This window comes from Phocaeicola massiliensis B84634 = Timone 84634 = DSM 17679 = JCM 13223, from assembly GCF_000382445.1.
Lineage (GTDB): Bacteria > Bacteroidota > Bacteroidia > Bacteroidales > Bacteroidaceae > Phocaeicola > Phocaeicola massiliensis.
Map to the genome: position 1 here is coordinate 2,565,278 of NZ_KB905472.1, position 204,112 is coordinate 2,769,389.

Sequence of the window (204,112 nt, forward strand, 5' to 3'; positions counted from 1 at the left end):
CGTTTATTCCCGTATAAAAGAAGTTTACAATCCATAGAACCTTCATCCTTCACGCTACTTGGCTGGTTCAGACTCTCGTCCATTGACCAATATTCCTCACTGCTGCCTCCCGTAGGAGTTTGGACCGTGTCTCAGTTCCAATGTGGGGGACCTTCCTCTCAGAACCCCTATCCATCGAAGACTAGGTGGGCCGTTACCCCGCCTACTATCTAATGGAACGCATCCCCATCTTACACCGGTAAACCTTTAATCATGCGAAAATGCTTACTCATGATAACATCTTGTATTAATCTCCCTTTCAGAAGGCTGTCCAAGAGTGTAAGGCAGGTTGGATACGCGTTACTCACCCGTGCGCCGGTCGCCATCGGCCTTAGCAAGCTAAGACCATGCTGCCCCTCGACTTGCATGTGTTAAGCCTGTAGCTAGCGTTCATCCTGAGCCAGGATCAAACTCTTCATTGTAAAAATATTATTTTTCAACACTTAAGTTGATAATCTGCTCAAGAACCAAATCTATCAATAATCTATAATTGACGGTTTCTGTTTTCATACACATTATATATTATATAACATGCAGACTTGTACTACTTGTTTGTTTATCTATAATCGTTTCAAAGAACTCTTCTTTATGTGCTTTCCTCATTTTATTCGGAAAGGTTTTGCAAAGATAAAGCGTTTATTTTAATCTGCCAAATTTTTATCGAACTTTTTCAAAACTTTTTTGTTCCTTCATCAGTAACCGATAATTATAAATCTGTCAATTAAAAACCAGCTCTCTTGCTTAGCGGATGCAAAAGTAGAACATTTTAGAATCCAATCCAAATATATCAAACACTTTTTTATTAATTTCTGAACCGACTTATGCTAACTAACTGATTTATAAACCTGTTGTAGAACATAAATAACAAAACATAAACAATAGGAAAACAAAGCATACACATTATTATATATATTAATGAAAAGTAGTCTATCAGAAATTGTTTACCGCAAGCAAAAGAAGAGTTAAGCTTCCTCCAACTACAGCTAAGCTCTCTTAAACGGCAAATTAAGGAAACTTGTGAGTACTATTTATATGTCCTACTATAATGAAATATACGTCCTGCTGCAATGAAACGTACATCCTACCGCAATAGAACATAATAATCATCCGAATAAAATGTCTTAATCCAAAGAAGAAAAGCACTTAACTATTCATATTCTATTTTTTCTATTTTAGAAGTCAGTTGTTCTATGACTTCAACTAATTGTTTTTCCCATGGAATAACATTAAAATTCTCCCAAAAATCAGAATCGTATTTGAAATGCGTATCAGCAAAAACCGTCCGCGTAGGAATCCGCTCATTCCGCTGAAACCGAGTCACTCCCACCGTATCTATTTTACAAGTCACCATCTCAAACCAAGTATGAAGGGATGAACTGCCCAACCACTGGCGTTTTTGTTTGACCTTGAAATGAAGGTCACCACGAACATGATTAATATAATAAGTACCATTCCACGGCTTATAAGATATGGTATAAGTCAATTCTTGCAAAACAATCTTCATCCTCCGCGCCTGACGCTGTACCACCATATCTGTCGCTTGCTTCATATAACGAGGATGAATCCTTATCTGCGCCTGCAATAAAGCACCATTGTCCGAGTCTATATACAGCTCACCGCAATACAAAGGTTCTTTGACTTCTTTTTTTTGTTCGAATGAGATTACATTCACCAAATGGTCACCGACAATCGTTACATCAGCAGATGTATAAGCATATACATCTTTATGCGCATCAGCCAAAAGAAAATCAGGCAAATGATTAATGATATCCAATTGCAGGCAAGCATCAATCCCCCCACTCATTCTGGCTATCAAAGTATCTTGCTCAAGCCCATCCGTGATACGACTCATTTTCAGTAATTTCACTTGTTCTCTAGCATACAAAGACTGTACAGGGGATTTGTATATTTTAAAAACAGCTTCTGTCAGGCTGCGAAACTTCTGCTTATACTGAACCCCCTCCCGATAAAAAGTAGTGAAATACACCGGTTTCTGAGAATAATTTATCATACGCTTCTCCAACATCTCCCGCATAAGTCGGATAGGATGTACCACACGAATTACCACTTCCTGTAAAGGGAAAATTCTTGGTTCCAACGTCAATGTAAAATGCTGCCCGGCAGTCAGCAATGGAATATCAATTTTCTGAGCCACATAGCCAACATGAGAAAAAACGAGACTTTTCCGCCTCAAAGAGTCGGCCAGATGCAAGCGGAATTCACCGGCCTGATTGGTTATACTGCCTATAGAAGTTCCCTCTACTCCTACCGTAGCATAGACAATAGGCACCCCATTCTTTTTATCAAGCAATGTCCCTTCAAGAACGAAATGAGCCAGAGTATCAACGACCTGTTCCATCGGATATTCTCTCTTCACCGGAGCATTGATTAAGATATGATTGCCAACCACACGAAGTTCCAAATCTTGTATTCCAACTATTTCAGTAATAGCCTGACGAAGGGTACGAGAGCCTTTCTCTATCTTTACAAGACGTTCATTATCCACGACCTTACTGTCATAAATAAACAGAAAGTCTGTACGTTCCGACACCATTCCAAGCAAAACGTATACCGTACCTTTACTCTTTGACAAATACACAATACGGTTCAACACATCTCCCTCCGCCCTCACTGCTGTTGTCATACAAGTCAACCAACAGAAAAGAAAAATACATAACTGATATGGAAAGATATGTTTTGTCATCCTAATTATTCTGATAAAATGAATGTATTTCCTTCACGAGTACACCTTAGATTCATCGCCATACCAATCAATTCAGCCATGACATCCGGGGATTCCCCGGAAAAAGCAACAGTCAGCTTCCTATGCTCAAGAGATGGAGTTACTTTTAATTGCATCTCCGGTGAATGCAAATTGATAACTCGAAGAATATTTGCCAATGGCTCATCTTTAAAACGAATATGTTTCAGATAACAGGAAAACTGAGCGTCATCTCTGTTCATGCTCAAATGAAACCCTTCTTTTCTGAGCGTAACCGTTTCACCCGCCTGAACATACATCTCCTGACAATTCTTTTTAAACGTTACCTTCACCCTCCCTCTTTGCACCGACAATTCAAAAGGCCTCAACTCATCACTTTTCACATTAAAAGCAGTTCCCAACACTTCAATACGCACCAAATCCGTCTCAATCAGGAAAGGACGGCTACGGCTCCCCACCACATCAAACAGTGCATTCCCCTGCAACTTCACTTCACGTTTTTCCGGTAAAAAATGCTCGGGATATTGTAACAAAGTCTCCCCCCCCAAATAGACAATAGAGCCATCCTCCAGCGTAGTCACCAACGTAGAGGTCTCCTTATTTTGTTGCACCACCAAAGAGTATAAAACAGGAGTTTTCACTTCTGAAAAATAGCGCACTCCGGCATAAACCAATGCTGCCAGCAAAGCTGCTGCCACTGCGCCCCATTTCCACAAAGGAGACATACGAAGTTTCTTATCTTCTTTTGCAGGAATCAGTCGGTCTTCTTCCAAACGCTGATAAAGTTTACTCCATGCCCTGTCTGTTTTGATTCTATTTCTTTCTGTACGATTCATATTCATTCGATATATTTTTCAACTTCTTTTCGCAATGTTTTTAGAGCTTTAGTCATTTCAGCTTCTACTGTCTTAACAGAAACAGTAAGCAAAGAGGCTATTTCGGCATACTTTTTCCCTTCCATCCGATGCATTTTGAAGATACAGCGTCTACGTTCCGGTAGTTTTTCCAGCGTTCTATTTATCAACTCCTCCAATTCTTTATATTCCATCTGCTCTTCAGGACCGGAAGAAATGCCCGATTCACCCGATGCCTGCATAGCCTCACGATACCTGTTCCTCACCTCCCGATGTTCACAATATTGAAGAACCTCATTGCGCACTGCTCCATACAAATAGCTTTTAACAGAGCAAAAGATCTGCAGGTTTTCTCTCTCCCGCCAAAAGACATAAAACAACTCCTCTACTATCTCTTCCGCTACTTCCATCTGACCGATAATACCGGCAGCATACCAGCAAAGAGGGGAATAATAACGATGAAAGACTTCTTCGAACGCCTTTATATCGCCCTCCTTTATCTTAGACAGGATGAACAGTTCATTCAGCATACCGCAACTTATGAGTAAAAATTATCGAGATTGTTTCTTCAATTTATGCACCGCATGTTCCAACGATTCAGTCGGTTCAATAATATTATAAGTTCCCCAAAAGTCCTCATTCCAATATTCATAAACCTTATCATAAAACGGATCTTTCTGACCAAATGAAAGTTTATTGGAGATAGGGGTTACATTATTCTCTTCACGATCAGTAACTACCATTTCAGAAAGCACCGTATACCCCGTAGAGAACAGTTTACGTTTCCAGTCACACTTAAACCGGATACTATTACGAATATAATTCAAGTAGGTTTTTCCATTTTGCTCTTTATAAGTGACCAGATAAGAAACTTCCTGAGGCTTAAAGCGCAATCCATAAGGTTTCTTCTCTAATATAGCCTGAACAGCCTTCGCCTTATTATCCATACTGAGACTGAATTCGGCACGGGTAAATGACAATTTTTCATAATCTACATACAGTTTGCCATAATACAAAGCATAAGGTAATATAACTTTGGGACGAAAACTTATCACATATTGCAAGCGGTTATCCAATTGAACAGGTTCTTCCATATTAAACTGATAGAAGTCCAAGCCCTCCATATCCAATAATGCGTCCTGATTCTTCACAATGTCCACATAGACAGACAACGTAGGACCACCCGCCAACTTCACCGCCAGCGTATCGTTCCGCTTCTGACTAAGCAAACGCCTCCCCTTCAAGACCTGCACCCTATCACGAGCCGTCTCCCTACTTTCATAAGAAGTTTTATAAGTATGAATCACAGCTTCGGAAATATTGATATAACGGCGCCCTTTCTGAACAGTCTCCCGATAGAATCCTGTCAGCATATTACTCTTACCGCTATAATTAAGAGATATCTTACGAATAGCCTCCTCTACAATATATCGGGGATCATTGGCATACACAATCACTTCCCCCAATAGATTAGTATAAGGAGTCAATAGAATTTTCAGGTTGTCAAGATTCCCCGGTTTAAGATTCACCTGCACATTCCGATAGCCGACATGCGAAATTTCCAAATACGGAATATACTTTGCACTATCCAATTTCAAAGTAAAGGCACCATCAGAATTAGTTACCGTTCCGATATTACTGCCAGGCACTGATACATTGACATACTCCAAGTCTTTCCTGCTCTGTTTATCTTTTACTACACCGCTCACAGTAATATACCCTGCAGCACTTTCGTCTTGTCCCCACATTGGAATAACAACCGACCAAAGAAGTACCGCCAGTATCAGTTTCACCAAATGTTTATTCTGCTTTTTCATCTTCATAAGGTATTAAAAGGTAAATACTAATCTCACTTTCTATCTTTAAGATGGTTCAGCCCTCAAATACCCTATGAAGATAAGAATATTTTTTTATTATTATTCTGTTATCCCCCTTTCTTTTGCAACAGTTCTCTTCTTTTTCATCCTTCCGCTTTTCCGCAATGCCTCCGCTATAATCCATTGAAGCTGCCCGTTAGTGGAGCGGAACTCATCTGCCGCCCACTTTTCGATTGCCTCCATTGTTTCGGCATCCACACGAAGCACAAAGCTTTTTACAGTCTCCTTTTTTGCCATTCCGCTCCTCAATACACTTAATGATTCAACGTACCCGAATTGATGACAGGTTGTGCAGGCTCATCCGCACACAATACGACTAATAAATTGCTGACCATTGCCGCCTTCTTCTCTTCATCCAACTCAACGATTTCTTCTTCCGAAAGTTTATCCAGTGCCATTTTAACCATTGACACCGCCCCTTCCACAATCTTTTCGCGGGCAGTAATAATAGCACTAGCCTGTTGCCGGCGAAGCATCACCGCTGCAATTTCGGGTGCATAAGCCAAATAATTGATACGCGCCTCAACCACCTCCATGCCCGCCATCGCCAAGCGCTCATTCAATTGATGTTCTAGCTGATTGTTTATCTCTTCCCCTCCACCACGCAAAGTCAATTCATTTTTATCATGTTCATTATCGTCATAAGCATATTCTCCAGCCACTTGACGCAATGCCGCATCACTCTGTACACGTACAAAAGCTTCGAAAGCATTCATCCGTCCGGCCACCGTTACGGACACCTGACCGTTCCCCTTTTCAGCCATTGTCTGTGCATCAATCTCGAACATGGCTTTATAAGTATCCTTCAGTTTCCATACCAACACAAGACCGATAAGAACCGGATTACCTATCTTATCATTTACCTTGATAGGTTCAACATCCAGATTACGCGCCCGCAAGGAAAGCTTTTTCTTATTCATAAAAGGATTCACCCAGTAAAAACCTGTTCTCTTGAAAGTTCCTTCATACTTACCAAAGAAAACCATAACACGAGCTTCATTAGGCTCTTGAGAAAAATACCCCGGCAACATCAATACAAATGCCAGAATAAGCACAAGCAATATCGGAACAGCCAGCCAAACAACTTCCTCCAGCAGATAAAAGTTCAGAAAAGCCAGTGCCGGCAACATCACCAAATTAAATAAGATGGCAGAAAATCCATTGATTACCATTCCGTTGTAAGTTTTTTCTTTTGTTTCCATAGTACATTGATTTGATATTATTTTGATATCACAAATCAAACAATAAAATACTGAAAAGACAAATGCGACAACATGTTAGACAACAGCAAATGTATATTTTAAAACAGAATAAACGGCAGAGCAAGTCCGTCTCTTCATATTGTAATTGACAACCTCCTTTTTTTAACCGCCTTTTTTATGTCTTTTTATGGGATTTCCGCTATCTTTGCCATTCATCATATTAATAGTAGACATACATGCAGGTAGATACCCAAAACAAAGAATTTCAAGATGCCTTGAAACTGATTCAATATACGCGCCAGTCCGTTTTTCTAACCGGAAAGGCGGGTACAGGCAAGTCTACCTTCTTAAAATATGTATGCGAAATAACAAAGAAGAAACATATTGTATTGGCTCCCACCGGCATAGCAGCTATCAATGCAGGTGGAAGTACCCTGCACAGTTTCTTTAAGTTACCCTTTTATCCCCTATTGCCGGATGACCCGAACTTCAGTTTGAAAGGCGGGAAACTGCATAGTTTCTTAAAATATACTTCCGCTCACCGCAAATTAATAAAAGAAGTGGAACTGGTCATTATTGATGAAATATCTATGGTGAGAGCAGATATTATTGATTTCATCGACAAGATATTGCGCGTGTATTCACAAAATATGCGCGAACCCTTCGGTGGAAAGCAAATTCTTTTAGTGGGAGATGTATACCAACTGGAACCAGTTCTCAAAAACGATGAACGAGAAATCATCAACCGTTTCTACCCCACTCCTTACTTCTTTTCGGCACGCGTATTCAATGAAATAGAGTTGGTTTCCATCGAACTGACCAAAGTTTATCGCCAGACAGACAAAGTATTTGTAAATGTACTGGACCATATTCGTACAAATACGGCCGGAGCCGCTGATTTGCAACTGCTCAACACACGATATAATACCCAAATAAAAGAAAACGAAAGTGATATGTATATCACACTAGCCACACGGCGGGACACTGTTGATTTTATCAACGAGAAAAAGCTTGCCGAACTTCCCGGAGACTCAACCATATTCACCGGTGAAATAAAAGGAGAATTCCCAGAAAACAGCTTACCCACCCAAATGGAATTGGAGGTAAAACCCGGTGCACAGATTATTTTTATCAAAAATGATTATGAGCGTCGATGGGTTAACGGAACCATCGGGACCATAGCAGGCATAGACGAAGATGAAACACTCTATGTCATCACAGAAGATGGGAAAGAAGTCGATGTTAAAAAAGACAGCTGGCGCAACATACGCTATCGCTATAACGACAAAGAAAAAAAGATAGAAGAAGAAGAGTTAGGCGTATTCATCCAATATCCCATTCGTCTGGCATGGGCAATAACCATACACAAAAGCCAAGGTCTTACTTTCAGCCGTGTAGTCGTTGACTTTACCGGAGGAGTATTTGCCGGAGGGCAGGCATACGTAGCTTTAAGCCGTTGCACCTCTCTGGATGGCATCCAACTAAAAAAACAAATTACCCGGGGTGATATATTCGTCCGCCCGGAAATTGTCAGTTTTGCTCAAAGGTTCAACAACCGTCCAGCCATAGAAAAAGCATTGAAACAGGCACAAGCGGATGTGCAATATGTAGAAGCGGTCAAACAGTTCGACCAAGGAAACTTTGAAGGATTCCTAGAGCAATTCTTCCTTGCCATTCATTCCAGATATGATATAGAAAAGCCCGTCATCAAACGATTTATCCGCAAGAAGCTCGAGATTATCAATCGGCAGAAAAAGGAAAACCAACGATTACGAGAACAATTATATGTACAACGCAAGAATCTGGAGAAATATGCCCGCGAATATTACCTCATGGGAAATGAATGTATCACGCAGGCACATGACTCGCGGGCTGCCATTGCCAATTATGATAAAGCCATCGAACTCAATCCGTCTTATACAGATGCATGGATTCGAAAAGGAATCACTTTATACAATAATAAAGAATACTACGAGGCAGAAGTATGCTTGAATGAAGCAGTACGTCTCAGCCCCATGCTATTCAAAGCCGTATATAACCGTGGAAAGAACCGAATGGCACTTGACAATATCGAAGGGGCTCTTGCCGATTTCGACCGTGCCGTATCCATTAAACCCGAACATGCCAAAGTTCATGAACTGTTCGGCGATGCACTGATGAGAACAGGAAAAGAAGAAGAAGCAGCCCTGCAATGGGCTATTGCCGAACGATTACGCGAAAAAAATGCTAAAGATTAAAATATCATGCTGTTAAAACTGTACGAAAAGAACAATAATCCAAAGGATTTAGACCGGATTATCGAAACCCTGCAAGCGGGGGGACTTATTATTTATCCCACCGACACCATGTATGCCATCGGCTGTCACGGGTTAAAAGAACGTGCCATTGAAAGTATTTGCAAGTTCAAAAATATAGACCCACGCAAGAACAATCTATCAATTATTTGCTACGATTTGAGTAATATCAGCGAATATGCCAAAGTGAACAATTCTACTTTCAAATTAATGAAAAGAAACCTTCCCGGTCCATTTACCTTTATATTAAATACCGGCAATCGTTTGCCCAAAATATTCAGAAACCGTAAAGAAGTAGGCATCCGTATCCCGGACAATAACATCATCCGTGAGATTTGCCGGTTGCTCGATGCTCCGATACTGACTACCACCTTACCTTTGGAAGAAGGAGAAGAGATAGAATACATCACTACCCCCGAATTGATAGAAGAAAAGTTCGGCAATCAGGTTGACCTTGTCATCGATGGCGGCATCGGAGGTATAGAGCCTTCTACTATTGTGGACTGCACCAATGAAGAAGCAGAAATTGTGCGGCAGGGAAAAGGAATTTTGAACGAATAATCCATTTAATTGTTTAATATAAAAATTATCAAAATAAAATTATCATGTTAATGTTATCATCATCAGAAACCAGCGTTCAAATAACCAACGCACTTGAAAAACTTATTGATTCGGGAATCTCTCTAGGCGAACGAGTACTGGGAGCACTTATCATATTTATAGTAGGTAAATTCCTGGTTAATTGGCTAAACCGTTTGTTTGCCCGGATATTGGAAAAGCGTAAAGTAGACCCCAGCATCCAGTCATTCTTAAAAAGCATGGTCAATATCCTGCTACTCATCATGCTTATATTGGCCGTCATCGGCAAGCTGGGCATTGAATTAACCGGATTTGCTGCCCTGTTAGCATCTGCCGGCGTCGCCATCGGTATGGCACTGTCGGGCAACTTGCAAAACTTTGCAGGCGGCTTGATTATCCTGCTATTCAGACCTTACAAAGTGGGAGATTATATTGATGCTTCAACCGGTGCATCAGGTACGGTAAAAGAAATCCAGATTTTCCATACCATCCTTATTACCCCGGACAACAAAATGGTATATGTACCTAATGGTGCAATGAGTAGCGGTGTCATCACCAATTACAGCAATTTAGATACCCGCCGCATTGAATGGAACTTCGGAGTAGACTACGGAGAAGACTTTGAGAAAGTGGAAAAAATATTGCGCAATATCATTAAAGCAGACCAACGCATACTGACTGCTCCGGCCCCCTTCATCGAACTGGGAGAACTGGCTGCCAGCAGTGTAAACATCAAAGTCCGAGTATGGGTAAAGAGTTCCGATTATTGGGATGTATTCTTTTATATGAACCAAACGGTATATGCTACCTTCAACAAAGAAGGAATCAATTTCCCCTTCCCGCAACTTACCGTACACCAAGCATAATTATTAATATTGAAAGACTATCATTTTTGCTAGTAGGGGCGAGTGAACCTCGCCCCTACACAGTTTACTTTGCATATTACTCCCAAGGTCGTGACCGCTGTAAGGGCAGGTAAACCCTGCCCTTACAGCGGATGATTTAATAGACCATTTTAGTTTTGACAAGTGTTTTATTTCCTATCCGCTTTCAGACGATCCGCCATAGCCTTCGCCAGCTCCTTGCATTGCACATAAGTTTCTGACTTCATGCTATGCTTCATCTCTATCGGATTTCCCACCGGTTCAAACTTCAACTTATCATTGAATTCAGTAATCTTCTTTACGGCAGCACTTGCCCAAGTGAAAGAACCGAACCATCCCATGTAGCGTCCCTTTATCTCACGTGCAGACAATTTGTTCAGCAACGCTTCCATTTCAGGATACATCTGGGTATTATAAGTAGGACAACCCACTATCAAACCTCTATACTTAAACACATCTGCTATAATATAAGAATGGTTTGTATGCGAAACATTATGCATCACAATATTACGGATACCTTGTTTACTCAATTCTTCCGCTATTGCTTCTGCCATCTCTGCTGTATTGCCATACATCGTACCATAGGCAATCACCACTCCTTCTTCCGCTTCATAGCGGCTCAAGCGGTCATAGATACGCACTACGCGGGGAATTTCTTCCGTCCACACCGGTCCGTGAGTAGAGCAAATTGCATTAATCTTCAAAGCTTGCAATTTCTGCAATGCTTTTTGAACCGGAGCACCATACTTACCAACAATGTTAGAGTAATACCTCACCATTTCGTCCCAATAAATATCCGTATTGATATTTGCATCAATCACCCCTCCATTCAAAGCTCCGAAGCAGCCAAAAGCATCTCCAGAGAACAGAATACCTTCCGTCTCATCATACGTAACCATTGTTTCAGGCCAATGCACCATCGGAATCAAAGAGAATCTCAACTTATGATGTCCCAATGCCAGAAAATCCCCTTCACCTACCACATATCGTTCTCCTCCCACACCATAAAAACCTTCCACCATGTCGAAAGTCTTCTTGTTGCCTACAATTACGATATTAGGATAATACTGCTTAATCAAGCTGATAGAACCGGAATGATCAGGTTCCATGTGATTAATAATCAAATAATTAATAGGTCTGTCACCGATTATACTACGAATTTTCTTTAAATACACTTCAAAATAGCAAACATCAACAGTATCAACCAGTGCTACCATCTCGTCATCAATCAGATAAGAGTTGTAGGACACACCATAAGGCAACGGCCACAAATTTTCGAACAGAGTCTTATTACGGTCATTCACTCCTACATAATGTACTTTTCCTTTAATTTCCATACCTGTATTTTCTTCTTTATGGTTTATAGTATTTGCCTTGCCAGGCATTTCTTTCTCTCATTCTTTTCTTCACCTTTTCTGTGAATTCATAATTCTTCACCCCCCAGTCAGGAGCAATCAGCAACTCTTTCGGCGATTGCGAGACGAAACGTTCCAACACCAAATCGGGACGAAGATGCTCTATATAATCAATCACTAAATCAATATATTCATCTACGGAATACAAATGAAAAAGTTCCGGTGTCTTTTCATATTCACTTGCCATCCGCGTACCTTTTATCAACTGCAATTGATGCAATTTCAGCGTAGTAAGTGGCAGACGTGAAAGTCGTTCCGCTTGTCTTATCAAAGCCTCCCTCTCCTCTCCCGGCAACCCCAATATCACATGCCCACCGACCGGTATTCCTCTTTGCGCCGTTCTCACAACAGCCTCCTCCGCCTGCGCAAATGTATGTCCGCGGTTGATTCGTTTCAATGTCTCGTCATCGGTACTTTCGATACCATATTCTATCAATACAAAAATCCGTTTATTCAGTTCCTCCAGATAGTCCAGCAAATCGTCAGGCATACAGTCCGGGCGTGTTCCTATCACCAATCCTACCACATCAGCCACCGTCAATGCCTCTTCATACTTATGTTTCAACTCTTCCAGTTCACCATAAGTATTGGTATAAGCCTGAAAATAAGCCAGATATTTCATATCAGGATATTTCCTGGAAAAGAACCGCTTTCCTTCTTCCAATTGCTGCCCTACCGACTTATCCGTATGACAGTAAGCCGGGTTAAACGTCTGGTTATTGCAATAAGTACAGCCTCCATAACCTATCGAACCATCCCGGTTAGGACAAGTAAAACCCGCATTAATAGAAATCTTCTGCACCTTGAAAGGAAAGTGCAAACTCAGGAAGGTTGATAAATCATTGTATAGCATCTCTTTGTACATGAACTGATTTTAGCGCGACAAAGATACGCATTTTCAAACAAAAGTCTTAACTTTGTCCTCAGTTATCATTTAAAGAATTTATTTATTATGAAAAAATTAAGCATATTTATTATTCTGCTTATGTGCCTGTTGCCGATGAATGCGCAACAAGTAACCATCAAAGACGTAGCCAATGCTACTTATCGTGCTGAAGGAATCAGAGGTATCAGACCAATGCTGGACGGTGAGCACTATACCCAAATCAGCAGTGACGGCAAACGTCTTGTTAAATATTCATTTAAAACGGGAAAAGAAGTCGCAACTATTTTTGATGTGGAAACAGCCCGCGACTGCACCATCAAGCACTTTGATGACTATATCATGTCGCCCAATGAAAGCCTGATTCTGATTCAAACAGACACCAAGCCCATCTACCGCCATTCATTTACAGCCAATTATTATATCTTCAATGTAAAGAATAATAAGATGGAACCGCTATCTACAGGAGGACCGCAACAAGTTCCCTTGTTCTCACCTGACGGCAACCAGATTGCCTTTGTACGCAACAACAACATCTATCTGGTCAAACTCCTGTTCAACAACAGCGAATCACAGATTACCACCGACGGAAAATACAATGAAGTATTAAACGGTATCCCCGACTGGGTATATGAAGAAGAATTCGGCTTCAACCGTGCATTCGATTTCAGCGCAGACAGCAAAATGATTGCCTATATTCGTTTCGACGAGAGCAAAGTCCCCATGTATTCTTTCCCTCTGTATAAAGGCAAATCCCCCTCATTAGACCAATATGCCACCTATCCGGGAGAATACGAATATAAATATCCGATGCCCGGCATCGACAATTCAAAAGTATCGGTACACACCTTCGATATCAAGAGCAAAGTGACCCGCAAAATAGATTTGCCTTTGGACGAAGACGGCTACATTCCACGCATCAAATTCACCAATGACGAAAATGCATTGGCTATCATGACACTCAACCGTCATCAGAACCGCTTTGACCTTTATTATGCCAATCCGCGCAGCACACTCTGCAAGCTGATGGTTCGTGACGAAGCTCCGCAATACATCAAAGAAAATGCTTACTCAAATATTACTTTTTACCCTGAGCACTTCGTTGTAATGAGTGAAAAAGACGGATACAATCATTTATATCTTTACACCGCCGGCGGAAACCTGGTCAAACAAATCACCAAAGGAAATTTTGAGGTAAAAGACTTTTTGGGTTGGGATCAGGCAAACAACACCTTTTATTTTACCAGCAATGAAGGCAGCCCTCTCCGCACAGCCGTTTATAAGATAGATGCCAAAGGAAAAAAGACCAAGCTTTCAACTCAGGAAGGCAGCAACAGTGCCATCTTTAGTAAAAACATGAAGTATTTCGTCAACACATACTCCAGTGCCAATATACCTCCTGTCATCACTCTGAACGACAACAAAGGAAAAGTGCTGACCACTTTGGTTGACAATCAAAAGTTGAAGCAACAGATGTCGGGGCTGAATATGCCGAGCAAAGAGTTCTTCACATTCAAGACCACAGACGGAGTAGAGTTGAACGGTTGGATAATGAAACCCGCCCATTTCGATACCAACAAGAAATATCCTGTCATCCTGCACCAATACAGCGGTCCCGGCTCTCAGCAAGTTCTTGACCGCTGGGGAATAGGAGCCATGGGTAACGGAGGACTTTTTGAAGCTTACATGGCAGATAAAGGCTTCATCATGGTATGTGTAGACGGACGTGGAACCGGCGGACGCGGTGCTGAATTTGAAAAGTGTACCTACCTCAACCTAGGAGTAAAAGAAGCCAAAGACCAGGTAGAAACTGCTAAATACCTCAGCACCCTGCCCTATATAGACGGCAACCGCATCGGCATCTGGGGATGGAGTTTCGGTGGCTACAACACATTGATGTCAATGAGCGAAGGCACTCCGATATTCAAGGCAGGCGTCGCCATTGCCGCCCCTACCGATTGGCGTTTCTACGACTCGGTATACACAGAACGCTTCATGCGCACTCCCAAAGAAAACATGGAAGGCTACGAAGCCTCATCAGCCATCAACCGCGCCAACAAATTACACGGCGAATTATTATTGATTCACGGTTCGGCCGATGACAATGTACATCTGCGGAATGCTGCCGAATACAGTGAAGCATTGGTACAAGCCGACAAGCAATTTGACATGCAGGTTTACACCAACCGTAACCATGGCATTTTTGGCGGCAATACACGCCACCACTTGCTCACCCGTGTAAGCAACTTCTTTATTGAGAATCTGAAATAATAGATATCTATCAGGCACGGGTTACCGTGCCTGAAAAAACAAATAACCATGAATCACGTTAAAAAACCGGACTGGCTGAAAATAAGCATAGGTGCAAATGCACGATATGCCGAAACAAAACATATTGTAGATTCTCACAAACTGCACACCATCTGCAGCAGTGGTCGTTGTCCCAATATGGGTGAATGCTGGGGAAAAGGAACAGCCACATTTATGATAGGCGGAAATATCTGTACCCGTTCGTGCAAATTCTGTAACACACAGACCGGCCGACCCCTTCCCCTCGACACAGAAGAACCCACCCACGTAGCAGAATCCATCCAATTAATGAAGCTCTCACATGCCGTCATCACTTCGGTAGACCGCGATGACTTGGATGATTTAGGTGCTTCCCATTGGGCTAAAACCATTCTTGAAATAAAAAGATTAAACCCCGAAACCACCTCCGAAGTACTGATTCCCGACTTTCAGGGAAAAAGCGAACTGATACAGCAAGTTATTGACGCCAAGCCCGATATCATTTCGCACAACATGGAGACAGTTCGGCGCATAAGCCCGCTGGTGCGCAGTGCCGCCGATTATGACACCAGCCTGAAGGTAATCAAGCAGATAGCCGACAATGGCATCACGGCAAAATCCGGCATTATGGTAGGATTAGGCGAGACACAAGAAGAAGTAGAGCAGGTTATGGACGACCTCTTGGCTCACGGCTGTAAAATAATGACCATCGGCCAATACCTGCAGCCCACCCACAAACACTATCCGGTGGCAGAATACATCACCCCCGAACAGTTCAGGATATACCGTGAAATAGGATTAAAAAAAGGATTTAAAGAAGTAGAAAGTGCGCCTCTGGTACGTTCTTCCTATCATGCAGAAAAACATATTAAATTTAAAGGCTAATCCGCAAACCTATTTTATATCTTATTTGTTATAAAGATATAAAAGAGATAGAGAGAATGAAATCATTACTAGAGTATAAGAATTTAATCATGTCTACAGGATTAATTCCTACTATTGTATGCATGATTTTATGTATTTTTTTTTCCGATGCATACGTTTTATATGCCTGTAGTTTAGCCGGTCTGCTTTATGTATTATACAGACTGGCCAAACCTCCCATCTACCGCCCCAACTTAGTGCTATTGCATGCTACGTTGGCGCTTGTTGTATGCTCAGTCATTAAACTTATCAGTGGAGATTCATTAATTCCTGACCGCACCGTTCCCATTATACTGGAAATTATAATCCTCAGTTTTTCCTTGTTCTATCTTATCGAGCCGATTGTTTACAACAAGATATTTTCATTTTTCAATTATAAAATATCCATTTTGAATTGTTGGTCCACTCGAATCATCGCCATCTTCAGCGGCATTCATTTATTCATACTATGTATCATTTATTTATTATTCAATCCCCTGTCCTATCCTGTTCTCTACATATTAACGCATATTCTCCCTCCATTAATATATATAATTTCCATTGCCATCAACTACATTCTTGTAAAATCCATCGGTACGAGTTACCAAAGAATGCCGTTTCTTCGGATAGCCCCCATCTGCAACGGAAAAATTTACGTACTTCCGCGCAATACCCACAGCGAAGAACCCGGTAAACTGGATATTCCGATGGAAGACTATATCTATGCATGTAAAACAGATACAGATAAATATGCCAAAGAGATTGAAAAGAAATATAGCCGATACATCGATGGGAATACCCTTCCCCGTTTCAGTCTTAAACACATAATAAGCTCATCCAAAGGTGCTTCCTCTAAAACAGTCTTATTATACATTCTTCCATTGGATAATGAAAATCAAATTCATTTTGAGGGAGGTAAGTTCGTCAGCCCCGAAGAGATAGAAGCCGACGAACACAACTACAGTTCATTTTTGAAAGAAGAAATTGAACATCTGGACGTAGTAGCCCAAATGTGGAAAGAATTCAAATAAGTTCAATAGTTACTCCCTCACAAATCCCAAGACAGTCACTTCCGCCAATGCCGCCGGAATCTGTTGAGTATTGTCCATGAAACTAATCCGGACAAACCGCCCTTTTACTTTTCCGGCATCCGTCTGTATCTCATATCGGGAAACAGGCGTCCGGTTCTCCTTCATATCCTCTATCACTCTCCATTCTTTCCGGTCATCAGACACCTCCACCTGGAATCGATAAACAGCTGTTTGCGGAAAAACCAAAGTAATTTGTTGCAAATCCAATCCCTTTTCCGTATCAAGTAACCAATAAGGCGAAGCATCTCCTTTCGCAGCCTGCCACCAAGTAGCCACATTTCCATCGGCAGCCAATGCAGCCACATAACCTTCAGACTGACTGTCGGTAAAAGTCGGATTATTACGTCCGAAAGTCTGCAACGGACGTTCCCTATTGGCTGAAGTGTAACGAACATACGGACGCTCTCTCACCTGTGGAGTCACATTCGGCACATATTGAGGATCCCCTTCAAACACCAGTTCCACACGTGCCGGAACCAATCCCGGAGAAGAAGCCTCGATAAGGGTCTTTCCGGCATAATACGAACGGAAAGCAATAGCCGCTTTCCCATCCTGTATACGGATATCACTATCTTGTTTAAAAGTAATGGACGTCCCCGTAGGAAACTCACCGGGACCTGCTACCAACTTTAATGTCACCTCGGGAGAATTACTGATTTCTTTTCCCTGTGCATCCAGCACCGTCACCGTCAGTTGTACATCATCCGTACCATCAATACGAATCCCCATTGTCTTATCCGCTTCCAACTTCAGTTTAGCCGGAATACCGGGCTTTGCCCATTCGGGAGGTGCTATATGATTATATTCATTCCGATACCAATACCATGAACGCTTGGGAATACGGAAATAGTCCACTATCCCCATCTTGCCCAACTGACTTCCGGCAATACTTCCGTGATCAAACCCACACCAGATAGCCTGTCCGCTTCTCCACTCATAACCTTTCCATCCATCATTCTTTTCCAAATCTCCCCACCCCGGCATATATTCTCCCGGTCGGTCGGCAGTCGTACTGCCATATTCGGAAACCACTCCCGGAATCCCCGGATTCAGAAAATCAGGCTGAGTGGCTCCATCTCCATTATAACCACCGATATCTCCCAGCTTATCAATTCTTCCCACTCCCAACGGACGCTGCGCCCCACCTATTGCAGCAGGCCGTGTCGGGTCAAGCTGATGCGACAAAGCCACCATCTTTTTCAATAACTCCCTCACTCCGTCCATAGCCTCCGGTGCCGAGAAAAAAGCCTCATTACACATACTCCATGCCACAATAGAAGGATGATTGCGATGAATGCGAATCATCTCCCCCAACTGCTGTAACGCACTGGCATCAAATCCGGGTCTGTGTTTGTCATAGACGGGATACGCGCTCGAGTTCCAATACCCGTCAGGACCGAATCCCCCAATCCCCCAAAAAGGAGCTTCCGCCCAGAATAACATACCCATTTCATCACAAGCCTTAGAGAAAGCAGGTGCATGCGGATAATGCGACCCTCTGATAAAATCAAAACCTGCCTCCTTCATTTGCTTCACATCGCGCCTCATGGCAGCCTCCGTCACCGCATCTCCCCACCCGGCCTGATCTTGATGAACATTCGCTCCTTTAAAGAAAAGATGTTCTCCATTCAAAAAGAATCCTCTGTCCGCTGTCCATTCAAACCAACGAAAACCGAATACAGTCTCTTCAGAGTCAAGCAATTCATTTCCCTTATATAGCAAACTCACCAACTTATAAAGACTCGGATGAGCAGGATGCCACAACTCCGGTTCATTTACGGCAGGCGTAACCTGCACAAATTGCTTACTGTCATTTGCCCCGACATACTCGGTCGTAGTGACAGAAGTCACCGCCTCCCCATTCAGTTTCCGAACCTCAGTCACCAATTTATACTCCGAAGACAGACTTGAGCGGTTGCACACCTCCGTAGCCACCTTAACGGTAGACGCTTTTCCCCTGTTCTCCTTCAGTTCGGGAGTGATGACAAACGTACCATACCAATCAATATAAGTCTTCGATTTCTGCACGAGCCTTACATTGCGATAAATCCCCCCACTGAAGACATGCTCTCCCGCACGCGGTGCCACATCAGGTTTCCATATATTATTAACACGCACTGCCATTTCGTTATTACCTGCCTTCACAGCTTTAGTCACATCGACAGAGAAGCCGGTATATCCTCCGACATGGCTTCCCACCTTTTGTCCGTTTATATAGATTTCAGCTTCTTGAAAAACACCGTCGAACTCAATGAAAGTACATTTCTTCAAGTCATCTTCCGACAACCTAAAACTCTTGCGATACCATCCATACCCCACATAAAAATCTTTCGACATAAAATAAGGAATACTGAACGAATGCGGCACTCCCACCGTTTCCCAACCCGAATCATTATACCCGATTCTTTCGGCTCCCCGCACATCTCCGTGTGCATATTTCCATTCACGATTAAAGTTGATCTTCTTCCTTGGAGATTCAGATTGCTGTGCTTTTATCACACTGCAAAAGAGGCAGATACAAAAAGCAAATAATAATTGTGCGTTCTTCATTTCTTGATATTTTATTGTTTCATCCTATTTTTGAATAGACAAAGATAAAACTTTTTCATGATAATTCGTTTTTTTGATAACGCAAATGTACTATCCATTTGCTCACCGCCAATGAAGATTTCAATTCCACCAATCCATATTGCCATTTTTACCAATCGTACTAAATCTGCCATAAATAATGCTCGTATCTGCCTTGCAAAAAACGATTGAAGAGCACAAGGTATCACTGAAATGCTGGAGGCTTTCATTTCTGATTTACAGTAAATTATGGTCTATTGTGTACTAACTGTGTACGAACCTGAATAATTCACAGCATAAAAAAAGAAAGCATTGCATTGTCGTTTTGACAAATTTTCGTACATTTATTGTGCTAAAAATCAAAGTACTACAATGCTTTCTTATGGACAAAAACACATCATGCTTAGTGCGGTATACATCAGAGAGAAGAAGACCTACATCCGAATTAGCTTTTCTCCAAACCATCGGCATCGAACGATAATCAAATACTAAAATGGAAGCCAAAGGTATCAAGATATATATCGGATGCAAATTGTACAGGAGAAAAAACGTGAGTGACTAAAATAGCAAAGGCTATGAAATGAAACTGTAGGAATACGCTCAAGTTAATAACAAAAGCAAAGAAAAACATTATGAGACATGTGATTATCATAGTTTTTTTATTACTTTTGCATTTGGATTGAGACGTCCCTTCTGAGACATATTAATAAAGAAGAAGCGTTATGCTTATCTTGTAATTTTGAGAACGTAGGAAATTTTCAAAAGAATGTACAAGGGTGGCATAGTGGTTCTCACGCATAGCGTGGGCTGCTATTACTACATCTGTACATTCGGGTTTCCTACGACCTTCAAAATTAAGATGTAACATTGCAGTGCCACGCTTCAGCGTTTATAAAAAGATTCTTTAGGAACTGCAGGAATCATTTACAATCTACTATGGAAATCATTTTTATTGGTTTTGCTGTTATCTTGGGGCTATATTTGCTCCTGAATTTAGCAGGTATCCTACTAGGCATATTCACGGAATATGTATTGCCCATTCTTGTATATTGCGGAATCGGTTCCTTTTTCTTTTGGCTGGTATTTTGGATATTCGGCATAAAGGAGTTCTTTGGTATTTCCACCATAATTATCGGTGCGATACTTGGTTTTATCGTTTGGATTTTGGTAACTTTTTTTAATAACAATGGTGGTTTCGGTAATTATGAGCACGAAGACATGGATCACGATATGCCTACTCATGTTATAATAGACAAATAATCATATCAACTTAAAATTCTATATACGAAACTCAAGACTATAAAATTAATAGCCGCTATAGAAACTAGATATTGTAGTATCAATTCACACAACAGATATTGTATTTATAACGTAATAGAAATAAAATGAAAACAAGAAACATTATACTTGGTATGCTGCTGTTTGCCTTTTCAGCATGCACTCCTGAAAACAAATCCGTTACCGAGCCTCTCACACCCGAAGAAACTGAAGAAATAGATAAAAAGTATCCAGGATTTTCTTATAATTATGAGACTTACATCTACCCTAAAGTGAACAAATTGTCGAAAAGCTCGTCTTTTTACCTTAAACTGAAGAAGCTTACCTATGCCGACTTTATGGATTTTATACAAAAACAGTTACAATTGCATGAATCGAAATGGGAAAAACAGGCTGAGGAGAAAGCTATACAAGAATGGAATAAAAAGTTCGACATAGAAAAACTCACTCACCGCTTAGATGCCATGACAGACTCTATTATCACTTCATGGGAGAACTATTACAAAGAAAATAACCTTAACACCTATCTTTCCATAGAATTGTTAGAGATGAATAAAACTATTGTGAACGATTCATATACAGGGATGTCCAGTCTAAATGCTACCGTACATCTCAAAGTCACTCCATTAAAAGGGCGAATAGACAAGCTGTCTGTAGGCTTCACTTTCTTCCGGACCAATGAAGTTCCACCTTATAAACTAATAGACCGCGTGGCTGGAGGCACCATAAATACAGAAGAGGCATTTAGCAAAGCCATTGAAGTAAGTAGTGAGTTGAACGTAACGAGTCGGGATCTGCCGGGTTGGACAAGGTCGTATGTAGATTATATTTCCCAAACCTCATCGGAATCTTTCAAAAAGGAATGTAAGATAGATATGGATATTACCGAACTGACAGTTGAGGGACAAAAGCTGACTTGGGATGCCTTGTATGCCCAAAAACCGAATGAGGTATATGCCTATAAGGAGTTGCGTGACAAAGGCGACAGATCTTCGTCTAGTTATAAGTACAACCGAAACACATTTATCAAAAACTACATTGATAGAAGTTATGATGAAAAATCGAGCTACGTCATTACCCGTAAAAGCCAAATGGAATATGAATTGAATCCGTTAGCTTATACATTATATAATGGGGAAGAGGAAACACAACTTAAATTGGACGAATGGGGATGGCAACCAGCTTACTAATTTTAATGACATCATGATGAAAAATATCTTATTTATATGCACTTTGACAGCCTTGCTTTCGGCATGTTCGGAAAGCAGGCTTTTTAAAAAGGAAGAGCAGTACACACCATTGTGCACCTATTTCAATCCGCTGGATTTGGATATGAACATAGAAACATTAATGCCTTATTTTGTAAATTACTCTACAGACTGGGCAAAAATGGGATTGAGAAGCCACCCGATGATGGTGACTTATAAATACAACAATACAGCTTGGGGCATAACGGCTACTTCGCAATACGTTTTCCTTGCCAATGGTCGTTTGTCAGAACAACGAAGAACCTCATTTAGCGTAGGTGCGAGCAGATTTGATGTGATTGCATTTGAATATGATGGCTATTCAAACCTTATCAACATCAAATCTGTAGAGGATGGTCATTATAAACGTCAGCACAACGATAACGGCTTTACTTATGATTCCACAGGAAAACTCATCCGACGAGAAAAAAGTGACAGGGCAAACCCGGGCACGTGGAACTATCTTTTTGAGTATCACGAGAATGGGATCTTAAAATCCATATCGCCAGAAAAGGATAATGCCTTGACAAGTGAAGCAGGAGTGACACTTTACAAATTCCAGTTCGATTCGCTTGCGCACATGAAGCGTCTTGAGACCCCAACGACAACGAATATGTTCCTGAAAGACATTGGTGAATACAAGAAAGGCAAATCGGTAATAACATTTACCTATACCGACAACTTATGTACGCAAGCCGTAGAAAAAATTCCTGTTAAGTTTGACAGGGGCACAGAAACACTGACATGTACAAGTAACTTTATTTATAACTCGCACGGCGACTTAATTACATGGACTTATTCGGGTGGCGTTTATCAAGATAAAGGTAATGGTTGGCGTGTAGATGATATGATGTTCGCCATTACCTATGATTATGTGTACGATAATAAAGGGAACTGGACACAGGCAAAGATAACATTTCCTGCTAACATTGATGAAATACCTGCTTTGCGCACCTACTACAAAGCTAGTAAGAATGGCATTACATCCAACCAAGACCGTTCCTCTTCTGTGAAAGTTGGCGAAGTTCCCATTCTGACGATAGAACGTACCATAGATTATTGGGCTGATGATGCAATAGCCTCGTGCCATGAAACGGAAACCCACAAAGATACGAAAAAAGATAATGGGCTGCGTTATAAAGGCACAGACATCTACTGGCTCTCGAATAAAGTGAAATCAGTGACGCAAGAATCCTCTATAGGCGACCGTTCCCAATTGAAGTTTGACCAATCGGGTAATCTCGTCTACAAAGACGACAACTATGCCAATGGCGCAACAACTTATAAATACATAACCTCGACAGCTTACAACGTGAATGGTTGGGGCGATGCAGTGGTTGACATCAAGATAGAAGACGGCAAACGTTCAGATATATGTTCGGATGCGTCCACTACAGAACTGAATCAAGAATACACATTCGACAGCAAATCGCGTATTGTAAAGCACAGGTTCACCTCTTATATGGCCTATGTTACATGCACATACCAATACGAAGATGAAAAAAGGATTCCGGCAGTCATGGTAAGAGATCATCCCGAAGAAGGTGTAACCACTTACCATTATACTTATACCAAGTTCGATAAGCATAAGAACTGGATAGAGCGCAAAATAAGCTACTCTACCGAATATGATAAGTATGATGAAAATGGGGACTATATAGGAGACGAATATACTTCTCCAAAAGAATACACAGAGAAAAGAGACATTGAGTATTGGTAAACTATTGCCATGTATAGCCACAAACCTTAAATTGTGAAGATAAGGTATTGACAAAAAGCAATACAGATAGATGGTATAACAGATGCCACGACCGTAAATAACCCACCAACCACACTAATCTTGGCGCAGATTTCTCATGGGAAATCGGGAATCATTATGCGTGGGGAGAGATGGAACCCAAACAGAGTTACAAAGAGAATAATTACCCGTATTATCATCAAGTAATAGGTAATGATATTAGCAATACATGGCACGATGCGGCTCAAAAAGAATTAGGGGGTGATTGGCAAATGCCAACAAAAGAAGAATGGCATGAGTTACTTTTTTCCACCGAGCATGAATGGGTATCTATACATGACCGTCAAGGGTATCTGTTTACAGCAAAAAACGGTTCTCGCCTTTTCTTTCCAGCAAACGGTTATGCATACGACCAAAATGTTGACACACCTGACGAGGGATATTATTGGACATCAACATTTTCCAATATAGACAATGCCTATGTAACTTATCTTCCTTCAAACTCTTGGGGTATAAGCTATTACGATCGATATATTGGAATAGGCATAAGAGCTGTAAAAATGAATTAACAAGCTGAACTGCAACCAATACTCGAACGAGAAAACAATCCGGATAACTTTTCGTAGTAATTATCAAAACGTCTTTAGATGTATTCGTTAAGATTCTATCTTATCTGTTTAAAGCCATTTTCGTTCTATGATTGAATGAAAATGGCTTTTGATATACAGTTGTTATAATCATTGGTGAGCAAATTCATTAGAACTTAGTTTCCAACTTTCAATCATCGAATATTTAAAATCTAGATAAAATTATTACCTTTGTTTCTAGAAAGAGTTATTTGTCAGTATAGCACCGCAAATTGCAGAAAATAGCACCGTTGCCAAATCGTTACCACTACTTCTCAAAAGCTTCGATAAATATCTATTCTACAACCGGTTAAGTCAAATCGATAATAATCTAAAATACATAGCGTCCGGCTTTTGCTATAATCCTTTTGAATTTGAATCATTGATTTTTTTGATGAATTATATTCAGTTTACTGATTCCACTCTTTTAAGTCAGAGACCAACGGGATTTGTTCCTCACATGACCATTGGGAGTGGGAACAAGCGGTTGGGGCATGACGCCCACATCTGATTATACAGATAAAATCATAGATTTATATACGCATAAAGTTTAGCATGCCACCACCCGATACACATTCCCCTTGGCGGTATGTACCCGTTCGCCCAGCTGCGGCAGGATGCGGCTCAGACTGTAGGCGGTCATGCCTCTCATGACCGAAGGATGGGCAGACTTCATCCGCTCGAATAATTGGGTGGCGGAAAGGGTCAGCACTTCCTGCGGATGGTCCGCTTCCGTGGCTAAGCGGAAGCAAAGGCGGAATACCTCCTCTTCGGGTATGTGTTTGTAGAACAGGGCGTTGTGCTGCTGGATGGCTTGCTCTTCTTCCTTGTTGAACCAGCTTCGTTCACCGGACAGGAGTTCCGCTTTGAGTTGGGCGTACAGCTGTTCATGCTCCACAGGTGTGACGCAGTCAATGGCGTGCTCCAAGCTGACACAGAGGAAGCGGCGCGAGCCGGTGCGGTCTACCAGCAGGTCTTCCCGGTTGCTGGTGCCGATGAACGAGGCGATGCGGGGAAGTGCCGACGCACTGCGTTTGTAGGCCTTGCGGATGTTCAGTGCGGAGGCTTGCATCAGGTTCTTCAGCAGGGGCATTTTGGACGCGCTGAGTTTGTCGAATTCATCCAGATTGATCAGACCGCAGGCAGCGAGTTTGGCTTCGGCGGATGCCGGAGAGCTGAGGTCGTAACTTTCTGTGTAATAAGCTTTCAGCGCATCGGGCATCAGCAGGCGGCAGAACGTACTTTTCCCCAGTCCTTGTCGGCTGCTCACCAGCAGGGGAGCCACGCTGTTGGCGCGGTTGATACTGTTAGCGCGGTTGGCACTGTTGGCGTTGTTGGTATCCGGATGAAACTGCATCCATTGGGCGGAGAGTCCCAGCATCCAGCGGTGGAAACCATTCACCCATACCGGGTCGTCGGACACCCGGCGGGCAAGTGCGGATACGCGATCCTTGCCGTCCCATTCGGGAAGTTGTTCAAAGTAGGCGGTAAAGGGATGGTATTCGCTGATGCGGCGCGAGCGCACAAAGCGTTGGATGTCTCTGTCCCAGCAGTCTATGCCTGTTTCGATGGCTTCCATGCTGAGCGTGTTCATCCACCGTTCGTCCACCTTGGTGTAGCGCAGGTGGGTGTCGGGAATGTTGTTTGTTACTTCTGCCACCTCGGTTTCCTCGGTCAGCACGTTGAAGCGGAAGCGGTAGCGGGAGGTGAGGAAAGCGGTCACTTCCTGCATCAGGGAACATGATTTCGCTTTCTTGACTTCCTCTTTCGAGGATTCTAATCCAGCTTTCTTTCGGGCACTTCCCGATTGTGCGGCTTCCTTCTCCGTTTTTTCAATTAAGGTTGTCGGGTGCTTGGAAGTTTCGTTTTTGCTTTCCGGCAAATTGCCCATGCCGTTTTCAGCCGGAAGAACCTGTGACTTGCTCACTTCCTTCACTCCGTCTTCATCGGACACAATGTAATGGTAAACGCCCGCCAGCGCATTCCCGTCGGTACGCGAAGTCCAGTTCAGTACCAATGCCACCCGGCCTTCGCGGATATCCACTGCCAGGTGCACACCGGGGATGGTCCGACAAAGCGGCATCAGTCCGTTGAGGGCGGATACGAAGTCACGGCGCGGCGTTCCGTCGGAAGGAACAGGAGCTGACAGGAATTTGCTTCCGAAGAAGACTGTTTTGAGGGTGGCGAATACATTCATGAGGCACTTTTTTTTAGATTTGACGAACTACAAATATACAACATGAAAAAGCGTTTGTCAAGAGGGGAGACAAATTAATCAAACCCTGGTACAGGATATGACGGAGCCTGACACTATGACATATATACGTGCAGGCTCATGCGTACGTACGTATAGCTCGATGCGTATATACGTGTGACCTGATGCGTATATACGTGTAGACTTATGCCACCGTATGTGTAGCCCGATGCGTAGGCAAAAAGACCTTGATGTTTTCAAAAAAGATGGTGATGTTTCTTAAAAACATCACCATCTTTTTTAAAAAGCTCGGTATGTTTTTATGTAAGGGAAGATGGAACCACCCTCACCAAGTCGGTCATTCCTTCTTTTCCCTTCATCCTTACATATTAGCCAAAATACATTAGCAATCAATAGGTTAAGAATGACAGCACATCCCCTCATTCTCCTTTCAGCCGTGCTTCCCGAGTCCCTTCACAAGCTGTCTTCAGCAATTCCCTTGTGTACTTTCTACACCTCTTTTTAGACTACCGTAAATGAAAGCGTTATCGAAAAAGTTCAAAAGCCGGAAGAAGTATTACAAATGAAAGGAGGCTGAAAGGGTGGTGGCACGATGTCCATTCACTACCGGAACCACCATCAACAGGACGTTTCAGCGATAGATGAAAGGAGGAAGGAAGAAAACGGCATAATCATTGGTGGATGTCAGAATTCAGGACGATGTACTTTAGAATAGTTAAAAAGCTATCCGGGTACTAACCTTTTGTTGTATCTTAAAAATATTTTATTCATCTTTGTCTAAACTTAAATACTATTTTTTATGAGAAACACCATATTGATATTGTGTATACTTGCATTGTCAGGCTGCACAAGCCAGTCGAAAAAGCAAAGTGATGAAAGTGAAGAGACAGCCTTTGTCTTGGATTCCACCATCAGAATCGGCGATGCCATCGAAAAGGCACTGCCATCCATGAAATTATCCAAAGTGGTGGACAGTATCGTATATGTGCCTTTGGAAACAAAAATATATTTGACCAACGGGTTACTACAGTATGTAAAGCCCTATTGGTGTGCATTTCCCGGACGCTTATTCGATGCTAAAGGAAAATATGTCAAGCAAATAGGAAAACTGGGAGGCGGACCGGGAGAAGATACCAGTCCATGGGGCTATATGGTTACTTATGACGAAAAACGCGGCTTATTCTATACACAGGGAAACAAAATCATACAATATGACAAGAACGGGAAGTTTACAGGAGCAGAAAAGACGATACAATATACAAGCGGAGGCATGATCAGTGGCGGTTCTTTGACAGGCCTGGCAGGTATGGCAACAGCTGACAGCCTATATATGCTTGTCAATTATCCCGATTCTGCATATTGGATGAATACGAATCTCGACATTGTGTATAGCGAACGTATTCCGCTAGACAGCAGCCTGCATCAGCCGGCCAATGTTTATGCTCAAGGTATCCAATATGAGTTTTCGGACTACGACGGACATACCTTATTCTATAATTTCTTTACCGATTGCATGTACACAGTAACCGATAATGGACTAAAAGTGAGATGGAAATTTGATATGAAAGATTTAGGGCCGGACAAACGTGCTTTCCTCAATGACTATATGACACATATTACAGGAATAGTGAAGATATCACGCCAGGCAAAGGGGGATGAAAAGACTAAAAAACTTCTTGCTGAAAACAGTGAATATGCCAAACTGGTAGACAATAAAAAAAGGATACTCAATGCATACGAATCCGAACGCTATGTGGTGATGCAATGGATGAACATTATTGCCTATGAAGGTATACGAAAAAAACATTCCCCTTATTTATTAGCCTTCCTTGATAAGACCAACGGAAATACTTTTGCCATATCACAACATCTGACTGATGACATTGACGGTGGAAAACCTTTTGAGTTAAGACTGGGAGTACACAATGGCGCCATGGTCAGCTGGATATGGCCTTATGAACTGAAAGATTATATTGCCCAACAGAAGGAAAAGGGCGAATGGGTAAGCGAGAGACTGGTAGCGTTAGCTGATGGATTGAAAGAAGACGACAACCCTGTATTAATTATGGCTTATTTAAAGAAGAAATAATAATAGATTTTATCATAAAAACTACCTTTAATACAATGAAACTAAAATTTATACCCTATATCCTCTTCTTTTTATTGGCGGCTTCGTGCCAAGAAAAAGGGAGTAAACCTGACACTATACAGCAGGAATACAAACCGCACATCATTGATTTAAGTGAAGCGGAGTATTCGGAAGAGCCACAACTGTTGTCTGATTTTGTAGAAAGCATAGAATATATAAAATTTTCGGAAGAACCATTGATTCCCGATTTAGTCTTTACATATCCGGTTGAGGATAATGAAGGAAATTTGTATTTGGATAGCAGTAATGGTATTCATAAATATACCCCAAGTGGTCAATATGTGAAATCACTCTTCAAGAAAGGACAAGGGCCGGGAGAACTTGCCTCCAAAATCGGACGATCTATCTTTAATATAGAGAAAAACTATGTATTGGTTACAGATTATGGTAAAATGGATTATCAGAAATTCTCATTAAACGGTGATTTTCTAGGAACTGAGCCATACCAACTAGAGACTGTATCAAAAGCCATATTTGCCTTTTGGAAAAATACCGAGCTTTATAGTTATATAAGAAATGCTCCTTATGAACAACATTCTAAAGTTAATCCAGACAGTCTGTATTTTTTCACAGTTCGAAACTTGGATACGGATTCTGTCATTTTCAGGCTAAAGAACCACCATTTTGACATTAAGGGAGAAGTAATTGGTCCCCGCATTGCTATTCAAGCTGCTCCGGCCTATAGGGGCATTATAAGTGATTCATTATTATGGGTAAAACCGGTACATGTGGATACGGTCTTTTGCACAACAAACTGGAAAGATTTGCGTCCATTCTATATCATAAAACAGTCTCCAGACGCAGCAGACTATGAATGGTTTACAATATGTTGGGCAGGAGTAAACAATTACTCCACGAGTGAACTTCTTAATAAGAAGCAGTTATCAGGTGTATGGGCATTAAAGAACGGCTTATTGTATGCCTATTTTCAAGGTGAAGAAAAAAGCGGACACGGTTTTTGTCCTGCTGATGGAAAAGCCAAAACCTATTCCAAATTGTTCAAGAATGATGTAGATAAATATTGTCCTTCCATTGATTTCAGTATACCGATGAACATAAGCTCTCTCTTTTGCAAAAACGGTTATCTCTATATGTTGGTAGATGCTTTCAAATTCTTTGAAGAAGGTGCGAAGCCTCCTTTTCCTGATTTGAAAGAAGACAGTAACCCGGTATTGGTGAAACTTAAATTGAAAAACGGGAAAAGGAGATATGTTTGACAACACGAAAAAAATATCCTCACTACCTCCGGTTGGATACCATGCACTGTGATCTCCACTTACCTGTGGATGATAGCCAAAGTTTTCCTGCTTCTTCCTTGTGGCTCTACCATATTTTTGATAACTTGCCACTGTTTTTCAGTCTGGTTAGTTGGATAGTAGCTCATAACTTATTCGAGCAGAGATATTTAAGTTACAAAATACTATTAACTAACTGATTGATAAATGGATATTGATTATTTAATAAAAACAGTTTCTTATTAAATCTATGAAGAAAAACCTGCTTGCTATTGCAGCATTTGCTTTGTTACTGACCTCGTGTGAAACCAAATTGGTAGAAAAGGTAGACCTTATTCCGCTGGCGGAAAATGTAGAAATCCATAAAGGTGCTTTTCCATTAAGTAATTTACAAAGCATACAAGTACCCGATGAGTGGAAACTCACCGCAGACAATTTTGTGAAAGACTTGCAAAAAACAGCCTCGTTAACCGTATCGTTAACTGATTCGGAGGGTAGTTTGGTAATCGTTAAAGACGAGTCACTTTCTGCCGAAGCTTATCGGCTGAATATAGAGAAAAACCGGATTAAAATAGAAGCCGGCGATATACAAGGTGTCAATCATGGTTTGGCCAGTTTACTCCAACTGATTATGACTGCAAAAGATGCTCAATTACCGGTGCTCACCATACAGGACAAGCCTGCATTCGGTTACAGAGGATTGATGCTGGATTGTGCCCGTCACTTCTGGACGGTAGATGAATTGAAGGAAACACTTGACCACATGGCCTTTTTCAAACTCAACACCCTTCATATGCATCTCACTGATAATCAAGCCTGGCGATTATCTATGGATAAATATCCCGATTTAGTAAAAGAAGGTACCTATTATTATGACTTTCCCGAATTGTCCGGAAAATATTATAGCAAAGAGGACTTGAAGGAAATCGTAACCTATGCCGGAACACGGGGAATTGAGATTATCCCGGAAGTGGATTTGCCCGGGCATAGCATTGCATTGCTTGCCGCATTGCCTGAGCTATCTTGTCGGGGAGGAAAATTCGAAGCTACTCCCGAGGAACGTGACTGGAACAAACGCAAACGTGGCAATGAAAATATGATTTGTATCGGCAATCCTCAGTCATTCGCTTTTGCAGAAGATGTAATAGATGCACTTATCGAAATTTTCCCTTCGCAATATATACATTTCGGAGGGGATGAAGTTCCTACTGATATTTGGGAAAAATGTCCCAAATGTATGGCACTTTACAAACGCGAAGGAATGAAATCTCCGGGGGAAATTCAGGATTACTTCACTCGTAAAATGAGTGACTTGATTCGTTCTAAGGGTAAAATAATGATAGGCTGGGGTGAAATCAATGACAGACATGCAGCCGGTCCGAATGATGTATTGACTATTTGGAGGGATAATGGTGTGGAAAAGCAGAAGATTGCCTTGGAACATGGCATATCTGTTATCATGTGTCCTCAACACGGTTGCTATTTCGACTGGGGGTATGCCGGAAACTCTACCCGTAAAGTCTATGAGTGGAATCCCGTATCAGAAGGAGTCACTGCTGAACAACAAGCGTTGATAAAAGGAGGACAGGCTGCCTTGTGGACTGAACGCATCACTACTATGGACCGTGTGGAATGGATGCTTTATCCGCGTATCTGTGCCTTGTCGGAGGTGCTATGGAGTGAGCCTTCTGCCAGAAATTGGGATGATTTTTATCAACGTATTACTACGTTTTATCCTGTTATGAAGAAACTGGGTATCAATTATTATGAAGATGATGCCATGAATGAAAAGGAGTTTGTTCCGTCAAACGAAAAGCCTGCTTTGGTTCGTAATGCACATATCGACACCAATATTCCGGGAAATCCTCCTTACCATGCAGAATATGCTTTTGATGGTAAATCGAATACTTTCTTCTGGGGTGGAACGTCCGTGGGACCGGAGCATTATTTTACAATCGTTTTAGGTGAACCGATGAAAGTAAATGAAGTGAAAGTCATAACAGGCGATTCCAAAGATTATATCACCATGGCCGATCTTTTGATTAGTGAAGATGGTGAGAACTTTGTGAAAGTAGGTAAATTTGATGATCTGGGACAAGCATCGGCTACACCGGATGCTGCCAAAACAATAAAAGCAGTCAAGATTCAAATAACCGGCCAACATACTTGCTGGCCAATCATCAAAGAAATTATCTTGAAATAGAAGTGCTGTTACTGCTACCACCCATCCTTTCAAAACCGACGATAAACCGAACGTTTTGTGAGGTGGTGGTAGCACAAGCACTACCAAAAGTACTATTTGTATATCAAAAATATGCAAGGAATCTTAGACAAGTCGGGCAGTTTCCCCTGCCACTCTTTTACTGTCTTGGTCTTGATATATTCTCCTTCACAAGTGATATTGGCAGCAATGCACAACTTGGTTTGAGGACGACAGTTTTTCAGAATATCTTCCGCCATCTTATTGTTTCGGTAAGGAGTTTCGATAAAGAGCTGCGTTTGGTCTTCTGAGTAAACGCGCTGTTCCAATACCTTAATCCGCTTGGCTCTTTCGCCCGGTTCAATAGGAAGGTAACCATGGAAAGCAAAGCTCTGACCGTTAAAGCCCGAACCCATGACAGACATAATAATGGAAGAAGGCCCTACCAACGGAACCACTTTCAGATTCTTGCGCTGGGCAATGGCTACCACATCAGCCCCCGGGTCGGCAACGGCAGGACAGCCGGCTTCAGAAATAACTCCCATAGACTCGCCCGACATTAACGGTTTCAAATAGCCGGAAATGTCTTCGGGTGAAGTATGCTTGTTTAATGGATAGAATGTAAGTGAATCAATATCAATGCTACGCTCCACTTTCTTCAGAAAACGACGGGCAGAACGCACATCCTCGACTATAAAATGCTTGATACCAAGGATTATTTCCTTGTTGTATACCGGTAATACGTTCTCAACGGGAGTGTCGCCCAAGGTAACGGGCAACAGGTATAATGCTGTTTCCATAATTCTGTTCTTATCAGGGCTTGAAATCAACTTCACTCAATATGCGGCGATAATCGGTATCGTTCAATAAATCATTTATGGTTACGTCGTCATGAGTCTTCATATATTCGTCTATCAGCAAAATGCCCATCCATACACCGATACTTGCCGGGGTTCGCTCACCTGTCATAATCGGTATAAAGGGATCTTTACGAATATAGCTGCGTACAATCAACGGATCGGTAGCATCCAGATGTCCGTTGTCCAGCATACCTTGCCATAAGGCTGATTTGTTCTTCTTGCACCATTCCGCCTCTTTCTCGTCATATCCCATCTCTTTCTCAAATGATTCATAACCCAATATACGGGCTACTACCCAATTGATTTTTCCCCTGTGCAAGATCATATCGAGCAAGGTACGTCCGGGTCCCCAAGGCATGGGATATTCACTCAATAAATAAAAGGTGAAACAATCCGGAACAATGCGGTCGGGCTCCATGCTGCGGCATTGGTAATCGTAGTAAAAACGTTTATAGAGGGGATAGTCGGCCCCCATATATTTATCTATGCTGAACCCTACGATACTGTCTCCTACCACTACCGACTGGTTGAGAGCAGAAAGTTGGGCATAGAAATGAGGAACGGGCAAAGAGGGAACTTCTTTCTTCAACTGCTTGAAGCCTTTGGTGAGTTTCTTCTCTATCCAGCCCATATCCTTGAATTTTTCTTCGGCATCCTGTATCAATACCAATAAAGTGGTATCGGCATAATACTCCATCAGACGGTCGTTTATCTTATTGTCATCCACTTCGCCAATGGCCAGCACATCTTCTATCAGGAGCTTGGTGGCTTGCGGAAAATCAGTATTCATCTTTTGCAGTGCCGAAAGGTTGTTCATAGTCACATACTCAAACAACAAACGGTCATAACGGGCTACTTTTATATTCAATTCGGCAGAATCGCTACTCTTTCCTCCGTTCCAATGGCAAGAAGAAAGAGCAACGAGACATACTAATATGAATATAACTTTGCGTATCATCGGTGATTATCCGTAAATGATATTTCCGTTTTCGTCTTTATATTCATCCAATCCCTTTTCGTAAGTTGCCATGGCACGAAGGCTCATACCCACACTGGAGAAACCTCCGTCGTGGAAAAGGTTCTGCATGGTCACTTTGCGGGTGAGGTCGGAGAACATTACGATACAATAATCCGCGCATTCATCGGCAGAAGCATTGCCCAGCGGAGACATACGATTGGCAAAATCGAACAGTTTGTCCATGCCTTTCACGCCCGAACCGGCAGTGGTCATGGTCGGTGACTGAGAAATAGTGTTCACACGCACATGATGTTCACGTCCGTAGATATATCCGAAGCTGCGTGCAATAGATTCCAATAATGCTTTTGCATCAGCCATGTCATTGTATCCGTAGAATGTACGCTGTGCAGCTACGTAGCTCAAAGCCAAGATAGAACCGTATTCTGCAATAGCATCCAGTTTCTTGGCTGCCTGAATCATTTTGTGGAATGATATGGCAGAAATATCTAAAGTCTTGCCCAGCATATCATAATCGAGGTCATCGTAAGTACGTTTTTTACGAACATTGGGAGACATACCGATAGAATGCAAAACAAAATCTATCTTGCCACCCAGCACTTCCATTGAACGCTTGAATACATTTTCCAAATCTTCTACACTCGTAGCATCAGCAGGAATCACTTCGCAATGCAGCTTGTCCGCCAAAGCCGAAACTTCACCCATACGAACTGCCACCGGAGTATTGGATAATGTAATGACAGCACCTTCCTCAACAGCTTTTTCTGCTACTTTCCATGCAATGGACTGTTCATTTAATGCACCAAAAATAATACCTCTTTTTCCTTTCAACAAATTGTAACTCATACCTATATTAGTGTTAAATTAGTTTGCAAAGATACAAACAATAAATGAATTATGCCTCATTTTTGCACACAAATGCAAAAAGAATGCAGTTTTAAAACAGTTTTTCGCCTCCAAATGTTTTAAAATAGTGAATATACAAAAAAGATACGGATTATGCAGACTTCATTGTTCTTTTACCCCTAAAGAACCGATATTCTCTACACATCCGTATCTTTATATTTCTATATATACCGCTTATCCCAAGAACGAAATCAATACACCGGCAGCTACTGCCGAACCGATTACTCCAGAGATATTACTAGCCATACAATACTGAAGTACATGATTCTTCGGGTCATACTTCAATGCTATTTCATTGGCCACACGGCTTGCCATCGGCACAGCACTCAGGCCACATGCACCAATCAACGGATTTATCTTTTTCTTGGTAAACAGATTGAATATCTTCACAAAAAGAATACCACCGGAAATAGACAGGGCAAATGCCAGGAAACCGCCAATCACGATGCCGATGGTTGTCCAGTTGAGGAATGCTTCGGTAGTCATAGTAGCGCCCACCGAAAGTCCCAGAAAAATGGTGGCGGCATTCATGATGCTGTTTGATGCCGCATCGAACAAACGCGAGGTATCGCTGCCAATCTCTTTCACCAAATTACCAAACATCAGCATACCAATCAAAGGCACTGCACTCGGTACGAACAAGGCCACGACTGTAGTAACGACAATCGGGAAAAGAATCTTCAGCACACGCAGGTTTTTGATTTCTGTCTTTGAAGGATATTTCTTTTCTTGCTCTTTCATATTGATACTCAATTCCTTCTTGGTACACCACAGTTTGACCACCAAAGGAATGATAACCGGAACCAAAGCCATATAAGAATAAGCTGCAATGGCAATGGGACCTAACAGATGAGGAGCCAGCTTGATGGTGGTAAAGATAGCTGTCGGACCGTCAGCACCACCGATAATACCCAGTGAAGCAGCTTCCTTCGGTGTAAAGCCCATCAAAATGGCTACCAGCAATACGGTGAAAATGCCCAACTGTGCAGCTGCACCGAAAATAGAGAGCCGCAGGTTACGAAGCATCGGACCAAAATCCGTCAGAGCACCCACACCCATAAAAATAATAGGAGGCAGGAAGCCTGTCTTTATCAACATATAGTAGATGAAGTTCATCAAACCGAGATCATGGGCAATTTCATGCAACGGCATCTCCCAAATATTCTTCATCACGCCATTCACCATTACCATGCCGTTTTCATCGGCTTGGACTACGCCCATTTCACCTCCGGGGAAGTTGGCCAGCAATACTCCGAAAGCAATCGGAATCAGCAATAACGGCTCATACTTTTTCTTAATACCCAGATAAAGCAAGATGAACGCAATGGCATACATTATCAGGAACTGCGGTTCGGCAATAATATTGCTGAAAGCAGTCATTTCATATAGTCTTGCAAATATATCTTCCATTATAATATCTTCATTAATACGTCATCTTCCGACACAGAATCACCCGAATTTACACAAATGGCAGTGATGGTTCCGTCATATTCGGCACGAATCGCATTATATGTCTTCATTGCCTCTACATAACAGATAACTTCGCCTTTTGCCACTTTATCACCTACCTTCTTCGGGGTTTCCTGTGCATTCTTTACCAAGAAGAATTTTCCTTCCAACGGAGAAAGGATATCTTTTCCTTCGCCCACCGGAGCAACAGTTTGAGCCGCCGGAGTACCTCCTGCAGCAGCATTGAGGGTAGCAGGGTCTACGGCACCGTAAGCTACTGTGACACGATAAGGTTGACCGTTTACATCTACCGTCAATACCTTTGTTTTGTTCTCTGCTTCGACAGGAGCCGTTGCATTGGCTTTTTCTTCCCGGCGTTTCTTCACATCCGCCAAGAAGTCTTCCTTTGCCTTTCCACTCTTATAAGCCTCATACTGAGCCGGATGCATGGCATATTCAAAGAGTTCTTCATCGTCCTGACCCTTATCCCATTGCTTTTCGAGCATCATCTTACGATATTTATCCAATTGGTCGGGATAATTATCCTGTGGATTACCATCAAAGAACTTACGACCTTCGCGTTCTGCCTTTTCTATAATTTCAGGAGCCAATTTGCCCGGCAGACGGCCGGCTTTGCCCAAAATCATATCCCAAATATCATCGGCAATCATGCCCCAGCGTTCTTTACCCTTTTCCATGGCCATTACGTTCATCATGGCAAGGTTTTTCACATACTGGCTGAACGGAGTCACCAAAGGAGGATAACCGACACGTGGCCATACATATGCCACTTCATTGAAGAGTTTTATCAATAACTCGTCCTGAGTCATAAACGGCAAATTGCGTTTCGCCTTATACTTGTTGATAAATTCAAGATTTGTTTCGAGATCGGCCATCAAGCTTCCCATCATACCTCCCGGAAGTCCCGGAGCAATCAGCAAGGAGTTCATCAGACGGTTCTTCGGGCTGATATATAGTCCGAGGAAGTCATCCATAAATTCCTGAATAAGAGAACGCACTTTCATGTACGCCTCCATATTGATTTCGGGCACTTTGAAACCGGCATCCTTCAGCATGGCCTGCACACTGATAAGATCGGCATGTCCCGTGCCCCATGACAACGGCTCCATGCCGACATCGATATAGTCGCAACCCGCCTGACATACTTCCAATATAGAAGCCATGTTGAAACCGGGTCCTGCGTGAGAGTGATATTGGATGGGGATATTTTTTATTTTCTTTATTCCTGCTACTATTTTACCCAGTGAAACAGGACGTCCGATACCTGCCATATCCTTGATACAGATTTCATCCGCTCCGGCCTCGATAAGCTGTTGGGCCATGTTTACATAATATTCCACGGTATGTACCGGAGAAAAAGTGATGCATAGGGAGCATTGTGAAATCATGCCGGCATCATGGGCATAACCGATAGAGGGGATAATATTGCGAACATCATTCAAACCGCAAAAAGTACGGGTAATATCTGTTCCTTGCGCGTGTTTTACTTTATAGAATAACTTGCGGACATCTGCCGGAACGGGACTCATTCGAAGACCATTCAAAGCACGGTCCAACATGTGTGTCTGAATACCTGCCTCGTGGAAGGGTTTGGTCCACTCGCGCACTGCTTTATTCGGATTCTCGCCAAACAATAAATTTACCTGTTCAAAACCACCGCCATTTGTTTCTACACGTGCAAAACAACCCATTTCAATAATGGCCGGGGCAACTTTTACCAACTGGTCTACGCGGGGCACATACTTGCCTGCGCTCTGCCACATATCGCGGAAGACCAGACTAAATTTCACTTCTCTTTCCATTTTCCTTAAATGTGTTTTTCTTTTGGATTATAGCTTCTCAATTTTTATCACCTGACCTTTACCTGCTGTCAAAATCTCTACTGCCGCCTTAATAGCATCCATAGCTCCTGCATCGGTTGTAGGAGCTACAGTAGGCACTTTCCTGGGAGCTTCTTCGGGAGCTACCTTGTTGACAATAGTAATGAGGTACTTGCTCAGATAGATAACAATGAGTAGTATGACAAAGACAGTAGCCATTCCAACTACCATCAGCATCAATCCGACTCCTATGTTCTCCATAAATCTAGTGTTATTAATAGTACTTACTGCACTTATAGGTTATTCAAAGCCTAAAAAGTGCTCAAATTTAGGCATTTCGGTTTTATTTTTATAATAAAGGGGTTGAAAAATATGCAAAATTAGTAGAAAAGAAGAAGATACACGAAGAAAGAAAGCGTTCCAAAAACCTAAAACAGCCATCAACTCAGGAAAAAACAGCACTTTGGTCTGCTGTAAGGGCAGATTGAATCTGCCCGATGACATTACGAAATCCTTAAAAAAGAATTTCATTCAGCATCTTGCGCTTTTTTTCAACAGGTTCGTCTTCAGCGTATCCTACAGGAATCAACACAGCCGGCTCTATATATTCGGGCAATCCCAAAACAGTGCTGCACTGAGAAGCATCGAAATTACAAACCCAGCAAGTACCCAAACCCTGCTCGGTAGCAGCCAGACAGAGATGTTCCACCGCAATAGCTATATCAATATCTGCATGATCTTTATTGTCGGCACGACGATGCCAAGACTCTTCATGGTTTGTGCAAGCCACAATGATACAGGGAGCTGTGGCAAGCCACTCACGCTTATAGCATTGCTGCAACGCCTTTAATGTAGGTTCATCTGTGACTATTTTAAACCGCCACGGTTGGAAATTAACTGCCGAGGGAGCCAAGCGTACACACTCCATGATATACTCCAATTTTTCTATCTCAACCGAACGACCGGCATATTTGCGGGCAGAATAGCGCGCTTTTACTAATTCTAGAAAGTTCATAAGCATTATTATTAGTTTGCAGACAAAAATACTAACTTTGCACCGATAAAAGAAATACAAATATGAAGAAACTTGTGATATTTGATTTAGACGGCACATTGCTGAATACAATAGCTGATTTGGCTGCCGCTACCAACCAAGCTTTACAGTACTATGGCTATCCCATTCATGACACGGATGCCTACCGTTTCTTTGTAGGAAACGGAATCAACAAACTGTTTGAACGAGCATTGCCCGAGAACGAAAGAAGCGAAGAAAATATTTTAAAAATCCGTTCTCAGTTTGTCCCTTATTACGATAAACACAACGCGGATTTTAGTCGTCCCTATCCGGGTATAGCAGCACTATTGCTGGCTTTACAAAATGACGGAAGAAAGATAGCTGTGGCGTCCAACAAATATCAAGCTGCTACACGGAAACTGATTGCACACTATTTCCCCGAAATAAATTTTGTGGAAGTATTGGGACAAAGGGAAGGAATACCTGCCAAGCCGGACCCTTCTATTGTAAATGATATCATTGCCACAGCCGGAGTCACCAAAGAAGAAGTGCTGTATGTAGGAGATTCCAATGTCGATATGCAAACGGCACACAATGCCGGAGTCACTGCCGTGGGAGTGGCTTGGGGATTCAGACCGCGAACAGAACTTGAAGCTCTTCATCCCGCACACATCATCGAAAAAGCAGAGGAACTGATTCCATTGCTTGATTGATTAGGACGGAAATATATACAAACAGCAGATATAGTGAAAACATTTCATCAAAGAACCATCAGGTATGTGATAAAAGGTTTGCGTTATCTGGCAACGGAGATTGACTCTGAGAGACTGAAAATAAACGGTTTCTACTCCGACTGGACCATACCGACTTTCCATATCATACGGTTCTTGCTCTACGCTTTTATGATAGTCATGATTTATCCATACCTGCCGGGGGCTGATTCCGGTGTGTTCCAAGGGATTTCCGTATTTGTCGGTCTGATTATCTCACTCGGTTCGAGTACTGTCATCGGTAATATCATTGAAGGCTTTATCACTACTTACATAAGGCCTTCAAACTGGGAGACCGTATCAAGTTGAACGAGACAACAGGAAATGTGGTGAAAAAAAACGGCTTTCGTAACCCGAATCCGTACATCGAAATCGGCAAGAACATACGGACTAATCATTCATTCGGAAGTAACCATCGGCTATGATGCACCTTGGAGGAAAGTACATCAGTTACTTATTGATGCTGCTTTGGCCACTCCGGAAATACAGGCCGATCCGGAACCATTTGTACTGAAAACATCATTAAGTGATTGGTATCCGGTTTATCAGGTTAATGCCTATATAAAAGATGCAGACAAAATGGCCGCCATTTATTCTGTTCTACACCAAAACATACAGGATTACTTCAATAAGGCAGGCATTGAGATTATGTCTCCTCACTATATTGCCACAAGAGACGGCAATGAAATAACCATCCCTAAAGAGACAGCCGAAGAATAAAATGAACAATTATTCGTTTTTTACGTTTTTATAGATAAATAGTATAAACTTTAAAAGCCTAATTTATGTCTGTTATTTATAAATTCTTATTTCCCTCAAAACCGGATAGCACAGCCATGTCATTACTATTATTGGCATTACGCATTTTATTCGGTGTATTATTAATGTCTCACGGAGTACAAAAATGGGCAAACTTCGATGCCATGAGTGAAAGTTTCCCGGATCCTTTGGGAGTAGGAAGCCAAATGTCTCTCATTTTGGCCATTTTTGGCGAACTGGCCTGTTCACTGGCTTTTATCTTCGGATTCCTTTACCGTCTTGCTATGATTCCTATGATTTTCACAATGGGCATGGCATTTTTTGTAATTCACGGCAATGACCCGTTCTCTGTCAAAGAACTGGCATTTATCTATCTTGTGGTATTTGTTCTGATGTACATAGCCGGGCCCGGAAAGTATTCTATCGATCACTTTATCGCTAAAGCTATATCGAAAACCAACAGATAAGTATTAATCAATATGCTTTAAAAAGCGTCTGATATCACTTTCCAACCTTTTATAAAGCGGAGATTCTTTATAACTAGTATGCTTGCGGAGTACTATATCAACTCCTAGCTGACGACGCTGATAGCTTGTCAGCTCATTATGGAACTGCATATCGTGCTCTGCAAGTTCTTTAATTTCCGCCTCACGCTCACGACGAAGAACATTACAAACAGGCGTCAACAGTTTCATCACTACACTATCCATAATATGATGCCCCTGAATAAACATATAAGTATTATCCGGATATACTCCCAATTGAGCGAACTCCTCTTTCATTGCCTCTATCTCTCCTATCGCTTTGGGATGACGATGCTCCAACTCCTGCAATTTCCGCCTTACACGACGGCTCATATTTTCCAAACTGCGCTCGGGCCGGTAAACACTTACCTGATCCAACTTGACAAACGAACAAAAATCAAGCAATGAAAACTCGGATAATATGTGTTTCCGATAAAACCACACCGACCAAATAAAAAGCGGATAGGCAATCTGTGAATACATCTTCATAAAGGCAACAAAATCTACCAATGGATGGTCATTCAAAGTAGCCATGACACACACTTCATGCAAAGCTCCCGAATAACATTGATAGTTTTCGATGGCGTATGCATACGTATGAAAAACATACTTATTATTGATAATATAGCGGGAAGTATGGGTAGCACCCTGAAGTAAATAATCATAATCACTGTCTACACAGGCAATCATATTCTGCCCCAACTGTGAACCCAGTTCATTCATTAATACAGATTTCTTGCCTTTCGCCAAAGTGGTCTTGGAAGGGAGCATTACTTCAAAATAACGAGTATCATCTTCAAACTCTCCCAATAGGGTACGCCAAAAAGAGACATCGTCGTAACTTTCAACATAAGCCACAATTTTTCGTCTTGCCTTTTTGGGCTTTAACCTATTCGCCGCACCGATATATAAAGAAGAAAGGTTGTCGGATAATCTCTTTCCCATAGCCGTGTCGTTTAGTTAAATTCATTGTGTTATATCACTCACTTCGGTAACGGCATCAAGCCATCCATCCATGACCAAAGCCGGCGAATGAGTCGTGAGTACAATCTGTACATTCGGATTCAATTCACGAATTAATGAAATTAGACGTTGTTGCCACTCCACATGAAGAGAAATCTCAGGCTCATCCATAAACAGCACTCCATGCCTCTTGTCCTGTACCAAGACAGTAAGCAAAATAACCAATATCTGTTTTTCACCCGAAGAAAGTTGGTAAGGGTATAAAGTATCACCGTCTTGTTCAAACAAAATCTCATTGCTCTGACGAATAATCTTCTTTCCCGTTTCTCCGAAAAGATCATCCATTAAATCCTGGAATTTCTTCTTAGGATAAGACATTTGGGCAGCACGCATCTGGTCTTCGGGATTACCGGAAGTAAGACACTCGATAATACGATTACCGATATTCACCTGATAATCCAAATAACGGCGCTGCAATTGATAAAGCTGCCAGTCCAGCTCTGTCTTCACATTCTTATCCGCCATTTTTTCAAGCAACTCGGAATGAATCAATGGTCGGTCAAAACTTCTGATAACATCAAAATGAATTTGCGTAGCATCTTCAGGAGAAAAAACAAAATGTACCCCCGGTGCAGAGCCATTACTTAAAGCCCCCCCTTCCAAAGCACTCAAACTATTTACAGACCTGTTCAGAATAGTACTTTTACCTATTCCATTCACCCCACTCAGAATATTAACATCAGGGCGAAGTTCCCACGAGATATCTTTACGTCCCCACAGCCGCTTTATCTCGATACGCTTAATATAATCAGCCTGCTTTTTCATTTTATATAAATTTACTATAAAGCAAAGATAGAAAATATAAAAAGAAACACCTACATTTGTACTGTTATTTAAGGTAAAAAAGATATGGCTATTCAGAAGTATAAAGGACATTTGGCATTGCTAGGCGCTGCCATAATGTGGGGATTAATGTCTCCTATCGGCAAAACAGCTTTAGAGAACGGAATTTCAGGACTTTCACTGGCAACTTTTCGAATGACGGGAGGAGCAGTCTGTTTTTGGATTGCATCTATTTTCGCACCCAAAGAACAAGTAAAGCCTCATGACTTGATGATGTTGTTCTTTGCCGGACTATTGGGTATCGTATTTAATCAAGGTTGTTTTACGTTCGGGTTATCACTGACCTCTCCCATCGATGCTTCCATCGTAACAACCACCGCACCGATTGCAACCATGATTGTTGCAGCCATTTATTTGAAGGAACCGGTAACCGGAAAGAAAGTAATCGGCATCTTCTTAGGCTCCATTGGGGCTTTAACTTTGATTATGAGTAGTCAAGGTTCCACAGATGATAAGGCCGGAAGCATTCCGGGAGACTTGTTGTGCTTGGCTGCTCAGATAAGTTTTTCTTTTTATCTGGCTATCTTTAAAGGATTAATCAGCAGATATAATATCTTCACATTAATGAAATGGATGTTCACATATGCCGCCATCTGCTTTATTCCATTCTCCTATCACGAAGTTTCGGCTATTCAATTTAACGAGATATCCACCACCACGTGGGGCTGCGTCCTTTTTGTTATCTTGGGAGGCACATTCTTTGCCTATATTTTAATGATGATAGGACAAAAGACATTGCGTCCGACCGTTATCAGTATGTATAACTATGTACAACCGATTGTCGGTACTTCTGTCTCTATTTTATTGGGCATGGGTACTTTCGGACCGGCAAAAGGACTGGCCGTCGTATTGGTATTCTTAGGAGTGTACATCGTCACTCAAAGCAAGAGCCGCGAACAGATGCTGGCTGAACAAACGGTTCAAAAAGACAGGCACTAACCATAGTTGTTGCAATCCCCCAACTCGGAGATTTATATAATTGACTCTTCCAAACGAAGCTGCTCTATATATTTCTCCGTGTCCTCCCAAAGTTGTTTGGCCTGCGGATGATTCATAAATTTATCTTTTACTTTTTTCGGTTTGCAAGAAGCAAACATTTGTCCGGTCACCTCCGACACTTCTTCATCAAGCAATAAGTGAATAGCTGTTGCCGCACCTTCTTTAGGAGTACGGATGCAAGGACGAAAAAACCAATCTGTCAGTTTATCAAACCACATATCCATACGGATGATATTGGTAGAAACAATTCCCGGATCGGCGGCATTGACTGTAATTCCGCTGTCTTTCACCCTTTCCGACAACTCACGCGTAAACAGCCACAAAGCCAACTTGGTATTGCTATAAATAGGAATACGCCAAAAGCTACCTGACTTTCCGCGGGAAAAAAAATCGGACGTGATATGCCCAAGTGAATAAGTACACGAAACCATATTGACAATACGGCTTCCTTTTCCCATCAAAGGCAATAATCTCATAGTCAAAAGAAAAGGAGCAACATAATTCACCGCCACTGTTCTTTCCAGCCCGTCTTCAGTCTGCATCAAATGAGTACTCATTGTTCCGGCATTATTCATCAAAAGGTCAATATGTTTTCCACGCCCCAACAGTCCGTCTGCAACATTGATAACAGACGCCATAGAAGACAGATCGACCTGACGTACTTCTATCTCCTTGTTTCCTGTTTCCAATATCATCTGATTCTTACGTTCTTCTCCTTTAAAAAGAGTATAACACAACATAATGACATGATACCCTGCCTCGGCTACGGCACGAGTTATTTCCTTTCCCATTCCTCCGTCGGCACCGGTTATAACAGCTAATTTACTCATTTTTCCACTCTTGCTTTTATATATAAACACTTATTTCTTCTCCAATTTTTCAATTTCTTTTTTCAAACTTGCCGGCAGCTCTTCCCGCAAGTGCTGGTGGCAAGCCATTTCAATAGTGTACATTCGTGCTATACAATAGTTACTATGCTTACAGTTACACCGCGCTTTTTCTTCTTCACGCATACGATTGACAAAACCGGGTTCATTAAGCAAAGCACGCGCCATCTGCACAAATTCAAAACCATGATTCAATACCTCATCAATCTTTTCACGCGAAACCAACCCACCGACATATACTAACGGAATATCCTTTATTTCGGTTCTGAATTTCAGAGCATCTTCCAAGAAATAGGCCTCTTTGAAAGGTACGGCCGGAATCATCCATTTGCCTGCCATTCTTACTCCATATTTCAGCCACCAGCAATTCATATAATGAGTCATCGTTTTGATAGGCATTTCACCGCGCATGACATACATTGGAGCTTTACTTACAAAACCTCCACTCAAGACCAACGCCTGTGCACCATCTTGCACCAACCGCTTGGCTACCTGCATGGTCTCGTCTATTTCCATACCTCCCTTAAAGCCATCACGCATATTCATTTTCACCAATACTGCCATATCGCTACCTGCAGCCTGCATCACCTCTTCCATTACCATATCCATAAAACGCATACGATTCTCCAACGAACCGCCATACTCGTCTTTACGGTGATTGGTATAAGGAGAGAGAAACTGACTGATGAGATATCCATGTCCGGCATGAATTTCCACTGCATCAAAGCCGGCCTCACGTGCTAAATTGACAGAACGACCATAAGCTTTTGCCATCGCCGGAAGTTCGTCCTTACGCAAACCGCGTACAAATGTAGGAGAATAAAGATTGAAACCGGAAGAAGCTCCTACGGGAGTTACCCCACAAATACTTTTATGAGACATGTTTCCGCAATGTCCCAACTGAATACCGGCTGCCGCACCCTCCTTATGGATGGCATCGGTTATGTCTTTCAACCCCGGCACTATCTCAGGGCGCATCCACAGCTGTCGGTCAAAAGACAAACCGCTTTGAGCTACAGCAGCATAAGCGATTGTAGTCATTCCTACTCCCCCGGCCGCTACCGAACGATGATAGTCCAATAACTGTTGTGAAGGTACATTGCCCGGACACATGCTTTCAAAAGCCGCCGAACGAATCGTACGATTTCTCAAAGTAAGCGGCCCGATGGATGCCGGAGTAAATAGTTTAGAATCTATCATGACTTTTATAATTTTATAGTCTAATCGGTTAATAAACAAAAGGAATCATTCGTTTTCTGCCACCCACAGCCTGTGCTCCAAACTCTTCTCGATAACGATTGCGAATCGAATTGGCACGCGGAGCCAAATTAGCAAATGTCCACAGAACAAATACCCAAGCAGCCGGTGAGCAAGTCAGTACGGCAAAACCTACCCATTCCAATAATTCTCCGAAATAATTACCTGACGTGACATACCGATACATTCCTTTCTGTGGCAAATAATGACGAGTATCGCCCGGTTTACGTAAATGACGGATCACACTGTCCGAATGAATATTAATTCCCATACCTGCAAAAAACAGAACCAGTCCTGCCCAAAAAGAAGAAGTATTAAGCCATGCATCCGAATAAAGTCCTTCGGGAGCAAGATAGAAAAGCCACTCGCCCTGCATAAAACCATTCAACACATTGAATACCACTCCCATCAACATAATGGCAATAGGCATCCGGCTCTTTCCTTTCATCAAGAAAGGGAATATAAAGGCACGCTGGAAATAATGCAGTTCAAAGAGTAGGAAAAAGACAAGAGGCACAGCGCTACAACGCACACTGCTATTCCACCATAAATAGAGCATGACGAAAAACACCGGCGCTTCCATCAATATCCAACCTAGTTTATTGTTTAACGAAATTCCCCATTTGGAAGTTTGGAACATACCATAGCCGGCACGTACATAATAAAGGGCTGCAAAAACAACAACCGCTAATGCAGACATTGTCAGAAGTAATAAGTCAAAAGTCTGTTGTTCCATACTCGGTCCTCCTTTTATTAGATTTAGTTAGTCACTAACAAATTTAAAGAAAATTCGAGAGAGGAGAAATATTTTAGATAGTTTTTGTGGAAAAAGACTATAAAATGCGAGAAAGTGACAGTAAAACCATCGATGATATTATTCTTCAGACACGGATAACATGAATTTCACAGAAAAATCCGTGTAAACCCATGTTATCCGTGCTTGCCAATTACCTCTGCTTCAAAGGCACATATTCCAGTTCTTCCAACACATTCTTGTATGCCGGACGAATAATGCGTTTTCCTTCAAAATTCAGCTCCTCATTGCGGTGTGCACACCACCCCACGATACGAGCCATCGCAAACAAAGGTGTAAATATTTCCTGTGGCAGACCAATCATTTCATATACGAAACCTGAATAGAAATCGATATTGCTGGAAACAGTCTTGCCGTTATTCTTAATCTTTCCGAACATAGCGATGGCACGTTCTTCCAACAATTCCAGGAAAGCAAACTCTTCTTCCTTACCTTTTTCTTTTGCCAAGTCACGAGCCAATTCTTTCAACAAAATAGCACGAGGATCGGATATCGTATAGACCGCATGGCCGATACCATAAATCAGACCGGACTTATCATACGCTTCCTTATTCAACATACGGGTAAAGTAAGTATCAATTTCATCCACATTGGTCCAATCCTTGATATTTTCCTGCAAATGATGGAACATATCCGCCACTTGGATATTTGCTCCTCCATGAAGCGGACCTTTCAACGAGCCGATACCTGCGGCGATGGCCGAATAAGTATCCGTACGGCTGGACGAAACTACACGGACGGTAAAAGTAGAGTTATTACCACCTCCGTGTTCAGCCTGAAGTACCAACAGCAAATCAAGCGTGCGCGCATCAAGTTCCGTATAATCCTTTTTCAACATATACAGGAAGTTTTCTGCGATAGACAGTTTTTCACGCGGATGACGGATATGCAACGAACGACCATACGTGGCATGGCGCAACATGTTATAAGCGTATGCAATAATGGTCGGGAACTTGGATATCAAGTCAATACTCTGACGCATCAGGTTATCACGCGAAGTATCATCCGCCTGCGGGTCAAAACGGTACATTTCAAGCACGCTACGGGCCAGAATGTTCATAATGTTATTTCCCTCCAACTCAATGATATTCATTTTGGTCTTCTGTTCCAACGGAGTATTGTCATTAATCAACTCACAGAAAGACACCAACTCTTCCTTGTCAGGCAAATGACCGGACAATAACAGATAAGCCACCTCCTCAAAACCAAAACGCTTCTCTTTAATAATGCTATGTGCCAAATCTTCCAAATCATACCCACGATAGAAAAGTTTGCCGGGAATCGGCTTCAATCCTCCGCCGGGAATACGTTCATACCCTACTACATTGCCTATCTTGGTCAACCCTACCAAAACACCGGTGCCATCTTCGTTACGCAATCCGCGCTTTACATCAAACTTCTTGAACAATTCGTTCTCAATCCGGGTTGCATTCTTCATATCCTCGGAGAGTTTGTAAATGATATATTCTTTCTTCATATCCGTGAGTTTTTAGGAGTTTATTCTTTCTATTATTTCTTTTGTAAATGCCGACGTGCCAAGCGAGACACCTCCGGGCATAAAACGGGCAAGGTCATGTGTGGCACGTTCCTCGCCAAAACTGGATTCCAAGGCATTCACTATCAGCTCTGCCGCCTTATTCCAGCCAAAATGTTCCAACATCATGACAGCCGAGAGGATTAATGAACAAGGATTCACCACATCCTTTCCGGCAATATTGGGAGCCGTACCGTGAGTCGCTTCAAAAATGGCATGACCGGTATTGTAATTGATGTTCGCTCCAGGAGCAATTCCGATGCCGCCTACCATGGCAGCCAACTGATCCGAGATATAATCTCCGTTCAAATTCAAGGTAGCCACCACCGAATATTCTTCGGGAATCAATAACGTATTCTGCAAGAATGCATCGGCTATGCAGTCTTTTATCACCAACTTGCCTGACGCAATGGCATCGCCAAATTCACGTTCCGCCAGTTCATATCCCCATTTCTTGAAGCCGCCTTCAGTAAACTTCATGATATTTCCTTTATGCACCAACGTCACTGACGGCAAGCCATGCTCCAAAGCATATTTACATGCCGCACGTACCAGACGTTCCGTTCCTTCTTTGGACACCGGTTTCACGCCAAATGAAGAAGATTCGGGAAAGCGCACTTTAGCCACTCCCATTTCATCATGCAGAAAACGATAGAACTTCTCAGCTTCCGGCGTACCTGCTTCCCATTCTATACCTGCATAAATATCTTCCGTATTTTCGCGGAAAATATGCATATCCACCTTCTGAGGCTCTTTTACCGGGGATACCACCCCACGGAACCAGCGTACGGGGCGCAGACACACATACAGATCCAGCGTCTGGCGCAAAGCCACATTCAAGGAACGGATACCACCTCCTACGGGAGTAGTCAACGGACCTTTTATGCCCACACCATATTTCTTGAAAGCCTCCATCGTCTCATCCGGCAACCAGGAACCTGTTTCGTTGAAAGCACGTTCACCTGCCAGTACTTCCATCCATTCTATTTCATGTTCATTGCCATACGCCTTCTTCACGGCCGCATTCACTATGGCTTGCATAGCGGGAGTAATTTCTGCTCCCACTCCGTCTCCTGTAATATAAGGTACTGTCTTTTTCATCTTTTATCTTGCATTTAAAGCAGAGCCGGCACGGAACCAACCTATCTGCTGTTCATTATAAGTATGCTGTACTTCAAAACCATCCTGAGTGCCATCTTCATGGTGTAAAGTCACAGTCAGATTTCTTCCGGGAGCAAAGTCCGCCAATCCGCTGACGGTAATCAAATCATGTTCTTGAATCTTGTCATAGTCCGCTTTGTCTATAAAAGTCACCGCCAACATTCCCTGCTTCTTCAGATTCGTTTCATGGATGCGGGCAAAACTCTTCGCTAGAATAACCTTTACATTCAGAAAACGAGGCTCCATAGCAGCATGTTCACGACTGGAACCTTCTCCATAATTTTCCTCCGCAACTACCATAGACCCGATGCCTTGCGCTTTATACTGCTTAGCCGCGCCCGATACACTCTCATAGGTATTTGTCAATCGGTTCCACACCTTGTTCGTTTCACCATTGAAAGCGTTCACCGCCCCCATCAGCATATTATCCGAAATATTTTCCAGATGACCACGGAAACGCAGCCACGGGCCTGCCATCGAAATATGGTCTGTGGTACATTTACCTTGAGCCTTAATCAGTAAAGGCATATCCGTAAAATCCTTTCCATCCCATGCCGGAAACGGAGCCAATAACTGCAAACGCTGTGATTCGGGATTCACCTTAATTTCTACCTGTGCACCGGCAGGAGCCAAATAACCGGAATTACCTTGAGTGAAACCTGCCGACGGCAATTCATCCCCTTCCGGAACTCTCAGTTTCACCTTCTCACCGTCCTGATTAATCAAAGCATCCTTCAACGGATTGAAACATAAATCACCGGCAATAGTCAGAGCCAATACCAATTCAGGAGAAGCCACAAATGCATGTGTATTCGGATTACCATCGGCACGTTTGGCAAAATTACGGTTAAAAGAAGTGACAATCGAGTTTTTGCGGACAGGATCATCGGTATGGCGTTTCCACTGTCCGATGCACGGACCGCAAGCATTCGCCATAATAGTAGCCCCAATCTGTTGGAAAGCATCAATCATCCCGTCACGCTCGGCGGTGGCTCGAATCTGTTCAGAACCCGGATTGACAATCAAAGGAGCAGCCACAGCCAAATGTTTTTCAGCTACCTGACGGGCAATGGAAGCAGCCCGACTTAAATCCTGATAAGATGAATTGGTACATGAACCTATCAGCCCGACTTCCATCTTACGCGGATAACCATTAACCAATACCTTTTCAGCAAACTCTGAAATAGGTGTTGCGGCATCCGGTGTAAACGGCCCGTTGATATAAGGTTCCAACTCGGACAAATTAATTTCAATCACACGGTCGTAGAAAGCAGAAGGATTGGCAACAACCTCAGCATCGGCACGTAAATCATTTGCTACTTTTCCGGCCATCTCTGCTACAGACTCTCTTCCGGTAGCTTTCAGATACACAGCCATCCGGTCGTCATAGGGGAACAAGGATGTGGTAGCCCCCACTTCTGCACCCATATTGCAAATAGTAGCCTTACCGGTTGCCGAAAGTGAAGCTGTCCCTTCTCCAAAATATTCTATAATGGCATTCGTTCCACCTTTCACGGTCAGAATACCGGCCAATTTCAAAATCACATCCTTTGGCGAAGCCCATCCGTTCAAGCTTCCGGTCAAATGAACTCCAATCAGTTTCGGCATCTTTAACTCCCATTCCATACCGGTCATTACATCCACAGCATCGGCACCACCGACTCCGATTGCCACCATTCCCAATCCTCCGGCATTGGGAGTATGAGAATCCGTCCCCACCATCATTCCCCCGGGAAAAGCATAGTTTTCGAGTACCACCTGATGAATGATTCCTGCTCCCGGTTTCCAAAACCCGATACCGAAACGCGAAGAAACATCTCGTAAGAAATCGTATACCTCACGGTTGGTTTCTGTTGCCGTCGCAATATCCGGTCCGGCGCCTTTATATGCCTGGATCAAGTGGTCACAATGCACGGTAGAAGGTACGGCAGCGGAATCCTTTCCTGCATTGATAAATTGCAACAATGCCATTTGCGCCGTCGCGTCTTGCATAGCCACGCGGTCGGGACGGAAATTCACATAATCCTCGCCACGTTCATAATTCTTCAGTTGAGCATCATCATAAAGATGTGTATACAGAATTTTCTCAGCCAATGTCAGCGGACGCTGCAACACGGCTCTTACCCGACCTATCTTCTTTTCGAAAGAAGCATAAAAGCCCCTTAACATGTCCAAGTCATATACCATACCTTTTACTATTTATAATTATTACAGTTTTAAATCTATTTTATTTTTGGCAATATAGGAATAATATTTGAATTCTTGTGTTATCTATAATACATTTAACAAAATAAAACATAAAGTCCTACCTAAAGGATTATTATTATCTTTGCAATTCTTATAGAAAAAAGCATCATTATGAACCAACATATACCCCTTTCTAATATAATTAACAAACTACAACGCAAAGAGTTGTTACTAAAATTAGAATATGATTACGAAAAAGAGACTTTCAGGCAACAGACTGAAGCAATGGGCATTGAGCGCAAAGTGAAACGGGGTATGTGCTGGTATCCTATATCGGCAGGCAGAAGCTATTATAACTCATTGAACCAATTGGTTGTAGAAGTTGAAAGGCAAGAAGACAAAGACATAGAACATGTATTTGAATTCGGCCGTCCGGTATGCTTTTTTACGCAAAATGCATCAGGCCAATTACATTATTTCAATTTTACGGCAACTGTCAACTACGTGAACGAAGACCGAATGGTAATCGTTCTCCCCTCGGCAGATGCATTGCTCAGCATACAGGCAACCGAGCGACAATTGGGAGTACAGCTTTATTTTGATGAAACCAGTTACCGGTTGATGTTCGAAGCGTTGGGACAAGTCCTCAAGGCAAAAGGGAATCGTCTGGCAGAGTTACGTGAGATTTTTCATGGCAACCAAAAGGCGGAAACTTTCAGTTTCTGCTTCACCCGTTTCCCTTGGTTAAACAATACGCAGGAGGAAGCAGTAAATAAAGTGATGCATGCCAAAGATGTTGCTATAGTCCACGGTCCGCCCGGAACCGGTAAGACTACCACATTGGTAGAAGCCATTTACGAGACCCTTCACCGGGAAAATCAAGTGATGGTTTGCGCACAAAGCAATATGGCTGTAGACTGGATTAGCGAGAAACTGGTGGACCGGGGCGTTCCCGTTCTCCGTATTGGTAATCCCACCCGCGTCAATGACAAAATGCTTGCTTTTACCTATGAACGCCGTTTTGAAAGCCATCCCGATTATCCGCAATTATGGAGTATCCGAAAAGCAATACGCGAGCTCTACGGACGTTCGCGCAAAGGAGCGGAGCGTGAGAATATCCGACAGAAAATAAACTCACTGAAAGACCGTGCCACCGAACTGGAAATTCGCATCAACGAAGCATTGTTCGGCGAAGCACGTGTGATAGCCTGCACACTGGTAAGTTCCGCCAACAGAATATTGACAGGACGCAAATTCAGTACCTTATTCATAGACGAAGCCGCACAAGCTCTAGAGCCTGCCTGCTGGATTGCCATACGCAAAGCAGACCGTGTCATTCTGGCCGGTGATTATTGCCAGCTTCCTCCTACCATTAAATGCATGGAAGCAGCTCGTGGAGGATTAGACCGGACACTGATGCAGGAGATTGCAGACAACAAACCCGACACTGTATCCTTGTTAAAGGTACAATATAGAATGAATGACGAAATTATGCGTTTCTCTTCAGAATGGTTCTATCAGGGTGAACTGAAATCAGCTCCCGAAGTAAAATATCGGAGTATATTGGACTATGACACACCGATAGAATGGATAAATACAGAAGGAATGGAATGCAACGAAGAGTTTGTGGGTGAAAGCTTCGGCCGTATCAATAAAGAGGAGGCGGCACTCTCCATTTCCCAACTTACCAACTATATCAATAAAATAGGTAAAGACCGTTTTCTGGAAGAACGGATTGATGTGGGACTGATTTCTCCTTATAAAGCACAAGTACAATATCTCCGTCAACTGATAAAACGAGATGCTTTCTTCAAGCCTTACCGACACCTTATCACCATCAATACGGTAGATGGTTTTCAGGGACAGGAACGAGACGTTATCCTCATCAGTTTAGTACGTGCAAATGAAGAGGGACAAATTGGTTTTCTAAATGACTTGCGACGAATGAATGTAGCAATTACACGTGCACGCATGAAACTTATTATATTGGGAGATGCCTCTACGCTGACTAAGCATCCGTTCTATAAGAAGTTATATGAATATATTTATTCGTTACAAACTCATTAAAAAAGGCAAGATTCTTTTGTCAAACAACATGATTCAATGACTTTGTGATAAACAAATTGGAATTATATTTCCGAATTACGAAAGAATCAACCATAGATCTAATAGCTTAAAGCAAAGGCAATACGCAGGCTTTTGACTGTTTGGGATTATATCAAAATGTTAATAATGCTGTTGCTTTGCTAGTAGGGGTGAGGTTTGCCCGCCTGAAAAGACTTGCTCTGTGTATTACTCCCAAGGTCGTGACATCTCCTTTTTGTCTATGCGGCTATTTTTTGAAGATGCCCTTTTCAGACGCCCTCACGCCGGAATTATTTTTATAAATCAATTAAAAGCAAGACTCAATAAAAAGTAGTGCTTGAAAACATAAGCCGCAGTAGTCTGATCGCTTAACAGGGCAATCTCCCCCTCATCCGCTACGACAACTACAACCGTTACACCCCACAGAATGATTTCGGATACAACAGGGCTGATCCGAAATGAGCTTTATGAAGAAAATTATATAATCCTAAAATAACGGATACTTGCAGGAAGCCCCCTAAACGGGTCTTTGCTATTTTTTTTTCGGATAACCATGCACATATTTTCAACAGAATGAAATGTGTATTTCCGTTTTGTACATTTTTTCTTCCGATAACCGCCTTTTTGCACCCACTTCCCCATCTGTTCCCTTTCTTTTTTCCCTATGTATTACCTATTTTTGCATATCATCAAAACAAAGAAAATCATGCTTAAAAAAGTTTTAGTTACACTTGGTCTGCTCTTCCTGTTAATATTATCCGGGAAAGCAACAGAAACAATAGTCCCCCGCCTCTCCCCACTGCCTGCCACCATACAAGGGCAAAAAATTTCACTAAACGGGGAATGGTATTTCCATCCGTCACTCAAAAGCGGATTCAATGGAACGGAAGACGTGAAAAACTGGAATACAATCCAAGTGCCCGGCGAATGGGTGATGCAAGGATTCGAAGTTAAAAAAGGGGAAGCCGCCGGATATGTCCGGAATTTCGCCCTACCTGCCTCATGGAAAGGTCAACGTATCAAGTTACGTTGCAATGCTGTGTACAGTGATTGCAAAGTGTTTGTCAACGGAAAAAAAGCCGGTTCCCATTTAGGCGGATTCACAGCATTCGAGCTGGATGTCACCGATTTGGTAACTTATGGAAAAACAAACCAAATAGCCCTTTCCGTTACCTCGGAAAGCATAGCCGATGCAACTTCCAATGCCTCCAACTACGCAGTCCATCCATTGGGCGGAATCACACGTGACATTTACTTGTTTGCCTTGCCCGAAGTAAATTTTTCCATGTTCCATGCCACTACATCATTCGATTCCACTTATACCGATGCCATACTTAAAGCAGAAATCACCATTGCCAATGAATCAAAGGAAAAAGCAGATGGGCTGACTGTAAACTTTATCCTGAAAGATGCCGCCGGAAAGATTATCCCCTTGCCATCCGCCTCCTCTCCGGTACCGACAATCATCAATGGAAAAACAGAAACCATCAGTATATCCCTTCCCGTTACCAAGCCGGTAAAATGGGATAGCGAACACCCATATCTGTACAGCCTGACGTGCCAATTAAAAAACAAGCAAAAAATCCTATCCGCCACAACCCGCCGCATAGGATTCCGACAAATAGAAGTCCGAGGCAACCAAATCTTTGTCAACAACCATCCCATAAAGCTCCGTGGAGTCTGCCGGCACGAAGTTATGCCCTTACGCGGACGTTCACTTAACAATGATATATGGCGCAAAGATGTCGAACTATTCCGTCGAGGCAATGTGAACTATATCCGCACTTCCCACTATCCACCCGATGAAGCACTGCTGGAAGCCTGTGACGAACTGGGTATGTTTGTCGAAGTAGAAGCTCCCTTCTGTTGGGCGCACCAAGCGGATGTACCCGCCGACAAGCACTATGACGTGCTGGTCAACCAGCATGTCGAAATGGTAAACCTGAACCGTAGCCACCCTTCCATCCTGATGTGGTCTATGGGAAACGAATCACTGAAATTCAAGGAATACTTCAAACAAGCATCGGAAACAGTCAAACAGCTGGATCCTACCCGTCCTCGCATTTTCAGCCAGTGGGGACCGGATGCCGACGAAGGAACGCTTGAAATAACTAACCATCATTACCCCGGCCCGGAAGGTCCCGACAAATACCGCCACTATAAACGCCCGGTAACTTTTGACGAATTCTGTCACCTGAACGCATACAACCGCCTGGAACTTGCCGCAGATCCCGGTTTGCGCAATATGTGGGGAAAATTATTAGACGCCATGTGGAATGATATGTACCACAGTCAAGGTGTTTTAGGAGGTGCCATCTGGGTAGGGATTGACGACACTTTCTTTCTGCCGGGCGAAAAAGCAGTAGGTTACGGCACTTGGGGAACCATAGACGGCTGGCGCCGCGAAAAGCCCGAATATTGGGGGATGAAAAAGGCATATAGTCCCGTTAAAATCTCCCTGAAAGGAAATATGGACCATGAAGGAAAGATACGGTTCCAAGTTGAAAACCGCCACCTTTTCAGTAACTTGGCAGAATGCCGTATAACCTGGGAAGCCGGTGGACAAGAAGGTAATATCACCGGTGACATCGCACCCCGTTCGGCAGGCGAATTGGAAATAACCTTGCCGGAATCATTACGCCATACCGAGATGCTGAACCTGACCGTCACAGGAGTCCGCGGCTTTGAAATTGACCGTTATTGTTTCCGTATCTTACCCGAGAACAATGAATCACAATCCCCGAAACACCCGGCAGGCAAACTCACTTGCCAAGAATCGAAAGACCTTATCCGGATAAATGCAGGAAAATACCAGTTTGAGATTAGCAAACGCAACGGACTCCTGACTGCTGCACACCAAGGTAAAAGTGTGTTGAACCAATCTCCCTCACTGATGGTACTCCCCTTGAACGGTGAAGGTGAAGGCATACAGATGACAGGCAAAAACCAGACTTTTGCGCCATTCAATCCGGTCTGTCAAAACTGGGTGGCGCAATCAGTAGAATGTATTGCAATGAAAGAAGTCATTGAAGTCAATATCCTGGGAAGTTACAAAGAAGCAGAAGGCAAGTTCAGCTATCGTTTTTACCCTGATGGAGAAATCACTGTATCATACAATTTTACTTTATTGCAAGATATTTCTCCCCGGCAAACCGGACTTGTATTTACCGTTCCCCATTTCTATAACCAATTGGAATGGAAACGTAAAGGATATTGGAATGCCTACCCGAAAGATCATATCGGCGCTTTGGAAGGAACAGCAAAAGCTTTTGATGAAACATTGCCTGTATCCGGTCTGGCAGGACCTTCTAAAGAACCGACAACGGCATGGTCTTTCGACCAGACAGCCAACGGCTCCAATATTTTCCGTTCAACCAAAGAGAATATATATACTGCCGTATTAAGTGGAAACGGAAAAGAAAGAATATCGGTACTATCGGACGGCACGCAACATTTCCGTGCCTGGATAGATGGCAACAATATACGCTTTTTGGTAGCTGATTATAATAATGCAGGTCGTGATACTTATTTAGTGTCCCATGCACAGAAAGGATACAGGCCTTTACGCAAAGGTGACTCCATAAAAGGTGTGGTGAGACTAAGACTATAGCCTTTGGAGAATTGTATCAAACCGTTGATAATGCTGTTATTTTGTCAATAAGGGCGAGGTTTACTCGCCCGAAAACAGTTTGTTTTGTGTATTCCCCCTCCAAGGTCGTGACCGTTGCTTCGGGCAGCCCCCCCTACCCCAACAATTGACAATTTGATAGGCCATTTTAGTTTTGATACCCTTTTATTAAGAAAAAAACAAAGAGTTACACAAGATACTTTGATTATTAAGAACAAAGGTAATCATTATTCTGATTTACTTATTTTCAACAAAATAAAAAACAATAAGTCAATCAAAATTATGACATTTTAAACCATAAACCAGCATTAATTTTCAACCACTGATTCGCATAAACAAGGAATTTTTAATCGAAAAATATATGATTGTTCAGAAAAGATATCTTCAAAAATGGTTACTCCTGCTGGCATTCAGCCTAAGCTCTGCCGGCGGATGGGCACAGACAGACAAGGTCTACACCTTCGAAACAGTCAAAACGTTATATGCCGGCTTAAACCGAAAGCATTCGGTGGCACACACACCATCACCCTCCTACGTAAAAGGAGTAAACCAACCCATACACTCATTGAACGGCGATTGGTTATTTGCCTGTAATGTAGAAAACATTCCGGGCAACGTGAGCAAACCGAATTTCAAATGGGAACCAATCAGCGTTCCATCGGAATGGTATATGGAATCATACCTGATTGAACCCGGAAAATGGGCCGGATATTACAAAGAGTTCGAACTCCCCGCCGATTGGAAAAAGCAAAAGACACTGATCCGTTTCGGAGCTGTTGAAAGCGAATGCCGGATATACCTCAATGGGAAATATATAGGGGAACATACAGGTTCGATGACGCAATTTGAAAAAGAGTTAACCCCTTTCTTACTTTCCGGTAAAAACCGGCTGACGGTCTATGTACGTAGCGAATCGTTAGCCAGCGGAATATCAAAAATATCCCATTATGCCAAGCACCAAGTCGGAGGAATATTACGAAATGTTGAATTGATTGCAATCCCACAAACGTATATCAACGATTTATATTGCGAAGCGCAATTATCTGATGATTTAAAGCAAGGCATATTAAATACTCACCTCTCAATATCCGGCAGACAGAAAAATCCCAAAATCGAAATCATCATCAGGGAAAGAGGTATCGAAGGATTATCCAAAGAGGCAAAAGAGATCTATCGGCAAAAAACTACGTTTAAGCAGTTGAAAAACATCGTTATCGATGCCCCTAAACTATGGCATGCAGAAACTCCTTTTTTATATACTGTTGAAGTCTCTCTCTTTGAGAATAATGAAAAAGTAGAGATCATACAAAGAAATTTCGGATTCAGGAAAATAGAAATCAAAGAGAATATTCTTTACGTAAATAATCTCCCTGTTAAATTAAGAGGTGTTTCTCGTCACGATATTTCCGCTTATGAAGGACGTGCCATTAAAGACACGGCTTCCTTACGCCGTGATATCGAACAGTTACGGAATGCCAATTGTAATTATATCCGTACTTCGCATTATCCTCCGGATAGTTATATGTTGGACTTATGTGACCGATACGGTATCTTTGTAGAAGATGAAGCACCAGTCTGCTGGGAGTCCGGAAAAGATTCGTATGACAGGATCAGCCAAATCTTTTACGGTTTCAAGTCAATGGTAGTCAGGGATCGGACACACCCTTGCATTCTACTTTGGTCTTTAGGAAATGAAAGCGAATGGAAGCCTAAATTTTACAACAACCTGCTACTGGCTAAAGAACTGGCATCCGGCATTCCGGTCAAATTCTCCCATTCGGAAACTCACGGAATCATAAAAGCAACAGATATCGGAACTAAGCATTATCCGGGTTGGAAAGGACTAATGGCTTTCGAGAATTACTTCCGCCCGATCATATTCGGGGAAGCCCTCCATCTGAATTGCTACAATACTTCCGAGAACATAACAGATCCGGGACTAAGAGATATGTGGGGAGACTATCTTAAATATTTTGTCGATTTTATCCAAGAGTCACCTTCCATCACCGGACTAGGTATCTGGGGATGTACCGATGAGATATTCTACCCCAAAGAAAATGCTCCTTGCGGATACGGTCCTTGGGGAGTTGTCGATGGATTCAGGAGAGAAAAACCGGAATTCTGGCATATGAAAATGAGCTACTCTCCTATCATTGTCACCAGTAAACATTTTGAAATATCCGGCAACGAGACATTGATTACATTAGATAACAGATATAATACATTAAATACAAATCAGACGGATATTATCTGGAAAGACATGAAACAGCAAGGAGTTGTGACAACGGACATTCTTCCCGGAAGGCAGGGAACACTTCGTATACCTCACATTGTAAAAGGGGATACACTAACCCTCGTCATAAGGGATCGAAGAGGTTTTGACTTATCGACATGGAAAATCCCTAAAGTCTATTCCCCTTATTATGCTATCCCCGGATTGACAAAAGGGAAAGTACAGGTTCTTTCTTCCGATACATCCTATCAAATCATTTCAAAAAATATCCGATATGAGTTCTCTCGTAAAACGGGAACATTGGTTTCAATAATGAAAAATGGAGAACACATCATTACCGGACCGGCAATGGTGTATGCAATACCCCATCTGAAAGAATACGAAGTCATTGATTATATTCCGCAGGAACAGACCGGAAAATTCCTCGGTTTTACCTCAGAACCTTTAAAGGATTGGAGATTTGAATCGGAGTCCATCGAACAGACTGATAAGGGTGTTTCCATCACTGTCCGTGGAAAATATGAAGAAAATCCGATTGAGCTCGTTTATTCTTTCGACAATAACAACAGGCTAAGAATCGATTATATTCTGAATATATTCAAGATTGGTAACAGTATTCGCCAAATCGGTATAGGTTTCCACCTTCCTGACATCTATAATACGTTGTATTGGAAACGAAAATCATTATGGAGTGTCTATCCGGATGACCATATCGGTCGCACCGAAGGAACGGCAAAAGCCTTTTATCCAGAAACTCAATCCGATTATCTCCGCCAAAGAACGATACCTGTACACGGTTTTAATAAAGACGGAAATAAATACGGCTCAAATGATTTCAGGTCGACAAAGCAAAATATCATAATCGGCAAGCTGATCAATGAGAATGGAAATGCAGTAACAATCGAATCAAACGGGAAGCAACATCTCAGAGCCTGGGTTTTGCCCGATGCCACATCTTTTTTAGTAGCCAATTATTCCGATGCAGGCAATGAATTTTACCTCAATTACGATTCCAACAGGACAAGGTATCTAGATTCATATATCGCTGAAGATGGTGACATAGCCGGATGGATACAGCTTAAATTCGATTAGTTTTTACTTTTTCTCCTTGGGAATCATAATTGAAAAATAATAAGAAGTTGATAGATAATGCTGTCGTTTAGTTCGTAGGGGCGATGGGATAGCACGGTTTAGTTTTGACCCACTCCCTTTCCAACTACTGATGTTTATAAATTACATATGTATCATGAAAAAAGCAATTGTATTTACTGCATTGGCTTTCAGTGCAGCTACGCTTTCTGCGCAATATAATATTGACTTGAGCAGAGTCACTCCTCCTTCCATCGAATATCTGAAGATGGGAAATACAGGACCAAAAGGAAAAGAAATCCGTGTTAATAATCTGTATATGGATGAAGGTGGAATTCCACAACTTCCTGTTATGGGTGAATTCCATTACAGCCGAATGCATCCTAACTATTGGAAAGATGCCTTATTGAAGATGAAGGCATCGGGCATAAATATTGTAGCAACTTATTGCCTGTGGTCAGTGCATGAGGAGATGGAAGGAGAACTATCCTGGCAAGAGCATCTCAACCTACGACGTTTTATCCAACTCTGCAAAGAAGTAGGACTGAAAGTGCATCTGCGTATAGGGCCTTACTGTAATGCCGAAATAAAGAATGGCGGACTGCCGGACTGGATTATAGGCAACCCTAATTTCAGAACACGCTCCAACGATCCACTTTATCTGAACTATGTACGTCATTGGTACGAAGCTATTTACAAGCAAGTGAAAGGACTTCTGTATAAAGACGGAGGCCCCATCATGGCCATTCAGTTGGAAAACGAATATGTTAGCCAAGGCATGATTATCTCTCATCTGATGAACTTGAAAAAAATGGCTGTGGAAATCGGTTTTGATGTTCCCCTCTACTCCATGACTCACTGGATGGACAGCGAATATCCCAAAGGAGAAATCGTTCCATATGCAGGATTCTACATTGAGGCACCGTGGGTGACAAGCGGAAAAGAAGAAATGCCGACCTCGAACTTTGAGTTTTTCACATACAACCGTTTGTCCGACAATATCGGAACAGACATCATTAAAATAGAAGGTGATGTGGAATCATTAAACGGAGAAAACAATGATTCTCCATTCTTCACCTGCGAAATAGGAGTGGGAAGTACCACGTTCCGCCACCGTCGCGCTGTCGTACCGGAAGAATTGGCAGGAGAAATGATCAACTTGCGTTTGGGATGCGGTGCCAATCTGATGGGATATTATATGTATGTGGGTGGCTCAAACCCTGTAGGGGAAAAAAGAACTTTCCAATCTTCCGGTCCCAGAATCAATTATGATTATCAAGCCCCTATTCGCGAATTCGGAACCTTGGGAACTGTCATGCAGGAAACAAAAAAATACAATTATTTCATGAACGATTTCGGTACTGCGCTGGCTCCGGCTGCTGCCTATCTGCCCACCAGCAACCAAAACCGTAACAACCTGCAATGGGCAGTCCGTCTGCATAACAACTCCGGTTATCTGTTTTGCTCCAACTATCTGTATCGAAACAGTAAAAAGGACTATAAGAATGTACAGTTCAAAGTTAAGTTAAAAGACGAAACGCTCCGCATTCCCAACCATAAAATAACCGTCAAGGACGGCACCTACTTCTTATGGCCATTCAATCAGAATATGGGCGGTGTACAATTGAAATATGCAACAGTACAGCCCATCTGTTCTCTGAAAGAAGGGAATACCCGCACCTTCTTCTTTTTTGAAGATGACCAAATAGGTGGAGAATATCTGCTGGAAAATAAAAACATACAAGATATAAAGGTGAACAACGGAGTGTGCAAAGCCGACAAAAACGGCTACTTCATCAACCAGCTTGTTCCGGGAACGGATTGCAGCATCGAAATCACACAGAAAGACGGTGCCAAAGTTCGTCTGGTTACACTGACCGAAGAAGAATCCGACCAACTATGGAAAGGAACAATCAGAGGCAAAGAGTTTGTTGCACTCACCGCCTCATCCTTGATTTATGATGAAGAAGGCATTACACTGATAGACAATAATCCCAATGCCGAAATCCAAATGTATCGCAACGGCCGGTTTATGCAAAAGCTCTTCCGTCAACCCGCCCACGACCTTCAGGCATCCATCCGCCCGCTTCGCCCAATGGGATACGGTCAATGGATTCGTCCTGCCGGAGAAGAAAAAGAAGTAAAACGGAATTTTGCAATACATTCATTTGCCGGCGTAGAGCAGGCATGGATACGCTATGCTTCAGAAAGCAATCCGATATGCCTGCTGAACGGCAAAGAAGTTTCCTCTACAACATTGGGAGATTACCGTCGTGCAGATGTCTGCAAACTGATTCAGAACGGAGAGAACACCATTACTTTCCGCTTTCCGGATAGCACTCCCCAGCCGATAGTCGCAGAAATAGAAATACTGATGACCAACGGACAACGTTTTGTATGGCACACTGACGGAACTTGGACCGGAGCCTCCGACAAACAGCCGGTCATTGTAGTGAAGCACAAAGAGACACCGCATTCCTTCGCCCCCGAAGAACATCTTGCGCTCTACGAAGTTAATGCACCGGCACCGACTGCCGGCGAGGAAGAGACCCGAATGTATATCAACTACAAAGGCGACAAAGCCAATGCCTATCTGAACGGAAATTTAGTTGCAGATTCATTCTACGACGGTACTGACTGGATTCTCAGTCTGAGCCGGCTGAAAGGAACGATAGAAACTAATCCGTTGGTATTACGGATAGACGGGCTGAAATCGGCTGATGCCAACATTTACTTTGAAAAGAATGTAAATCCCGAGAAGTGTGTTACACCTACACTTGATGCTATAAAAGTGAAACAAGAATACCGCTTCCGTTTCAACCGATAAAAACAAAATGATGTACATTATCAAAGCACTCTGCACAGCAGAGCCATGTACTTATTCCATACCTTCTTCCCCCAAAAAGGGGAAGAAGGCATGGGTAATCACAAGGAAAGAGTTTCCGAAAAAAGTAACCGTGCCCCAAAGTAAACCTAGAAAAGTATAAATCCAGATAGTCATGAAAAAAACATTTCTCATATTAGTAACATTCTGCGCTGCCACACTCACTCTGCCGGCACAGAATGTCATTCGTCTGGCTCCCGAAAGAGGAGACATGACAAACAAAATACAAACAGCGATAGAAAAGGTAAAAAGCTATAATGGGAGACCGGTAATCATTGAACTTCAAAATGCTGATTATCATATCTATCGTGAAAGTTCATCACATCAACTTTATCACATATCCAACACTACCTCAGAACAAGAGAACCCGAACCAGACCAAACACATCGGACTTTGGCTCAAAAACCTCCAAAACCTGACCATTGATGGAAAAGGTGCCCGTATCATCACCCACGGAGAAATAACCGGCTTTGCCATAGACCAATGTAAGAATATCCAACTGAAAAACATGACCATCACCGCAGCCGACCCTACTGTGCCCGAACTGACCGTAACCGAAGTAGGTGAAAAACACATGAATGTCCGTATTCATCCGCAATCCAAGTATGTGATAGAAAACGGTCAATTTTCATTTATCGGCCATCACTGGAAATTGTCAAAAGGCATCGCCCAAATATATAATGCACAAGATGATATTACCTGGCGAAGCTGGTCTCCCCTCTCCGACCTGCAAAAAGCCATCGAACTGGAGCCCAATCTTCTTCGTTTCATATATAATCAGCCTCCACAAGCCAAAGTCGGAATGGTATTCCAAATGCGTGATGCCATTCGTGATGAAGTCTGCGGGCTTATCCAATACAGCAAAGACGTCACTCTGGAGAATATCCATTTCGCCTTTTTGGGCAACTTCGGACTAGTGGGACAGGTGTCCGAAAATCTAACTTACAGACATCTTACTTTTGAGCCGGAATTCGGGAGCGGACGCACTTGTGCCGGATTTGCCGATTTTATACAGATGTCCGGCTGCAAAGGCAAGATATTGATTGAGAACTCCCGCTTCTCGGGAGCGCATGATGACCCTATCAATATACACGGCACCCACCTGAGGATAACTGAGTTCCCAGCCCCCGACAAGATTGTGCTCAAATATATGCACCCCCAGACTTATGGTTTCCAATCCTTCTTTCAGGGAAATGAAATAGAATTTATCCACCCCAACACCTTATTGCCACTGGCTACTGCCAAAGTAAAGAAAGCTGAAATGAAAAATGAACGCGAAATAATTGTTACTTTGAACCGAACGATTCCACAGAATCTCAAAACCATTCCCAATCTGGTTGTAGAAAATGTCACTTATACTCCGGAAGTCATAGTCCGAAACAATTTCTTCTCCCGCATTCCGTCACGAGGACTCTTAGTAACTACCCGACGTAAAGTTCTGATAGAGAAGAACACTTTCTTCCGAATGCAGATGAGTGGCATCCTGATAGCAAACGATGCACGCAGTTGGTTTGAATCGGGCATGGTACGCGATATAACTATCCGGGACAATCATTTTATCGAATGCGGTACACCCGTTATTTTCATCGCCCCCGAAAACAATCGCAATGAAGGCTATGTACATCGAAACATTCATATTGACAACAACCGCTTTCAATTAAAAGGAACCGATGCCATTCATGCCAAATCGGTGGACGGACTACATATCACCAACAACTTATTCCTTACTCCAAACAACGCCGGCATTGAGAAATTAATCAAAATACAGGAATGTAATGATACAATCATAAAAGGCAACATTGTCCATGAAACCAATTATTAACCGAATCCACAGAGAACAGACAGCACTCACCATATCATAGATATGTAAAGAATCTGTAAACATACATTTGGACGTTTACAGATTCTTCACCGATATTCAGAGCCACAGAAAGTTTCAGGAAAGTTTGCTCATAAACTTCTCCCTATCTACAATATAGCGCACATGCATTCCCTCGCCAATCACCCCTTTACTGTCCTTGGCATGCACTTCAAAGGTCAGTTTTCTGCCTTCCACTTCCTTCAATACGGCAGTTGCCGAAACCGTATCTCCCATGGCCGAAGGCTTGATATGAGTCGTGTTCATCATCGCACCTACAGTAGTGGCACCTTCAGGTAATTCTCCTACTACGGCATTCATTGCCGCATTTTCCATCAATGCTACCATAGCCGGCGTAGCAAAAACCTCCAGATCTCCGCTGCCCATTGTGGCAGCTATGTTTTCTTCCGACACTGTGACGGTCGAAGTATAAGTCAATCCTGTTTCCATAAATTCTATTCTTATTATATTCAAATGCAAAGGTATTCATTTTTCTTCTATCAACAGGCTATGTTCCTCAACCAATTTGTTTATGCTATCGTTAGAAAAAGAGCATTACTCTCACTTTTTTTTCAAAATATGTCACTCTTTGTACGTTCCACCACTTTATAATATACACCATTCTTAGTGCGATGAGTCAAAATGCCCAACTTACTCAGAAAACGTCCGAACAAATTCATTTTACCCGATGGCAATTTGATGCCGCTTTTCTTCTGCAAGAACTGAAAAATCTCCACTGCCAACATCCATTCTCCTTCCGACTCATCATCGGCGCCACGAAAATATTGGTAATACAACTGTTCCTGAAGAGGCTGTTGCTGAAATTCACGATTACTTTCCGTCTGTAGCACACCCTCTTCGCGAGTAAACCAATAACGCTCCCCACTATCCAACGCGGCTACTGCCTGAGCATAAAGTTGCCGATAATCTATCGGCTGCGAATTATCTATTTCCGAAACATGCACACAAATAAAACGACGACTGCCACTAGGATCATTCAACAAATCTTCGTGATTGCTGGTGGCAATGAACGAAGCATAGCGACGCACTTTCTCTATATAAGCACTGTTGGGACGGCGCACATTGACCGAAGGCTTCTGCAACAAATGCTTCAGGAATCCCTGATGACGGACACTGATTTGGTCGAACTCATCCAGATTAATCAACGCAAAACGATTCAGATAGAGCATGGCATGGCGTTTTTCGCTGAAATCCAAATCATCCGTATAATAGAGATGCAGTTCCGGAGGAAGAATCTCTGTGCAAAAAGTAGATTTATCAATACCTTGCGGGCCCACCAGCAATGGTGAGGTGCTGTTGGCATGTTTCGTGTCGCGCTCCTGCCAATACGCCACCATTCCCAAAAACCACCGGTAAAACAAGTCCTGCCAATGCGGATTGTCACATTTCACACGCCCTGCCAACTCACGGATATAGTCATGCCCGTCCCAATGGGGAAGATTTTGCAGAAAATCATCTATCGGTGAAAAGTTCTTCACTCTATCGGAGTTGATATAACGACGCACATCCCTATCCCACAATTGCAATCCTTCAAGCTGAGCATTCAGTGCTATACTGTTGTAAACCAAATCGGTAACAGGTCTGAACTGAAAACAGAATGTTCCCTGTTCACGATGTTCCACTACTCCCGTCATCACATTTCTCCGAAACTCATAACGACGGTTCATAAACTCATTCACTTTCAACGCCTGTAATTGTTCGGGCTTACACAATGCCTTTTCATTGAATCCTGTCTTCAACTGATACGTATGATGCAAAGTCTCCCTTATTTCAACTTCCGACAAGACGGTATCCCAATACAGCATCGTCCACTTCACGGCATCCTCCTCGGAAATGCCGGCATAGAAACAGCCTTCTCCCAGCAAATGAAGCAACGGTTTGAAATCCAGTTTCAAATCAATGTTTCCATACTTCTCTATCGCACGCCCCAAAGCGAGCTCAAACTGAACAGAAACGTAACGTTGCTTCTCATACCAAGATTTTCCGACACTCTCCGCAGGGGTCAATTTATGAAAATTCTCTTGATATCCCGTTTCCACCGGCATTTGGGTAGGTTGTTCAAGATGAATGGCAAGTGCCTGAGAGTTATAATACGTTTCAGGGTCATAACTCAGGCGGCAACTTTGGGTGAGATGAGGTTCCTTCAGTTCGATGGGATAAGACAATCTGGGTTCGTAAGTCTTGATGGCATGACGAAAAGCATGCGCATGAAACAACGCCGCTTCCGTTTCCGTTTGCGGCAGAGTTCCATCGGGACGGGTATAAGGAACTACAAATTTCACACTTCGCCCGCTTGCCCCCACAAAAGCCCACAATGTTTGGGGATAGGCAGCTATTTGGGCACGCAGTTCACGTGCCTCTTCCAATCCTTTCAAATGATTGATTTCCAGCAGGACACAACCGGTATACTCTTTTAAGAGCAACCGTTCTCCATCCATTTTGAATATTCCTGCAAAAATCAGCCGAGGGATTCGCTGTATAAATTTATAAGACTTATCGGGTATTGCCGACTGTAATTTTTCACGAACTTTCTCAATCAGTGTTTGTGTATTACCGGCTGTAAGAAGAGAGAGTATACTTTCGTCATCCAGTTTCCGATGTGTAGTTTTACTTCCCCTACATCCTAATTTTGTTATATTCATCCATTATTTTATTAGTTATTGTAAAAGTAATGCTTTTCTTACACAAAAACAAGTATACGCTCATTTATCATTAAAATAATATTACCTTTCTTCTATTTGTTTTTCCGATAGTTTTTGATTACCTTTATACACTTTAAACTTAGAATAAAAACAATATGCAAACAAAAGAATTCGATTACGATTCAGTTCCCCAAGGCTTCGCCCATTGTCTGAATGAGCAGTGTCCGCAATCCGCTGACTGCCTGCGCCGTAAAGCGGCTCTTCATATCCCGACAGACTGCCAGTTTATCAAAATAGTAAACCCTACCTACACTCCTGAAATGAATGCGAAATGCCCATATTACCGTTCGGGAGAAACAGTTCGATTCGCCTGCGGAGTAGCGCATCTGTACGATAACCTTCCACACAATGCAGCTGTTGCCATCAAACGGAGTTTATTGTATTATTTCGGCAGAAGCGGCTATTATCGTTTTTATCGCAAAGAATCCCTTCTTAACCCGAAAGATCAGGCATTTGTCCGCCAGACATTCCGCAGATACGGCATAACATCCGAACCGGCTTATGATGGCTTCGTGGATAAATACGCTTGGTGGTAATGAAAAAGACATCTCCTTTCGGCAGCAGTGAAATATGCAATTATTCGAATCAATGTGTTTCCCGAATGATACAGATTGTTTCTGCCTATTGAACAACCTGTTTCCGCCTATTGCACACATTGTTCTTTGCTCCGGAACAAAGTGTTTCAACCGCATGAAACACATCGCAGGAAAGTATGTAACTGAAGGAAGTAAAGGAAGAATGTATCAACTTGTATAGAAGGAAATGCACAAAAGATACAGAGTCAGGTAAAAGTGAGAGCATTGTTCTCACTTTTTGGTTTATGTCTCATCCCCATCTCTCACCCCTGAAAGTCTTTATGGCTCAGTTGTAATTCTTGGGGGATTAACATTTGTTAATTTCCCTTTATGCATACACCTTTGCTAATCTATACAGAAAAAACCTCTTATCTACTACTCCACGAAATGAAGCCCTAAATGCTTTAATTTTTGCATTAAAAGCTTCCGCAGCAGCATTTGTGCTTCTGTTCACAAAGTAGTTTAATATCCGTTCGTAATGATTCTCAATGGAATTGGCAACAGTAGTGAATGTATCATAACCAAACTCCTCAATTTCATTATACCAAAGTGCCAGTTTGGCACGAGCCACATCTTTATCTGTATAGTCTGAAAATATCTTCCCTAATCGTAGTGCGTAATAGTACACGGATTTTATATCCGGGAATTGTTCAAAGAGTAGTTTGGCTCTTACCTTCTGGCTTTGCAGCCACTTGTCCGGAGTCTTAAACAGCAGGTACCGGCTTCTGGCCAACAACTGTCTGAGTGTATCTCCATTGCTAAACACTTTAGGTTCATAACTTTCCCCTTTGGCTTTAGCTTCCTTGATTTTCCTGTTCTCATCCTTCATTACTTGCCAGCGATAAGCGATCCGAAGGTCTTGTACAGCTTCATAAACCAACTTTGAGACATGGAAACGATCCACTACCTGCATAGCCCCGGGAAAACAACGTTTTGCTATTTTCTGCATACTACCGGCCATATCAAGTGTAATTTCCTTTACTTGGTTGCGCTTATCGGCATCTATTTTGAGAAGCACATTGATAACATCCTCTGCTTTAGTTCCCTTTACAATAGCTACAATGGTGCCTTTTCGACCATGCTTATCCCGATTGGTAAGGATTGTATATAGTTCGCCTTTGCTTAAAGCCGTTTCATCAATACATAAATGATAACCTATATTTTTAGGATAAAGAATAAAGTCTTCAGCATGTTCCTTCTGATTCCAATTATTGAAATCACTTAAATGTTCTTTGTATTGAGTCTGGAGTTGCTTGCCATCCATACAGTAATGTTCTGCTACACTTTGGCAACTAACCGCATGATTGTCTAAGTAACGCTTTTAAAAAAGCTCCGAACTCAGCTGTTATGCGAGTACCGGAGGCTACTAAGTTCCAATCACGACTATAAGTTTGTCCTGTTTCCGGGTCTTCCCAACGACGCCGCTTGATGCGTAGATATACAGCCTTGCCGCGAACAGGAAAGTCTTGCACTTCTATTTCCGGGAAGAAACCTTTGGAATGTAGATGTAAATGGGAATGCTCTTGAGGAATGGAAGGCTTTTCCTCAAGAAAAAAAATGAAGCAAGTCTCTTGAGAGACATGGTTAACCAGGTCAAAATAGTCAAGCAGGCCTGCAGGAAGGAACAAGCTCAACATCTCCAGTGGAGTGGCAGGGGGGTGAAGGTTCTGTTTCATGCCACAAAGATAGTGTTTTTAACTAATTCCCCCAAGTTTTCAAACTGAGCCGTCTTTATTCATCGATGTTTCAGATATATTGATGAGAGTATGAGAGCAAAAATCAAAATTCATTCTATTTTGGAGAAAGGCGATTTTACAGACGATCCTCTCACTATCAAACGGGTAGGAACCACTACCTTCTTCGGGCTTTGATTTTTTTGCAAATGTTGCAGAAGTAAATTACATGATGCCACACCCATCTCATAAGTTTGGTGGGTAATGGCAGTCAGCGCCGGTTCCACATAATTGGAATGTAACTCATCGGTATATCCAATTAATGCCACATCTTGCGGAATGCGCAGTCCTTGCTCTTTTATTTCTTTCATCGCAGCAAAAGCCAACGTATCATTCATGGCAAGAATGGCTTCGGGAGGACAGGGCAACGCCAGCAACTTCCGAGTAGCTTCACGTCCCTCTTCATAAGTCATTTTTTCACAAACAATCAATTCCCTCTCAATGGGAATCTGATATTGCCTCAACGCATCCAAATATCCATGTTTTCTTTGTTTTACTATATCCAGATGATTGGCTCCTCCAATAAAGCCTATCCGCTTCGCCCCATGATGCAAGAAATGTTCGGTGGCTGCCTTACCCGACTCTGCATTGTCGGCAACTACGCAAGAACAGCGACCGTGCAAACATACCCGGTCAAAGAATACCAAGGGTACACGCTGCATAATCAGTGATTCAAAGTGAGCATAGTCCGTTGTCTCTTGTGAAATACAGGCAATAATCCCTTCCACACGGATATTCATCAGATCTTCCACACATTGCTTTTCCAATTCATATTGTTCATAAGAAGACGTTATTATAACAGAATAATGATTTTTACGTGCCACATCACTAATGCCACTGATAATGGAAGAATAAAAATGAGTCACAATATCCGGTACAATAATCCCAATAATACGCGGATTGTTCTTGAGCAGACTTATTGCAAAAGGATTGGGGCGATAATTCCACTCTCCGGCCAATTTCTTTACTCGCTCACGCATCTCTTCCCCTACCTCGGGACTATCTTTCAAGGCACGTGAAACAGTAGATACAGAAACACCCAACTCTTCTGCCAAATCTTTTAAGGACACATGCTTTTTATTATTCATATCCATCCAAACTTTTCACAAAGGTAGCTATAAGTACTATTAACGCAAAGGTTTGCGTACTTTTTCTCAAAAGATCCCCCTGCACCTTACCTATATATTACTTTACTTTGAAGCCACAAACAGATTAAATAGCATTTTAAACCAATGAAATACAATGAAATCGGAAAAACCGGAATGTACGTTTCAAATCTTAGTTTCGGTGCATCTTCTTTAGGAGGAGTTTTCCACGAAGCCGATGAAGCAAGAAGTATGGAAGCTGTATTTGCCGCAGTGGAGAATGGAATAAATTTTATCGATGTGTCTCCTTATTACGGCCATTATAAAGCAGAAACAGTATTGGGAAAGGCACTGAAAGAAATTCCGCGTAACAAGTATTACTTGTCTACCAAAGTAGGACGCTACGGTGAAAACGGGGTTAATATCTGGAATTATTCGGGGAAATGTGCCACTGAAAGCGTCTATAAAAGTATGGAAAGATTGAATGTCGATTATATCGATCTTATCAATGTACATGATATTGAATTTGCCGACTTGCATCAAGTTATCCATGAAACGTTGCCGGCATTAGTTGAGCTGAGAAACAAAGGAATCGTGAAACATGTAGGCATCACCGATTTACAACTGGAAAACCTGAAATGGGTAGTAGAGCATTCAGCCTCCGGCACGGTGGAAAGTATATTGAATTTCTGCCATTATTCTCTGAATGATGAAAAACTGAACGATTACTTAGACTATTTCGAATCGAAAAATATTGGAATCATCAATGCTTCTCCCCTTTCAATGGGATTACTTTCACAACGTGGCGTTCCCGAATGGCATCCGGCTCCGGAAGCATTGGTCAAGGCATGTCAAAAGGCTGTGCAACATTGTATGTCCAAAAATTACCCGATTGAAAAACTGGCAATCCAGTACTCCACCGGCAACCCGCGTATCGCCACTACCTTGTTCAGTTCTGCCAATCCTGACAATGTATTGAAAAACATCGCTTATGCCGAAGAACCTGCCGACCGGAATTTGGTGAGAGAAGTACAAGAGATTATCGGCAAACAAATGCGTGTCAGCTGGGCTAATTCATAACAAAGCGCATAACGTTGTTTAGAAAGACGGAAAAGCCGCTGTATGACTGAACTATAAATAAAAATTAATTAACCAATGAATGAAAGAATAAGAAGAATAACAAGTATAGCCATAGTCGCATGTGCCACTGCACTCTCGGCATCGGCTCAAATCACCGACAGACCACGCCCCGCCGAATGGGATAAATTAATACCGGGCGGGAAATATGTAGACCGTTTTGAGGCCATGCAAGGAAATAAGCTATCCGATAAGGTGTGGGGAGCCCAAGAAGTACTTCCACGGTTTGTTGATAATGGAATAGAACATCCGGATATTTCTTTTTGGGGTGGAAATATTCTGAAAGGAAAAGAGGGAAAATATCACCTTTTCGTATGCGGATGGCCGGAAAATGCAGAAAAAGGGCACATGGAATGGCCTAACTCTACCGTTTATCATGCTGTGAGCAAACAACTCCACGGACCGTATACCATACAGGATACCGTAGGAAAAGGCCATAATCCCGAAGCATTCACTTTAACAGACGGTCGTATTGTGGTTTATGTCATCAATGGTTACTACATAGCCAACAGTATGAATGGTCCATGGGAATTCAAACAGTTCGATTTCAACCCGCGCGACAGAAAGATTATAGAAGGGTTGTCCAACCTGACCTTTGCCCGCCGGCAAGACGGCTCCCGCCTGATGATATGCCGTGGTGGTGGCGTATGGATAAGCCGTACCGGTACTTCTCCTTATAACCAGATAACCGAAAAGCGTGCCTACCCCGATGTGGAAGGCGAATTTGAAGATCCGGTAGTATGGCGTGACTCACTGCAATACCACCTGATAGTGAATGATTGGTTGGGAAGAATCGCCTTTTACCAACGTTCTCCGGATGGAGTTCATTGGGTTACGGAACAAGGTGAAGCGTATGTACCCGGCATCTCCCGACACAAAGACGGAAAAGTGGAAAACTGGTTTAAATATGAGCGCGCCAAAGTATATCAGGACAAGGAAGGACGTCCCATACAAATGAACTTTGCCGTGATAGACACCATCAAATGGGAAGACCATGGAAATGACCGCCACAGTTCAAAAAACATCTGTATTCCACTGAAAAAAGACTTGCTTCTATCTGTTCTCAATACAGTTCCCATCGATGCTTCCACTCCGACTATCGAAGTAAGGATAGCCGCAGAAAAAGGATTCAATCCGTCCAGACAATTGGATATCCCTTCTTTGCGTTTCGGCTCTTTCAATGAGGTGAACTTCGGTCGGGGATGCAAACCTTTGAGTTGGAAAAAGGAAGGAAAAGATTTAATTGTCACTTTCGAGGGAAAAGGGAGCGGTATCACTGCCGAAGAGTTCGCACCTAAATTAATAGGCAAGGATAAGAAAGGCGAATTTGTCATCGGTTACGCCCATCTGCCTTATATCAATTATAAACCGGCTATCCTCTCTGCTTTACGGCCCCGGTATGACGAGGCAAACAAGCAATGGAAGGTGGAAGTGCAAAACTTCGGGCTTTCTGCTTCGGAAGAAACAACATTAAAGATAACTTCCAACGGACTGACCGTGGCAGAAACCTTGTTGCCGAAATTAAAACCTTACGAAACCAAGACAGTCTCTATAAAAGGCGAGAACCGACTAGAAGACCAACGATTAGTGAGCGTCAAATTCTATCGAAACGGCAACGAAACAGCCGTGAATAAATTTTAGGTTTTCAACAGGTATCCATTATATTGAATATAACAACTTATATATCCCATAGCCTGAGTTGTGTCAAAATGTGAATAATACTGTCGCTTAGTTTGTAGGGGCGAGGTTCGCTCGCCCGAAAACAGTTTGCTTTGTGTATTCGGGCAGGTAAACCCTGCCCCTACAGCTGACGATGGGATAGCCCGATTTGGGGTTGACACACTCCCGATGTGATACCTGTTTATTCTATCGACAGAAAGATGCCGGACTGTCCTTGCGGGTCATACAGTATATATTTCCCCTTACCCACAGCATAGGACAATTTTAAAGTTCCGTTGACACTGACCACCGACTCTTGCGGATGTACTCCATTAGTCACCAGGTCTTCATAAGTAAATACATTACAGAATCCTTTTCCTTTCACTTTCATAAGAACCAGTTTGAGCAGGATAGGTCTATAAGCGGAAGATTCATTCTGTTTTTCCACAATCAGCATACCACCGATGGAATCGGCCGACAAAACAGTGGCCCGGGAAGCTGTATCTACTATCAACAACCCTTCCTGTTTTTCAATAACAGCTTTTGCCGATTCTTTCCGGTTTACCAGTATTTCACCTTTACCGACTATTACATCCGTCAAAGGTTTATAATCCGGATTCGCTTTTTTTCTTGTTTCCGTGACAGCAATGCTGTTCCTGCGCAAAATATCTCCCCGCTCATTCTGAATCAATAAATAGCCGGGCTCCTTTTCTCCCCCATAGTTCTGCTCTACAATGATACCGGTATCTTCATCCTTCTTTATGCAAACCACGTCCAACAATGGACTTTGCTCGAACAACGACTGATTAGGGTTCAATTTCTTTTTCTGCTGAAAAGCAATCTGTCCGGCATTGATAACTTCCACTATTCCATCATTCTTCAGCAAGCGGATTCTCTCTCCCGGTATTTGTTCGATGATTTGTCCTTCATACTTCTCGCCCGTACGCAATGCCACCACATCAATCAACCCGGTCAAATCGGTCGTGGCCCTGGGAGCACGTTTGATAGCCTGTATATCTTTCCAATCCAGATAATAGGAATTAGGAGTAAAATCAAGATATTTGATGACTTCTCCTTTTTCCAGTATACGCACTTTGCGGGGAACAACGTTCCAGTTTGAATAAAGCGGGGTATTCGTTTCCCGGACGACGGCAGAATCGAGGACTACTGTATCATTCTCTGCTGTTTCTGCCAAAATGATGTCAGTCATTTGCAGAAACTTACTACCTCTGACAGTCTTTACCAGCAATGGGTTATCTCCTACCCAAGCTTTCCACGGGTCGGACAGTGTTTCTATCTCGATATCATACTCCAACACAGACTTCACCTGTTTCACCGGAATATAAACCGTTGCCTTTTCTGCAAAAAAGATAATATCTTTTCCCGGATGCTGAACAGAAATATAACCTTCGAGCACAGAGCCGTTTTTCAGCACAACCGTCTCATAAGGTTCGGCACCGGCAGTTAAAACCAGCAGGTTTAATAATAGTATCCAACAAAATCTCTTAGTTTTCATCATTTTATCCTTTAAAAATTGACAAAGAAAGGTTCTACAGTTATACTTTTGCTCACTTTATTCATATCAGGAACAGTAACCGTCACAACGCGTTTCTCTTCTTTTATAATTTTAGTAAAGGTAGCATAAATCTTTTTGCTCTGTCCGGCATCCAGACTCACCTTTTCTTTCTTCGTTATTAGTTGATTGCCCGTTATAACAGCCTCAAATTCTACCGCTTCCCCCGTTTGATTTGTCAGGGTGACTACAACCGAAGCAACATCATCTGCATTCGCCTTCACCTTTGAAGGAGCAATGGCAATACCGATTCCGGTATCATTGCCTGCAACATTTGAAACATTTTTTATCATGCTGCTATTCCAAAGCTGCAAGTTTTCTCCTTCAAGCAAAAGATTACGAGTCTCTTTTTTAGGCAAAACCAGCGAAAAGATGCGAGTGCTTTTCGCATTCCCGGGCTGGCTGAGATTCACTTTCTCACCACGGTCGTTGGAGCAAAATAGTTCCAGTTCCGCTTCCTGCCAGGCCTGGGGCACTGTCACCACATAATCCACAGATTCCATTCCGGCATCCACCGACTTTAACGAGCCTACGGAAGAACGGCATTGGAAATATCCCGGATAAAGTTTCAGCAAACCATATTTATTATCCTTAGAAGCAATGGCATATCCTCTGCTGAAGGGTTGCGCATCGTCAAATTGTGCCGGCAATACGATGGCGCTTCCCTGTTTATAACCATACAAATCATCTTCCGAATAAACAGTCGGACCATCATATACTATCCTGGATTTAGTTCCCTTTGCCGATTTATCCGCATGCTGTCCAATGGCATAATACTCATCAAACGACAAGACAATATTATTGTCTATCTTAAGCAATTGCCCTGAAGTATTGATAACACAATAACGATTGTCTTTTGTTATCACCAACGCTTCTCCATTCTTAAATGTCGTCCCTGTATATATATCACCTATATCGGATTGCAGCACCAGATTTTGTCCGTTTTCGTTTACATAAAAAACTTTATCCTTGTTTTTTGCATTCAGTAACCCGCTGACAGCATTAAGCCCTACAGAAAAAAGATTTTTTCCTTTGCAAACAGAAGCCCAACCTTCAGAAAACGGGTGTGCCACACTGTATGCAAAATCCAGTATCACCCGGCCATTAGGCCCAATATATCCAAATCTTCCCTTTTTATTGCAGACCGGCAATTTGCCTTCAGAAAAGAAAGTATAGTTTCCCACATACCAGTCCTCGGATATTTGCGAGGTAGTCTTATCCTTATGCAAAATACTCACCAACTTGTTCTTACCATCTACAAAACGTAATACCAATGAGCAGTCTTCAACCATATTGGTAATGGAATCGGCATACACACCGACTATTATTTTACCGTCTTTGTCCACAACTCCCACTTGTTTCCCTATTTTCACCTTGTACATGTCTTCGCCATACGGAGTGATAGATGAATACTGAGGAGCTATCGCCCACTTAGCCGTTTGAGCATTCATCCCAAACGGAATGAATGCCCAAATCATTAACAGCCGGCAGGCATACACCATTACTTTATTCATAGGCCCACCTCCTCTTCATACATTTCTTTCAGATATCTGGCCTGACATGCCAAGCCCAAAGTAGAGCCCATCTTCCAGCCTCCCCAAAGAACACCTACCAATTCGCCATGCTTATTGAAAATAGGTGACCCGCTGGCTCCGCCGACTGCTTCTCCCTGGAATTCAAAATCATATCTTCCAGGCACTTTGCTGCACATTGTTTCCCGAATATCCGGTTCGAGTGAATGATTTGTCTTCTCCACTGCACGATACGCACCTGCCGGATAACCGATGGTATACAATTTTTCTTCCAGCGGTTTCAGCTTTTCTGTATTAAATTGTTTTACATCGAAAATATATTCGATGTCGGATGGAGTTTTCTTTTTGTTCAACTGCAAGATAGCAATGTCCTTTTCATCCGTTTCAGAAGCCTTTACAACATAGCATCTCTCAAAGTCATCATAATGGGTATAGTTTTGTCCGGGATAGCCAACCGATATATAATCGGACGCACCGGATATGGTATACTTCGTTTGTCTTACTCTGTTAATCAAAGCATTGAGTGATTTCACCCTTTGTCTGGGACTTTCTCCCAACGCTTTTTCTATCAAAACATTACCGACAGGACTCGACGCCAGAAGTGTCAAATCGCTGTCTGTCCTTACTTCTTTTGTCGGGATCAGCTCTTCCAAAAACTCCTCTATAGCTTGTCTCAACATATCTTCTGTTTCAGGATTCATATAAGCCTTGTCCCAAGGATAGGCAACATGTCTGTTAGTTCCCATACGTCCTTCGCGGTCAATAAAAAATGCCGTTGCCGTATAACTGAACTTATTATATCCTTTAGGAATATTATCGGAACCGACAACCCGGGCATGCTTGCCGTCCGTTGAACAAAGAACTGTGTAAGGCCGGCTGCCCAACAGAACATCATCAAATGTAACAGTGTAATAATAGTTAGCCATTACCCAAACAACAGCCGGTCTGAATTTGGTAGGATCGACAGTCTTACGCCCCAATATCCACACTGCCCCCAAAAGAACCGCAGCAGCCACACCGACAGCGGCTACCCATTTAATCCATGGATAAGGTGTAGGGAAAGGCAATTGCTCGGTTACATCCACATCCCCACAAAGTACAATATCTCCCTTTTTCACCCGAATTTCTTTACCCGGTTGTATCTTTACACCATTCACTTTAGTGCCATTTTTACTTCCCAAATCCGTCAGATAACACTTTCCGTCTTTTGCCACCTTGAACGTAGCATGAAAACGGCTGACAAAGGCACCGGAAATAACCAGGTCGTTCCGAAAGTTCGTACCGATATTAAGAATCGATTTATATTTACTGGTATTTTCCAAAGCAGGAACCCGGCTCCATTGCAATTCAACATCGGCAAATTTCACATAATCCCCCCGTTGAATAGTAACTTCCTTGTTGGGAGTAATTTTCTTGCCGCCCACAAAGGTTCCGTTTGTACTGTTTTTGTCTTCCAAAATGATTTCGCCACTATCCAACAATAGAATTTCCGCATGATGGCTACTCACAAATTCGCTATTCAATACAATATTCGAGGAAGACGAACTTCCAATTTTTAGTAGTTTCATTGTATATTGTTTTTTTATTAGTATTAGTATATAATAGGTACAGCCTGTTCTTTCTTGGATGCAGAATCGTTCTCTTTTTTATCTCCGTTTTTCTTATTCTTCTCTTTCTTGTCCTTTGTTTTTTTCTTTGGGAAGAAACAGCTTGATACCTCATTCTTCTCTTTCTTTTCAGAGAGAGAATCCTGCTTCTTCTTCACCTCTGCCTGTGGTGCCACCTCCTTTTCCGGAAGCACCTTCTCCTCCTGCTGACATTCAATAACCGGAAGCCGGGGAGTATCATCCTTCATATCCTGTATAACAACAATGGCTGTAATGATTACCGCCAGACCTATTACCGCCATAATGCCATATCTGTAATATCTTTGAACATCAGGTATCTGATTCCAATCCAATTGGCGCACGTGTGCAAAAGAAACCACATCTTTACGGGTGACAGGGTATGCCGTATCCGATTTCAATTTAACACCATTGACAAATGTTCCATTTTGCCCCATACTAATAATCTCCATCTTTCCGGTCGCATGGATTTTCAAAATAGCATGGCGGCGACTGACTGTACTATCCGACAAAACGATATTACAGTTTTCATCACGACCAATAGTTAATATCTTCATACTCATTAATTTTATAACTATTTTATTTTATCTCTAATCTCTTTTACCCGATTAATAATGGAGTCATAATGACTTTGCGCCCTGCTGCTGTTTTCTTTAGCTATATTCTGTTTCAAAAGAAGCAAAATACCATATTCGCGTCCGTTCTTCTCTTTGCCATTAAACTCGTTTTCAGAGATGCCATATTTCTTTTTCAATTCAGGCTCCAATTTTTGAACCATTGCCACCGTTTCCTTCAATTTTTGTTCTTTTTCCTTCCCTTCAGAAACATCACGTAACTCCTGTAAATTATTAATAATGTCATCCAACCGTTCTATGATGTCATACTGATTGATTATAACCTCCATATATTCTTTCGCTTTACCCGGATTATTGGTTATGATCTGTGACAACGAATCTATAGTCCTCTTTTGTTCTTGTTCCGACTTTCTCAGCTTTTCATCAAACTCTGCCTGAAGTTTTTCGCTCCATACCTTTTGCAAAGCTTCTATATCCAACTCTTCACTCTTGGAGGAAGCCACCGCTTGACCCGGCAAATAAAAGCCCTGAATGATGTTGCCTGCTATACTGACACAACAGATAAATATCAAGGCAAATAATATATTCCTTATTTTTGTACTCATCTTTTCTTTTAATATTGAATTAGAATTTGTTTCAATTAATGCTACGGTCAGATTATCATGCTTGCCGCCATTTGCGATTCCCTCTTCATCCACACGAATCACAATACTTTCGACAGCTCCTCCCAAAGAAGAAGTACCCGCCACAATATCAATCAACTTCCGTTCCGGAAACATTCCCCATATTCCATCTGTACACAGCATAAAACGGTCTCCCTTTTCATAAGGCAGCTCTACGATATCCGCTTCAATGTCACTGTTAGCACCCAAGGCCTTAGTAATCATGTTTGACTGCTCCGACAAACGTGCCTGCTCCTCATTAATAGTACCGTTCCTGACCATCTCGAAAACCATTGAATGGTCAAATGTGCGAAACTTCTTATGTCCCCTGCGAAATTGGTATATCCTACTGTCTCCGACATAAGCGGCAATGGCCGAATACTCATTAATCAGCAAAGCGGTAACCGTAGTCCCCATGCCGCGTAATGCAGGTTTCTTCTGTATCTCTGAAATCAATGCCTGATTCGCCATTTTTATGGCTTGTTGAAGAACTGTCAGAGGAGAATCCGAAAGCTTGCCGGAACGTACTGTCTGAATAATTACATCAGTAGCAGTAGACGAAGCAGCCTTGCCCGAAGGTCCCCCTCCCATCCCATCGCACACAACAACCAATAATCCTAATGGAGTATCGGCATATCCGCATGTATCCTGATTTTCGGCCCTGCCACCTTGCCTGGAATCGACAAAACCGACAGCAATAGGTAATTGTGTATTTATTGGTATCATAAGGCAAACATTAATAATATAATAATTATTCCAACCAGACAACCCACACCGACCATGACCAACCATGTCGGTACCACCGGTGAAGGAGGAGCACTTAAAGCCTTTTGTAACGCCATCTTAAACTCTCCCGATGATTGGAAACGTTCGTTTTGCTGTTTTTCTGTCGCTTTGCGAAGCACATCCACAACCGCTTTCGGTACTCCCTGTCTATCCGGCAATACTTCCATTCGCTGCCTTTGTATAGTCTCCTCCCTTGTAGAAGAATCAAAAGGATTATAACCGGCCAACAACTCATACAGTGTTACTCCCAATTCATAGATATCCGTTGTTTTATCTACTGTCAATTGGACCTGTCCGGGTTCTATGATTTGTTCGGGAGCAGCATATTTGGGAGTACCTATCAAACCCGGAGACGTCATACTGACAGAATCAGGTGTATAAGCAATGCCCAAATCCATTAATCTGATATTAGAACCATGCTCTATCATAATGTTAGCCGGTTTTATATCCATGTGAACAATTCCTTTCTGATGAAGATAATCCAAAGCATCCATCACAGGATAAAGGCTTTCGCAGATTCGCTTGACCGCATCTTTCCTATTCCGCAAATGAGTATTAACATGCTCGTCCAATGTTATTCCCTGCACCAGTCTGCTCACAATAAATATCGGGCCATTATATGGATTTAGCTCGCAATAGCCTATCATCTCTACCAAGTTACGATGCCGAAAAAGCAATGATGCTTCTAATTTGGCTCTTTCACGAATGCTTGGTACATTGGCATATTTATCCACCACGCGCTTAATTGCCACTCTCTCCTGAGTCTGACAAGACCGTCCCAAATAAACAGTGCCCATAGCACCGGCGCCCAAGGGTGGCTCTGTCTGGTTATAAAAGAACCATTCACCGTTTACGCATAAATAGATTTCATCACCTTTTTGTACTATATTTCTATAATTAGGTTTCATTGGAGTGCTTCTATTCTTCTGGAACATTTACTTATATATTCATTATCATTCGCTTGCGTGGCAAATGTCAATCCTCGTTTGAAATACTCTAAAGCCTTCGGCAAGTCCCGACTATCGGCTTTACCTGTACGTATTTCACCGGCTAAGAAATCACAGCCCAATTCATACAAGGCTTTATAATAGGTTGAATCTGTTTTGACAATTCTACTCATCATCTGATGTGCATCCTTACCGTCTTTCTTCAATGTCTCCGATAAATAGTTCTTTATTTGTTGAATAGAATCAGACGAATCTTCTCCCGGATAGTGCAAACGCGCTACCAAATAAGCTGCATCCAAAGAAGAACGATATCCTTTTTGAGCTACTTTCTCCAATAAATTCAAGCCATCGACAGCTTTACCCGAATCACTCAACAATGTAAAAGCTTCCAGTGTAAGCTGACCGGCAGTCTTTACCATCACAGTATGCCCTGATATAGAATCTGTCACCCTTTGTCCCGATGGAACCGAAGAGTCCAAAATCGTATTATTCATTTCAGCTTCCCATGCCGCAATCCGTTTCTCAGTTTCTATCCTTTCAAGCTCCGCTTGCTGTTTTTCTTTATTATCGGCTATAATTTTCCAAGTAATGCTTCCACCTATCAGCACAACCACAATGAACACTGCAGCCCATACATTCTTTTGTCCCATCTTGCCCACAATTGCCTGAACAGTCTCTATAATATTCCCGAACTTTTCCTGTTCCGTTGCCGAAGGCATGGAAATCTTACTTATTTGCTCTACTGCTACTCTAAACTCTGCTGCCGATTGATACCGGTCTTTCTGCTTCTTGGCTGTAGCCTTGGCTATAATTTTTCGAATCTCTTTCTGTGGCACTTGCTGCAAAGGCATTTTGTGATGCAACTGCATTTCCAGAACTTCATGAGTGGCCCCCTCAAATGGTACATGTCCCACAATAAACTGAAACAGCATTATCCCAATGGCATAAATATCTGTCGTTTCATTTTGGTGCACCACATCGCCAACAACCAATTCAGGAGAAGCGTATGTTGCTTTTCCCATAAATTGTCCGGCGGTAGTCAGTTGCTGGTCTTGTGTAGTCAGTGTAGAAAGCTGTTTAGCAATACCATAATCAATAATCTTTATTTTCCGATCAGAGGTAATCATAATATTACTCGGATCAAGGTCACGATGGATATATCCTTTGTCGTGCAAAGCCATAATCCCCGACAATATATTTTTGATAACAAGCAGCGCAAAGCCACAACGATCCGTCACATATTGATTATACAGCTCTTGTGCAAAAGGAATATCCACTCCATTATTGTCTGTCGTTTTTCCTTTTAATAAATCACACAAGACTACTCCGTGCAACAGTTCACTTACCACATGATAATGCTGATGGACAACGGTTGGAGAAACTACTTCATCTATCTGGATAAAACCAAACATTTCCACCAGATTCTCATTATGAATCTGAATGGAAGCTTCTCTCCGTGCTCTTTCGATGACGTGTGCAGGCAAATCGTCAAACAAAAATTTGATTGCTACATCCACACATACACCGGTCTTTTCTTGAATCCGCTTACCACGATACACCGAACCCATTCCTCCCACACCAAGGGGCTGGCTATCCGTATCTACCTCATAACGAATGTGGTTTTTCTTTTCATTTATACTTTGTATGCAAATAATAGACATATCTTTTCCTTCATTTAAATTTAAAAGGTCTGCAACTGTTACATAAACTTAGTTCCTCCCGGCTCTGTACCTTGAACTCCGTCCATTGCTACTGTTCCATTATTCATCGGACGATTATTATGGTCATAGGGATTAAAGCTGCCACCTGTACCTTTTGGCGCAGCAAAAGGAAAATCCACATCCTCTTCCTCTTCTATAGGTATAAAGTTTTCCGATACAGTCAATCCCAAGGCTTGCGTGTCAATCAAAATCAGAAGCAATCGATAATTAAGACCGATTGTAATCAAATCATTATTAAAACACTCATGGGCACTGTAATCCAGTTCCTCTTCATTTACGAATATGCCATTTTTGGAACCTATATCCTTAATCGAAGCCAGTATCTTATGTGTAGTTTTCATCTGCTTGATATTCAGTTCCGCATGAATATCCGACACAGTACCTTCCTTCAAACATATATCACAATTACCGGAACGCCCGATTTTATTTGAGCCGATATGAAGAGGCCAATATTCACCGATACCCTGGCGGGATATAGAATACAAAAATCCGACTACCGGGGCTCCCCCTTTGGCACTCGATTCGTGCCGGCCAACATTGGGAGCCACCTCTTCCATTCCCGGAACCATTGTTCCGCGACTTCCCATGTCAGGAGTTGTAGTTCTCGAATACATATTGTTCTTCTTGTTTGCATAGTATGAATTTTCCATACCCGGTACAGATGTTTTTTCTTGTGACATAGTATCTATTGTTTTAATTGTTCCTTATTTAATTCACAAAGATTGTTTTTTTATAGAATAAAAAAAACCACACAACGCGCATAAGGCGTTATGTGGTTCATATTAGTATCTAAGCAGATAAAAATAAGGATTATCCCTATAAAAATTTATTTAGAGAGTCAAACTTATTCCTAATGATATACCATTCGGCATCATTCCTGTATCAGTTCATATTTTACTTCAGGAAACCATCGTTCCAGTATATTGTCCACTTCCGATTCTATCTCGGGAGTGACATACCTGCACACTTTCTTATAAGCATAGACTAAAGAAAATGCCTCATCTATCCAGCCGATGACGGGCAACCGTTTGGCAGAAATCAAATCTATCGGGAGTATTAAATAAGATAAAGCGGCAACTATTAACATTTTATCCGATGACGGAGTTTCAGGACTCCTCAACACATAATATAATAAAAGTACCGGACGAGCCGTTGTTCTTCCCACCAATTTTGCATAATCTGCTATTTTTTCCCACCAAAAATCATAATCGATTTTATTCATAATTCTTTTCATACTCGCTTTTTTATATGGTTTTCTAGTCTTTTGACGCAGGTATTCTGAAAAAAGTTGCACTTTTAAGAACATTTTTTTTCAAATGAGGTTATATTTGCAGAAAAGCAGTATCACAGATGAAAAAAACCCTTCTAACATTAGTACTTGCTTTCTGCGTATTGGCAGGGCAAGGACAAACTTCTACGACAGCATCGGGCGTTAATACTACAGAATTAAATTCCAAGTGGGCCCAATTTACCCAGTTGGCAGAAAAGAAACAATATAAACAAGCTATAGACGAAGGAGTGCGCGTCAGCATACTCTTTACCGAAAACAGACAATATAAAGAAGCTTTCGCCACCTGTCGCCAGATGGATGCATTGATTTATACCAATGAACAAGAAACTAAAAAAGCAAATTATCCACTCCGCTATCAGGTGACCAAAGAACGCTTACGCATGTACACCCGTCTGAAAAATGCAGAGCAATGTAAAAAACAACTCAATCAACTGCATATTTATGCAGACCAAATAAAATCGGATTCCTTATCGGAAGATCTTCTCTTTACCGAGGCTAATTATTACCAAACATTCGGTATGCCGGACAAAAGCCTCGCATGCTATAAAGAACTGTTTCGAAAACGTTCGAAAGGAAAAGACGAAAAAGGCATAGAGCAATGCTATAAAGATATGCTGAGTTATGCAGAACAGAACAACAATGCGCCACTGGCCGGTGCCATGCGTAAGCTCTACACGTCTTGGCAAGATTCCATCCAAACAGTAAAAGCAGCTCAGAAACTGACAACCCTGCAACAAAAATATGATGAAAACCGGCAATTGTTACAAGAAAAAGAAGATAAGATAAGTACCAATCTTTTCATTATCATTGCACTTTGTATCCTGACAGCCATTCTTGCGGCTGCGCTTGTATTTCTTGCCGCCTTACTTTTCAAACATATACGCCAAGTGAAAAAGTTAAAACACAGTCTGGGTATCGCTAATGAGAATAATGAACAAAAGTCAAGATTCATCAGTAACATCAGTACACAGATAGAACCGACTCTTAACACGATGGAAGAAGCGACTGAAGTGTTCTCGGCCAAAATCTTACAGAAGAATATAGAAGCTTTGAAAAAACTCATGACTGACATTCAAACATACGTCACTTTGGAAGAGACACGTGAGGAACATTATCCGCTCAAAGATGTGAATATAAATGCCTTGTGCGAAACCATTATGGAAAAGGCCAAGACAAACTTCAAACCCGAAGTGGAAGCCGTACTCAATGTACCGAGAGTAAATATTAAGACAAATGCAGAAGCGCTGGAACGCATCTTGCTTTATTTATTGAGAAATGCTGCACTACACACAGATAACGGCAAAATCACATTAGAGTTTAAGAAAAGAAGTGCACACACAGGACAGTTTATCATTACCGATACCGGTACAGGCATACCGACCGAAATAAAAGGAAAGCTGTTCAAGCCATTTGCCGAAATCCATGACTTAACGCAAGGCAATGGACTGGGCTTACCGACCTGCAGCCTCATCGCCTATAAACTTAATGGTACTTTGCATCTGGATAACGAATACAAGAAAGGAACCCGATTTGTGCTGGAATTACATGACAAATAAGAAACCTACTGTTTTGAAAGCGCCAATATATCAGTTCCCGTAGGGCTTTGAAATACTTTCAATCCGAACTGGGGAAGAACAGCCAGTACATGGTCAAAAACTTCGGCTTGCAGACGTTCATAAGGTATCCAATCCTTATTGGCTGAGAAAAAATAAAGTTCGATGGGCAAGCCCTGCGGAGTAGGCTGAAGTTGCCGTACCATGAGGGTAAGGCTTGTATTCACCCGTGGGTGATGTCGCAAATACCGCTCCAGATAATGACGGAAGACATGCAGATTCACCTCCTCTTTTCCGGTCCTTTCAAATCCTTCCAACCAGCCGCGTTTCTCAAAGTTCTTCAACTGTTGGGGAGTACAGAAATGCACTGTTGTCATATCAATATTCAGTGAACGTTTTATTCTTCGCCCGCCACTTTCTCTCATACCGCGCCAATTCTGAAAAGAATCACTTACTAAAGCATACGGTGGAATTGTGGTTATAGTATTATCCCAATTCTGTACTTTCACGGTAGTTAATGTCACTTCTATCACCGTACCGTCAGCCCCATATTTAGGCATAGTAATCCAGTCACCCGGACGAAGCATATTATTGGCTGAAAGTTGTACCCCGGCAACCAGCCCCATAATGGTATCCTTAAATACCAACATCAGAATAGCCGCAGAAGCCCCCAAACCGGTCAGGATATTCATCGGGTCTTTATCAATCAGTGTACTGATAATAATAATTACTCCTATACATATCACTATCAACTTCAACATTTGATACACCCCTTTCAACGGATGATTCTTCAACTTCTCATGTTCACTGGAAATGGTATAAAGTGAAGTGAGAAAAGAACAAATCAAACGCATTGACACAGCAGTAATATATACCCAGCATAGTTTAAGGATAAATGTTAAAGTCACGGGTTCATGCGGAAAAGCAAAAGGAAGCAATGCATATAATATAACAGGTGGAATGAGATGACATATATTATCCAGTACAACATCATTGAATAGATAATCATCCCAAGTAGCCTGTGTCTTTGCCGTCAGTTTCTTTATAGTAGGAACTACTATTTTTCTGCAAAAATAATCTGCCACAAAAGCAATGATAATAATACCGGCTATAATAATGATACGCTGGGTTATGCCCAGGCTTTCCTGATGCACACCCATCTGTTGCAATAAGTTAGTAAGATCGTTGTTTATTGTATCCATACTACATTCGTTTTTCCGCAAAGATACTAAAAACGCCTTATTACCAACAAAGGTAACAAAGCGTTTTTCTTTCCGGCTAAAAACAATTATTTTTTCTTAGTCAACCATTTCTCCTGAATATTCTGCATCACTTCATACCAGTTAGGAATATAAATGGTAGCAAAAATTGTATTCACTGCCATACCGAATACCACTGCCGCACCCAGCGCCACACGGCTGCCTGCACCGGCTCCTGTGGCAAACAACAACGGCATCACACCCAGCACGAAGGTAAATGAAGTCATCAGGATAGGACGCAAGCGCACATGCCCTGCCTCGTATGCCGCCTCACGGATAGGATTGCCGGCCTTACGGTAATCACGGGCGAACTCCACAATCAAGATACCATTCTTCGCAGACAAAGCAATCAGCAGAATAATACCGATCTGCGTATAGATACTGACCGGAACTCCCATCACCCAGCAACCGAGCATCGCACCCAGAATAGCTACGGGCAAGCCCATCACAGCAGCGACCGGACTTGTCCAGCTTTCATACTGTGCCGCCAACACCAGATATGCCACCAGCAACGCCATAATCAGAATAATGGTAGTGGTATTACCGGAATGAGTTTCCTGATAAGCAACTGAAGTCCATTCATAACCAAACTCATTGCCCAATTGATTTTTTATCAAGCTCCCCACAGCCTCTATCGCCTGTCCGGAACTGCTTCCGGCAGCCGGAGTGATAGTGATGGAAGCGGCCGAATACATATTATACCGGTTTATCTGGTCCATACCCAGCTTCTGCTCTATCTGCGTAAAACTGCTGAAGGGAACCATCTCTCCCTTTGAATTGGCCACACTCAGTTTCAGCACATCATCTATCACCTTCTGTGCCTGCTCACCGGCTTCCAGTTTCACTTGATAAATACGGCCAAATTCCACAAAGTCGTTGACATAAGCCTGTCCCATGTAATACCCCAATGTAGAGAACACCTGGTTCAACTGTAAGCCCATCAACTGAACTTTGTCACGGTCTATATTCAGAAAATACTGAGGGACATCTGCCTGATACATACTACTCATGGAAGCAATGGCCGGTTCAGTGTGATAATTGACCAGCAAAGCCTCAACCGCCTTTTGCAGTTCCTCGGCACCCAAAGACTTACGGTCTTCCAGTTCAAGCTGCAAGCCGCCTGTATTACCCATACCCGGAATAGCCGGAGGAATAATACCAAAAACCTGAGCCTCCTGAATCATGGCATAAGCCTGTCCGTTAAAACGATTGACCACTGCCTGGGCCGTATGCTCCTTGCCCGCACGTTCCTTCCAATTTTTCAGCACCACAAAATAAGTAGCCGCGTTAGGCAGCTGCCCTCCTCCCATGATACTGAACCCGTTTACTCCCAAATAAGTCTTCACTTCGGGATACTCTGCCAAAATAGCATCAATCTGTTTACCCACCCTCTGCGTACGTTCCAAAGAAGAAGCAGCCGGAAGCTGAATGGCAATCATAAAGTATCCGTCATCTTCTTCGGGTATAAAGGTACTCGGCCATTTCACAAACATCAGAATGGCAATGATTGATATAACCACATAAGAGCCGATGGCAATGACCGGCCGTGCCAACAACCATTTCACCGAAGCGTCATAAACCCGCTGCATCCAGTCATTCATACTGTCAAACCACCGGAACAAGCGTGCTTTATGAGCCGGAGTGGGACGTAACAACAAGGCACAGACTGCCGGCGTCAATGTCAGTGAATTGAAACCGCTTATCACCGTAGAAGCCGCGATGGTCAAAGCAAACTGCTTATAAAGCTGCCCGGAAATACCGCTAATCAGCGTAGTAGGAATAAATACGGCAAGCAGTACCAGCACCACTCCGACAATAGGCCCGGTAATCTCCCCCATCGCCTGCTCGGTAGCGGCACGAGCATCCAGTTTCCCTTCGTCCAGAATACGGGTAGCATTCTCGGTCACCACAATGGCATCATCCACCACAATGGCAATAGCCAGGATCAACCCGAACAGAGTCAGCGTATTGATAGAGAAGCCCAAGGCAGCCATTACTGCCAATGTTCCGATAAGGGATACAGGGATAGTGAGGCATGGGATAAGAACCGCCCGCCAGCTTTGCAGGAAGAAAAAGATAACCAGCACCACCAGGATAATCGCTTCCACGAAAGTCTTCATCACTTCGTCAATGGAGTCATGCACCACATCTGTGGTATCCAACGTCACATTGTACTTCACCCCGGCCGGAAATGTCTCGGCCAGTTCCGCCATGCGCGCACGAACTCCCTTGGATACATCCAGCGAATTACTTCCCGGCAGCTGATAGACGGCGATAGCAGCCGTAGGTTGTCCTTTCAACCTGGAAACAACTCCGTACTCGGCACTGCCCAGCTCGATTCTGCCAACGTCCCTCAGACGGAGCACTTTCCCCTGGTCTTCCACTCTCAATATGATGTCGCCGAACTCTTCGGGAGTAGAGAGACGTCCCTTTACATTCAGCGTATATTGAAAATCATTATCGGCTGAGTTGCCGATGGGCTGTCCCACATAACCGGCAGACACTTCCATATTCTGACTTTGAATGGCAGAGTAAACCTGCTGCGGAGTAATATTGCGGATACGCATGGTTTCGGGATTCAACCATACACGCATGGAGTAATCACCGGCTCCCATGACATTCACCGCTCCCACTCCCGGTACACGAGTCAACTGGTCTACCAGATTCAAATTGGCATAATTGGTCAGATAGAGGCCATCATAAATACTGTCACCGCTCAGTGTAAGCATCATCACAATATTGGATGACTGCTTCTGCACCGTTACTCCTTGCACTTTCACCGCTTCGGGCAGGGAATTCAATGCCACACTGACACGGTTTTGCACCATCACGGTAGCCATATCGACATCCGTTCCCACTTCGAAAGTCACGGTCAGCGAATAAGCACCCGATGCGGAAGAATTGGAGCTCATATACAACATTCCATCCACACCGTTCACCTGCTGTTCAATGGGGATACCTACGGTCTGTGCGACCGTTTCAGCATTAGCTCCCGGATATACCGCACTGACTTGCACGGTAGGCGGCGTAATATCGGGATATTGCGCCACGGGCAATATATTTAATGTAACAAGTCCGGCCACCACAAATAACAAAGCCAGTACTGTGGCAAATATAGGCCGTTCTATGAAGAATTTTGAAAACATACATTATTGTTTTTTGGTGGTTCCACTTTCCATTACCGGATTAATTTTCATGCCTTGACGTACTTTCAACAGAGCCTTGGTCACATATCTTTCGTTCGGAGAGAGTCCGCTTTTAACAATTCTCATATTTCCATCCGTCAACTGTCCCGGCTCAATATGACGGTAATTGACAATATTACTATCATTCACCACATACAGATATTTTCCAAGCTGGTCCGTACCGATAGAAGCATCGTTTACCAATATGGCATTGTCCGCTTCGCCGTACGGCAGCGTCACACTGACAAACAATCCGGGGCGCAGCGTACCTTCGGGATTATCCAACTCGGCACGCAGGCGAAGTGTTCCCGTTGTCAACGTTACATTCGGAGACAAGTAATCCAATCTTGCCTTCCATGTCCGGCTACCATCCGCACCCAAACTTAAAGTAACGAAGTGAGCAGCAGCCGGAATCTTGCTGTTGTTCTCCTGTACCAACTGATAAGTCAGGTATTGATTATCCGCGATATTAAAATAAGAATACATCCGGTCATCTTTATAAACTGTCGCTAATTTCACAGGTTGTAAAGCCCCTCCGATGTAAGCACCTACCGAATAATTGGAAATATCCACCACACCGCTACATGGAGCTTTCACATAGCAATAACTGAGATTGGTTCGTGCTGTCTTTAAAGCAGCTTCTGCATTGCTGACCGCCGCCTCACACGAAGTAACGGTGCTCTCAGCCTGCAAATATTGTATGCGACTCACCGCATCGCTTTTTATAGCCTCTTTCATACGCTGATAACTGCTGACAGCATAATCCAGATTGGCCTGAGCCGTTTTAAGCTCCGCCTCTGCCTGCTTGACGGCATTTTCATAAAGCGTCGGTTCAATCACAAACAACACCTGCCCCTGCTTTACCCGCGAACCCGGAGCAAAGTTCTTTGCCTGCAATACTCCATTGACCCTTCCCACCAAATCTACTGTCGATTCAGCTTCGAGATAACCCGGATAATCCTTTGTGAGTGTGACATTCTGCACCATCGGACGCGCAACATCAATAGGCAAAGCTTCCATTGTCGTGCCGGAAGACTGTTTTTTATTGCAAGCCGTCAAAGTAAAAGCGGTCAGTGCAATGATTATCATTAATTTTTTCATATCTTGGTATAGGCTTTAATTTATTTTACTTCTGTTATAAGAATCTTACCACCCTCCTCCCAATGCCTGATACATCTGTACAAGGCAAATCAACGAATAACCTTGTGCTTGCACTAAGGCATTTTCATAAGAAAGCAGTGAACGCTGTGCATCCAAGACATTTTGAAACGGGCTCAGCCCCTGCTTATACAAGTCAAGAGAAAGTTTAAACGCTTCTTTTCCCTGATTCACCATCTCACGGCAAGCCACAATCTGCTTAATGGAATTCCGGTAGCTGCTCATTGCATTATCCACCTCTTGCACAGCCGTCAGCACCGTATTGTTGAACCGATTGATTGTCTCATCCAATTGAGCACGTTGCAGTTTCACCGCATTCAGGCGTTGCCCTCCGTTAAAAATAGTCCAACTTATAGAAGGAGCAATACTCCAAGTCATACTGCTTCTTTTTGTCAAGTCTTTCATATCATGCGAAGCATAACCCAAAGAACCGTTCAGAAAGAAAGAAGGTAACCAATCCGACTTGGATGCCCCAAGCAGTGCAGCCTGTGCATTCACTTGCCTTTCTGCCGCACGCACATCGGGACGCCGCAACAAGAGTTGTCCCGGTACTCCCACTTCCACCGGTTCTATATAGTCCGGCAACGGGTGACTGTTTTCCAAAGACGACGCCACATCCTGTGGATAAAGTCCCAACAACACAGCCAATGCATTGGTATATTGGATAATGCCGGATTCGACAGAAGGAATGGAAGCCAATGTACTATAGTAAACAGATTTGGCCTGTGCGACATCCAGTTTCGACACCAAACCGGTATTATAACGCACTTCTGTAATTTCCACCACAGCCTTCTGCGACAAGGCGTTACGCTGCAATACGCCTAATTCCTGCTGTGCTTCCCTTAGATTAAAATAAGCAGATGCTACCTCTGCACAAAGAGAAACCATCGTAGCATTATATTCTTCACGACTGGCGGCAAAACTCTCTTTCTGAGCTTTCACCCTTTGACGAATAGCACCAAACACATCTGCCTGCCAACTCATCTTCACTCCGGCATCAAAATACCCCACACGCGACTGAGACTGTCCGGTTCCGGTATTCCCACTGGTTTGCTGCCTGCTCCACCCGGCATCGAGTGACAAGGAAGGATAATATCCGGCACGCATAATTCTCAGATTCGCCTTTGCCATGTCCATACGGTTCATAGCCATCAATGCCGAAGGATTCTGCTTCACCGCCACACGGATGAGTGAGTCAAGGGTAACATCTTCGAACACCTTCCACCAATGGTCATCCACCGGCAAAGCCTGTTGAAACATGGCATCCTGCTCCTGCCATCCGGCAGGCAGAGGATGAGACAAATATTTTTCCGCCTGTTGCCCCTTCACCCCCAGTGAAGAAAGAAACAACATAAAAAGAACAAAACGTATTCTCGCCATAATCTTATCACTTAATTTTCAAAACATAGTGATAAACAGCGTAGAATACGTTTTGTTTGAGAGGTAAGGCACTTTAACTGCCTCTATGTATAATGCTTATTTTCCAAACAGATTATTAATCACCGACAAAGAACCTGTCAACAATCCGCCTAATTCATCCTGGTTAAACATGACCACATAATTGGACGGAGCCAGCTGGAATTCGATTTGGTCAATGCCATTCTTACCTGTTTTCTTCAAATCTTTTGCCTTGATATTGTAATATCCGAAACGACGGAATGTCTGATATACATCACCCCATTCGATATCAATGGATTGCAATACAGAAGCACCTCCCGAAACAGTAGGCAGTTCCAATACCTTTCCATTGCCCAGTGTCAGCAAACATTTGCTGTCATCCGGGATTTCCACTTCATGTCCTGAGCCGATGGTCACAGCCAAAGAGTAACGAATCGTACTTTTATACTGAAATCCCGCTAAAGCCACATACACATTCATTCCATTTGATACTCCCAAGTCCATACCTGAACAAACCACGGTACGTACTCCCGCATCATTGGTTTTATCATAAATCACATCCTGCGCCATAGCAGTGACACTAAGCATTGTCACTACAAATAAAAATAACAACTTTCTCATAATCCATTTATTTAATATTTCTTTTACTACTATAGTACATACCTATTTTCGTAATAACAAAATACGACTAAATAGGATGACAAAGCTAACAATTATTTTTCTAAATAAAATTTATTCCTTCCTATTTCGTTCATTCTCAAATAAATTCCTACCTTTAGGCAGTTGTACAACCATAAATAAAAATAGAACATGAAAAAGATGCTAATCACCCTGCTTCTGGCTATATCCACCGGCAGCCACGCAACCGTTCTGAAAAACGCTACAGACACATTCCCCCTTGTTTCCCTACAACAGAAAAAGGTAAACGATAACATAACACAAGACGAAAAATTACCCAAAGCCTCCGTCATCTTTTGGATAGATTTGGATAAAAGTAAATCCAACAGTGGCAAAACGATTCGCAATGTCAAAGCAAAGGTTTCTATAAATAAAGAAGGAAAAATAAAAGTACTGGAATACAACAAGAAACAGCCTTTACTCATTACCAACAAAATAGACAAATGTCTTAAAACCTTCCGTGTAAAACCGGAATGGATAGCAAGCGGAAGAGTGAAAGTGGGAGAAAATATTGTTTTTCTGCGCTTCTTGGACGAATACTAGCATGCAGACAAATTGCTCAAACTTCACAAAAATGTGCATATTTATCGGCATATCCTTTTGTCGCTTAAATAGTTTGCTTAAATTTGCCGCCAAAACAGAACATTACTAATACCAAATATATTAAAGTATATGAGTTTAAAAATTGTAGTACTGGCAAAACAAGTTCCCGACACACGCAATGTGGGGAAAGATGCCATGAACGCTGACGGCACCATCAACCGTGCAGCACTTCCGGCCATCTTCAATCCGGAAGACCTGAACGCCTTGGAACAGGCACTCAGACTGAAAGACACACATCCCGGCTCTACGGTAACTATTCTGACCATGGGTCCCGGACGCGCTGCCGAAATTATTCGTGAAGGTTTATACAGAGGAGCAGACAATGGATATTTATTGACTGACCGTGCTTTTGCCGGTGCTGACACGTTGGCCACTTCATACGCCATCGCTACGGCTATCCGCAAAATAGGCGAATATGACCTGATTATCGGCGGTCGTCAGGCTATCGACGGTGATACCGCACAGGTAGGTCCGCAGGTAGCAGAAAAGCTGGGATTAAGCCAGATTACTTACACCGAAGAAATTCTAAACGTGGACGAAACTGCCCGCCGCATCACCGTAAAACGCCACATTGACGGAGGGGTAGAAACTGTGGAAGGTCCTCTGCCTATTGTACTGACTGTAAACGGAAGTGCAGCTCCCTGCCGTCCGCGCAATGCCAAATTGTTACAGAAATACAAACGCGCTCTCGGCGCACAGGAAAAAGCAGCCATCACTAAAGACGGTTCTGAACTGCCTTACGCTGAACTATATGAAAAATTCCCTTACCTGAATATCACTGAATGGAGTGTGGCCGATGTAGAAGGCGACACCAAGCAGTGCGGTCTGTCAGGCTCTCCCACCAAAGTGAAGAAGATTGAAAACATCGTCTTCCAGGCAAAAGAAAGCAAGACCATGACAGGAAGCGACCAGGATGTGGAAGGATTGATTGTCGAACTGTTAGCTAACCATACAATAGGATAACGATTATGAATAATGTATTTGTATATTGCGAGATTGAAGGCACAACAGTGGCCGATGTGAGTCTCGAACTTTTAACCAAAGGTCGTAAATTAGCTAATCAGTTAGGCTGCCAGCTTGAGGCAATCGCTGCCGGAACCGACCTTGCAGGAATTGAAAAACAAGTATTGCCCTACGGAGTAGACAAACTTCATGTATTCGATGCTCCGGGTCTGTTCCCTTATACTTCACTGCCCCATACTTCCATTTTGGTGAATCTGTTCAAAGAGGAAAAGCCACAAATCTGTCTGATGGGCGCTACTGTTATCGGCCGCGATCTGGGACCGCGTGTATCTTCCGCATTGACCAGCGGACTGACTGCCGACTGTACCCAGTTGGAAATCGGTACCCACGAAGACAAGAAGAACGGCATCACTTATGAAAATCTGTTGTATCAGATTCGTCCCGCTTTCGGTGGTAACATCGTTGCAACCATTGTCAACCCCGAGCACCGCCCGCAGATGGCGACCGTTCGTGAGGGAGTGATGAAGAAAGAGATTCTGGATGAAAATTATAAGGGTGAAGTGGTGAACCACGACGTTGCCAAGTTTGTTCCTGAAACAGACTATGTAGTCAAAGTCATTGACCGTCACGTAGAAAAAGCCAAACATAACCTGAAAGGCGCACCTATCGTGATTGCCGGAGGCTATGGCATGGGATCTAAAGAAGGTTTTGACAAATTGTTCGAACTGGCCAAAGAACTTCACGCCGAAGTAGGTGCCAGCCGTGCAGCTGTCGATGCAGGTTATGCAGACCATGACCGTCAGATTGGCCAGACGGGTGTAACCGTCCGTCCCAAACTGTATATTGCTTGCGGTATCTCCGGACAAATCCAGCACATCGCAGGTATGCAGGATGCAGGTATCATCATCTCTGTAAACAGTGACCCGAACGCTCCGATCAACACCATTGCCGATTATGTGATTAACGGCACTGTGGAAGAAGTCGTTCCGAAATTGATTAAGTATTATAAAAAGAATTCAAAGTAGTCAGTAGTAGTCATAAGTAGTCAAAGTAGAAAAAAATGAAAAGTCAATCCTTTGAACAACTGATTGTTTGGCAAAAGGCACATTCGTATGTATTGGCCATTTACAAAATAACCAAGCAATATCCCAAAGAGGAATTATTCTGCTTGGTTAACCAGATGCGCCGTGCAGCAGCCTCTATCACTGCAAATATAGCGGAAGGATATGCTAAAATCAGCTCAAAGGACAAACTGCGTTTCTATAACATTTCACAAGGTTCGTTGGAAGAAACACGCAATTTCATTATCCTGTCGAAAGATTTAGGATACATCACATTGCAAGACAAAGAACAATTAGGCATACAAGCGGCCGAAATCAGCCGCCTGCTAAACGCCTACTGCATAGCCTTGTTGAAAAATGTATCGCCACCCACTACTTAACTACCCTTAGCTACTATTAACCACTCTAACTACTAAAAATTATGGCAAACTTTTATACCGATATACCGGAACTCAAGTATCACTTGAACAATCCGATGATGGAGCGCATCTGCCAACTGAAAGAGCGCGACTATAGAGATAAAGACGAGTTCGACTATGCACCGCAGGATTATGCCGATGCCATGGACTCTTACGATAAAATTCTGGAAATCACAGGTGAGATTACAGGTGAAACCATCGCTCCCAATGCCGAAGGAGTGGACGAAGAAGGTCCTCACTGCGGAAACGGACGTGTGGAATATGCTTCAGGAACCAAACAAAACCTGGATGCGATGGTCAAAGCTGGACTGAACGGCATGACCATGCCCCGTCGTTTCGGTGGCTTGAACTTCCCCATCACCCCCTACACCATGTGCGCAGAAATTGTTGCCGCCGCCGATGCAGGTTTTGGAAACATCTGGTCTTTGCAGGATTGCATCGAAACGCTGTATGAGTTCGGAAACGAAGACCAGCACAGCCGTTTCATTCCCCGTATTTGTGCGGGTGAAACCATGTCTATGGACTTGACCGAACCCGATGCAGGTTCCGACCTTCAGTCAGTAATGCTGAAAGCTACTTTCGATGAAGCCAACAACTGCTGGCGTCTGAACGGTGTGAAACGTTTCATCACTAACGGTGATGCTAATCTTCACCTGGTATTGGCACGTAGCGAAGAAGGAACCAAAGACGGACGTGGTTTGTCTATGTTCATCTATGACAAAAACGAAGGAGGTGTAGATGTACGCCGCATCGAAAATAAATTAGGTATCCACGGCTCTCCTACCTGCGAACTGGTTTACAAGAACGCGAAAGCCGAACTTTGCGGTGACCGTAAGCTCGGTTTGATAAAATACGTTATGGCATTGATGAATGGTGCGCGTCTGGGTATCGCTGCCCAGTCAGTAGGTTTGTCACAAGCTGCTTACAACGAAGGATTGGCATACGCCAAAGAACGTAAGCAGTTCGGAAAAGCCATCATCGATTTCCCGGCAGTATATGACATGCTGTCTATCATGAAAGCCAAACTGGATGCAGGCCGTGCATTGCTTTACCAGACTTCACGCTATGTGGATATTTACAAAGCATTGGATGATATTGCCCGCGAACGCAAACTGACTCCTGAAGAACGTCAGGAACAAAAAGTCTACGCCAAGCTAGCAGACAGCTTTACTCCGCTTTCCAAGGGTATGAACTCTGAATATGCCAACCAGAATGCATACGATTGTATCCAGATTCACGGTGGTTCAGGTTTCATGATGGAATATGCTTGCCAGCGTATCTATCGCGATGCACGCATCACCAGCATTTACGAAGGAACGACCCAGTTGCAGACTGTAGCCGCTATCCGTTACGTAACCAACGGTTCTTATATCGCAACCTTGCGTAATTATGAAGCTATTCCTTGCAGTGAAGATATGCAACCGCTGATGGACCGAGTGAAAGAAATGGCCAACAAATTTGACGCATGCACCAATGCGGTAAAAGAGGCCCAGAATCAAGAGTTACTTGATTTCGTTGCACGCCGTCTTTATGAAATGGTTGCCGTATGTATCATGTCACATCTTCTTATCCAAGATGCGACAAAAGCACCTGAATTGTTCGCCAAGTCGGCCCATGTATATGTAAACTATGCAGAAGCCGAAGTAGAAAAACACTTCAACTTCATCCGCAAGTTTAAAGCAGATGATTTGGCTGACTATCGCCAGTAAACACGCCACTCCGACACCATAACGGTGAAGCGAAAAATAAGGATTAAAAGGGAAGAAGTATCAGTTTCGATACTTTCTCCCTTTTTTCGCATCCCTTTCACAAATTTTGCCGTTCTTTTATAATCTTTTCCGGCTTCCAACGTGTTGGTAGTAAGAAAAAAACAAATAAAAGAACCTTGACTTATGAAAGAATTAGAATTAACCAGCAATGCCGCACTGACAGATGTGGTATACGAAGCTGCTTTAAACGGTAGTTTACTGAATGTCAAACTAGTAACCGGAGCTGTTGGCGATGACGAAATCAGAGGACTGATACCCGAAGCAAACCATTATCATGTCACTCACCCGAAAACGAGTGAAGAAATTTTGTTTGAACAGCCATTGGATGCATCTGATAACAAGGTCCCGGTATATGGATTGGGGGCATTGATTCAATCACCCGCAGGTGGTTGTCACGGCACACTGGCAAAAGGAGAAAGCCGCACAGCCACAGCACGTAAAGTGGTTGCTCACGGACCAATGTGGATATATGTTGCCATAGCTGTCGGCATGGATAAAGAAGGTACGGAATCACCTTTCATGGTAGTACAAAGTGCCGGCACGTATGGCTCGGAAAAAACGAACGAAAGTGAAATGATCGGTTATGTAGACGGTCGCATACATGAAATGACTGCCTTGCTGGTACGCCGTGCGCGTCTCGAAGCATTAAATCTGACCGCTATCCGTGTAGGATATAAATATTTATTCGTCGAACCCGGACAGATTGGAAAAGCGAAAGTAAAAGAAGGATAATAAATACCTGAATACAAATGTGTCAAAACTTCCTTCTTATCGAAATCGCCCTCGCTACAACTACCTGTGGCGAGGGTGATTTTTAGTTTATGAGCGTTTCGACACGCCCTCTTCTTGCTGTATATTATTCCAAATCCTCCACCGGCAACTCCGTTTCTTTTCTATAGCCCGATGAGGTAAATATAGCAATCAATTCGCCTTTCTCATTCGTTATCTTCACTTCTACAAAAGGAATGCGATGGTGATTAAACACCTCAGCAGCATCTGCATACACATATCCTGATTTTGCAGGACGCAAGAAAGTAATATTAGCTGTCACAGACAGTGTAAGCCGGCGATGACTATTTGCCACGGCAGCAAATGCCAAATCAGCCAATGTAAACAAGGCTCCTCCCTGGCACACCCCTCCACCGTTGAGATGTCGTTCCGTAACCAACATACGTGCACGCGCATACCCCGGTTTTATTTCCAGCAGCTCCACGCCGGTGCATGAAGCGAACCGGTCTGTCCTCAGAAATTCTTTTAATGTCTGCATATTAACGAATCGTTACCATAGTCGCTCCAAAGCCATATTCGCGGAAAGAAGCATCCTGACTCTGATAATTCTTATACTTATATTTTAATTCTTGCAAGATGGCTTTGCGCAAAACGCCATCGCCCTTGCCATGAATGAAAACAATCTTCTGTCCTTTCTTGCTCTTGTATTCCTCCAGAGTCTTACGGAACACATCAAGCTGATAGTTCAGAATTTCACCATTACTCATGCCGGCAGTAGAGTCGAGCAACTCATGGGCGTGAAGGTCTATCTCTACGATATCGCTCTGCGGAACTTTCGCCTCAGGCTTACGTGCCGGAATAACATCAACAGCTTTCTTTGCCAAAAGCGCATCTTTAATATCGTCCGCGTTTAAAAAAGTCTGTCGGGCAGGCATATCATCTTTCACAATATCATAAATTAATGATGGTTCTTCAAAGAATATGCTTTCGCGGAACGTATGGAGTTTATAAAACTTAACCGTATCTATACGAAGCTCCACCGACACGGCAGGCTTTATCATAAAGCTCTTATTATCTTTAAAAGCAAGCACTTGCACTGCCACATGCTCCAGTTCATTTAAAATGCTCTTGTCAAACTCTTCGATATAGAATTTAGTATTCGGCTGCACAGTTCCCCAACTCCGCACACGCCAATTATGACCTTCGGCACAAAGATAAGCAAATGAAAGCGTATAGTTACTGTCATTGATAATATAAGCATCAAAACCGGTGCTCGAAATTGCTTTGATATCTTGTGGAACAAAGGCCAACATTACATTAAGCACATCTCCTCCTTTACGCTCGGCGGCACGATAAGTGATGGGACGTTCGTCTTCCTCTTCTTCCATTGACGTTTTCACGGTCTGCACAGCCCCTTTGGATTTGGCTGCATCAGGCACATCCTTCTGCGCAACAGGTTTGCGCTTTATATTATAATCATCAGCATCTATTACTACACATTCTCTAACAGGCATCGGAATATCAAACCCATCGGCATCTTCCACCAATGCAATGTCTTTTCCCTGAAATCCTGTTACAATACCGCCTCCCACTTCACTGAGAAAACGAACTTTATCTCCTATTTTCATATTGTTTGCTTTTTAGTTTGCACAAATATCGGTACTTTTGCGCAAACTACAAAAGGTTTATTCTAATATACTGTAGACAGCTTTTAAATTAACATGATCCGCACTTATCTTCTCTTTTACCCTCCCCCCATTACATGACAACCTTATGAAAAACATTACGGAATACAGCACAATCAATGGTTATCTACCGCATCCATAGAAAGCTTCCTGACAGTTACTTCCCGAACCGCATCCCAATATTTACAATCCAATTCAAAAAAGATAGATGTGTAAGGCAATGTCAAAGCTGTTTTAATGACAACCACCTGATAGAGCTTGCTGACACTATCCAACTTTGAAATCAGTTCTTCGTGAGGAAGAAAAGTCACTTTCTCACTCCCATCCAATACTTTACTTAACGAATTTCTGTATGCCGTCACACCGGGACACAGTTCTTCTGTCAAGGCCAACTGCTCACGATCCTGATATATATGCGCAAAGACATGCTCCGACCGACGAATCCGGTCCATGACAAAAGCGGCAACATTTCCAAAAGTTTCAGGAGCATATAAAGTGATGATACCCAGATCAGCCTGCAAGGGATATGCCATATCTGTAACAACAATCCAATTACGATGCCCCAACAAAGGCAGTTTTTCTTGCAAGCTTTCCTTCCAATCAGCCACCGACGTCTTTTCCGGATGCAGGACATTGCCAGCCTGTTCATGACAGGCCGGCAATATAAGACTGATACAAACCAATAAAAAATACCAATAACGCATTAATTTACCATTTTATAGTTTCGGACTCTCCTGCCGTAAGTTGCTTTTTCTTCGTTTTCACAGTCACATCCCCAATACGAAGGCGTTCAATGCCCAAAGTTCCTCTCAGCACCTCCAATGTGGCTTCACCGTCAGAAATCCGACACATTCCCCATGCGTACCCATTGCTCCAAAAATAGGTTCCGGGAGCAGACGTAAACTGCATTTGTTTATCTACTGCCGAGTAGTGAAATCCACTCAGCGCGATCACACTCGCCCAACTAGCCATTGAACGGGCATAATGATGTCCGCATTCCGGCTCACTGAACGGATTACGCTTGGCACCATCAAAACGGTCACGGATAGAACGGATACAAGTCAATGCCTCATCCGTCATTCCTTCATATATCATACCCACAGCAGCACAATATTCAAATCCGGTCATTACCTCTGCAAAATAGGGGAAGGGCACTTCCAAACGTCCTTTAGGCCACGAAGCCATCAGAAGTCCTGCTTCCTCACCCATTACGTAAGAACGCATATTGTTAAAATGACGGCTGAAATCGGATACATAGTTATATTTCATAATGCTTTCCATAGTTGTATGAATATGCTTTTTGTCTCCCAAATATCCCAACCCGCAAATATGTGCCATATACTGCCCCACTAATTGGTCAACCAGACACCCTTTGCCCAACTGGAAAGCCGGAATTTTATCATCTGCACCTTCCATATTGATGAATTCAAAAGTTTCAGGATCAGTAATGTGATGTTCATAATATTCACCGTTAAACAAATGTTCATCCATCCACCGACTACCCTGTTCAAATAGCCTCCGACACTTCTTGGCAAAAGATTTATCTTTCATAGCCCATGCCATTTCCTCGGCCGCCCGCAATGCCCCCATATACCAAAATCCCATTTGAGGATTAGGGCCAAAATAATTCACATCCATCGTGTTATGCTGCGACCCTTCCATTACTCCATCTTGATTTCCATCCCATCCCTTCTCTGTCCAAGCATAAGAGAGTACTTTTTTAACCTGTCCCCAGTTTTTCCGGAGAAAAGCATAGTCACCCGACAGTTGCCACTCCCGATACATCTTCATGATACATCCCATCTGCCCATCAGCCGCAGCCGAATTTCCTTTTGCAGCTTCCGACAAAGGCAAATCAGCCCGAAAGTTCATCAACCCATTCTCTTTCGTGGCATAGTTAAACTCCACATCGCGCATTGTCTGTGCCAAACCACCGAACAAAAAGGGAGTAGCCATTTCATAATTCCAAACATGAGTACATGACCCTTGACAAGAACCAAAACGATCCATTATTCCTTCCCAACCCATCAAATGACCGCTAGGCAAACGAAATACTGTCTGCGAGCGCAAAGTAGCCAAGTTAAACAGAGCTGCCTCTTTCACTGTTTCAGGATAAGAACTATTCAAAAATGAACGAACAAACAAGAGAGTCTCTTCTTCCAATTGCTTCATGCGGGGAATCACCTTCTCGGCCACTTCCCATGCATCAGCAAACTGTCGGCTATAATAATTACCTACTATGGTAGATGACCATCCTTTACGGTTCGGGAAATTCCAAGTCAGATAAAAAACAAAAGTTTCCGTAGCCTGAGGAGCAATTGTTTTTTTTACTGCCAGAGAAGCCATCGGATCTTCATCTGACGGCTGTTCCCTTTCTACCATAACCCCATCTTCGCTAAAATCGTCCCAAAAGTTCAAAATGGCATTATTCCATGAATCAGCTTTTGAAGAAGTCCGATAACTTACTTGTCCTGTTGAAGAAGTCACCAAAGCGATTGTCCCCCATGCCGGATCCTGTTTGTCAACTCCTTCGGAGTATAAATAAATACCTTTCCGATTTCCACTTTCCCTGTACTCATTCCTGTTCTTCTCAGCACCTACCGGAATATAATCTCCTTTCCAGTCTGTCCGAAACTTACTGCCGTCTTTCCCAATAAAATTCCTCATAGAGCCACACACGGAAACCTCCAAAGGACTATCCCCGGTATTTGTAACCTCATAGGCAAGCACCGCCACCGGCAACCCGCTGTCATCAGCATTCCCCGGGAGCAATGGGTTGAATCCCTTTATCTTTACAGTAACCGGTAATTCGGCATCCGAAAGATTCACTTGCCCGAACGGGTAAGCCCCATCGAAAGAGGCCTCGGCAAAACGGGGAAAGCCGTGATGGTTAACCGGACGACCTTCATAGTGCAAATATTCATGGCTGTAAAGAGGACCTTCCAACAAAGTCGTCACAGGAATATTATCCTGTGACTTAACATAAATAGAAAAGAAAGGAGCATTATTACCGGTAGTTACCGTGCTATATTTCTTCCCCGGAACATTCATTATTTCCCAATCACGCAACTCTCCTCTTCCACCAAGAGATACGGTACCTGTTCCTATTCCGCCTAAAGGAAGAGCTATCTGAAACAAATGCTCCTTATCATAATGCTTCAACACAGGCCAATCAGACGGTTTCCATTCCTGAGCAGACAATGAGCCCGCTGCCAAAAGAGCCAACAAGCTCCATTTCTGTAAATGTGTAATCATATATATTTAATTTTATCTATTACCAATTAGGATTTTGAGTTAAATTAGGATTTTTATCTCTTGCTGACTGAGGGATCGGCCACAGATAATGTTTTTGCGGATCGAATGTGCGTTCCTGCCCAAGGAATTTTTCCTGAGTATAATCTCCGATAGCAGTATGCTCATCCTTATTGATACCATATCCGGGTTGATTCAATACAACTTCTGCCGTTTTCCAGCGCAAAATATCAAAATAACGCTTATGTTCACCAACAAATTCATGCCTTCTTTCTTCCCTGATAATAGTACGCATCCGTTCCTGATTTCCAAGTTGACTGTCGACTCCGGGCAAACCGGCACGTTTTCTGACCTGATTGACCGCCCATACTATTTCTGCATTATACGGCTCATATTCGTTCAAAGCCTCTGCATAAATCAACAATGTTTCCGCATAACGATACAGGCTGAAATTCGTCCATGAAGCATCAACTTTCTCCAATTCCAAATCGTTATATTTCAAATACATATATCCCGTTATTCCGCCACCCTCATTATTAATGCGTTCCGGATTATTATAAGCCGGATGAGGCATATACGGAGTATAACTTCCATCCGGTCTGAGAATATCCACCCCCGGCAACATAAATGTTTTCTTCAAGCGCGCATCCCGGTTCTCCCATGGGTGTTCCATATCATACAAAGAGGATTCATAAATAGTCTTTCCATCAGTCATCTCATACGAATCAACCAAATCTCGTGTCGGGCAAAAACTAGCCCATCCTCGACCTGTCACCCCAACTCCCGATGGTGAACATAACACAGGCAACATATGCGTCAATTCATCCTCCATATACTGATGGGCAAGAATAACTTCTTTATTATTATTGTTGGCTGCAGCTTTGAACAAAAAGGCAAAATCATTTTCCAAACCATATAAATTAAGGTCAATCACCTTCTTTGCCAACGAAGCAGCTTCCTTCCAAAGTTCTTTTGCCTCCTCTCCCTGATGAAACTTTTTATAACTTGCCATATCCAAATACATATCAGCTTTCAACATCAAAGCGGCCCCCTTAGTTATACGGCCCACATCATCTCCCGAATAAGTTTCCGGCAAATATTCTATCGCCTTATTCACATTTTCAATGGCATAGTCCAGCACCTCCTGCTTAGGAGAACGAGGCAATGCAGCCTCTTCCAAAGAAACAGGTTTTTCCTTAATGAGAGGAATATCCCCAAAATGCCGCGCCATCCTGTAATATTTCAACGCTAAAATAAAACGTATCTCTCCTTCAAAACGCTGTTTTTTTTCTTCTTTTATTTCCATTCCCTGAAGTTTGTCCAAACAATAAAGAATGCGATAAATATGGTCGTATTTCCATTCTTCAGACAAATAGCCTGTAGCCGCATTATGTATTCCCTGGCAAATATATCCCAAACCATTCTCTCCCCACGAGTTTGTCATCAAAGAGTTGTCACTCTCACAATCTCTCCAAAAATCCCTTTCACCCGGCAATAACGGATACAGGGCATTTACTCCTTTCTCTACATCTGCTTCTGTTTTCCAAAAAGTATTTGCAGAAGCTTGTTCCAACGGATCACGGTCTAAAAAATCTGCACAACCAGACAATGTAAGCACAGCAACAAATAAAATATAAAAACGATAATGTCTCATACTGTTATTAGAATTGAAGATTTATACCAAATGAAAATGTTCTGGACAAAGGATACCATCCGCCCTCCGGATCAAAGCCATCGTAGCCGGTAATGGTCGCTAAATTCTGTCCTGACAAATAAAGTCTCAGATATTTAATATTCACCTTTTCCAATAATGCTTTTGAGAAAGTATAACCAATCTGCACATTTTGGATTTTCAGGTAATCGGCATTACGCAACCAATAGCTATTATATTGAGTATCATTAGCCGTATTCGTTAAAGTAAGCCGGGGATAAGTGGCATCCGGGTTATTTTCACTCCATGCATCCAAATGCATAGGGCGTGCATTCTGAGATAAATAGAAAGCCCATCCTTCATAACCGGATATGTATTTCTTCACATTCAATTTACCATACATATTCATGGAAAAATCAAAGTTCTTATACCCAAAATGCAAGTTCAACCCATAATTAATCGGTAATTTATCATTCAAGATAACACGGTCATTACCGTCAATAACTCCATTGTCATCTTGATCTTTAAATTTTATGTTACCGGGAAGAACATTTCCTTGCTCAGCATGATTCTTTATGTCTTCTTCACTCTGAAACAATCCCTCGGCTTCATAACCGAAAGGTAACTGATACTGCCCGTTTAAATAGGTCACTGCATTTCCCTCAATCCATTTATCCGAATTTCCCATTTCCAGCACTTTATTTTTTGAGAAGCTCGCATTCATATCTACTCCCCATGAGAAATCTCCTTTACTGTCATTATAAGACGCCAGAATATCCATCCCTTGATTTCTCATTCTCAACAAATTTGAAATCGGAGCAGAAAGTCCGAATTCAGAGGGAACAGGAGGAGTATATAATATATTACGACGAAGATTATTAAAATAATCAACAGACAGTTTGATACGTTGATCCCACATTCCAAAATCAATTCCAATATTGGCCAATTCTGAAACTTCCCAAGTAATATCAGGATTTATAGCGACATTATTATATGCACCACCAACCAATTTCCCATTAAACGAATAAATTTTAGGATCATAACTTAAGACTTGTGCAGTCGGATAATAGCCTACTTTTTCCGCATCTCCTAATGTTCCCCAAGATCCCCTGATCTTTAATTCGGACAACCAGGAAGATGCTCCTTCCATAAATTTCTCACGATGAATATTCCATCCGGCAGAAAATGAAGGGAATACCCCCCATCTATGTCCCTCTGCAAAGCGAGAAGAACCATCTGCCCTTAAACTTGCTTCAAATAAGTAACGTCCCTGATAGTCGTAATTAACACGTCCAAACCAAGACTGTATAGCCACATCACGAGTTGTCGAACTTCCATTCTGCTTATTATCACTACCTACCCCCAATACATCAATATCATCAAACGGCATATTATCTCTGGAAGCCCAAAATCCTTCCTGCTTGAAATATTCTTGGGAATAACCAGCCAAAAATTTGAAATGATGTGAGTCTGCCAACGTAAGCGCATAATCAGAAGTAAACTGCAATTGTGTACGGTATTGATAAGCATTAGAATCTTTCAAAGAAGAAACAAGATTTTCCGTCTTTGCCACATTTCCCTCGGCATCATATAAATAATAAGTCTTTACACGGTCTTTTGTCGTCTGGTCATGCGTATAAGCAGATATATTTGCTTTTATATTCCAATCTTTCAAAGGAGTATAAGTAGCACTAAATATAGCAAGCATCTCTTTGTGACGTTCTTTTGAATAACCGGCCTCATTGACACCGGCAATAGGGTTTCCTCCCATCGAAGAACCAACCCCATATAGTCCGTTAGCCTCATAAATAGGAGTAACAGGTGATATTCTCGCTGCCTGAGTTTGCCAAATTGTTGTTCCTCCCTGCGGATTCTTTATACTTGTCTGTGTATATTGCAAATTAACCTGCGCAGACAAGTTCTTTAACAGTTGGAAGTGTAAATCAGGTTTGAATATCAAACGGTTATAATCATTGTTAGGTAAAGTACCCTCCTGATAGTCGTTCGAAAGAGAAAAACGATAAGTAATGGATTTCTCTTTACCCGAAACAGCCACATGAGTATTATTAATCAATGTATTTTTACGGTATATTTCTTTATACCACTTATTATCTGCATATTTCCCGTTCTTCAAATCCTGTATGCCTTGTTCACCAAAAAAGGCAGCTTTACCGTCATTAACCATTGCCTCATCATACAAACGCATATAATCTTCGGCACCGACAAAATCCAATTTGAACTGTGGATTCTGAATTCCTATATTGGTAGAAAAGTCAACAACCGGCCGTTCTGAGGTTTGTCCCTTCTTTGTCGTTACCAACATAACCCCATTTGCCGCACGTGACCCATAAATAGAGGCAGAAGCAGCATCCTTCAAAATAGAGATACTTTCTATGTCATTAGGATTCAATGTATAAAGATTACCGGGCACACCATCTATCAGAATAAGAACACCGGAGCTTCCTCCAATCGTGGAAGTACCGTGGATATTTATAGTAGCTCCGGAGCCAACCGCACCACTACCCTTGGTTACTGTCATACCGGGAACCGAACCTGCCAACAACTCCTGAACGTTGGTAACAGAACGCGCCTTCAATGCCTTATCTGCTTTAATAGTTCCGATAGAACCTGTCAAGTTAACCTTTCTTTGTGTACCATATCCTACTACAACAACCTCCTCCAATGCTTGTGTATCCTCCTTTAAAGTCACAACCAGCATCTTGCCGTTTTGCGGTTTCAACTGTCGGGTCTCATAACCAATATAAGAAATTTCCAAAACAGCATTATTCATTGCATTCAGAGTAAAATTACCATCAAAATCAGTTATTGTACCATTGGAAGTACCTTGTACTATCACTGTTGCGCCAATTACCGGCTCACCATTTACATCAATCACCCTTCCTGTCACCTCACCTTGCTGCTCACGATTCAGCGGTTGCCGGGCTCTTTTAATAATTACTTTTTTATCCTGAATTTCATAACTCAAACCGGACTGTCCTTTCAAAAGTTGTTTTACAACTTCTTCTATTACCGCATCTTTTACAGAAATGGAGACACGCTTTTTCGTATCCAAATCAAGGGATGAAAAGACAAATGAATATCCTGATGATTTTTTTATTTGTTCGATAGCTTCCTTTACTGTTATATTATTGGTTTTCAATGTAATATCCTGAGAGAAAGCCGATAAATTAAAGCAAAGTGCTACTGAAGCTACTAAAATAGCCTTATCAAAACATCTCATAATTCTTCTGATTTTTAAAATAAATAAATTAGAATAAGGTTATAAGAATTAAAGATTTACTATATTTGCTACTTCTTTAACTCAACAAGTGTTTTTGAAAAGAATACTTGACTTGATTTAATCGGGAGGGTGTGGCCGCATCCTCCTTTTTTATATCAAGCATCTCCTACTTTACACATCAACCGGTAGAAATTATTTGCTTCATAAATTTAGATTTTTAGGTTCTACAATATATTAATAAAGTATATACTTTCCATTTTCGTATCGGTAATTCATCCTGCTGGTAGAAGCTATGGTTTCAAGCACCTCTTCAATGGTATTTTTATTTATCATAAAATCACCATAAAAACGTCTATCCCGCAGTGAGTCCGCAACTTCGATACGCACATCATAACTTCGCATCAGTTTTTTTGCAATATCCTCTAACAACTCTTCATCAAAAAACAGTTTATTATCTCTCCAAATATTTGCATACTCTACATTCGCTTTCGATTTAACCATTTCGCCAGTCAATTTATTCAGCACCATCCGTTCATTCGGTTCCAAATAAAGTTCCTCCATCGCTTTTATCCCATTCTGCAGTGCTACCTTTCCTTCTACCAAACTAATCATCACCTCCTCGTCATTGGAATAGTTCTTAAAATTGAATTTTGTTCCCAATACACGGAGATTCACCTCTTTGGTACAAACCTCAAAGGGTACTTTCTCATTGTGGGCAACCTCAAAATAGCCTTCTCCTTCTAATGTCAACTTACGGTCATCTACACCAAATCCCTGAGAATAAGTAACTTTAGAACCGGCATTTAACCAAACCAAACTTCCATCAGGCAAATTTAATTTTGTATGTGTACCTAATGAAGCTTCCACCACTATATCCGAAAAGTTCTGTTTTACTGTATGTTTTCCCTGATAATAAGTGGCAAAAGGAACTAATAATACCAAAAGCACAGCAGCCACACGATATAACATTTTCCAAGAGAAAGAACGTCTTGCCGGCTTTTCTTTTTTCGGGAATATAGCTGCCCGCTGCTGAAACAAAGTAAAAGCCGCATCTTCATCAAATGGTTCAACACTTCCCGATACTCCCGAAGAAAACCAAAGTTCTAACTTATTCCGAACATAAATACGGTTAGCTTCCGATTCCATAGTCCATTTCTGCAACTCGGAAAAAGAGGCTTTATCCAAATTCCCTGATAAATAAGATGTAATCAATCCGTCTATATCGTTATATTCTTCTTTCATCTGCATATATTAAGTGCTGTTATTATATAAGGCAAAAAATAAGTTTTAAAGGGTAGTCAAAATGAAGTTTTTTTTCAATTTCCTAAAAAAACATAGAGAACAAGTAGTTTCAGGTACTTTTCCATCCGTTGCTGAAGACAGGATAATGCTTTCTTCATGTGGTATTTAACCGTGTTTACCGAGATATTAAGTTCTATTGCTATTTCTTCGTATTTTTTCTGTTCAAAACGATTCTTTTTGAACACCGTTCGACATTCTAAAGGAAGTTCTTCAATATTCCGAATCAGTTCACTTTCCAATTCCTGCTCCAATAAATAACCCAAAGGATGCTCATCTTCGACAAAAACCCGATCCAGAAATTCCATATTTTCCGGAAGAAAAAATGAAGAAACCAAAAGTTCTTCCCGCCTTCTTAACGAATTCAGCTCATTCAAACAACGATTACGGACGGCACGCATAAGGTATGCACGAATTGAATATTCAATTTCAATATCGCTCCGGTGCTCCCACAAATAAAAAATTGCATCATCCACTATTTCCTCAGCCAGAGCAGCATCAGCCAACATTTGGTTCGCAAAACGGCAAAGCAATACATAATGCTGTTTATATATGTATTTAAAAGCATCTTCGTTTCCTTGCTTCAACTGCTCTATAATAAGTTTTTCCATAGCCATCATTAAAGTTATAAACAATAAAAATCAGTAACTCTAATACGGTGTTTCATCAGAAATATAAATTACATGTTCCATCGTAGTAGATTATAGCATTTAACTTAAAAATCCGTATTGAACTTGTGAAGTTCATTCCACGGGTATGGGAAAATTCATACAACAATACATAGCCCGGTAAATGAAATGGTTACATCATCTGATAACATGATAAATGACATGCCAAACGGTGTGTACGCATAATGACGCGGCCAAAATTCCTATCTACAAGCACTCTTTTTGTTGCCATATCAGGCGCAAAGATACATTTTTAGACGAAAAAAAATAGGATTTTACGACTTTTCCCGATTTTGCACCGCCCAACAAACAACCGTTCGGTGAATACCATCAGTGCCGATTACATCCGCCACTATAATTACTTCCGATTTCATCACCTTCAAATAAATATCCCGCCCATCATCTGAAACAGGGTTACCCCGGTAGATCCTCTTTTCTCATAATATAAGGATTTGAGAAGAATTGAAAAGGATAAAAAATGAAAGGAGGATGAATCAGATAAAAAATAATTGTTACCTTTGTCAGGTTCGATGAGAAACATGCACGTACGAGTTTGGTTACATTAAAAAATAAAAAACTGATATACAATGTACAGAGCAAACATCGGTACTTTTGCGCAAATTATGAAACGAAATCAAATGGAAGATACAAAACATATCAAAATAAGCGAATACAATTACCCGCTGCCCGATGAACGGATTGCAAAGTTTCCGCTGGCAGTACGTGACCAATCCAAGCTGTTGGTATACCGCCACGGCGAAGTAAGCGAAGATACATTCACTGCGCTGCCTGAATATCTGGAGCAGGGCGAACTGATGATATTCAACAATACAAAGGTGATTCAGGCACGCCTGCACTTTCGCAAGGAAACGGGAGCTCTGATTGAAGTGTTCTGTCTGGAGCCGATACAGCCGAACGATTATGTACTGTCCTTCCAGCAAACGAAAAAATGCAGCTGGCTCTGCATGATTGGCAATCTGAAGAAATGGAAAGAAGGAGCACTGAGCCGCATGGTAGACGTGAAAGGGAAACAGGTGACACTGACTGCCACACGCGGTGAATGTCGCGGCACAAGCCATTGGGTAGATTTTGAATGGAATGATGACAGCATCACCTTTGCCGACCTGCTGGAAGTGGTGGGCGAACTGCCTATTCCTCCCTACCTCAACCGAGACACACAAGAAAGCGATAAAGAAACTTATCAGACGGTCTATTCCAAAATAAAAGGGTCGGTAGCCGCCCCCACCGCCGGACTGCACTTCACCGAACGCGTATTGCAAGCATTGGATGCCCACGGTATCGACCGCGAAGAACTGACCTTGCACGTAGGTGCAGGCACCTTCAAGCCCGTGAAAAGTGAAGAAATAGAAGGACACGAAATGCATACGGAATACATCTCCGTCAACAAACGGACCATTGAGAAACTGATTGCACACGGAGGGCATGCCATTGCCGTAGGAACCACTTCGGTGAGAACCTTGGAAAGCCTGTATTATATAGGAGTAGCTATCAGCCGCAATCCCGATGCCAACCAGGAAGAACTGCACGTGCAGCAATGGATGCCTTACGAAGAGAAAAATGGCATCGGCACTATACAGGCTTTACAGCATATACTCGATTATCTGAACCGTCACCACATGGAAACATTGCACACCAGTACGCAAATCATCATTGCTCCGGGCTACGAATACAAGATAGTGAAGAAGATGGTTACCAATTTCCACCAACCGCAAAGCACATTACTGCTATTGGTTTCTGCTTTTGTGAAAGGAGACTGGCGAAAGATTTATGATTATGCCTTGGAGCATGATTTCAGGTTCCTAAGCTATGGCGACAGTTCGTTGCTGATACCCTGAAGCCCTATCACAGGCATACCATCTTCCTTCCGCAGCATTAAGCGTTTTCTTCCCTACCATTAAGGCGTTTTTTACAGACATTTACTACGTCCCACTACGGCAGGACGTACGTTCCACCGTAGCAGGACGTACGTCCTATTGCAGTGGGACGTATATCCTGCTATAGTGGGACGTAGTAGTATTCAGTATAGAAAGGCATAATCATCCGTATGAAAAGCCTTAGCTATACCCAAAAAGCGGCTTCTATCGTTATTGGACTTCTTACTCTGCCATAATACATGAGAGTTTTTCATTACTTTATGTCACTAAACATATCCATTAATTCATAGTATCTCAGTTGTTTTACTATCTTTGTGACAAAACACCTGAATGCTATGACTGTCACCTTATCTAACGAACTTCCTGCCTATCCTACTTTTGTGGAAGGCATCCGCCGTGCGCCCGACAGAGGTTATCGTCTGACACCGGCACAAACAGAAACCGCACTGAGGAATGCACTGCGTTACATTCCCGAAGAACTTCACGCCCGACTCGCCCCGGAATTTATGGATGAACTGCTTATCCGGGGAAAAATCTATGGCTACCGTTTCCGGCCGCAAGGCGATTTGAAAGCAAAGCCTATTGACGAATATAAAGGAAACTGCATCGAAGGAAAAGCATTTCAAGTAATGATAGACAACAACCTTTCATTTGATATTGCCTTGTATCCTTACGAACTGGTCACTTACGGTGAAACAGGACAAGTATGCCAAAACTGGATGCAATACCGGCTCATTAAACAATATCTGGAAGTAATGACTGACGAACAGACTTTGGTAGTGGAAAGCGGACATCCCCTTGGTCTGTTCAAGTCAAAGCCCGAAGCACCGCGTGTTATTATCACTAATTCCATGATGGTAGGCATGTTCGACAACCAGCGTGACTGGGAAATTGCTGCACAGATGGGCGTTGCCAATTACGGTCAGATGACAGCAGGCGGATGGATGTACATCGGTCCGCAAGGCATTGTACACGGCACATTCAATACCTTATTGAATGCCGGCCGCATGAAATTAGGAGTACCGCAGGATGGAAATCTTAACGGGCATCTCTTTGTTTCTTCCGGTTTGGGCGGAATGAGCGGCGCACAGCCTAAAGCTGCCGAAATAGCAGGAGCCGCCGCCATCATTGCCGAAGTAGATGCCTCACGCATCGAAACACGGTATCGCCAAGGATGGGTGCAGCACGTCACTGCCGACTTGAAAGAAGCCTATACCCTTGCTGCCGAAGCCATGAGGCTACGCAAGCCTTGTTCCATTGCTTATCACGGAAATGTAGTAGATTTGCTGGAGCATGCTTTGAATCACCATATAGATATTGAACTGCTGAGCGACCAAACCTCGTGCCATGCCGTGTACGAAGGAGGATACTGTCCGGCAGGCATCACTTTCGATGAACGTACCCGCCTGTTGAAAGACGACCGTGTACGATTTGAAAAGCTTGTAAATGCTTCACTACGCCGCCATTTCAATGCCATTAAAGCACTGGTGGAACGCGGTACTTATTTTTTCGATTACGGCAATTCGTTTATGAAAGCCATTTATGATGCAGGAGTAAAGGAAATCTCACGCAATGGCATTGATGAAAAAGACGGCTTCATCTGGCCTTCTTATGTGGAAGACATTATGGGACCGCAACTTTTTGATTACGGCTACGGACCTTTCCGTTGGGTTTGTCTCAGCGGTAAACATGAAGATTTGATAAAAACCGACCATGCCGCCATGGAGTGTATTCCCAAAGAACGACGCGGACAGGACATGGATAATTGGATATGGATACGTGATGCCGAAAAGAACAATCTGGTAGTCGGCACTCAGGCACGCATCCTCTATCAGGACGCACTCGGTCGCATGAATATCGCCTTGCGTTTTAACGAAATGGTACGCAAAGGAGAAGTAGGTCCCATTATGTTGGGACGAGACCACCATGATGTGAGTGGAACCGATTCTCCTTTCCGTGAAACATCGAACATCAAGGACGGCAGCAATGTGATGGCAGATATGGCAGTCCAGTGCTTTGCAGGCAACTGTGCACGCGGCATGAGTCTGGTCGCCCTGCACAATGGCGGAGGCGTAGGTATCGGCAAAGCCGTCAACGGCGGATTCGGAATGGTGTGCGACGGTAGTGATCGAGTAGACGCCATTTTACGCTCGTCCATGCTATGGGATGTCATGGGTGGTGTGGCACGACGCTCATGGGCACGTAATCCGCATGCCATGGAAACATCCGAAGAATTTAACCATACTCATCGGGAACAGGGCTATCATATCACCATGCCGCATCTGGCAGAAGATGCATTAATCGACAGAGTATTAAAAGAAAAAGGTATAAAACATCAATAACATTACGAATTATGAGCTGGACAAAAATCATGGAATGCGTTCCCAACTTTAGCGAAGGACGCGACTTGCAGAAAATAGATCAGATAGTATCTCCCTTCCGTGCACGCGCCGGGGTAAAACTGCTCGACTATAGCAATGATGAAGACCATAATCGTCTTGTGGTCACCGTAGTGGGAGAACCTGATGCTTTAAAAGAAGCGGTGATAGAAGCCATCGGCATAGCAGTAAAGCTGATTGACCTCAACCATCATCAAGGACAGCACCCGCGAATGGGAGCGGTAGATGTAGTACCGTTCATTCCTATCAAAGGATGTACCATGGAAGAAGCCATCACCATCTCTAAAGAAGTAGCGCAACGGGTAGCCTCTCAATATGACCTTCCGGTCTTCCTCTATGAGAAATCAGCAAGCGCTCCTCATCGCGAAAATCTTGCCGCCATCCGTAAAGGAGAATTCGAAGGCATGAAGGAAAAAATTCACCAACCCGAATGGCATCCCGATTTCGGTCCCGAAGAACGGCATCCCACTGCCGGAACCGTTGCCATCGGAGCTCGCATGCCGTTAGTGGCTTATAATATCAATCTGAACACCCCCAGCCTGGAGATTGCACATGATATTGCCAAGAAAATCCGTTTTATCGGAGGCGGGCTGCGCTTTTGCAAAGCCATGGGTGTGGAACTGAAGGACCGAGGTATCACCCAGGTGTCCATGAACCTGACAGACTACAGCAAGACTGCCCTCTATCGGGCTTTTGAGATGGTGCGTTTCGAAGCCCGCCGCTACGGAGTAAGCATCATCGGCAGCGAAATTGTGGGCCTGGTTCCCATGGAAGCTCTGATTGACACAGCCTCTTATTATTTGGGACTGGAAAACTTCTCCATGCAGCAAGTACTGGAAGCGCAAATTATGGAATAACAAGAAATCTATCGTCATGAACAACAACCTTATCATCAAGAATGCCCGCATCATCACCCCGCTTGGCACCTCTGCCCTGAAAGGTAAAGAGATGAACCAACTGCTGGATCTCACCGGAGGAACCGTAAAAGTAACCGACGGAGTGATTACTTATGCAGGTCCATCCCGTCCTACATGTGAAGAACCGGAAGAAGGCTACGAGATTCTGGATGCCGAAGGACGAGTGTTGCTTCCCGGATTCATCGACTCACATACCCACCTGGTATTCGGAGGCTATCGCCCCGAAGAATTTATTTGGCGCATGAATGGCGAAAGTTATATGAGCATCATGCAACGCGGAGGAGGTATCGTCAACACGGTACATGCCACTCGTGAAGCGACACCGGAGGAATTGAAATGCAAAGCCGAATGGTTCATCGATGTCATGAGCCGCATGGGGGTCACTACAGTGGAAGGGAAAAGCGGTTACGGACTTGACCGCGATACGGAGCTTAAGCAACTGGAAGTGATGCGTTCCATCAATCTCTCTCCGCAACGCAAAGTAGATATAGCCGCCACCTTTCTCGGTGCACATGCATTGCCTCCCGAATATCAGGGCAGAGCCGACGAATACATTGATTTTCTCATCCATGAAATGCTTCCTCTGGTCCGTGAAAAGCAACTTGCCGAGAATTGCGACATTTTTTGCGAGCAAGGTGTCTTTACCGTAGCACAATCCCGGCGACTCCTGCAAGCCGCACAGGAACTGGGACTCGGTGCCAAGATACATGCCGATGAGATAGTAAGCTTCGGCGGTGCCGAACTTGCCGGTGAAATAAAAGCGCTCAGCGCCGATCATTTGCTGCACGCTTCGGATACCGGCATCCGTGCAATGGCAGAAAATAAGGTTGTCGCCACACTCCTGCCTCTGACCGCCTTTACGCTTCGTGAACCTTATGCACGAGGACGTGACATGATAGACAGCGGTTGTGCCGTAGCCCTCGCCACCGACCTCAATCCGGGAAGTTGTTGTTCCGGCTCCATCCCACTGACATTTGCACTGGCTTGCCTATATATGCATCTCACATTGGAAGAAGCTATCACAGCCATGACATTAAACGGAGCTGCCGCACTGGGTTATGCCCACCGGACAGGCAGTATCGAAGTAGGCAAACAGGGAGATTTTGTCCTGCTGGATACCGATACTCCGGCTGTACTCGTTTACTATACCGGCATGAACTCCGTGCAACACACCATCAAAGGAGGACGTATTCTATTCTAAAATATTCACCTAACTAAAAAACATAATACCATGTTAACAGAACTCACTATTAAAGAATTTATTCATAAAGTCATCAGCAACGATCCTGTTCCCGGTGGCGGAAGCGTATCCGCCTTCAATGGTGCTTTGGCAACCTCCCTCGCCGCAATGGTTGCCAACCTGACCATCGGACGGAAGAAATACGCCGAAGTAAACGAAGTTATGGAAGACCTTTCCGCCCGTTTTGAGGAACTGGCACGTCAACTCATTATTGATGTAGACCGTGACTCGGATGCGTATAACCGCGTATTTGCCGCATTCAAACTTCCCAAAGAGACAGAAGAAGAGAAAAACATCCGCAGCGAAGCGATTCAAAAAGAAACCAAATATGCAGCCGAAGTACCGATGGAAGTGGCACGTATCGTCCATTCCATCCTGCCGATGATTGACGTAGTGGCACGAAAAGGAAACAGCAATGCCGTGACCGATGCTTGTGTGGCTATGATGTGTGCACGAACCGCTATACTGGGCGCATTGCTGAATGTCCGCATCAATCTCACTTCTATCAAAGACGAGAAATTTGTAAAAGAAATGACTGAAGAAGCGGATATGATAGAAAAGACAACGATTGCCGAAGAACAAAAGATACTGGACTATGTGAAAACCGTTTTCTAAAAAAGAAGATTATGAATAACGTATATCAAATAGGTTCCGGCGAACTCACATTCGATATTATCGAACGTATCATCAATGAGAACCTGAAACTGGAACTGGCGTCCGAAGCACGGGAGCGCATTCAGAAGTGCAGGGACTATCTGGATAAAAAGATAGCCAATTCCGACACACCGCTTTATGGTATTACCACCGGATTCGGCTCGCTGTGCAACCGCAATATCTCGTCTGACGAACTGAGTACCTTACAAGAGAATCTGGTGAAAAGCCATGCTTGCAGTGTAGGCGAAGAGATGCCGCATGTCATAGTAAAACTGATGTTTCTGCTCAAGGCACATGCCCTTTCGTTGGGACATAGCGGTGTGCAAGTCATTACCGTACAACGCATCATCGACTTCTTCAACAATGATGTAATGCCCATTGTATATGACCGTGGCTCGTTAGGTGCATCCGGCGATCTTGCTCCGCTTGCCAACCTTTTCCTGCCGCTTATCGGTGTGGGAGATGTATATTATAAAGGTAAGCGATGCGAAGCCATCAGTGTACTCGATGAATTTGGCTGGGAGCCTGTAAAACTGAAAAGTAAAGAAGGACTGGCTTTGCTGAACGGTACACAATTCATGAGCGCCAACGGTGTTTATGCCATCTTGAAAGCGTTCCGACTGAGCAAGAAAGCCGACCTCATTGCCGCTATTTCTCTTGAAGCTTTCGACGGACGTCTTGATCCGTTCATGAATTGTATCCAGCAGATGCGACCGCACCAAGGCCAGATAGAGACAGGAGCCGCATTCCGCCGTATACTGGAAGGAAGTGAAATCATAACTCAGCCCAAGACACATGTGCAAGACCCCTACTCATTCCGTTGTATTCCCCAAGTACACGGTGCTACCAAAGATGCCATTCGCCATGCCGCGTCCGTTTTGCTGACCGAGATCAACTCTGTCACCGACAATCCCACCATCTTCCCCGATGAAGACCTGATTATATCGGGCGGAAACTTCCATGGACAACCTCTGGCACTCGTCTATGATTATCTCGCCATCGCTTTGGCCGAACTGGGGAATATATCCGAGCGTCGTGTGGCCCAGCTTATTATGGGACTTCGCGGACTGCCCGAATTCCTTGTTGCCAATCCCGGACTGAATTCAGGATTTATGATTCCCCAATATGCAGCAGCCTCTATGGTAAGCCAAAATAAAATGTATTGCTACTCCGCCAGCAGTGATTCCATTGTATCCAGCAACGGACAAGAAGACCATGTGAGCATGGGGGCCAATGCTGCCACCAAACTGTTTAAGATAATGGACAATCTGGAACATATACTTGCCATCGAACTGATGAATGCAGCTCAAGGTATCGACTTCCGGCGTCCGCTCAGAAGCTCTCCATACATTGAAAAATTCCTCTCGGTTTATCGCAAGGAAGTACCTTTCATCCGCGAAGACATAGTGATGTACAAAGAAATACATAAGACTGTGGCTTTTTTGAAACGTCACCAGGTGGATTATTAAGTTATTATTTCACTATCTTTGCAGGCAAAAAAGAACAAAGTATGAATAGCGACAATAAAGAAGAAATGTTTCCCATTGTGGATGAACAGGGAAATATTGTGGGAGCTGCCACACGAGGCGAATGTCATGACGGCAGTAAAAAACTTCATCCGGTAGTGCACCTCCACGTATTCAACAGAAAAGGTGAACTTTACCTGCAAAAACGACCGGAATGGAAAGATATCCAACCCGGCAAATGGGATACTTCAGTAGGCGGTCATGTCGATTTGGGCGAAAGCGTAGAAATGGCACTCCACCGTGAAGTGAAAGAAGAACTCGGAATTACCGACTTCACCCCCGAACTGCTGACTAATTATGTTTTTGAGTCCACTCGCGAAAAAGAACTGGTATTCTCACACAAAACCGTTTATGATGGTCCCATTACCCCCAGTGAGGAACTGGCCGGAGGACGCTTTTGGACATTAGACGAAATTAGAGCCAATATGGGAAAAGATATTTTTACACCCAACTTCGAAAACGAGTTCCGTAAATTGGGCTTCTGAAACTTCTTTTTCATAAAAAGGGGCAAATTCTTGACCTGTATCAAGAATTTGTCCCTTTAGTGTATATTTTGACCTCATAAGTATACAACAGAAAACAAAAGCACGTAATTTTGTGTTGTAAAACATAGAAAGAAAGGATAACGAGATTATGAAAAAGGTAAAAAGTATTGTGATGAAAGTCCTGGCTATGATGGGTGAAAACGAAGTAAGAGCTTGGGGCATAGGCATTAAATAATATAAATGCCATCATTTTAATCAACAAAGAAAGGATAACATTATGAAAAAGTTAAAAGAAATCATTAAGACAGGTCTTATTGATATGGGAAATGGTGCCCTACGTGCTTGGGGATACGAAATCAAGTAACTGTCATACTTGATTAGAGAACTTTATTTAAACCTCAATAGTATAAAGGAGAGTAATCCAATGGATTATTTTCCTTTTTTATTTATCAGATATCTTATTTACTACAAATAATTAGGAAATGCGATAAGTATTTTAAGAACTTATCCTATTTTCTTCATTCACTAACAGCGGCAAAGATAATAATATTATTGATTTATTCACTATTATTAAGCTCAAAAAGATAAAATTATCTCATTCCCGTTTCACTATCTTAATTATCCGATGCTGTTTCTATAATTTTTCACACTTTATCTTTATGTAATAAAGCATCATTACGGTATATAAAAGGTAGAAAACAAGAAGCTAAAAAAAGCTCTTTTTCACAATAAATACCACCTGTAGCTACTTCTGACAAATAGGATAAGTTCTTAAAATACTTAGCAAATACTCCTTAATTCATTAGCCTTTCAAATCTATTATAGTATTATTAACTCTATGAAACACTTATGAAAATTAAGACTTTAACCCAAAGAGGTAAGTACACATTATTAGCTGGTGTACTTGGAATGAGTTCAATTCCTTCCTCTGCCATTCCTACCGGTATGGCTGATGTTTCACTCCCAACCGTAGCACAACAGACAGCCAAAATCAAAGGAAAAGTTTTGGATGCCAGAACCGGAGAACCGGTTATCGGTGCCAATGTCGTTGTAAAAGGAACGACAAACGGTAGTATCACCAATTTTGATGGCGAATATGAATTGACAGCACCGATTGGCTCTACTCTCAGTATCTCTTTTATTGGTTACAAATCAATAGAAGTGAAAGCAACCGGTGGCTTGCAAACAATCAAATTGGACGAAGACTCTGAAGCGCTGGATGAAGTCATAGTAGTAGGTTACACAACTCAGCGCAAAGAAAGTTTAACCGGTTCTATGAATAACATCAAAAGCGAGAAGTTGAAGGACATAACCACGCCATCGGTAGAAAATTTATTGAATGGTAAAGTTCCGGGAGTATATGTGGCTCCGGGATCAGGCCAACCCGGTTCCAGTGGTGCGGTAGTTATCCGTGGACAAGCCACACTTAACGGTACGACTTCTCCACTCTGGGTTATTGACGGTGTTATAGTAGGCTCGGACGCCGGACAATTAAATCCTGCGGATATTGAAAGTATGACTATTTTAAAAGATGCCGCCTCCACTGCCATTTACGGTTCTCAAGGTGCAAATGGTGTCATTGTAGTTACAACCAAAAGCGGACGAGCCGAAAAAATGACTATCGAAGCTTCTGTAAAATTGGGGGTCAGCTCACTGAATAATGGAAATTTGGAAGTAATGAATGGTGCAGAACTTTATGACTATTATGCTTCCTTCCAAAATGCCAATGAAATTTCTTTTCCACGATGGAACAAGGACCTGCGTGACAGTAATTTCAGTTGGTGGGATTTAGCTACCCAAAACGGACTCACACAGGAGTATAATGTATCTTTACGCGGTGGTAACGAAAAAATGCAATCTTATCTATCTGTAGGATATTATGATGAAGAAGGTGCCGTAAAAGGATATGATTACAGTCGGTACAACTTCCGCTTGAAGACTACATACAAACCATTTGACTGGTTGACAATCAAACCCGCACTCAGCGGTTCACTTCGAAATATTGATGACCGCCAATATTCTGTCACAGCTATGTATTCCATGCTCCCATGGGATAGTCCCTATGACAAAGACGGCAACTTGGTTCCTCACCGCTACAGTGGTTGGGTAAACACTCAGCAAACCAACTACCTATACGATTTACAATGGAACTATTCAGAGTCCAAATATTACGAATTTATGGGAAGTTTAGATTTTGACATTAAAATAACAGACTGGCTGACATTCTCATCTGTCAACAACTATAAATACATCAACTCTACTTCTCACGGCTATAGTGATCCGCGCTCAAGCAGTGGCGAAAATGTAAACGGGCGTCTCACAGAGTGGAGAGCAGAAGTAACCCGCCGTTATACCAACCAGAAATTATTAATAAACAAAGACTTCGGCAAGCACTCTATCAGCGGATTGATAGCTTACGAATTTAATGATTATTATTATAAGAATCTAGATGTCTATGGTACCGGATTTGTACCCGGATTTGAAGTTCTGGATGTAGTATCCAAGCCCGAACGTACTAAAGGCGGTATCAGCGAATGGGCTACTCAGTCTTATTTCACTCAATGGAAATATGTATATGATGGTAAGTATATCGCCGAAGCCTCTATCCGCCGGGACGGTGCATCCAACTTAGGTACGAATGCTAAATACGGCAATCTTCTGTCAGGTAGTGTGGGATGGATTATCAGCCGCGAGGACTGGTTTGATGTAGATTGGATCGATAACCTTAAATTACGTGGAGGTTATGGTACAGTAGGTAACCGTCCTTCTTCACTTTACCCACAATACGACCTGTATTCGGTATCTTCCAGTTATAATGAAAACTCAGGTGCACTTATCAGTGTTATCGGCAACAAAGACTTGACATGGGAAAAAACTTACACCACAAGCATCGGTCTTGACGCTGCATTGTTTAATAACCGTCTGCGCTTTACTTTTGATTTCTATTCAAAAGACACAGACAACATTCTTTATAATGTGCCTGTTACAGGGCTTACCGGAGTGACCAGTGTTTACAGGAATATCGGCAAAATGAAGAACACCGGATATGAAATCTCATTAGGCGGTGATATCATCAGTACAAAAGACTGGTTCTGGAACGTAGAATTAAATATAGGTCACAATAGTAATAAATTAAAAGATCTCTATAAACAAAAAGATACAGACGGAAGCTATGTGGTAAAACCCGTTATCATCAGTGATGGAAGTAGCATTGCCGGTACAGCGCAACGCATCCTCGAAATCGGTTATCCGGTAGATACTTATTATTTAAAGGAATGGGCAGGTGTAAATCCTGAAAACGGTGCTCCAATGTGGTACAAAGATACCAAAGATAGCGAAGGCAATGTCACAGGAAGAGAAACAACCTCTAACTATGCAGAAGCAGGATACTATAAATGCGGTTCAGCAGCTCCCGATTTGTTTGGAGGTTTCTCTACAACTTTAACATGGAAAGGTTTTGACTTGAATGCCGTATTCGGTTACTCTATCGGCGGAAAGATTTATAACTATTCACGTCAAGAATATGACTCCGACGGAACTTATACCGACCGCAATCAAATGAAACTGAAAGACGGCTGGAATCGTTGGGAAAAACCGGGAGATATTGCCACTCATCCCGTTGCCAAATATAATAATCAAGATAAAGGAAACTCTGCATCTTCCCGCTATCTGGAAGACAGCGACTACCTGAAATTACGTTCTCTGACCCTGGGGTACAACTTTAAGCTACCACAATGGGGTATTCAAAATTTACGCGTATTCATGAACGCAGAAAACCTGTTTACAATCACAGATTATTCAGGCGTAGACCCTGAAATTCCGGCCAGTGACGGTTCGGTAATGGGTACTGCCGGCCCTGCCGTTTATCCGTCTGTACGTAAATATATGTTCGGTTTAAATCTTACCTTTTAATCAGTAGAAACAACAATGAAAAAGATATTGACCTTATTATTGGCAGCGGCATCATTGACCGCTTGCGACATAGATCGTTTACCATACAATTCTATGGCTGCAGAACAAATCACCAACGACCCTTCCGCATCGTTGGAATCTCTAATGAACGGTATGTATGCCCAGTTAAAAACATGGTCAGACCCCATGCACCGTTGTGGTGAATATGCCGGTGACAATATGATGATTCGTGGTTCATCAACAGATGCCTTCTATGAATTCATTTCTTTCTCCCGTACTCCGGTAAACTACCGCTTACAGAACTTTTGGGATTATGGTTACAAAGCCGTTGCCCAAGCCTCGAACATCATCAAAATGATAGAAGAAGGACAGAGTGCCGAAATAGACAACCAGTTGGGCGAATGCTATTATGTGCGCGGTATGATGTATTTCTACTTATGTCGTGCTTATGGACGTCCTTACTATCAGGCCCCCGACAAGAATTTAGGCGTACCTATTGTCAATGGTACTCCCGATGATATTATGGGAGACCTGCTGTTGCCTGACCGTTCTACAGTAAAAGAAACGTATGAGCAAGCTATCAGTGACTTGAAAAAGGCAGAAGAGATGATGACTATCAACAAAGGCGCTGCTTATGCCTCAAAAGAAGCTGCTCAGGCAATGCTGTCACGCGTATATCTGTATATGAGTGGAACGTATGAAAACCCCAACCGGGAATATGCCCAACTGGCAGTTGACTACGCGGACAAAGTTATCAATTCGGGCAACTACTCATTATTACCTCGCGAGGAGTTTATGAAATACAACACTCTTACTCCCGAAAATAATGACGAATCCATCTTTGTCGTAAAACGTGTTGCTTCCGAATTCTCCGGCTATGACCACTACTACGGTATTGGCGGTATGTATGCCAATATCGGCGGTATGGGTTGGGGAGAAATGTACGCCAGTGCCAAATATATTGATTTACTGAATGAGACAGGACGTAATGACTGGCGTCCGGATCATTACAAAATCGTAGACGCACGTGCTGCATTTATCGAGCCGACATACACTGATGATCATAAAGAAGTATTCCGCTTTATCAAACAAGACTCTGAAACGGTACTAAATTATGAACAGTTGACTGTAATCAAAAAAGGAGCAACAGTGATCTGCCAAAAGACCAAAGAAGTAGATGGAAAAGATGTACCGGACGGTCCGGAATATACACTGACTCCTGTAGATGCCGAACAAGAAATTTATTCTATCACTTACCAGGATGGCAAGACTTATACGGGTGTGTTAGACTATTACATATCTCTCAACCGTGTATACCCACAATTCTACATCACTAAATGTTCTCGCGAAGGAGAAGATTCACATTTACATTCACCGATTATCAGTCGTTTGAGTGAAATTTATCTGAATCGTGCAGAAGCCTATGCCAAATTGGGCAACTATTCTGCTGCTTTAGCCGACCTAAATACTATTCGCGAACGTTCTATCATCGGTGGTGGATACGCTTCATTGGATGCAACAAACGCCAGCGAAAGAATTGATAAAGAGCGCCAACTGGAATTAGCCTATCAAGCAGAACGCAGCTATGATGTGTTCCGCAACGGCAAGCCTTTGACACGTCGCTATCCGGGACCTCACCAACAATTTGAAGACATTCCCGCATCAGACTACCGTGTCATTTATTACATTCCTCAGAATGCAATAAATGCTTATCCGGGCACTCTGACTCAAAACCCAACTGATAACAGCGGAGTTATTCTGAATTAGAGCTCTCTTTTCAATAACATATTAGTTTTTTATGGAGTTGTGTCAAAACGTGGATAATGCTGTCGTTTAGTTCGTAGGGGCGAGGTTCGCTCGCCCAAAAACAGTTTGCTTTGCGTCTTCGGGCAGGCAAACCCTTCCCCTACAGCTGACGATGGGATAGGCCCGGTTTAGTTTTGACACACTCCTTTTTTATAAACACAGAAGCACAAACCTTTCACTTATAAGCCATTCGGCAGCATTTACTTCTTTTTTATTCGTCCGTTCCGAAGATTTTATGTAATTTTGCATCAAACAACTATTAATCCAATAAAACTTTATCAGAAAAAAACATGATTAAAAAACTATCTACCTTGGTAGCCGGTTTAGCGTTGATATGCTTGACCGGATGCACTTCACCCCAAAAAGGAACAGCACAGAATGATGTGTTTTCTCCTATTGAAGTAGCAGTTCCCGAACGTCCCGCAGGACAACAGGATGTAATCCAACTGACCACTCCTAAACTCGACACTGTTCGTGTTGGATTTATCGGACTCGGAATGAGAGGCCCCGGAGCTGTGGAACGCTGGACACATATCCCCGGAACAAAGATTGTCGCACTCTGCGATTTACTTCCCGAAAATGCAGAAAGAGCACAAAAAATCGTCACCAATGCAGGAATGGAAGCACCGGTACTGTATTCCGGTTCGGAAGATGCATGGAAGCAATTGTGCGAACGTAATGATATCGACCTTGTTTATATTGCCACCGACTGGAAGCATCATGCCGAAATGGGTGTTTATGCCATGGAACACGGAAAACATGTTGCCATCGAAGTTCCGTCTGCCATGACACTGGACGAAATCTGGGCGTTAATCAATACTTCGGAAAAGACTCGCAAGCACTGTATGCAGTTGGAAAACTGTGTATATGACTTCTTCGAACTGACTACACTGAACATGGCTCAACAGGGATTGTTCGGCGAAGTGCTGCACGTAGAAGGTGCTTATATCCACAACCTCGAAGAATTCTGGCCCTACTATTGGAATAACTGGCGTTTGGATTACAATAACGAAAACCGTGGAGACGTTTATGCCACTCACGGTCTTGGCCCTGCCTGCCAGTTGCTGGACATTCACCGTGGCGACCGCATGAAGACTTTGGTAGCTATGGATACTAAAGCTGCAACCGGTCCTGAACTGGGTAAGAGATATGGTTTGGCAAACGATTCTATCGAATTCCAGAACGGTGACCACACCATGACCTTCATCCGCACAGAAAACGGTAAGACAATTCTTATCCAACACGATGTAATGAATCCCCGTCCTTACAGCCGTATGTATCAGCTGACAGGTACTGATGGTTTTGCCAACAAATATCCTATCGAAGAATATTGCCTGCGCCCCGACCAGGTTGACGCTAAAGAAGTACCCAACCACGAGAACCTGAATATGCACGCTGCTGTTCCCGAAAACGTAAAAGAAGCCTTGATGGAGAAATACAAACACCCGATTCACCGGGAATTGGAAGAAACAGCCAAGAAGGTAGGCGGTCACGGTGGTATGGACTACATCATGGATTACCGTCTGGTTTACTGTCTGCGCAACGGTTTGCCTTTGGATATGGATGTATACGATTTGGCTGAATGGTGCTGCATGGCAGACCTTACCCGTCTTTCTATCGAAAACGGTAATGCTCCGGTAGCTGTACCCGACTTTACCCGCGGCAGCTGGAACAAGGTGAAAGGTTATCGTCACGCATTTGCCAAATAAGAAACAGTGAATTCTTAAAACAACAATAACTTATGATTGGAGAAACCTACACACAGACAACTCCAATCATAAGTTATTTTTTATGTCCCTATTTGAAAAGAAAGTTTAAGAACTCAGCGCTATTCCCGACCGGCAACGTAACATCGAGTTTATAAAAGCACTGACTCCCCTATGCCGACATGAACATTATCCATGAATTTGAATAAGACAGTAGCTTAATGCTTTCCATCTGCAAGAAGCAAAAAAACGGTCACATCACTCCACATTCACTTTAGTCAGCTTCCCTGTCACCGAATCAATGATGAATCCATAGACCTTGATATCAGAAGGTATCAACGGATGATTGACAATGGCATGCACAGTGCCGCGCACAGATTTCTCAGTATCTTCAAATCCGTCCAGCCATGACGCAAAGTCCACACCGCAATAGTGAATCATATCGATTGTTTCCTGCTTGATGCCGCGTGCCTTCATGTGCTCTATCATTTCACCACTATTCATGTGGCAGGCACCGCAATCGGAATGGGCTATGACCATCACTTCTTTTACGCCCAACTCATATATAGCTACCATCAAACTGCGAATCACACTCCCGAAAGGATGCGAAATGACACCTCCTGCATTTTTAATCATTTTCACATCGCCATTCTTGATGCCCAAGGCGGCCGGCAACAACTCGGTCAGTCGGGTATCCATGCATGAAAGAATAGCGATTTTCTTATCAGGATATTTATTGGTGATATACTTTTCATACCCTTTGTTTGCTACAAACTGTTTATTGAATTCAAGAATTTCATCTAACATGGCTTTGCGTTTTTATGTTTCCCGCAAACATACGAAAAAAACAAATGAAGCGGTACATTCCCGCCTGAGAATTTTAATGAACACCCGACTTTTTACAGTCCAATAATGTAAGCACAAACCATATCAGAAAAAGCATAGATAATAAAGGATTGCTGCAATAAGAAAAAACCAGCACCATAAACGCAACCACGGCATGTGTGATACGCATCACATGACCTGTACTAACTTTCTCACCTAAATAGAGTGAGAACAAATTGGCATAAGCATCTGCCCAGCCCGCTACGAAGAGTTTGACGCGTCCCAACAGGGATAAACGAATTGAAAGTTCTTTTTTCATGACTGTTCCTTATTTTATGATGGCACAAAGAAACAGTCCTGTTTTGACAGAATACGTCAATCCTGAATTTTTTCACTGATATTCTGCACTTTTTCTTTTAAGTAAAGAACAAAATCAGGAGAGTTAATTATTTCAATGTCCTCAAACAGACCAAGAACAAAACGCCCGATTCCCTCATACTTACATACTTCTGTATGAAAAAGCCAATGAGCATCATCTTCTCTCTCCATATACTTCTCGGCCAATTGAAATTCCTCTATCAACAGATTGGCAGCAGTCATGCCCAAACGGAGAGTGACAGGCAAACGTCGGTCACTGCTGATATGAAAAACATCAGTATACCCTTCTTCATGAGACTCCTCAAATTGCCAACCGGTCTCCAACACCTCCACCGAAGTTATCCGGGACACTTTAAAAAGTTTATTCTTACCGCTTGCCGGCTCGTAGCACCATATTTCATTATTATTGGCAGTAAAAGCAAACGGCTCCACCACCCTGTCCGTCACAGCATGGCTGTTCGATGACTTATACTCATGAAACGCCACTTGTCTCTTATCTTTCACTGCCTCATAAAGATTATGCACATTGTCAGCAATGCCGCTACGGACAACTATCTCGGAAAGAATCTCATAATCATATACTTTATATAGTTTCTCTTTCAAATTTTGTTTGAGTGAGGTATTCCCATCTACACTTTCGATGGCACGTTTTAAAATATAAGCCTCTTCCTCGGTGAAATGCACCAAAGTGGAAATATCCTTAAAATAAGGAGAAGATTTATCGAGTGAATAACAGCCGTTTGTCTTGCGGACAATAAACCCTGCCATTTTGAACGCCTCAATATATCGATAGACGTTTCGCGAACTCATATCCAACCGTTTTCCAAGTTCTTCCAAGGTGTATTTACGGTTTTGTGTCAGCAACATCATCAGGCGAAGCTGACGCTCAAACTTGTGTAGTTCCATACTATCGAATTAGCCGTTTATCTTTTTCTGCTTTCCCAGTCCTGCACGGATGCGGCTCAATGACTGCGGAGTAATCCACAGATAAGAAGCAATATGCTTCAACGGAACATATTGCAAAAGTTCGGGATTCTCTTCCAACAAAGCAAGATAACGCTCTTTGGCACGAGGACTCCCTCCGCTGATAAGCCAATTCTCCAAACCGAGAAGTTGCTGTTCGAAAAGCCTTCTTCCGAAGTTGGCCAATTCAGCAGATGAAGCATAAAAAGACTCCAGTTTTGCCTTAGAAATACCATAAAGTTCACTGTCACACATGGCCTCTATGGAAACCAATGAAGGAGTATTTTCTATGTAGCCCCAAGACGAAAAAACCGCCTCTCCCTCGGAAGCAAACCAAACGGAGACATCTGCCCCATCATTCAGGTAATGCCCCCGCCAGATTCCCTTGCTTATAATATAGAAATTCGAATTCCGTTCCCCCTCCTGCACCAGAAAATCTCCTTTGCGAAAACTAAACTTTTCCATTTTCTCCAATAACTGTAAGCTCACGGTTATGGGCAAACTGTATTTTTCACAAAACTTCCGAACAAACGCATCCATACTTCTCTGTTGATTTAATACCGCAAAGGTAACAAATCATCCCCGAACCGACTGATGTTTACGCCAATAAATTATGGTTATCACTAAAAAAGTAAGTACCTCAGCCAACGGAACTGCCAGCCAAATACCCGGCACTTTAAACAGTAAGGGCAGCCCGAGAAGGCAGATAACCATGAATACGAATCCGCGCAACACCGTAACCACCATTGCCGGGCGCGCACGCTCCACACTTTGAAAATAGCCGATGGACACGATATTCACGGCAAAGAAAACAAATCCCGAAGCAAACAAAGGCAATCCTGACACTGCAATATCGTATGCCGGATAAGAACGATCAATAAACATTGCCACTATCTGATGATTGAATATCGCTGTAAGAGCAAAGAATACAAGTCCGCAAATCACAGCTGTCGCCAATGCCAGACGAAAAGCCGAACGCACACGTGCTTCATCACCGGCTCCGAAATTATAGCTCAAGATGGGTTGTGCCGACTGTCCAATAGCATTATACACCATAAATATAATAGGGAAAAAATAGCAGGCAATGCTGAAAGCTGCCACCCCGTCTTCTCCCAGATACGAAATAAACACATAGTTACCGGCAAACATCATACAGGCAATTGCTCCCTCACACAAAAACGTGGATGCTCCCAACCGACACATATATTTCACATTACGCCAAGTGAGCTGCATACTCTTTCTGCTGAGCTTCACGCGGCAGAAATGGATAACATTTTTCTTACGGCTCAAATATATGATTATCATAGCAGCCCCAACCACATAACCTAAACTGGTGGCAAGTGCCGCACCCATCATTTCCCAACCGAAAATAAAGATGAACACATAATCGAGCACAATATTAATCACTGCCGGAATAGCATTGCACCACATGGCATAATTAGGAGACCCATCCAATCGCACAAAAAACATACCCGAACTGAGCAGTGCGCTGAACACCAAAAAGGGAAGAAACCAATGCATATATTCTACCGCCAAAGGCAACAAGCGTTCCGAACTTCCCAGCAATCGTGCCACTTGAGGTGCAAACATACACACCACCCCCCATAGCAACGCCAAGAACAAAGAAGAAACCACCACTGCCTGCGTTACATTAATACGCGCTGATTTCTGCTTACCCTGTGACAAATGAATGGAAGCAACCACAGACGCCCCCACTCCAAACATCAGCCCGATGCCTGTACTTATCAAAAACAGTGGAGCCGTAATATTTACCGCTGCCAATGCATCACTTCCAATCCCCTTACCTACGAATATTCCGTCTGTTATAACAAACACAGCCGAAAATACCATCCCCAACACAGTAGGTATCAGCAATTTCCGAAACAACTTCGGAATCTCCATGCTACCAAAATCAATACTATCTTTCATACCTATATCAATTTATTTTTCCGGTTGCAAAGATAGGATGTTATTTTAGGGTAAAAATTACCATTTGGTAATTTCAGTCACTTTTTGTTCATTAGCCAGACTAAGCGTTTTCGTCCTTTCGACTATGCCTGTCTGTCAGTCGAATTACTACAGTCTTCGGCAGTGGACTGTATAGTCCATTGCAGTGGACCGTACAGTCTGCTACGGTGGACTGTACAGTCTGTTGCCGAAGACTGTAATATTCTTCCGTTTAAAAGGCCTTGACCACCCCTATGAAACGGCTTATGCTTCCCTTTGTAGGTGATATGATATAAGGAGATAAAACAAGGATTAGATCCCAAAGGAAACAATGTGTCCCACTTTTTACAACAAAAAGTTTGTGAGTTAAAAAGAAATCACTACCTTTGCACCCGCAAAACAAAAGCATTGCCTCTTTAGCTCAGTTGGCCAGAGCACGTGATTTGTAATCTCGGGGTCGTTGGTTCGAATCCGACAAGAGGCTCACAAAAAGAAAGCCGCTTCTGAAATTCAGAAACGGCTTTCTTTTTAATTGTATCTTTTTTCCAAAAAAACAAGGGGCATCGTTTGCGAAAGTTGTTATGATGGCATCCGAACAGACAAACCACGCAACATCATCCACATCGACATCACCAGTGAACCTCCCACGATAATTACTCCTCCTAATAACAATTGTATTGCATTGGGTTCTGTAATACTTGAAAATTCACGAAGTTCTGAAAAGAGAGAGAGTGAGAAGAAAAGAGAACACATCAGAAAAAGAATCCCCATAAAAACACTTATTGCCCCATTCCTTCGAATTAATTGTTTAACTAAAATTCCTGTAACCGATAAAAGGAATACGCCCAACACGATTCCTACGGTGTGCCACGCACCGAACAACATAGTGCTCATGAGCCCGCCCCAGCCTAACAACAAAATAGCCAGGAACCACACATCCGGCAAGTAACTGAAAAGCTTCTTCTTATCCCGGTGAGTCAATAGTGTATTCATAATATTAAAATATTGATTTTCGCAAAGATAGAGATTATTTCCAAATAAAAAAACTCCTCACTGACTTTTTATCGCCAGTAAGGAGTTTCAATCATTTATGGGGCAAAGATTACATCATGCCGCCCATGCCACCCATTCCGGGAGCACCCATCGGCATTTCAGGTTTATCTTCTTTCTTTTCTACTATTACACATTCTGTAGTAAGGAACATACCCGCAATAGAAGCAGCATTTTCCAAAGCTACACGAGTTACCTTAGCAGGATCTACCACACCGGCAGCATGCAAGTTTTCGTAAACGTCAGTACGGGCATTGTAACCGAAGTCACCTTTACCTTCGCGTACTTTCTGTACTACTACTGCACCTTCCTTACCTGCATTGGCAACAATCTGACGAAGCGGTTCCTCGATGGCACGCTTGATGATTTCGATGCCGGTTGTTTCGTCTTCATTATCACCTTTCAGACCTTCCAAAGATTCAGAAGCACGGATGTAAGCTACACCACCGCCCGGAACGATACCTTCTTCGATAGCTGCACGAGTAGCACACAATGCATCATCCACACGGTCTTTCTTTTCCTTCATTTCAACTTCAGAAGCGGCACCTACATAAAGAACAGCTACACCACCTGACAACTTAGCCAAACGTTCCTGCAACTTTTCCTTATCATAATCTGAAGTAGTATTCTTTATTTCAGCTTTAATCTGATTGATACGTTCCTGAATGTTTTCTTTTGCGCCGGCACCGTTTACGATAGTCGTATTATCTTTAGAAACAGTTACCTTATCGCAAGTACCCAACATTTCAAGAGTAGCTTGTTCCAACTTCAAACCTTTTTCCTCGCTGATAACGATACCACCTGTCAATACGGCAATATCTTCCAACATCGCCTTACGACGGTCGCCGAAGCCCGGAGCTTTCACAGCACAAATCTTCAACTGAGAACGCAGACGGTTTACAACCAACGTAGTCAATGCTTCGCTGTCTACATCTTCTGCGATAACCAACAAAGGACGTCCGCTCTGTACAGCCGGTTCCAGGATAGGCAAGAAATCCTTCAAATTAGAAATCTTCTTATCATAAATCAGGATGTACGGATGTTCCATCACACATTCCATCTTTTCTGTATCGGTTACAAAGTAAGCAGACAAGTAACCACGGTCGAACTGCATACCTTCTACCACACCGATGGTAGTATCCGTTCCTTTGGCTTCTTCGATAGTAATCACACCATCTTTAGAAACTTTACGCATAGCGTCTGCAATCAACTTACCGATAGTAGGATCGTTGTTGGCAGAAACAGCAGCCACCTGTTCAATCTTGTCATAATTGTCACCTACCATTTCGGCCTGAGACTTGATAGATTCAACCACTTTGGCAACAGCTTTATCGATACCACGTTTCAAATCCATCGGATTTGCTCCGGCAGTAACATTCTTCAAACCAACACCCACAATTGACTGAGCCAATACAGTAGCAGTAGTAGTACCGTCACCTGCATCGTCACCTGTCTTTGAAGCAACAGATTTCACCAACTGTGCACCCGTATTCTGAAATGCATCAGCCAATTCCACTTCTTTAGCTACAGTCACGCCATCCTTAGTGATATGAGGAGCACCGAATTTCTTTTCGATAATTACATTACGACCTTTCGGACCCAGGGTTACTTTCACTGCGTTAGCCAATTCGTCTACACCCTTCTTCAATTCGTCACGGGCATCAATGTTGAATTTAATATCTTTAGCCATAATTCTATTTACAATTTAATGATTTACAATGTACTATTAATTATCCCAAAACAGCGAGGACATCGCTTTGGCGCATGATAAGGTATTTTTTACCGTCATGTTCCAATTCAGTACCCGAGTATTTACCATACAATACCTGGTCGCCTACATGCAACACCATTTCTTCGTCTTTTGTTCCGTTACCTACTGCGACAACTTCACCTTGCAATGGCTTTTCTTTTGCTGTATCAGGAATGATGATACCACCGATTGTTTTTTCTTCTGCCGGAGCAGGAAGAATCAGTACTCTGTCTGCTAATGGTTTAATGTTCATAGTTCTTTAATATTTTATTTGTTATACATTATATCAAGTTATCAATGTCTTTTTAAAGACGACACATAATCTTCAGCTAAAAGCATGCCAAAGCCAAAACTCGATGAATTGGCAGATATAAACTGTCAATTTGACACTATGACAAACATTCATTTCTGCCAAATGCCTTTTTTATTCATTTTCTTTAACGATTATAGGGATGAAACGCAAACATATCACTATCTTTGCAAACCCTAATAACTAACCTTTTGAACTATATGGCTTTTACGAACAACATTATGATTGTCCGCCACAAGTTGCTGACCGAACTTGTGAAACTGTGGAAAAATGGAGAACTGACAACAGACAAAATAGACCGTCTGCCTTTGGAATTGAGTCCTCGACGTTCAAAACATGCCGGACGTTGCTGCGTACATAAAGAACGCGCTGTGTGGAAGTATAAATCACTCCCTTTGCTGGGGTTGGATATGGACGATGAAACAGATGAACTTACTTCATTATCCGAATATGCCGCCAGAGCCCTCGACCGTGCAGAAAATGGAATGCCCAAGGACAATATAATGTGTGTAATAGACGAAGCCTGCTCCGCTTGCGTACAGATTAACTACGAAATTACCGACTTGTGTCGCGGATGTACCGCCCGCAGCTGCCAGTACAACTGCCCCAAAGGAGCTGTTCATGTACATGCAGACACCGGCAAAGCATGGATTGACCACGACACCTGTATCAGTTGTGGCATCTGCCACAAAAGTTGTCCTTATCATGCCATCGTCTATATCCCGGTTCCCTGCGAGGAATCCTGTCCTGTCAAGGCTATCAGCAAAGACGAGCATGGCATAGAACACATTGACGAGGACAAGTGCATCTACTGCGGAAAGTGTATGAACGCCTGTCCCTTTGGAGCTATCTTCGAAATATCACAGACTTTCGATGTGTTACAGAGAATCCGTAAAGGAGAAAAAGTAGTGGCTATTGTGGCCCCTTCTATTTTAGGACAGTTCAGTACCACTATCGAACAAGTATACGGAGCATTCAAGCAAATCGGTTTCACCGATGTGATTGAAGTCGCACAAGGTGCAATGGAAACAGTGGAAAATGAAGCACATGAGCTGATTGAAAAACTGGAGGAAGGCCAGAAGTTTATGACTACTTCCTGCTGTCCTTCTTATATTGAGTTGGTGAACAAGTATATTCCCGACATGAAAAAATATGTTTCTACTACCGGTTCTCCAATGTACTATGCCGCACGTATTGCCAAGAAAAAACATCCCGATGCAAAAATTGTATTTGTGGGACCGTGTGTGGCCAAGCGTAAAGAAGCACAACGTGATGAAGCTGTGGATTTTGTAATGACATTTGAGGAGATTTCTTCTATTTTCGATGCGATGGAAGTCAATTTGGAAATAGTACAACCTTATGCCATGGAATTCTCTTCTGTGCGCGAAGCACATGGATTTGCTCAGGCAGGCGGCGTTATGGGTGCCGTGAAAGCATTCCTCAAGATGGAAGCAGACAAGATAAATGCCGTTCAGGTTTCAGACTTGAACAAAAAGAATATTGCAGCATTACGTGCATACGCCAAAACGGGGAAAGCTCCGGGACAATTTATCGAAGTAATGGCTTGCGAAGGAGGCTGCATCACCGGCCCCAGCACGCATAGCGGAAGCAAGTCAGGCAAGTGGCAGTTATCCCAAGAATTGACCAAACAAACCAAAACGTATGAAAATATGGAATGAAATACTCTTGATAGACAAACTGAGGAAGGAACATAAACTGACTGCGGAAGAATATAAAATTCTGCTCGAATGTCAGGATAGTAACTGCTTATCTTATCTACAAAAGCAAGCTCAAGAGGAAGCCCTTTCCCGGTTCGGTAATAGAGTTTTCATCCGCGGCCTCATAGAAGTCACTAACCGATGCCGCAATAATTGCTATTATTGCGGCATTCGGAAAGGCAATCCGTCGGTCAGTCGCTACGGACTGACACGGGAAACAATCTTAGCATGTTGCCGTGAAGGATATGAAGCCGGTTTTCGTACATTTGTCATGCAGGGAGGAGAAGATCCCGCCATGACAGACGAGTGGACAGAACAAACGGTAGCATCCATACATCGGCTTTTTCCTGATTGTGCCATCACCTTGTCATTGGGCGAGAAGACACGGGAGACTTATGAGCGCTTTTTCCATGCCGGCGCAAATCGATACTTACTTCGCCACGAGACATATAATAAGGAGCATTACCGGCTGCTTCATCCCGACAGAATGTCACCCGAATATCGGTTGCAATGCCTGCAATGGTTGAAAGAAATCGGCTATCAGACAGGCACAGGAATCATGGTAGGCACTCCCGGACAAACTATCGGACATTTGGTGGAGGACTTATTGTTTATTGAGCGTTTCCAACCGGAAATGATTGGCATCGGTCCCTTCATTCCCCATCACGATACTCCCTTTGCCGGCAAAGCGGCCGGAAGCATGGAAATGACACTCAAATTGCTTTCTATCTTCAGGCTGATGCATCCTTACGCCCTTATCCCTTCCACAACTGCGCTGGCAACTCTTGCCAGCGATGGCCGCGAACGAGGAATATTGGCAGGTGCCAATGTCGTGATGCCCAACCTGTCACCCCCGGAACAACGTACCAAATACACCTTATATGATAATAAAGCCGCCTTTGGTGCCGAAGCAGCAGAAGGATTAAAAAAACTGTCTGAACGGTTAAATGCTATCGGATACCGGATTTCGACAGAAAGAGGAGATTATAATGGAAACAGAACATAAAAACAATTAGAATATAATGTATAAAGCAGATTCAAAAATAGCGGAAGAGTTCATCAATCATCAGGAAATTCTGGATACAATGAGTTATGCAGAAACCCATAAGAGCAACCGTGCGCTGATTGAGTCATTGATAGACAAAGCCGCTCGATGCAAAGGCCTGACCCATCGGGAAGCAGCCCTCTTGTTGGAATGTGACCAACCGGACTTGATAGAACGGATTTTCCGTCTGGCGGAAGAAATCAAACATAAATTTTATGGCAACCGCATTGTCATGTTCGCTCCGCTATATCTTTCCAATTATTGTGTCAATGGTTGCGTATATTGTCCTTATCACCTGAAGAACAAGACAATAGCCCGCAAGAAGTTGACACAAGAGGAGATTAGGAAAGAAGTTATCGCCCTGCAGGACATGGGACACAAGCGTCTGGCACTCGAAGCCGGCGAAGACCCGTTGCACAATCCCATCGAATATATCCTGGAATCCATCGATACCATTTATAGCATCAAACATAAGAATGGAGCCATTCGCCGAGTGAATGTCAACATTGCCGCAACCACAGTAGAGAACTACCGCCGGTTAAAGGATGCCGGCATCGGTACCTATATCCTGTTTCAGGAAACTTATCACAAAGAAAACTACGAAGCCTTGCACCCCACCGGACCTAAAAGCAAATATGCTTACCACACCGAAGCTATGGACCGCGCCATGGAAGCCGGCATAGACGATGTGGGCCTGGGAGTGTTGTTCGGCCTCAACACTTATAAATACGACTTTATCGGACTGCTGATGCATGCGGAACATCTGGAAGCCACCTTCGGAGTAGGTCCGCACACCATCAGCGTGCCACGCATCTGTCCGGCTGACGATATTTCCACAAACGACTTCCCCAATGCTGTTTCCGATGATATATTCTGCCGCATTGTAGCCATCATCCGCATTGCCGTACCTTATACGGGAATGATTATTTCCACACGCGAATCGGTTGCCACGCGCAGCAAAGTGCTGCATTTGGGCATTTCACAAATCAGTGGCGGATCACGCACCAGTGTAGGCGGTTACGCCACGCCTGAACCGAAGGAAGAAAATTCCGCCCAATTCGACATCAGTGATACACGGACATTGGATGAAGTGGTCAACTGGCTGCTCGACATGGGGCACATTCCCAGCTTCTGCACCGCCTGCTACCGGGCAGGCAGAACGGGCGACCGCTTCATGTCATTAGTCAAATCGGGACAAATAGCGAATTGCTGTGCCCCCAACGCTCTCATGACTTTAAAAGAATATTTGGAAGATTATGCATCCGCCGACACGCGCGCCAAAGGAGAAGTGCTCATTCAAAAAGAATTGAAACATATCCCCAATCCCAAAATAAAGGAGATAGCCGCGCGTAATCTGAAAGAGATAATAGAAGGAAAACGTGACTTTAGATTTTAAGCATAACTCATGGATATGAATAGTACTCCTAATGCCAATCGCCTGCATATCGCCATTTTCGGCCGTTGCAACAGTGGTAAATCATCACTTATCAACACCCTGACGGGGCAGGACACAGCCCTTGTTTCCGCTGTTCCGGGCACCACTACCGACCTTGTGAATAAAGCCATGGAAATACACGGCATCGGCCCTTGCGTTTTTATAGATACGCCGGGATTTGACGACGAAGGCGAATTGGGAGAAATGCGCATTGCCCGCACCCTTCAAGCCATCGAACGCACAGACATCGCGTTATTGCTTTGCGAAGACGGAGATTTGGAAGAAGAGCAGCAATGGATACAGCAACTGAACTCCCGACATATTCCGGTCATCCTTATTCTTAACAAGTCAGACCGGCGCGAATGTGCTGCCGATGTCGCTGCCCGAATCGAAAAGGTCTGCGGAAAAACGCCTATCACAGTCAGTGCCAAAGAGCATACAGGCATAGAAGCAGTGTATCAAGCCATCCTCCGAAAACTGCCGACCGATTTCGGCCAACAAACCATTACCGGCAACTTAGTACAAGAAGGAGACTTGGTATTGCTGGTTATGCCACAGGACATACAGGCACCCAAAGGACGTCTTATTCTGCCTCAGGTGCAAACCATGCGCGAACTGCTCGATAAGAAATGTCTTGTCATGAGCTGCACGACCGATCAACTGGCAAATACATTGGAAGCGCTTTCACGCGCTCCCCAACTGATAATCACAGACTCACAAGTGTTCCACGAAGTATATCGCCTGAAACCCGAATCCAGTCTGCTCACCTCCTTTTCTGTATTGATGGCAGGATACAAAGGAGATATACATTATTATATAGAAAGCGCAGCAGCCATCGGCAGCCTTACCCCGCAATCGAGGATACTGATAGCCGAAGCCTGCACACATGCCCCTCTTTCGGAAGACATCGGCAGAGTAAAGCTCCCGCGCCTGCTCAGAAAGAAAGTCGGTGAAAGCTTGCACATAGATATAGTATCAGGCACAGATTTCCCCACCGACCTCAGTTCTTATGAACTGATTATTCATTGCGGGGGTTGTATGTTCAACCGTAAATATGTATTAAGCCGCATCGACCGGGCACGCTGCCAACACATACCGATGACCAACTACGGAGTAGCTATCGCCTGCCTCAACGGAATCTTGGACAAAATAGTATATTAACCATTTAATCAAAAATAAAAGCATGAAAAAACGAACAACAATGCTTGCCTTGTTATTGGCAACCGGAGCCGGTACCTGCCTGCAAGCCCAAGAGAAATTAACCCAATTCAAGGTGCGCGATGCCATTACAGTACGCACCCCGATTATGAATGACAGCATCAACCCGAAAGGTGAGAAATACGCCGACAAGGATTTGCTTAAGACACCGGTCGTACTCGACCTTGCCGATGCTCCTTTCCAGGTGCTGAGCACCGATACTGCCGGAGTTCTCTCATTCCCTAAAGCAGAGAAAGACCATAGTATCTACTTATTGGAGACCTCCTTGCGTGCCGAACGCTTCATGACCGGGAAATTGAAAGTCACTTCACCCGCCCGTTGGGAGATTTTTATCAACGGAGAATCAAAAATGTCAAAAGAAAATGCTGAAGACAGCATATCCGGTGCCTCAACCCGCGAAGTCAACCTTCGTCTGGAACCCGAAGCCGATTATGAAATCACCATCAAGTTGCTTTCCGGTTCAAAGGATAAAGCAGTGCCTACCTTGAAATGCGAACTCATCAAGGATGATAAGTTTAAAGATATCACTTGTTTTGTATCTCCCGAACAAAAGAAACGCTTTGCCCTCCCCAACACCGTTTACGGCAACCGTGTCATTGGCGTATCCATTTCACCCGACGGCAAATATCTGCTTACACGCTATTGGAATAACCACTCTTTGAAACGTTCTTATACTTACACCACGCTGTCTGAGCTGAAAACAGGCAAAGTACTGTTGTCCAATGCCAAAGAAGGCATGCGCTGGATGCCTAAAAGCAATAAACTGTATTATACCGTACAGGCTGCCAAGGGCAACGATGTAATCACCCTTGATCCGCTGACCCTAAAAGAAGAAACCATCCTGAAAGGTATTCCCGAAGAAAGTTTCACCTGGTCGCCTAACGAAGATTATCTGATTTATCATCCTTCGGAAGAAGGAGTGAAAGAGGAAGGTCCGCTGAAACGCATCGTGAGCCCGGCTGACCGTATTCCCGGTTCACGCCGCCGCAGCTTCCTGGCTAAATATAATCCGGCAACGGGCATATCTGAACGTCTCACTTTCGGTAACCACAGCACTTACCTGAATGATATTTCCCCCGATGGCAAGTATATCCTTTATAGCACCTCAAAAGAGAACATCACAGAACGTCCTTTCTCATTAAGTTCTCTCTATCAGGTCAATCTGGAAACATTGGCTGTCGATACACTCTTTATCGACGACCGTTTTATGGGAAGCGCCAGTTATTCACCGGATGGTAAACAATTGCTGTTGACCGGAAGCCCCGAAGCATTCGGAGGCATAGGCAAGAATTGCGGCAACCACCCCATCGCCAATGACTTCGATTCACAGGCCTATATCATGGACTTGGCCACACGTCATATTGAACCAATCACAAAGGACTTTGCCCCGACTGTCTATCCTCTTCAATGGAACAAAGGCGACGGCTGCATCTACTTCAATACCAACGATGAAGATTGCAGAAACATCTACCGTTACTCTCCCCAAACAAAAAAGTTTGAGAAGTTAAATCTGGAAACAGATGTCACCAGCGCCTTTGCACTTTCAGAAAACAACCCTTCAATCGCTGCCTATATCGGACAGAGCAATCACAATGCAGGAGTCGCTTATCTTTACGATATGAAAAAGAAGACTTCACGTCTGCTTGCCGACCCCATGAAACCGATATTGGACGAGATTGAATTGGGCAAAACAGAACCTTGGAACTTCACTGCCTCAGACGGAACTACCATTCAGGGTATGATGTGTCTGCCTCCTAATTTCGACCCCAATAAGAAATATCCGCTTATCGTATATTATTATGGTGGAACGACTCCCACCGAACGTGGCATCAGCAATCCCTATTGTGCACAACTGTTTGCTTCACGAGACTATGTAGTATATGTCATCAATCCGAGCGGAACTATCGGTTATGGACAAGAGTTCTCGGCACGCCACGTCAACGCATGGGGTAAACGCACAGCCGACGATATCATCGAAGGCACCAAGCAATTCTGCAAAGAACATCCATTTGTCAATGATAAAAAAATAGGCTGTCTGGGTGCATCCTACGGAGGATTCATGACCCAATACCTGCAAACACAAACCGACATCTTCGCAGCCGCGGTTTCGCATGCCGGCATCAGCAATGTGACAAGCTATTGGGGAGAAGGCTATTGGGGGTATTCATATAATGCAATAGCAGCTGCCGACAGTTATCCTTGGAAAAACCCGGAACTGTTTACCAAGCAAGGTTCACTATTCAATGCCGACAAAATCAATACTCCCTTGTTATTGTTGCACGGAACGGCAGATACCAATGTACCTATCGGAGAAAGCATCCAACTGTTCAATGCACTGAAGATTTTGGGCAAGACTGTCGAATTTGTAACCGTAGATGGTGAGAACCACTTCATTGCCGATTATCCGAAACGAATATTATGGCATAACTCCATCATGGCATGGTTTGCACGTTGGCTGCAAGACAGCCCTGAATGGTGGAACGATTTATATCCCGAACGCCATCTATAAAAAACATCACCGTAGCAGCCCATGATAAAGCTGCTACGGTGACAAACAAAATATAGAATTCCTCTTATTATCCTCTTACTGTTTTCAATAATTCATCGGAAGTCAGCAATGACTGTTCTCCTGTAGTCATATTCTTCAGGGTTAGTTTACCTTCAGCCATCTCATTTTCACCAACAATAGCAACAAAAGGGATCTGTTTGTCATTTGCATACCCCATCTGCTTCTTCATCTTGGCTGAATCAGGATAAATCTCGGCACGTACACCTGCATCACGCATTTTGGCCAAAACAGGCAAACAGTAGGCAGTTTCCTTCTCTCCGAAGTTCACAAACAACAGCTCCGTACCATTCACAGCCTCTTTCGGATACAAATCCAATTGATTCAGTACATCAAAAATACGGTCTGCTCCGAATGAAATACCGACTCCTGACATTCCATCCATTCCAAACACGCCTGTCAAGTTGTCATAACGTCCTCCACCGCTGATGCTGCCAATCTGTACATCCAGTGCCTTCACCTCGAAGATAGCACCGGTATAGTAATTTAATCCGCGAGCCAACGTCAAGTCCAGTTCTACTTCACTCTTCACTCCAAGAGAAGCAACAGTCTTCAGGATAAACTCACTTTCTTCCACCCCTTTCATACCGGTCTCGCTGGTAGCCAGAACCGTTTTCAGTGTTTCCAGTTTTTCCTCATTTGAACCGCTCAATAAGATAATAGGCTGAAGTTTATCAATCGCCTCCTGTGGGATACCTTTCGAAGCCAACTCTGCATTCACATTATCCAAACCTATCTTATCCAGCTTATCGATAGCAACGGTAATATCTACTATCTTATCAGCCTCACCGATTATTTCGGCAATACCCGTTAATATCTTACGATTATTAATCTTAACGGAAATACGCACGCCAAACTTGTTGAACACACGATCAATCATTTGTACAAGTTCTACTTCGTTCAGCAGCGAATTGCTACCCACCACATCGGCATCACACTGATAGAACTCACGATAACGTCCCTTTTGAGGACGGTCTGCACGCCATACCGGTTGAATTTGATAACGTTTGAAAGGAAAACTTATCTCATCACGATGCATCACCACATAGCGGGCAAACGGTACAGTGAGATCATAGCGCAGTCCTTTCTCACAAAATTTACCGGCCAATTTCACAGCATTGCGGCTCAACAACTCCTCATCGGTAATTCCCGAAAAGTAATCGCCTGAGTTCTGTATCTTAAACAATAGTTTATCCCCTTCATCTCCATATTTTCCCATCAAAGTAGACAGATTCTCCATAGAAGGAGTTTCAATCTGCTGATAGCCGAAAAGATGGAACACTTCACGGATCGTATTAAATATATAATTACGTTTCGCCATTTCTACGGGCGAAAAATCTCTGGTTCCTTTTGGAATACCCGGTTTTGCTGCCATAATGATTCTCTGATTTGATTTTGAAGCACAAAATTACACAAAATCTCTGGAATAACCTCGAAAAACGGGAAAAATGACGCTAAATGACTTAATGTCAGAGTAGTTACGGTGTCAAATGATGACAAGCCGAAAAATCGGAAAACGCAAAGAAAAGCGGATTTAAGAAGAAGAATGGTTTGCAAATCATTACCCGTGAAAGAGTAAGATTTAACATATGAGAGATGCTATTGCACCGTTTGTCACCGATTTGCGTATCAAGGTCTAACTCGTTGATATTTAACTTTGCAAACAAAAAACGAGTATGGCAAGAAGTACATTCAAAGTGCTGTTCTACGTGAACGGCAGCAAGGAGAAAGACGGTATTGTCCCCATCATGGGACGAGTGACAATCAACGGTACTGTGGCGCAGTTCAGTTGCAAGCAGACCATCCCGAAAACCCTTTGGGATGTGAAAGGCAACCGAGCCAAAGGCAAGAGTGCCGAAGCACGGAACATCAATCTGGCATTGGATAACATCAAGGCGCAAATCATCAAGCACTATCAGCGCATATCCGACCGAGAGGCATACGTAACGGCTGAAATGGTGCGCAATGCCTACCAAGGGGTAGGAAGCGAGTATGAGACACTGATAAAGGCTTTTGACAAGGATTGCGCCAACTTCCTGAAACGTGTCGGCAAAGACCGCAGCATCGGCACATACAAGGTAATGGTGAGGGCAAGGAACTATGTCGCAGCCTTTATCAAGTCATTCTACAGACGGACGGATATGTCCATGCTGGAACTTACGCCCGACTTCATCAAGGAGTTTGCGGCTTATCTTACGGCTGAACGGGGACTGAAAAACGCCACCATCTGGCTGAACTGCATGTGGCTGAAAGGCGTGGTCATGCGTGCGCACTATAACGGACTGATACCGAGAAATCCGTTTGCGCAGTTCCATATCAGCCCGAATGTTAAGGAACGGGAGTATCTGACAGAGGACGAAATCAAAAGAATCATGGCGCACGAGTTTGACAACCCCACCCTCGCATTGGTGCGGGATCTGTTCATTTTCGCCTGCTTCACCGCCTTGTCTTTCGTGGATATGAAAGAACTCACAACGGACGAAATAGTGGAGGTGAACGGTGAGAAATGGATATTGTCGAAACGGCATAAGACAAATGTCCCGTTCCAAGTGAAGCTGCTGGATATTCCCTTGCAGATAATCGAACGGTACAAGTATCTGTCGGAAGACAGGCTGGTTTTCGGAAAAATCAACTATTGGACGATGTGCAAACAGCTGAAAAAGGTAATGACGGAATGCGGAATAGAGAAGCAAATCTCCTACCATTGCGCACGTCATACGTTTGGAACACTGGCTCTTAGCAAGGGAATGCCCATTGAAAGCGTGAGCCGTGTGCTGGGACACACGAACATTGTCACGACTCAAATCTATGCGAAGATAACCACACAGAAACTTGACAATGACCTGACGATGTTCGGCAACAAGCTGAACGCATCGTTCGGAAGTGTAACCCCATAATCAAGCATAGCCATGAAACGAAGCATCATCACAACAGATGGTAACGGCAACATCATCATGCCGACCGACATAGGCGCAACCGCCATGAGCGAATGGGAACTTTGCGCCCTGTTCGGAGTAACCGCCCCGACATTCCGTGCAGGGCTGAAGGCTCTTTGCAAGAGCGGAGTTTTAAGGGAATACGAGATAAGGCGAAGCATACGGGTATCCGATAATTGCAGTATGGAGGTTTACAACCTTGAAGCGATAGTTGCCCTTGCTTTCTATATCAGCACATTCGGAGCGGAACGGGTACGCAATGCCGTTCTTGAAAGACTGTACCTGCGAAAAGAGAAAGTATGCTATCTCCTTTCGCTTGTCAATTCTTCAAATGATATGTAGTAGATTGTAGATTAGATAAATAGTAGGAACGCAATGAACACCTGCTATTTATCTTTTATCGTTTTTGCTCCTCTATAAATACATCTATTTCTCCTAAATAACCAATTTCTTTAGGAAGTACGAACATATTGTTCGGATTTACATATTTTCGAAAATGGTCTTCAATATCGGAAATTTCCAAATCTTCAATGCTTGTATTAGTATTAAATCCCACAGGTTGAATATGACACAATTTCCAATTAGGCAAAGCATAACTACCTAATGGTTTGGTGTACTTGGCATTTGCCTTAATTTCCTTTGTTGCCATAAACACCATTGGTAACTCTTTTTGGCTCAACAGCTCTTTGATTTGCGATAAGGTGAACACTATCCCTTTTAGAACATTATTATACACCCAAATAGCTACGGTATTATCTGAAACGATAATCTCTCTTCCACAGGGATGCACAAAGGATTGACCTCGTTTATTTGTTTCTTTGCGAATAATCAATGGCATATCTTTGTCTGCAATCCATTTCTCTATCAGATTATTCCAATTTTCAAGTACTTCAACATCTATCTGAGGGTTATTAGGAGAATTACGCCACAATGTACCTATCTCCTTAATTTTCATTCGGATTTCTTTCCCTACCAAATCTTTTGTGGGCATACATCTTTCTGACTGCCTATATGGTGTAGGTTGTCCCGATATTAAAAATTGCATAGCTCGTTTGGGAGGATATTTACAACTATACAATCTGCCCTCTTGATAGCTCTTGGTTTCAATAACATTTGAAAAGACACGATAGAAATCAGCTTTTGTAAACTTGAATGTTTCATCTGGAATATGCACAATAAATGAATCATTATCATTCAAAGGCTCAATCAAATCAGCCTTGAAACATAATCTACTACTTGTGTATTCTACCATATACTAACTATTCAAACTAATTATACCGCAAAGGTACTCGAAATAAACCAAATGAGAGAATTTCTTTCGTTTATAATTGTCTTGAGTTTATAGCACACATCAAATTCATCTTCCCATAGTACTTTATTCACTATTCTGCTATGATTTGCGTAGCAACTTATCCGTCAATTACTTATATTTTTGTAGCTGACATTTTTTGAACCTAAAAGTATTTGAAAATGGAAGCTAACAAAGTAACATTAAGCCATAAGCTACCATCGGATGGCGGCATGGCAAAGGAAGAATTTATCCGTGTCGGGACAACGCTCTACAAGATTGTGGAGCAACCGAGACTGAACGGAGGGTATGTGAAGAAACGCATCGCATGGAACAACGAGACCCTGCGACAGGATTACGGCAAGGATTACATCGGCAGCGTTCCCAAGTATGACGGCTTCTGCACAGTACCCGAACACATCGGCTACCGTTCCGTGGTCGGCAAGTTCCTTAACCTCTACGAACCGATAGACCACCGACCGCAGGAGGGCGATTTATCGCATATCCAATCTTTGGTACGGCACATCTTCGGGGAACAGTACGAGTTGGGGATGGACTATCTGCAACTGCTCTACCTGCAACCAATTCAGAAGTTGCCTATCCTGCTGTTGGTGTCGGAAGAACGCAACACGGGCAAAAGCACCTTCCTGAACTTTCTGAAAGCCCTTTTTCAGAACAATGTGACTTTCAACACCAACGAGGATTTCCGCAGCCAGTTCAATTCCGACTGGGCTGGCAAGTTGCTTATCGTGGTGGATGAGGTGCTGCTCAACCGCAGGGAGGATAGCGAGCGGTTGAAGAACCTCAGCACCACACTTTCCTATAAGGTGGAAGCCAAAGGCAAAGACCGTGACGAGATTGCGTTCTTCGCCAAATTCGTGCTGTGTTCCAACAACGAGTATCTACCCGTAATCATAGACGCAGGGGAAACACGCTATTGGGTGCGCAAGATAGACCGCTTGCAGTCCGATGATACCGACTTCCTGCAAAAGCTGAAAGCGGAGATACCCGCCTTTCTTCATTTCCTGCAACACAGACAGCTATCCACCGAAAAGGAAAGCCGGATGTGGTTCAACCCCACATTGCTGCATACAGAAGCCTTGCAGAAGATTATCCGTAGCAACCGCAACCGGCTGGAGATAGAGATGTCGGAACTGCTGCTTGACATTATGGTTGCAATGGATGTAGATAGCGTTTCATTCTGCCTTAACGACCTTGTCGTACTGCTGGTACACTCGCAGGTAAAGGCGGAAAAGCACCAAGTGCGTAAGGTGGTGCAGGAGTGCTGGAAACTAACACCTGCACCAAACGGGCTTACCTACACCACCTATCAGGGCAATTACAACAGAAGTTGTCACTATGAGCCGATAAAGAGGGTGGGACGCTTCTACACCGTCACAAGGGAGCAACTCGAATCCCTGTAATACTATCATTTTTCTGTTGAATTGTTGAATATGGGTATAAATACAATGACAATAAACGATATACATTCTCAACAAAATCTCAACAAGCCAAAAGAGAAGTTGAGAGACCACCGATACCCGTTTGTGGATTTCTCTTTTGGTGAGCGGTTTGTTGAGAAGATGTTGAGAGGTTACGAGGCTGTATATAAACATATTACATCAACAGTTCATCAAATCAACAAATTTTCATCAACTTCAAAACCGTATGTAATATGACAATCCAAGATGTAAAGCAAATCAAACTGGCAGACTATCTGCAAAGTCTGGGCTATACGCCTGTAAAGCAACAAGGCAGGAATCTGTGGTACAAATCACCGTTACGGGAAGAAACGGACGCATCGTTCAAGGTAAACACCGAGCTTGAAAAATGGTACGACTTCGGCATCGGCAAAGGCGGTAATATCATTGCATTGGCAGCGGAACTCTACCATTCGGAAGATGTAGCCTATCTGCTGAAACGCATAGAGGAGCGGACAGCATACATCCGCCCTGCATCGTTCTCTTTTGGCAGACAGCATTCCGACAATCAGCCTTATCAGGGATTAAGTGTTGGTGAGTTGTCCTCTCCTGCTCTTATAGCCTATCTGCAAGAAAGGGGAATAAACATCGGACTTGCCAAAAGAGAATGCAGGGAGCTTCGGTTTATGAATGCCGACAAACCCTATTTTGCCATCGGCTTTCCGAACATGGCAGGGGGATATGAAGTGCGCAACAGATACTTCAAGGGATGTGTCGCCCCGAAAGACATCACCCATATCCGACAGCAGGGCGGACAACGATGTATGTGTTACCTGTTCGAGGGGTTCATGGATTACCTTTCATTCCTTACCATCCGAGTAGAAAACAATCCGCAACACCCGCGATTGGACACACAGGACTATATCATATTGAACTCCGTTTCCAATCTTGCAAAAGCGGAAAGCATATTGGAGACCTACATCCAAGTCGGCTGTTTCCTTGACAACGACACGGCAGGACGGAACACCTGCAAGAAGCTGAAAGAGAAGTTTGGGGAACGGCTGCTTGACAAGTCAATGTACTATCGTGAGTATAAGGACTTGAACGACTACCTGTGCGGTAAGCCCTTGTCCCAATCGGCAGAGCCGATAAAGGAGAAGAAGCAAGTCCAATCCGCAAGGCGGATGATGCAGCCACCGAAAAAGAAAGGGGGATTTCATCTGTAATATGCACGTCCGCTCTCCCAAGGTATTTAGACAGAAATACCATAGCTCAATAGGGCGTTTTCTTCACGCATTACTCCGTAACGCTAAAAACACCCTATCGAGCCAAAGGGAAATCCCTTTGGAAACCCTGTGCAAACGAGAGCAGAAGCCAAACTCGTTTGGATTATGCCGAGTGCAGCAATGGTTCATTTGCATAATAAACCCTGTGAGCCGATGCCACAGGCAGAGAGAAGAAACATAACGATAACCGCAAAAATAGGAATAATATGGGATATTTTTCATTAGACATAAAGAAAGCAAAGGGTACATCGGACACCACGCAGTCCGACCATATAGAGAGAAAGATAATACCTAAAAACGCAGACCCGACAAGAACGCATCTGAACAGGGTGCTTGTCGAATACCCCGATGGCGTTCACGGCAGGGATGAAGCGATTGCCCACAGGCTGAACACGGCAGGCATCAGACGGAAAATCACGCACGACCAAGTCCGTGTCGTTCGGGTGGTCTTGTCGGGTACACACGAGGACATGATGAACATACAGGAAAAAGGAGAACTCGATGAATGGTGCAGCGACAGCATCCAATGGCTGCAAGCCACATTCGGCAAAGACAATGTGGTTGCCGCACATCTGCACATGGACGAGAAGACTCCGCACATACATGCAGCCGTTGTTCCCATCGTGACGGGTGAAAGGCGCAAAGCCAAGAAAGAGCAGACGGACGGTAAGCGCAAGTACCGCAAGAAAACAAATTCCGTCCGTTTGTGTGCCGATGACCTGTTCAACCGCCAGACCTTGGTCGCCTACCACGACAATTACGCAAGGGTGATGGCGAAATACGGATTGCAGCGTGGGGTACGGGGTTCGGAAGCACGGCACACCACCACCATGCAGTATTATAGGGACTTGAAAAAGAAGAATGAAGTCCTCGAAACCGAAACCAGACTGTTGCAGGAAAAGAAGACCGAAGCGCAGGAGGAATTGAGACAGGTAAAAGCAGAAATCCGTACTGACAAGCTCAAATGTGTAGCCACCGATACGGCAACCGCCCTTGCAAGCAGTGTGGGTTCTCTTTTCGGAAGTGGAAGAATGAAATCGTTGGAACGCAGGAACGAGGACTTGCAAGACCGCATCCTTGAACTTGAAGACGAAGCCCGACAACGGGAACGGCAACAAGCCGAACAGATACAGGAGATAAGAAACGCTTACGAGCAACAGCACCGCAAGCTGTCGGAGTTTACGGATTTTGTCAGACGCTACTTTCCGTATGTGGAGAAACTGATGCCTGTAATAAATTTCCTGCGTGAACGTTTGGGCTTTAATGATGGGATAATCAGAAGACTGTGCGAGTTCAAGGAGGTCGGAATAAAAGGTGAACTCTATTCTTCCGAATTTAACCGAAGTTTTGATACCCGACATTCCGTCTGCTCCATCAAACAGGATGAAAACGGTAAATTCGATTTCAAGATAGACGGGGTTTCTCACGTGAACTGGTTCAGAAAGAAGATGAATGAGTTCAGAGAAGCCATCGGAATACCGAAGCCAAGACAGAATAGAAGTATGAAACTGTAAATCAAAAAAATCCGTGATAGTAGAATGGTATATCACGGATTTTTCATACTTTTGTATTGGATTGAGGCAACTCTTTCCAAGACATACGAAAAAAAAGAAGCGTTATGCTTATCTTGTACTTGAAAACGTAGGAAATTTTCAATTAGATGCAAGGATAGCATAGTGGTTCTCACGCATATAGCGTGGGCTGCTATTGTTACATCTGCATCTATGGTTTCCTACGACCTTCAAGTAAAGAATGTGGCATACAGTTCCACGCTTCTTTAATAGGTTAAATTCCTTTGGGAACTGGAGATTAAAAAATGTAGTGTATGAGCGTAATAAAAAAATGGTTATTAGCTATTTGTGCCATTATATTAATGAATGGATGTGCACCACTTCGAATGCCTGTAATAGTAAGGAATGCTCCTATTGAAATGTATAAATACGCATACATTTCCCCAACAAAGGAATTGACATCAAGCACAGGAGGTACATATGGTGGGCAATACGGTATCTATGGTTCTTCAACCACCAAAAGTGTTAATCCAAGTGATGTAATAGCAGGAATACTAATAAAAGAAGGATATATCATATTACCCGAACTTAAACCCGAATTATCTAATGAAACTCTAATCGTCAATTATGGTGAGAGTGGCAGGCGTAATAGAGGTTTAGGTTACACAATAGAAGTAACTATACAGTTTAGCTCTGCAAAAACCAATGAAATGATATGTTCTTGTACAGCAGAAGGACAAGGCGAAACAGAAGCTGATGATATCCGTCAAGCCATTAGAAGAGCCTTAACAAGTTTATTCCCTGAGAAATAACCCAATAATACGACAGATTATGAAAAAGTTTTTAGTATTATCCGCTTTAGTTATAACTTCTTGTACACTCTCTAACGAGGAAAAAGCTGAGAAATTGGTTAAAGAGACGCTTAAAGACTATCTCTATCACCCTGATTCTTATGAGCCAATATCAACAAGAGTTGATAGTATGTTTATTGATGTAACTACTATCGAGCCTATTATGAAAATTAGCGATGAAATCAAGAATTTGATATCTAAAATAAATCGCTGTGAGAGAAAAATTGAATCAGCAGAATCTTCTATGGATATTTTTGCCCCCAATGGTTATTCTTCTCAATACTCTCGTGGAGAGTATTCACGAGCAAAAAAAGAAAAGGAAGAAGCCAAATCTGATTTGAACAAATACACCAAGAAACTTTCAGAACAACTTGCTTTTCTAAAAGAAAATGTCGCTAAATATCACAAAGGAGAATTTACAGGTTGGGCAGTAAGCCATAGATTTAGGAGTCTTAATGGAGCAGGCTCAATGACCATTCCGGGAGAAATGATTTTCTTTTGCGATGAAGAATTTACAACTTGTGGGGGTTATGAAACAGATAAGTTTGAGGACTTCGTAAAAATTTTAAACGCAGTAGATGAAGCAACTTCGGATGAAGATGTAATAGATTATTTTAAAGAAAATAATTTTTTGCTATAAATTCCGTATTTCCGTAGTACGCTAATTTTTATGCAAATCAAATATTATCAACTGCTATTTTTTTAATATGCAATGGGCGTTTATTTTGGTTATTTGTATAATTGCTATTTCGGTTATTGTAATAGCGATGGTACGAACACGCCTAAAAAACAAATCCAAAGAGCTTGCAGAAAAGCTAAACCATATATCTGCATATAGCGAGAAATCAAATTATGAGCAAGCAAGAGAGAGATTATCGGCTCTTAATGAGGGGGCGTTTATAGATATTCCCTCAGACTTAAATAATGGCTTTTATGGCAGGGTAATCTCCGCAACGCAAGAAAAAGATTTCATCAATCATTATAAGGTGCATTTCCAAGAGGCATATTCACTTCTGAAGAAACTTGAAGCATTTAACATCACTCCATCAGAAACCATATCCAAATTCATTAACGACTTTGGAAGAATCAACAAACTTGTAAAACAACACAATGATGGTGTTATAACCTTTCTACTTGACACGCACAGGGACTTTTTTGACCATTGCCTAAAATACCCATTAGACAAGCAACAAAGACGCTCAATTGTTTCAGAAGAGGATAATTGTTTAGTAGTCAGCAGTGCAGGTAGTGGTAAAACCTCTTCAATTGTCGGTAAGGTTAAATATCTCACCGAAATCAAGGGTATAGCACCTGAAAGAATTTTACTTATCAGTTATACCAACAAAGCAGCAGCCGAACTAACCGAAAGAATGGCGACCAATGGATTGAAAGGCTACACATTCCATAAGTTAGCCATTGATATTATAGGCAAAACGACAGGTACAAAACCATCTATTTGCGACAATACAGATTCATTGTTTGTAGATATATATCACAAATTGTTAGATAAATCGTCTTTCAAGAAAAGTATAGTGGAATACTTTATTGATTACCAAACGAATGAAGCTGATTGGGAACAACGCAAGAATGAAAGACGGGAGCAATTATCAGGACTAAAGAATGTGCAGCTAAAGGCGATGTTTCCCGATATGGACGGCAGAGCCATATATGTGAGAAGTGAACAAGAACAAAAAATATGTTTTGCTTTGTCCTCGCTGGGAGTGAAATTCAGATATGAAGAACCATACGAACATCAATTAGCAGATGAGATGCACTCACAATATCGTCCCGACTTCTCAATATATTTTAAGCAAGGAGGAGTAACCAAACGCATCTATCTTGAACATTTCGGAGTTGATGAACACGGGCTTGTTCCTGCTTGGTTCGCAAAAGATAAGGGTATAACCTACGAAGAAGCCAATCAGAAATACAATGATGGTATAACTTGGAAGAAAACTGCTCACGAGAAATTTGGCACACAACTTTTAGTAACATCAAGTGCAGATTTTCATTATTCTGATATTAGGGATAAACTCCGTAAACTATTAGCTGAAGCAGGTGTACCAATTCAAGAAAAGACCGATGAGGAGTTATACGATTTAGTACTACCCAAAGGCAGCAAGCAGGAAAAGGCGTTTATACGACTTGTTGTTACTTTCGTTACATTGGTAAAATCAAGTTGTAAATCAGTTAAAGAGGTTTTGAAACAAGCCAAAAATGCAGATGATGAACGAAGTGTGTTTATCATCAAGAATATATTTCAACCTGTATATGAACGCTACATAAATGCGTTAAGCGATAGTAACCAAATTGATTTTACCGATGCTATTCTTCAAGCCACTGAGATATGTCGTACTTCACACCCTGTTGAATATGATTATATCATAGTGGATGAGTTTCAAGATATTTCTGTTGACCGTTACAACTTCTTGAAAGTATTGCGAGAGGGTAATCCTCCTGCAAAGTTGTATTGTGTGGGTGATGATTGGCAGTCTATTTATCGTTTTTCGGGAAGTGATATGGCTCTATTCAATCAATTCCCCGAATATTTTGGAACAACGGAGATAAACAAGATTGAAACGACATACAGATTTGGAGAGCCTTTGGTTTCTTTATCGTCGAACTTTATACAACGCAATAAAGCCCAAATACAAAAGAATATCCATTCGTTCAGCTCAGAAATGAGAACCGAGTTGGAATTCTATGCTTATGATAGACGAGATTACTGCAATACGATAGGGCAACTTGTAGCTTCTATTCCATCGGATAAATCAATATTCCTATTGGGGCGTTACTCTTTTGATGATTACTACCTCTCTTTTATGTACCAATCAATTAAAGAGGGTAATAGATTCTACTATGTGATAGGAGGACGAAAAATAGAGTTTTTAACCGTACATAAGTCAAAAGGTCTTGAAGCGGATTATGTAATACTCTTACAATGCAATAAAGATACATACGGTTTCCCATCACAGGTGAGTGACGACCCTGTGCTTAACTATGTGCTCACTAAGAGCGACCAATTCCCATACGGAGAAGAAAGAAGATTATTCTATGTTGCAATAACAAGGGCTAAGGTAAAAACGCTTGTATTATACGATAAGCGTTTCCCGTCTGTATTTGTGGATGAATTCTTGCACCCCGAAAAGGTGTCAGAAGAAAGCTATGTAAAGCACCCTAACGCCAATAAAAGATGGACAAGAAGTGCAGACCAATTTTTATTGAAACTGCACAATGAAGGTAAGAGTGTCAAATATATTGCAAACAAAATGGGTAGAAGTCAAACTTCGATTGTAATGCGATTAAACAAACTAAACAAATAGTCGAACTTTTTCTTTGATGTACCTTGTGTGCATCGGACTATTCTATTATTTTTGTACACAGAAACGAGTTACTTGAAAGCAATTCAAGGCAGAACGCAGCATACGGCACAGTTGCCAAGTCATTACCTCAAAATCGGGTAATTCTTCCAAAGTCCTTTGTATAAGGCACAAACGAAAGTTTTCCAGAATTACGAAAAAATCTCTGTAATAAACGAATAAAAAGGGAGAAAACTCTGATTATGGTTAGCCTCTATTGATCTTAATGCCATTCTTCCGAAAACGAGCCTGTTTAATCCTCTAATATCTAATAAAGAAACAAAGTGTATTCCAAAGAATTGTAGCTTTTACTAAAAACTCAAGGATATGGGAGGACAGATATAAGAATCTAAAGAAAATGGGGCTGTCAAAACGTGGATAATGCTATCATTTAGTTCGTAGGGGCGAGGTTCGCTCGCCCGAAAACAGTTTGTTTTGTGTCTTCGGGCAGGCGAACCCTGCCCCTACAGCTGACGATGGGATAGACCGATTTAGTTTTGACATACTCCCATTATTCAATACAATCGGATAAATATTTACTCCCGACGTCCCATATAAATCATAATATAATAAACCAATGTAGCCAATGAGCTGAGTGCAGCGACTACATATGTATAAGCAGCCGAACGTAATGCGTCTTCCGCTGCCTGATGATTATAGGAATTAGTAATACCCGCTTTACTCAACCATACCAGTGCACGATGGCTCGCATTTATTTCTACCGGTAATGTAATAAAACTGAAGAGGGTAGTCATGGCAAACAAACAGATACCGGCCAACAATAACTGCGGAAAAGTATTTACCATCAGAATTCCTCCCAACAACACCCAAGTCATGATAGAAGATGAGAACTGAACCACCGGAACAAGTGCAGAACGCATTTTCAACGGAGCGTATGCACGCGCATGCTGCACAGCATGTCCACACTCGTGGGCAGCTACGGCAGCAGCAGCCACACTATTGCTTCCATATACACCTTCACTTAAATTCACTGTTTTGTTAGCCGGATTATAATGGTCGGTCAACATTCCCGGGGTACTTGTCACTCTGACATCATAAATACCGTTGTCATGCAACATCTTCTCTGCTACTTCTTTTCCGGTCATGCCGTTTGATAGTGGCATTTTAGAGTATTTCTTAAACTTACTCTGTAAACTAGCTTGTACGATATAACTAATAATCGCAATTCCAATAAATAATATCCAATACATTGACATAGTTTTGTTCTTTATAATTTCGTTGTTAAATATACAGGTTATTATACACAAATAGTTTGCCACCCTTCCCGTTTTAGAAAGAATTAAGAATATTAGCGGGTTATTGACAGTCAATTGGCAGACGTTCCGCCAAATTCAATTAAAAAATATATAAAGGAGACAAAAAGAATTGCCATGTGATTATTGATTTATATTTTTGAAACAAAAATAAGAGATATGGAACAAGAAATTGGAAATATATCCATTGCCCTCATCCGCAAATTGAACCCTGCAATGAAGGGCATAGGAAATGATTTTATAATGGACAGTACAGAATATTATATTCCGGATGTCAATTCTATATTCAAATATCCTCTTCGTCTCGACGGTATTATCATCGCAGTGCGAAAACAAGGAAGTGCAACTATAAACATCAACCTGCGTGAATACAACACGACTAAAAACGATTTAATTCTTTGCGCTCCCGGCGACATCCTTCAATCAATTCCCAAACCGGGCATGCATCAAACCCAAATGTTCCTCATCTCATCCGATTTTCTAAAAGAGATGTATATCAACCTGAATAGTTTCATGCCTTTCTTTATTTCATTAAAAGAACAACCTATTTTCAGCCTGACGGATGAGGAGGTAAAAGAGTTGGAGGCTTTCTATACATTAATAGAAGAGACTATTGACCGGAATGATAATTTCCGTACAGAGATTGTACGGCGGCTGATGGGTGCCTATCTTTATAAATTAGGTTCCATTCTGCATCGCAGACAACCGGAATTCTTGTCTGTCAACCCTAAATCCATGAAACGAGAAGAAATACTATTCAACCAATTCATTAATTTGCTAACCGAACATCATCGCAAAGAAAGACGGGTGGACTTCTATGCCGAACAGTTGTTTTTAAGTCCGAAGCACTTCTCTACCGTGGTGAAAAAAGTAAGTGGGAAAACAGCCGGTGAGTGGATTGACGAATATGTAATTCTGGAGGCAAAAGCATTACTTAAATATTCGGTCATGTCTATTCAGGAAGTAGCCTATTACATGAATTTCCCAAATCCTTCCTTTTTCGGAAAATATTTTAAGCACCACACCGGAATGTCACCAAGTGAATATAAAGTGCAATAGCAGAAGGAGGAAAAGATAAAATTATCAAGAAGAAAAGATAAAAGGCAGATACATTCAACTAATATGCCGATAAAATTGTTTAAGTTTGCAGAAACGTTTGTACAAAACACACGATGAAAAAGAAATATATCCGCTGGACAATATGGACGGTAGCTTCTCCTTTCATATTGTTCATTCTCTTATGTATACTGATTTATTTGCCCCCCATACAAAACTTTTTGGTGGACAAAGCGGCTTCGTATGCCTCTGAATCAACCGGAATGAATATAAAAGTGGGAAGAATATCCTTATCCTTTCCGCTCAATTTAGTAGTAAATGACGTGGAAGCATCTTCCCAACACAACGATACATTGCTCAGCGTAAAACGCCTTCAGGTAAATGTACAGTTGTTGCCATTGTTAAAAAAACAAGTGGAAGTAGACGGTATCTCTTTAAAAGGAGCCACTGTCAATTCCAATGACCTTATCAACGGAATGCAGCTACAAGGAACCCTCGGTGAATTGTTCATATCCAGCCACGGTGTGGCACTCGACCCCGAAACAGCCATAGTGAACAAAGTACTGCTTAAAGACACCGACTTGTCTCTTTGCCTGAATGATACCACAGCTGCCGATACTGCTAAGACCGACACTACCTATTGGAAAATAATCCTGCAGAACATTGATTTGCAAAATGTATCTTTCGCTTTACAGATGCCGCTTGACAGTCTCGCGCTCAGCACATCGCTGGCAAAAGCATCTTTACGCAACGGATTGATAGACCTGCATAAATCCGCCTATTCCCTTCAAAGTTTTAAAATAGAGAACGGACAAGTAAACTATGACTCGGGAGCACCGTCTCCTCTTCCATCAGACAGCATTGCTCTGAGAGGATTGGATCCTTCCCATATCGCACTGACCGGCATCGGCGTGCAACTCGATTCTCTTCATTATGAAGGTCGTGACATGAAAGCCATCATTAACCGCTTTGTCTTAAAGGAACGCTCGGGATTGGAGATTCAATCCACCCAAGGACGACTGCTCTCCAACAAGCAATCGCTCCGCATCCCTTCTTTGCGTCTCGCCACTTCCGATTCGGACTTCGAATTAAATGCATCCATCGACTGGGATGCACTCGAAATGAAAAGTGAAGGACGGTTGTCTGCCCGATTAATGGCTGATATAGGCAAACAAGACATTGTACGCTTGATAGGCAACATGAATGAACATTTCGTACAGAAATATCCGGCCGAGCCCTTACGCATCCGTACAGGAGTGGATGGTGATCTCAACCAACTCAAATTGACTGCCCTGAGTGCCGAACTGCCCGGTGCATTGGAGCTTTTTGCCAAAGGTGAATTAACCCATCTGACCGATACTCTGAAACGCGGAGGAGACATAACACTTGAAACGGAAGTGGAGAATATGGATTTCCTGAGCGTTCTTGCCGAAGGAGTTGCCATCCCTGACGGTACGCGTCTGGAAGGTAAATTCACCATGTCGGGTTCCAAAATGGGTACAGATCTTTTATTAAAAGAACCGGACGCTCGTATATTGGCAGTGATTGACACCATCCCCATTACCGTCTATAATGACAGTATCTCTATTGCAGATGATTTCAAAATGGAACATGCCGCCCGGATCTATGCCAAGTACGACCTTTCACGCGAAGCTTATGAAGCCGATGTTGCCATCAACAATCTGAACCTGCACCGATTCTTGCCGCAAGACTCACTCTTTGCAGTATCTGCACGTTTGGGGGTCAAAGGAGAAGGACTGGACTTCATGTCCCCCCGAACCACCTTCAATGCCTCGGGCAGCATTGACCGTTTCCATTACGGCAATTATATCCTGTCGGGCATCCAACTCTCGGCCGGACTCGAAAAACATATCATCAATACAGCTTTATTAATCAATAATAAAGTAATGGATATACGGGCGCATCTCGATGGAAGCCTGAAACCGCATAATGCAGCAGCCACACTGAAACTGGATATCGACCGCATGGACTGGCAGGCGTTGCACTTGATAAATGAACGTATGCAGACCTCGCAAAACATCACAGTCCACCTCACAACAGACATGGCAAACAAATATTCTGTGGATGCATCCATGGCCAATATCACCATCACCACACCTAAACGTACTTCGCATCCCAAGGACCTTTTATTGGGATTTACCACAGCCGGTGATTCTACCCGGATGTATTTGCGTGCCGGTGATTTCGACTTTTCTTTAGAAGGAGACGGACACATCACACACTTATCCCGTCAGGCAGAAACACTGATGAAAAAACTTTCCGAACAATGGGAGCATAAACATATTGACCAGGAAGAAATGAAACAATATTTACCCGGTCTGTGTTTCCGCGTCACTTCGGGACAAGACAATCCGGTTTGCAATTACCTGTCCATGATGGGCATCTCTTACCGGAAACTTTTTATGGATATTGATTCCTCTCCGACAGAAGGTCTGAACGGAGAAGCATTCCTTTATAGCCTGAGTACAGACAGTATTGTATTGGATACACTCTATCTTGATATTCAACAAGACATGGAAGGCATCAAATTCCTAAGCGGAGTTGTCAACGGACCGAAGCCTGACCAGGAAGCTTACGATGTCAGTCTGGAAGGAAATATAGGTACCAATCAGGCACAATTAATCATCCAATATCTGAATGCCCGTAAGGAACAAGGCATTTATATGGGAGTTCAGGCCGATTTACGTCGACGGGGTATCCGCATGCGTCTCTTCCCCGAACATCCAACATTAGTTTATCGTCCTTTTACAGTAAACAAAGACAATTACATTTTCCTGACAGACCGCGGACGCATCCATGCCAATCTCCATCTGCACGATGATGAAGGTACGGGTCTCAGCTTCTATACCAATCGGGAAGACAGCATTGCCAGTCAGGACATGACAGTTGAGCTCTCCCGAATCAACCTGAAAGAATTCCGTCGTATTCTGCCGTATATGCCTGATATGGAAGGATGGATTGGAGCAGAAGCGCACTATATCGAATCCGGTCCTTACATGATGGTAAGCAGTGACTTGAAAGTCGATGAATTCAAATATGAAGGCACCCCTCTCGGCAATTGGGAGTTTAGCGGTGTATACCTGCCCGGTGATGAAAAAGACCACCACGTAGACGGATATATTCGTCACAACAACAAAGAGATAGCTCACCTCGGCGGTATCTATCTGCCCACAACCGACGGCAAAGGCAACCTGAGTGCAGATGTTGCATTCGAACACTTCCCATTGAATGTCATCAATCCATTCATACCCGATAACATGATAGAATTGGGCGGTGACATTGATGGAACACTTGCCATGAAAGGCGATCCTTCCAAGCCTCTGCTCAATGGCGAATTGTCACTCGATTCCGTATCAATATTCATGCCCGAACTATCTGCGCTCTTCCGCTTCGATAACGAACCGGTGCAGATGGTCAACAGTAAAATGACGTTTAAGGACTTTGATATCTTCACCAAAGGAAAAACTCCTTTCACCATCAACGGTAACGTAGATTTTTCCAATCTGGAGCGTATGACTACCGATTTAAAAATGAAAGCCCGAAACTACGAATTACTGAATGCCCCCCGCACCAAACGGGCTATGGTATATGGCAAAATGTATGTAGACTTCGACGCTACTCTCCGTGGTCCCATAGACGCCCTCATGATGCGAGGCAACATGAATATATTGGGAAAGACAGATTTCACGTATGTGATGAAAGATTCTCCTCTGACCGTGAACGACCGCTTGGGAGACATGGTAACTTTCGTCAACTTTAATGACACTACGGAAGTAGCGAACGAAACCATCCAGCCGGTGTCCATCAATGGCATGGATATCGCCATGACGATGCATATTGACCAAGCCGTCCAAGCACACGTCGATATCACACCGGACGGCTCCAATTATATGTTGCTCGAAGGAGGCGGAGACCTTTCTTTCCAATACACCCCGCAAGGTGAAATGCTGTTGAACGGACGCTACTCGCTCATCAGCGGTGAAATGAAATATGAAATTCCGGTCATTCCACTCAAGACATTCAACATCCAAAACGGCAGCTATGTAGAATGGACAGGCAATGTGATGAATCCCCAGCTCAATATTACTGCCACAGAGCGAGTTCGCGCTACTGTCGGCGAGGACGGACAAAGTCCTCGTATGGTCAGCTTCGATGTAGGCATCGCCCTGAGCCAACGATTGGAAAATCTGGGACTGGCCTTCACCCTTTCAGCTCCCGAAGATGCATCAGTACAAGACCAACTGACTGCCATGACCCCTGAAGAACGGGGCAAACTGGCTGTTACCATGCTCGTCACCGGCATGTATATGGCAGAAGGCAACTCTACCGGAGGATTCAATATGAACAATGCTCTCAACTCCTTCCTGCAAAGTGAAATCTCGAATATTGCAGGCAAGGCCCTTGATATCAGTTTGGGAATGGAAACCGTTGACAATGCCGAAGACGGCGGAAAGCGGACGGATTACAACTTCCAGTTTGCCAAACGTTTCTGGAACAACCGTTTCCGTATCGTCATCGGTGGAAAAGTGTCTACCGGTAATACAGCCCAGCAAGATGAAACATTTATTGATAATGTTTCCATCGAATATCGTCTGGACAATAGCGGCACCCGATATGTCAAAGTATTCCATGACAAAAACTACGAAAGCGTGCTCGAAGGTGAAATCATCGAAACAGGAGTCGGTATCGTTCTGCGAAAGAAAATGAGTCACCTGGGTGAGTTATTTATATTCAGGAAAAAGAAAGATTAACAAAAATGACAAGGATAAAAAAGAGAAGAATTCACACTGACCTGCTGTTACTGACAGCTTTTCTATGCCTACTGGCCGGTTGTTCCACCACGAAGAATCTGCCCGAAGGCGAAACCCTTTACGTAGGTGTAAAGAACATAAATGTCATCAATGAAGACAAAACTCCCGCCGGAGTACAAACTCTGGAAGAAGTAGAGGCAGCTCTGTCCTACCCTCCCAATAATGCCATTTTGGGAAGTAACTCCCTGCGTTTTCCCATTCCATTCGGTTTATGGATATATAATGACTTTGTGAAATACCAGGAAAAGAAAGGAGTGGGACACTGGATATTTAACAAATTGGGCTCTACTCCGGTTTATGTTTCCACTGTTAACCCCGAAACCCGAGTAAAAGTAGCAACCAACCTGCTGCGCGATTATGGTTTCTTCAATGGTTCAGTATCCTATTCGGTCGACACCCTGAAGAATCCCCGAAAAGCAAAGCTCAATTACGAAATCAATATGGCCAATCCTTATTATCTGGACTCTATTGCCTACCTCAAATATCCGGCACGAGCCGACAGCTTGATCCGTGCCACCTACAACCAACGCATATTACGCAAAGGAGATAATTTCAGCGTGTTGAAATTAGAAGAAGAACGCCAGCGGCTAAGTACTCTTTTCAGGAATAACGGATACTACTATTTCCGCCCCGAATTTACCACCTTCCGTGCAGACACACTGCGCAATCCCGGTTTTGTAAGTTTGCAGGTAGTACCGCAAAAAGGAGTGCCGGCAGAAGCACGCCGTCCTTATTATATAGGAAAAACCTCTGTTTACCTTACAGGATATAAGGGAGAACAGCCGACAGACTCATTGACCTTTGCAGATATGACCATTCATTATCACGGAAAGAAGCCCGGTATCCGCGAATTGGTCTTGCGTAAACGTTTTCTGTATAAAGAAGGACAACTGTATTCCCAAATACGTCAGACCTATACCCAAGAAGCATTGGCGCGCCTGGGAATCTTCAAATATACAGAGTTCCGTTACACCCCCAAAAACACCCGTCCCGACTGTGACACCCTGAACGTCAAGGTAAATGCCATGTTCGACCTTCCCTACGACGGAGAGCTGGAATTCAATGTCACAACCAAGAGCACCGACCAGACAGGACCGGGAGCCATTTTCAGTTTGTCACGACGCAACTTTATGCGTACAGCCGCCAAGCTTTCTTTCCAATTGAAAGGATCTTATGAATGGCAAACCGCATCCAACAGTGTGGCAGGAGACAAATCGAAAATGAATTCATACGAACTGGGAGCATCCTTCTCCTTGGATTATCCTCGTCTGTTACTGCCGTGGATGAAGAACAAATCAAACCGCTTCCTGTTTCCTTCACATACATCTTTCAAGCTCTATGTAGACCAACTGAACCGTGCCCGTTTCTTCAAGATGCTGTCATTCGGTGGAACCGTCAGCTATGATTTCCAGCCATCGCGCACCTGGAAACACACCGTGACCCCTTTCAGGCTTGCATTCAACACTCTGCAACATACCACCAGCGAATTTGACTCCATTATCAATGTAAACAAGTCATTGGCTCTCAGTTTGGGAAATCAATTTATCCCTGCCATGAGCTACACCTTTACATACGATAACGCTCCTCTGAAAAAACGACATAACCTATGGTGGGAAACCTCTTTCACCTCTGCCGGTAATGTAACTTCACTCGTTTATGCTGCCTTCGGTAAAAGGATGAAAGAAAAAGGAAAAGAATTATTGGGAAGCCCCTTCGCACAGTTCCTGAAAATGACCTCGGAAATACGCTGCCTGTTCAAAGTAGGAGAAAAACAACATATAGCTACCCGCCTGATGGGAGGAGTCCTCTATGCATATGGCAATCAGACTGTTGCCCCCTATAGCGAGCAGTTCTATATCGGAGGTGCCAACAGTATACGCGCATTTACGGTTCGCTCCATTGGTCCGGGTACCTTCCATCCCAATGCAGACAACCGTTATGGATATATCGATGAAACAGGCGACGTAAAACTGGAAGCCAACATAGAATACCGTTTTCCGATATTGGGCGACCTATATGGCGCCACTTTCCTTGACGCAGGCAATGTATGGCTGATGAAAAAAGACGAAGCGCGTCCCGGCGGAGAACTCACCATGCGAAACTTTGCAAAAAGCGTGGCACTCGGCACCGGTGTGGGATTACGTTATGACCTGACGTTTCTGGTTATCCGACTCGATTTGGGGATTGCCCTGCACGCACCATACGACACAGGAAAAAGCGGCTACTACAATATACCGAAGTTCAAAGACGGCCTTGGCCTTCACTTCGCTATCGGCTACCCCTTCTAAATAGAGGAAGGGACAAAAAAACGAGGACACCCCGATATCGCATCGTAATGTCCTCCACAATCATTGAGGGATATATATTTTAATACTTTTGTAGTCAAACCAATGGCACAAAGATAGAAATATTATTCGGAAAAAGATATTTTATCAATATTAAAATTCAAAAAAAGAATGTTTTTTTCTTTTTCCGCTCACAAATACATTTTCCTTCATATATTTTTGTAGCTTTGTAGTCAAAATATCAATTTTTAAATAAATAGACTATGAAACCTACATTATTCTTATTAGCAGCCGGAATGGGTAGCCGTTATGGTGGCCTCAAACAATTGGACGGACTGGGTCCTAACGGCGAAACTATTATGGATTATTCTATCTATGATGCCATTAACGCCGGATTTGGTAAACTTGTTTTTGTTATCCGCAAAGATTTCGAACAGGATTTCCGTGATAAAATCATTTCTAAATACGAAGGACACATTCCTTGCGAAATGGTCTTCCAAGCTTTGGACGCACTGCCCGAAGGTTTCACTTGTCCTGCCGACCGTACCAAACCATGGGGTACCAACCACGCAGTCATGATGGGCGCCGATGTTATCAAAGAACCGTTTGCAGTAATCAATTGTGACGATTTCTATGGCCGTGACTCATTCCAGGTAATGGGTAAATTCCTTGCAAATCTTCCCGAAGGAGCTAAAAACACCTATTCGATGGTAGGCTTCCGTGTAGGTAACACACTGAGCGAAAGCGGTACTGTTTCTCGTGGTATCTGCGAAACAAACGAAAAGAATCTGCTGACTTCCGTAGTAGAACGTACCAAAATTCAGCGCATCGACGGAGAAGTGAAATATATCGACGATAATGGAGAATGGACAGCAACAGCCGACACTACTCCGGTTAGTATGAATTTCTGGGGCTTTACTCCCGATTACTTTGCATACAGCCAGGAATTCTTCAAGACCTTCTTAAGCGATCCTAAGAACATGGAAAACTTGAAGAGCGAATTCTTTATTCCTTTGATGGTAGATAAATTGATTAATGACGGAACAGCTACCGTTGAAGTTCTGGATACTGCCAGCAAATGGTTCGGTGTAACTTATCCCGAAGACCGCCAGAGTGTAGTAGACAAAATCCAAGCATTGGTAGATGCCGGTGAATATCCTGCCAAACTGTTTTAATCATATATCATAAAAAGAAAAGAGGACACATTCAAACAATGTGTCCTCTTTTTCACTTTCTATACCCATACTAAAACCTTTTCAGCATCAGTGTATATACAAATTACAGTATTCACTAAAAGATGCAATTGCAAACAACTTATTTGATATTTTCAAGAATAAAAACAAAGGAATTAGAATTTGCTGTAGCAAACTGAATTTAATACCTTCATAGTGTTTATAGCAACGATGCTTTAATCTGCGAGGTTATACCTCTTGTGCGGAGTAACACATATCCCGGCTTTTTATTCTTTTCATTCAAGCTTGTTATCAGTGGAAAGACATAGTCCGTGGTGGAAGATTCTGCATAGCGAAATGGCACGGATGCAAGGTTTCAAATGAATACACACCGTATAATTGGTCTTATGACGATTGTAAGTGAGTATATTGTTTTTTAAAGGAACGGATGGCTGTACCATAATTCCGCGCCATGCTGTAGCATCCTATCTTATGGGCATGAGCAATTTCCTGTTTGGCAAATTTCAAAAAAGACATTTGCGGTACATCTGTCACCTTAGAAAAAGACGAAATTTTGTTATTACCTTCTTTACATGTACGAATACTGAAACGAACATATATTTTTATCATAACACTACTTTCTGCTTTTTAATAACACGACAATCTATGGCAACATCAAAACTATTTTGTACATTTGTCCACTTTATCATCTGCAAACTTATACATATATATTATAAACATGAAAATAAATAAAGTATTAATGATAGCCGCTTCTTTCGCATTTATAACAGCATGCGGTGCCGGCTCTAAAAAAGAAAATCATAATATGGGAAAAGAAAAGCGTACTCAGGTAAAACTGGAAACAACAATGGGAAACATCACTGTAGAACTGTACAATGAAACACCGAAGCATCGCGATAACTTTATCAAACTTGCCAAAGAAGGTGTATATGACAGTACTCTCTTCCATCGTGTTATCAAGCAATTCATGGTGCAAGCCGGTGACCCGACCAGCAAAACGGCTTCTGATACCGCCATGTTGGGTAACGGAGATGTGGGCTATACCATTCCGGCCGAATTTGTTCCCAAGTTCTTCCATCATAAAGGTGTACTTGCAGCAGCCCGCGAAGGAGATAACGTGAATCCGCAGAAGGCTTCGTCCGGTTGTCAGTTCTATATCGTCACGGGACGCAAATTCACCGAACCCCAACTGCTTGGCATGGAAAATAAGATCAATGAGCAACGCGAGGAAGCTATCTTCGACAGCTTGGCACAAAAGCACATGAAAGAAATCTATAAAATGCGTAAAGCCGGTGACACGGAAGGATTATATGCCTTGCAAGATACCCTCGAAGCCCAAGCACAGGCCATGGCGGATAAAGAAGAAAAATTCCATTTCACTCCCGAACAGATTCAAGCTTATACCACTGTGGGAGGTGCGCCTCATTTGGACGGCTCGTATACTGTATTCGGTGAAGTAGTGGAAGGTATGGAAACGGTGGAAAAGATAGAGATTGCCAAGACCAACCGTGCCGACCGTCCGTTGGACAATATACGTATCCTTAAAGCGACTGTTGTAGAATAACTGAAGTCACCCGCAAAAGATGATAGAAATCAACAGACATACCCTGTCAAACGGACTACGCATTGTCCATTCTGAGGATAACACCACTCAAATGGTGGCACTGAATATCCTCTATGATGTGGGTGCACGCGATGAAGACCCCGAACATACAGGATTTGCTCACTTGTTTGAGCATCTTATGTTCGGAGGTTCCATCAATGTGCCCGACTATGACACGCCTGTACAGAATGCCGGTGGAGAAAACAACGCATGGACAAACAACGATATCACCAATTACTACATCACCCTTCCGCGCCAAAATGTGGAAACAGGTTTCTGGCTAGAAAGTGACCGTATGCTATCGCTGGATTTCAACCCACGCAGCCTGGAAGTGCAGCGCCAAGTGGTGATAGAGGAGTTTAAGCAACGAAATCTGAACCAGCCCTATGGCGATGCTTCTCATTTATTGCGTGCACTGGCCTACAAGGTTCACCCTTACCGCTGGCCTACCATCGGAAAAGAAATCAGCCACATTGCCAATGCTACTTCCGAAGAGGTGCAGGCATTCTTTTTCCGCTATTATGCTCCCGATAATGCTATTCTGGCGGTGACGGGACATATTACTTTTGAAGAAACGGTGGCATTGGCAGAGAAATGGTTCAGTCCGATTCCCCGTCGACACGTTCCCCGCCGTTCGCTCCCCATGGAGCCGATGCAGACAGAGGAACGCCGCCTGACGGTAGAACGAAATGTTCCGGTGGATGCCCTGTATATGGCTTTCCACATGTGTTCACGCAATCATCCCGACTATTATGCATTTGATATGCTGAGCGATTTGCTGAGCAGCGGACGTTCTTCACGTTTCGTGCAACATTTGGTACAGGATAAGCAAATATTTAATTCCATTGACGCATATATATCCGGAAGCATCGACAACGGTCTTTTCCATATCGTGGGAAAACCTGCGCCGGAAAAGACGCTGGAAGAAGCAGAAAAAGCTATATGGGAAGAACTTGCCTTACTGACTGAAGGCAGTATAGACGAGAACGAACTGGAAAAAGTGAAGAACCGCTATGAAAGCGAACAGATATTCAACAACCTCAATTACCTGAATGTGGCCACTAATCTGGCTTATTTCGAGTTAATCGGAAAAGCTGAAGACATAAATACAGAAGTGGAAAAATACCGTTCTGTCACGCAAGAACAGATTAAGAGAGCAGCGAAACAAACATTTTTGCCTGAAAATTGTTCCGTATTATATTATAAAGCTGCCGCCAAAGGTGCAAGCCACACTCCGTAAGAGAACGGAAAAAATATATATATAACCTATGAACCGTACATACATTCAACATTACAAATCTCTATTTACACTCGGAATTCCCATTGTCATCGGCCAAGTGGGTGTTATTATCCTTGGGTTTGCCGATACGCTAATGATCGGACATCATAGTACCAACGAATTGGCTGCCGCCAGCTTCGTAAACAATATGTTCACGCTGGCCATCATTTTTGCAACCGGCTTTTCGTATGGCCTGACCCCTATTGTCGGCAGTCTGTTCGGACGCGGGGAGACATCGGTAGTGGGGAGAATGCTCAAAAATAGTATTTTTGCCAATGTCCTGCTGGCGGTACTGCTTACCTTTATCATGTGGGTGCTCTATCTGAATATCCATCGTCTCGGGCAACCCGAAGAATTGCTTCCACTGATGAGACCTTATTTTATCGTACTGCTCATATCACTATTATTTGTCCTCCTGTTTAATGCTTTCAAGCAATTTGCCGATGGTATCACCGATACCCGCGTATCGATGTGGCTGTTGCTGGGCGGTAATGTCATGAATATCATAGGCAACTATATTCTGATCTACGGAAAATTCGGCATACCTGAAATGGGACTGCTCGGTGCCGGTATCTCTACTCTCGCCTCCCGAATTATGATGGTAATAGTATTTGCTCTCATCTTTTTCTGTACTAAACGATATCATATATATAAAGAAGGCTTTGTACACAGCAAAATAAACCGTGCCGATTTTATTTATCTGAACAAACTTGGTTGGCCTATCGCATTGCAAATGGGCATGGAAACTGCATCATTCAGCTTAAGTGCCATTATGGTGGGCTGGATAGGGACTACAGCACTTGCCGCTCATCAAATTATGCTTGCCATTTCACAGGTATGCTTTATGATGTATTATGGCATGGGGGCAGCTGTGGCTGTACGTGTCAGCAATTTCAACGGACAGAATGATAGGGTTAATGTACGCCGCACTGCATATTCGGGCTTCCACATCATGTTGGGTATTGCCCTTATAGGAGCGCTTCCCATCTTCTTATTAAGACATCAATTGGGAGGCTGGTTCAGTGACAGCCAGGCAGTGAGTGTGACGGTGGCACAATTAATCATCCCGTTCATTGTCTACCAATTCGGTGACGGACTCCAAATCAACTTTGCCAATGCACTGCGAGGCATTGCAGATGTCAAACCGATGATGTATATCGCTTTTATCGCTTATTTCCTTATCTCCTTACCTGCCGGATATTTCTTCGGATTCGTAATGGACTGGGGAATCGTAGGTATCTGGATGGCCTTCCCATTCGGTCTCACTACTGCCGGTATCATGTATTATCTACGTTTCCGGTCGCGAACGCTTGAAAAACATTAACCATCATTTTGAAGTTTTCGTTTATGCCACGTTTATCAACACAACTGAAAGTAGCTTCCGGCTACATCTTGCTCACGCTTCTGTTATTTGCTTCCATTCAGTATATCAACCATGAAATGAAAGCATTGACCGAAACGGATGACAACGAAACCATATTGAATTTACGCCGACGGGTAACCAATGAAATTGTCGGTCAGCTGTATCAGGCTGAAATCATCGGACAATCCTTAAGTGCCGGTCAATTGGGACAATACTTCCGTTACAAGGCATCCATGCAAAAGGCGAACGCTGCAGTTGATTCATTGCGAAGCTTGTTGACAGATAGTATCCAGACCCTCCGCTTAGACACTGTCGAGATGTTTCTGACAGAAAAGGAACGCAATATGCGCAATCTTCTCCGCGCCATCCAGGAAGGAGGTACCGACAAAATTTATCAGCAACATATCGAAAAACTGATAGCTGAACAAGATTCATTACTCAACCTTCCCCATGTACGCCGAAAAGTAGTGACACATACCAATTCTTACATTATCCATAAGAAGCCGAAAGGATTTTTCAGAAGACTGGGAGAAGTCTTTTCTCCCGGAAAGGGCGACTCCACCCAAGTCAATAATGTGATTCAGGAAGAATTTACAGATACATTGACGGAATCATACAGTCCGACCGATACTGTTGTCACACTGCTGAAAAACGTACAGAGTCGTGTAACCGACACTCAACAGCAGCAGTTGAAGATGCTCAACCAACGGACACAGTCCCTGCGTCTCAGCGGCTTAAAACTAAGTCAGAAAGTGAACCAACTGTTAAGCACCATCGAAGATGAAGGGCTAAGAATGGCACAACAAAAACAGATACAGGAAGAAGAAATCCGACAAAGTTCGGCACGCACCGTAGAGGCCATAGCCATCGTAGCTGTGCTACTGGCAAGTATCTTTCTGATTTTTATCTGGCGGGACATCACACGCAGTAACCACTATCGCCGAGAATTGGAGAAAGCCAAACGCCGCGCCGAAGACTTACTGGTAGCACGCGAAAAGTTAATGTTGACCATTACACACGACATAAAAGCACCGGTAGGTTCTATTATTGGTTATACCGACCTGTTAGAGCGAATCACCACAGAAGAGCGACAACGCTTTTATCTCAACAATATGCAAAGCTCTGCCAAGCATTTGCTGAGTCTGGTGAATTCTTTATTGGATTATCATCGTCTGGATGCCCATAAAATGGATGTAAACAAGGTAACATTCAACCCTCATCAATTATTTGACACCATTTATATAAGCTTCAAACCAATGGCAAATGCCAAACATTTGCTATTGGAGTACGACTGTGGAGAACCCTTAAACCGCTTATATATAGGCGATCCGTTCCGCACCAGACAAATAGTAGAGAACCTACTTTCCAATGCATTAAAATTTACACAAGAAGGAAGTATCACGCTCCGTGCAGCATTGGAAAACGGACAACTGCACTTCAGCATCAGTGATACCGGTTGCGGAATCAGTGAAGAAGAACAAAAACGAATATTCCAAGAGTTTACCCGCCTGCGTAATGCACAAGGACAAGAAGGTTTCGGACTGGGACTGGCCATTACAAAAAAACTTATTTTATTGCTCGAAGGAGATATCAGAATAGAAAGTGAAGCGGGAAAAGGCAGTACGTTTCATGTATACCTTCCTCTTCCCCAAGCTCCCAACACCGATAAAAAGAATAAAAGAGAGGAAGGTATAAAGAACTTTATCCTCATTGACGATGACCGCATTCAACTGCAATTGACTGCTGCCATGCTTAAACGTCCCACCATCCATGTCACCTGTTGTGAACAGCCTGAAGAACTTTTCCGTCAGTTGGAAGAGAATAAATTTGATGCACTTCTGACCGACATACAAATGCCCGCCATGAACGGCTTCGACCTATTGGATGCCATCCGTGCACTTCCGGCTGTCCGGGCAAAAACAATTCCCGTTATTGCCATTACCGCACGTAGCGACATGGACGCTGAATATTTCCGTTCCAAGGGTTTTGCCGGATGTCTCCACAAACCCTTTAACACACATGAAATTTTCGAAGTTCTTTCTCAAGCCATCCGGCAAGACTTGACAGATTTGGAAGAGACCGGCACTGAAATCCTACAGTCGCCAACCAATGACAGTTCACATACAGACTCGTCTTCATTGGACTTCTCGGCTCTTACCGCTTTCTCGGAAGATGACCCCAACGCAGCGAAAGAAATCATCCGCACATTTGTGTCGGAAACAAAAAAGAACCGGAGCTGCATGGCCACCGCCCTTGAAAATGAGGAAATAGAAGGAATAACCGCCATGGCACATAAACTTTTGCCTTTATTTACCATGCTGGGAGCCAACACTTCTATCGCACCTCTCACCTGGTTGGAACAAAGACGGGGAACAACCGAAATGACCTCCGAAATACGCGAAAAAGCTTTATTTATCCTTGATGAAATAGACAGAGTAATCCGCCAAGCTGAAGAACAGATTTAGACCTTTATAAGTTAAAAGGTATTAGAAAATCCTCCGGCATTTCGAAGCATAGTAAAAAAAGGTATATTTTTGTATCATTAAAAACATAAAAATGCCATACTCTATTTTAATAGTAGAAGACGATTTAACTTTCGCCACCATGTTAAAGACATGGCTAGGGAAGAAAGGGTTTCTGGTAGACACTGCCGGCAATAGTGCACGTGCCCGAAAACAACTGGATGCCCAATCATACAACCTTGTGCTTTCAGATCTGCGTCTGCCGGATCAAGACGGTATTTCTTTACTTGCATGGATGAAAGAGCATGGACACCAAATTCCCCTTATTATCATGACCGGCTATGCAGATATCCAAAGTGCTGTACAAGCCATGAAAAATGGTGCCAATGACTATATCTCCAAACCAGTACAACCTGATGTACTGCTAAAGAAAATAAATGAAGCGCTACAAAACGAAACTGTTATTGCAGCTCCTTCCGGCTCTGCTCCGTCCATATCAATTGCTCCATCATCCAATTTTCTGGAAGGTGAAAGTGAAGCAGCACGCCAATTATATAATTATGTAGGCTTAGTTGCCCCTACCCCCATGTCAGTTCTTATCAATGGAGCCAGCGGAACAGGCAAAGAATACGTTGCCCACCGCATCCATCAATTAAGCAAACGTGCCGACAAGCCATTCATTGCAATAGATTGCGGCTCTATCCCCAAAGAACTTGCAGCTTCCGAATTCTTCGGCCATGTAAAAGGCTCCTTTACCGGAGCACTTAACGACAAAACCGGTGCTTTCGTCGAAGCCAATGGCGGCACACTGTTTCTCGATGAAATAGGGAATCTAAGCTACGAAGTACAAATCCAACTTCTGCGCGCCCTGCAAGAACGGCGTATCCGTCCTGTAGGTTCCAATAAAGAAATAGAAGTAAATGTCCGACTTATCAGTGCAACTAACGAGAATCTTCAAAAGGCTATTGAAAAAGGTAATTTCCGTGAAGATCTCTTCCACCGAATCAATGAATTTACCTTGCGTATGCCTTCTCTGAAAGAACGTCAGGAAGACATCTTGCTTTTTGCCAACTTCTTTTTAGATCAGGCCAATCACGAACTCGACCGACATCTGATAGGTTTTGACGCGGCTGCCAGCAATGCACTGCAAACCTACTCGTGGCCCGGCAACCTTCGCCAACTGAAAAATATTGTAAAGCGTGCCACACTGCTCGCACAAGGCAGCTATATTACTTTAACAGAATTGGGATATGAACTGGTTGAGTCATCCAGTGCTTCTCCAACAAGCACAAGCCTCAGTCTGCACGACGAGGCAACAGAAAAGAAGCGCATCCTGGAAGCCCTTCAACAAACCGGAAACAACAAAAGCAAAGCAGCCCTCTTATTGGGCATTGACCGCAAAACACTGTATAACAAACTGAAGCTATACAATATCCAATAAAAAAGAGGATTGGGGAATAATTCCCCAATCCTCTCCACACATTCCCCATTTTTTCACATTCCGCCACACTGAGCCAAAACCGCATTTGTACTACAAATCAACAAGTTATAAAACAAATTATACTTTGGCATGCCAATTGCTCTTTAAATATCAGAGAGAACAAACGAGATAAACTATTAACCTGTAAAAACTTACAATTATGAAAAAATTATTTGTAGCAGTAGCATTAGTAATGGGAATTGGAACAAGTGTATTTGCTTACAACATGAATCCGGCAAGTATCGAAACCGTTACAACAGTGAATGATTTCACTCCAATCGAAGTAAAAGATCTTCCGGCAGCTGTCCAAGAAGCCATTACCAAAAACTATGCAGACTTAACTATCAAAGAAGCTTCAGTTGAAGCAAAAGAAGATGGTACAAAGACTTATAAAGTTGTTTTAACCGACAAAGAGGGTACTGAGAGCACTGTACTTTTCAGCGAAAGCGGAGAAGTGTTGAAGTAAATGAAAGATGCCTAAAATGAAAAAAGGGAATGCTGTGAAGCATTCCCTTTTCTATTTCTTCAGTCCATATCAAAACCGTTCCACAAATTACCTGCGGGCACCGGTGCCGTTAATTCAATCAGTTCTTTCGAAACAGGATGCATAAACTTCACCATCCGTGCATGAAGACAAATGCTACCATCCGGATTGGAACGCTGAGCACCATATTTCAAATCGCCTTTGATAGGACATCCCATTTTTGTCAGCTGACAACGTATCTGGTGATGACGTCCTGTCTTTAAATCCACCTCCAGCAGATAATAATTCTGTGAATGACCGATAAGCTTATAATGAAGCATCGCTTTCTTCGAGTTCTTTACTTCTTTATCATATGCATAAGACTTATTCTGTTTCTCATTGCGGACCAAATAATGAACCAATTCGCCTTCCGTTTCTTTCGGACACTCTTTCACTATCGCCCAATAGGTTTTCTTTACGTCTCCATTACGAAACATTTCGTTCAGTCGTGCCAATGCTTTACCGGTTTTGGCAAAAACCACTAAACCACTGACGGGACGATCCAAACGATGAGTAACACCTATAAAGACATTTCCCGGCTTATTATACTTCTCCTTCAGATACGACTTTACCGTTTCCGACAAAGGAGTATCACCGGTTTTATCCCCCTGAACAATCTCAGAAGAAGTCTTATTGACTACGATTATATGATTATCTTCGTAAACGACTGTCATGCAAAGATTACATATTCATACCACCATCTACCTGAATCACTTGTCCTGATATGTAAGATGACATATCAGAAGCAAGGAATGTAGCTACATCAGCCACATCTTCAGGAGTACCGCCACGACGCAAAGGAATCTTCTTAGCCCATTCCGTTTTTACCTCATCACTCAGTTTGGCTGTCATATCAGTAATGATAAAGCCCGGAGCAATAGCATTGGCACGAATACCGCGAGAGCCCAGTTCCTGAGCAATAGACTTAGCCAAACCAATCATACCGGCTTTAGAAGCTGAGTAGTTACATTGACCGGCATTTCCGTGAACACCTACCACTGATGCCATATTGATAATGCTTCCGCTCTTCTGACGCATCATGATAGGAGTACAAGCATGAATAAAGTTGAAAGCAGATTTCAGATTGACTGCAATTACTGCATCCCATTGTGCTTCGCTCATGCGCATCATCAATCCATCTTTTGTGATACCGGCATTGTTGACCAGAATGTCAATAGAACCGAAATCTTCCTTGATTTGATTCACTACTTTTTCTGTATCTTCAAAATTTGCAGCATTCGAAGCATAACCTTTTACCTTCACACCTAAAGCAGCAATTTCTTTTTCAGTATTCTGACCATTCTCGTCGATAACCAAGTCTGTGAATGCAATGTTTGCTCCTTCAGAAGCAAACTTCAACGCAATTGCTTTACCAATACCACGAGCAGCACCTGTTACAATCGCAGTTTTTCCAGTTAATAATCCCATTTTGTTTTCTATTTTACGTTATTAATTAAATTATTCTTTTCCGGTATCTTTGCGTCCCAGAGCACCGAATACGATTTTCGCCACATAAGCCCAACCGGCTTCATCATCCAGCTCCTCCGCTATCTGTCCGCGAATATACGGCACTTCAATTCCCTTAATACAATAATGTACAATATCAGCTATGATATCTACATTATCAATATCAAAAATACCCTTGTCTTTTCCTTCCGCCAATACTTGTTTGAAAAGTTTGATTTCTTTTGCATCAAAGTTTTTACGCACAGCTTCCACACGCCATATATTACGGAAGAAGCCGGCCCGCAATGTTCCGTTTCTATACACAACCATTTTGATAGAATCCAAATGCGTCTCTATCAATTTTAAAATTTTTTCGTCCGGAGTGATATCTTTTTTAGCGACTTGTTCCATTGCATCCGAAAGCATTTCCAACTCAGATTCCACCACCGCCATGTAGATATCCTCCTTGCTTTTGAAGTACGTATAAAGGGTGCGTCTTCCTTTTTTAGAAGCCACCGCTATATCGTTCATCGTAGTGTCATCCACCCCCTTCTTAGCAAAAAGCTGACGGGCAACGTCTACCAATTTAGCTCTTGTCTTTGATACTGCCATATAGATTCAGTTGCACATTATTTATATATGTGAGCAAATTTACATTATTAATTTGGACCATACAAGCAATTAAAGTATAATATTCATATATACGTTAATTAACACTCACAATACACACTAATAATCAAGCACTTATATTTCTTACATATTTTAAATTGAAAAAATATTCGAGAAATATTTGGAGTTAAAGAAAAAAGTCGTACCTTTGCACTCGTAATCAAAACACAACATCGCGGAGTGGAGCAGTTGGTAGCTCGTTGGGCTCATAACCCAAAGGTCGTCTGTTCGAGTCAGGCCTCCGCAACCAATAAGAGGCTAAATATCTAAAATTAAAGATATTGGCCTCTTTTTCATTAAACAGGTAAGACAAAAGCGAGACAATTAAAACAAAATGCTTTCTAAGGGGCAGTAGAAATTTAGTGGGGATTATAGTTTCCTATTCTCGCCCGAAATTCTGACCTCTGCCTCATGGCTCGTATCGCGCTTCCTTCTGAAACCCTCAATTACTTTTCACCGGTCCGTGTTGAACAGACTTCAACAGAAACACACATTCATATTGATGAACGGATGCCCTCTGCATTATCCTATGATGTGCACTTTGAATCCAAAGGCTTCATAGAAGCAGTAAGCATCACAGGTTTTCCCATCCGTGATCCCATAAGGTTTGTTTTGATCCCGTTTTGAACTCCCTAAGTCGTTTCACTAGCCGGTTTAAACGTTTCCGTCCTTTCGATTATGCCTGTCTATAAGTCGAATTACTACAGTCTTCCACAGTGGACCGTATAGTCCGTTACGGTAGACCGTACAGTCCACGGTAACGGACTGTACAGTCCATTGCAGTAGACTGTAATAATCTTCCGTTCAAAAGGACTTGGCCGGCCCTAAGAAACGCCTTACTCTTTCCTCGACCAGTGATATGATATGTTAAACCCTCAAGAGTGACAAGTGGTCCGCTACTTCACGATCAACCGGACTGTTCCCGTTAAATCGCTGTTGACACATTGTCAGCAGGGGATATTTCACCGCTTCCCACGCAAATTTCTGCATCTTTATCATACAGAATTGCTTTCTAACGCAGAACAAACAAGAAGTCAACACCCAAACTTCTAAAAATGCGTAACTTTGCACCGGTAAGACCCTCAAGTTATTACGTTGTTTAATACACCATGATAAAATTAACCTCTGACAGCCTTGCCAATTAATGGAGCTATCAGAGGTTTGACTAAAATCAGTTATCTTGAAAACGTAACGATTCACATATTACAATATCTTCCATTATACTATTACCATCCAATCGGTTGCTTCAAATTGGGATTTAAGACCAATTCATCTTTTGACAGTGGATAATAATAATATTTAGGTGCAATAAATTTATTGGCATCCTCATCTGTATCAGAATAGAAGCGAATATTTCCCTTATCACCTTCACTTAAATAAATCTGTTTTGGAGCACCGTTTTCATCTTCTGTGTAATATACAGAAAGTTCTTTCAATTCTTCATCAGTATATCCCATTTTATCATTGGGAGATTTGAACAATGCCACATCAGGCACACCGTCACCGGTACAATCATATACACCGAACCCCGGGAGATAAACACCTTCGAATGGTCTTTCATAGATGCTGCCGGCAGCCCAGCGCATTGTATCATCGTAACGGAAACCTTCACATGCCAATTCCACCCGACGTTCGCGACGTATTTCAAGTATGACGTTTTTCAATGCCCCACTTACGCTTGGATATAATGCTTCCAAAGCCGGATCTATCGGAACATTTATAGTCATTTCGGGCATTTCCACACGACTGCGGAGTAAATTAACTGTTGCGTTCAGATCGTTTTGGGTCAATATGCCGAGTTCTGCTTTTGCTTCCGCATTTATTAATAGAATTTCGGCATAACGGATGATAGGAAGGTCGGTTATATTTTCACCCCACCCACCATAAGTTGCATCTGTACGTGGCAAAAATTTGATTTGCCCCAAGCCACCGTAATCCAATACAATTTTAGTGGGCAGCGTACTATTGTCTCCTTCGTTAATAAATCCAGGATACATAATTGTCTCAGCCATACGGGGGTCACGGTCAGTAAACATGTCTACAAAAGTCTTGGTACGATCTGCCTCTGTGATAGGAGTTCCATCCGATTTTAAATAACTATCGGCCAGGCTACGACTCAAATTCCATTGCCAGTTTAATACTGTTGAAGTGTTGTTCTTACGATTTAAATCTTTATCATAATCAGAGAATAAAATTATTTCTTTATTTTTGCTCAGATCAGGATTAGTGAATAAATCACGATAGGCAGCTGCCCCTTTTCCTGTGATTTCAAATTGTCCGGAACTCATTATTTCATCAGTAGCCCAAACAGCTTTTTCCAAGAATGAATTGGCAGTACCGGCCAGTTCACTTATCTCTTCATGATATTTACGAAAAGTACCTTCATGTAAGGCTATGCGTGCCATATATCCTAAAGCAGCGTAACGAGTAACCCGTGTACGGCTGCTTCCCTCCTGCATATAATCGCAAGCATATTGCAAATCAGCCATCACCGAGTCAACGACCAACGAACGTGAATCCTGAGTTTTGTATAATGCTTCTTCATCATCTGTCGCAATTGGAGCAGAATACCAAGGAGCAGACCCATAATTCTTAATTAAGCCATAATATTGCAACGCACGACATAAACGGGCCAAACCTATATAATGTTTCTTTTCACTACTGTCCCGTAAAAGTGGATAATTAGTTCTTTGAAATTATTGAAATATAGTCAATTACGCGGTTTTTTAAAATGAAACGGACTTGATTTTGCAACTTTGCAGTCTAATACAAATGGCTGCTATGTTCCAAGACAAATACGTATTCTCTCAATTAACCGCTTTTCTGAACAGGACTCAGTTCAACAACTATGTTCGCAAGTATGATGGCAACAGATATGTGAAACATTTCACTTGCTGGAATCAGATGCTCGCGATGATGTTTGGACAACTGAGTAACCGTGAAAGCCTGCGAGACTTAATCGTTGCTTTCGAGGCGCATAGGGCCAAGCAATATCATCTTGGTTTAGGTCGTGAACCGATAGCCAAAACAACTCTTGCGACAGCCAACCAGAACCGTGATTACAGAATCTTCGAAGACTTTGCATTCTATATGATGAAGGAAGCCTGCGAGAAGCGGACGACCAACATCCTTGACATTTCCGGAAAGAAATATGCGTTTGATTCAACAACGATTCCGTTGTGTCTTGCAACATTCCCATGGGCAAAGTTCCGAAGCAAGAAAGGAGGGGTGAAAGCTCATGTCTTATACGACATTGAAGCACAAGTTCCTGCTTTCTATACCGTAACCACTGCTTCAGAGCATGATTCCACAGCAATGTCTTCAATCCATTATGAACCAAATGCTTATTATATATTCGACAGGGCTTATGACTCCTTTAAAGAACTCTATAGGATACATCTTACAGACTCTTTCTTTGTTGTCAGAGCCAAGACAAACTTAAAGTATAAGACAGTCAAATGGAAGCGAAGAATGCCAAAGAACATAATGACAGATGCGGAAGTGAAACTGACCGGATATCTCTCCGAGAAAAAATATCCTGAGTCATTCAGACTCGTCCGATATTACGACGAAGAGGATGACCGTGAGTTCACTTTCTTGACGAATGCAAAACAACTTTCTGCACTGGATGTCGCCAATCTTTATAAGAAAAGATGGTTAATCGAGCTGTTCTTCAAATGGCTCAAGCAGCATCTCAAGATAAAGAAATTCTGGGGCACAACAGAGAACGCTGTTCGCATACAAATCAGTGTGGCTATTATCACGTACTGTCTTGTGGCTATTGTCCAACATGATATGAAGTTGAAACGTTCAACCTATGAAGTTTTGCAAATTCTCAGCATATCATTGACTGACAAAACCCACTTGCGTGACCTGTTCGACAAGACTAATTTCAATGATGTCAAAGATCTAAATGATCCCCTGATTCCGGGGCTTTTTGATTAATTGTTTAACTCGTCCCATTTTAACGGGACACTAATGGTTTCTTTTCATTTTCGTCACCCTCCACTTTATGAGCATTGACTAACATAAAATTGATATCATGAATATTTTCCCATACGCCATCCTTTTTCCATCCAAATGATCCTATTTTAGTCTCATCAATACGTCCTTTTAATTTTTGACTAAATGTATAATCACCTGTTCCATGACCGATATTATCAGAAAATAAATCGTCATACGAGGCTCCAAACATGCCATAAAAGCCATTGGTATAAGTTTCCAAATCGGTTACAGTTTTAAAGAATGCCTCTTCATTCAAGCTATCTTCCGGATATTTTTGCAGATAATCATCATTGCATCCGGTAAAAAGTGCACATCCCATAAAGGTAGCTACTACATATATAGTTTTTAATTGTTTCATATCAGTAAATTAATTAGAAAGTTAAATTAACACCAAAAGAATAAGAACGTTGTAAAGGATATACTTTACTGCTGGAATCCAAGGCTTCCGGGTCGAGATTGGCCTTCAGGTGAGTAATTTCAAACAAGTTCTCACCGCTGAAATAGAAACGCACACGTTCAATATTCAATTTCCGGGTCAGGTCCTGTGGTAATGTATAACCTATAGTCAGGTTTTTCATACGTAAATAAGAAGCATCTTGCATATATCTTGTCTGTACACAAGCCAGCTCGCTACCTGTTGATTCGGCAATGTAAGCCTTTACACGAGGATAATAAGCATTGGGATTTTCCGGTGTCCAGTGGTCCAGATTATGAGTTTGTACATTTGTCCAAGGCTGTGCGTAAATTCCCCAAAAATAATGATTTCCACCGCCTGCATACCAGTCTCTCTTACCTATGCCCTGAAAGAATCCGCGAATATCAAATCCTTTCCAGTCTGCCGAAAGATCAAAACTATAAGGATATCGGCTCGAACTATTACCAATTTTGCGGAAATCACCCGGGTTAGCCAATGTCCAGTCACCTTTATTAATTTTTCCATCATTGTTTAAATCGGCAAACTTCAGGTCACCTACATAGAATTTATAGCTCTGGTCATCTTCACCTACTGCACTTTGGTCGGCATGGTTTTTAATTTCCTCTTCAGTCTGGAAGAAACCCTCAGTAGTCAATCCCCACATTTCGCCTATTTCCTGTCCCTCATAATAGTCTCCCAACCGTTTATTCGGGTTATCATATTTAGTAATGAATGCACGACTGTCGGCTAAAGCTACTTTAATACTATAGTTAAACGGTGAGTCTGCCAACATAAACTGATCTCTCCATCTTAAAGACAATTCCCAACCTTTTGTTTTCAGGTCAGCAGCATTAGTTTTGGGTTCACTGGCACCAAATACACTTGGTAACGTTTTACTTTTAGTCAGCATACCTTCCGTGTAGCGCACATAGTAATCAAAGCTGGCAGACAAGCGGTTGTTCAAGAGTGCCAGGTCAATACCTCCATTAATAGTTCTAACCTTTTCCCAAGTCAACGTATTCGATACCACTCCCGGAGCATACACGGCTACCGGCTGTGAACCATCCAATATTTGACCTATTTGTCCGGAACTCATAGTAGGCAGATAGGCATAAGTACCTACATTCTGATTTCCTAAAGCACCATAAGAAGCACGGAACTTCAACATATCCAAACCAATGCTTTGATTTATGTTTTCCATAAACTTTTCTTTCGACAAAACCCAAGCAACAGATCCGGAGGGGAAGAAACCAAAACGATCTTTTTTGGGGAAACGTGAAGTACCATCATAACGACCGTTCATTTCTAAAATATATTTGTCATCATAGATGTAATTAACGCGGAAAAACATACCTCTCACAGCCCATTCGCTGATATCTTCACCTATTCCTTTTTCTCCAACGGCCAATTCGGGAGTGGGGAAGGAAGAGCTGATCAAATCATCACGATACATAGAGAAAGAATTGGTCTTTCTGGTTTCCTGGTTAAAACCGAGTAAAGCTTGAACATAATGTTTATCTGCAAACGTATAGTGAAAATCAGTATACACATTATAGACATTATAATTATAGAACGAGGTAGAACGAGATGCACGAGTCGGGCGTCCGCTAGCCTGCTCCGGTTTATTAGGACCTGTTTTATAGTGATAATTGTGATAAGAATTACGATTTAATTCACTATCACGCCTCCAAGTGGCATCTGCTTTAATTTGCCACATATCTTTTATAATGTCCAATGTCAGACCAAATGTTGTTGAGAATTCACGGCTGTCATTTATTTTGCGTCCGCCTTCCTGCAAAGCTCCAAGAATAGCACCACCGCTTTGTGTCCATGAACCATCGGGATTACGAGGTACATCTAATGAGTTAGTACGGTTTACTTCGTGAAAGAAATCAGATAGTCCCCAATCTGTACGTCCGAAGCTTGGCTGATCGTAAGTTCGTTGTACAAATGAGGTATTGTTACTTAAGTTCAACCAATTTGTTATCTGAAAATCAACTTTACCGCGAATATTGTAACGATCATAAATATCATTTCCATAACGTAGCATACCATCCTGGCGTGCATATTCGCCTGATAAGTAATAAGAAGTCTTTTTGGCTTTTTGAGAGATATTGAAGTTTACTGTATAAGAGGGAGCTGAAGACTCATATACTTCATCCATCCAATCAGTAGAGCCATAATACAACCAAGATTCAGGATCATCCGGATTGATAACTACCCGATCTTCATTAGGATGTTCTGAAAAGTATTTGCCAATTTCCAATTGTTTTTCCGGATATAGATTATATAAGGGCGTAGCAGCATCGTGTTTGATTTTCATTACCGTATAAGGATCAGTGACGTGTTCCGGTACGCGTGTGACTTTACGAGTCGAATAAAATGCGTTTACGTTAATGGCAATTTTCTCGGATTTGGCCCGCTTTGTTGTTACCAAAATAACACCAAAAGCAGCACGAGCACCATAAATTGCAGCGGAAGCAGCATCCTTTAAAACAGAAACACTTTCAATATCATTGGTATTCAACCGGGAAAGCTCACCTGAAGTGGTCGGTATGTTATCAACCAAAATTAAAGGGTCACCACCGTTTAATGAAGTTTCACCACGGATATTGAATGAAGGAGTAGAGTTGGCAGCACCATTAGAAATAGTGATATTCAGGTTTGGAATTACACCTTGCAAACCTTGTCCGGCATTGATGATAGGCCTATCTTCCAAAGCTTCGGAAGAGATTGCATCGACAGCACCCGACAAGTTCACTTTTTTTTGCGTTCCATATCCTACAACTACTACTTCATCCAATAGAGAACTGTCTTCTTGTAGTCTGATTTTCTGCAATCCTGCTACTGCTTTGACTGTGACGGTCTTATAACCGATGAAGGAAATTTCCAGCACGGAACCTACCGGCGCTTTCAAAGAATAATCTCCATCAACTCCTGTGATAGTACCATTAGTGGTACCTTTTACCACAATGTTAGCTCCGATGATAGGTTCTCCTGTCCTAGAATCGATAACAGTTCCCTTGACATGGGTATCCTGCTGATTTACTACCGGATTATGTGAATCCTCACTTACCATTGAAATTGCAAAAGCATGTGGAGTGCTACATGCTAACAATGCAATTACTAAGAGACGTTCACTCCTTAGAGTGAAATTTTTCAAATTCATAAGCATTAATAATAAGGTTTACTATATTTAATAAAGACACGTTTCTTTAATTCTCTATCCGTTTAAGTTCTAGAAGAACTATGCCGAAAAATAATCACCTTATTATCAACACATTAAATAAATAGCTTTTTTATTCCCATTCCTCGATATATCCTTTTTACAAAGAACATAAGAAATGGTTTTCTACTTTATTTCTACCATTACACAAGAGGTATGGGAGGCATAATGAAAATAAATACATTGTGTTAATGGCGTTAACAATGATACGAAGATAAATATTAATACTTTAATGCTTAAACTACTATTATTATTTCTCTCTTTATAAAGATAAAGTAGGCTACTTATATTCTACCATATACGTTGAATAGTTAATAAACATTTATCCGTGTGCGATTTCAACTATAAATATGGCTGCATATTATATGTTTATTATATATTTGTAGCATATATTATTTTTCAAATGGAAAACATAGTTCTTCTAGTATTAATCTCTTTCTAATATAGAAACAGGTTAATATCACACTGTTAATCAACAATATACAAAAGCACGAACGTCCTTTCCTAATTGCTTTTTAAACCCGACAACACGACTTTTTCAAGTGAAGTAAACAATAACAATGTATATTCCGACCCCAATGGTGCTATATAAAATTATATTCGGATTGAAATACTATGCAATATAGTAACGTCAAACATTAAAGGCTTCTATATAAGAGTCACCTCTCAACAACAAAGAAACAGACCTTGTTTGCTAAATACAACTTAAAGGAAAGAAACCGAAGAATTAATGGAAAAGAAAGCCTTTACGAAAAATAATAAAATTACCCGGTCATGATTACAATAAACTCATACTATATTGTATCTTTGGGAAATTAATCCCTATTTAGTATAACATATCTATTATTATGAAGCAACGTATTCTACTTTATTATTTAATCGCCTTATTGCTTTTTCCTTTATGCAAAGTACAGGCGACCCATCAACCGGAATTCTCTACAGCCGGTTTCTATCAGCTGGCAAATTCCGGTCGCGATGTTTTCTCCATGAATCCTGCCTGGCGTCTGCACAAAGGTGCGGCACCGGGAGCCGAAGCTATCCATTTTGATGACCGGAACTGGGAAGTGGTCTCTCTTCCCAACGGTATCGAATATCTGCCGACCGAAGCCAGTGGTTGCATTAACTATCAGGGAGAAGCGTGGTATCGCAAACACTTCACTCCTGCCGATGCTTTAAAAGGTAAAAAGCTTTTCCTCCATTTTGAAGCCATTATGGGAAAAAGCAAAGTGTTTGTCAACGGCAAACTGTTGGCCGAACACTTTGGAGGATATCTGCCTGTCGTGGTTGATATCACGAATGCACTGAAGTGGGAAACAGATAACATTATAGCCGTATGGACTGACAATAGCAATGACCCCGGTTATCCTCCCGGCAAAGCACAGGATGTACTGGATTACACTTACTTCGGAGGCATTTATCGAGACTGCTGGCTGATTGCCCATAACTCCGTCTTCATCACCGACCCCAACTTTGAGAACGAAACAGCAGGAGGCGGACTTTTCGTTGCCTACGATAAAGTGTCCGACAACTCGGCGGAAGTTCTGCTGAAAACCCATGTGCGCAATGAAAGCAAAAAGACCTTTACGGGCGTAGTGGAATATGAACTGCAACAGCCGGACGGACGGCAAGTCGCTTTCTTAAACGATAAAGTGCAGGTTCGTCCGGGCAAAGCCATTACCTCTAAAGACAAAATCATCGTTAAGAAACCGATGCTTTGGAGCCCCGAAAACCCTACCTTATATAATTTAATAGTCCGTATCCGCGACAATGAAGGAAACACGATAGACGGCTATCGTTGCCGAATCGGTATCCGTAGCATTGAATTCAAGGGCAAAGACGGTTTCTGGCTGAACGGAAAGCCCTACGAAAGTCCTTTGATTGGCGCCAACCGACATCAGGATTTTGCTGTGGTAGGCAATGCAGTAGCCAACAGTATTCACTGGCGTGATGCAAAAAAATTACGCGATGCCGGACTGAAAATAATCCGTAATGCCCACTGTCCTCAAGACCCTGCCTTTATGGATGCCTGTGACGAATTGGGATTGTTTGTCATTGTCAATACTCCGGGCTGGCAATTCTGGAACGACGCTCCTGAATTTGCCCAACGCGTTTACAGTGATATCCGCAATATGGTTCGTCGCGATCGTAATCATCCTTGCGTATGGCTGTGGGAACCTATTTTGAACGAAACTTGGTATCCGGCCGATTTTGCAAAAAACACACTCGACTTAGTAGCACAAGAATATCCTTATCCTTATTGTTACTCCGGTTGCGACAGCGAGGCACGCGGCCATGAAGTCTACCCTGTCCTTTTCACCCATCCGGCCAATGCGGACAAAGACTGGGCTATAAAGAAGCTCGACCCCAAAATCACTTACTTCACCCGTGAATGGGGAGATAACGTAGATGATTGGAATTCTCATAACTCTCCCAGCCGGGTAGCTCGCAACTGGGGAGAGCAGGCAATGCTTATCCAGGCTTGGCATTATGCCGCTCCCAACTATCCGTACACCTGCTATGACGTGCTTTATCGTACACCACGCCAACACGTAGGAGGATGCCTGTGGCATTCATTCGACCACCAGCGCGGCTATCACCCCGACCCCTTCTATGGCGGATTGATGGATGTGTTCCGCCAGCCCAAGTATTCTTATTATATGTTCCAAGCGCAACGCTCGCCCAAGAAACAAGACCGCTTGTTCGAAACCGGTCCCATGGTATATATCGCTCACGAAATGACACCGTTCTCTCCTAAAGATGTAACCGTATATTCCAATTGTGATGAAGTACGCCTTACATATAATAAAGGAGGAAAGAGCCTGACATATACCAAACCGGTTAGCCGGGAAGGAATGCCGTCTCCAATCATCACATTTAAGGATGTATATAACTTCATGATAGACAAAAACATGTCTATGAAAGAAGGAAGGCAAAAGGAAGTCTTTCTACTGGCAGAAGGACTGATAAACGGAAAGGTAGTAGCCACTCACAAAGTATGCCCGGCACGCCGTCCTTCCAAATTACTTCTTTGGATAGATAATGAAAACACAGAACTGAAAGCCGACGGCTCGGACTTCGTAACGGTTATAGCCGCCATTGCCGATAAAAACGGTAACATCAAACGCCTGAACAATTACTATGTGAAATTCCACATCGAAGGTGAAGGACGCATCCTCGGCGGTGCAAACGTGTTGGCAAATCCGGCTCCCGTAAAATGGGGAACAGCACCGATATTGGTACAATCTACTCTGAAACCCGGCAAAATAAAGATAACAGCCAGTGTATTATTCGAAGGTTCGCAAATGCCGGTCAGCGCAGAATTGGAACTGGAAAGCAAACCCTCGGCATATCCTTTGATTTATGCAAGTGAAGAGGCAGCACTTATCCCAATGAAGTCTGACTCACAATCCTTTCCAATCACAGCCAAATCCCAAAAGGAATTGGAAAAGGAAAAAGCTGTAAAAGAGCAAAATGAACGAAAACTGAAAGAAGTAGAGCAACAACAAGCCGATTTCGGCGAGAAAAAATAAATATCATGAAAATCCTGTCTACCCATGACTTGCAAGCCATCATGCAGAGGGCAGAAAATGCGCTCCGCTTGCGTGAGCAAAGCAACAAAAAGATTGCCGAGAAGAGTTGTGGCCTTACCATAGGCACCGACCACCTGCAAATCCTTGTTTGTGGAGGAACCGGCTGCACTGCTTCTTCCGGCCATCTCATTGCCGAACATCTCCAAAAGGCATTGGAACAGTACAATATTGTCCATCAAGTGGAAGTTATCACCACCGGATGTTTCGGCTTTTGTGAAAAAGGACCTATAGTCAAAATCATTCCCGACAATACCTTTTACATACGGGTTACCCCCGAAGATGTTGACGAAATTATCACGAAACACATTATCAATGGTCACCGAGTGGAACGACTTCTCTATATCGACCCGAAAACCGAACGTGTTGTGAGCGACTCCAAGCACATGGATTTTTATAGAAAACAACAACGCATCGCATTGCGCAACTGTGGTTTCATCAACCCGGAAAATATAGAGGAATATATTGCCCGCCACGGTTATCTTGCTTTGGCAGACAGTTTGCTCCATAAGCAACCGATAGATGTCATCGGGGTTATCAAACGTTCCGGACTGCGCGGACGCGGAGGTGGAGGCTTCCCTACCGGGCTAAAATGGGAGTCTGCTCACAAACAAGCCGCTGATACCAAATATGTTGTTTGCAATGCCGATGAAGGCGACCCCGGGGCTTTTATGGATCGTTCTATCATGGAAGGAGACCCTCATTCCATTGTAGAAGCCATGACTATTTGCGGATACGCCATCGGTTCCCGACAAGGGTTGGTTTATATCCGTGCCGAATATCCTCTCGCCATTCAGCGGCTTAAGACTGCTATTGCCCAAGCACGTGAATATGGTTTGCTGGGTGAAAGAATTTTAGGAACAGATTTCTGCTTTGATATAGAAATCCGCTACGGAGCCGGTGCATTTGTCTGTGGTGAGGAAACTGCTCTCATCCATTCAATGGAAGGAAATCGGGGAGAACCGACTTTGAAACCTCCTTTCCCCGCAGAAGCCGGCTATTTAGGTAAGCCAACCAATGTGAACAACGTGGAGACTCTGGCAAATATCCCCATCATCCTGACAAAAGGAGCCGAATGGTTCTCCTCTATCGGCACAGAACGGTCAAAAGGAACGAAAGTATTTGCCCTGGCAGGAAAAATAAATAATGTAGGCCTGATAGAAGTACCAATGGGAACAACCTTGCGCGAAGTAATCTACGACATCGGCGGAGGTATTAAAGGTGGAAAGAAATTTAAAGCGGTACAAACCGGAGGACCTTCGGGCGGCTGCCTCACAGAAAAACATCTTGATACACCGATTGATTTTGACAATTTACTTGCTGCAGGTTCCATGATGGGCTCGGGAGGAATGATCGTAATGGACGAAGATGACTGCATGGTGTCCGTTGCCCGCTTCTATCTCGATTTCACCGTAGAAGAATCTTGTGGGAAATGTACACCCTGCCGCATCGGAAATAAGCGATTGCTGGAAACATTAAACAGAATAACACAAGGGTGTGGAACAGAGAAAGACCTTGAAACGCTGTCTACTCTCGGGCATGTCATCAAGGATACGGCTCTCTGCGGACTGGGGCAGACTTCCCCCAATCCTGTACTCTCGACATTAAATAACTTTTATGATGAATATCTGGAACATGTCAAAGACAAGACCTGCCGTTCCAAACAGTGTAAGGCTTTGCTCACCTACAGCATCAATCCTGAGAAATGTATCGGTTGTCATCTATGTTTCAAGCATTGCCCCGCCGATGCCATTATAGGAGACGTGCGGAAACCCCACGTTATAGACCCGAACAAGTGCATCAAATGTGGCATGTGCATGGCACGCTGCAAGTTTAAAGCCATCAATGTTTGTTAACCCAGGACACACAACAACCTAAATTTCAATCCTGTATTTCAACTCTTAAAGAATGAATATTATGGAAGAACAGCAAATAACCCTGCAGATAGACCATCATTTTATTACCGTTCCTGCCGGCACCACCCTATTGGAAGCTGCACGTAAGATAGGGATTGATATACCTACCCTGTGCCACATCAACCTGAAAGGAACCTGCATTAAAAATAATCCCGCTTCCTGCCGGATCTGTGTAGTAGAAGTAGAAGGACGAAAAAATCTCGCACCCGCTTGCGCCACCCGCTGCACTGACGGTATGGTCGTCCGCACTAGTACCCTGCGCGTGATGAATGCCCGTAAAATAGTGGCCGAACTCATTCTTTCCGACCATCCCAATGAATGCCTCACCTGCCCCAAATCCGGTAATTGCGAATTGCAGAATCTTGCCCTCCGCTTCAATATCCGCGAAATGCCGTTTAACGGTGGCGAACTTTCGCCCCGGAAGCGAGAAGTTACTTCATCCATTGTACGCAATATGGATAAATGCATCTTTTGCCGCCGTTGCGAGAGTGTATGCAACGACGTACAAACCGTGGGAGCATTAGGAGCTATCCGCCGAGGCTTCAATACAACCATCGCACCTGCTTTTGACAAAATGATGACAGACAGCGAATGTACTTATTGTGGACAGTGCGTAGCTGTATGTCCGGTTGGCGCACTCACCGAACGTGACCATACCAACCGACTGATAGAAGATCTGTCAAATCCTGATAAAATAGTTATCGTACAGACAGCTCCCGCCGTCCGTGCCGCCTTGGGAGAGGAATTCGGTTTACCAGCCGGAACATTGGTTACCGGAAAGATGGTTTATGCCTTGCGCGAACTCGGCTTTAATTATGTATTCGATACTGACTTTGCCGCCGATCTCACCATTATGGAAGAAGGCTCTGAAATACTCAACCGACTCACGCGCTACTTAAATGGCGACCGTTCTGTCCGCCTACCTATTCTTACCTCCTGCTGTCCGGCCTGGGTAAACTTCTTCGAGCATCAATTCCCCGATATGCTTGACATTCCTTCTACTGCCCGTTCACCACAACAGATGTTCGGTTCGATAGCAAAAACCTATTGGGCAGAAAAGATGGGTATCCCACGAGAGAAGTTGGTGGTTGTCTCTATCATGCCTTGCCTCGCCAAAAAATACGAATGTGACCGGGATGAATTTAAAACAAACGGTAACCCTGATGTAGACTACTCTATCTCTACCCGTGAATTAGCCCGACTTATCAAACGCGCCAACATCGGTTTCACTCTGTTACCTGATTCCGAATTCGACAATCCGATGGGAGTCTCGACAGGGGCCGGTGTCATTTTCGGAACCACCGGCGGAGTAATGGAAGCCGCCCTTCGTTCCGTCTATGAAATCTATACGGGTCATCCTCTGCAAAATGTCAACTTTGAACAAGTGCGCGGACTAAACGGAGTTCGTCGTGCTACAATTGATTTGAACGGTTTCGAGTTAAAAGTGGGTATTGCTCACGGATTAGGCAACGCACGTCATTTATTGGAGGACATCCGCAACGGACACAATAAATATCATGTAATCGAAATCATGGCATGTCCCGGAGGCTGTATCGGCGGAGGCGGACAGCCGCTTCATCATGGCAATTCAGAAGTGCTCTACGCCCGTGCCAATGCACTCTATCGTGAAGATGCCGGCAAACCGATTCGCAAATCGCACGATAATCCGTATATCAAAACACTATACGAAGAATATCTCGGCAAACCCTTGAGCGAAAAATCGGAGAAGTTACTACATACACATTACTTTAACAAATCCATTGACTAACCTCTTAAATATAGAAAACAATGTCTGAAATAAAACTTGCCTGTGAAGTGGCAGAACAAGTCAAAGCTATTTGCGACAAACATGGAAATCTTCCCGGTGAACTGATCAACATTTTACATGAAGCCCAACATCTGCAAGGTTATCTGCCGGAGGAGATGCAACGTCTCATCGCTCATAAATTGAATATCCCTGTATCCAAAGTATATGGCGTAGTCACTTTCTATACCTTCTTTACCATGACACCCAAAGGAAAATATCCTATCTCCGTTTGTATGGGAACTGCTTGCTATGTACGCGGCTCAGAAAAATTATTGGAAGAATTTAAGCGTGTCTTAGGTATCGAAGTAGGTGAGACAACTCCCGATGGAAAATTCTCATTGGACTGCCTGCGATGTGTAGGGGCTTGCGGATTAGCACCGGTAGTAATCATCGGTGAAAAAGTATACGGTCGTTTGCAATCGGTAGATGTAAAGAAGATAATTGAAGATTTGGAATAAACCGGAAGCCTTTTTCAACGACATTATTGAGCCTTTTACCACCAAAAACTCTTAATTCGTCGAAAAAAGCCTTTCTTTCATTGAATAGATTTGAAAAGACTACAAATTACATTTACCTTTGCTGATTGAAATAAAAAACTTGCAAAAGCAAAACTATGATGAAAAAGGCAAAAACATTTCTCCTTTTAGGCATTACATTGTGCATGTTCGGATGCAGCGATGATGATGATGACAAGTCGAATACGACATCTACTGTTCCTTTCTCTTTAACAGCTTCTCTGGAAGTGCGCAACGATGCTGCAACAACTCCGGGTATGCTGCAAGGCAATTGGAATGAAGGTACAAAACTGGCAGCCATGCACTCCGGCTTGACAGGAGTAAAGAAAAGTATCTTCACCCTGTCATCCACTTCTACCGACCTGTTTACCGGAGACATCTCGAATAAAGTAAAAAGTGATAAAGAAATCGCAGTATTTTATCCGGCTGATGCCATTACAGCAAACAGCAGTGATACATTGACCCAACAACTGAGTCTTGCCAATCAGGACGGAACATTGGCAGGAGTGGCAAATTATGATTATTCATGGGCTTTGTGCAAAGTGAATATGACTGCACAGTCGGGCTCGGGCAGTTGCGAAATGAAGAATCTGATGACCATCGGTAAATTTGAGTTTACTACCGATGGAAGCACACTGCTGAATGACATCTCACGCATCACTGTGACAGCCACTTCGGGAAAGCTTTACTCCAATGCAACCTTAAAGTTGAAAGATGGAGAATTCAGTAACACCACAGAAGGAAGCTTTACTATCAAGAATGATGCCGGATTACCGGGTAGTGCTTATATTTCTTTCTTCCCTTCGGAAGCACAACTACATTTCACCTTGGTAACCAATGCAGGTAACATATATGAAGCCTCAACAACAGAAAGCATTACATTGGAAAAAGGAAAGTATTATGCTTCTGCTGCCCTTACTTGCACTCCGGTAGCTCCTGCCAAAGTAGGCGATTACTATTATAGCGACGGTACTTATTCTACGGAAATGAATGAAGAAAAGACATGTATCGGTATTGTTTATGCCCTGAACGATAAAAATGGTAATCTAGACAAAACCCTCACCACATCTCCTTACGGACGTATCGTGGCACTAACCAATGCGCGAAACAAAGTGAGATGGGCAAGTAAATCGGAGGATATCGAAGGATTGAAAAACGATACTATTATCAATGGCACACAGCAAATCGGTTGTCTGCCCTATTTTAACGGTACTGCAGATTCCTATTTCTCCGATAATGCTGAAGAACAAATCAAAGGAACTACCATTAATACAGAAACAGGATTGATTACCGCCTGGCCGTCGGAAGGCATCCTGAGCGACTTCAATGGAGCAACAAATACATCTTATATCAACAAAAGCACCTCTACTTATCCGGCAGGAAGTTATTGCTACCAATACAGCAAACCCGGAAAAGGAGCAGGCGAATGGTATCTGCCGGCAGTGGGCGAACTGGCACTGCTTTGGGAGTTACATCATGCCGGTGTGATATGTAACGCCAAGCAGGAATGTTTCAAAGATTTCGACCAGCAGAGTTATTGGACTTCTTCGGAAGGCAATAAAAACAAAGCATGGTATTTGAACTTCTTCAGTGGAATATTAATGGCAAACAGCAAAGGAAGTACTTACAATACACGCCCGGTAGCTATGTTCTAAACACAAGCTATCAGATACTAAAAAAGGGAGTGTGTCAAAACTAAACCGGCCAATCCAATTGTCAGCTGTAGGGGCAGGGTTTGCCTGCCCGAAGACACAAAGCAAACTGTTTTCGGGCGAGCGAACCTCGCCCCTACGAACTAAACGACAGCATTATCCACGTTTTGACACACCCCGTTTAAAAAAAAATATAATCAATACACTATCTTCCCGAAGCTGCCGCCGGTTTCTTATTCTGCATCTGTTTCTTTCTGCGCCAATAGTCACCGTTACTCTTGCTTCCGCGATATACTTTATTTGTCTTTGCCTTTTCTTTTATCTCTTCTGCCTTTTCTTTTCGAAGCAGCACACCGGAAGTGGAAATAAAAGGATGCTCTTTCACCACAGGTATTTCCAATCCGATTAACTTTTGTATATCTTTCAAATAAGCCAACTCTTCCGATTCACAAAAAGAGATAGCCACCCCATCGTGTCCGGCACGTCCGGTTCTGCCAATGCGATGTACATACGTTTCCGATATATTAGGCAACTCATAATTAATAACATGAGAAAGCAGATTAACATCAATACCTCTGGCAGCAATATCGGTTGCAATCAGTACACGGGTTGACCGGTCCTTAAAATTATTCAATGCACGCTGACGCGCATTCTGCGACTTGTTTCCATGGATAGCTTCCGCCACCACACTATTCTTATTCAGTATCTTTGCCAACTTATCCGCTCCATATTTAGTACGCGTGAAAATCAGTACTGACTCTATTGATTTATCTTTCAGCAAATAGAGTAACAAATCCTTTTTTTCGTTTTTCTCTACGAAGTAAACGCTTTGCTGAATGGTATCCACTGTAGATGAAACAGGAGTCACTTCCACCTTTTCCGGAGACGTAAGAATAGAGTTTGCCAATTTTTCTATCTCAGGTGGCATGGTTGCAGAGAAAAAAAGTGTCTGCCGCTTATCGGGAATCAGTTTCAATACTCGCTTTATATCATGTATAAAGCCCATATCCAACATACGGTCTGCTTCATCAAGCACAAAATAATCGAGCCCTTTAAGGGAAATATATCCTTGCGCCTGCAAGTCGAGCAAACGTCCCGGAGTAGCAATCAATACCTGTACTCCCCTTTTCAATGCATCTATTTGTGGTTTCGGAGGAACTCCTCCAAAAATTACCGTATGCTTTACGCGCGTATACCGAGCATACGCATCAAAGCTCTCGCCTATCTGAATGGCCAGTTCTCGCGTGGGAGTAAGTATCAATGCCTTGATACCTTTCTTACTATCTGATTGATAAAGTCTCTGGATAATGGGGATGGCAAAAGCTGCCGTTTTTCCTGTTCCTGTCTGCGCACATCCCAGTAAATCTTTACCTTTTAATAATACCGGAATTGCTTGTTCCTGAATGGGGGTCGGCGTTGTATAGCCGGTTTGTTCTAAAGCCTTCAATATCGGCTCTATAAGATCTAATTCTTTAAATATCATTTGAAATTATTAAGCAGGCCTCACGGCCTTTCTATTTGTTATTCTACAAAGATAAGAGAATGATTCGTTATAAAGGTATTCAGGCTACGGAGTTTATGCTTATTTAACAAGATTGACAATAAAAAGGGCGTATAGTGAGAATAACATCACCATACGCCACATAACCTATTATATATAAGCTATTTACAAATAAAACAATAACATAAAGACTTCTGAACAAGCTAATTGGCAAGAAAGATTATCGGGTACAGAATGTATAGACATTTCCTCCAAAATCCGCTGCAATCAGTGCATTACCCGAAACAGCGACGGAGCCGAAAATAGGCGCTCCGGTAGCATATTTCCAAATAATCTTTCCATCGTCTTTATTGATACCATACACCGCTCCGTCGGAAGCAGTCACATAAACGGTCTTCCCTGCCAGCACCGGGCTGGTCTCAATTGTAGCTGCACCCTTGCGAATATACGGACTGGTATAAACCAATCCTGCTCCTACCGGACAAACCCATTTTTCTTCCAGCGTTTCATTATCCAGCGCAATCAGCCCCTTCTCTGCCGAACCGAAAATAATCTCTTTGTCGGTAAGTAACGGAGTGGAAGTCACATCTACATTATAAGGCAAAGGTTTGCGTACAATCACCTTTCCGGTAGCTGCTTCGAGAATAAAGAAAGATTGGTTGGAGATAAGATACAACAACGAACCATGCATGGCAACCGATGAACCGCGATTACGCAAGCCGTTGTCACTGGCTTCCCACAATTTCTTTCCTGTCTTGGCATCATTTCCATAAAGTGCACGCCACTGTGCAGAACCGATTAAAAGTCCGTTACCTTGTGTCAGCGTGGTAGTAGTTCCTTCACCCTGTCCCCAATCTTCATTCTTCCAAAGCTGTTTGCCGGTACGGGCTTCATAAGCACCGAGTCCTTTTCCGGTTCCGGCATATACAATACCGTCATTGGCTACCAAGCCGTCAATCAATGCCGGCAAGCCGTTGACAGGAAGTTGTTTTTCCCAACAGAGTTTTCCCGTTTCTGCATCAATGGCATACAGCCAACCTTGCGCATCTTGAGCAAAAACCACACCTTTGTCTATTGCAATAGTGTTCTTTATGGAATTACGAACCGGATAGCTCCACAGTATTTCTCCGTCTTCTCCGGCCAAAGCATAAACATGACCTTCACCTTTCAGATTCTCGTCAACAGAAGCTATATATACCTTACCATTGTGCACCAAAGGAGAAGTCATATAAATATTGGCTCCTACATTCTTCGTCCAGGCTAATTGCAGAGGTGCTTCCAGAGGCGGACAAACCGGAGCGACATGTGTAGAAGTTCCCAACAAGTTATTCCAGTCGGCACCCAATGACACTTTTACCTGTTCCGGTCGGACAATAAAGGCACTTTCGGCATAAGCGGTCTCACCATTATTAAAACGAGCCGTCACCTGCAAGGTCAGTTCCTTGCCTTGATACTTGGCAGACAGAGGCATATCCCCATTCCAGGTCCAGTCGGTAGCCTGAACGAGTTTCTTGTTTTTGAGTATGGCTTTTCCGTCTTGCAGGCAACTATAAACCACCTCTTTCACCGGAGTTGCAGACGAATAAACATTTACTGTAACAGGAACACGATTGGCAAAGGCAGTACCGGCAGGAGAAGCTATACAAATATTCTTATCCAAATAAGAATAACGGAGTTCGGAAGTGAAATCACCGTTCTTATCCACATGCATTACACGGAAAGCACTGGTAGAATGGTCAATCCCGCCCTTATCCAATGTAGCGGTAGATACACTATACACATCTCCTTGCTTCTTCATATAATTAATATGCCAATGACCATATACCCACGCTTTCAGGTTATGCTCGTTCAGGTTAATGCTGCCTCCGTTGTCTCCTTTAAAAACAAAAGCGTCATCATAAGTCAGCAAGTCATGATTAAACACCATAATAGGTGTCCCGGGTTTTACATGGGCAAGGTCGTTTTTCAGCCAAAGATAAACATCCTCACGGGTATAACCGGGAGCATGGTCACCGCCTGCCATCGGAGTGACAATATAATGCACACGTCCGGCGTCAAACGAATAATAAACAGGACCGTAGATATTTTCAAAAAGCTCTTCGCCGTATTTACCTTTGACAAGGTCATGGTTTCCGATACAATAGAAGACAGGGCAGTCCATATTCTCCGTATTCATCAGTTTGATATGCTCTTTCAGCCCTTTCTCATAACAGATATCGCCGGTATGAATGATAAAAGCGGCATGCTCATTCGCTGCATAGTCACGTACATTATTTACCCATTCATCATGATTCTTGGTATTGAAAATCTCTGTATCGGCAATATGGATATATTTATGGGAGCCATCCTTACCCAAACCTCCGTCATAAGGCATCAGCCCAAAGTCGTAAGAAGCCTGCTTATCTTCTATTTTATGATAATGGCGGTTATAAGTCTTATAGCCGGAAGGAGTAGTAATAAAAACAAAACGTTCCCCGGCATGACCGGGAAGCGTAAAACTACCGTCAGCAGCTGTTTCCACAACATTCAATCCGTCAGAAACCTTGACGCCGGACATCGGTTTCTCTCCCTTATCAAACACACCGTTCTTATTCTTGTCTACATAAACATGTCCGGTGTATGCTGCCATTACAGGAAAAGAAGCAACCAACAGGCAGGAAATTAAAAAGGTCTTTTTCATCAGTATATATTTAATTGAATAATCATACAATCTATTTCAAAACAAATTCGGACAAAACAAATCCATGGTCAGAAGGATAGAAGAAATCCTCTCCCTCAAAAGTGAATGTCTTTCCCAGACTGTTATCATAACACTCTGAAGTAGTGGCCTGTATGGTCTTTCCCCGGTAATAGATAAAGTCGATACGGTCTGCCCGGCATTCCGTTTCCAAAGAGTCCGCATCAGTCAGCCAGGTCACTCCCAACTTGGCCGCCGCATCAGGATTCATTTCGCGGAAACTATCCTTAAAGCCGGCTTTTTCCATCGCAACAGAAACCGGCCAACGTACGACCGCCCCGCCGTGATTATACAAATTACGCGTCTCTTCCGTCCAGTCCAAATGCGAATGTACATTGAAGTCTCCCCCCATGATGACAGGTATGCTATCGGCCTCCGCCAGCATCGGTTTCAGTACGGAAAGAATCTTCCGTATCTCGTCATCCCTCGTTCCGGCAGTTTCCCAAGCCAGAATTTCTTCTTCCGTCTTGTCCGTGGGAACCAAGCGCATATCGGGCAAATAATGCAACCAAGTGTCGAAGATGCGCACCGGAGTGCCATCCATATCAATCTTTACTCCGCCAAAGTTAAAAGTACCGATGCTATCGGGAAATGCATACTTTTCAACAATGGGATAACGGCTGTAGATACATAGATTATCGGAGATTAAATGATACTGATATCCCAGTGAGTCTGCCACCATCGGAGCAGTGCCGTATGTCTCTACCATCAAGACCACATCCGCCCCGCTTTTCTTGAGAATGCCGACAGTACCTTCACATCCTTTTCCCGGATAAGTTTTAGAGTGACCACCGTGCCACACATTCCATGAGAGAACTTTCAGCTTTTTAGGAGTATCCTTTTGCGGCGTACAAGCCACGCAACATAGCAGACAGAGTGCTGCCATGAACATCATAGTTTTTCGTGTTCGCATAATTGATTAGATTCATTTTTCACGTAACAAAGGTAGCACAAAAAGAAAAACGCACAAAAGAAATATACCATAAATATGGTATTGTTTGTCTGAACATCATCCCCTATCTTTGCATTATTAAAGATAACCCACTAATAATTCAAAAGATTATGGCAAGAATAAAAAAACAATTGACTGAACTGATTGGAGGCACTCCCCTCCTGGAACTGTCACGCTTCAGTAAAAAACAGGGCGCGAAAGCACAAGTAATTGCCAAACTGGAATATTTCAATCCCGGCGGAAGTGTAAAAGACCGTATCGCACTTGCAATGATAGAAGACGCGGAAAGTAAAGGCATCCTGAAACCCGGTTCGGTAATCATCGAACCCACCAGTGGCAACACAGGTGTGGGATTGGCGTGGGTTGCCCGAGTAAAAGGTTACAAAACCATACTCACCATGCCCGAAACCATGAGCCTGGAACGCCGGAATTTATTAAAAGCGGCAGGTGCACAATTGGTGCTGACCGAAGGTGGCAAAGGAATGAAAGGGGCTATAGAAAAAGCGGAAGAACTGCGCAAGACCACACCCGGAGCCGTCATTTTAGGTCAGTTCGACAATCCGGCAAATCCTGCGGTCCATGTCCGCACCACCGCCCGGGAGATATGGGATGACACTGATGGAAAAGTAGATATCTTTGTTGCCGGAGTAGGCACCGGAGGTACACTGACCGGTGTAGCAGAAGGATTGAAAAAACAGAATCCCAACATACAAATCGTAGCAGTAGAGCCGGACAACTCCCCTGTTCTTTCGGGCGGGCAACCGGGAGCACACAAGATACAGGGTATCGGCGCAGGGTTCATCCCCAAGATATACAACGGAAGCCTGGTAGATAAAATAATCCGTGTAAAAGACGATGATGCCATCCGCACAGGACGTGAATTGTCTTCCACAGAAGGACTGCTGGTAGGAATCTCATCGGGAGCTGCTGCCTATGCCGCTTTAAAACTGGCCAAATTGCCTGAGAATGAGGGGAAACAAATTGTAGTCCTCTTACCCGACACAGGAGAAAGATATCTGTCGACTGTGCTCTATGCGTTCGAAGAATATCCGCTGCCTAATAATCATTGACCCAAAACAATAAAAATGAACATAGCTGCATTAATTTCAGGAGGAGTCGACAGCGCGGTTGCCGTACACCTCCTTTGCGAACAAGGATATAAACCTGACCTTTTCTATATCAAAATCGGAATGGACGGTGACGAGGATCTTACCTGCACCGCAGAAGAGGATATCGAACTATGTACGGCTACCGCACGCAGATACGGCCTCAACCTGAATATCATTGACCTGCACCGGCAATACTGGGACAATGTCGTGGCATACGCCATAGACAAAGTGAAGCGTGGCCTCACTCCCAACCCGGATGTGATGTGCAACAAACTCATCAAATTCGGATGCTTCGAACAGGAGGCCGGACATCTGTATGACAAGACAGCCACCGGCCATTATGCCGGTATCCTTGAAAAAGATGGAAAAATATGGCTCGGAACCGCACAAGATCCGGTCAAGGACCAGACGGATTTTCTGGCACAGATAGATTATCTGCAAGTATCCAAACTGCTGTTTCCTCTTGGCGGACTGATGAAAAATGAAGTCAGGGATATTGCCTTACAAGCCAAACTGCCCAGTGCACGCCGCAAGGACAGTCAGGGTATCTGCTTTTTAGGAAAAATCAATTATAATGACTTCCTTCGCCGCTTTTTGGGCGAGAAAGAAGGAGCCGTCATTGAAGTGGAGACAGGAAAACGGATCGGCACTCACAAAGGATATTGGTTCCACACCATAGGACAGCGCAAAGGACTGGGACTGAGCGGCGGACCTTGGTTCGTTATCCGCAAAGACATAGATGAAAACCTTATCTATGTTTCACGAGGCTATAATACTGAGAAGCAATACGGTACGGACTTTGCCTTGCGTGGTTTCCATTTCATCACGGAGGACTTATGGAAGGGAAATTCTCCTGTAGACGTTTCTTTCAAAATCCGGCATACCGATACGTTTATGAAAGGAATACTGACACGGGAAGACGACTTGTTCCGAATCCACAGCCATGAACCTCTGCAGGGTATTGCGCCCGGACAATTCGGCGTGCTGTATGACAAAGATGCGGAAATTTGCGTGGGAAGCGGTGAAATATCCCCGGCCGACAATGGGTCAACAGCAATTTAACGGGAACAGTCCGGTTGATCGTGAAGTAGCGGTTCACTTGGGATTACTTGTTATTCTTGGGTCACATCGTTTTCTTGGGGATTTAAATATCATATCACTAACCAAAGGAAGAGTAAGCCGTTTCTTAGGGTCAGCCAAGTCCTTTTAAACGGAAGATTATTACAGTCTGCTATAATAGACTGTACAGTCCATTGTAGCAGACTGTACGGTCTACGGTAACGGACTATACAGTCCACTGCCGAAGACTGTAGTAATTCGACTGACAGACAGGCATAATCGAAAAGACGAAAATGCTTAGTCCGACTAATGAAACGACTTAGGGAGTTTTAAAGGCTCAGTTTGAAAACTTGGGGGAATTAGTTAAAAACACTATCTTTGTGGCATGAAACAGAACCTTCACCCCCCTGCCACTCCACTGGAGATGTTGAGCTTGTTCCTTCCTGCAGGCCTGCTTGACTATTTTGACCTGGTTAACCATGTCTCTCAAGAGACTTGCTTCATTTTTTTTCTTGAGGAAAAGCCTTCCATTCCTCAAGAGCATTCCCATTTACATCTACATTCCAAAGGTTTCTTCCCGGAAATAGAAGTGCAAGACTTTCCTGTTCGCGGCAAGGCTGTATATCTACGCATCAAGCGGCGTCGTTGGGAAGACCCGGAAACAGGACAAACTTATAGCCGTGATTGGAACTTAGTAGCCTCCGGTACTCGCATAACAGCTGAGTTCGGAGCTTTTTTAAAAGCGTTACTTAGACAATCATGCGGTTAGTTGCCAAAGTGTAGCAGAACATTACTGTATGGATGGCAAGCAACTCCAGACTCAATACAAAGAACATTTAAGTGATTTCAATAATTGGAATCAGAAGGAACATGCTGAAGACTTTATTCTTTATCCTAAAAATATAGGTTATCATTTATGTATTGATGAAACGGCTTTAAGCAAAGGCGAACTATATACAATCCTTACCAATCGGGATAAGCATGGTCGAAAAGGCATCATTGTAGCTATTGTAAAGGGAACTAAAGCAGAGGATGTTATCAATGTGCTTCTCAAAATAGATGCCGATAAGCGCAACCAAGTAAAGGAAATTACACTTGATATGGCCGGCAGTATGCAGAAAATAGCAAAACGTTGTTTTCCCGGGGCTATGCAGGTAGTGGATCGTTTCCATGTCTCAAAGTTGGTTTATGAAGCTGTACAAGACCTTCGGATCGCTTATCGCTGGCAAGTAATGAAGGATGAGAACAGGAAAATCAAGGAAGCTAAAGCCAAAGGGGAAAGTTATGAACCTAAAGTGTTTAGCAATGGAGATACACTCAGACAGTTGTTAGCCAGAAGCCGGTACCTGCTGTTTAAGGCTCCAGACAAGTGGCTGCAAAGCCAGAAGGTAAGAGCCAAACTACTCTTTGAACAATTCCCGGATATAAAATCCGTGTACTATTACGCACTACGATTAGGGAAGATATTTTCAGACTATACAGATAAAGATGTGGCTCGTGCCAAACTGGCACTTTGGTATAATGAAATTGAGGAGTTTGGTTATGATACGTTCACTACTGTTGCCAATTCCATTGAGAATCATTACGAACGGATATTAAACTACTTTGTGAACAGAAGCACAAATGCTGCTGCGGAAGCTTTTAATGCAAAAATTAAAGCATTTAGGGCTTCATTTCGTGGAGTAGTAGATAAGAGGTTCTTTC

The 204,112-nt window shown here is 42.9% G+C and carries 148 protein-coding genes, 2 tRNA genes and 2 pseudogenes; 77 read left to right on the top strand and 75 right to left on the bottom strand.

Going from position 1 to position 204,112, the window contains the following annotated elements:
- Positions 1-1,186: 1,186 nt before the first annotated feature.
- The 6 genes from HMPREF1534_RS08290 to HMPREF1534_RS08270 all read right to left on the bottom strand — a co-directional run bounded on the left by HMPREF1534_RS08290 (position 1,187) and on the right by HMPREF1534_RS08270 (position 6,694).
- Positions 1,187-2,743, bottom strand: a complete 1,557-nt coding sequence (locus HMPREF1534_RS08290; RefSeq protein WP_005940913.1) for a carboxypeptidase-like regulatory domain-containing protein — start codon at positions 2,741-2,743, stop codon at positions 1,187-1,189.
- A 5-nt stretch (positions 2,744-2,748) separates the two neighbouring features.
- Positions 2,749-3,597, bottom strand: a complete 849-nt coding sequence (locus tag HMPREF1534_RS08285) for a FecR family protein (protein ID WP_025066915.1) — start codon at positions 3,595-3,597, stop codon at positions 2,749-2,751.
- Positions 3,598-3,599: 2 nt separating this feature from the next.
- On the bottom strand, positions 3,600-4,145 hold the full coding sequence (locus tag HMPREF1534_RS08280; protein WP_005940919.1) for an RNA polymerase sigma-70 factor: 546 nt from the start codon (positions 4,143-4,145) through the stop codon (positions 3,600-3,602).
- A 21-nt stretch (positions 4,146-4,166) separates the two neighbouring features.
- Positions 4,167-5,432, bottom strand: coding sequence for a carboxypeptidase-like regulatory domain-containing protein (locus HMPREF1534_RS08275; RefSeq protein WP_005940920.1), 1,266 nt, complete (start codon positions 5,430-5,432; stop codon positions 4,167-4,169).
- 99 nt (positions 5,433-5,531) lie between these two features.
- Positions 5,532-5,729: a type II toxin-antitoxin system antitoxin gene (locus HMPREF1534_RS0119040; RefSeq protein WP_018452573.1), complete on the bottom strand. Its 198-nt coding sequence runs from the start codon at positions 5,727-5,729 to the stop codon at positions 5,532-5,534.
- Positions 5,730-5,746: 17 nt separating this feature from the next.
- On the bottom strand, positions 5,747-6,694 hold the full coding sequence (locus tag HMPREF1534_RS08270; protein WP_005940922.1) for an SPFH domain-containing protein: 948 nt from the start codon (positions 6,692-6,694) through the stop codon (positions 5,747-5,749).
- 236 nt (positions 6,695-6,930) lie between these two features.
- Here HMPREF1534_RS08270 and HMPREF1534_RS08265 point away from each other — a divergent pair, with 236 nt between their 5' ends.
- The 3 genes from HMPREF1534_RS08265 to HMPREF1534_RS08255 are packed head-to-tail and all read left to right on the top strand — an operon-like array spanning position 6,931 to position 10,433.
- On the top strand, positions 6,931-8,931 hold the full coding sequence (locus HMPREF1534_RS08265; protein ID WP_005940924.1) for an AAA family ATPase: 2,001 nt from the start codon (positions 6,931-6,933) through the stop codon (positions 8,929-8,931).
- 6 nt (positions 8,932-8,937) lie between these two features.
- Positions 8,938-9,549 carry an L-threonylcarbamoyladenylate synthase gene (locus tag HMPREF1534_RS08260; protein ID WP_005940928.1) on the top strand — a complete coding sequence of 204 codons (612 nt, stop codon included), beginning with the start codon at positions 8,938-8,940 and terminating at the stop codon, positions 9,547-9,549.
- 50 nt (positions 9,550-9,599) lie between these two features.
- The gene (locus HMPREF1534_RS08255; RefSeq protein ID WP_005940930.1) at positions 9,600-10,433 is read left to right on the top strand and encodes a mechanosensitive ion channel family protein; all 834 of its coding nucleotides are present in this window, start codon (positions 9,600-9,602) and stop codon (positions 10,431-10,433) included.
- A gap of 167 nt (positions 10,434-10,600) precedes the next feature.
- Here HMPREF1534_RS08255 and HMPREF1534_RS08250 read toward each other — a convergent pair whose 3' ends face one another.
- Together HMPREF1534_RS08250 and HMPREF1534_RS08245 are read right to left on the bottom strand one after the other, a co-directional pair.
- Positions 10,601-11,788, bottom strand: coding sequence for an FprA family A-type flavoprotein (locus HMPREF1534_RS08250; RefSeq protein WP_025066914.1), 1,188 nt, complete (start codon positions 11,786-11,788; stop codon positions 10,601-10,603).
- Positions 11,789-11,804: 16 nt separating this feature from the next.
- Positions 11,805-12,731 carry a TIGR01212 family radical SAM protein gene (locus HMPREF1534_RS08245; protein WP_005940934.1) on the bottom strand — a complete coding sequence of 309 codons (927 nt, stop codon included), beginning with the start codon at positions 12,729-12,731 and terminating at the stop codon, positions 11,805-11,807.
- An 87-nt stretch (positions 12,732-12,818) separates the two neighbouring features.
- Between HMPREF1534_RS08245 and HMPREF1534_RS08240 the strand changes: the two genes are divergently transcribed.
- Genes HMPREF1534_RS08240 through HMPREF1534_RS08230 form a run of 3 tightly spaced genes read left to right on the top strand, consistent with a single transcriptional unit; the run spans position 12,819 to position 16,972 of the window.
- Positions 12,819-15,020 carry a S9 family peptidase gene (locus HMPREF1534_RS08240; protein WP_005940936.1) on the top strand — a complete coding sequence of 734 codons (2,202 nt, stop codon included), beginning with the start codon at positions 12,819-12,821 and terminating at the stop codon, positions 15,018-15,020.
- Between the two features lie 48 nt (positions 15,021-15,068).
- Positions 15,069-15,923 (top strand): lipoyl synthase, encoded by an 855-nt coding sequence (lipA, locus tag HMPREF1534_RS08235; protein ID WP_005940939.1) that lies wholly within the window; start codon positions 15,069-15,071, stop codon positions 15,921-15,923.
- Positions 15,924-15,979: 56 nt separating this feature from the next.
- Positions 15,980-16,972, top strand: coding sequence for a hypothetical protein (locus HMPREF1534_RS08230; RefSeq protein WP_005940943.1), 993 nt, complete (start codon positions 15,980-15,982; stop codon positions 16,970-16,972).
- Between the two features lie 9 nt (positions 16,973-16,981).
- Here HMPREF1534_RS08230 and HMPREF1534_RS08225 read toward each other — a convergent pair whose 3' ends face one another.
- Both HMPREF1534_RS08225 and HMPREF1534_RS20360 read right to left on the bottom strand, forming a co-directional pair.
- Positions 16,982-19,582, bottom strand: coding sequence for a glycoside hydrolase family 2 protein (locus HMPREF1534_RS08225; RefSeq protein ID WP_005940946.1), 2,601 nt, complete (start codon positions 19,580-19,582; stop codon positions 16,982-16,984).
- An 11-nt stretch (positions 19,583-19,593) separates the two neighbouring features.
- Positions 19,594-19,755: a hypothetical protein gene (locus tag HMPREF1534_RS20360; protein WP_018452576.1), complete on the bottom strand. Its 162-nt coding sequence runs from the start codon at positions 19,753-19,755 to the stop codon at positions 19,594-19,596.
- Positions 19,756-20,536: 781 nt separating this feature from the next.
- On the opposite strand from HMPREF1534_RS20360, the gene HMPREF1534_RS08220 reads away from it, so the two are divergent.
- From HMPREF1534_RS08220 to HMPREF1534_RS08205, 4 genes are all read left to right on the top strand, one after another.
- Positions 20,537-20,860 (top strand): hypothetical protein, encoded by a 324-nt coding sequence (locus tag HMPREF1534_RS08220; protein WP_005940953.1) that lies wholly within the window; start codon positions 20,537-20,539, stop codon positions 20,858-20,860.
- A gap of 125 nt (positions 20,861-20,985) precedes the next feature.
- Positions 20,986-22,068 carry a hypothetical protein gene (locus tag HMPREF1534_RS08215; RefSeq protein ID WP_005940956.1) on the top strand — a complete coding sequence of 361 codons (1,083 nt, stop codon included), beginning with the start codon at positions 20,986-20,988 and terminating at the stop codon, positions 22,066-22,068.
- 13 nt (positions 22,069-22,081) lie between these two features.
- Positions 22,082-23,845 (top strand): hypothetical protein, encoded by a 1,764-nt coding sequence (locus tag HMPREF1534_RS08210; protein ID WP_005940959.1) that lies wholly within the window; start codon positions 22,082-22,084, stop codon positions 23,843-23,845.
- A gap of 170 nt (positions 23,846-24,015) precedes the next feature.
- Positions 24,016-24,432, top strand: a complete 417-nt coding sequence (locus HMPREF1534_RS08205; protein WP_005940961.1) for a fibrobacter succinogenes major paralogous domain-containing protein — start codon at positions 24,016-24,018, stop codon at positions 24,430-24,432.
- 607 nt (positions 24,433-25,039) lie between these two features.
- Here HMPREF1534_RS08205 and HMPREF1534_RS08200 read toward each other — a convergent pair.
- Positions 25,040-26,686, bottom strand: coding sequence for a VapE domain-containing protein (locus tag HMPREF1534_RS08200; protein WP_005940963.1), 1,647 nt, complete (start codon positions 26,684-26,686; stop codon positions 25,040-25,042).
- A gap of 817 nt (positions 26,687-27,503) precedes the next feature.
- Between HMPREF1534_RS08200 and HMPREF1534_RS08195 the strand changes: the two genes are divergently transcribed.
- The 3 genes from HMPREF1534_RS08195 to HMPREF1534_RS08185 all read left to right on the top strand — a co-directional run bounded on the left by HMPREF1534_RS08195 (position 27,504) and on the right by HMPREF1534_RS08185 (position 32,291).
- On the top strand, positions 27,504-28,793 hold the full coding sequence (locus HMPREF1534_RS08195; protein ID WP_005940965.1) for a 6-bladed beta-propeller: 1,290 nt from the start codon (positions 27,504-27,506) through the stop codon (positions 28,791-28,793).
- A gap of 35 nt (positions 28,794-28,828) precedes the next feature.
- On the top strand, positions 28,829-30,070 hold the full coding sequence (locus HMPREF1534_RS08190; RefSeq protein ID WP_005940967.1) for an NHL repeat-containing protein: 1,242 nt from the start codon (positions 28,829-28,831) through the stop codon (positions 30,068-30,070).
- Positions 30,071-30,338: 268 nt separating this feature from the next.
- Positions 30,339-32,291 (top strand): glycoside hydrolase family 20 protein, encoded by a 1,953-nt coding sequence (locus HMPREF1534_RS08185; protein WP_005940969.1) that lies wholly within the window; start codon positions 30,339-30,341, stop codon positions 32,289-32,291.
- A 92-nt stretch (positions 32,292-32,383) separates the two neighbouring features.
- Here HMPREF1534_RS08185 and HMPREF1534_RS08180 read toward each other — a convergent pair whose 3' ends face one another.
- From HMPREF1534_RS08180 to HMPREF1534_RS08145, 7 genes are all read right to left on the bottom strand, one after another.
- On the bottom strand, positions 32,384-33,088 hold the full coding sequence (locus tag HMPREF1534_RS08180; protein ID WP_005940971.1) for an SAM-dependent methyltransferase: 705 nt from the start codon (positions 33,086-33,088) through the stop codon (positions 32,384-32,386).
- Positions 33,089-33,101: 13 nt separating this feature from the next.
- The gene (locus HMPREF1534_RS08175) at positions 33,102-34,106 is read right to left on the bottom strand and encodes a gliding motility protein GldB-related protein (RefSeq protein ID WP_005940973.1); all 1,005 of its coding nucleotides are present in this window, start codon (positions 34,104-34,106) and stop codon (positions 33,102-33,104) included.
- Positions 34,107-34,112: 6 nt separating this feature from the next.
- Complete coding sequence (locus tag HMPREF1534_RS08170) at positions 34,113-34,970, bottom strand: enoyl-ACP reductase FabI (protein WP_005940975.1); 858 nt, start codon at positions 34,968-34,970, stop codon at positions 34,113-34,115.
- A 234-nt stretch (positions 34,971-35,204) separates the two neighbouring features.
- A complete protein-coding gene (locus HMPREF1534_RS08165) occupies positions 35,205-36,440 on the bottom strand; it encodes a sodium ion-translocating decarboxylase subunit beta (protein WP_005940977.1) in 1,236 nt (411 codons plus the stop codon).
- Positions 36,440-38,302, bottom strand: coding sequence for a biotin/lipoyl-containing protein (locus HMPREF1534_RS08160; protein WP_005940980.1), 1,863 nt, complete (start codon positions 38,300-38,302; stop codon positions 36,440-36,442). The genes HMPREF1534_RS08165 and HMPREF1534_RS08160 overlap by 1 nt, the downstream gene beginning before the upstream one ends.
- A 27-nt stretch (positions 38,303-38,329) precedes the next feature.
- On the bottom strand, positions 38,330-38,581 hold the full coding sequence (locus HMPREF1534_RS08155; protein WP_005940983.1) for an OadG family protein: 252 nt from the start codon (positions 38,579-38,581) through the stop codon (positions 38,330-38,332).
- Positions 38,582-38,834: 253 nt separating this feature from the next.
- Complete coding sequence (locus HMPREF1534_RS08145; protein ID WP_005940988.1) at positions 38,835-39,335, bottom strand: nitroreductase family protein; 501 nt, start codon at positions 39,333-39,335, stop codon at positions 38,835-38,837.
- A gap of 62 nt (positions 39,336-39,397) precedes the next feature.
- On the opposite strand from HMPREF1534_RS08145, the gene HMPREF1534_RS08140 reads away from it, so the two are divergent.
- From HMPREF1534_RS08140 to HMPREF1534_RS08135, 3 genes and pseudogenes are all read left to right on the top strand, one after another.
- Positions 39,398-40,048, top strand: coding sequence for an HAD family hydrolase (locus HMPREF1534_RS08140; RefSeq protein ID WP_005940991.1), 651 nt, complete (start codon positions 39,398-39,400; stop codon positions 40,046-40,048).
- Positions 40,049-40,105: 57 nt separating this feature from the next.
- Positions 40,106-40,825: pseudogene (locus HMPREF1534_RS0119045) on the top strand (mechanosensitive ion channel family protein); the annotation flags it as partial.
- A gap of 65 nt (positions 40,826-40,890) precedes the next feature.
- Positions 40,891-41,331, top strand: a complete 441-nt coding sequence (locus HMPREF1534_RS08135; protein ID WP_005940994.1) for a DoxX family protein — start codon at positions 40,891-40,893, stop codon at positions 41,329-41,331.
- Positions 41,332-41,334: 3 nt separating this feature from the next.
- Here the strand turns inward: HMPREF1534_RS08135 and HMPREF1534_RS08130 are convergent, their stop codons facing one another.
- Both HMPREF1534_RS08130 and HMPREF1534_RS08125 read right to left on the bottom strand, forming a co-directional pair.
- A complete protein-coding gene (locus tag HMPREF1534_RS08130) occupies positions 41,335-42,333 on the bottom strand; it encodes a DUF4435 domain-containing protein (protein ID WP_005940998.1) in 999 nt (332 codons plus the stop codon).
- Positions 42,334-42,354: 21 nt separating this feature from the next.
- Positions 42,355-43,176: an AAA family ATPase gene (locus HMPREF1534_RS08125; RefSeq protein ID WP_005941000.1), complete on the bottom strand. Its 822-nt coding sequence runs from the start codon at positions 43,174-43,176 to the stop codon at positions 42,355-42,357.
- Between the two features lie 84 nt (positions 43,177-43,260).
- Between HMPREF1534_RS08125 and HMPREF1534_RS08120 the strand changes: the two genes are divergently transcribed.
- Positions 43,261-44,193 carry a DMT family transporter gene (locus tag HMPREF1534_RS08120; RefSeq protein ID WP_005941002.1) on the top strand — a complete coding sequence of 311 codons (933 nt, stop codon included), beginning with the start codon at positions 43,261-43,263 and terminating at the stop codon, positions 44,191-44,193.
- A gap of 32 nt (positions 44,194-44,225) precedes the next feature.
- Here the strand turns inward: HMPREF1534_RS08120 and HMPREF1534_RS08115 are convergent, their stop codons facing one another.
- From HMPREF1534_RS08115 to HMPREF1534_RS08090, 6 genes are all read right to left on the bottom strand, one after another.
- The gene (locus HMPREF1534_RS08115; RefSeq protein WP_005941004.1) at positions 44,226-45,083 is read right to left on the bottom strand and encodes an SDR family oxidoreductase; all 858 of its coding nucleotides are present in this window, start codon (positions 45,081-45,083) and stop codon (positions 44,226-44,228) included.
- Between the two features lie 30 nt (positions 45,084-45,113).
- Positions 45,114-46,340: an NADH:flavin oxidoreductase gene (locus HMPREF1534_RS08110; protein WP_005941006.1), complete on the bottom strand. Its 1,227-nt coding sequence runs from the start codon at positions 46,338-46,340 to the stop codon at positions 45,114-45,116.
- Positions 46,341-46,368: 28 nt separating this feature from the next.
- Complete coding sequence (locus HMPREF1534_RS08105; RefSeq protein ID WP_005941007.1) at positions 46,369-47,133, bottom strand: DUF1295 domain-containing protein; 765 nt, start codon at positions 47,131-47,133, stop codon at positions 46,369-46,371.
- A 211-nt stretch (positions 47,134-47,344) separates the two neighbouring features.
- Positions 47,345-48,688 carry a citrate/2-methylcitrate synthase gene (locus HMPREF1534_RS08100; RefSeq protein WP_005941009.1) on the bottom strand — a complete coding sequence of 448 codons (1,344 nt, stop codon included), beginning with the start codon at positions 48,686-48,688 and terminating at the stop codon, positions 47,345-47,347.
- Positions 48,689-48,700: 12 nt separating this feature from the next.
- A complete protein-coding gene (gene icd / locus HMPREF1534_RS08095) occupies positions 48,701-49,846 on the bottom strand; it encodes an NADP-dependent isocitrate dehydrogenase (protein WP_005941011.1) in 1,146 nt (381 codons plus the stop codon).
- Between the two features lie 3 nt (positions 49,847-49,849).
- Positions 49,850-52,093 (bottom strand): aconitate hydratase, encoded by a 2,244-nt coding sequence (locus tag HMPREF1534_RS08090; RefSeq protein WP_005941014.1) that lies wholly within the window; start codon positions 52,091-52,093, stop codon positions 49,850-49,852.
- 171 nt (positions 52,094-52,264) lie between these two features.
- On the opposite strand from HMPREF1534_RS08090, the gene HMPREF1534_RS08085 reads away from it, so the two are divergent.
- From HMPREF1534_RS08085 to HMPREF1534_RS08065, 5 genes are all read left to right on the top strand, one after another.
- Complete coding sequence (locus HMPREF1534_RS08085; RefSeq protein WP_005941017.1) at positions 52,265-54,160, top strand: AAA domain-containing protein; 1,896 nt, start codon at positions 52,265-52,267, stop codon at positions 54,158-54,160.
- A 724-nt stretch (positions 54,161-54,884) separates the two neighbouring features.
- On the top strand, positions 54,885-57,788 hold the full coding sequence (locus tag HMPREF1534_RS08080; RefSeq protein WP_005941026.1) for a glycoside hydrolase family 2: 2,904 nt from the start codon (positions 54,885-54,887) through the stop codon (positions 57,786-57,788).
- A gap of 379 nt (positions 57,789-58,167) precedes the next feature.
- Positions 58,168-61,131, top strand: coding sequence for a glycoside hydrolase family 2 protein (locus HMPREF1534_RS08075; RefSeq protein ID WP_005941028.1), 2,964 nt, complete (start codon positions 58,168-58,170; stop codon positions 61,129-61,131).
- A 154-nt stretch (positions 61,132-61,285) separates the two neighbouring features.
- Positions 61,286-63,955: a beta-galactosidase gene (locus tag HMPREF1534_RS08070; RefSeq protein ID WP_005941031.1), complete on the top strand. Its 2,670-nt coding sequence runs from the start codon at positions 61,286-61,288 to the stop codon at positions 63,953-63,955.
- A gap of 172 nt (positions 63,956-64,127) precedes the next feature.
- Positions 64,128-65,834: a right-handed parallel beta-helix repeat-containing protein gene (locus HMPREF1534_RS08065; RefSeq protein ID WP_005941034.1), complete on the top strand. Its 1,707-nt coding sequence runs from the start codon at positions 64,128-64,130 to the stop codon at positions 65,832-65,834.
- A 114-nt stretch (positions 65,835-65,948) separates the two neighbouring features.
- Here HMPREF1534_RS08065 and HMPREF1534_RS08060 read toward each other — a convergent pair whose 3' ends face one another.
- Both HMPREF1534_RS08060 and HMPREF1534_RS08055 read right to left on the bottom strand, forming a co-directional pair.
- A complete protein-coding gene (locus tag HMPREF1534_RS08060) occupies positions 65,949-66,320 on the bottom strand; it encodes a thioesterase family protein (RefSeq protein WP_005941040.1) in 372 nt (123 codons plus the stop codon).
- Positions 66,321-66,442: 122 nt separating this feature from the next.
- Positions 66,443-68,533: a BT4734/BF3469 family protein gene (locus HMPREF1534_RS08055; protein WP_005941043.1), complete on the bottom strand. Its 2,091-nt coding sequence runs from the start codon at positions 68,531-68,533 to the stop codon at positions 66,443-66,445.
- Between the two features lie 155 nt (positions 68,534-68,688).
- On the opposite strand from HMPREF1534_RS08055, the gene HMPREF1534_RS08050 reads away from it, so the two are divergent.
- Entirely contained in the window at positions 68,689-69,129 is a 441-nt protein-coding gene (locus HMPREF1534_RS08050; RefSeq protein WP_005941046.1) for a DUF6078 family protein, read from the top strand.
- A 367-nt stretch (positions 69,130-69,496) separates the two neighbouring features.
- Here the strand turns inward: HMPREF1534_RS08050 and HMPREF1534_RS08045 are convergent, their stop codons facing one another.
- The 3 genes from HMPREF1534_RS08045 to HMPREF1534_RS08035 all read right to left on the bottom strand — a co-directional run bounded on the left by HMPREF1534_RS08045 (position 69,497) and on the right by HMPREF1534_RS08035 (position 71,989).
- Positions 69,497-70,432, bottom strand: a complete 936-nt coding sequence (locus tag HMPREF1534_RS08045) for an ISAon1 family transposase (protein ID WP_005941049.1) — start codon at positions 70,430-70,432, stop codon at positions 69,497-69,499.
- A 28-nt stretch (positions 70,433-70,460) separates the two neighbouring features.
- Positions 70,461-70,844, bottom strand: a complete 384-nt coding sequence (locus HMPREF1534_RS08040; protein ID WP_005937579.1) for an ISAon1 family transposase N-terminal region protein — start codon at positions 70,842-70,844, stop codon at positions 70,461-70,463.
- A gap of 110 nt (positions 70,845-70,954) precedes the next feature.
- Complete coding sequence (locus tag HMPREF1534_RS08035; RefSeq protein ID WP_005941054.1) at positions 70,955-71,989, bottom strand: LacI family DNA-binding transcriptional regulator; 1,035 nt, start codon at positions 71,987-71,989, stop codon at positions 70,955-70,957.
- Positions 71,990-72,133: 144 nt separating this feature from the next.
- Between HMPREF1534_RS08035 and HMPREF1534_RS08030 the strand changes: the two genes are divergently transcribed.
- Both HMPREF1534_RS08030 and HMPREF1534_RS08025 read left to right on the top strand, forming a co-directional pair.
- Entirely contained in the window at positions 72,134-73,066 is a 933-nt protein-coding gene (locus tag HMPREF1534_RS08030) for an aldo/keto reductase (RefSeq protein ID WP_005941057.1), read from the top strand.
- Between the two features lie 75 nt (positions 73,067-73,141).
- The gene (locus HMPREF1534_RS08025) at positions 73,142-74,764 is read left to right on the top strand and encodes a CARDB domain-containing protein (protein ID WP_005941060.1); all 1,623 of its coding nucleotides are present in this window, start codon (positions 73,142-73,144) and stop codon (positions 74,762-74,764) included.
- Positions 74,765-74,984: 220 nt separating this feature from the next.
- Here HMPREF1534_RS08025 and HMPREF1534_RS08020 read toward each other — a convergent pair whose 3' ends face one another.
- From HMPREF1534_RS08020 to HMPREF1534_RS07980, 9 genes are all read right to left on the bottom strand, one after another.
- On the bottom strand, positions 74,985-76,298 hold the full coding sequence (locus HMPREF1534_RS08020; protein ID WP_005941063.1) for a hypothetical protein: 1,314 nt from the start codon (positions 76,296-76,298) through the stop codon (positions 74,985-74,987).
- A gap of 11 nt (positions 76,299-76,309) precedes the next feature.
- A complete protein-coding gene (locus HMPREF1534_RS08015) occupies positions 76,310-77,869 on the bottom strand; it encodes a WG repeat-containing protein (protein WP_018452034.1) in 1,560 nt (519 codons plus the stop codon).
- Positions 77,866-79,455, bottom strand: a complete 1,590-nt coding sequence (locus tag HMPREF1534_RS08010) for an FHA domain-containing protein (protein WP_005941066.1) — start codon at positions 79,453-79,455, stop codon at positions 77,866-77,868. The genes HMPREF1534_RS08015 and HMPREF1534_RS08010 overlap by 4 nt, the downstream gene beginning before the upstream one ends.
- A gap of 23 nt (positions 79,456-79,478) precedes the next feature.
- The gene (locus tag HMPREF1534_RS08005; RefSeq protein ID WP_005941068.1) at positions 79,479-80,069 is read right to left on the bottom strand and encodes an FHA domain-containing protein; all 591 of its coding nucleotides are present in this window, start codon (positions 80,067-80,069) and stop codon (positions 79,479-79,481) included.
- A 17-nt stretch (positions 80,070-80,086) separates the two neighbouring features.
- On the bottom strand, positions 80,087-81,475 hold the full coding sequence (locus tag HMPREF1534_RS08000) for a PP2C family protein-serine/threonine phosphatase (protein WP_005941070.1): 1,389 nt from the start codon (positions 81,473-81,475) through the stop codon (positions 80,087-80,089).
- The gene (locus HMPREF1534_RS07995) at positions 81,472-82,443 is read right to left on the bottom strand and encodes a serine/threonine protein kinase (protein WP_005941072.1); all 972 of its coding nucleotides are present in this window, start codon (positions 82,441-82,443) and stop codon (positions 81,472-81,474) included. The genes HMPREF1534_RS08000 and HMPREF1534_RS07995 overlap by 4 nt, the downstream gene beginning before the upstream one ends.
- A complete protein-coding gene (locus HMPREF1534_RS07990) occupies positions 82,440-84,143 on the bottom strand; it encodes a serine/threonine protein kinase (RefSeq protein WP_005941074.1) in 1,704 nt (567 codons plus the stop codon). Before HMPREF1534_RS07990 ends, HMPREF1534_RS07995 begins: the two co-directional genes overlap by 4 nt.
- A 38-nt stretch (positions 84,144-84,181) precedes the next feature.
- Positions 84,182-84,883, bottom strand: a complete 702-nt coding sequence (locus HMPREF1534_RS07985; RefSeq protein WP_005941076.1) for an FHA domain-containing protein — start codon at positions 84,881-84,883, stop codon at positions 84,182-84,184.
- 191 nt (positions 84,884-85,074) lie between these two features.
- Positions 85,075-85,437 (bottom strand): YkvA family protein, encoded by a 363-nt coding sequence (locus HMPREF1534_RS07980; protein ID WP_005941078.1) that lies wholly within the window; start codon positions 85,435-85,437, stop codon positions 85,075-85,077.
- Positions 85,438-85,553: 116 nt separating this feature from the next.
- Between HMPREF1534_RS07980 and HMPREF1534_RS07975 the strand changes: the two genes are divergently transcribed.
- A complete protein-coding gene (locus tag HMPREF1534_RS07975; RefSeq protein ID WP_005941079.1) occupies positions 85,554-87,050 on the top strand; it encodes a sensor histidine kinase in 1,497 nt (498 codons plus the stop codon).
- A gap of 5 nt (positions 87,051-87,055) precedes the next feature.
- Here HMPREF1534_RS07975 and HMPREF1534_RS07970 read toward each other — a convergent pair whose 3' ends face one another.
- The 5 genes from HMPREF1534_RS07970 to HMPREF1534_RS07950 all read right to left on the bottom strand — a co-directional run bounded on the left by HMPREF1534_RS07970 (position 87,056) and on the right by HMPREF1534_RS07950 (position 94,668).
- The gene (locus HMPREF1534_RS07970) at positions 87,056-88,249 is read right to left on the bottom strand and encodes a mechanosensitive ion channel family protein (RefSeq protein WP_005941081.1); all 1,194 of its coding nucleotides are present in this window, start codon (positions 88,247-88,249) and stop codon (positions 87,056-87,058) included.
- Between the two features lie 86 nt (positions 88,250-88,335).
- Positions 88,336-91,452, bottom strand: coding sequence for an efflux RND transporter permease subunit (locus HMPREF1534_RS07965; protein WP_005941082.1), 3,117 nt, complete (start codon positions 91,450-91,452; stop codon positions 88,336-88,338).
- 3 nt (positions 91,453-91,455) lie between these two features.
- A complete protein-coding gene (locus HMPREF1534_RS07960) occupies positions 91,456-92,592 on the bottom strand; it encodes an efflux RND transporter periplasmic adaptor subunit (RefSeq protein WP_005941083.1) in 1,137 nt (378 codons plus the stop codon).
- 45 nt (positions 92,593-92,637) lie between these two features.
- Complete coding sequence (locus HMPREF1534_RS07955) at positions 92,638-94,029, bottom strand: efflux transporter outer membrane subunit (protein ID WP_005941084.1); 1,392 nt, start codon at positions 94,027-94,029, stop codon at positions 92,638-92,640.
- Between the two features lie 96 nt (positions 94,030-94,125).
- The gene (locus HMPREF1534_RS07950; RefSeq protein ID WP_005941085.1) at positions 94,126-94,668 is read right to left on the bottom strand and encodes a hypothetical protein; all 543 of its coding nucleotides are present in this window, start codon (positions 94,666-94,668) and stop codon (positions 94,126-94,128) included.
- A 189-nt stretch (positions 94,669-94,857) separates the two neighbouring features.
- On the opposite strand from HMPREF1534_RS07950, the gene HMPREF1534_RS07945 reads away from it, so the two are divergent.
- The 6 genes from HMPREF1534_RS07945 to HMPREF1534_RS07920 all read left to right on the top strand — a co-directional run bounded on the left by HMPREF1534_RS07945 (position 94,858) and on the right by HMPREF1534_RS07920 (position 100,272).
- Positions 94,858-95,268: a DUF4891 domain-containing protein gene (locus tag HMPREF1534_RS07945; protein ID WP_005941086.1), complete on the top strand. Its 411-nt coding sequence runs from the start codon at positions 94,858-94,860 to the stop codon at positions 95,266-95,268.
- Between the two features lie 129 nt (positions 95,269-95,397).
- Positions 95,398-96,291: an electron transfer flavoprotein subunit beta/FixA family protein gene (locus tag HMPREF1534_RS07940; protein ID WP_005941087.1), complete on the top strand. Its 894-nt coding sequence runs from the start codon at positions 95,398-95,400 to the stop codon at positions 96,289-96,291.
- A gap of 5 nt (positions 96,292-96,296) precedes the next feature.
- On the top strand, positions 96,297-97,316 hold the full coding sequence (locus HMPREF1534_RS07935) for an electron transfer flavoprotein subunit alpha/FixB family protein (protein ID WP_005941088.1): 1,020 nt from the start codon (positions 96,297-96,299) through the stop codon (positions 97,314-97,316).
- A 35-nt stretch (positions 97,317-97,351) separates the two neighbouring features.
- Entirely contained in the window at positions 97,352-97,732 is a 381-nt protein-coding gene (locus tag HMPREF1534_RS07930) for a four helix bundle protein (protein WP_005840639.1), read from the top strand.
- A gap of 41 nt (positions 97,733-97,773) precedes the next feature.
- Positions 97,774-99,480 (top strand): acyl-CoA dehydrogenase family protein, encoded by a 1,707-nt coding sequence (locus HMPREF1534_RS07925; protein ID WP_005941089.1) that lies wholly within the window; start codon positions 97,774-97,776, stop codon positions 99,478-99,480.
- A gap of 183 nt (positions 99,481-99,663) precedes the next feature.
- Complete coding sequence (locus HMPREF1534_RS07920; RefSeq protein WP_005941090.1) at positions 99,664-100,272, top strand: histidine decarboxylase, pyruvoyl type; 609 nt, start codon at positions 99,664-99,666, stop codon at positions 100,270-100,272.
- Between the two features lie 124 nt (positions 100,273-100,396).
- Here HMPREF1534_RS07920 and HMPREF1534_RS07915 read toward each other — a convergent pair whose 3' ends face one another.
- The 8 genes from HMPREF1534_RS07915 to HMPREF1534_RS07880 form a co-directional block, all read right to left on the bottom strand.
- A complete protein-coding gene (locus HMPREF1534_RS07915) occupies positions 100,397-100,807 on the bottom strand; it encodes a PaaI family thioesterase (RefSeq protein ID WP_005941091.1) in 411 nt (136 codons plus the stop codon).
- Position 100,808: 1 nt separating this feature from the next.
- Positions 100,809-101,897: a DUF2027 domain-containing protein gene (locus HMPREF1534_RS07910; RefSeq protein ID WP_005941093.1), complete on the bottom strand. Its 1,089-nt coding sequence runs from the start codon at positions 101,895-101,897 to the stop codon at positions 100,809-100,811.
- Positions 101,898-102,070: 173 nt separating this feature from the next.
- The gene (locus tag HMPREF1534_RS07905; protein WP_005941094.1) at positions 102,071-102,658 is read right to left on the bottom strand and encodes a hypothetical protein; all 588 of its coding nucleotides are present in this window, start codon (positions 102,656-102,658) and stop codon (positions 102,071-102,073) included.
- A 4-nt stretch (positions 102,659-102,662) separates the two neighbouring features.
- The gene (locus HMPREF1534_RS07900; RefSeq protein ID WP_005941095.1) at positions 102,663-105,209 is read right to left on the bottom strand and encodes a GH116 family glycosyl-hydrolase; all 2,547 of its coding nucleotides are present in this window, start codon (positions 105,207-105,209) and stop codon (positions 102,663-102,665) included.
- Positions 105,210-105,228: 19 nt separating this feature from the next.
- Positions 105,229-106,860, bottom strand: coding sequence for a RagB/SusD family nutrient uptake outer membrane protein (locus HMPREF1534_RS07895; RefSeq protein ID WP_005941096.1), 1,632 nt, complete (start codon positions 106,858-106,860; stop codon positions 105,229-105,231).
- Positions 106,861-106,867: 7 nt separating this feature from the next.
- On the bottom strand, positions 106,868-110,098 hold the full coding sequence (locus HMPREF1534_RS07890) for a TonB-dependent receptor (RefSeq protein WP_005941097.1): 3,231 nt from the start codon (positions 110,096-110,098) through the stop codon (positions 106,868-106,870).
- Between the two features lie 234 nt (positions 110,099-110,332).
- Positions 110,333-111,340, bottom strand: coding sequence for a FecR family protein (locus HMPREF1534_RS07885; protein ID WP_026231450.1), 1,008 nt, complete (start codon positions 111,338-111,340; stop codon positions 110,333-110,335).
- Positions 111,341-111,414: 74 nt separating this feature from the next.
- On the bottom strand, positions 111,415-112,008 hold the full coding sequence (locus tag HMPREF1534_RS07880; RefSeq protein ID WP_005941100.1) for an RNA polymerase sigma-70 factor: 594 nt from the start codon (positions 112,006-112,008) through the stop codon (positions 111,415-111,417).
- Positions 112,009-112,703: 695 nt separating this feature from the next.
- Between HMPREF1534_RS07880 and HMPREF1534_RS07875 the strand changes: the two genes are divergently transcribed.
- From HMPREF1534_RS07875 to HMPREF1534_RS07830, 10 genes are all read left to right on the top strand, one after another.
- Positions 112,704-113,921 (top strand): S-adenosylmethionine:tRNA ribosyltransferase-isomerase, encoded by a 1,218-nt coding sequence (locus HMPREF1534_RS07875; RefSeq protein ID WP_018452046.1) that lies wholly within the window; start codon positions 112,704-112,706, stop codon positions 113,919-113,921.
- Between the two features lie 374 nt (positions 113,922-114,295).
- Positions 114,296-116,302, top strand: coding sequence for a urocanate hydratase (locus tag HMPREF1534_RS07870; RefSeq protein WP_005941105.1), 2,007 nt, complete (start codon positions 114,296-114,298; stop codon positions 116,300-116,302).
- An 11-nt stretch (positions 116,303-116,313) separates the two neighbouring features.
- Positions 116,314-117,216, top strand: a complete 903-nt coding sequence (ftcD, locus tag HMPREF1534_RS07865; protein WP_005941107.1) for a glutamate formimidoyltransferase — start codon at positions 116,314-116,316, stop codon at positions 117,214-117,216.
- A gap of 16 nt (positions 117,217-117,232) precedes the next feature.
- The gene (gene hutI, locus HMPREF1534_RS07860) at positions 117,233-118,477 is read left to right on the top strand and encodes an imidazolonepropionase (protein ID WP_005941110.1); all 1,245 of its coding nucleotides are present in this window, start codon (positions 117,233-117,235) and stop codon (positions 118,475-118,477) included.
- A gap of 30 nt (positions 118,478-118,507) precedes the next feature.
- A complete protein-coding gene (locus HMPREF1534_RS07855; protein WP_005941113.1) occupies positions 118,508-119,131 on the top strand; it encodes a cyclodeaminase/cyclohydrolase family protein in 624 nt (207 codons plus the stop codon).
- A gap of 11 nt (positions 119,132-119,142) precedes the next feature.
- A complete protein-coding gene (gene hutH, locus HMPREF1534_RS07850; RefSeq protein ID WP_005941115.1) occupies positions 119,143-120,639 on the top strand; it encodes a histidine ammonia-lyase in 1,497 nt (498 codons plus the stop codon).
- Positions 120,640-120,680: 41 nt separating this feature from the next.
- Positions 120,681-121,181, top strand: coding sequence for an NUDIX hydrolase (locus HMPREF1534_RS07845; RefSeq protein ID WP_005941118.1), 501 nt, complete (start codon positions 120,681-120,683; stop codon positions 121,179-121,181).
- A 909-nt stretch (positions 121,182-122,090) separates the two neighbouring features.
- A complete protein-coding gene (locus HMPREF1534_RS07840) occupies positions 122,091-125,093 on the top strand; it encodes a SusC/RagA family TonB-linked outer membrane protein (RefSeq protein ID WP_018452048.1) in 3,003 nt (1,000 codons plus the stop codon).
- Positions 125,094-125,108: 15 nt separating this feature from the next.
- Positions 125,109-126,860, top strand: a complete 1,752-nt coding sequence (locus HMPREF1534_RS07835) for a RagB/SusD family nutrient uptake outer membrane protein (protein WP_005941125.1) — start codon at positions 125,109-125,111, stop codon at positions 126,858-126,860.
- A gap of 329 nt (positions 126,861-127,189) precedes the next feature.
- The gene (locus HMPREF1534_RS07830) at positions 127,190-128,608 is read left to right on the top strand and encodes a Gfo/Idh/MocA family protein (protein ID WP_005941128.1); all 1,419 of its coding nucleotides are present in this window, start codon (positions 127,190-127,192) and stop codon (positions 128,606-128,608) included.
- 255 nt (positions 128,609-128,863) lie between these two features.
- On the opposite strand, the gene HMPREF1534_RS07825 is transcribed toward HMPREF1534_RS07830, so the two are convergent.
- The 5 genes from HMPREF1534_RS07825 to HMPREF1534_RS07805 form a co-directional block, all read right to left on the bottom strand.
- Positions 128,864-129,412: a beta-class carbonic anhydrase gene (locus HMPREF1534_RS07825; protein WP_005941130.1), complete on the bottom strand. Its 549-nt coding sequence runs from the start codon at positions 129,410-129,412 to the stop codon at positions 128,864-128,866.
- A gap of 73 nt (positions 129,413-129,485) precedes the next feature.
- On the bottom strand, positions 129,486-129,749 hold the full coding sequence (locus tag HMPREF1534_RS07820; RefSeq protein ID WP_005941132.1) for a hypothetical protein: 264 nt from the start codon (positions 129,747-129,749) through the stop codon (positions 129,486-129,488).
- 56 nt (positions 129,750-129,805) lie between these two features.
- A complete protein-coding gene (locus tag HMPREF1534_RS07815; RefSeq protein WP_005941135.1) occupies positions 129,806-130,714 on the bottom strand; it encodes a helix-turn-helix transcriptional regulator in 909 nt (302 codons plus the stop codon).
- Positions 130,715-130,723: 9 nt separating this feature from the next.
- Positions 130,724-131,311 (bottom strand): Crp/Fnr family transcriptional regulator, encoded by a 588-nt coding sequence (locus tag HMPREF1534_RS07810; protein ID WP_005941138.1) that lies wholly within the window; start codon positions 131,309-131,311, stop codon positions 130,724-130,726.
- 36 nt (positions 131,312-131,347) lie between these two features.
- Positions 131,348-132,700 carry an MATE family efflux transporter gene (locus HMPREF1534_RS07805; RefSeq protein WP_005941141.1) on the bottom strand — a complete coding sequence of 451 codons (1,353 nt, stop codon included), beginning with the start codon at positions 132,698-132,700 and terminating at the stop codon, positions 131,348-131,350.
- 428 nt (positions 132,701-133,128) lie between these two features.
- Here HMPREF1534_RS07805 and HMPREF1534_RS07800 point away from each other — a divergent pair.
- Positions 133,129-133,202 (top strand) — tRNA-Thr (locus tag HMPREF1534_RS07800).
- Between the two features lie 95 nt (positions 133,203-133,297).
- Here the strand turns inward: HMPREF1534_RS07800 and HMPREF1534_RS07795 are convergent.
- The 3 genes from HMPREF1534_RS07795 to HMPREF1534_RS07785 all read right to left on the bottom strand — a co-directional run bounded on the left by HMPREF1534_RS07795 (position 133,298) and on the right by HMPREF1534_RS07785 (position 135,771).
- Entirely contained in the window at positions 133,298-133,711 is a 414-nt protein-coding gene (locus HMPREF1534_RS07795; RefSeq protein ID WP_005941144.1) for a hypothetical protein, read from the bottom strand.
- A 109-nt stretch (positions 133,712-133,820) separates the two neighbouring features.
- Positions 133,821-135,458 (bottom strand): chaperonin GroEL, encoded by a 1,638-nt coding sequence (gene groL, locus HMPREF1534_RS07790; protein WP_005941147.1) that lies wholly within the window; start codon positions 135,456-135,458, stop codon positions 133,821-133,823.
- A 40-nt stretch (positions 135,459-135,498) separates the two neighbouring features.
- Entirely contained in the window at positions 135,499-135,771 is a 273-nt protein-coding gene (locus HMPREF1534_RS07785; RefSeq protein ID WP_005941150.1) for a co-chaperone GroES, read from the bottom strand.
- 257 nt (positions 135,772-136,028) lie between these two features.
- Between HMPREF1534_RS07785 and HMPREF1534_RS07780 the strand changes: the two genes are divergently transcribed.
- Genes HMPREF1534_RS07780 through HMPREF1534_RS07760 form a run of 5 tightly spaced genes read left to right on the top strand, consistent with a single transcriptional unit; the run spans position 136,029 to position 143,753 of the window.
- Positions 136,029-137,507, top strand: a complete 1,479-nt coding sequence (locus HMPREF1534_RS07780) for a 4Fe-4S dicluster domain-containing protein (RefSeq protein WP_005941153.1) — start codon at positions 136,029-136,031, stop codon at positions 137,505-137,507.
- Positions 137,491-138,552 carry a [FeFe] hydrogenase H-cluster radical SAM maturase HydE gene (gene hydE / locus HMPREF1534_RS07775; RefSeq protein WP_005941157.1) on the top strand — a complete coding sequence of 354 codons (1,062 nt, stop codon included), beginning with the start codon at positions 137,491-137,493 and terminating at the stop codon, positions 138,550-138,552. The genes HMPREF1534_RS07780 and hydE overlap by 17 nt, the downstream gene beginning before the upstream one ends.
- Before the next feature lie 16 nt (positions 138,553-138,568).
- On the top strand, positions 138,569-139,987 hold the full coding sequence (gene hydG, locus HMPREF1534_RS07770; RefSeq protein WP_005941160.1) for a [FeFe] hydrogenase H-cluster radical SAM maturase HydG: 1,419 nt from the start codon (positions 138,569-138,571) through the stop codon (positions 139,985-139,987).
- Between the two features lie 9 nt (positions 139,988-139,996).
- Complete coding sequence (gene hydF, locus HMPREF1534_RS07765; protein ID WP_018452050.1) at positions 139,997-141,187, top strand: [FeFe] hydrogenase H-cluster maturation GTPase HydF; 1,191 nt, start codon at positions 139,997-139,999, stop codon at positions 141,185-141,187.
- A gap of 22 nt (positions 141,188-141,209) precedes the next feature.
- Positions 141,210-143,753 carry a S9 family peptidase gene (locus HMPREF1534_RS07760; RefSeq protein ID WP_005941165.1) on the top strand — a complete coding sequence of 848 codons (2,544 nt, stop codon included), beginning with the start codon at positions 141,210-141,212 and terminating at the stop codon, positions 143,751-143,753.
- 67 nt (positions 143,754-143,820) lie between these two features.
- Here HMPREF1534_RS07760 and hisS read toward each other — a convergent pair whose 3' ends face one another.
- A complete protein-coding gene (hisS, locus tag HMPREF1534_RS07755) occupies positions 143,821-145,185 on the bottom strand; it encodes a histidine--tRNA ligase (protein ID WP_005941168.1) in 1,365 nt (454 codons plus the stop codon).
- 301 nt (positions 145,186-145,486) lie between these two features.
- Between hisS and HMPREF1534_RS07750 the strand changes: the two genes are divergently transcribed.
- Entirely contained in the window at positions 145,487-146,707 is a 1,221-nt protein-coding gene (locus HMPREF1534_RS07750; RefSeq protein ID WP_005941171.1) for a site-specific integrase, read from the top strand.
- A 12-nt stretch (positions 146,708-146,719) separates the two neighbouring features.
- Positions 146,720-147,088 (top strand): hypothetical protein, encoded by a 369-nt coding sequence (locus HMPREF1534_RS07745; RefSeq protein WP_005941175.1) that lies wholly within the window; start codon positions 146,720-146,722, stop codon positions 147,086-147,088.
- Positions 147,089-147,143: 55 nt separating this feature from the next.
- On the opposite strand, the gene HMPREF1534_RS07740 is transcribed toward HMPREF1534_RS07745, so the two are convergent.
- Positions 147,144-147,998: a hypothetical protein gene (locus tag HMPREF1534_RS07740; protein ID WP_005941177.1), complete on the bottom strand. Its 855-nt coding sequence runs from the start codon at positions 147,996-147,998 to the stop codon at positions 147,144-147,146.
- A 218-nt stretch (positions 147,999-148,216) separates the two neighbouring features.
- Here HMPREF1534_RS07740 and HMPREF1534_RS07735 point away from each other — a divergent pair, with 218 nt between their 5' ends.
- The 6 genes from HMPREF1534_RS07735 (at position 148,217) to HMPREF1534_RS07710 (ending at position 156,426) form a co-directional block, all read left to right on the top strand.
- A complete protein-coding gene (locus HMPREF1534_RS07735; RefSeq protein ID WP_005941180.1) occupies positions 148,217-149,458 on the top strand; it encodes a primase-helicase family protein in 1,242 nt (413 codons plus the stop codon).
- Positions 149,459-149,709: 251 nt separating this feature from the next.
- Positions 149,710-150,681 (top strand): toprim domain-containing protein, encoded by a 972-nt coding sequence (locus HMPREF1534_RS07730; protein ID WP_005941183.1) that lies wholly within the window; start codon positions 149,710-149,712, stop codon positions 150,679-150,681.
- Between the two features lie 266 nt (positions 150,682-150,947).
- On the top strand, positions 150,948-152,255 hold the full coding sequence (mobV, locus tag HMPREF1534_RS07725) for a MobV family relaxase (protein WP_005941186.1): 1,308 nt from the start codon (positions 150,948-150,950) through the stop codon (positions 152,253-152,255).
- Positions 152,256-152,566: 311 nt separating this feature from the next.
- Entirely contained in the window at positions 152,567-153,064 is a 498-nt protein-coding gene (locus HMPREF1534_RS07720) for a hypothetical protein (protein WP_005941195.1), read from the top strand.
- A gap of 19 nt (positions 153,065-153,083) precedes the next feature.
- Positions 153,084-153,743 carry a hypothetical protein gene (locus HMPREF1534_RS07715; RefSeq protein ID WP_005941197.1) on the top strand — a complete coding sequence of 220 codons (660 nt, stop codon included), beginning with the start codon at positions 153,084-153,086 and terminating at the stop codon, positions 153,741-153,743.
- 67 nt (positions 153,744-153,810) lie between these two features.
- The gene (locus HMPREF1534_RS07710) at positions 153,811-156,426 is read left to right on the top strand and encodes a UvrD-helicase domain-containing protein (protein ID WP_005941199.1); all 2,616 of its coding nucleotides are present in this window, start codon (positions 153,811-153,813) and stop codon (positions 156,424-156,426) included.
- Positions 156,427-156,998: 572 nt separating this feature from the next.
- Here the strand turns inward: HMPREF1534_RS07710 and HMPREF1534_RS07705 are convergent.
- Positions 156,999-157,679 (bottom strand): zinc metallopeptidase, encoded by a 681-nt coding sequence (locus HMPREF1534_RS07705; RefSeq protein ID WP_005941201.1) that lies wholly within the window; start codon positions 157,677-157,679, stop codon positions 156,999-157,001.
- Between the two features lie 216 nt (positions 157,680-157,895).
- Here HMPREF1534_RS07705 and HMPREF1534_RS07700 point away from each other — a divergent pair, with 216 nt between their 5' ends.
- The 4 genes from HMPREF1534_RS07700 to HMPREF1534_RS07685 all read left to right on the top strand — a co-directional run bounded on the left by HMPREF1534_RS07700 (position 157,896) and on the right by HMPREF1534_RS07685 (position 167,084).
- A complete protein-coding gene (locus HMPREF1534_RS07700; protein ID WP_005941203.1) occupies positions 157,896-158,795 on the top strand; it encodes a helix-turn-helix domain-containing protein in 900 nt (299 codons plus the stop codon).
- Between the two features lie 113 nt (positions 158,796-158,908).
- Complete coding sequence (locus HMPREF1534_RS07695) at positions 158,909-163,564, top strand: translocation/assembly module TamB domain-containing protein (protein ID WP_005941206.1); 4,656 nt, start codon at positions 158,909-158,911, stop codon at positions 163,562-163,564.
- A 5-nt stretch (positions 163,565-163,569) separates the two neighbouring features.
- On the top strand, positions 163,570-165,912 hold the full coding sequence (gene tamL / locus HMPREF1534_RS07690) for a translocation and assembly module lipoprotein TamL (protein ID WP_005941209.1): 2,343 nt from the start codon (positions 163,570-163,572) through the stop codon (positions 165,910-165,912).
- A 260-nt stretch (positions 165,913-166,172) separates the two neighbouring features.
- Positions 166,173-167,084, top strand: coding sequence for a glycosyltransferase family protein (locus HMPREF1534_RS07685; RefSeq protein ID WP_005941211.1), 912 nt, complete (start codon positions 166,173-166,175; stop codon positions 167,082-167,084).
- Between the two features lie 402 nt (positions 167,085-167,486).
- Here HMPREF1534_RS07685 and HMPREF1534_RS07680 read toward each other — a convergent pair whose 3' ends face one another.
- The gene (locus HMPREF1534_RS07680) at positions 167,487-167,711 is read right to left on the bottom strand and encodes a hypothetical protein (protein WP_005941214.1); all 225 of its coding nucleotides are present in this window, start codon (positions 167,709-167,711) and stop codon (positions 167,487-167,489) included.
- 109 nt (positions 167,712-167,820) lie between these two features.
- Between HMPREF1534_RS07680 and HMPREF1534_RS07675 the strand changes: the two genes are divergently transcribed.
- The 6 genes from HMPREF1534_RS07675 to HMPREF1534_RS07650 all read left to right on the top strand — a co-directional run bounded on the left by HMPREF1534_RS07675 (position 167,821) and on the right by HMPREF1534_RS07650 (position 175,755).
- Complete coding sequence (locus HMPREF1534_RS07675; RefSeq protein WP_018452054.1) at positions 167,821-168,666, top strand: peptidylprolyl isomerase; 846 nt, start codon at positions 167,821-167,823, stop codon at positions 168,664-168,666.
- A 19-nt stretch (positions 168,667-168,685) separates the two neighbouring features.
- The gene (locus HMPREF1534_RS07670) at positions 168,686-169,945 is read left to right on the top strand and encodes a M16 family metallopeptidase (protein WP_005941220.1); all 1,260 of its coding nucleotides are present in this window, start codon (positions 168,686-168,688) and stop codon (positions 169,943-169,945) included.
- Between the two features lie 43 nt (positions 169,946-169,988).
- Positions 169,989-171,308, top strand: a complete 1,320-nt coding sequence (locus HMPREF1534_RS07665) for an MATE family efflux transporter (RefSeq protein WP_025066814.1) — start codon at positions 169,989-169,991, stop codon at positions 171,306-171,308.
- A gap of 23 nt (positions 171,309-171,331) precedes the next feature.
- The gene (locus tag HMPREF1534_RS07660; protein WP_005941225.1) at positions 171,332-173,812 is read left to right on the top strand and encodes a hybrid sensor histidine kinase/response regulator; all 2,481 of its coding nucleotides are present in this window, start codon (positions 171,332-171,334) and stop codon (positions 173,810-173,812) included.
- Positions 173,813-173,903: 91 nt separating this feature from the next.
- Complete coding sequence (locus HMPREF1534_RS07655; RefSeq protein ID WP_005941227.1) at positions 173,904-175,250, top strand: sigma-54-dependent transcriptional regulator; 1,347 nt, start codon at positions 173,904-173,906, stop codon at positions 175,248-175,250.
- Positions 175,251-175,449: 199 nt separating this feature from the next.
- A complete protein-coding gene (locus HMPREF1534_RS07650) occupies positions 175,450-175,755 on the top strand; it encodes a hypothetical protein (RefSeq protein WP_005941230.1) in 306 nt (101 codons plus the stop codon).
- Between the two features lie 59 nt (positions 175,756-175,814).
- Here the strand turns inward: HMPREF1534_RS07650 and HMPREF1534_RS07645 are convergent, their stop codons facing one another.
- From HMPREF1534_RS07645 to HMPREF1534_RS07635, 3 genes are read right to left on the bottom strand one after another with little or no spacing between them, the layout of a single operon-like run.
- Positions 175,815-176,486 (bottom strand): RluA family pseudouridine synthase, encoded by a 672-nt coding sequence (locus HMPREF1534_RS07645; protein WP_005941233.1) that lies wholly within the window; start codon positions 176,484-176,486, stop codon positions 175,815-175,817.
- 7 nt (positions 176,487-176,493) lie between these two features.
- Entirely contained in the window at positions 176,494-177,240 is a 747-nt protein-coding gene (gene fabG / locus HMPREF1534_RS07640; protein WP_005941236.1) for a 3-oxoacyl-[acyl-carrier-protein] reductase, read from the bottom strand.
- A gap of 30 nt (positions 177,241-177,270) precedes the next feature.
- Complete coding sequence (locus HMPREF1534_RS07635; RefSeq protein WP_005941238.1) at positions 177,271-177,870, bottom strand: TetR/AcrR family transcriptional regulator; 600 nt, start codon at positions 177,868-177,870, stop codon at positions 177,271-177,273.
- A 231-nt stretch (positions 177,871-178,101) separates the two neighbouring features.
- On the opposite strand from HMPREF1534_RS07635, the gene HMPREF1534_RS07630 reads away from it, so the two are divergent.
- Positions 178,102-178,177 (top strand) — tRNA-Met (locus tag HMPREF1534_RS07630).
- Positions 178,178-179,153: 976 nt separating this feature from the next.
- Here the strand turns inward: HMPREF1534_RS07630 and HMPREF1534_RS07625 are convergent.
- Together HMPREF1534_RS07625 and HMPREF1534_RS20990 are read right to left on the bottom strand one after the other, a co-directional pair.
- Positions 179,154-180,332 (bottom strand): RagB/SusD family nutrient uptake outer membrane protein, encoded by a 1,179-nt coding sequence (locus tag HMPREF1534_RS07625; protein WP_332870721.1) that lies wholly within the window; start codon positions 180,330-180,332, stop codon positions 179,154-179,156.
- Positions 180,327-180,578: pseudogene (locus HMPREF1534_RS20990) on the bottom strand (RagB/SusD family nutrient uptake outer membrane protein); the annotation flags it as partial. The pseudogene HMPREF1534_RS20990 and the gene HMPREF1534_RS07625, both read right to left, overlap by 6 nt.
- Positions 180,579-180,708: 130 nt before the next feature.
- Between HMPREF1534_RS20990 and HMPREF1534_RS07620 the strand changes: the two are divergent.
- Entirely contained in the window at positions 180,709-181,872 is a 1,164-nt protein-coding gene (locus tag HMPREF1534_RS07620; RefSeq protein WP_005937314.1) for an IS4 family transposase, read from the top strand.
- A 19-nt stretch (positions 181,873-181,891) separates the two neighbouring features.
- Here the strand turns inward: HMPREF1534_RS07620 and HMPREF1534_RS07615 are convergent, their stop codons facing one another.
- Together HMPREF1534_RS07615 and HMPREF1534_RS07610 are read right to left on the bottom strand one after the other, a co-directional pair.
- Entirely contained in the window at positions 181,892-182,290 is a 399-nt protein-coding gene (locus tag HMPREF1534_RS07615) for a hypothetical protein (protein WP_005941244.1), read from the bottom strand.
- A gap of 13 nt (positions 182,291-182,303) precedes the next feature.
- Positions 182,304-185,516, bottom strand: coding sequence for a SusC/RagA family TonB-linked outer membrane protein (locus HMPREF1534_RS07610; protein WP_229031851.1), 3,213 nt, complete (start codon positions 185,514-185,516; stop codon positions 182,304-182,306).
- 905 nt (positions 185,517-186,421) lie between these two features.
- On the opposite strand from HMPREF1534_RS07610, the gene HMPREF1534_RS07605 reads away from it, so the two are divergent.
- The 5 genes from HMPREF1534_RS07605 to HMPREF1534_RS07585 all read left to right on the top strand — a co-directional run bounded on the left by HMPREF1534_RS07605 (position 186,422) and on the right by HMPREF1534_RS07585 (position 195,053).
- Positions 186,422-189,103: a glycoside hydrolase family 2 TIM barrel-domain containing protein gene (locus HMPREF1534_RS07605; RefSeq protein ID WP_005941249.1), complete on the top strand. Its 2,682-nt coding sequence runs from the start codon at positions 186,422-186,424 to the stop codon at positions 189,101-189,103.
- Between the two features lie 5 nt (positions 189,104-189,108).
- Positions 189,109-191,016, top strand: coding sequence for an NADH-quinone oxidoreductase subunit NuoF (locus tag HMPREF1534_RS07600; protein ID WP_005941252.1), 1,908 nt, complete (start codon positions 189,109-189,111; stop codon positions 191,014-191,016).
- A 61-nt stretch (positions 191,017-191,077) separates the two neighbouring features.
- Positions 191,078-192,844 (top strand): NADH-dependent [FeFe] hydrogenase, group A6, encoded by a 1,767-nt coding sequence (locus HMPREF1534_RS07595; protein ID WP_005941255.1) that lies wholly within the window; start codon positions 191,078-191,080, stop codon positions 192,842-192,844.
- 20 nt (positions 192,845-192,864) lie between these two features.
- A complete protein-coding gene (locus HMPREF1534_RS07590; RefSeq protein ID WP_005941258.1) occupies positions 192,865-193,341 on the top strand; it encodes an NADH-quinone oxidoreductase subunit NuoE family protein in 477 nt (158 codons plus the stop codon).
- A 158-nt stretch (positions 193,342-193,499) separates the two neighbouring features.
- Complete coding sequence (locus tag HMPREF1534_RS07585; protein ID WP_005941262.1) at positions 193,500-195,053, top strand: Lcl domain-containing protein; 1,554 nt, start codon at positions 193,500-193,502, stop codon at positions 195,051-195,053.
- Between the two features lie 202 nt (positions 195,054-195,255).
- Here HMPREF1534_RS07585 and HMPREF1534_RS07580 read toward each other — a convergent pair whose 3' ends face one another.
- From HMPREF1534_RS07580 to HMPREF1534_RS07570, 3 genes are all read right to left on the bottom strand, one after another.
- Positions 195,256-196,533, bottom strand: coding sequence for a DEAD/DEAH box helicase (locus HMPREF1534_RS07580; RefSeq protein ID WP_005941266.1), 1,278 nt, complete (start codon positions 196,531-196,533; stop codon positions 195,256-195,258).
- Positions 196,534-196,771: 238 nt separating this feature from the next.
- Positions 196,772-199,231 carry an outer membrane protein assembly factor BamB family protein gene (locus HMPREF1534_RS07575; RefSeq protein WP_005941269.1) on the bottom strand — a complete coding sequence of 820 codons (2,460 nt, stop codon included), beginning with the start codon at positions 199,229-199,231 and terminating at the stop codon, positions 196,772-196,774.
- Between the two features lie 31 nt (positions 199,232-199,262).
- Positions 199,263-200,174, bottom strand: coding sequence for an endonuclease/exonuclease/phosphatase family protein (locus HMPREF1534_RS07570; RefSeq protein ID WP_005941271.1), 912 nt, complete (start codon positions 200,172-200,174; stop codon positions 199,263-199,265).
- 176 nt (positions 200,175-200,350) lie between these two features.
- Between HMPREF1534_RS07570 and cysK the strand changes: the two genes are divergently transcribed.
- From cysK to HMPREF1534_RS07550, 4 genes are all read left to right on the top strand, one after another.
- Complete coding sequence (gene cysK, locus HMPREF1534_RS07565) at positions 200,351-201,310, top strand: cysteine synthase A (protein WP_005941274.1); 960 nt, start codon at positions 200,351-200,353, stop codon at positions 201,308-201,310.
- Positions 201,311-201,325: 15 nt separating this feature from the next.
- The gene (gene mnmA, locus HMPREF1534_RS07560; RefSeq protein WP_005941277.1) at positions 201,326-202,411 is read left to right on the top strand and encodes a tRNA 2-thiouridine(34) synthase MnmA; all 1,086 of its coding nucleotides are present in this window, start codon (positions 201,326-201,328) and stop codon (positions 202,409-202,411) included.
- Between the two features lie 382 nt (positions 202,412-202,793).
- The gene (locus HMPREF1534_RS07555; RefSeq protein WP_005937579.1) at positions 202,794-203,177 is read left to right on the top strand and encodes an ISAon1 family transposase N-terminal region protein; all 384 of its coding nucleotides are present in this window, start codon (positions 202,794-202,796) and stop codon (positions 203,175-203,177) included.
- A 28-nt stretch (positions 203,178-203,205) separates the two neighbouring features.
- The coding region (locus HMPREF1534_RS07550; protein WP_005941280.1) for an ISAon1 family transposase at positions 203,206-204,112 on the top strand (907 nt) is incomplete at its 3' end.

Excerpts from the sequence above, each read along its gene's own strand:
- HMPREF1534_RS07875 (WP_018452046.1), top strand. The coding sequence starts at position 112,704 with ATGGAAGATACAAAACATATCAAAATAAGCGAATACAATTACCCGCTG.
- HMPREF1534_RS07950 (WP_005941085.1), bottom strand. The coding sequence starts at position 94,668 with ATGAGAAAGTTGTTATTTTTATTTGTAGTGACAATGCTTAGTGTCACT.
- HMPREF1534_RS07825 (WP_005941130.1), bottom strand. The coding sequence starts at position 129,412 with ATGTTAGATGAAATTCTTGAATTCAATAAACAGTTTGTAGCAAACAAA.
- HMPREF1534_RS08140 (WP_005940991.1), top strand. The coding sequence starts at position 39,398 with ATGAAGAAACTTGTGATATTTGATTTAGACGGCACATTGCTGAATACA.
- HMPREF1534_RS07580 (WP_005941266.1), bottom strand. The coding sequence starts at position 196,533 with ATGATATTTAAAGAATTAGATCTTATAGAGCCGATATTGAAGGCTTTA.
- HMPREF1534_RS07575 (WP_005941269.1), bottom strand. The coding sequence starts at position 199,231 with ATGAAAAAGACCTTTTTAATTTCCTGCCTGTTGGTTGCTTCTTTTCCT.
- HMPREF1534_RS07735 (WP_005941180.1), top strand. The coding sequence starts at position 148,217 with ATGGAAGCTAACAAAGTAACATTAAGCCATAAGCTACCATCGGATGGC.
- HMPREF1534_RS07780 (WP_005941153.1), top strand. The coding sequence starts at position 136,029 with ATGGCTTTTACGAACAACATTATGATTGTCCGCCACAAGTTGCTGACC.
- HMPREF1534_RS07880 (WP_005941100.1), bottom strand. The coding sequence starts at position 112,008 with ATGGAAAAACTTATTATAGAGCAGTTGAAGCAAGGAAACGAAGATGCT.
- HMPREF1534_RS07845 (WP_005941118.1), top strand. The coding sequence starts at position 120,681 with ATGAATAGCGACAATAAAGAAGAAATGTTTCCCATTGTGGATGAACAG.
- HMPREF1534_RS07625 (WP_332870721.1), bottom strand. The coding sequence starts at position 180,332 with ATGGCACGCATAGCCTTACATGAAGGTACTTTTCGTAAATATCATGAA.
- HMPREF1534_RS08200 (WP_005940963.1), bottom strand. The coding sequence starts at position 26,686 with ATGAATGTATTCGCCACCCTCAAAACAGTCTTCTTCGGAAGCAAATTC.
- HMPREF1534_RS08135 (WP_005940994.1), top strand. The coding sequence starts at position 40,891 with ATGTCTGTTATTTATAAATTCTTATTTCCCTCAAAACCGGATAGCACA.
- HMPREF1534_RS08085 (WP_005941017.1), top strand. The coding sequence starts at position 52,265 with ATGAACCAACATATACCCCTTTCTAATATAATTAACAAACTACAACGC.
- HMPREF1534_RS08280 (WP_005940919.1), bottom strand. The coding sequence starts at position 4,145 with ATGCTGAATGAACTGTTCATCCTGTCTAAGATAAAGGAGGGCGATATA.
- HMPREF1534_RS08100 (WP_005941009.1), bottom strand. The coding sequence starts at position 48,688 with ATGAAGAAAGAATATATCATTTACAAACTCTCCGAGGATATGAAGAAT.
- HMPREF1534_RS07605 (WP_005941249.1), top strand. The coding sequence starts at position 186,422 with ATGAAGCAACGTATTCTACTTTATTATTTAATCGCCTTATTGCTTTTT.
- HMPREF1534_RS07635 (WP_005941238.1), bottom strand. The coding sequence starts at position 177,870 with ATGGCAGTATCAAAGACAAGAGCTAAATTGGTAGACGTTGCCCGTCAG.
- HMPREF1534_RS08110 (WP_005941006.1), bottom strand. The coding sequence starts at position 46,340 with ATGATAGATTCTAAACTATTTACTCCGGCATCCATCGGGCCGCTTACT.
- HMPREF1534_RS08290 (WP_005940913.1), bottom strand. The coding sequence starts at position 2,743 with ATGACAAAACATATCTTTCCATATCAGTTATGTATTTTTCTTTTCTGT.
- HMPREF1534_RS07900 (WP_005941095.1), bottom strand. The coding sequence starts at position 105,209 with ATGATTACACATTTACAGAAATGGAGCTTGTTGGCTCTTTTGGCAGCG.
- HMPREF1534_RS07855 (WP_005941113.1), top strand. The coding sequence starts at position 118,508 with ATGTTAACAGAACTCACTATTAAAGAATTTATTCATAAAGTCATCAGC.
- hydE (WP_005941157.1), top strand. The coding sequence starts at position 137,491 with ATGAAAATATGGAATGAAATACTCTTGATAGACAAACTGAGGAAGGAA.
- HMPREF1534_RS07695 (WP_005941206.1), top strand. The coding sequence starts at position 158,909 with ATGAAAAAGAAATATATCCGCTGGACAATATGGACGGTAGCTTCTCCT.
- icd (WP_005941011.1), bottom strand. The coding sequence starts at position 49,846 with ATGAAAAAGACAGTACCTTATATTACAGGAGACGGAGTGGGAGCAGAA.
- HMPREF1534_RS08070 (WP_005941031.1), top strand. The coding sequence starts at position 61,286 with ATGAAAAAAGCAATTGTATTTACTGCATTGGCTTTCAGTGCAGCTACG.
- HMPREF1534_RS07810 (WP_005941138.1), bottom strand. The coding sequence starts at position 131,311 with ATGGATGCGTTTGTTCGGAAGTTTTGTGAAAAATACAGTTTGCCCATA.
- HMPREF1534_RS08170 (WP_005940975.1), bottom strand. The coding sequence starts at position 34,970 with ATGAGTTACAATTTGTTGAAAGGAAAAAGAGGTATTATTTTTGGTGCA.
- HMPREF1534_RS08175 (WP_005940973.1), bottom strand. The coding sequence starts at position 34,106 with ATGATACGCAAAGTTATATTCATATTAGTATGTCTCGTTGCTCTTTCT.
- HMPREF1534_RS07720 (WP_005941195.1), top strand. The coding sequence starts at position 152,567 with ATGAGCGTAATAAAAAAATGGTTATTAGCTATTTGTGCCATTATATTA.
- HMPREF1534_RS07960 (WP_005941083.1), bottom strand. The coding sequence starts at position 92,592 with ATGAAAAAATTAATGATAATCATTGCACTGACCGCTTTTACTTTGACG.
- HMPREF1534_RS08255 (WP_005940930.1), top strand. The coding sequence starts at position 9,600 with ATGTTATCATCATCAGAAACCAGCGTTCAAATAACCAACGCACTTGAA.
- HMPREF1534_RS0119040 (WP_018452573.1), bottom strand. The coding sequence starts at position 5,729 with ATGGCAAAAAAGGAGACTGTAAAAAGCTTTGTGCTTCGTGTGGATGCC.
- HMPREF1534_RS07990 (WP_005941074.1), bottom strand. The coding sequence starts at position 84,143 with ATGTCTATTATTTGCATACAAAGTATAAATGAAAAGAAAAACCACATT.
- HMPREF1534_RS07915 (WP_005941091.1), bottom strand. The coding sequence starts at position 100,807 with ATGCAGACATTAAAAGAATTTCTGAGGACAGACCGGTTCGCTTCATGC.
- HMPREF1534_RS08215 (WP_005940956.1), top strand. The coding sequence starts at position 20,986 with ATGAAAACAAGAAACATTATACTTGGTATGCTGCTGTTTGCCTTTTCA.
- HMPREF1534_RS07700 (WP_005941203.1), top strand. The coding sequence starts at position 157,896 with ATGGAACAAGAAATTGGAAATATATCCATTGCCCTCATCCGCAAATTG.
- HMPREF1534_RS07670 (WP_005941220.1), top strand. The coding sequence starts at position 168,686 with ATGATAGAAATCAACAGACATACCCTGTCAAACGGACTACGCATTGTC.
- HMPREF1534_RS08050 (WP_005941046.1), top strand. The coding sequence starts at position 68,689 with ATGCAAACAAAAGAATTCGATTACGATTCAGTTCCCCAAGGCTTCGCC.
- HMPREF1534_RS07820 (WP_005941132.1), bottom strand. The coding sequence starts at position 129,749 with ATGAAAAAAGAACTTTCAATTCGTTTATCCCTGTTGGGACGCGTCAAA.
- HMPREF1534_RS07870 (WP_005941105.1), top strand. The coding sequence starts at position 114,296 with ATGACTGTCACCTTATCTAACGAACTTCCTGCCTATCCTACTTTTGTG.
- HMPREF1534_RS07745 (WP_005941175.1), top strand. The coding sequence starts at position 146,720 with ATGAAACGAAGCATCATCACAACAGATGGTAACGGCAACATCATCATG.
- HMPREF1534_RS07975 (WP_005941079.1), top strand. The coding sequence starts at position 85,554 with ATGAAAAAAACCCTTCTAACATTAGTACTTGCTTTCTGCGTATTGGCA.
- HMPREF1534_RS08045 (WP_005941049.1), bottom strand. The coding sequence starts at position 70,432 with ATGGATGGCAAGCAACTCCAGACTCAATACAAAGAACATTTAAGTGAT.
- HMPREF1534_RS07730 (WP_005941183.1), top strand. The coding sequence starts at position 149,710 with ATGACAATCCAAGATGTAAAGCAAATCAAACTGGCAGACTATCTGCAA.
- HMPREF1534_RS08020 (WP_005941063.1), bottom strand. The coding sequence starts at position 76,298 with ATGAAAACTAAGAGATTTTGTTGGATACTATTATTAAACCTGCTGGTT.
- HMPREF1534_RS07890 (WP_005941097.1), bottom strand. The coding sequence starts at position 110,098 with ATGAGATGTTTTGATAAGGCTATTTTAGTAGCTTCAGTAGCACTTTGC.
- HMPREF1534_RS07985 (WP_005941076.1), bottom strand. The coding sequence starts at position 84,883 with ATGTCACAAGAAAAAACATCTGTACCGGGTATGGAAAATTCATACTAT.
- HMPREF1534_RS07895 (WP_005941096.1), bottom strand. The coding sequence starts at position 106,860 with ATGAGACATTATCGTTTTTATATTTTATTTGTTGCTGTGCTTACATTG.
- HMPREF1534_RS07840 (WP_018452048.1), top strand. The coding sequence starts at position 122,091 with ATGAGTTCAATTCCTTCCTCTGCCATTCCTACCGGTATGGCTGATGTT.
- hydG (WP_005941160.1), top strand. The coding sequence starts at position 138,569 with ATGTATAAAGCAGATTCAAAAATAGCGGAAGAGTTCATCAATCATCAG.
- HMPREF1534_RS08180 (WP_005940971.1), bottom strand. The coding sequence starts at position 33,088 with ATGGAAACAGCATTATACCTGTTGCCCGTTACCTTGGGCGACACTCCC.
- groL (WP_005941147.1), bottom strand. The coding sequence starts at position 135,458 with ATGGCTAAAGATATTAAATTCAACATTGATGCCCGTGACGAATTGAAG.
- HMPREF1534_RS07705 (WP_005941201.1), bottom strand. The coding sequence starts at position 157,679 with ATGTCAATGTATTGGATATTATTTATTGGAATTGCGATTATTAGTTAT.
- HMPREF1534_RS07595 (WP_005941255.1), top strand. The coding sequence starts at position 191,078 with ATGGAAGAACAGCAAATAACCCTGCAGATAGACCATCATTTTATTACC.
- HMPREF1534_RS07600 (WP_005941252.1), top strand. The coding sequence starts at position 189,109 with ATGAAAATCCTGTCTACCCATGACTTGCAAGCCATCATGCAGAGGGCA.
- HMPREF1534_RS07590 (WP_005941258.1), top strand. The coding sequence starts at position 192,865 with ATGTCTGAAATAAAACTTGCCTGTGAAGTGGCAGAACAAGTCAAAGCT.
- hutI (WP_005941110.1), top strand. The coding sequence starts at position 117,233 with ATGAACAACAACCTTATCATCAAGAATGCCCGCATCATCACCCCGCTT.
- HMPREF1534_RS07995 (WP_005941072.1), bottom strand. The coding sequence starts at position 82,443 with ATGAAACCTAATTATAGAAATATAGTACAAAAAGGTGATGAAATCTAT.
- HMPREF1534_RS08055 (WP_005941043.1), bottom strand. The coding sequence starts at position 68,533 with ATGAATATAACAAAATTAGGATGTAGGGGAAGTAAAACTACACATCGG.
- HMPREF1534_RS07925 (WP_005941089.1), top strand. The coding sequence starts at position 97,774 with ATGGCAAACTTTTATACCGATATACCGGAACTCAAGTATCACTTGAAC.
- HMPREF1534_RS07945 (WP_005941086.1), top strand. The coding sequence starts at position 94,858 with ATGAAAAAGATGCTAATCACCCTGCTTCTGGCTATATCCACCGGCAGC.
- HMPREF1534_RS08105 (WP_005941007.1), bottom strand. The coding sequence starts at position 47,133 with ATGGAACAACAGACTTTTGACTTATTACTTCTGACAATGTCTGCATTA.
- HMPREF1534_RS08080 (WP_005941026.1), top strand. The coding sequence starts at position 54,885 with ATGCTTAAAAAAGTTTTAGTTACACTTGGTCTGCTCTTCCTGTTAATA.
- HMPREF1534_RS07685 (WP_005941211.1), top strand. The coding sequence starts at position 166,173 with ATGAAACCTACATTATTCTTATTAGCAGCCGGAATGGGTAGCCGTTAT.
- HMPREF1534_RS07980 (WP_005941078.1), bottom strand. The coding sequence starts at position 85,437 with ATGAAAAGAATTATGAATAAAATCGATTATGATTTTTGGTGGGAAAAA.
- HMPREF1534_RS07675 (WP_018452054.1), top strand. The coding sequence starts at position 167,821 with ATGAAAATAAATAAAGTATTAATGATAGCCGCTTCTTTCGCATTTATA.
- HMPREF1534_RS07920 (WP_005941090.1), top strand. The coding sequence starts at position 99,664 with ATGAAAGAATTAGAATTAACCAGCAATGCCGCACTGACAGATGTGGTA.
- HMPREF1534_RS08005 (WP_005941068.1), bottom strand. The coding sequence starts at position 80,069 with ATGAAGATATTAACTATTGGTCGTGATGAAAACTGTAATATCGTTTTG.
- HMPREF1534_RS07970 (WP_005941081.1), bottom strand. The coding sequence starts at position 88,249 with ATGGATACAATAAACAACGATCTTACTAACTTATTGCAACAGATGGGT.
- HMPREF1534_RS07710 (WP_005941199.1), top strand. The coding sequence starts at position 153,811 with ATGCAATGGGCGTTTATTTTGGTTATTTGTATAATTGCTATTTCGGTT.
- HMPREF1534_RS07830 (WP_005941128.1), top strand. The coding sequence starts at position 127,190 with ATGATTAAAAAACTATCTACCTTGGTAGCCGGTTTAGCGTTGATATGC.
- HMPREF1534_RS07680 (WP_005941214.1), bottom strand. The coding sequence starts at position 167,711 with ATGATAAAAATATATGTTCGTTTCAGTATTCGTACATGTAAAGAAGGT.
- HMPREF1534_RS07660 (WP_005941225.1), top strand. The coding sequence starts at position 171,332 with ATGCCACGTTTATCAACACAACTGAAAGTAGCTTCCGGCTACATCTTG.
- cysK (WP_005941274.1), top strand. The coding sequence starts at position 200,351 with ATGGCAAGAATAAAAAAACAATTGACTGAACTGATTGGAGGCACTCCC.
- HMPREF1534_RS08155 (WP_005940983.1), bottom strand. The coding sequence starts at position 38,581 with ATGGAGAACATAGGAGTCGGATTGATGCTGATGGTAGTTGGAATGGCT.
- HMPREF1534_RS08165 (WP_005940977.1), bottom strand. The coding sequence starts at position 36,440 with ATGGAAGATATATTTGCAAGACTATATGAAATGACTGCTTTCAGCAAT.
- HMPREF1534_RS08260 (WP_005940928.1), top strand. The coding sequence starts at position 8,938 with ATGCTGTTAAAACTGTACGAAAAGAACAATAATCCAAAGGATTTAGAC.
- HMPREF1534_RS07585 (WP_005941262.1), top strand. The coding sequence starts at position 193,500 with ATGAAAAAGGCAAAAACATTTCTCCTTTTAGGCATTACATTGTGCATG.
- HMPREF1534_RS08130 (WP_005940998.1), bottom strand. The coding sequence starts at position 42,333 with ATGGGAAAGAGATTATCCGACAACCTTTCTTCTTTATATATCGGTGCG.
- HMPREF1534_RS07940 (WP_005941087.1), top strand. The coding sequence starts at position 95,398 with ATGAGTTTAAAAATTGTAGTACTGGCAAAACAAGTTCCCGACACACGC.
- HMPREF1534_RS08010 (WP_005941066.1), bottom strand. The coding sequence starts at position 79,455 with ATGAAACTACTAAAAATTGGAAGTTCGTCTTCCTCGAATATTGTATTG.
- hisS (WP_005941168.1), bottom strand. The coding sequence starts at position 145,185 with ATGGCAGCAAAACCGGGTATTCCAAAAGGAACCAGAGATTTTTCGCCC.
- HMPREF1534_RS08205 (WP_005940961.1), top strand. The coding sequence starts at position 24,016 with ATGGAACCCAAACAGAGTTACAAAGAGAATAATTACCCGTATTATCAT.
- HMPREF1534_RS08090 (WP_005941014.1), bottom strand. The coding sequence starts at position 52,093 with ATGGTATATGACTTGGACATGTTAAGGGGCTTTTATGCTTCTTTCGAA.
- HMPREF1534_RS08275 (WP_005940920.1), bottom strand. The coding sequence starts at position 5,432 with ATGAAAAAGCAGAATAAACATTTGGTGAAACTGATACTGGCGGTACTT.
- mnmA (WP_005941277.1), top strand. The coding sequence starts at position 201,326 with ATGAACATAGCTGCATTAATTTCAGGAGGAGTCGACAGCGCGGTTGCC.
- fabG (WP_005941236.1), bottom strand. The coding sequence starts at position 177,240 with ATGGGATTATTAACTGGAAAAACTGCGATTGTAACAGGTGCTGCTCGT.
- HMPREF1534_RS08195 (WP_005940965.1), top strand. The coding sequence starts at position 27,504 with ATGAGAAACACCATATTGATATTGTGTATACTTGCATTGTCAGGCTGC.
- HMPREF1534_RS07750 (WP_005941171.1), top strand. The coding sequence starts at position 145,487 with ATGGCAAGAAGTACATTCAAAGTGCTGTTCTACGTGAACGGCAGCAAG.
- HMPREF1534_RS08000 (WP_005941070.1), bottom strand. The coding sequence starts at position 81,475 with ATGATACCAATAAATACACAATTACCTATTGCTGTCGGTTTTGTCGAT.
- HMPREF1534_RS08230 (WP_005940943.1), top strand. The coding sequence starts at position 15,980 with ATGAAATCATTACTAGAGTATAAGAATTTAATCATGTCTACAGGATTA.
- HMPREF1534_RS08060 (WP_005941040.1), bottom strand. The coding sequence starts at position 66,320 with ATGGAAACAGGATTGACTTATACTTCGACCGTCACAGTGTCGGAAGAA.
- HMPREF1534_RS07935 (WP_005941088.1), top strand. The coding sequence starts at position 96,297 with ATGAATAATGTATTTGTATATTGCGAGATTGAAGGCACAACAGTGGCC.
- HMPREF1534_RS20360 (WP_018452576.1), bottom strand. The coding sequence starts at position 19,755 with ATGGCAGATTTAGTACGATTGGTAAAAATGGCAATATGGATTGGTGGA.
- HMPREF1534_RS07795 (WP_005941144.1), bottom strand. The coding sequence starts at position 133,711 with ATGAATACACTATTGACTCACCGGGATAAGAAGAAGCTTTTCAGTTAC.
- HMPREF1534_RS08125 (WP_005941000.1), bottom strand. The coding sequence starts at position 43,176 with ATGAAAAAGCAGGCTGATTATATTAAGCGTATCGAGATAAAGCGGCTG.
- HMPREF1534_RS07740 (WP_005941177.1), bottom strand. The coding sequence starts at position 147,998 with ATGGTAGAATACACAAGTAGTAGATTATGTTTCAAGGCTGATTTGATT.
- HMPREF1534_RS07620 (WP_005937314.1), top strand. The coding sequence starts at position 180,709 with ATGTTCCAAGACAAATACGTATTCTCTCAATTAACCGCTTTTCTGAAC.
- mobV (WP_005941186.1), top strand. The coding sequence starts at position 150,948 with ATGGGATATTTTTCATTAGACATAAAGAAAGCAAAGGGTACATCGGAC.
- HMPREF1534_RS08185 (WP_005940969.1), top strand. The coding sequence starts at position 30,339 with ATGAAGAAAAACCTGCTTGCTATTGCAGCATTTGCTTTGTTACTGACC.
- HMPREF1534_RS07910 (WP_005941093.1), bottom strand. The coding sequence starts at position 101,897 with ATGAAAATAGGAGATAAAGTTCGTTTTCTCAGTGAAGTGGGAGGCGGT.
- HMPREF1534_RS08145 (WP_005940988.1), bottom strand. The coding sequence starts at position 39,335 with ATGAACTTTCTAGAATTAGTAAAAGCGCGCTATTCTGCCCGCAAATAT.
- HMPREF1534_RS08285 (WP_025066915.1), bottom strand. The coding sequence starts at position 3,597 with ATGAATCGTACAGAAAGAAATAGAATCAAAACAGACAGGGCATGGAGT.
- hydF (WP_018452050.1), top strand. The coding sequence starts at position 139,997 with ATGGATATGAATAGTACTCCTAATGCCAATCGCCTGCATATCGCCATT.
- HMPREF1534_RS08210 (WP_005940959.1), top strand. The coding sequence starts at position 22,082 with ATGATGAAAAATATCTTATTTATATGCACTTTGACAGCCTTGCTTTCG.
- HMPREF1534_RS08270 (WP_005940922.1), bottom strand. The coding sequence starts at position 6,694 with ATGGAAACAAAAGAAAAAACTTACAACGGAATGGTAATCAATGGATTT.
- HMPREF1534_RS07905 (WP_005941094.1), bottom strand. The coding sequence starts at position 102,658 with ATGCGTTATTGGTATTTTTTATTGGTTTGTATCAGTCTTATATTGCCG.
- HMPREF1534_RS08120 (WP_005941002.1), top strand. The coding sequence starts at position 43,261 with ATGGCTATTCAGAAGTATAAAGGACATTTGGCATTGCTAGGCGCTGCC.
- ftcD (WP_005941107.1), top strand. The coding sequence starts at position 116,314 with ATGAGCTGGACAAAAATCATGGAATGCGTTCCCAACTTTAGCGAAGGA.
- HMPREF1534_RS07555 (WP_005937579.1), top strand. The coding sequence starts at position 202,794 with ATGAAACAGAACCTTCACCCCCCTGCCACTCCACTGGAGATGTTGAGC.
- HMPREF1534_RS08065 (WP_005941034.1), top strand. The coding sequence starts at position 64,128 with ATGAAAAAAACATTTCTCATATTAGTAACATTCTGCGCTGCCACACTC.
- HMPREF1534_RS08115 (WP_005941004.1), bottom strand. The coding sequence starts at position 45,083 with ATGAGTAAATTAGCTGTTATAACCGGTGCCGACGGAGGAATGGGAAAG.
- HMPREF1534_RS08265 (WP_005940924.1), top strand. The coding sequence starts at position 6,931 with ATGCAGGTAGATACCCAAAACAAAGAATTTCAAGATGCCTTGAAACTG.
- HMPREF1534_RS07835 (WP_005941125.1), top strand. The coding sequence starts at position 125,109 with ATGAAAAAGATATTGACCTTATTATTGGCAGCGGCATCATTGACCGCT.
- HMPREF1534_RS07570 (WP_005941271.1), bottom strand. The coding sequence starts at position 200,174 with ATGGCAGCACTCTGTCTGCTATGTTGCGTGGCTTGTACGCCGCAAAAG.
- HMPREF1534_RS08240 (WP_005940936.1), top strand. The coding sequence starts at position 12,819 with ATGAAAAAATTAAGCATATTTATTATTCTGCTTATGTGCCTGTTGCCG.
- HMPREF1534_RS07785 (WP_005941150.1), bottom strand. The coding sequence starts at position 135,771 with ATGAACATTAAACCATTAGCAGACAGAGTACTGATTCTTCCTGCTCCG.
- HMPREF1534_RS08220 (WP_005940953.1), top strand. The coding sequence starts at position 20,537 with ATGGAAATCATTTTTATTGGTTTTGCTGTTATCTTGGGGCTATATTTG.
- HMPREF1534_RS08030 (WP_005941057.1), top strand. The coding sequence starts at position 72,134 with ATGAAATACAATGAAATCGGAAAAACCGGAATGTACGTTTCAAATCTT.
- HMPREF1534_RS07930 (WP_005840639.1), top strand. The coding sequence starts at position 97,352 with ATGAAAAGTCAATCCTTTGAACAACTGATTGTTTGGCAAAAGGCACAT.
- lipA (WP_005940939.1), top strand. The coding sequence starts at position 15,069 with ATGAATCACGTTAAAAAACCGGACTGGCTGAAAATAAGCATAGGTGCA.
- HMPREF1534_RS07655 (WP_005941227.1), top strand. The coding sequence starts at position 173,904 with ATGCCATACTCTATTTTAATAGTAGAAGACGATTTAACTTTCGCCACC.
- HMPREF1534_RS08225 (WP_005940946.1), bottom strand. The coding sequence starts at position 19,582 with ATGAAGAACGCACAATTATTATTTGCTTTTTGTATCTGCCTCTTTTGC.
- HMPREF1534_RS07650 (WP_005941230.1), top strand. The coding sequence starts at position 175,450 with ATGAAAAAATTATTTGTAGCAGTAGCATTAGTAATGGGAATTGGAACA.
- HMPREF1534_RS08025 (WP_005941060.1), top strand. The coding sequence starts at position 73,142 with ATGAATGAAAGAATAAGAAGAATAACAAGTATAGCCATAGTCGCATGT.
- HMPREF1534_RS08015 (WP_018452034.1), bottom strand. The coding sequence starts at position 77,869 with ATGAATAAAGTAATGGTGTATGCCTGCCGGCTGTTAATGATTTGGGCA.
- HMPREF1534_RS07645 (WP_005941233.1), bottom strand. The coding sequence starts at position 176,486 with ATGACAGTCGTTTACGAAGATAATCATATAATCGTAGTCAATAAGACT.
- HMPREF1534_RS08190 (WP_005940967.1), top strand. The coding sequence starts at position 28,829 with ATGAAACTAAAATTTATACCCTATATCCTCTTCTTTTTATTGGCGGCT.
- HMPREF1534_RS07955 (WP_005941084.1), bottom strand. The coding sequence starts at position 94,029 with ATGGCGAGAATACGTTTTGTTCTTTTTATGTTGTTTCTTTCTTCACTG.
- HMPREF1534_RS07815 (WP_005941135.1), bottom strand. The coding sequence starts at position 130,714 with ATGGAACTACACAAGTTTGAGCGTCAGCTTCGCCTGATGATGTTGCTG.
- HMPREF1534_RS08250 (WP_025066914.1), bottom strand. The coding sequence starts at position 11,788 with ATGGAAATTAAAGGAAAAGTACATTATGTAGGAGTGAATGACCGTAAT.
- hutH (WP_005941115.1), top strand. The coding sequence starts at position 119,143 with ATGAATAACGTATATCAAATAGGTTCCGGCGAACTCACATTCGATATT.
- HMPREF1534_RS08040 (WP_005937579.1), bottom strand. The coding sequence starts at position 70,844 with ATGAAACAGAACCTTCACCCCCCTGCCACTCCACTGGAGATGTTGAGC.
- HMPREF1534_RS08075 (WP_005941028.1), top strand. The coding sequence starts at position 58,168 with ATGATTGTTCAGAAAAGATATCTTCAAAAATGGTTACTCCTGCTGGCA.
- HMPREF1534_RS08035 (WP_005941054.1), bottom strand. The coding sequence starts at position 71,989 with ATGAATAATAAAAAGCATGTGTCCTTAAAAGATTTGGCAGAAGAGTTG.
- HMPREF1534_RS07965 (WP_005941082.1), bottom strand. The coding sequence starts at position 91,452 with ATGTTTTCAAAATTCTTCATAGAACGGCCTATATTTGCCACAGTACTG.
- HMPREF1534_RS07615 (WP_005941244.1), bottom strand. The coding sequence starts at position 182,290 with ATGAAACAATTAAAAACTATATATGTAGTAGCTACCTTTATGGGATGT.
- HMPREF1534_RS08160 (WP_005940980.1), bottom strand. The coding sequence starts at position 38,302 with ATGGAAAGAGAAGTGAAATTTAGTCTGGTCTTCCGCGATATGTGGCAG.
- HMPREF1534_RS07610 (WP_229031851.1), bottom strand. The coding sequence starts at position 185,516 with ATGAATTTGAAAAATTTCACTCTAAGGAGTGAACGTCTCTTAGTAATT.
- HMPREF1534_RS07885 (WP_026231450.1), bottom strand. The coding sequence starts at position 111,340 with ATGAAAGAAGAATATAACGATATAGACGGATTGATTACATCTTATTTA.
- HMPREF1534_RS07805 (WP_005941141.1), bottom strand. The coding sequence starts at position 132,700 with ATGAAAGATAGTATTGATTTTGGTAGCATGGAGATTCCGAAGTTGTTT.
- HMPREF1534_RS07760 (WP_005941165.1), top strand. The coding sequence starts at position 141,210 with ATGAAAAAACGAACAACAATGCTTGCCTTGTTATTGGCAACCGGAGCC.
- HMPREF1534_RS07715 (WP_005941197.1), top strand. The coding sequence starts at position 153,084 with ATGAAAAAGTTTTTAGTATTATCCGCTTTAGTTATAACTTCTTGTACA.
- tamL (WP_005941209.1), top strand. The coding sequence starts at position 163,570 with ATGACAAGGATAAAAAAGAGAAGAATTCACACTGACCTGCTGTTACTG.
- HMPREF1534_RS08245 (WP_005940934.1), bottom strand. The coding sequence starts at position 12,731 with ATGTACAAAGAGATGCTATACAATGATTTATCAACCTTCCTGAGTTTG.